Below are 228114 nucleotides of genomic sequence, written 5' to 3' on the forward strand. Positions count from 1 at the left end.
CGGCGTCAGCGGGATGCCGCGGCTGAACAGCCAGCCTACGATCGCAATCGCCACCGTGCCGCCGGCCACCAGTTCGATGCCCCACGGCTTGTGCACCACCAGCACCGCACCCAGCACTTCGCCCAGCAGGATGCCGACGAAGGTTCCCATCTCGATGATGCCGTTGCCGCCGACCAGCTCGTCCTGGCGCAGCTGCTGCGGCAGGTAGGCGTACTTGACCGGCCCGAAGATGGTCGAATGGATGCCCATGCCGACCACCGCCAGGATCAGCAGCCACAAGGTATGCGTCATCCAGCCGGCGGCGGCGATCGCCATGATGATGATTTCCAGCACCTTGACGTAGCGCGCCAGGCGCGATTTCTCGAACTTGTCGGCGAGCTGGCCGGCGGTCGCCGAAAACACCACGAACGGCAGGATGAACAAGCCCGGGATCAGGTTGTTCAGCAAGCTGACGTCCATGCTGGTCCAGCTCAGCGCTTCATAAGTCAGGATCGTCAGCAAGGCGGTCTTGAAGACATTGTCGTTGAACGCGCCGAAAAACTGGGTCCAGAAGAAAGGAGCGAAACGGCGCTGGCGCAGCAGGGAAAATTGACTGGATTTGGACATGGGTAAGCTAAGGTGAGGGGTGCGTGCTATGGCAAGTGATTATTGTTTTAATATTTTTCGGGCAGCTTACACAAAAAAACCGTTTGCGGCATCATTCTGCCGCAAACGGTTCCTGACAATCCATAACAAATACTATTCGTCGGCGTTGGACGGCCAGTCGCGGATATAGGCCTTCAGCATCTTGTTTTCAAAACCCTGGGCGTCCAGCACCGCCTTGGCCACGTCGTAGAACGACATCACGCCCAGCAAGGTGCGGGCATCCATGATCGGCACATAACGCGCATGGCGCTCCAGCATGATGCGGCGCACTTCGTTGACTTCGGTATCGGGCGTGACGGTGATCGGGCTGTCGTCCATGTGCTTGCGCACCGTGTTGCTGCCGACCGCGCCGCCGTTCTGGTGGATCGCATTCATCACTTCGCGGAAGGTCAGCATGCCTACCAGCGTCCCGAACTCCATCACCACCAGTGAACCGATATCCTTTTCCGCCATCGTGTTGACAGCCTCGATCAACGGCGTTTCCGGCGTCACGGTGTAAAGAATATTGCCTTTGACTTTGAGGATCTCAGAAACTTTCATGGGGCCATCCTGCCTTTGCTTGGGTTATGCTTGCTTGTATTGCTTGTATCCAGAATGTAGCTTAAGCGGAGCCAAAAATCTACCGCGCAGCGCAGCATGAATAGAACAAGCCCTCATATAAGCAAGAATTGAAGGAGACAGCCACACCATGAGCACCCCCCACTATCCCGGCTTCGACACCTTGTCGCTGCACGCCGGCAGCGTACCCGATCCAGCCACCGGCGCCCGCGCCACGCCGATTTACCTGACCTCGGCGTTTGTCTTCAAGGATTCCGACCAGGCAGCCTCGCTGTTCAACATGGAACGCGCCGGCCATGTGTATTCGCGCATTTCGAATCCGACCAACGCCGTGCTGGAAGAACGCATCGCCGCGCTGGAAGGCGGCGTCGCCGGGATTGCCGTCGCCAGCGGCCAGGCCGCCATGCACCTGGGGCTGGCCACCATCGCCGGCGCCGGTTCGCATATCGTGGCCTCGCGCGCCCTGTATGGCGGTTCGCACAACCTGCTGTCGTACACCATGAAGCGTTTCGGCATCGAAACCACCTTCGTCGACCCGAACGACCTCGATGCCTGGCGTGCGGCGATCCGTCCCAACACCAAAGCCCTGTTCGGCGAAACCCTCGGCAATCCTGGGCTGGACGTGCTGGACATCCCGCGCATCTCGGCCCTGGCGCATGAACATTACCTGCCGCTGATGGTCGACGCCACGTTTACCACGCCGTACCTGCTGAAACCCTTCGAACACGGCGCCGACCTGGTGTTCCACTCCGCCACCAAGTTCCTGTGCGGCCATGGCACCGCGGTCGGCGGCCTGCTGGTGGACGGCGGCACTTTCGACTGGCAGCAGGCGTACGACAAAACCGGCCGCTTCGGCGAATTGTGCGAACCGTATGAAGGCTTCCACGGCATGGTGTTTTCCGAGGAATCGACGGTGGCGCCGTTTTCGCTGCGCGCGCGGCGCGAAGGCTTGCGCGATTTCGGCGCGGTGATGAGTCCGCATAATGCGTTCGCCATCCTGCAAGGGATAGAGACGCTGGCGCTGCGCATGGAAAAACATGTGGCCAACACCCGCAAGGTGGTCGAATTCCTGGCGGCGCACGCCGCGGTGGAATCGGTGGCCTATCCTGAACTGCCGTCGCATCCCGGCCATGCGCTGAGCAAGACGCTGCTGCCCAAAGGCTGCGGCGCGGTATTCTCGTTCAACCTCAAGGGCGACCGCGCCGCCGGCCAGCGCATGGTGGAATCGCTGAAAATATTCTCCCACCTGGCCAATGTCGGCGACGCCAAGTCGCTGGTCATCCATCCGGCCTCGACCACCCACTTCCGGGTGCCGAGCGAACAGCTGGCCGCCTCCGGCATTACCGAAGGCACGCTGCGGCTGTCGGTTGGCCTGGAGAACGTCGAAGACCTGATCGAAGACCTGGCTTACGGCCTCAAGATGTCGCAGCGCACTGAACGCAAGGGGAAATGAGATGCTGCTAAAAATACATGGCGCAGATAACCACAGCTATTGTTATACCGGCGGCAAAAGCTTCAACCCGGCACTGCCGACCGCGGTATTCATCCACGGCGGCCAGAACGACCACTCGGTCTGGATCCTGCAAACCCGCTATTTCGCCCATCACGGTTTCGGCGTGCTGGCGCCGGACTTGCCGGGCCACGGCCGCAGCCAGGGTCCGGCCCTGGCCAGCATCGAGGAATTGGCAGGCTGGCTGGAATCCCTGCTGGATGCCGCCGGCGTCACCAAAGCCATCCTGATCGGCCACAGCATGGGTTCGCTGGTCGCCCTGGAGAGCGCCGGCCGCGCGGCCGGTTCCACGCGCATCGCCGGCATTGCGCTGGTCGGCACCGCCTATCCGATGAAAGTCGCCGATGCGCTGCTCGATGCCGCCAACAATGACCAGCAGAGCGCGATCGACATGGTGAACATCTGGTCGCATTCGACCATGTCGCCCAAACCTTCCGCGCCCGGCCCGGGATTCTATGTGCAAGGCGCCAGCCAGCGCCTGATGCAGCGCATCGCGCGGCAGTCGGACAGCAAGCCGACCGTGTTCCATACCGACTTTGCCGCCTGCAACAACTATGCAAACGGCGAACAGGCGGCGCTAGCGGTGGCCTGCCCCACCCTGTTCCTGCTCGGCCAGCGCGACGTCATGACGCCGGCCAAGGCGGCCGCCGGCCTGATTGCGGCGATCAAGCACGCCAAGGTAGTGCAGGTCGAGGCCAGCGGCCATGCCCTGATGGCGGAACAGCCGGATGCGGTGCTGGATCATCTGTACAGGTTTGCAACGGCAGCGCTGGGTTCGCCCACGGCGGTTGCGCCTGCCGCCATCGGGGGTTAAGCTTAAAGCACAGATACCGAAAAACGAGGATTCGCCAAGCGCTTACGCGAGACGCTCGCTAACGCTAATCCGGCGATTACGACCGCTACAGAGTTGGCTACACAGTTTGCATTACGCTTTAAGGGCGGTTCAATCTCGCCTGCAGCAGTTCGCGAATGGTGGAATGGAGCGGCGATGCCGACCGAGGACAAGTTAGAAGTTCTGGCGCATTGGCTTAAAGTGCCGTCTCATTGGTTACGATACGGGGAAGCGCCAAAGAGCAAGAAAGGTGAATCTCAAGGCGAAGCCTCAACGGCAGAAGAGATTATGCTGTTGCAGAGATGGCGCATGCTACCTGTTAGCCGCAGAAAAATTGTTCTGACCTTACTCGCAGACCTGAGCAAAGATAGTTAGAACTGGGAGAGTCACATGAAATGCCATCAATGCAGTACGCCAGCACTCTACCAAATGGGGGACCAGCGCACTCCGTTATGCCTTTCCTGTTACTCAAAACTGATGCATATTCATCAGCAACAGCTTGAGAATGCAGAGCGCATGATGAATTATTATAGCGACCAAATGTCGGAGGTAGCCGGGTTGCCCCCGATGGGTCCTCGATTTGCGCCACGCCCACGCCCAGTAGTCGTAGAGGAGCTGAAATTGAACAATATCAACGTCACCGACAGTGTAGTTGGAACAATCAACACCGGCTCCATAGGTACAGTCGATCAATCAATTACTGTACTCACGCAGACAGGCGAACCAGCTCTTGCTGATGCTATAAAAGCCCTATCCGATGCAATTCTTGAGAGCAAAGATTTAACCGACGCTCAAAGAAGCGAATTGGTTGATAGCCTTAGCGTCATTGCTCAAGAGGCGGCAACACCAAAAGAAACGAGGCGCAACTCTGTCGCAATGACGCTATTAGAACGGGCAATGAAAATCACTGCACTAGCTGGAGACATATCCGGTATCTGCCAAAAGTGGTGGCCTATTTTGGTTGCTGCATTTTCTGCGATGAATGCCAGCTAATTGGCTTAGTGGATCGAGAATTTTCCATGATTGACGACATCGATTTTTCCAAAAAATACGAATACAACGTAGATGTTTACCACGATGATTTGGGGGAGCTTGGAAACGCCACATTATCGTTCGGTGCAGGTAACCTAGTACATCTACATTTCAAAAACTGGCTTTCATGCCGAGCACTGGAAGATGAGAAAACTCATAGGATAGTCAAAGCAAAAACAAGCAACAATGAGTTCTTTACACTTTTTGACTGCGTGCTTTCTCATTCCACGCTATACGCGAACTACGTTATCGCGGGGGACGTTACAGATGAATTCAAGTGTATAGAAATTCGATACAGCAACATATCTGAATGGTTCATGTCGGATCAGGGCTTGAAAGGCGAAATTGGCAAGACTCTAAAATGGGTTAACACGACGCAGCAATTTTTCGTCTCAGTCAAAACCAATGAAGAGGAATTTTCGTTAACCAGCAAGTCTATGAATTCGATCACTCAATCTGGCGAAAATTATTCAATCAACGAGCATATACTGTTCAGTTTTGAGCGCCTCGACGCCAGATTCGCTGTCCAAGATGTAAAGGATAAGGCATATGAACTCTCAAATTTTCTGTCCATACTTATTGCCTACCCACTATCCATCGTCAGCATACAAGTAGAGTGCGAAAACGAACGCACTCATTGCGCATATTTCCCGACATTCAAAAAAGTGGAACGAGACGAATCAAAGAACAATTTTTGGCTCGAATGCCTAATATCAAAGTCAGAGCTTGATGGAAAATGGCAGGCAATATTTGAAAACTACTATAAGTCTGTATATCGAAAAATTTCTTGGTTTCGCCTCGCAGGGATGCAGAGATACGAGGGTTTCTGGGAGTACAAGACATTAGGTTATGTCACCTTGTTGGACAAATATGTTACTGAGTTTTCGAAGGCAAATGGACTAAAAACCACTATTCCCGGAAATGGCAACATAAAAAAATTGGGCACTGAACTAACAAAAATAAAGCCATCTATTAACGACAATCTTCATAACCGAATTATGAAGATTGCGGACAGTATTTTCTCCAAAAAACGAGAGCCAAATTTTATTGAAAAATATGAATTCACAATGAACGCCACCAATAGCGACATTGTGAAAATCATTAACCTTTCGGCAGCAGATTTTAAAAGAATAAAAGACCTACGGGATGCCATTGCTCATGGCCACGCTCTTGAAATGACCGATAACGATTACGACAGAATGCCTGTAATCGTAGCCAAGATTGCTCTTTTGTTGACCTATTGGGCGTTTATAGATTTTGGATTAAAATCCGACGATTTCATGAATTGCCTTACACGCAATCACAATCAGCTGAGACGCCGAGCCGACCCTGATCTAGTGCATCTCGCAAGAATAAGAAATCCGGAAAAATTTTTCATGATTTCACAAGAGGAGTTTGAAAAAATTTCAAGAGTTCGAAATTTTTTGCTTGGCGCGTGTTTCACTGAAGATGCTCAGGGCGCCCTTCAATATTCAGAACAGCATGCTGAGACTTGCCAAAAATGGTGGAAAAATTCCTCGAAAAAAACTGGTCGCATCTATGCACACAAAGATATATTTAGCGTAAAAAAGAAACAACTAAAAATCGTATATGACGCCTATGTCGAGTGCGGAGATAAGCAGCTAGTGTGCAGCCCTCTCTATATTTTCACGGACAGTATTTCATCAAGTAGCGGTGATATTCTGGCACAATCAAACTCAGGTTAGAACCCTATCAGCCATTAACCACCGCTCCCTAACGGATGCCTTGAGTATATGGATTGTAATCACGAGAGGTCTTTGGAGTTGACCTCTGCCGGGGATTAACAGGAAATTCGGCCGCACAACCCGTGCAGCGAAACGCTCCGGTGTAAGTACGATTGTCTTGCAGAATTTGAATCTGTTGCTTCTCCATGCAACTAGGACAAGCAAAATGTTTAGGTTCGCTTTTTGCTTCGTAAACTGTCGCACCGCCAGCCGTTTTCGTAAGTTCATAGGACGTGCGACGGGTCTCCCAGTTTTCAATAGCTCCCACCTTCTTCCGCAACGACTCATTTTCCGACTGGTACTTAAACAGTTCCTCCCGAAGCTCGAATAAAACATCTTGGGCTTGCCCAAGCTTCGTCAGCGCCTCAATTACTTTACTTCGAGTTTCTTGCTCAACTTTGCCTTCAATCAATGCACTGAACAAATCTTTTCCAAATTTCAACCCACTATATGCCGCGCCGATTGAAGCAATGTCCATGGTACCTCCTATGATCAACGTCATGTTAGAACTTAATTTCAGCCCGTCCCAATGAATTTTACAATTAAGGCTTAATCTGAACTATTCGTTCGACGGGAACGAAATCAAAGTCATGCTTGTTTAAGGACGCCGATAGAGAAACGATACTATTAACTGGCAATACAATGCTTGTCATGTCGTCAAACTCGGAATTGGGTAGAAATATATATCCGTCCGTGTCCTTCGGCATCAGGTCAATTTTAGTAATCAACTTGCCCTTCTCGATATCCATCTCCGTACCCGACTTCACATCAGGAAGCTCTCTCACAGTTAAGTTGTAGCTGTCCTTATCCTTTTGATTGAATTCGATTGTGGAGGCTCTGGGGTTCTTGGACTTCACATGAACAACGAGCAATCGTAGATTATCATGGTCTTTGTATGGGAGCACTTCCGTTGTCATGTCTAGGTTAATCATCCAGCCATCGTTACCACCTAGATCGAATTGATACCATGCCCAATAACCAGCAACTCCAATTGCTGCTATCGAAGCGAGCTTAAGAACCAACTCAACTATTGGCGTTATGCGGGCTACCCAACCCATCTTAAGCACGGCTTGTTTTAATGTGACAGACGGACTTGAATTGCGTTGCGGCTTCAATGAATCCCCCTATAGAAATGAACAACCTATCAAGAAGTGCCGTTCACAATAATCCCTTACTAGGCCAATTTGCCTATCGTAGCTACTACCTTGCGACTGGCTGTCAGTGGAGTATCGTATGTATGTATAGATATTTTTTATAGTGATGGATTCTACTATTGAAGCAACAGCAAGGAAACGCCATGCCTACCGTGCTTGAAAAGAAATACGAGACGTTCGCCGAGTTCTATCCGAGCTACCTGAGCCAGCACAGCAACCGCACTTGCCGCCAGCTGCACTTCGTCGGCTCGACCCTGGCTTTGCTGTCGCTGGTGGCGCTGGTGCTGACCGGCGCCCTGTATTGGCTGGCCGTAGCGCTGGTGTGCGGCTACGGTTTTGCCTGGATCGGCCACTTCGTGTTCGAGAAAAACCGCCCCGCCACCTTCAAGCAGCCGCTCTACTCCCTGCTCGGCGACTGGGTCATGTACTGGCAGATGCTGACCGGCCAGGTTTCTTTTTAATTAACTATGCAAAAAACGGTTCACGACAATGTGAACCGTTTGTCCCTTAGAATAGCGCCTACTTTACTTTTAGACATGATGACAGGCCACAAGGCGGCTGCTCGTCAATGAGGAAACGGGGAATTCATGCAAACCAGGGAAACCGCGCTGACGCATCGGGGGCCAGGCCAGGTTGCCGGGCCGGAAACGCCCGCCGTCGCCGTCAAGCGGCCATTGTTCCTGATGAACTATACAAGGCCGACCTATCAGGGCTCGGTACAGATCAGCTATTTCTGGATACCCGGCTTACTGCGCGGCGGCGACCTCAAGTTCCGGATGCACTAGTCCGTCGGCAAAATACGCCGTCAATGTCTGCTCCAGCCCGCGCTCGATAGCCTCTTCCACCTGCCACGCCAGCGCCGCGTCGGTCACCTTGCCCGCCACCAGGTTGCATACGAACAGACGATAGATATCGCTCAGTTTCAGCCGCTCGGGATTGGCCAGCAAGATCCAGCCGTCGACGCTGATGCGCGCTTTGCGGCCCCACTGGGTCCTGACCAGCTTGTCGGTCTGCACCGAACCGACCCAGCCGATCTCCTGCATCTGTTGCAGCAGGCTTTCCGATTCGTCAAAACCGAGCCTGGTCGCGCGCCGTATCTGGTCCGCATCCACCGCAGCTGAACTGCCCCCCGTCCTGGCCTGGTACAGCACGCCCAGTACCGCCATTGCATCGACAAAGGCGCTGCCCGGCGCCGGCACGTGCCACCAGCGTTCGTACTTCACCACCGGCAGGGCCGCCACCAGCAAGGCGCCCACCAGGGTGATCATCCACAGCATGTAGATCCACAACAGGAAAATCGGCAAGGCGGCCAGCGCGCCGTAGATCATGGTGTAGGTCGGGAACTTGATGACGTAGGCGGCAAAAAAGCGCTTGGCGATTTCAAACACGATGCCCGCCAGCAGGCCGCCCCAGACGGCGTCGCGCCAGTCCACCCGCTGGTTCGGCACCGCCACGTAGAGCAGGGTAAACGCACCGGTGGTCAGCGATACCGACAGCAGCGTATAGAACCATCGGCCGGCCCAGCTCACCACCAGGCCGTTGGCCGCGGCCGACAAATAGGAAGTGACGGTGATCGAGATGCCGATCAGCAAAGGTCCCAACGTGATGATGGCCCAGTACACCAGCACCCGGTGTATCCACGGCCGCTGCTTCTTGACGCGCCAGATGCGGTTGAACACATGGTCCACCGTCGACATCGTCAGCACCGAAGTGACGATCAGCGCCACGCCGCCGACCGCCGACAAGCGCGCCGACTTGGTGGCGAACTGGTTGAGATAGTCGAGGATGACGTTGGCGACGCCCTTGGGCATCAGGTTTTGTACAAAATACTGTTCCAGCGAAGCGCGGAAGGTGCTGAACAGCGGGAATACGGTAAAAATCGCCAAGGCGATAGTCAGCATCGGCACCAGCGCCAGGATGGTGGTGAAGGTCAGGCTGCCTGCCACCTGCGGCAGGCGTTCTTCATCCAGGCGGCGCGCCGCAAAACGGAACAGATCGCGCAATTGCGGCCAGGACAGGCCGCGCAGCCTGGAAAATTTCAATGACTTCATGCTTTCCCTGATTTTGCCGGCTGGAGCAGGTGATTAAAGGCGATTTTTGCACCATGAACCAGCGCTAAAGCGCCCTATAATAGCAAAGTGCGTACCAAAATGAACTCATCCAATATGACTGCGAATATTACTGTGAACACCCCGCTTCTCGTTCTGTACTACTCGCGCCATGGTTCAACCCGCAAGCTGGCCGAGCTGATCGGCCAAGGCATCGACTCCGTGGCCGGCTGCGAAGCGCGGCTGCGCACGGTGCCGGCGGTATCGACCGTGATCGAAGCCAGCGCGCCCGATATCCCGGCCGAGGGCGCGCCTTACGTCGAACTGGCCGACCTGCAGGAATGCTGCGGCCTGGCGCTCGGATCGCCGACCCGCTTCGGCAACATGGCCGCCGCCATGAAATATTTCTGGGACGGCACCAGCACCGATTGGCTGGCCGGCACCCTGGCCGGCAAGCCGGCTTGCGTGTTCACCTCCACCGGCAGCCTGCACGGCGGCCAGGAATCGACCCTGATGTCGATGATGACACCCTTGTTGCACCATGGCATGCTGGTGATGGGCCTACCCTACACCCTGCCGGAACTGATGACAACCGCCAGCGGCGGCAGCCCGTACGGCGCCAGCCACTGGTCCGGCATGAACGGTACACATCCGATTTCGGCCGAGAGCCGCACCCTGGCGATCGCCCAGGGCCGGCGCCTGGCGGAAACCGCTTTGAAGTTGACGCAGTGAATATAAAACTCAACATCGCGGGGACATGATGACCACCAAACTGAAACCAGGCATATCGACCCATCCGCTGCCGCACGCAGCACGCCAGCCGCGCTTCTTCTATTTCGGCGCGGTCGGCAGCCTGCTGGCCCTGATTGCACTCGGGCTGGCTTGGGAACTGGCCCTGGCGCCGCTACGGCCAGGCGGCTCCTGGATGGTGCTGAAAGTGCTGCCGCTGCTGTTTCCGTTGCGCGGCGTGCTCAAGCGCGACGTATATACGATGCAATGGGCGTCGATGCTGATCCTGATCTATTTCACCGAAGGCATAGTGCGCGCCACCAGCGACAGCAGTTTCCTGTCAAGCAGGCTGGGCTGGCTGGAAGCCGCGCTCAGCGTTGTCTTTTTCATTTGCACTATCCTTTATCTCAGGCCTTACAAGAAGGCGGCCAAGGAAGTTGCGAAGCAAGCTATCAAGAAGGCGTCGCAATAGGACGGTATGTACTCCGTGGTCCGTTAAATGGGGTCAGAGTAATTTTCGCAAAAGGCGCGAAAAAAAACTCTGACCCCATTTAACTATTTTTGTCGAAACCTGGACATGAAAAACACTGAATTTCTCGATGCCTGTCGCAACGCTATCGGCGCTGCCCACGTGCTTACCGACGAAGCTGACAAAGCGGGCTACCTGACTGACCAGCGCCAACGTTTTACCGGCGCGGCATTGGCCGTTGTCAAACCGGCCGACACTGCAGAAGTGGCCGCCATCGTGAAACTCTGCGCGCAATTCCAGATACCCATCGTGCCTCAGGGCGGCAATACCGGCCTGGTGCTGGGCAGCGTGCCCGACCAGAGCGGCCAAGCCATCGTACTCTCGCTCAAACGCCTCAACCGCATCCGCGCCGTCGATCCGCTCAACCACACCATCACGGCAGAAGCCGGCTGCATCCTGCAACACATCCAGGAAGCTGCGGCCGCGGAACAAACCCTGTTCCCGCTGTCGCTGGCGGCGGAAGGCAGCTGCACCATCGGCGGCAACCTGTCCACCAACGCCGGCGGCACCGCGGTGCTCCGCTACGGCAATACGCGCGAACTCTGCCTCGGCCTGGAAGTGGTGACAGCCCAGGGCGACATCCTGCACGGCCTGCGCGGGCTGCGCAAGGACAACACCGGCTACGACCTGCGCGACCTGTTCATCGGCGCCGAAGGCACGCTGGGCGTCATCACCGCCGCCGTGCTGAAGATATTCCCGCTGCCCAAAGCCCAGCTCACCGCACTGGCCGCAGTGCAGGCCCCGGCAGACGCGCTGCGCCTGCTGAGCTTGGCGCAAAGCCGCTGCGGCGCCACCCTGACCGGCTTTGAACTGATGTCGGACCTGTGCCTGCAACTGGTCGCCAAGCATTTCCCGCAGCTGCAATTCCCGTTCGCCCAGCGCCACCCGCAGTACGTGCTGCTGGAGCTGTCCGACAACGAATCCGCAGAGCACGCCAGCGCCCTGCTGGAAGCCGTCATCGGCGACGCCCTGGAACAGGACATCTGCCAGGATGCGGTGCTGGCCAGCTCGACCGCCCAGTCGCGCGCCCTGTGGCAGCTGCGCGAAAGCATCTCCTCGGCGCAAGCCATGGAAGGCAAGAACATCAAACACGACATCTCGCTGCCGATTTCCCGCATCGCCGAATTCATCGCCGTTACCGACGCCCTGCTGCAGCAGCATTTCCCCGCTTGCCGCAACGTCACCTTCGGCCATCTGGGCGACGGCAACCTGCACTACAACGTCTCGTCGCCGGTCGATTCCTCTGCCGAACAATTCATAGAACGGCAGGCCGACGTCAACCGCATCGTGCACGACAGCGTCGATCGCATGGGCGGCTCGATTTCGGCCGAACACGGGCTGGGCGCCCTCAAGCGCGAAGAAATCCTGCGCTATAAATCGCCGGTGGAAATGGCGCTGATGAAAACCATCAAGCAGGCGCTGGATCCTTTGAACCTGATGAATCCGGGCAAAGTCATTTAATCCTCGGGCCAGCGCTTTCCTTGATCAGAGCGCAACCCGCCTGACCAGTTCTCGCCAATCCTGATGGTGCACTTGTCTGCCATTTTCCCAAGCGGTCTGTTCTGCCTCGACCAGGAAATGCTCTGCATCGGCAGTCAGCCGCAATACGCTCTTTACTTCAACCTGCCAATCGCCGCGGCCGGCCTTATAAAGCCACCGCTGCTCCGAACTGGCCGACAGCGGATCCTGCGGCAGGATGGAATATTCTTCATCGCATACCTGTTCAACCACCAGACCATGGTCGTCAAAGCAATAACGTCCGAAATCGTCATGAATCTGCGTGGTGACGCGGCCGCTCATGGCGTCGCTGACGACCTGCCGCCTGCTCGCCGGCGAACGCTGGTAGCGCAGTGCTAACGGCGCGGCGGCTTCCGGTTCTGCGAAGGGCGAAGCAGATACCGTCTGCATGTCATGCAGCGGCAACGTGATGGCCGACTGCGCCAGATCGAATTCCAGCGTTGCATGAGCCCGTGCCGGCCAGACCAGGGGGAAATAGGCGCTGCTGATGGCGATCCGCAACCGGTGCTCGGCCGGCAGGCGATAACCGACGTCATCCAATTGCAAGGTAACGTCGAACCATTTTCCTGGGATCAATTTCCTTGGCGAGGACTCGTTCTGCGGCAAATTCAGGTTGAGGACGCCGTAGGTAATACGGGTCGATGCGCCATCAACCGACACATCGTTGAGGCGCACCGCCAGTTGCCCGTGTTCGCTGTCGCAGCGCAGGCGCAGTTTCAGGACGGCAGCGCCGACCAGGGCAATCGGCGCTTGCAGCGCCGGCAAATCTACCGTCAGCGATACCGCGTCGTCGGCGCGCTGGTCGGTCGGAAACTCCGGCCCCAGCCAGATCACGCAATATTCCCCGCAGGCGGAACCAGTGCCCAGGGGCGACCGCAATATCCCGCAAGAGGCGTCGGCCGCCCCCAAGGGGACGGTCAGCGCTTGTACATGCGGGCTGGGCCAGCAAACCTCACGCAGCCAGTTGCCAGGCCGTTGCGCATAACTGGCTTGCGGTGCAACGGCGTCCTGCAGATAGAGCGTCATCTGCGGCTCGTCCATCACGCCAGTGTCGATATCCTTGAGCCAATAATCCCACCAGCGCAATGCTTCCTGTAAAAAGCCTATGGCCGGCCCAGGCACGGCGAAATGCGGATATTTGTGCGCCCATGGTCCGATCAAGCCTTTCTTCGGTCCCGGCAGGTTTTCCAGCATGCGCGGAATCGCGTTGCTATAGGCGTCGCCCCAGCCGCCGATGGCATACACGGCAGCTTTGATCTTGCTGTAATCGCAGCACACGGAACCGTGCTGCCAATAGGCGTCGAAAGTCTGGTGCTGCAGCCAGTTCTTCAGTAGCAAAGGCATGTTTTTCAGGCGCTGCAGCCACAACTCGCGCCAGCCAGCGCCGACCAGTAAAGGATCGGGCGCCGCGGCGCCGTAACTGAACATGGTCGCCGCCCATCCGGCATTTTCCAGCAGCATGCAGCCGCCTTTGTAGTGGATGTCATCGGTAAAACGATTGTCGGTGGAACACAGCGTGATGACTGCCTTTAGCGTATCGGGCTGGATCGCTTCGATTTGCGCCGCTATCTGCAAGCCGTTGAACCCTCCCCAGGAAATGCCCATCATGCCGACCTTGCCGCTAGACCATGGCTGCTGCGTAATCCAGCGGATCACTTCGATCGCATCGTCCTGTTCCTGCTGCAGGTATTCATCCGCCAGCAAACCGTCGGATTCGCCGCAACCGCGCATGTCGACCCGCAGGCAGGCATAACCATGGCCGGCGAAATAGGGATGGGTGAGCTGGTCGCGCACTGCGGTGCCGTCGCGCTTGCGATACGGCAGGTATTCCAGGATGGCCGGCACCGTGAATCCGGCGGAATCGGCAAGCGCAGCCGCCGGCAGCCACATGCGATATGCCAGGCGGCAGCCGTCGCTGAGGATGATCGTGCCGTGTTCGATTTCCTTGATTGCGTGGGGAAACTGATATTTTATCTTCATGGATACTCCCGAACGTTCTTTTGTCCGATGGCAGGCGTCAATACCGGCGGCGCCAGCAATGCGCCGGAACGCGCCAGAACGATCAGCGATCCGGCGCTGCCAAGGATGATCAGCAGCGCCGGCAGACCGCCAAGATTCGACATCATCTTCACGCCGGCGACACCGCCGGCGAAGCTGGTCATGATCCACGACACGACGCCAATCAGCAGGCCCCAGGTGATTTTCTGCCACATGTTGCGCTGCTCGACGCCATCCGCAGTGAAGCCATCGGTGCATAGGTTGCTGATGGCGTCGGTATTTGAATCGGCTGCGGTGACGTAATTCAGGAATGCAACAAGAAGCAGTACCACGATCATCACGGCGCTGAGCGGCAACTGGCGGAAGATCGTGTATAAAATGCTTTCGACGCCTTGCGTATCGAGCATCTGTTTCAGCAAACCCTGCTGCGTCATGTCGATCGACAATGCGGTGCCGCTGAAAATACCGATCCAGACAATACTGAACAGCGACGGCAGCACCAGGTTGACCAGCACCATGTCGCGCACGGTGTAACCGCGCGCGATCTTTCCCAGAAACATGGCGCTGATCGGCGCCCAGGCGAACCATACTGCCCAGTAGAAAATCGTCCACGAGCCCACCCACTCGTCCTTATATGCGGCGCCGGTCATCATCGCCATGCGAAAGAACTGGCTCAGAAACTGTCCCAGCGCTTCCACGCCAAAACCAAGGATAAAAGTGGTCGGCCCGCAGCACAGCAGGAAAAAAGCGATGAAGAACAAGGCATAGGCATTGATGGCGGACAACCGCGCAATGCCTTTTTTCAGGCCGCTCGATGCCGACAATATAAAGGTGGCGACAATCGCTGCGATCACGAGGCCGATGCTTGAGGGCGAAGTCGGAAAATCCATGAGCTGGTTCAAGCCGCCGACGATAGCCAAGGCACCGGTGCCCAGGCTCGACGCCATTCCCGCCACCAGGGCGAACAAGGCGATCGCATCGACGATCTGTCCGGTGCGGCCTTGCATGCGCTCGCCCAGCAAGGGTTTCAGCATGCTGCCGGTGGAAAACGGCAGGCGCAGGTTGTAAAAAACCAAGGCAAACACGACTGCTGGCACTGTGTAGATGGCATATGGCACAAAGGTCCAGTGCAGAAACATGGCCGACATCGCCATCGACGCCGCAGCGGGCGAATTCGGCGCCGCCGCCCAAGAGGCGGCAGGACTGTGCAAGTGATAGATCGGTTCGGCAGTAGTCCAGAACAGAACGCCGACCGCCAGCGTGGTGCACAAGGTGACGGCAAACCAGCGCGGCCGGGAAAGCAGCGGCACTGCGCCAGCACCGCCGATGCGTAGTTGCCCGATCGGCGAAAAATACAGCCAGACGCAAAGCAGCAGCATCCCTACGCCGGTCAGGCTGAACAGCCAGGAAAAATGCGCCAGTATCCAATGATTGACGCCACCGGCGACGGCCAGCGCGCCCTGCAGGTCGATGATGCTCAATGCCAGCGCGGCAATGAGCAAGAGAAAAGTGGGCCAGAAAACCAGCGGCCTGACGTGGGACGCGCGCGAACGGCGTCGCGCTGGATTGTTTGTCATGGAGTCTCCTTCGCAATGCGAAGTTGCCAATTTTGCATTTAATAACCAACCGCACTCACAAAAAAGCGGCATGGTTTGTAGCATTTACGACATTACCGGCTGTGACTCGCTCGCCAATATTGCCGCCTTACAATCTGTTACACCGGCCTTGTAGGCGTATGTCGGCGACCGGGCGTTAAGCGAGAAGACAATTGCAAAAGGTTGAGCATGTTGATCTTGAAAAAAACTGGCTGGGCCGGGTTATTACTGAGCTGCCTGGTTGCGGCCAATGCCGACGCGCAGGCCGTACAGCCGCCGCTGAACGACTCGGAAAAAGCCCTACACGTGCTCAACCGGCTGGCCTATGGACCGCGTCCCGGCGACGTCGATGCAGTCAAACGCCTCGGCGTCAAACGCTACATCGAACAGCAACTGAATCCCGACAGCCTGCCGCTGCCGCCTGACTTGGCAGACAGACTTTCCGCTTTGCCGACTTATCAACTGACGGCAACCCAGCTTTACCAGCAATACGGCCCGCCCTCCTTCCCTCCCAATAGCGCCACCCCTGAAGAAAAGAACATGGCGCGCCAGCGCGCCAACAAGGACATCACGCCGCAGACGCATTTTTCCCGGCTGTGGCTGGCCACTGAAAGCCCGCGCCAGCTGCAGGAGGTGATGACCGAATTCTGGTTCAACCATTTCAACGTCTTCGAGGGCAAGGAATGGGTGCGCTACTGGAACGGCGAATATGAAAAAGACGTGCTGCGGCCCAACGCGCTCGGCAATTTCCGCCAGTTGCTGGGCGCGGTGGCCCATCATCCGGCGATGCTGTATTACCTCGACAACTGGCTCAGCAGCGGCGTCAACACGCCGGAAGCCAGGGGCCGTTTCAAAGGACTCAACGAAAACTACGGCCGTGAATTGCTGGAGCTGCACACCATGGGCGTCGACAGCGGCTACACCCAGGCCGACGTGATTTCCCTGGCGCGCATCCTGAGCGGCTGGACCATCGATGAAAAAGGCATGAAGGAGGGCCAGCCGGCTTTCATCTTCAACCCGCGCCGCCATGATGGCGGCGACAAGATTTTCCTCGGCCAGACCATCAAGGGCAGCGGCTACCAGGAAGGTGAACAGGCGCTCGATATCCTGGCGCGCCATCCGGCCACGGCCCACTTCGTGGCCGCCAAGCTGGTCCAGTATTTCGTTTCCGACAAACCCGAGCCTGCGCTGACCGAAAAGCTGGCGCGTCGTTTCCTGAGCAGTAACGGCGACATCAAGGCGGTGCTGCATACGCTGTTCGACAGCCCCGAATTCTGGGCCCGCGGCAATTACCAGACCCAGTTCAAGACGCCGTACCAATATGTAGTGTCGTCGCTGCGCGCAACCGCGACGCCGGTGCTGAATGTACGGCCGATAGACGGCGTGCTCAACCAGCTGGGACAGCCGCTGTACGGCTGGCTGACGCCGGAGGGCTACAAGTTTTCCGAGGAAGCCTGGCTCAATCCGGACGCCCTGCTCCGCCGCATCAATTTCGTCAACGGCCTGAGCAACGGCAAATCGCCGATCGCCCGCAGCGATCCGCCGCCGCCCGTGCCGGGGGCGCCGCCCGTCGCTGTTGCGCCGAACACCGCTGCCCCCATCGATCCGCAGCAATTGCAGCAGACCCTGGCGCCGGCGCTGACGCCGCACAGCCTGAGCACCATCAGCGCCGCACCCGCCAACCTGCAGGTCGGCCTGATACTCGGCAGTCCTGATTTCATGAAGAGATAGTCCATGGGAGCCATGTCATGAAACGTCGTGATTTCATCCGCCACCTGGGCCTGACCGCCAGCGGCGCCATCCTGATCCCGGTCGGCCTGTCCGGCTGCGTGGTAGCGCCTGCCAGCAAACCGCAGGCCAAGGCAAAACCTGCCCCGGCTGCGCCTATCGTAATGGTGGACAGCCCGCTGTCGTACGGCAGTCCCTTGCAACGCCCGCACGCAACCGGCGACGGTACGCCGCGCATGATCGTGGTGTTCCTGCGCGGCGCGGTGGACGGCTTGAATGTAGTGGTGCCGCACGGCGACCACAACTATTACAAGGCGCGTCCGGGCATTGCCGTATCGCGCCCCGGCACCCAGAACGGCGCCATCGACCTGACCGGCTACTTCGGCCTGCATCCGGCGCTGCAGGCGCTGCAGCCGTACTGGGACGACGGCCGGCTGGCGTTCGTGCACGCCTCCGGCTCGCCGGACATGTCGCGCTCGCATTTCGAAGCGCAGGACTACATGGAAACCGGCACCCCGGGCCAGCACAATACCCGCGACGGCTGGATGAACCGCATGCTGGGCGTCATGCCGGCATCGACGTCGCCAATGCAAGCCTTGACCTTGGGCGAATCGGTGCCGCGCATCCTGACCGGCAGGGCGGTGGTCGCCAACATGCCTACCGGCCGCGACGCCACCCGGCCTACCTTGATCGACCGCCCCGAAGTCAGCCAGGCTTATGCCGCGCTGTATGCGGAAGACGCGGCCCTTGGCAAAAGCTATCGCGACGGCATTTCGGCGCGCAAGGAACTGATGGCCGACGCCAGCAGCTCGGAGCAAAAGATGGCGAATAACGGCGCGCCGCTGCCGAACGGCCTGTCGATAGACACCGCCCGCCTCGGCCGGCTGATGCGCAGCAATCCGGACATCCGGCTCGGTTTTGTCGCCGTCGGCGGCTGGGACACCCATACCAACCAGGGCAACGGCAACGGCCAGCTGGCCAACCGCCTGCGGCCCCTGGCCGACGGCCTGACCACCTTGGCGCGCGAACTGGGCCCGGCGTTCAACGATACGGTGATCGTGGTGATGTCTGAATTCGGCCGTACCTTCCGCGAAAACGGCAACGGCGGCACCGACCACGGCCACGGCAACGCCATGTGGCTGCTGGGCGGCAACGTGCGCGGCCGCACCATCCATGGCGCATGGCCGGGCATCGACGACAAGTCGCTCAACGAAGGGCGCGACCTGGCGATCACCACCGACTTCCGTTCGGTGCTGGCGACGCTGGCGGAAAAACACATGCGGATCGGCGATCCGGCCATGCAGAAACTGTTTCCGCAATACGGCGCCGGCAACCCGCACGCCCTGAACCTGCTGGTGTAAGCCGGATCAGGTATCGCAGATACTGCAGTTATGTCCTTTGCAATTGTGCAGCACGCTGCTCCTGCCGGCACGCGCTTGCGTGCCCGGCCCGGCGGCGCCGCGGCCGGCCAGCTGTTCGGCGCCGTTGCGCGCCTGCCAGCGTTCCGCCACGCGCAGCTTGACGTGGCCGCCGGTGAATAAAGGCACGGCAAGGGTCGCCTCGGCGCAGTAGGGACAGGCCAGCGGTTTTTCCAGCGCTTGCAGCGGCAACAGCTTTTCGAAAATGCCATCGCAATGAGTGCAGCGGATGTCGTACAGCGGCATCGTATTATCCTTTGGTTGAATTGGACCAGGAGCGAGGCAGGATTGAATCCTGCCGCCGCCGCTAAGGTTTCCTTCCCCAGTACGCGTTATCGTTCAGCATCCCCTTGGGCGTGATGTCCTGGTCGAAAATCGAGGTCGGCAGGGACACCGTGCAGGCGCAATTCGGAATATCGACGATGCCGCCGATGCGCCCCTCCACCGGCGCCGCGGTCAGCAGCATGTAGGCCTGACTGCCGGTATAGCCGAAGTGGGTCAGGTAATCGATGGCTTTCAGGCAGGCCTGGCGATAGGCCACGGTAGCGTCCAGGTAATAGTTGACGCCGTTCTCGACGCTGATGCCTTCGAAGGTCAGCCACTGCTCGTAGTGCGGCTTGACGATACTGGGCATGAAGATCGGCGAGCTGATATTGTATTTCGCCATGCCGCCCTTGATCAGGTCGAAACCGACGTGGCTGACGCCATCCATTTCGATGGCGCCGCAAAAGCCGATTTCGCCGTCGCCCTGGGAAAAATGCAGGTCTCCCATGGAAAAGCCCGCGCCCTTCACATACACCGGGAAAAAGATCCGGGTGCCGGCGGACAAGTCCTTGATATCGGTATTGCCGCCATGTTCGCGCGGCGGCACGGTTCGGGCCGCTTCCTTCGCCATGCTGTCGAACTTGGCGCCGCTGAGGCCGCGCAGCACGGCGGTGCTCGGATCAGGCGGCTTGGCCAAGCCCTTGGCCGCCAGCGGCGCCTCGCGCCGGTTCCATTCCGCCAGCAAATCGTGCGACGGCAGGCAGCCCATCAGGCCCGGATGGGTCAGGCCGGCGATGCGTACGCCGGGAATATGGCGCGAAGTGGCATACAAGCCTTTCAAGTCCCAGATCGCCTTGTCGGCGTCAGGGAAGGTGTCGGCCAGGAAACCGCCGCCGTTCTCTTTCGAAAACACGCCGGAAAAACCGACCGGCGTCACCGGCTTGATGTCGAGCAGGTCGATCACCAGCAGGTCGCCCGGTTCCGCGCCTTCAACATGGAACGGCCCGGTCAGCGGATGGGCGCGGGTCAGGTCGACATTCCTGACGTCAGAAACGTCGTCGTTGTCCTGGATCTGCGCATCCAGAAAATCCAGCGATTCGATCAGGATCGCCTCGCCCGGCTTGACCGAGGACAGGAACGGCAGGTCGGGATGCCAGCGGTTATGTCCCAGCTCGGCTTGCTGCGCCAGCGGCACGCCCGGTTTGATCTTGAAATGTTGCATGCGACTCTCCTCTTGGTGGCTCAATCAGGGTGGTTCATTCGGAAGGAATGCCAGGCATCGGGCATTCCGGCGTGCCGGCCGTGCTGCGGGTCAGCGCCTCGACCTGGCGCCGTGCCTGCTGCGGATCGTTGACCCAAGTCTTGTAAAAATCGAAGGGACAATCGGCGACGCCGGCCGCACTTTCGCCGGAATTGATCTTGCCGGTGTAGCCGCGGTGCAGCAGCTTGTAGAGATGGTTCTGCGATTGCCAGTTGCGGCGCGCGTCGCGGATCAGGCCGAGCGACAGTTCGGCGTACTGGATACCCATTTCCTCGGTGCCGCATTCGCCCAGGGTACGGCCGTCGAAGCCGACGATGGCCGAGTGGCCGAAATAGGAATACACGCCGTCGAAGCCGCTGGCGTTGGCCACCGCGACGTAGACATTGTTCATCCACGCCATCGCCTTCGACACCAGCACCTGCTGCTCCTTGGCCGGATACATATACCCCTGGCAGCGCACGATCAGCTCCGCGCCCTTCATCGCGCAGTCGCGCCAGATTTCGGGATAGTTGCCGTCGTCGCAGATGATCAGGCTGATCTTCAGGCCTTTCGGGCCGTCGGAAACATAAGTGGTCTCGCCCGGATACCAGCCTTCGATCGGCGTCCACGGCATGATCTTGCGGTACTTCTGGACGATCTCGCCCTGGTTGTTCATCAGGATCAGGGTGTTGTACGGCACCTTGTGCGGATGTTCCTCGTGCCGCTCGCCGGTCAGCGAGAACACGCCCCAGACATTGGCCTGGCGGCAGGCCTCGGCGAAAATCGCGGTTTCCTCGCCGGGGATGGCAGCGGCGGTATCGAACATTTCCTCGCGGTCGTACATGATGCCGTGGGTCGAGTATTCCGGGAAAATCACCAGGTCCAGTCCCGGCAGACCCTGTTTCATGCCTACCACCATCGCCGCGATATTGCGGACGTTTGCCAATACCTCGGCCTTGTTATGCAGGCGCGGCATCTTGTAGTTCACGACTGCGACCCCGACGCCATCCTCGCTGCTGGAAATATCTCCGTGCCTCATGTATCTCTCCTGTGAACTGCCTGGATAAACTCTTCGGCCTGCTAGACCGACAAATAACGGCTGATGGTTGCGGCGTCGACCTTGTCGCTGGTGTCCTCGTAGACAAAACGGCCCTTGTCGATCACCAGGAAGCGGTCGGCGATTTCCAGCGTGAAGCTGAGCACCTGCTCCGAGACGATGATGGTCAGCTGGCGCAGCTTGCGGATTTCTTTCAGGCTGCGCGCAATGTCCTTGATGATCGACGGCTGGATGCCTTCGGTCGGCTCGTCCAGCAGCAGCACCTTGGGATTGGTCGCCAGCGCGCGCGCAATCGCCAGCTGCTGTTGCTGGCCGCCGGACAGGTTGCCGCCTTTGCGGCCGCGCATTTCGTGCAGCACCGGGAACAAGGCGTACAGCTCATCCGGCACCTTGCCGAGCGCGCTCGCCGGCAAGCCGGTCTGGATGTTTTCCAGCACCGTCATGCCGGGGAAAATCATGCGCCCCTGCGGCACATAGGCAACGCCGCTGGCGACCCGCTGGTAGCTTTCCAGGTGGCCCAGTTCCTGGCCGTCGATCTGGATGCTGCCTTCGCGCAGCGGCAGGATTCCCATCAGGGTCTTGAACAAGGTGGTTTTTCCCATGCCGTTGCGGCCCATGACGGCGACGATTTCCTGTTTGCCGGCTGCCAGGCTGACATCGTGGATGACCTGGCTCTGGCCATAGCCGGAGGCAAGATGCGAGACATTGAACATAGGTGCTCCGATTGATTTAATGGCCGAGGTAAACTTCGATTACCTTGGGATTGGCCTGCACCGATTCCATGCTGCCTTCGGCCAGTATTTTTCCCTGGTGCAGTACGGTGACCTTGTGGGCGATGCTCTTGACGAATTCCATATCGTGTTCGATCACCAGCACCGAACGGCCCTTGCTGATGCGCCCCAGCAGCTCGGCGGTTTTTTCGCGTTCCGAGACGCTCATGCCGGCCACCGGCTCGTCCAGCATCAGCAGCTCCGGCTCCTGCATCAGCAGCATGCCGATTTCCAGCCACTGTTTCTGGCCGTGCGACAGCAGGTCGGCCTGCTGGTACAGCTGGGCGTCAAGGAAGATTTCCCTGGCCACCGCCTCGACCCGCTCCACCACTTCCGCCGTGCGCTTGAACACCAGTGCGCCGAATACCTTGCGGCCGCGTGGAAACGACATTTCCAGGTTCTCGAACACGCTCAGGTTTTCATAGATAGACGGCGTCTGGAACTTGCGGCCGACCCCGGCCTGGACGATTTCGTGCTCACGCATCTTGGTCAGTTCGCGGTTCTTGAACTGGATGCTGCCGGCGGTGGCTTGCGTCTTGCCGCAGATCAGGTCCAGCACGGTGGTCTTGCCGGCGCCGTTGGGGCCGATCACCACCCGCACCTCATTGCGCTCGACGTAGAAATTCAAGCCGTCCACCGCCTTGAAGCCGTCGAAAGACACCGTCAGGTCTTCAATCGCCAGCACCGGCCGGTCGTTCGATTCGAAACCGATAGGATTGCCGCTCATTTCGATCCCTCCAGGCTGCCGTGCGGCAGTTCGATAATCACGTCGGCGGGCGCCGGTTGCGGCTTGGCGACGGCCGGCGGTGCGACGCTGCTGGCCCGGCGGCGCTGCCACCCGCTCAGTTTCGACAGCAAAAGCTTGCCATGGCTCTGGTACAGCCCGGCGAGGCCGTTCGGGAAATACATCACCACTGCGATGAACAGGCCGCCCATCAGGAACAGCCACAGTTCAGGAAACGATTCGGAAAAATAGGTCTTGCCGAAATTCACCAGCAAGGTGCCGTAGACCGCGCCGAGCAAGGACATGCGGCCGCCCACAGCGGCATAGATCACCATCTCGATGGAAGGCACGATGCCGACAAACGACGGCGACATGAAACCGACCTGCAAGGTGAACATGGCGCCGCCTATGGCCGAGAACATGGCTGCGACACAGAACACGAATACCTTGAAGCTGGCGACGTCGTAGCCCGAAAACCGCACCCGCTCCTCCTTGTCGCGCATCGCCACCAGCAGTCGCCCCAGCTTCGAGCTCAGGATAAAACGCCCGATCAGGATGCAGCCGATCAGCAGGCTGGCGTTGACGAAATACAGGACCAGCTTAGCCGAATCGGTGCGGATGTCCCAGCCCATCAGGGTTTTCAGGTCGGTGATGCCGTTGACGCCGCCGGTCAGTCCTTGCTGGCCGATGATCAGGATCGCCAGGATGGCGGCAATCGCCTGGGTGACGATAGAGAAATACACATCGCCGACGCGACGCTTGAACATCGCCGCGCCGATCACCAGCGCCATCAAGGTCGGCACCAGCAGCACCGCCAGCAAGGTAAAGCCGAAGGAGTGGAACGGCTGCCACAGCAGCGGCAACTCGGTGATCTGGTTCCAGTCCATGAAATCGGGAATGCCCGGGGTCGACTGGATCTTGGTGCTGATTGGATCGGATGCTTCCAGCTTGAGGAACATCGCCATGCAATAACCGCCCACGCCGAAGAACACGCCCTGTCCCAGGCTGAGGATGCCGCCGTAACCCCAGCACAGCACCAGGCCGACGGCGACAAAGGCATAGGCCAGGTATTTGCCGACCAGGTTCAGGCGGAAAATATCGAAGACCAGCGGAAACACCACCAGCAGCAGTCCGCACAGGATCAGCAAGCCGACCAGGCCCGACCTTCCGCCTAACAATTTTTCATATGCTGCATTCATGCGAGCCCTTTCGATGGCGCCGGTTATTTACGGATCTTGGCCGCGAACAGGCCTTGCGGCCGCAGCAGCAAAATCAGGATCACCGCCGACAGCGTCAGCACCTTGGCCATCGATCCGGTCAGGAAGAATTCGGCGGTGGACTGGGTCTGGGCGATGGAAAAAGCCGAAGCAATCGTGCCCAGCAGGCTTTGCGCACCGCCGAACACCACCACCAGGAAGGTATCGACGATATACAGCGAACCGCTGGTCGGCCCGGTCGAGCCGATGGTGGTGAACGCGGCCCCGGCGATGCCGGCGACCCCGCATCCGAGCGCAAAGGTGCTGCGGTCGACCTTGCGGGTATTGATGCCGACCGCGCCGCTCATCAGGCGGTTCTGCATGGTGGCGCGCACCTGCAAACCCCAGCGCGAACGGAACAGCAGCAGGAAGATGACGCCGGTCAGCACCGCCGTCAGCGCCATCATGAATACGCCGTTGATCGGAATGTCTATGCTGTCGGTCGGCTTGAACGAACCCATCAGCCAGTCCGGCAAGGTGGCGCTGACTTCCTTGGCGCCGAAGATGGAGCGAAACGTTTGCTGCATGGCCAGGCTCAGGCCCCAGGTCGCCAGCAAGGTGTCCAATGGCCGCTTGTACAGGCGGCTGATCATCAGCCACTCGGTGATATAGCCGACGATGTAGGCGGTCACGAAAGACAGTGCAATCGCGGCAAAGAAATAATAGGGCTGCAGGCTGGGCGCATACAGCGTGGTCAGCTTGGACAGCAGGTAAGTAATGTAGGCGCCGATGGTGAGGAACTCGCCATGCGCCATGTTGATCACGCCCATCTGGCCGAAGATGATGGCCAGGCCAAGCGCCATCAGCAGCAGGACGCAGAATACCGACAGGCCGTTGAAGCCCTGCATGGCGAAAATGGCGCCGAATTCGGAAAGTGAGACCACGGTGGCTCCTTGCAATGTTGCGGCTGGCGTCAGGCGGCCCGATGGCGACGCTGCGCCGCCGGGCCGCCGGACCGCCGGACCGTTAAGACAATGGAAAACTTACTGGTAACCCTTGGGGAAAGGATTCGGCTCGATCAGGTCGGACTCGTAGATGACCTTGAACTGGCCATCTTTCTGCGCTTCGCCGATGCGGGTCTTGCTCCACAGGTGATGATTGGGGTGGACCTTGACGTAGCCTTCCGGCGCGCTCTTCAATTCGAATCCGGGCGATGCCGCCACTACCTTGTCGACATCGAAACTGCCGGCCTTCTCGACCGCGGCCTTCCACAGCCATGGCCCCAGGTAAGCGGCCTGGGTCACGTCGCCGATGACCGCATTGGGGCCGAACTTGGCCTTGAATTCGGCCACGAATTTCTTGTTGTTCGGATTGTCCAGGCTCTGGAAATATTTCATCGACGAATAGAATCCTTCGACGTTTTCTCCGCCTATGCCCAGCATTTCATCTTCCGTGACCGAGATCGTCAGCAGGTTCTGGGTCTTGGCGGTGACGCCGGCAGCCTTGAGCTGCTTGTAGAAGGCGACGTTGCTGCCGCCCACCACGTCGGCGAAAATCACGTCCGGTTTTTTCAGCTTGATCTTGTTGATCAGCGAGCCGAACTGGGTATTGCCCAGCGGGTAGTACTCTTCGCCGACCACCGAGCCTTTCAAGACATTCTCGATGTGCTTGCGGGCGATCTTGTTGGAAGTGCGCGGCCAGATGTAGTCGGAGCCGACCAGGAAAAAGGTCTTGGCTTTCTTTTCCTTGGCGACCCAGTTCAGGCCGGCCAGCACCTGCTGCGTGGCTTCCTGTCCGGTGTAGAAGACATTCTTCGATTGTTCCAGGCCTTCGTAGAAGGTCGGGTAATACAGCAAGCCGTTGTCTTTCTCGAACACCGGCAGCACCGCCTTGCGCGAAGCCGAAGTCCAGCAGCCGAACACGGCGGCGACGTGATCGCTTTCCAGCAGTTTCTTGGCTTTTTCGGCGAAGGTCGGCCAGTCGCTGGCGCCGTCTTCCTGGATGATCTTGATCTTGCGTCCGAGGATGCCGCCCATGGCATTGATCTGGTCGATCGCCAGCCGTTCGGCCTGGATCGAGCCGGTTTCGCTGATCGCCATGGTGCCGGTGGCCGAGTGCAGCTGGCCGACGGTGACTTCGGTATCGGTAACCGCCAGCTTGGTGGTGTTGATCTTGGCCGTGGCCGGCGACTGGGCGAAGCCGATGGCCGGCAAAGCCAGCGCGGCGCTGGCGGCCAGGCCCAGCAATACCTTGCGGCGCTGGAACGAGGGCTTATCGGATGCAGAACGATGCGACATGCAGTACTCCTTTCGGGGCGGTTATGTGACGAAGGCAAACCAGAGATAAAGTCAACGTCCAGCGCCTCGCCGCTCGGTGAACCGGCGTCCGGATCTGTTCGTTCTGGGAAGGAGATTAGGATTTGCGATGCGGTGCAGCAATACGTTGTTTGACGTAAGCTGCGCCGCGCCTGGCATGGCGGCGCCACGCACGGCCTTGCAGCGCCGCTGCATCACCTTGGTGCGCTTGTTTGAGGAGCGGCTTTTTGCGGCGGGACTTCGATATCGAATCGTCAAGCCGGCGCGCCCTGCTTTGGCACAAAGTTGCCTTTGGGAATTTTTCATATACGTCAAATGACGTATCCAACGCGGCCCGAATTGGTTCGAAAATTGCTTAAGCAGAATTGCTGCTGTTTCGTTCCCCACGCCCAAGGTCACCCGTCAAACGTGAAGATTACCGCCACCCAACGCATCGTCAAGGTCCGCCGCGACTACAACACCTGGGTCGGCAACGAGACGCTGGAAGACTATGCCCTGCGTTTTACGCCGCGCTCGTTCCGCAAATGGTCGGAATTCCGCCTGGCCAACACCGCGCTCGGCGCCATCTCCTTCCTGGCGCTGGAAGCCATTAGCGGCACCATCACGCTCAACTACGGCTTCGCCAATGCATTCTGGGCAATTGTCTGCGTCAGCATCCTGTTCTTCCTGACCGGCCTGCCGATCAGCTACTACGCGGCCAAATACGGCGTCGACATGGACCTGCTGACGCGCGGCGCCGGCTTCGGCTATATCGGCTCGACCATCACCTCGCTGATCTACGCCACTTTCACCTTCATTTTTTTTGCGGTGGAAGCGTCGATCATGGCGCAAGCGATCGAGCTCTACTTCGGCCTGCCGCTGGTGCTCGGCTACATCATCTGCGCCCTGGTGGTGATTCCGCTGGTGACCTACGGCATCACGCTGATCAACCGCCTGCAGATGTGGACCCAGCCGCTGTGGCTGGTGCTGCTGGTGCTGCCGTATGTCTGCGTGCTGCACAAGGAACCGGATGCACTGGCCAACCTGATGACATTCGCCGGCCGCGCCGAAAACGGCAGCAGCTTCGACCTGGTGCTGTTCGGCTCCGCCGCCACCGTCGCCTTTTCCCTGATTGCGCAGATCGGCGAGCAAGTCGACTTCCTCCGTTTCCTGCCCGAAAAGACCTCCGCCAACCGCTACCGCTGGTGGAGCGCGCTGCTGCTGGCGGGGCCGGGCTGGATCTTGCTGGGCGCGGCCAAGATGCTGGGCGGCGCCCTGCTGGCGTTCCTGGCGATCCAGCACGAGGTGCCGATCGGCAAGGCGGTCGAACCGACCCAGATGTACCTGATCGCCTATCGTTACGTGTTCTCCGATCCGGCCTTGGTGCTGGCGGCGGTCACCTTGCTGGTGGTGGTGTCGCAGATCAAGATCAATGTCACCAACGCCTATGCCGGTTCGCTGGCGTGGTCGAATTTCTTCGCGCGCCTGACGCACAGCCATCCCGGCCGCGTGGTATGGCTGGTGTTCAATGTGCTGATCGCCTTGCTGCTGATGGAAATCGGCGTCTTCAACGCGCTCGAGCATGTGCTGGCCTTGTACGCGCTGGTGGCGATTTCCTGGATCGGCGCGGTGGTCTCGGACCTGGTCATCAACAAGCCGCTGGGCCTGAGTCCGCCGCATATCGAGTTCAAGCGCGCCCACCTGTACGACATCAACCCGGTCGGCGTCGGCGCCATGCTGATTGCCTCGGCGCTGTCGGCGCTGGCCTTGTCCGGCATGTTCGGCAGCGTGGCGCGCGCGCTGGCGCCCTTCATCGCGCTTGGCAGTGCGCTGCTGATCGCACCGGTGATCGCTTACGCGACCAAGGGAAAATACTATATCGCCCGCCACGACCAGCTGGCCGACAGCCACCATGGCCAACTCGAATGCGTCATCTGCGGCAACCATTTCGAGACGCCCGACATGGCGCACTGCCCGGCTTACCAGGGCGCGATCTGTTCGCTGTGCTGCTCGCTCGATGCGCGCTGCAACGACCGCTGCAAGGAAGCCTCGCGCATGCCGGACCAGATATTCAATACCTTGCGCGGTTTCCTGCCCGAACGTTTCACGCTCAAGCTCAATACCCGCATCGGCCATTACCTGATCGTGTTCAGCCTGGTGTCGGGCGGACTGGCGGTGGTGCTGTGGCTGCTGTATTACCAGCAGCTGGCGGGCATGTCCGGCCTGGCCGGCGGCGGTCCGGATTCGATGGCAGGGATTTTCATCAAGCTGTTCGCCTCGCTGCTGGTGTTCATCGGCGTCGGCTCCTGGTGGCTGGTGCTGACCAATGAAAGCCGCAGCGTCGCCCACGAGGAATCGGAACGGCAGACCAACCTGCTGCTGCAGGAAATCGACGCCCATAACCAGACCGACGCCGCCCTGCAGCGCGCCAAGGAGGCGGCGGAAGCGGCCAACCTGGCCAAGAGCCGTTTTGTCACCGGCATGAGCCATGAACTGCGCACGCCGCTCAACAGCATCCTCGGCTATGCCCAGATCCTGCAGGTCGACCACGCCATCCCGGAAGGCCGCAGGGATGCCATCGGCGTCATCCGCCGCAGCGGCGAACATCTGCTGAGCCTGATCGACGGCTTGCTGGATATCGCCAAGATCGAAGCCGGCAAGATGCGGCTGGCGACGGACGAACTGCCGCTGCACGAATTCCTCGACCAGATCGTGCAGATGTTTGCGCCGCAGGCCGAGCAAAAGGGCCTGGCGTTCCGCTTTGAAAAGATAGGCCGCATCCCGGAGGTGGTCCAGGTCGACCAGAAACGGCTGCGCCAGATACTCATCAACCTGCTCGGCAATGCAGTCAAGTTTACCGACGCCGGCCATGTCACGCTGCGGGTCCGCCATGCGCGCGAGATCACTTATTTCGAAGTCGAGGACAGCGGCATCGGCATCGCCGAAGAAGACATCGCCCGAGTGTTCCTGCCGTTTGAACGCAGCAACGCCGCCAACCTGCGCGAAGACATCGGCACCGGGCTCGGCCTGGCCATCAGCAGCATGCTGACCCATATCATGGGCGGCGCGCTGTCGGTCGCCAGCGACATCGGCAAGGGCAGCACCTTCCAGCTGAAGATCTACCTGTCCGAGGTGCGCGCGCCGCGCCGCCGCATCAAGCTGGAAGACCAGATGTCGGGTTATCTCGGTCCCAGGAAACGGATACTGGTGGTGGACGACCAGGCCTCGCAGCGCGCCGTGCTGAGCGCCATGCTGGCGCCGCTCGGCTTCGACATCAGCGAGGTCGCGAGCGGCGCCGCCTGCCTGGCGGAAATCGCCCGCGCCATGCCGGACATGGTGCTGCTCGACATCGCCATGCCAGCCATGGACGGCGGCGCCGTGTGCCGCGCGATACGCTCCCAGGGCCATGCCAGCCTGCCGATCATCATCGTCTCCGCCAACGCGTTCGAGAGCACGCCGCAGCAGATAGATCCGCTCAGCTATAACGATTTTGTGGTCAAGCCGGTGTCTTTCAACGACCTGCTGTCAAAGATCCGGCTGCACCTGAAAGTCGACTGGATTTCCGATCCGGCGCCGCAAGCCGCCGCCGGCGCCGCAGCAGGCAGCGCCATCCTGGTGGTCCCGGCGCGGGAAAAACTGCAGGCGCTGCTGGAGCTGGGGGCGATCGGCTACATCAAGGGCATCGTCGGCAAGCTCGATGAAATAGAACAGCAGGACCCGCTCTACCAGCCGTTTACCCGCGAGCTGCGCGAACTGGTGAAACGCTTTCGCCTGAACGACTACAGCGCGCGCCTCCAGGCCCTGCTGCACCAGGCCGGCGAGCACCCTGCTCAACGCATCGACAGCGCATGACGAGGACGATCTTGGACGACTATCTCACTCTCTCCGCCGAGCCGCCGCCAAGGCCGCTGGCCAGCCGCCCGGTGGTGCTGATCGTGGACGACATGCCGGACAACCTGGCGCTGCTGTCGGATGCGCTGGACGAGAGCGGCCATATCGTGCTGGTTGCGACCGACGGCGCCAGCGCCATCCAGCGGCTGGGTTACATCACGCCCGACCTGATCCTGCTGGATGCCGTCATGCCGGGACTGGACGGTTTTGAAACCTGCCGCCGCATCAAGCTGCTGGCCAGCGCCGCCCACGTGCCGGTAGTGTTCATGACCGGCCTCACCGAGACCGAGCATGTGGTGCGCGGCTTCCAGGTCGGCGGCATAGATTACGTCACCAAGCCGATCCAGCCGCTGGAAATCGTCGCCCGCGTCGCCGCCCATATCAAGACGGCGCGCATGATGTCGCAAGCCAGGGATGTGATCGACGCCGCGGCCCATGCGGTGATCGTGCTCGGCATCGACGGCGCGCCTTTATGGCAAACCGGCAAGGCCTCGTTCTGGCTGGAAAAGTATTTTCCGCGCAGCGACCAGCGCAAGCTGCCGCCGCAGCTGCAGTTCTGGCTGAATGAAAACCTGGTGTTGCTGCGGCAGACGCAGCAGCCGCTGCAGCCTCTGGTGATCAATGGCGATGACGGCGAACTGACCATCAATCTTTCCAAAAACACCCAGAGCGCCGAGCTGACCTTGCTGCTGGAAGAAAAATCCCTGGTGTTGCCGAATGCGGTCCAGCTTGAAGGCTATCGGCTGACGCCGCGCGAAACCGATGTCCTGGCCTGGGTCTCCAAAGGCAAGACCAACCGCGACATCGCCGAGATTCTCGGCATGAGCCCGCGCACGGTGAACAAGCACCTGGAACACATCTATATCAAGCTGGGGGTGGAGACGCGTGCCGCCGCCGCGGCGCTGGCGATCAGCCGCCAGTACGGCACGCCTGCCACCCTGCAGTAACGGCGGCGGTGGCGCTAGCGGACCAAGGCCTTGATTTCGGCCAGCTGGCGCCGGGAAATCGGCAGGCGGTGATCAATGTCGCGCAAGATGACTTGCCAGATTTCCTGCGGTTTTTCGCCATCGCCCTCGCTGTCCTTGTCCGCTGCCTGCATCACACGTTCGACGCCGCTGATGGCGTTGCGCGCCACCAGCGCATTGCGGTGCACGCGTACGAAGTGGAGCGCCAGTTCTTCTTCAATCGAGACCAGCGAATCTTCGATCAGGTATTCCTTGGTCCTGGTGCGCAAGGTGACGTATTTCAGTTCCGCCTTCAGGTACAGCACTTCGGCCATCGGCACCAGCGACATGCGGCCGCGCTCCTGCACCGCAAAATGCTGGCGCGGCAAACCGGTGGCGGTCACCGGACCGGCCGCCGAGGCCGCCTGCGCCTGTTGCCGTACGCGGCTGGCGCGGGCGATGGCTTGCGCCAGCCGCGTGGCGCGCACCGGCTTGACCAGGTAGTCGAACGCCTGCACATCGAAAGCGCTCAGTGCATAGTCGTCATAGGCGGTCACGAAAATGATCAGGGGCGGTTCCGCCAGGCCGCTGTTGGCATTGTCCAGCAGCCGTTCGGCCAACTGCAAGCCGCTCATGCCGGGCATCTGCACATCCAGCAAGACCAGGTCCGGCGCGGTGGCGCGGATGCCTTCCAGCGCCGCCTGTGCATGGGCGGCTTCGCCCACCAGGTAGTGCGGGCATTCGGCCACGATGTCGGACAGCAGCGTGCTTAGCCTGGCGCGCGCCGGCGCTTCATCGTCAACGATATAGATGCGAGGGATCATGAAATAAGAGATTTATTGTTGGCTTTATCTGCTTCCCTGCGGCTTGGCCAGGGCCGCCTCGACTTTGCTTTTTACATAGGGAAAACTGGCGCGCACTTCGAACTGGCCGAGGCTGGTGGCGGTGGTCAGTTGTCCTTCGACATCGTACAGCAGCGCCAGCCGTTCGCGGATATTTTCCAGCGCCATCTGGTTACCTTCCGGCAGCGCCGCAACGCCCTTGCCGCTATACGGATTGTAAGGATTGGTGATGACGATTTCAATCCGTTCCAGCGTATGGCTCAACTGGATACGGATCAGGGCCGGTTCGGTGCTCGGCTCGACGCCGTAATGAACGGCGTTTTCTATCAAAGGCTGCAGCAGCAAGGTGGGAATCTGCGCCCGGAAAATCACATCGTCGCTGATGCCCGCCCGCTCCCACTGCACTTTGAGGCGTTCGCCCAGCCGGATTTTTTCTATCGACAGGTATTGCCGGCACAGGCGGATTTCCTTTTCCAGCGTAGTCATGGCGCGGCCGTCGCGCATCAGGACCCGGATCAGGTCGGCCAGGTCTTCCAGCGCCGCCTCGGCCCGGCGCGGTTCGGTCCGGATCAGCGACAGCACCGCGTTCAGGCTGTTGAACAGGAAATGCGGCCGGATCCGCGCCTGCAAGGCTTGCAGCCGGGCTTCCACCAGCACCGGCGAGAAAGCCCGGGCGCGTAATTCAAAATAGTGCTGCAGCGCGCCGCCGAACAGCGCCGCCGCCAAGGCCGCCAGCGGCATGCCGCCGCGTGCGCCGAGATGGGAAAAACCGCTGAGAAACCAGTCGAAGCCGGACAGCAGCCGGATCACCGCCATCGTCACCAGCGCCGGCACCAGCAGGCACGACAGGCGCTGGACAAACGGAGGCAAACGGTAAGCGGCCCGATGCAAGCCGCACAATACAACCAGCGACAGGAAACAGGCGGGCTCGATCAGCATCGCCGATTCGACAAAACCGTTGAGCGCGGCCAGCAGGCCATCGCTGTGCAGCAGCAGCGTCGCCATGATCGTCAGGTTGACCGCAATCAGGGTGCGGAACACCACGCCCAGGTTGCAGCCGTCGGGAATCACCACCGTGTTCGGCTGTTGCGCTGAGGCGTTGTCTGCGATCTGGTCGGATGCCATGAAGGTGGAATAGGTTAATTAAAGAGCAATTTTATTGCGATTTCCGGATGGCTCGCGGATGCCGTCCGCACATATTATGTGCATCGATCTGCAAGCATGGTGCGAGCATAAAGCCGGTTTCATGGGGCAGTGATTTATAATCGCATAATTCATTGCTATTCCTAACACACGGTTCAATACTCAATTATGACAGCACAACTCTCCAAAAAAGGCGAAGCCTGGTCGGCTCGTTTTTCCGAACCGGTCTCCGATCTGGTCAAACGCTACACGGCGTCGGTATTTTTCGACAAACGCCTGGCCGAAGTCGATATCCAGGGCTCGCTGGCGCATGCAGAGATGCTGGCATATCAAAAAATCATCAGCGCCGACGACTATGCGGCGATCCAGAAGGGCATGAGCCAGATCCAGGGCGAAATCGCCGGCGGCAAGTTCGAATGGCTGCTGGACCTGGAAGATGTCCACCTGAATATTGAAAAACGCCTCACCGAACTGGTCGGCGACGCCGGCAAACGCCTGCATACCGGCCGTTCGCGCAACGACCAGGTGGCCACCGACATCCGCCTCTACCTGCGCGGCTCCATCGACGACATCAGCGGCTTGCTGCGCGACCTGCGGCTGGCCCTGCTGGACCTGGCGGAACAGCACGCCGACACCATCCTGCCCGGCTTCACCCACATGCAGGTGGCGCAGCCGATCACTTTCGGCCATCACGTGCTGGCGTACATCGAAATGTTCGGCCGCGACGCCGAACGCATGCTGGATTGCCGCAAGCGCGTCAACCGCCTGCCGCTGGGCGCCGCCGCGCTGGCCGGCACCACCTTCCCGATCGACCGCGAACGCGTGGCGAAAACGCTCGGCTTCGACGACGTCTGCCGCAATTCGCTGGACGCCGTCTCGGACCGCGACTTCGCGATTGAATTCTGCGCCGCCGCGGCGCTGGTGATGACCCACGTCTCGCGCATGTCGGAAGAACTGGTGATCTGGATGAGCCCGCGCATCGGCTTCATCGACATCGCCGACCGTTTCTGCACCGGCTCCTCGATCATGCCGCAAAAGAAAAACCCGGACGTGCCGGAACTGGCGCGCGGCAAGACCGGCCGCGTCAACGGCCACCTGATCGCCCTGCTGACCCTGATGAAAGGCCAGCCGCTGGCCTACAACAAGGACAACCAGGAAGACAAGGAACCGCTGTTCGACACCGTCGACACGCTCACCGACACGCTGCGCATCTTCGCCGACATGGCGCGCGGCATCACGGTCAAGCCGGAAGCGATGCGCGCCGCCGCCCTGCAAGGCTATGCCACCGCGACCGACCTGGCCGACTACCTGGTCAAGAAAGGCCTGCCTTTCCGCGACGCCCACGAAGCCGTGGCCCATGCGGTGCGCAGCTGCGTCGACCAGGCTTGCGACCTGAGCGATCTGTCGCTGGAGCAGTTGCGTGTCTTCTCGCCGCTGATCGACGACGATATCTTTGCAGTGCTGACGCTGGAAGGCTCAGTGGCGGCGCGCGACCATATCGGCGGCACCGCACCGCGCCAGGTGCGGCTGGCGATCCAGCATTTGCGCCAGCAGTTAGGCTGATGTAAAGCCGGCGTGGCGGGAAGCGCAGTGCTTTCCCTCCATGCCGATTTGGCATGAGTGCGGCTGACACAAATCCCCAACGCCGGGTATAATTGCCAAAAATCACGCAATATCTCTCCATAAGCGACCAAAAGTCGCAACATCCTCCTTGTAAAACACCCGTTTTTGCCTGGCTCGTGAGTAGTAAGCGTGGTGTTTCGCAAACGCTGAAACCCCACGCTGTGCGCCCGGAATTTCTGACCGAAAATCCCTTATACTTTGTCCACCTTTGGCGTGACTTCGTGCGCGCCAAAATAAAAACGCTGGCCGACTTCTTGCCATAGGGTGTCGTCGCCTAAAAAAACGGTCTCTAGGAGAATATCGAAATGCAATTCAAAACCATATTGAAAACATTGCCGTTACTGATGCTGGCCTCCGGCCTGGCCAGCGCAGCCCACGCGGCTGACGTCAAGCTCGGCCTGGCCGCGGCGCTGACCGGCCCGGCCGCCAAGTATGGCGTCGCCATCAAGAACGGCTTTTCGCTGGCCGCCGATGAAGTCAACGCCGCCGGCGGCGTCAACGGCAACAAGCTGCTGCTGGTGATCGAAGACGAGCAGGGCAAAAAAGAAGAAGCGATCAACGTCTTCAAGAAACTGATCTTCAAGGACAAGGCGCTGCTGGTGTTCGGCCCTACCCTGTCCAACTCGGCGTTCGCCGCCGACCCGATCGCCAACGCCGCCAAGGTAGTCGCCTTCGGCACCAGCAACACCGCCGACGGCATCACCGCCATGGGTCCGTTCACCTTCCGCAACTCCGTGATGGAAGCCGACGTGCTGCCGGTCACCACGCGCGCCGCAGTCAAGCATTTCGGCATCAAGAAAGTCGCCATCATCTACGGTAACGACGACGCTTTCACCAAGAGCGGCTACGACGTCTTCAAGGGCACGCTGGCCGACCAGAAGATCCCGGTCACCACCACTGAAGCGTACGCCAAGGGCGACGTCGACTTCAAGGCGCAGCTGACCAAGATCAAGGCTTCCAATCCGGACGCCATTGTCTGCTCCTGCCTGACCGAAGAAGCCGCCAACATCATCCTGCAAACCCGCGCGCTGGGCATGAAGCAGCCGTTCATCGGCGGCAACGGCCTGAATTCGCCGAAACTGTTCGACATCGCCAAGGGCGCCGGCGACGACACCATCATGGGCAGTCCATGGTCGTCGGAAAACCTGACGCCGGCCAACAAGGCCTTCATCGCCGCCTACAAAGCCAAGTTCGGCAGCGATCCTGACCAGTTCGCCGCGCAAGCCTACGACGCCCTGCACGTCGTCGCCGCCGCCCTGAAGAAGATCAAGCTGAGCGGCGCGCTCGACAAGGACCGCATCGCCCTGCAACAGGCGCTGCCGGCAGTCACCATCGACGGCGCCACCGGCAAGTTCGCCTTCCGCAAAGCGCCGCCGGTGACCGGCAAGGAAGTCGGCTACGACGCCCAGCAAGAAGCAATCGTCAACATCGCCAAAGGCGGCAAGTTCATCCTGCTGAAATAAGCCAACCCCCATCGTCGCAACGCGACCGCGATTTTCACGGCGCCGGTCGCATATTAATTAGGGTCAGAGTCGAATATTCCCGCATATAAATATTCGACTCTGACCCTAATTAAATTTAAGAAAAACCTTCCATGCTTGAACAACAACTCATCAACGCTCTTTCGCTGGGCAGCGTGTACGCGCTGTTTGCGCTGGGCTTCACGCTGGTTTTCGGCGTGCTGGGCGTGATCAATTTATCTCACGGCGCGATTTTCATGCTGGGCAGTTATGCTGCGCTGCTGCTGGTGGAACACCTGGCGCTGCCGCTATGGCTGGCGATGCTGGCGGCGATGCTGGTGTCCGGCTTGATCGGGCTGCTGGTCGACTACCTGGTGCTGAAGCCGCTGCGCGCGCGCAACGCGCCGCATCTGGCCCCCATGATCGCCACCATCGGCGTCGCCACTATTCTTACCAGCCTGGCGCAAGGCCTGTTCGGCGCGGAGAACAAGCGCTTCCCGGTCGGCACGATTCCTGAGGACAGCTACAACTGGGGACACCTGCATGTCACCGCGGTGCAGATCGGCATTGTCGTGATTTCCTTTGTCCTGATGCTGGTGCTGCTGGCGGTCATGCGCCGCACCCAGCTGGGCCGCGCCCTGCGCGCGATTGCCGAATCGCCGAAAGCGGCTTACCTGCTTGGCATCAATGTCGAAGGCTTGTTCTACCTGACCTCATTCGCCGCTGCTGCCCTGGGCGGCGCGGCCGGCGTGCTGGTCGGCCTGTCGTTCAATGCAATTACGCCGTTCATGGGACAGCCGATGCTGCACAAGGGCATCGCCGTCATCATCCTGGGCGGCATGGGCGATATCCGCGGCGCCATGATTGCCGGATTGTTCCTCGGTTTTGCCGAGGTGCTGACAGTAGCTTATATCTCCAGCGATTTCCGCGACGCCGTCGGCTTCGGCCTGCTGTTCCTGATCCTGCTGGTCAAGCCTTCCGGCATGTTCGGCAAAGTGCTGGAAAGGAAGGCTTGAGATGATTGAACTGTTTACAAACTTGGGCTTCATCGACTGGTGGGACGGCTTCTGGTCGACCTACAACACCGTGATTTTCGGCCTCGGCGTCAACGCCATGCTGGCGCTGTCGATCTATGTCACGCTGTCCTGCGGTTTGCTGTCGCTGGCCAATGCCGCGTTCATGGGCATAGGCGCTTACGCCGCATCGCTGATCAGCATGCAGACCGGCCTGCCGTTCCCGGTGGCGCTGGCGATCGGCGGCGCACTGCCGGCGCTGGTGGCGCTCATCATCGGCATCCCGACCTTGCGCTTGTCGGGCGTATACCTGGCGATGGCGACTCTGGGCTTCGGCGAAGTGGTGCGCGTCATCGTGCTCAACATGGACATTACCGGCGGCCCGCTCGGCCTGAACGGCATCCCGCTGAAAACCGAATGGTGGCACATCGTCCTGCTGCTGGCGGCGACGCTATACATCCTGGCGCGCATCCGCCGCTCGAAAATCGGCCGCGCCTTCGAAGCCATCAAGGAAGATGAAGTAGCGGCGCGCCTGATGGGCGTCAATGTGGCCGGCTACAAGCTGCTGGCGTTTGTCATCGGCGCTGCGATTGCAGGCGTGGCAGGCGGCCTCAACGCGCACTATACGTTCACCATCGGCCCCGGCAACTACGCTTTCGAAAACGCCGTCGAAATCCTGACCATGGCCGTGTTCGGCGGCACCAGCACCCTGATCGGCCCGACCATAGGCGGCATGGTGCTGACACTGCTGCCGGAGGCGCTGCGCGATTTCAACAGCTACCGTGCGGTGGTCAACGGCCTGATCCTGGTGCTGGTGATCCTGTACCTGCCGAAAGGCATCTGGGATCCGCGCCGGATCCGCGCCTGGGTCAACGCTTTTTCTCGGCGCAAGGCCCAGGCTGGAGGAAATAACTAATGCTGCAACTCAAGAACATCAGCAAGAACTTCGGCGGCCTGCAGGTGCTGCAAGACGTCAATTTCAACGTCCCGCAAGGCGGCATCTTCGGCCTGATCGGTCCTAACGGCGCTGGCAAGACCACCGTCTTCAACCTGATCACTGGCCTGCTACGCGCTTCCGGCGGCGCCATCGAATTCGACGGCGCCGACATCGGCAAGGTGGCGCCGCACAAGATCACCGAACGCGGCATCGCCCGCACTTTCCAGAATATCCGGGTGTTCAAGGAAATGACCTTGCTGGAAAACGTCGTGGTCGGCATGCACGATCACATGCATTACGGTTTCGGCAGCCTGCTGTTCAATCTTGGCGGTTTCAGGAGGATCGAAGCCCAGGCCCGCGAACGCGCCCTGGAACTGCTGTCCTGGGTGCGCCTGGATCATAAGGCCGGCATGCTGGCCGACAGCCTGTCCTACGGCGAACAGCGCAAGCTGGAATTCGCCCGGGCGCTGGCCACCAAACCGAAACTGTTGCTGCTGGATGAACCGGTGGCCGGCATGAATCCGGCCGAGAAAACCGAGCTGATGACGGAAATCCTGAACATCAAGCAGCGCGGTTTCAGCATCTTCATGATCGAACACGACATGCGTTTCGTGATGGGCCTGTGCGACCGCATCGCGGTGCTCAACTTCGGCCGCATCATCGCTGAAGGCAGCCCGGACCAGATCAAGAACAACCAGGAAGTGATCGAAGCCTACCTGGGCAAGGAAGATGCAGAATGACAGCCGAAATGAACACAAACGCCACGCCAATCCTGCAAGTGCACGACCTCGCGGTTTCCTACGGCCATATCGAGGCAGTGAAAGGCATAGACCTGGCGCTCAATGAAGGCGAAATCACGGCACTGGTGGGCGCCAACGGCGCCGGCAAAAGCACCACCCTACTCGCCATCTCCGGTCTGCTCAAGCCGGCGCGCGGGCAAGTGCTGCTCAACCAACAAGGCCAGCAGCAAGACCTGATCCGACTGTCGCCGCACAAGATCGTCCAGAGCGGCATAGTGCAGGTAGCCGAAGGCCGCGCTACGCTCACCACCCTGAGCGTCGCCGAGAACCTGGCGCTGGGCGCCTACACTCGCAAGGACAAGGCGCAGATCGCCCAGGACCTGGACTGGGTGTACTCCCTGTTCCCGGTGCTGCAGCGGCGCAAGGATGGCCTGGCCGGCAACCTGTCCGGCGGCGAACAGCAGATGCTGGCCATCGGCCGCGCGCTGATGGCCAAGCCGCGCGTGCTGCTGCTGGATGAGCCGTCGATGGGGCTGGCGCCGTTATTGGTGCAAGAAATTTTCCGCATCGTGCAGGAAATCAACCGCACCGGCCTGACGATCCTCCTGGTCGAACAGAACGTCCGCCAGGCGCTGCGGATTGCCCAGCATGGTTATGTGCTGGAGAACGGCAAGATCGTACTGGCCGACAGCGGCGTGAACCTGCTGCACAATCCAAAGGTGCTGGAAGCGTATCTGGGCGGCTGACCGGCCGCGCATTAAAATCGCATTAAGCCCATGCGGCAATCAAATTCAAGGCCGATATGCCTATTGGCCTTATTCAATTCCGGCATACTTTCGCAAAGCCGAACCGTGTATCTTCCCTGCAAGCTCGGATAGTCCGACAAGAATTACCGATAGTCTTGCAGAAGGAAACCATCATGTTGGGCATTGCTCTACTGTTCATCGGCGCAGTGCTGGTCGTCAATGGCGTCGGCCTGACCGGCCGCATCGAAGCGCGCGAGAACGCCGTCTTTAATTTCCTGGTCGGCTCCCTGGCGCTGTCCATCAGTTTCATAGGATTGGTGCGCAGCGTCGACAACGCCGGTTACCTTGGCGTGGCGGCGGGCCTGTTGTTTGCCTTCACTTACCTGTACCTGGCCGTGGTGCAGTGGAAAGGCATGAACGGAAAAGGATTGGGATGGTATTGCCTGTTCGTCGCCATCAATACCTTGCCGATGGCGTGGCTGGCGGTGGACCAGGACATGCGCTCAACCATGATGTGGCTGACGTGGGGGCTGCTCTGGTTCCTGTTCTTCCTGGCCTTGGCCCTGCAGAAAACCATCCGTTCGCTGGGTCCCATCACGGCGGTCATCGGCATCGTTTCCTGCTGGATTCCCGGTTTCCTGATGCTGGCCGGGCGCTGGTAAACAATTACTGCAAGCTGCCCCAGCGCTCCACCGCCGGCTCCGCCACCGCCCATTTCCAGACATCGTCGCTACGGCAAGCGCTGCCGGTATACCAGGCGCGTTTCTGCTGCGCGCCTTCACCACTGTCAACCGACAGCAGCACTTCCTTGCACAAAGCCAGCGGAGTGTCGATCAGGCGCGTGACGCGCACTTCCCCGTGTTCGTTGCCGTAGGCGATCTGGTGGACGATGGCCCAGTTGCGCGCCTGGCCCACATCCAGCTGGCCGACGATGGCGGCGATTTCATCCTGCTCGGCTTTCTGCCAGTTGCGGAATACGTATTTGGTGGTGGCGTCGGTGGCGGCTTGCACCCCTATGCCGATGGCGTAGCCGACTGCCGGATTGGAGGTGACCGCGCCGCTGGCGACGCCGGCTGCGGCGCCGGCAAAACCGCCGATGCTGTTACAGCCGCTCAGCGTCGCCACTGCGATCACCGCAGCGCTCAGCAAACAGGCGCTGCGCGAAGAACCTCTTCGCAGCATCACTGCAAAGCTCCCCAGCGCTCGGTGGCGGGTTCGGCCGAGGCCCATTTCCAGGCCGGGCCAGCCTGGCAGATGGTCGCCACATAAAATTCACTGGTCGGATTGCTGGCCTTGTCCACCAAGCCGTCGACCGAAAACACGATTTCCTTGCAGCTCATGCCCTGGCTGGCGATGACGCGGCTGACTGTGACCCGGCCGCGTTCATTGTCTTCCAGCGGCAGCGAATGCTTGATCTGCCAGTTGCCGACCGCGCCCACGGCCAGGCTGCCGGCGGCTTTGGCGATCGCGTCCTGCTCTTCGCCATGCACCTTGCGCTGCTCGTACTGCACGCCGGCGCGCGCTGCAGCCTGCACGCCCAGGCCAATGCCGGTGGCGACCGCGGCGTTATTGGTCACCTTGCCCGCCAGCGCGGTGCCGGCGACCCCGGCCGCGGCGGAACTGCCCTCGGTCACGACCGAACTGCAAGCACTCAATCCCAACACACTGCCCATCACCAGCAAACCGCTGATCTGCTTTAACCGCTGCTTTAACCGCATTACCGAATCCAATATATAAGGCACCGACCAGGACCGCACCGGTAGACATCAGCCAGAACTTCTAACGGCATTTTAGAGGACAAAACTTCGGTTCAGTTCGGGTGGAAACCCGGTAATGTGCAAACTTTTGTTAAATCGCGATTAAAGAGAAAACTCCTACGGCAGAACGCTACATGGTGCTGCCGCCATTCATGCCACCCATGCCGCCCATGCCCTTGCCGCCACGACCGCCCTTGCCGGACGGCTTGTCCTTGCCGGCCGCCGGACTGCGCTCACAGGAAGCCTGGTCCACGCGCTGCAGGCGGTCCGCCAGGAACAGCCGCACTGCCTGCCGCTGCTGGTCGTCGAGCGCATCGTTCATGGTCAGCCACAGTTCGCGCAGCTGGCGTCCGTCCTGGGCCGCCAATCCGGATTCGGCGTCGATCGCCGCCGACAGCTGGCGCAGATCGACTGCCGGGTCCTTGAGGCCGCTGCTCATGCTGGCCTGCAAATCGCGCTGCCGTTTTTCCCGTTCGCCGATGATGGCATGGGTCTTGGTCACCAGCTGACGCCACAAAGTCTGCTGGTTCGGATTCAGGTGCAGCTCATCCTTCACTCCGTCGGCCACCGACAGCACGTCTTCAGTGTGGAAATCCATCACTGGCGCCGCCAGCACCGATGTCGCCAGGCTCAGGCCGAATGCGGCCAGGCTCAGCTTGAAAACGGACAGCAACTGGTTAACATGCATGGCAATCTCCCGTAAATAAGTTAGCTAATGAGTTGGCTAATAAGTTGACTATCCAAATCGGCTATTAAACCGGACTTGCCACCCTCACGAGGCAGGTGAATCATTTGGTAACAGCTGGCTGACTATTGATACACGCTGTTGCGGGGCGCAATTTAGTGCGCATTACTCTATCCGTTGCTTTATTATTAGCAACTTATCGCCTGCGCCCCTTCACTGGAAGACCGACTCTCATGATAAAAATCTCTGGCCTTACCTTCGATTACCCCGGCCATCGTGCCTTGCACCAGGTCAGCCTGCAGGTCGAAGCCGGCAGCGTGACCGCGCTGGTCGGCTCCAACGGCGCCGGCAAGACCACGCTGATGCGCTGCATAGCCGGCCTGGAAACACCCCTCGCGGGCTCGATCAGCGTGGCCGGCATGGATGTGCTGGAACGGCCGCGCGAAGTGCACCGGATCATGGGCTACCTGTCCGATTTCTACGGCTTGTACCAGTCGCTGACGGTGGCGCAATGTTTTGAATATGCTGCCGCGGCCCAGGGCTTGCCGGCGCCGGCAATTCCGCAAGCGATACAGATCACGGCGCAGCAGCTGGGGCTGAGCGAACGCCTGCAGCAGACTTGCGACAAACTGTCGCGCGGCTTGCGGCAGCGGGTCGCGATCGGCCAGGCCATCATCCACGGGCCGAAGATCCTGCTGCTGGACGAACCGGCTTCCGGCCTCGATCCGGAAGCGCGCGCCAGCCTGGCCGGCCTGTTCCGCCTGTTGCAGGCGCAGGGCATGACCTTGCTGGTGTCGTCGCATATCCTGGCGGAACTGGACGAGTATTCGACCCACATGCTGGCCCTGCGCGATGGCAAGGTGCTGGAGTATCGCGCGCTGGACCACGGCAGCACCGCACTGGCGCCGCGCAAGTCGCTGCGGATCGTGCTGGCGCAAGCCAATCCCGGCCTGCACGCGCAACTGGCGGCGGAACCCGCGCTACAGGTCAGCGCCAGCGACGAACGCAGCGCCGACTTCATGTTCAGCGGCGACGAACACGCCCAGGCGGCATTGCTGGCGCGCCTGATCGCCGCCGGCCTCCAGATCTCCAGCTTCGCCGACCAGAAGGAAAACCTGCAGCAATCCTACTTGCGCTCGGTGGCCAGCTATGAACAAAACGGACAACACAGCGGGAGCGCAACATGATCAATCCTGAATTCAAACGCAACCTGTGGCTGCAGTTTTCCCTGCACCGCCTGATCGCCATGCCTGCCATCCTGGCGCTGGTTTTTTTCACGCTCAGCCTCGCCAACGACAACTGGCCCGGCGGCGTGCCGCTGGACAGCGTGGCCCTGATCCTGTTCGCCGGCATCGTCTGCCTTTGGGGTACCCGCAACGCCAGCAATACCGTGATCGACGAAGTCCGCGACAAGACCTGGGACCAGCAGCGCATGAGCGCGCTCGATCCCTGGACCATGACCTGGGGCAAGCTGTTCGGCGCCACCGCCTTCAACTGGTACGGCGGCATCCTGTGCCTGGTGGTTTTCGCGATTGCGGCTTTGGTGCGCGAGCACAGCATGACCTTGAGCAGCGGCCTGACCCTGGTAGCGCTGGGCATCCTGATGCATGCGGCGACGATCGCCCTCAACCTGCACCTGATGCGCAGCGACATGCGCGCCGTGCAACGCGGCGGCATCGCCTGGGCGGTGGTGCTGATCGCCGTCATGTTCGCGCCGCCGTTCCGCGCCGCGCCCGATGCTTCCGTCTTCTGGTGGGGCCAGTCGTTTGCCTACAGTTCGTTCCTGCTGGCCAGCACGGTGTTCTTCGCTGCCGTCGCCGTATTCGCCGCCTGGCGCAGCATGAACAGCGCCCTGCAGATCACCACCATTCCCTGGGCCTGGCCGCTGGCCTGCTGCCTGCTGGCTGCATATGTCGCCGGCTTTAGCGGCGGCGTCGGACTGCTGTGGATAGGGCTGCTGTTCTCGCTAGCCATGACTTATGTGGCGCTGTTCACGGAAGAAAACGATATCGCGCTCTGGCAGCGGGTAGTCGCCAGGGCAAAGAGAGGCAACTGGCACGGCCTGTTCCAGAACCTGCCGATCTGGCCGACCACGCTGGTCCTGAGCTTCTGCCTGGCGCTGCTGTTGCAGTTCAGCGGCGGCCAGGAACTGCCGTTCAAATTGCGGGTGACCGCCGCCAGCCTGTCTTTCCTGGCGCTGACGCTGGCCCTGATGCTGTTGCGCGACTGCTGCGTCTACCTGTTCTTCGCCTTTTCCGGCAAGAGCAAGCGGGTCGGCGCCACCACCATCCTGTACCTGGCCATCGTCAACGGCTTGCTGCCGTTCCTGAGCAAGGTCATGGGCCTGGATTCGCTCGCCATATTTTTCATGCCGCTGCACATCGGCAACGGCTGGCTCATGCTTGGCATCGCAGCGCTGCATGCCCTGCTGGCCTTGGCGCTGCTAGGCTGGCGCTGGCGCCAGCAAGCCTTGAAGGATGAATTGCCGGCCGCCGCTTAAGCGCGGATCGATGCCAGCAAGCCTTCGATGATGTGGTCGAGCTTGAAGGCATCGGCGGCAAAACCGCGTATCCCTTCCGCCAGTTTTTCGGTAGCCATGGCGTCGTCATTGAGCGCATAGCGGAAGCTGGCTTCGTCGTAGCTGACTTGCTGCAGGTCGGCAGCGGCGGCGTCCTTGTCCAGTGCACGCGCCAGGGGAGCGTCGCTGGCCTGCAGCTGCGCCAGCAGCTCAGGGCTGATGGTAAGCAGGTCGCAGCCTGCCAGCGCGGCGATCTGGCCGACGTTGCGGAAACTTGCCCCCATCACCTCGGTAGCTATCCCGAAGCGTTTGTAATAACTATAAATCTGCGCCACCGATTTCACGCCGGGATCGTTGGCAAGCGTATTCGCCGATTCGTCCCAGGCGCTGCCGGCGGATTTCTTGTACCAGTCGTAGATGCGGCCGACGAACGGCGAGATCAGGCGCACCTTGGCGGCGCCGCAGGCGACCGCCTGGCAGAACGCAAACAGCAGGGTCAGGTTGCAGCGTATGCCATCCTTTTCCAGGATGGCCGCGGCCTGGATGCCTTCCCAGGTCGATGCAATCTTGATCAGCACCCGCTCGCGGCCGATGCCGGCGGCTTCGTACAAGGCCATGATGCGGCGCGCCCGGGCCACGGTGGCGGCGGTATCGAAACTGAGCCTGGCGTCGACTTCGGTAGAAACCCGGCCCGGCACCACTTGCAGGATCTCCAGGCCGAAACGCACCAGCACCTGGTCGACGATCTGGTCCAATGGACTATCGGCATGGGCGGCGACCGTCTCGACCAGCAGCGGCGCATAGTCTGCCTGCTGCACCGCCTTCAGGATCAGCGACGGATTGGTGGTGGCGTCGCGCGGCTTGAATTGCGCCAGCTGCTTGAAATTGCCTGTGTCGGCTACTACCGTCGTGTATTGCTTGAGCTGGTCCAGCTGATTCATGTCTGTCCTTGTGTATAGGGAATGCAATAGGAATGCAAAGTTTGGTTAAAGTTCAGCCGTAGGTTCAGCCATGTAAAGCGTGCGCTGCTGCGAACAGGTCGCGGAATTTCCGGTAACGCTCTTGCAGCATCTCCTGCTGCCCGGCGGCCGGCACGAAGCGCGCCTTGACCGGCATGCCGAGCCCTGGCAGATCGCGGCCGCGCCCATACGCCAGGAAACCCAGCTTGGCGGCGCCGATGCAGGCGCTGAGTTCGCTGCCGGACAAGGTGCAGATTTCGCGGTCGAGGATGTTCGCCAGCAGTTGCGCCCAATAATTGCTGCGGGCGCCGCCGCCGACCAGCGAGCATGTGCTTACCTCGGCGCCCGCCGACTGTACCGCGGCCATCGCATCGAGCAGGCCGAAACCGACGCCTTCCAGCACCGCGTAACCAAGCATCGCCGGCGTCGTCTCATAAGCAAGATTCATGAAACCGCCGCGCAGCAGCGGATCGTTGTGCGGAGTGCGCTCGCCGGCCAGGTAAGGCAGGAACAAGGGCGTCGCCGCAGGCACCGGCTGGCCCAGCGGCACCTGCTCCTGCGCCAGCTGCAGCAGGGCCTGCTCATTGACCTGCCCCAGCAGCTGGGTGACCCAGCGCAGGCAACTGGCGCCGGCCAGCATCGCACCCATGGTGTACCAGCGCTGCGGCAGCGCGTGGCAGAAGCTGTGCACCGCGCTGGCCGGGTTGCCGGCCACATGGTCGGTAATGGCGACCACGGCGGCGCTGGTGCCCAGCGTGACAAACGCCTGGCCAGCCTCGATCGCGCCGATGCCGACCGCCGATACCGGATTGTCGCCGCCGCCGCCGGCCACCAGCACCGTCGACTGCAGCGCCAGCTGCGACGCGGCGGCAGCGCACAGGTCGGCCGCAGCCGCGGAGCCTTCCACCAGGCGCGGCATTTGATGCCGTTCAAGTCCGGTGGCTTGCAGCATGGGTTCGAACCAGTCGCGCCGGCGCACATCCAGCCACAGCGTGCCGGCGGCGTCGGAGACATCGCTGATGCGCTCGCCGGTCAGCCGCAGACGCAGGTAGTCCTTGGGCGACAGCACGCAGGAAATCCGGTTGAACAATTGCGGCTCATGTTCGCGCAGCCATAGCAGCTTGGGCGCGGTCAGGCCGGCCATCGGCAGGCTGCCGGTGATACCGGCGAAATCGGGGTGCTCGCGCTCCAGCCATTGCGCTTGCGCCAGCGCGCGCGAATCGTCCCACAGGATCGCCGGGCGCAGCACCCGGTCGTTCTGGTCCAGCAGTACGGCTCCATGCATCTGCCCCGACAAGCCTATGCAGCACACCCTGGCGTAGGCGTCCGGCTGCTGCTGCCGCAATTGATGCAGGCCCGCCAGGCAGGCTTGCCACCAGTCTTCCGGATCCTGTTCAGACCAGCCGGCCTGCGGCCGCGAGATGGCCAGGCGCACCCCTGTATGCGCCAGCACGGTGCCGCTCTCATCCAGCAAGACCGCTTTCAGTTCCGACGTGCCGAGATCTATCCCGAGTGATATGGGACTACTCATAGATATCCGTTTCTAATAAAAATGGTTCAAAGACAGCCGCAGGAATTACGCACACGCAGCGTGGGCGCCAGCCGCACCGTCTGCTTCTTGCCGTCCGGCGCCTCGATCCGCTTCATCAGCAGCTTGACCGCGCGCGTGCCCAGTTCCTTGACCGGCTGCGCCATCACGGTCAGGCGCGGAATGAAAAAATCGGCCCAGTCGAAATCGTCGAAACCGACCAGCGCAATCTGCTCCGGCACATCGACCTTGGCGTCGCGCAAGGCATGCATGGCGCCGATGGTCATCAGGTTGTTGGCCGCCATGATGGCGGTCGGCGGCGCTGCCAGCGTCAGCAGCCGACGGGTCGCCAGCCGCGCCGGTTCGCTGCTCGATTCGCCGCTGACCAGCAACGCCGGGTCGAAGCGCAGGCCGGCGGCGTCCAGCGCGGCGCGGTAGCCTTCAATCCGCTCATCGGTGGTAGTCAGGCCGGGGCTGCCGGAAATCAGCGCGATTCGCTTGTGTCCGTGTTCGATCAGGTGGCTTACCAGGTCCTGCGAGGATTTTTTGTTTTCCACCCCGACCTGGTCGAAACCCTGGGCCACCAGGCGGTCCACCAGCACCGCCGGGATGTCGTTGGCGCGCAGGTATTCCAGCGCCAGGTGCTGCGGATCGGCGGACGGCGCCAGCAGGATGCCGTCGACCCGGCGGTGGTGCAGCGCCTTGACCGCGCGCAGCTCCTGGTCCGGATCGTCGCGGGTATCGACATACAGCATCATGATGCCGTGCTTGGCGCATTCGGTTTCGATGGCGTGCACGGTTTCACTGAAATAATGGTTGGAGAGCGCGGAAATCGCCACGCCTATGGTGTTCGATGTCGAGCGCGCCAGCGAGCGCGCCAGGGTGTTGGGGATGTAGCCGAGCGCCTGGATCGCCGCTTCCACCGCACGCACGGTAGCCGGGCTCACCTTGCGGGTGCCGTTCAAGACATGCGAGACCGTCGAAGTCGAGACCTTCGCGATTCTTGCGACATCATCCATCGTAGCCAATTGTGTCCCCTATTTTTTGTGCTCTAGAACGGCGGCTGCCGACAACATGACTCCGGCAGCCGCCTGGTCCACATCAGCGTTGGCTGGACCAGCCTTTATAAGTAGCCACATTATCATGAGTAATCAGCACCGGCGCCAGCAAAACGACCGGCTTGGCGGGACGTTTGCCGTTCAGGATGTCATAACCGATGGCCACCGCATCCTGCGCCTGGGCCCATGGGTCCTGGCTGGACGAGGCCTGGATCGAGGTGCCGGCCTTCAGCGCCGCTTCGATATCCGGTGCGCCGTCGACCGAGGTGATGATGATGCCGCTGCGCTTGAGCTGCTTGGCGGCGAGATCGCTGCCGATCGCCTGCGGATCGTTGATGGTGAACAGGCCGTCGATTTTCGGGAAGCGCGTCAGATAGCCTTGCATGGCGTTCAGGCCGCCTTCGCGCGAACCCTTGCCGTCCTGGTCGTCGGATAGCACCTTGATGCCGGGCGCGGCGGCGAACACGGCTTTGCAGCCTTTGACTCGGTCGGTGACGGCAGTCACTTGCGGTCCGTTCTGGATAATCACGTTGCCCTTGCCGCCCAGCTTGTCGACCAGGTATTTGCAAGCCAGCTTGCCGGCTAGCTCATTGTCGGTCTGCACCGTAGCATCGACGCCCTTGGCGCCGACATCCACCGCCACCACCACGATCCCCGCCTTCTGCGCTTTCTTGATGGCCGGTTCGATGGCGACCGGATCGGTAGCGTTCAGCAGGATCAGGTCGACCCCGGCTGAAATGAAATTGTCGATCTGCGTAAACTGCTTGCTCAGGTCGTAGTCGGCCGATACCGCGGTGACCTTGACGTTGGGATTGATCTGCTGGGCTTTTGCCTTGGCGCCGTTGGCCAGCGTCACGAAATAAGGATTGCCGAGCGAACCGACGGTGATGCCCACCGCTTTCAGTTCACGCGCCTGCACCACGCCCGACATGGTCAAGGCCAGCGTCAGCGGAAGTATTGCGGCCATAGCGAATTTTTTCATCATGCTTGATCTCCTGTTGCCGGTCATATGGAAATCCGGGCGCAACGACCAGCTTGCTGCACCCGGCGGTCTATAAATAGGTTAAGTACGCGCGCCCGATTGCCGGTAGCGATCCAGCGCCACCGCACCGATGATCACGATGCCCTTGATGATGTATTGCCAGATGTCGGACACGCCCAGCAGCACCAGGCCGTTGGTCAGCACCGCGATGATCAGCGCGCCGACCAGGGTGCCGCCGATGGAGCCGACGCCGCCGGTAAAGCTGGTGCCGCCCAGGATCACCGCCGCAATCGCATCCAGTTCGTAAGACTGCCCCAGCTGCAGGCCGTTGGCCGCGGACAGGCGCGACGCCGTCATCACTGCGCCCAGGCCGGCCAGCAGGCCCGATACCGCGTAGACGAACAGCAGCACCTTCCACACCTTGATGCCCGACAGGCGCGCCGCCTCATGATTACCGCCGACTGCGTAGATCTGCACGCCGATCACCGTGCGACGCAGGATGAACCAGGAAACCGCCACCACCAGCAAGGCGATGATCACCAGCCAGGGCACGCCCAGCACCGAATCGTTGCCGATGAAGGCGAACGGCAGTTCGGCGTTGAACACGGTCTTGTCATCCGCCAGCAGGCGCGCCAGGCCACGCATCGCGGTCAGCGCGCCGAGCGTGACGATAAACGGCGGCAAGCGCATGAAGGCAATCAGGACGCCGTTGGCCAGCCCCAGCAGCAGGCCGAAGCCGATGCCGGCGGCGATCCCCAGCATGCCGAACTGCGGCGACAGCGACGCCAGCATCGCCACCACTGCCGACGCCGCCAGGATCGCGCCGACCGAAAGGTCGATGCCGGCGGTCAGGATGACGAAGGTCATGCCGGCCGCCAGCACGATATTCACCGACGCCTGCTGGGTGATGATCGACAGATTCTGCACCGTGAAGAAGTTTTCGCTCATCAGGGCGAAACCCAGCACCAGCAACAGCAGCACCGGCAGCATGCCGACCGTGCGCAACAAACCGCGCAGCTGCTCGCGCTTGCCGATGGTCTCGGCCGTGATCTTGCTACTTGCTTCCATGATATTTGTCTCCTTGCTGTTCTGATTCATGATTACCGCCTAACGTGCTCAAACCGCCTGCCGATCAAGCAGCCTGCGGCTGGACCTGCTGCGCGCCGGTCGCCAGTTCGATAATGTTTTCCTGGGTGATTTCGCGTCCGGAATGCCCGCCCAGCTCCGCCACCAGCTCGCCTTCGCGCATCACCAGCACCCGGTCCGAAGTGCCGACGATTTCCGGCAGTTCACTGGAAATCACCACCACGCCGATGCCGGCCTGGGCCAGTTCGTTGATGATGCGGTAAATCTCCGACTTGGCGCCGATGTCGACCCCGCGCGTCGGCTCATCCAGGATCAGCACATGCGGCTTGATTTCCAGCAGGCGCGCCAGCAATACCTTCTGCTGGTTGCCGCCGGACAGCGCGCCGACATTGATGTTGGGAGAAGCGACCCGGATCGCCAGCGACTTGATGGCGGCGCTGGCGCGTTGCGCGCCGCGGCTGCGGTCCAGCACGCCGCCGTAGCTGGCGTCCGGCACGCAGGCGCAAACGTTGATGTTGTCGCGCACGCTCATGTCCAGGAACAGGCCTTGCGACTTGCGGTCCTCGGTCAGGTACACCACGCCGGCGCGGATCGCGTCGACCGGACCGCGCAGCGCCGCGACCGCCTTGCCGGCCACTTCCAGCGTGCCGGAAATGCGCGGATCGGCGCCAAAGATCAGGCGCGCCAGCTCGGTACGGCCGGCGCCGACCAGGCCGGCGATGCCCAGCACCTCGCCCGCATGCAGGTCGAAGCTGCAGCCGCGCACCCGTTTGCCGTCAGCCATGTCGCGCACCCGCATGACCACATTGCCAGGATCGTAAGGCGCATGTTCCTTCTTGTAGAAGCCGGAAAGGTCGCGCCCCACCATCATTTTCACCAGCGCTTCGGCCGACAACTCTGCGCGCGCCAGCATACCGACGTGCTTGCCGTCGCGCAATACCGAGACCTTGTCCGACAGTTCGTAGATTTCCGCCATGCGATGGCTGATGTAGACGATCGCCAGCCCTTCCTGGCGCAGCTGCCGGATCAATGCGAACAAACGGTCAGTCTCGCGCGAAGACAGCGGCGTCGTCGGTTCGTCCATCACCAGGATCCGCGCGTGGGCATGGATCGCGCGTGCAATCTCCACCAGCTGGCGTTCGGCGATCGACAGGGTGCTGATCTTGGTCTGCGGCGTGAATTCAGCGCCCAGGCGTTTCAAGACATCGACACAGCCCGCCTCCATCGCCCTGCGGTCGACGCTCCAGCCGCGTTTCAGCTCGCGCCCCAGGTAGATGTTCTCGGCCACGCTCAGGTTGGGGCACAGGCTCAGTTCCTGGTAGATCACCGCCACGCCGTGTTCCTTGGCGGCGCCCGGACCGTAGCTGGCCACGCGCCGGCCGTCGATGCGGATCTCGCCGCCGGCATCGGCCTGGTGGGCGCCCGACAGCACTTTCATCAGGGTCGACTTGCCGGCGCCGTTCTCGCCCATCAAGGCATGGACTTCGCCGGCATACACGGTCAGGTCGACCTCTTTCAGCACCCGCAAGCCGCTGAAGGTCTTGGAGATGCCGCGCATCTCGAGGATTGGCGTGGCGCCTGCTTCAGGTTTCATGGATAACCCCTTGTTTTGACTGATCGATCAGTTTTTTAAAAACTTATCGAATCGATGAGCAACTTGTGTGACCGGATAAGAATTTTTTCAGGAAAACCAAGGAAGAGCCGCTGCCACCAACATTCTTGGCGTGAGCGATCGCTCAATATCAAATCTTGATTCCAGTGCGAAGCAAAGGCCTGGCGCCTTGCCGGGATGCGGGATTTTCATTTGTCTCCTTGCGTCTTTTATCTTTACCTGGGCCGCGCCGAAATACGATTTGCGACCTGATTTGCGATCAATATTAGTGGAAAGCAAGCGCTTGCGCAAGCGCTTGCTTTTTTTGATATCCAGACAATACAAGCGATGAGGACAAAAAAACACCTCCACGAAGGAGGTGTCGGATACCGGTTAAAACCGCCCATGCAGGCGGCGGGATACCTGCGGTCAGTTGCCTGCCACGGTCATGCTCTCGATCAATACCGAGCCGGTCTGCTTGGTGCCGCGGATCAGCGTATCGGCGCCGATGGCGACGATCTGCGCCAGCATGTCTTTCATGTTGCCGGCAATCGTGATTTCCTCCACCGGATACTGGATCACGCCCTTCTCCACCCAGTAGCCGGAAGCGCCGCGCGAATAATCGCCGGTGACGTAGTTGACGCCCTGCCCCATCAGCTCGGTCACCAGCAGGCCGGTATCGAGCTTTTTCAGCATCGCCTTGAAGTTGTCCGAGGATTTGGTCAGCGAGGAGGTAATGCTCAGGTTATGCGAGCCGCCGGAATTGCCGGTGGTCTTCATGCCCAGCTTGCGCGCCGAGTAGGTCGACAGGAAATAGCCCTGCACCACGCCATCCTTGACCACGTCGCGGCGCTGGGTCTTGACGCCCTCCTCGTCGAAAGGGGCGGAACCGACCGCGCCGATGACATGCGGGTCTTCCACGATCTGGATATGCGGCGCAAACACCGATTTGCCCAGGGTATCCAGCAAGAAGGTCGACTTGCGGTACAGCGCGCCGCCCGACACTGCCTGCACGAACGCCCCCAGCAGGCCGGCCGCCAGCGGCGCCTCGAACAGCACCGGGCATTTGCGGGTATCCAGCTGGCGCGCGTTCAGCCGCGCCAGCGCGCGCCCTGCAGCGTAACGACCGATCGCTTCCGGCTTGGCCAGCTGCTTCGCATCGCGCATCGACGAATACCAGTCGTCGCGCTGCATGTTGCCGCCTTTGCCGGCGATAGGCGCCACCGAAATGGTATGGCGCGAAAACGGATAGCCGCCCATGAAACCGCGCGAATTGGCGCTGACGAAATGCGATTGCTGGGCGTAGACGCCGGCGCCTTCGCTGTTGGTGATGCGCTTGTCGACGGCAAATGCTGCCGCTTCGCAACGTTTTGCCAATTCGACAGCTTCTTCCGCCGAAATCAGCCACGGCGAGCACAGCTTCAAATCCAGCGGATTCATTTCCAAAGTATCAACATCCGGCAGGCCGGCGCAATCGTCTTCAGCCGTGAAACGGGCGATGTTATAGGCCGCTTCGACCGTATCCTGCAGGGCTTTGGCCGAAAAGTCGGAAGTGCTGGCATTGCCGCGCCGGGTATGCCTCTCCTCGCCCAGGTAGACGGTGACGCCCATGCCCTTGTCCTTGTTTTGCTCGATCGTCTCGACGCTGCCCTTGCGCACGCCCACCGACAAACCGCTGCCTTCGCTGATTTCGACGGCGGCGCCGGAAGCGCCTTTTTCCCGCGCATAACGCAAGACATCCTGCGCCAACTGTTGCAATTGCTCTTGACTATGGATAAATACGGAGTCGCTCATGGGTCGGTTTTCTTTGAATAAGGTATAAAACGGTTATCATAGCAGTCGTTTACAGTATGGAAGTACCCTTAACATCATGCCAAATCCCAATCGGGGCTCCTGCGGCTTTCAGTCCAGCGAGTTCGAACAAGAATACGACCGTCCCTCCAAGTCCCAGCTCAAGCGCGAGATGACTGCGCTGCAGAAGCTCGGCGAAGAGCTGATCGCCGAGTCGCGCGACCGCGTCAAGCGCGTGCCGATGCCGGAAGATGTGCGCGACGCCATCCTCGAATGCCAGCAGATCAAGGACCACGAAGGACGCCGCCGCCAGACCCAGTATGTAGGCAAGAAGATGCGTACGCTGGAGCCGCACGAAATCGCCGAAATCCAGAAAACCCTGGACAGCTGGAGAGGCCTCTCCAAAGCCGACACCGCCGCCATGCACGCGCTGGAACGCCATCGCGACCGCCTGCTGAAGAATGACAGCGCGCTGACCGAACTGCTGGCGCAGCATCCGGAACTGGATGTGCAGCATGTGCGCACCATGATCCGCAACGCGCGCAAGGAACAGGCCGAGAACAAACCGCCGAAAGCCTATCGCGAAATTTTCCAGCTGCTGAAAGAGCTGCAAAAATCGTCGGGCAACCAGGACGACGACATCGACGCCGAAGACGACGACGAGCAAGATGAGCACAATTAATCCGGCGCCGGCCGCGAACCTGAAAATCGGCCTGGTGTCGATTTCGGACCGCGCCAGCACCGGCGTCTACCAAGACCAGGGCATCCCTGCCCTGCAAGACTGGCTGGCGGCTGCGCTGAGCACCCCATGGCAAGTCGAAACCCGCCTGATCGCCGACGAGCGCACGCTGATCGAACAAACCCTGGTCGAGCTGGTGGACCAGCAGCATTGCGACCTGGTGCTGACCACCGGCGGCACCGGCCCGGCGCGGCGCGACGTGACGCCGGAAGCGACGCTGGCGGTGGCGACCAAGGAAATGCCAGGCTTCGGCGAACAGATGCGGCAGATCAGCCTGCAGTTCGTGCCGACCGCAATCCTGTCGCGGCAAGTCGCGGTGATCCGCGAAAGCGCCGGCCACGCGGCCCTGATCCTGAACCTGCCAGGCCAGCCGAAGGCCATCAAGGAAACCCTGGAAGGCTTGAAAGACGCCGACGGCAAACAGAAGGTGTCCGGCATCTTCGCCGCCGTGCCCTATTGCATCGACCTGATCGGCGGTCCCTACATCGAAACCAATGAAGCGGTATGCAAGGCGTTCCGGCCGAAATCGGCGATCAAGCCAGCTTAAGCGCGCTGCGCCACATCGTCCTCGAACAGGATGCTTAGCAACTGCTCCTGAAGGGAAAAACAGACAATGAATAAACCTCGCTCCCGTGCCTCGCGGCGTGACTTCATGCGGCTCGCGCTGGCCGCGGGCAGTGCTGCCGCGTTGCCCTGGCCGCCCGCAGCGCAAGCGCAGACGGTTGCCGCCGGCAAGGGCACGCAACTGATCCTGCTCGGCACCAAGGGCGGACCGACGCCGTCCGCATTGCGTGCGGCGCCGGCCAATGTGCTGCTGGTGGACGGCCAGCCGTATGTCGTCGACTGCGGCAACGGCGTTGCCTTGCAGCTGACCAAAGCGGGCGTCAGGCTGCCGCAGATACGCGACATTTTCCTGACCCACCAGCACTCCGACCACAACGCCGACCTCGGCAACCTGGTGTTCCTGGCCTGGGCCACCGGGCTGGCGACTCCCGTGCATCTGTACGGGCCGCCGGGAATGCGCCAGATGATGGACGATTTTGTCCACATGAACGCCATCGACATCGCCACCCGCATGCAGGAAGAAGGCCGGCCGCCATTACGCCCCTTGATCAACACCCACGAATTCGACGGCCCGCGCGTGGTCATGGAAAACGACCAGGTAAAGGTGACCGCCGCCCTGGTCGACCACTACACGCTCAAGCCCACCTTCGCCTATCGCTTCGACACCAGGGACCGCTCGGTGGTTTTCTCTGGCGATACCGCCTACAACGAGAACCTGATCCAGCTGGCCAAGGGCGCCGACGTACTGGTGCATGAAGTGATGTACCTGCCGGCGCTGGAGAAGCTGATGAAGACCGTCGACAACGCGCCTACCCTGCTCGACCACCTGGTCAAGAGCCATACCAGCACTGCCCAGGTCGGCAAGGTGGCGGCGCGCGCCGGCGTCAAGACGCTGGTGCTGAGCCACTTCGTGCCGGGCGGCGATCCGGCGATCAGCGACGACATGTGGTCGGCCGAGGCGCGTCGGCAGTTCAGCGGCGAAATCATCGTCGGCAAAGACCTGATGGTAATCTGACGCCATTCTCAAAATTTCCATCCATCTTTCTATCCGGACCATCCCATGTCAAGCACCCTCGAAACCCTGGAAATCTCTACCTCCGAAACGCCGACAGCAGCCGTCATCTGGATGCACGGCCTCGGCGCCGACGGCTCCGACTTTGTCCCTATCGTGAAAGAGCTGGACCTGGGCGGCTGCCCCGGCATCCGCTTCGTGTTCCCGAGCGCGCCGGCGATCCCGGTGACCATCAACAACGGCTACGTGATGCCGGCCTGGTACGACATCCTCACCACCGACCTGATCCGGCGCGAAGACGAAGCCGGCCTGCGCAAATCGCAAACCGAAATCGAAGCGCTGATCGCCCAGCAGATCGCGCTCGGCATCGCTGCCGACAAAATCGTGATCGCCGGTTTCTCGCAAGGCTGCGCGATGGCGCTGCAAACCGGTTTGCGTTATCCGCAGAAACTGGCCGGCCTGATGTGCCTGTCCGGCTACCTGCCGCTGAGCGACAAGACTGAAGCGGAACGCCATGCCGCCAACCAGCACACGCCGATCTTCCAGGCGCATGGCCGCGGCGATCCGGTGGTGCTGATCGACCGCGCCGAAAAATCACGCGACTTGCTCAAGCAGCTGGGTTACCAGGTTGAATGGCATGAATACATGATGCCGCATTCGGTGTGCGCGGAAGAAGTCGCGGATATCGGCAACTGGCTGCGCCGCGTGCTGGCCTGACATGCCTCGGTAGGGTGGGCACCTTGTGCCCACGCGTGAATTGACTCTAGCTACATACCTATTTCCGTGCTGCGCGGGTTTGCACTCCGGTTATCTCGGTCACGCGTGGGCACAAAAACGTGCCCACCCTACGCTGTCTGCGGTGTATAACCGGCATCCCTGATCGCTTCGGCCAGTTCACCTGCAGTCGCAGTGCTCTCAACCGAGACCGTGCGCCCTTCTATCCTGATCTCCACCTTGGCGCCGGCATCCACGCCGTTGATGGCTTTGGTAATGCGGCCGGCGCAGTGGCCGCAGGTCATGTCCTGCACATTGAATTCGATCATTTCCGTTTGCTCCGTTGGTTACCTGATTCAACTATAAACCTTCCTATCATGGCAAGGTCAAGCACCAACCAACAATAAATAACCGGGATCCACTGCCGGCCGCCGCAAGCCGTTTAGTTCAAACCGTTCTTGCCTTCGATTTCACTGGCTTTCAGACCGCCCAGGCGCGCATGCAGGCGGCCGCGGGTCGCCACGGCGAACGCCACCACGACTTCATCTGCGTTCGGCGCATCGAAGAACTGGGTGGTGACGGTGTCGTAATGCGAAGGCACATACAAGGCATTCTTGTGCGCCAGCGGGATATCGAGCTCAGTGCCCGGTACACCGCGCTTGCCGGACGACGGAATCCAGGCCTTGCCGCCGCCGATGGCTTCGCGGATCGGCATCACCATGGCTGGCGTCAGGAAGGCGTTGCCGTGTTCGTATTCGCCGCCGATGCCGACGATGCAAGCCTTGCCGTAGCTTTCCACCTGGTCCTGCCCCAGCGCGGCGACAATGCGGCGGCCGAACTCATGGCCCAGCGCCGGCGAATTGGCCAGGATCAGGTCCAGGCTGTCGCTGAAACGGCCGGCGTAGGGGTTGTGGATAGCCGCGGCGATCACGATCTTGCGCAGCAGGCTGCCGTCGGCCAGCACGCCGCTTTCATTGGCCAAGGTGTCGTCGATCTGGGTGTACCACTTGCGGATATGGTAATTCTCGAAATTGGCTGGTTTGGTCATGATGTCTTTTGGCAAGTTAATGAGGAAAATTCCTTGGACAGGCATCCTAACTTGCCGCTGCCCCTTGCCGTATAGCGCATTGCGTATATGCGGTAGAGCTTTTGGCAGTGCAAAAGACAGGCTGTTAAAATTGTGCTTGACCTTCCCATGATGGGAAGGTGAATCATACAGCCATCACCACTCTTCAAGCCGAGCCCATCATGAGCAGCACCAGCGCAGTCCAGGCGACCGAATTCCAGCTTCCGATAGACGGCATGAGCTGCGCATCGTGCGTATCCCATGTCGAAAAGGCCTTGCGCAAGGTAAGCGGCGTGCGCGAAGTCAGCGTCAACCTGGCGACTGAGCTGGCGACCGTGCAGGCCGATGGCGCCACCACCATCGCGCCCCTGGTCGCCGCCGTGGAAAAAGCCGGCTACCAGGTCAGGCAGCAGGAAGTCACGCTGGATATCGAAGGCATGAGCTGTGCTTCCTGCGTCAGCCGGGTCGAGAAGGCCTTGCTCAAAGTGGCCGGCGTGCAGACCGTGGCGGTCAACCTGGCCAGCGAAAAAGCTACCCTGGGCACCGCGGGCGTGGTGCCGGTCGACAAGCTGATCGCCGCAGTCAAGGCGGCCGGCTATGAAGCCTCGCTGCCTAAATCCACGCAAGAAGCGGCGGCTGCCAAGAGCGCATGGCCAAGCTGGTGGCCGGTCGCCGCTGCCGCGTTGTTTACCCTGCCGCTGGTGCTGCCGATGCTGGCGATGCCGTTCGGACTGGACTGGGCCTTGCCCGGCTGGGGGCAGCTGGTCCTGGCGACGCCGGTGCAGTTCTGGCTCGGCGCCCGCTTCTATCGCGCCGGCTGGCGCGCGCTGAAGGCCGGCAGCGGCAACATGGATTTGCTGGTGGCGCTCGGCACCAGCGCTGCTTACGGCTTGTCGCTATACCTGTTGCTGGCCGCCGGACATGGCGCCATGGCGCATCTATATTTTGAAGCATCGGCAGCGGTCATCACGCTGGTGCTGCTCGGCAAATGGCTGGAAACCCGCGCCAAGCGCCAGACCGCCGACGCCATCCGCGCCTTGAATGCGCTGCGCCCGGAACGCGCCACGGTGCGGCGCGACGGTATTGACCGCGAAATCGCCATCAGCGCCTTGCAGCTCGGCGATGTGGTGGTAGTGCGCGCCGGCGAACGCATCGCCGCTGACGGCGTGGTGCTGGAAGGACACAGCCAGGTCGACGAATCCCTGCTGACCGGCGAAAGCCTGCCGGTAGAAAAACAGGCGCACGACCAGGTGACCGCCGGCGCCATCAACGGCTCGGGCCTGCTGCTGGTAACCACCACCGCGATCGGCGCCGAAACCACGCTGGCTCGCATCATCCGCATGGTGGAACATGCGCAGGCCGCCAAAGCGCCGATCCAGCGCCTGGTCGACCAGGTCAGCGCGATCTTCGTGCCGGTGGTGCTGCTGATCGCCGCCCTCACCCTGCTGGGCTGGGGCCTGGCCAACGGCGACTGGCAGCAGGCCTTGCTCAACGCAGTGGCGGTGCTGGTGATCGCCTGCCCTTGCGCACTGGGGCTGGCGACGCCGACCGCGATCATGGCCGGCACCGGCATCGCGGCCCGCTTCGGGATTCTGATCAAGGATGCCGAGGCGCTGGAAATCGCCCATCGCATCAGCGTGGTGGCTTTCGATAAAACGGGCACCCTGACGGTCGGCCATCCGGCGCTGCTGGCCTTGTTGCCGAGTGCGCCGTATGCAAGCGACGATTTGCTGGCGCTGGCCACGGCAGTGCAACGCGGCAGCGAACATCCGCTGGCGCGCGCCGTGCTCGCCGCCGCCGAGCAAAAAGGACTACCGGTCACATTCACTGCCAGCAAGGTGCAAGCCGTGGCCGGACGCGGGATACAAGCCAGCGTCGGCGATCGCCAGTGCTACCTGGGCAGTTCGCGCTGGATGCAGGAACTGGGCGTCGACCTTAGTCTTCTGGCGAGCGCAGCCGGGCAGCTGGAAGCCGAGGGCCGCACCGTATCCTGGCTTGCCGCCGGCGCGGATGGAGCGCCGGCGCTGGCCGGCCTGCTGGCCTTCGGCGACGAGATCAAGCCAAGCGCCAAGGCCGCGATCCAGCAATTGCAGCATCTGTCGCTGCGGGTCGCCATGCTGAGCGGCGATAACCAAGGCAGCGCCGGCGCTGTCGGCCGGCAGCTGGGCATCAGCGAAATCCATGCGGAAATCCTGCCGGCCGAAAAAGCCAGGGTGATCACCGGCCTGAAAGCCGGCGCCGCCGTGGTCGCCATGGTGGGCGACGGCATCAACGACGCGCCGGCGCTGGCCGCCGCCGATGTCGGCATCGCCATGTCGACCGGCACCGACGTCGCCATGCAGGCTGCCGGCATCACACTGATGCGCGGCGATCCGGGCCTGGTGGCGGATGCCATCGATATCTCGCGCCGCACTTACAGCAAGATCCGCCAGAACCTGTTCTGGGCCTTTATCTACAACCTGATCGGGATTCCGCTGGCGGCGCTGGGCTACCTCAACCCGGTGCTGGCCGGCGCAGCGATGGCGTTCAGCAGCGTCAGCGTGGTCAGCAACGCCTTGCTGCTGCGCCGCTGGCGGCCCCTGTCCGACAAGGAGAAGACACATGACTAACGCCATGAATATCGGCGACGCCGCACTGGCTTCGGGCGTATCGGCCAAGATGATCCGGCACTACGAAGAAACCGGCCTGATCCCCAAGGCCAGCCGCAGCGACGGCGGCTACCGCACTTATGCCGAGCGCGATATCCACCTGCTGCGTTTTATCCGCCAGGGCCGCCTGCTGGGTTTTTCGATGAAACAGATCGCCGAACTGATCGGCCTCTGGTTGGACCAGTCGCGCCCCAGCAGCAAGGTCAAGCAGCTGGCGCTGTCGCACATTACTGAACTGGATGACAAGATCAAGGAGCTGCAAGCCATGAAGGCCACGCTGGAACAGCTGGCTTGCCATTGCCACGGCGACGACCGGCCGGACTGTCCGATCCTCGAGGGCCTGGCGCAACAATAGCGGCAGCGCCGCATTGTTAGCCCCTTATTTCTGACTTATACTGACGCCCATGTCCCGCCTCCTCAAGATCGCAATCTTATGGCTCCTGGCCTTTGCACTGCCTATGCAAGGCTTTGCATCGTCCGCGATGCTCGATTGCGACGCGGCCCATCAGCCGGCCAGCCAGCACAGCACGCATCGGGCGCAAGGACAGCAGGTTCATCATCATGAACAGCTTGCGGCAAGCCAGCACCATGTTGCCGATGCCTCCCAAGTATCAAGCAACGATTCATCAAGCAACGATTCGCCTGCAGATGATTCCCATCACCACAACGGTGCAGGCAAATGCAGCGCCTGCGCATCCTGCTGCCTGAGCAGCGCCATCAGCGCTCCTGCCGCGCTTGATCCGGTTGCGCTGCTGTCAGCCGGACTGGAAACAGGCGCGCAGCCAGACCAGCAATTCACCGCGTACTTCCCGGAAGGCCTCGAACGGCCTCCGCATTCCCTCGCCATCTGATCCAGGATTGAAGCGCCGGTCCAGGGCCATCGCCGCCTGCAGCCGTAACGCGTAAATCCTGCCGCCGCTTGCGGCGCGCAGTTGCCTGCGTGTCCCGCATTCCATTCGCATTGCATCATCGAGGACATCATGATTTTTACCCTCACTACGAGGCGCGCGATCCGTGCCGCCGCTGTGCTGCTTCCGCTCGTCCTGGCCGGCTGCGCCTCGCTGTCGCAAGACGGCGGCTACTCACCGGTACAGTCGCTGGTCAAGGAACGCAGCGGCCAGGATATCCAATGGGTCAAGTCGGAAGACGACGCCGCCGGCGTCGCCGATACCATCGCACCGCTGCTGGCGAAACCGCTGAGCGTCGACGATGCAGTCAAGATCGCGCTGCTCAACAACAAGGGCCTGCAAGCCAGCTACAGCGGACTGGGCATTGCTGAAGCAGACCTGGTGCAGGCCGGGCGCGTCGCCAATCCGTCGCTCTCGTTCGGCCGCTTGCGCCGCGGCGACGATATCGAAATCGACCGTTCACTGATGCTGCCCGTCATGAGCCTGCTGACCATGCCGTTCGCCAGCAAGATCGAGCGCCGCCGTTTCGAGCAGGCGCAATTGCGCGCCGCCGGCGATGCGCTGGCAGTCGCCGACGAAACACGCCATGCCTATTTCTCTGCCCTAGCGGCGCAGGAAACCGTCAAATACATGGAACAGGTCAAGGTTGCCGCCGAAGCCGGCGCCGAACTGGCGCGCAAGATGGCGGCGGCCGGCAACTGGAGCAAGCTGGAACAGGCGCGCGAACAGTCGTTCCATGCCGACGCCACGGTGCAGCTGGCGCGCGCGGCGCAGGCACAGGTAGCGGAACGCGAAAAACTGACCCGCCTGCTCGGCCTGTGGAGCAAGCAGGCCGCATTCCAGTTGCCGGAGCGGCTGCCCGACCTGCCGAAAGCACCGCAAGAGATCGGCGACATCGAAATGCAAGCCATGCAAAACCGGCTTGACATCATGATGGCCAAGCGCGAGCTGTCCGGCCTGGCCGGCTCCTTGGGGCTGACCAAAGCTACGCGCTTCGTCAACATTCTCGATGTCGGCCTGATGCACAACAACTACAACCAGGGTCCGTCGCGCGAGAACGGCTATTCGATCCAGCTTGAAATTCCCCTGTTCGACTGGGGCGGCGCGCGCGTGGCGAAAGCCGAAGCGCTGTACATGGAAGCCGTGAACCGCTCGGCGCAACTGGCCGTCAATGCCCGCTCCGAGGTGCGGCAAGCATATGCCGCCTATCGCAGCTCGTATGAGATTGCGCGCCACTACCGCGACGAAATCGTGCCGCTCAAGAAACGCATCTCGGACGAACAGATGCTGCGCTACAACGGCATGCTGATCGGCGTTTTCACACTGCTCGCGGACGCCAGGGAGCAAGCCCGCAGCGTCAACGGTGCAATCGAGGCGCTGCGCGATTTCTGGATCGCCGACTCGGCGCTGAAAATGGCGCAAACCGGCCGTTCCTCGACGGCTGCTGACAGCAAACCCGGTGCTTCTATCGTCGCGGCTGCCGACTAATCAACGCTTAATGCAAATACAAGGATAGACATCATGGTGTCACGCAGAAATTTCATGAGCGGCGCAGGCGCCGTCGCCATCGGCGCCAGCCTGGTCAGCCGGGCCGGTGCGGCGATGCTGCCCGAAGCCGTAACGATGACTGCCGCGGCCACGCAGCCACCGCTTTCTCCACCCAATGGGCGGCCCTACAATCCGGTGGTCACCCTGAACGGCTGGACCCTGCCCTGGCGCATGAAGAACGGCGTCAAGGAATTCCACCTGGTGGCGGAACCGGTGCTGCGCGAAATCGCGCCGGGCATGAAGGCCAACCTGTGGGGTTACAACGGCCAGTCGCCCGGTCCTACCATCGAGGTGGTCGAGGGCGATCGCGTGCGCATCTTCGTCACCAACAAACTGCCGGAACATACCAGCGTGCACTGGCACGGCCAGCGGCTGCCGAACGGCATGGACGGCGTCACCGGCCTGACGCAGCCGGGCATCCAGCCGGGCAAGACCTTTGTCTATGAATTCGTCGCAAAACGCCCCGGCACTTTCATGTATCACCCGCATGCCGATGAAATGACGCAGATGGCGATGGGCATGATGGGCTTCTGGATCACTCATCCGAAAGACCCCAGCCAGCACCGCGCCGACCGCGATTTCTGTTTTTTGCTCAACGCCTATGACATCGATCCCGGCAGCTACACCCCGAAAACCAGCACCATGCTCGATTTCAACCTGTGGACTTTCAACAGCCGCGCGTTCCCGGGCATAGACCCGATGGTGTGCAGCCAGGGCGACCGCGTGCGCATCCGCGTCGGCAACCTGACCATGACCAACCACCCGATCCACCTGCACGGCCACGAATTTGTGGTCGCCGGCACCGACGGCGGCTGGACGCCGCCGGCATCGCGCTGGCCGGAAGTCACCACCGATATCGCCGTGGGCCAGATGCGCGCCATCGAATTCGACGCCACCGAACTCGGCGACTGGGCCTTCCATTGCCACAAATCGCACCACACCATGAATGCGATGGGCCATGAGGTGCCGACCATGATCGGCGTCGACCAGCGCGACGTCCTTGCAAAAATCAACCAGCTGGTGCCGGACTACATGGCGATGGGAGAAACCGGCGGCGCCATGGGCGAGATGGAGATGCCGCTGCCGGACAACACCTTGCCGATGATGACCGGCAGCGGCCCGTTCGGCGGCATCGAGATGGGCGGCATGTTCACCACGGTGAAAGTGCGCAAGGGCCTCGCCCGCAACGATTACAAGGACCCTGGCTGGTACAGGCATCCCGCCGGCACCGTTGCCTATGAATGGAAAGGCAGCGACGCATCCATGCCGGCCGCCGCCCGCGCACCGGACGCCGGCGGCATGGCCGCCAGGCCGGGCGAAAAGGTCCTGAAGGTGATCAAGCCTGGTTCGCAAGACAAGCACTAACCAAAGCAATGCGACGCCCTCTTTTAATTGAAAGGAATTTTCATGAAATCCGTTTTGATCGCCTCAACCCTGGCCCTGTCGCTGTTGTCAGCCAGCGCCTTCGCTCATGACGAACATGCACTGCCGCTGCTTATCTCGTTCAATGCGCCGCTCGCAGCTGCCGAAGAATCCACGGCCGCGCCCGAAATCAAGTCCGCTGACGCCGCCGCCGTGTCGAGCGGGGAAGTCCGGAAAATCGACAAGGAGGCCGGCAAGATCACCGTCAAGCACGGCCCATTGGCGAACCTGGGCATGCCGCCGATGACGATGGTTTTCCGGGTGAGCGACCCTGCGCTGCTGGATCAGGTGAAGCAAGGCGACAAGATCGATTTTGTCGCCGAAAAGGCCAATGGCGCATTGACCATCACAAAAATCCAGGCTGCCGAATAAAACTGGCGCGCGCAAAAAAAATAGCCCAGTCGGGCTATTTTTAGAGGATGACGGTCTGCGCGCCGTCAGCGCTTGCTCCAGGATCAGTAGCCGTAGTTCTTGGCAACCGTATTGCCCAGGTAGCCGCCGCCGACCACCCCGGCGACCGTCGCCAGCGTGCGGCCGCGGCCGCTGCCGACCTGGTTCCCCAGCAGTCCGCCGACCACCGCGCCGGTCGCGATTCCCAGCGGGCTGACCTGCGAAACCGGACGGGCCGGTTCAGGTGGGGCCTGGTATTGCGGCGCCGCTGTGTTCTGTGCATACGAAGGGCTGCTGGTGCGATAGACATGGTGCACTACGGTTTTCTGCTTGGGAGCCGCTTCGACCTGGTACCCCGCCACGGCAGGTGCCGCCACCGGCTGCATGTATTGATAGCCGTTCGCGGTCTGTACCAGGACTGGAGCGCCGGTTGCCGGCGCAGCGCCGTTGCCGGCCAGCGGCTGCTGCACTGTTTGTGCGCTGTCCGGGGACTGCGCCGCAGCGGTGTTGCCGCGGGAATTCGGGAGGAACCCGGTAATCGCCGCGATGCCGAGCAGGCTTACCAGGATGACCGAGCCGGCAGCGCCGGCGACCAGTGGGTGCAGACGTGCTGTGGTTGTGCTGGTTTCCATTTGATACTCCTTAAACCGTTGATGTTGAGTTGATTCTATGGAGGAGTTGGCCACCAGGCCATACAGATTGTGTATCAGATGTTTCGAATTGAAACACGGTGTAGTACAACTTCGGCGAACTACAGGCGGCCTCCCAAAAATAGCATTTTGACATTTCGTAACGAGCTGTAAAAAGCCGGTACTTTTATCCCGGCATACCGGAGTATCGATAGCTCAGGCGACGCTTGATAAGCGCCCGGTCGCCCGCATATGTCATTAATCATTCCCGGAAAGCCCTATGCCATCCTAGATCGCATCACGCAGTTTAAAGGACCCCGACCATGCAATACCTGCAGATAATCGTCATCCTCACCACATTGATCGTCGGCCTGCCGCTGACCAGCATGGCCGCCGCCAGCGATGCCACCGAAATGCAGACCACGCCGGCCGACCAGGCCGCGCTGCCGATGGTGAGCGGAGAAATCCTCAAGGTCGAGCCCGGCACCGGCAAGATCACCCTCAAGCACGAACAAATCCCGAATTTCGGCATGCCGGCCATGACCATGCCGTACAAGGCTGGCGATCCGGCCATGCTGGAGCAGTTCAAGCCCGGCGACAAGGTCAGGTTCGCCATCGACAAGGTCGAAGGCACGCTGACCATAGTCAGTCTGGAGCTGGCCAGCCAGTAATCCCCGCAATCGCCGTCCTCAAGGACGGCGATTGACTATCCGGGCTTCCCCCGCTTCACCGTTTTGCTGGATCACCTCCAATGAAACCTGCGCTCCCTTGCGCGGATCATGCTGGAAAGTGACGCGGATTTTCTGCGCCGTCTCTATGCCGGCAAAATCCCTGGGCAAGATCCGGGTCACGGTCGGCAACTCTTCCGAACCGAGCGCAAAAGCGTCGCTTTCGTTCTGCTGCTCCGAAGCGACGTGGCCATTCTTGTAGACGCAGACGATGGCTTGCTTGGGGTCGATGCCATTGCTCATCAGGAAGGAGTCGTTGACCAGGAACAGGGCCGGCGGGATCTTCGCGATATCGATCTGGCTGACGTCGGGCCAGTCGTTCTTGGTGATCACCTTGCCGCCGGGGTAATACTTGGCGACAAACTGGTCGCCCATGCAAGGCAGGTGTTCGGTCGCCGCTTCGGCGTGCTGCAGCAGCTGTTGCACATCCGTCGCTGCAAATTCCACGGTAACGGACGGTGTTGTCATCATATTTGTCATACCCGGATTATCGCATTGCCGCGCTTTGCAGCGCCGAATTTCCGTAGGGTGGGCACCTGTGCCCACGCAGCACTGAAATAAGCATGCACGCAACCTGAATTCACGCGTGGGCACGTTGTGCCCACCCTACGGATGCAATAAAACACTGAATCCCTACAGGCTGTGCGGTGTCCTGTATTTATCCTGTATATAATGTGCGAAATGGAAAATCCCAACGAATTCGTACAATGGCTGCGCTCGGTCGCGCCCTATATCCACGCCTTCCGCGGCAAGACCTTTGTCGTCGCGTTCCCGGGCGAACTGGTCACCGCCGGCGCCTTGCCGGTGCTGGCGCAAGACCTGTCGCTGCTGCATGCGCTAGGCATCAAGGTAGTGATTGTGCACGGCTCCCGGCCCCAGGTTGAAGAACAGCTGGCGCTGCGCAATGTAGAAGCGCGCTTCCACAACGGCTTGCGGATCACCGACATCGCCGCGCTGGAATGCGCCAAGGAAGCCGCCGGCGAGCTGCGCCTGGATATCGAAGCCGCGTTCAGCCAGGGCTTGCCCAACACGCCGATGGCGCATGCCGCGATCCGTATCATTTCTGGCAACTTTGTCACCGCCCGTCCGCTCGGCGTGATCGACGGCGCCGACCTGCAGCTCACCGGCGTGGTGCGCAAGATCGATTACGACACCATCCATCCGATCCTCAACGCCGGCGGCCTGGTGCTGCTGTCGCCGCTGGGTTTCTCGCCGACCGGCGAAGCGTTCAACCTGACCATGGAAGACGTGGCGGTGGCGGCGGCGATTTCGCTGCGTGCCGAAAAACTGATTTTCATCAGTGAAACGCCGCTGATGAAAGACGCCGGCGAGACCGAAATCCGCGAACTGTCGTCGCACCAGGCGCAAGCGGTGCTGGACAGCGGCTGCCTGCCGGCCGACTCCGCCTTCTACCTGCAGCACGCGATCAAGGCCTGTAACGCCGGCGTGCCGCGCGCCCATGTGGTGCCGTTCGCCACCGACGGTTCGGTGCTGCTGGAACTGTTTACCCACGATGGCGTGGGCACCATGATTTCCTACGAAAACCTGGAAAGCCTGCGCGAAGCCACGATTGAAGACGTGGGCGGCATCCTGAAACTGATCGAGCCGCTGGAAAACGACGGCACCCTGGTCAAGCGCGGCCGCGAACTGATCGAACGCGAAATCCACTACTTCTCGGTGATCGAGCATGACGGCGTGATCTTCGGCTGCGCTGCCTTGTATCCGTTCCCGACCGAAAAAATGGCGGAAATGGCTTGCCTCACGGTCAATCCGGAAGTGCAGGCGCAGGGCGACGGCGAGCGCATCCTCAAGCATATGGAAAGCCGGGCCCGCGCTGCCGGCTTCACCAAGCTGTTCGTGCTGACCACCCGCACCTCGCACTGGTTCCTGCGGCGCGGCTTCGTCCACGCCACGGTCGACGACCTGCCCAAGGATCGCCAGCACATGTACAACTGGCAACGGAAATCGCTGGTGCTGATCAAGACCCTATAAAACCGGCGGCAGTCGAACCATCCCCGATTCAACTGATCTTACAAGCGGGCCTGTGGCAGCACGGCTCGCAATATTTACAAGGAAAAACCATGGCACGCACCATCCATTGCATCAAGCTCGACAAAGAAGCGGAAGGACTGGACTTCCCGCCGTATCCGGGCGAACTAGGCAAACGCATCTATGAAAGCGTTTCGAAAGAAGCCTGGGCCGGCTGGCTCAAGCACCAGACCATGCTGGTCAACGAAAACCGCCTGAACCTGGCCGATGTGCGGGCCCGCAAATACCTGGCAGCGCAGATGGAAAAGCATTTCTTCGGCGACGGCGCCGACGCCGCCACCGGCTATGTGCCGCCGACCGAATAAGCAGCCGTTTCAGAATATCTCTCTTCCCATCTACCTCTGTGGCAAAATAAGCAAGATTAATTTGTCCGGAGGTAGCATCCCGTCGCGGCCCATGCGCTGTAGCCCCAAATCAGATTCAATGCCGATCCCTAGTGTCCTGAGTCGGGACACCAGCCGGATATGCGCGCTTTTTCGTCCATTCTTTTCTCCATAGATCGGAAATTTCATGCATCTATTCCGTAACCGTTCCTGGTCCAGCCGCCTACTGTCCTGCCTGCTGGCAGCCGCCTGCAGCGTCGCTTTCGTCGGCGCCGCGCAAGCAGCAACCGCACTGCCGGCCGGCGTCACCCAGGGCCCGTCTGCCGAAGGCATCACCGAATACCAGTTTGCCAACGGCTTCAAGGTCTTGCTGTTCCCCGATGCGTCCAAGCCCACGGTAACAGTCAACATGACTTACCTGGTCGGTTCGCGTTTCGAAAATTATGGCGAAACCGGCATGGCGCATCTGCTGGAACACCTGATGTTCAAGGGCACTCCTACCCACACTGCGATCCCCAAGGATTTCAGCCAGCGCGGCATGCAATTCAACGGCACCACCAACGTCGACCGCACCAATTATTATGAAATCTTCCAGGCCGGCGACGACAACCTGAAGTGGGCGATCGACATGGAAGCCGACCGCATGCTGCATTCGTTCATCGCCAGGAAAGACCTGGACAGCGAAATGACGGTGGTGCGCAACGAATACGAACAAGGCGAAAATTCGCCGTACGGCGTCCTGTTCAAGCGCCTGCAAGGCGTCGCTTACGACTGGCACAACTATGGCAAGCCGACCATCGGCAACCGCAGCGATATCGAAAACGTCAAGATAGAAAACCTGCAGGCCTTTTATCGCACCTACTACCAGCCTGACAATGCAGTGCTGCTGATCGCCGGCAAATTCGACCAGGACAAGACCCTGGCCTGGGTCAGCCAGGCGTTCGGCAAGCTGCCCAAGCCGACCCGCAAGATGCGCGATTTCTGGACCGTGGAACCGACCCAGGACGGTGAACGCAGCGTCACCGTGCGGCGCCAGGGCGACGTGCAGATCGTCGCCGTCGCCTACAAGATCCCGAGCGAGCTGCATCCCGACAGCGATGCCTTGTCCTATGCCGGCGCCATCCTGGCCGACACACCCAACGGTCGCCTGCACAAATCGCTGGTGGAAACCGGCAAAGCCACCGCCATATTCAACTATGAAATGACCGGCTATGCGCCGGGCCTGGAAATCATCGCGGCCGTGGTCAAGAAAGGCGAGCCGATCGAACCGGTGCGCCAGGCCCTGATCGAAGGCGTCGAGCAATTTGCCAAGACGCCGCCGACTCCTGAAGAAATGGAACGGGTGCGCCTGGACAACGCCAACAGCTTCGAAAAGCTGCTGAACGACCCGCAGAAAGTCGGCGTCGCCATGTCCGGCACCATCGCGCTGGGCGACTGGCGTCTGCTGTTCCTGGGCCGCGACCGTTCCAACAAGGTCACTTCGGCGCAAGTGGCGGCAGCGGCAGCGCACTACTTCACCCGCGATAACCGCACCGTCGGCCTGTTCCAGCCGGAAGACCAGCTGCAGCGCGCCGACGTTCCCGCCGCGCCGAGCCTGCCGGCGCTGTTCAAGGATTACAAGCCGCAGCAGGCAGTCGCCGACGGCGAAACGTTCGATCCGTCGCAAGCCAATATCGACGCCCGCACCCAGCGCTCGCAAGTGGGCGGCCTCAAGCTCGCGCTGCTGCCGAAGAAAACACGCGGCGAAACCGTTACGGTCAAGCTGAACCTGCAATGGGGCGATGAAAAAACCTTGTTCGGTAAAAAAACTGCTTCGGAATTGATGGATGCCATGCTGATGCGCGGCACCACCACGCTGAGCCGTGAGCAGCTGGCCGACGAATTTTCCAAGCTGAAGATGAGCGGCAGCCCGACCCAATTCCAGACCACGCGCAGCAACCTGCCGGCGGCCTTGAAACTGGTGGCCAGCGTGCTCAAGCAGCCGCGCCTGGATCCGGCCGAATACGAGCGCCTGCGCAAGGAAGCCCTGGTCGGCCTGGAAGCATCGCGCAACGAACCGAACACGCTGGCGGCGGAAGCCATCGCCCAGCACTTCAATAAATATCCGCAAGGCCACTGGCTGGCGGCGCAAACCGTGGACCAGCAGATCGCCGCGATCCAGGCCACCCCGCTGGCTGACGTCAGCGCCTTCCACCACGACTTCTACGGCGCTTCGCAAGGCGAACTGGCGATCGTCGGCGATTTCGACGTCGCTGCCGTCACCAAGGTGATCCAGGAAGAATTCGGCAGCTGGAAAAGCGCAGCCCCTTACCAGCGTGTGATCCGCCAGAATTTCGATGTGGCGCCGCTGCAGAAAACCATTAACTCGCCGGACAAGGAAAACGGCTTTTACGTAGCACGCGAGAACCTCGACATGCGCGACGACGACGCCGACTATCCGGCCATGATGGTAGCCAATTACCTGTTCGGCGGCGGCGGCTTGAAATCGCGCCTGATCGACCGCGTGCGCCAGAAGGAAGGCCTGTCCTACGGCATCGGTTCGTCGCTGGACATCAGCTCCGTCAGCCGCGCCGCCAGGTTCTCGGTGCAAGCCATCGCCGCGCCGCAAAACCTGGGCAAGGTCGACCAGGCCGTCAAGGAAGAACTGGCGCGCGCATTGAAGGACGGTTTCAGCGCCGAAGAACTGGCTCGCGCCAAATCCGGCATCCTGCAGGAAAACCAGAACGCCCGCGCCCAGGACAGCGCCCTCAGCGCCGGCTGGGCCAGGCTGCTCGACATCAACCGCACCTTCGCCTGGAGCAAGCAGGTAGAAGACAAGATCAGCGCCCTGACGGTAGAACAAGTCAACGCAGCCTTCCGCAAATACATCGACCCGGCCCGGGTTAGCGTGGTGATTGTGCGGGATGAGGCAAAGGCTAAGGCAAACGCTGCCGTGGCTGTGAAGCAGTAAGGGCTAGCAATCCCGCAAAACCGCTGCCGTATTCGCCATAAAATTGGCGAGTACGGCAGCGGTTTTTTCTTTGGGGGGTTGACGTTGCTTTTGAAGTTGCCGTTGAAGTTGATTTTGACGTTGGGGTTGCTTTTGAATTCCGCATGGGGACGTTGCCAAATGTGACGGCTGCCAGTCGGGAATTGTGGGAAGACATGTTTGAGCCGAAGGCGAGTTTGTCTTTCCACCCGACTGGCAGACGGCACATTTGGGGACCTGACCGAAGGGAAGGCAACGGCTTTGCGGTCGCCTTCTTTTGGTTACTTTTCTTGGCGAAGCAAGAAAAGTGACTAGCTGTCGGGCTACCCCCGACATGTACCCACGGAGTAGCCACTGTTTTAAGTAACGACTATCGAATGCGGACTTATGTACTCCGTGGCCCGTTAAATTAGGGTCAGAGTAATTTTCGCAAAACCCGCGAAAAAAAACTCTGACCCTAATTTAACTACGGCTGTGGGTGCAGCAATGAGCGGCGACGGGCGTAGCCGAAATATACCGCGAAGCCTATCGCCAGCCAGCACAAGAAGGCGATCCAGGTCACCGCCTGCAGATGGAACATCAGGAACACGCAAACCCGATCACCGCCAGCGGCACAAACGCCCCCCCAGGGCAACGGAAAGCCCGCGGCAAATCAGGCCGCGTCCTGCCCAGCACCAGCACCGCCAGCGCTCCCGACTCCCACCGCTTCAGTACCCTTTCCGACAGCTTCCAGCAACCGCATATCGATAGCCGATTTATCGCCAAGCCGATATTTCTCGCTCAAAATCGAAAAAAAGCGACCAGTCCACTTATCAAAAAAACAGTGTACACAATTTTAATAAAAATCAATATAAACAATACTTTAGGTACATATGAAGAGCACCAAAATGAGACCACAAATTTATTAATGCAATACCAGTTAGATACAGATTGACAGCCACTTTTTGCAATCTTAAAGTGCCCTTAATTCGGTATTTCCATATGGAAATACCGAAGATGGCGGATGAGATGTCGTCTGCTTCCGGCAATCTGGCTCAGCGGCATTCGCAGTGATTGTTCGCAATGATTTTTTTACAGCTTCGGTTTTGGTTCACAACGCATAACAAAGTCTGTGCCTTCCGGCAGCTGGTCTTTCCATGCTGCCCGACCAACCTTCTCAGGAGAGAAAATTGAAACTGAAACTCATACAGGGCCTCATGCTTACCCTGGCCTGCAGCGCCATCATGACCGGCGCCGAAGCCAGCCCCCTGATAGCAGCGAGCGCGCAAGCAGCGTCGACGGTAACCTGTTATCCAGCCTGGGTCGCCAGCACTGCGTATACCGGCGGCGCCACGGTCAGCTACAACGGCGTCAACTACAAAGCCAACTGGTGGACCCAAGGGAACAATCCTTCCACCAACAACGGCGGCTCGGGCACCGGCCAGCCATGGACCATCGTCGAAACCTGCGGCGTCGTGACGCCGCCGCCTCCACCGCCGCCACCACCGCCTCCTCCTCCAGGCGGCGGCACCACACCGGCCGGCTTCGTTTTCAGTCCATACAAAGATGGCAACATCAACCTGAACTGGAACACCTATGCCATGAGCACCGCGGTCACCGGCAGCACGCAGACCGTGCTGAGCGCCATGCCAGCCAAGCTGACCACCTTGACCTGGGCTTTTGCCACCGGCGCCTGCGGTAGCGAAAACTGGGGCGGCGTATCGGCATCGGCCTTCGCTGCAGCCAACGTGCAAGCGTTCGTCAACGCCGGCAAGAAATACATTGTTTCCACCGGCGGCGCAGCAGGTTCCTTCACTTGCGGCAACGATGCAGACTTCAAGAAATTCATCCAGACCTATTATTCGGCCAACCTGGTCGGCATAGATTTCGATATTGAAGCCGGTCAAAGCACTGCTGACATCAACAACTTGGTGCTGCGCGTGAAAAACGCACAGGCGACTTATCCGAACCTGCGTTTCAGCTTCACGCTGGCGACGCTGGGCGGCCATGTAACGCCTAGCCTCGGCTACTACGGCGTGCAAGTGATGCAAGCGATCCAGGCTTACGGCTTGACCAACTACACCATCAACCTGATGGCGATGGACTACGGCAGCTCGGCTGGCGGCAACTGCATGCTCAACAGCAGCGGCGGCTGCGACATGGGCGCCTCGGCGGCGCAATCGGCAATCGAACTGCATAACCAGTATGGCGTGCCGTACAAGCAGATCGAAGTGACGCCGATGATTGGCGGCAACGACACGACCGATGAGACTTTCTCTATCGCCGATGTCACGACGCTGGTCAATTTCGCGCAGCAGAACGGCCTGGGCGGCATCCACTACTGGTCCTTCGATCGCGACCGCGATTGCGCGCCAGGCTCGGCCTCGCCTACCTGCAATACTTATGGCCAGGCAGGCACACTGGGCTTCACCAACGCCTTCATCTCGAAACTGGGACTGTAAGACAAAGGGCCGGCATCAGCCGGCGTCAAATAAAAAGCCCCGTTCAGATCTGAACGGGGCTTTTTTTCAACCTTAATCGACGGCGGCGCTTACGCTCGCCGGCACATCAGCCGCGCTTGACCCAGGTTACCTTGCCTTTGGCGATGCCCAGCGTGCGCCGGTCTTCCCAATAGTCCATGGTGCCCATGAACTGCTCGCCGTCGCGCTCGCCGATGCGCCAGCGGCAGCCGGCCAGCAACCCTGTCGCCTCGCTCTCGGTTTTGCCGATGAGCGCGCTGTCTTCCAGTTTATCTGCCTTGCAGCCTTGCGCCGATCCTGGCGTTCCTTGCGGTCCCGGCGCAGCGGCCGGCGCCGAGCCTGAATCGGCGGCGCAACCGGCCAGCGTCACGCTGAACAGTGCTGCCGCCGCCATGTGGCTGATGTTCTGGTTTTTCTCGGTCATTGTCTTGGATTCCTTTCTGGAGATAGGCCGCATCGGGCTTGAGGTGATGCAATCACCCTGCCCTTGCGATTCTACTATGCAGCCAGGCGGCTGCCAACGACAGCATGTAGGGTGGGCACCCTGTGCCCACGCGGAGGCAGCGTGGCATCACGTGGGCACAGGTGCCCACCCTACGGCTGGAGCAGGTCCGCCGCCACCTTGTCCAGCAACACCGCGTCGCGGTCCGCCGACAGCTGCCAGAACATGGCGCCGGCCAGGCCCATCTGTTTCAGGTATCTGATCTTGTAGTCCAGCGATTCGACATCGTCGTAGCTGACGAATTCGCCGGTGTCCGGATTGAACAGGTAAGGCACTTTCGCAGCATCGTTCCAATAGCGGGTAAAGCCATTGCGGTTGACCAGCGTGGCGCTGATGTCGGCGAAATCCAGCTCGCCTGGCTCGACGCCGCCGCGGCCCTTGCCGTTGCAGTCCTGGTGCTGGCCGTGCAGCTGCGCGCCGCACTGTTTCCAGCTATAGCCGTAGAACGGCATGCCCAGCACCAGCTTGGCGGCCGGAATGCCGGCCTGCAAGGCCATCTCGACCGTGCTGCTGACATTGAACTCGGGATTGGCGTCGGGCCGCGCCAGCGCCGGGTCGTTGTACAAGGGCGCGACGTGACCTGCGAACTTGCTCCATGAACCGCTGAAGTCGTAGGTCATGATGTTGACCCAGTCGAGGATCGCGGCGACCTTGGCCATTTCGGTATTCTGGAAAAATCCCTTGTTATTGCCGACCGCTGCGGTCAGCAGGTAGCTGCGGTGTTCCTGCTTGCTTGCGTGGTCGAGGCGCTCGCGCAATGCCTGCAGCAGCAGCGTGTAGTTCTGCTTGTCTTCGGGGCGCATGATGTTAGCAGCATCGCCGCCGGCTACCGGGAATTCCCAGTCGATGTCGACGCCGTCGAAACCGTTTTTGCGCAGGAAGGCAACGGCGCTGTCGGCGAATTTACGGCGCGACTGCGGCGTCAGCGCCACATCGGAAAATTCCTTGGAACCGGCCCAGCCGCCCACCGAGATCAAGGTCTTCAGCTTGGGAGAGCGGCTTTTGAGGCCACGCAACACGATGTAGTCACGCGCGCTCTGGTCGGTGCCGGAGGACTGGTCAGGGACGATCTCGCCATCTTTGATCAGCGCAAACGCATAATTCAGGTGAGTCATCTTGCTGGCGTCTATATCCGCCGCGGAGTATTGGCGCTGCTGTGAGGGCAGGTAGTAAGCAACTACTTTATAGGGCGCCGCCATGGCCACGGCAGGCAATAGCGCTGCAAGCAGCATCGGTAACTGCATCAATTTCATCGTGTCTCTCGCTTATCTCAAAAATCGCAATTGGACGGCAACGGCGGCGCCATGGCTGCCACCGTATCCACATGGTGTACGCCGCTGTGGCGGTAAGCGCCGACTGCCGCGTCGACCTGCGCCGGCGACAGCAGCTGGTCCTTGGCGTGCATTACCCAAGCCAGGTCCTGCTCGTAACGCCGCTCCACCCTGGTGTCCGGCAGCACGCCACTCGGCGAGAACCACAAATTGAAATTGATCGACATCGGCTGCGCCGGGTAATTGCGGCCGCCGTGTTCATCTAGCTGCACGCCGTCCAGGAAGTAGCGGATCTTGCCACCGCCCACCTGCATCAGCACGGTATGCCAGCCGCCCAGCGCACGCTGCTCCTCGTGCACCTGGTTGAATGCGTTCCAGGGTTCCATCTGCACCGTTTGCCAGGACACGCTGTATAGCCTGCTATGCGGATTGCCCCAGCCGCCGTTGGGCAGGTATTCCCAGTCGAGTTCGCTGTATTGCGGATCAAAGTCGTGCTTGAGCGGACTGGAGGTATAAAAAGCCTCGACCACCAGGTCGCCGCCGGGGCCCTGCAGCGGCGCATCGGTGAAGCGTATCCGCGCGGCGTAAGTGCCCTCGAAATATTTGCGCTGATGACAGAGCTGCGCCTGGTAAGTGCCGCCAGCCGTACCGTCGGTGCGCGCGCTCATGCGCAGCAGCCGCTGGCCGCCGGCTTGTGGATCGTCGACCAGGCTGACGGTGCCCGGCCCCCACTGCCCGTGCTCGATGCCGGGATGACCTTGCTGGTCGCGGATTTTCCAGCCACCGGCGACCAGGGCCGTGGTGTCGGCGTAATGGAAGTCGTCAAAAAAAATGCTGGCGCCGCTGCCGGTAGTAGCCATGGCGTCGGCCGCCGTCAGCAGCGACGCCAGCGCCAGCAGGCGTTGAGGAAAGAATCTCATCGCGTTCAGACCGCAGCCGGCTGCGCCGCCGCCTCGGCGGCCTGCTCATGGCGTCCGATCGGCACTATGCGCGACAGCAGCAGGACCGGGATCGCGGAAACCAGCACCCACAGGAAAAAATGCTGGTAGCCGAGCGCGCCCTGGACCGCGCCGCTGACCATCTTGAACAGCACGTAGCCGAGCTGCATGATGCCGGTGCCGAGCGCGTAATGCGCCATCTGGTATTTGCCCACCGCGACCTCCTGCATGATGAACAGGATCAGGCCGACAAAACCGAAACCGTAGCCGAACATTTCCAGGCTCAGGGCGGCGCCGATCACGCCCAGGCTGCTCGGCATGGCGGTGCTCAGGAAAAAATAAGCGAGGTTGGGCAGGTTCATCGCCAGGATCAGGAAAAACATGCTGCGCCGCAGACCGCGCCAGGCCGTGAAATAACCGCCCAGCAGGCTGCCTGCAATGAACGCCACGGTAGCCAGGGTGCCGTACACGGCGCCGACTTCGGCCGTCGCCAGCCCCAGCCCGCCTTCAGCCCGCGCGGCGCGCAGGAACAGCGGGCCGATGGTGGTGATCTGCCCTTCGCCGGCGCGGAACAGGATGATGAAAGCGATCGCCAGCCAGATGCCCGGTTTCTGGAAAAAATCGATGATCACGTCGCGCAGGGTTAGCCAGACCCCGCGCATGCCACCCGCCGGACGAGCTACATTGCGGCCGGCCGGCAAAGCCCAGAAATGATAGATCGCCAGCAGCACCATGCTCACTCCCAGCATGCCGAAGATCAGGCTCCAGGCTTGCGCCACCGCCATGCGTTTCTCGAAATAGCCGGCCAGCACGACCAGCCCGCCCAGCGAGAAAAATCGCGCGACATTATAGAAGCCGCCCTGCCAGCCGGCGTAGGTTGCCTGCTGGGTCGAGCTGAGGCTGGCGATATACAGGCCGTCGGCAGCGATGTCATGGGTTGCCGATGCAATCGCCACCAGTCCCAGCAAGGCGATGCTGACCGCAAAATAATCCGGCAAGTGCAGCGCCAGCGCCACCAGCCCGAGGCTGGCGCCGCCCAGGAACTGGAACAGCAGCACAATCGATTTCTTGCTGCGCGCCGCTTCCAGGAACGGACTCCAGAGCGGCTTGAAAACCCAGACGAAACCCAGCATGCCGGTCCACAGCGCGATCCGGTCGTTGGCCATGCCCATGCTCTTGTACATCAGGCCGGCGATGGTCGCCACCACAAAATAGGGCAGCCCCTCGGCGAAGTACAGCGTCGGCACCCAGAGTGCGGGATGGTGCTCGGGTTTTTCCTGGATGCTCATGTCAGTTGCCGCTGTGGGCGCAGTGGGTCAACGTTGCTGGTTACCGGCACCGGCATCTTGCCGCGCGCTTCGAGGGTTCCGCCCAGCCAGTCGGCGACAGCCTCCAGCGCCGCTGCGGCAAAACCGTAAGTGACCAGCGCCGGCGCCGCGATATCCAGTATCTGGAACGGATTCCACAGCACCAGGTGCAGATCGGGGCGCCAGGTCTTCCTGGCTTTTTCGCCGTAGCGCAAACGCGTGGTCGAAGCGAGGATCACCGTCCTGCCGTCAGCCGGCAGCGAGGCCCAATCAAATTTGTCTTCGTCGTCGAAAGTCACCAGTTCGACATCGTAGCGGCGCGCCAGCAAGGCAGACACCGCCTCGGCCGGTAAACCTGCTTCGGCGACGCCGTCGCCGGCCGCATCGGCGCAAGCGACCAGGCGGATTTTTGCGCCGTCGGCAAGGCGTTGCGGCTGGCCTGCCACGGTCAGGCCGCGGCGCCAGGCTTCGGCCATCAGCAATTCATCGGCAGATTCGGTGAGATAAGCGCCGGCCGCACAGGGATAGGCGGCCGCCAGGCCATCCAGCCGCGCCAGCCGGGCGGCGACCGTGGCGCTGCCAAGATCGCCATGCTCCTCGGCGGTAGCCAATGCCATCGTCAGGGACACCAGGGTTTCTTCTTGCGTGCTGCGATTGCCCAGCGCCATGACCATGTCGGCGCCGGCGGCCAAGGCTCGCACCGCCGCATTGCCGACGCCGTAGCGGCCGGCGATCGCGTGCATGTCCATGCCGTCGGTAATGATGACGCCGCGGTAATCCCATTCGCTGCGCAGCAGGTCGGTCAGGATCTTGCGCGACAAGGTCGCCGGATATTCGGGGTCCAGCGCCGGGTAGACGATATGGGCACTCATCATGGCAGGCGCCCTTCGCGCCGCCTTGAACGGCGCCAGCTCCAGCGCATCCAGCGCGCTGCGCGGCTTGGCTACCGTCGGCAGGTCGCGGTGCGAATCGACATGGGTGTCGCCATGCCCGGGGAAATGCTTGACGCAGCAAGCCACGCCCTGCTCCAGGCTGCCCTCCATCCAGGCCAGCGCCAGTTCGGTGGCGCGTTGCGGATCGGAGCCGAAGGAGCGCTCGCCGATGACCGGATTGGCGGGATTGTTGTTGAGATCCAGCACCGGCGCGAAATTCCAGTTGAACCCGAGCGACCGGATGCCGCGCGCGACCGCGGCGCCGACAGATCGCGCCAGCGCCACATCGTCGACCGCTCCCAAGGCCATCGCCGCCGGCGGCGCCGGCAGCCAGGTAGCGCGCACCACGGCGCCGCCTTCCTGGTCGATGCCTATCAGGGCGTTCGGTCCCATCACCGCGCGCAGGTCGGCGGTCAGTTTGGCCAGCTGTTCGGGGTTCACCATGTTCTGGCGGAACAGGCAGACCGCACGGATATGGTTGTCGCGTAAAAATTGCGCAGTGTCCTCGTCCAGCACCGTGCCCGGCATGCGGATCATGATCAGCTGCCCGGCGATGCGGCGCGCCGCGCCCAGTTTGCCCTGGGGATCGGATTTGCTATCGGTGCTACTCATATTGCTGCTCCATCTGTGCGGCGCAACTGCGCCGTTTCAAACGATTAATTCGATCGATTAATTGGTCTTGGTCACTTTGCTCAGATGACGCGGACGGTCCGGATCCAGTCCGCGGGCGATGGACAGGTTGGCGGCCATGACATAGAAGGCCTGGATCGCCACGATCGGGTCTAGGTCCGGCGTCGGCGCCAGCGGCAAGGTCAGGTCGCGTTCGCTGACATCGGCCGGCGCTGCCAGCAATACACGCGCACCGCGTCCGCGCATTTCTTCGGCCAGTTTGACCAGGCCGGCCTGGGTCGGTCCGCGCGTCGCAAAAATCAGCAATGGATAACCTTCGTTGATCAAGGCCATCGGGCCGTGCTTGATCTCGGCGCCGCTGAACGCCTCAGCTTGCAGCACCGAAGTTTCCTTGAATTTGAGGGCCGCTTCGAGCGCCACCGGAAAGCTGGTGCCGCGCCCGACCACCATGATGCGCGAGGCTGGCGCCAGGACGTCGATAGCGGTCGACCAGTCGGTTTCGGTCGCCAGCTGCAGCGCCGCCGGCAAGGCTCCGATCTGCGCCAGGAATTCGGCATCGCCTTGCCAGTGCGCCACCAGGCGCGCCGCCGCCGTCAGGCTGGTGATGAAACTCTTGGTGGCGGCCACGCTCAGCTCCGGGCCGGCATGCAGCGGCAAGCTCCATTCCGCGCTGTGTGCCAATGGCGAAGCCGCGTCGTTGACCAGGGCCACGGTGGTGGCGCCGCCTTCACGGAAATAACGGATAGGCTCGATCACGTCCGGGCTCTGGCCCGACTGTGAAATCGCAATGGCCAGCGCATCGCGGGTCTGCAGCGGCGACTTGTACAGCGTCACCAGCGACATCGGCAGCGAGGCCACGATGCGGCCCAGGCGCGCCATGATCAGGTAGGCGCAATAGTTGGCCGCATGGTCGGAACTGCCGCGCGCGACAGTCAGCACATTGGCAGGCTGCGCGCTGCGCAGCCGGGCGCCGAGCGCCGCATAACTGTCGGTATCGCGCTGCAATTGCAAGGCAACGTGTTCGGCTGCGGAACAGGCTTCCTGCAACATGAGCGAACTAAACTTCTGTGAGATCAATGCTTTCCCCTTCTACATATACAGCGGTTAAATTGAGTTGCCGGTCCAGCACCACCAGGTCGGCATGGCAGCCGCTCGCCAGCCGGCCGCGCTGCGTCAGGCCGAGATGGTCGGCGGCATAAGTCGATACCCGGTGCGACGCATCGTCCAGGCTCAGTCCGAGTCCGACCAGGTTGCGCAGGGCCTGGTCCATGGTCAGCGTGCTGCCGGCCAGGGTGCCATCGGCCAGCCGCACGCCGCCCATGCATTTGTGGACCTGCTGGCGGCCCAGCATGTAGTCGCCGTCCGGCATACCGGTAGCGGCGGTCGAATCGGTCACTCAATACAGCCTGGGGATGGCGCGCAAGGCAGTCTTGATCGCACCCGGATGCACATGCAGCAGGTCGGGAATCAGTTCCGAATAACGGGCATGCGCCAGCGCTGCGCCAACCATGCCAGGCGCGCGCGCCTGGAAACCGGTCATGGCGTTGAACAAGTGGGTGAAGCCGGAAGCGCCGTGCTCCAGCGCTTGTACGCCGTCTTCGTAGCTGCCCAGGGTATGGCCGATCTGCACCCGCATGCCGGATTCGCTGAGGGTGCGCACCACGTCCAGATGGCCGGCGATTTCAGGCGCAACGGTGATCAGTTTCACCGGCGCCATGGCGCTCAGGCGCGCCACTTTCTGCAAGGTCGCTTCCTGGGCGAAATCGGGCTGGGCGCCGAGTTTTCCTGGATTGATATACGGTCCTTCGAGGTGTACGCCAAGCACCCGCGCAGTGCCGGCGCGGCGCTGGCGGCAGGCGTGGCCGCAGGCTTCCAGCGCCTGCTCCAGGTCGCTCAGCGGCGACGTCATGGTGGTGGCCAGCATGCTGGTGGTGCCGTGCCGGGCGTGGATGGCGGAGATGACATAGACCGCGTCGCCGCCGTCCATGATGTCTTTGCCGCCGCCGCCGTGCACATGCAAGTCGATGAATCCGGGCAGGATATAAGGATCGCTGTTGTGGTCGGGATCGACTTCGGCGCCGTCAATCGCGGTGATATGGCCGTCGTCGAAGCGCAGGACGCCGCTGATCCAGCCTTGCGGCGTCAATATGTTGCCCTTGAGCCCACCTTTGAAATTCCCACCCGGATTATCCGAGTCGCCACCCGCCTGGCGCTGACTCGTCATCGACGCAACTCCGCCACAAAGTCGTAGTAGTCGCTGCGGCAATAGGAATGCGACAGTTCGATCGCCGTGCCGTTTTCCAGGTAGCCGACGCGCGTGATGTGCAGCATCGCGGCGCCGGTCTTGATGTCGGCCAGCTTGGCCTGGTCGGCGCTGGCGTTGATGGCGCGGATGTGCTGCAGCGCGCGCACCGGCGCCACGCCGAGCGTCTCCAGGTGGACGTACAGCGAATCCGTCACCGCTTTCGGGTCCGGCAGGTAGTGCGCCGGGATGGTGGTGGTTTCGATCGCCATCACCACATCGTCTGCGGTACGCAGGCGCTTCAGGCGCGACACTACCGTATTGGGCGACAACCCCAGCGCCAGGATTTCTTCGGCTACCGCAATCCCGGTTTCGCGCAGCAGCCATTGCGAACCTGGCCGGAAACCGCGCTGGCGCAGCTCTTCGCTGAAATTGGTCAGGCGCGACAGCGGCTGTTCCAGCTTGGGCGTGATGTAAGTGCCAGAACCGCGCTTGCGGATCAGCATGCCGCGCTCGCACAATACGTCGATCGCCTTGCGCGCGGTGACGCGCGATATTTCGAGCGAATCGGCCAGGATGCGCTCCGACGGCAAAGCCTCGTCCGGCTGCCAGACACCGCTGTTGATCTGTTCTGAAAGCCGGTTCACCAGCTGCAGGTATAAAGGCGTGTCGCTAGCGGCATCCGGCTTGAGTTTCTCTATCTGGGCTAGCATGTTTTTTTCCCTTTTAATCTTTCATCGATCAAACGCAGGGCGCCCGCCGCCGCATCTGCATGCGGCTTGACGACCAACGCCAGCAACGGCGCGGGCAGGTACTCTCTTAAATGCGCGGCAAGGCCGCCGCACAATGCAACCGGCAGCTGTCCCGAAGGATCCAGCGCAGCGGCAATCCTGGCGACTTCCTGGCCAGCCTCCAGCATGATCTGGCGCGCGGCAGGATCGCTCTCAGCGTAGCTCACCACGATCGGCGCCAGCCGAGCGTAACTGGTCTGGCTGGCGCCGGCCAGCCAGGCGAACATGCTGTCGCGATGGCTATCGAAATGGGTTGCGCAGCCGCGTTCGCAAAAATGGATCAGGGCGCGCGCAAAATCGCTGCCCGGCGCCCGGCCGTCCAGCACCTGCTGGGCGTGTGTGACGGCGCGCATGCCGAGCCAGGCGCCGCCTGCTTCATCGCTGGCGGGGAAACCCCAGCCGCCGACCTCGCGCCGCTTGCCGTCCGTCGTCAGCACCTCGCCGACACTGCCGGTGCCGATGGCGATGATGACGCCGGGGCGTCCCTGATGGGCGCCGACCAGGGTGGTGAAGGCGTCGGTCTCCACTACCGCATCGCCGAAACCCGGGTTCTTTGCAGAGAAATCGGCCGCCCATTGCTTGTTGTTGACACCCGCCAATCCCAGGCCGATGGCCATTTTTTCCAGCGCCGGTCGCACCAGCCCTGCGCTGGAAAATGCTGCGTTGAGGGCTTCCAGCACCGCCGACCAGGCTTGTTCCACGCCGTGCATCAATCCCGATGGGCCGCCGTGGCCAAGCGCCAGCAACGGGCCCGCGCCATGTGGACCTTCATTGCGCGCATCGCTTGCAGCGCGCACCACACGCACGCGGGTGCCGGTTCCACCGCCGTCGACGCCGATCAGGTATTCAATCATGTTGTTGCATCCATCGCTTTCATCTGCCACTGGCATTGTTCTTATTAGCGGAAACAAACTGGATTTACTGTATGGGGACAGAAAGCGGCTGTCAATCGGTCTTTAAGTGGTATCTGCAAATCCACCGGAAACACGCTCCAGCCTGGCCTTTTCTGACTAAAAAGATACGGTTTCCTACTCCATGAACTGTTCATTGCCGACGATGCCGATCTTGGTGACGCCCAGCCGCTGCGCCGACGCCATCACGGCCGCCACCGACTTGTACTCCACCAGCTTGTTCGGCCGCAGGTGCACTTCATCGATATTGCCGCCGGCAACCACCGTTTTCAGGCGGTCTTCCAGCTCGGCACGGTTCGCTATCGGCGTACCGTTCCACATCACTGTGCCGGTCGGATCGATGTCCACCGTGTCGACCACCGGCAAGGCCAGCGGCGGCGGCGGATTACCGGTCGGCATGTTCAGCTTGATCGCGTGATTCTGAATCGGAATCGTGATGATCAGCATGATGATCAGCACCAGCATGACGTCGATCAGCGGCGTCATGTTCATTTCCATCATCGGTTCCGGATCATTGGCGTTGCCGCCCGAAGAACCTACATTCATACCCATTCAAATACTCCTAATGTTTCGAACGTTCTGCTTGATCAGTTGGGGGCAGAGCTGCACGGGTAGTGTAATTCATCGCCCTGCGGCGCCTCTTAAACTCTGTCCCACAAATGGTATAGCTTAGTTCCGCGCCGGCGGTTCGGTAATAAAACCGATCTTGGCAATGCCCGCCCGTTGCGCCGTCAGGATCACCTTGCCGATATATTCGTACTTGGTTTGCTGATCGCCGCGGATATGCAGTTCCGGTTGCGGCACGATGACCGCCACTTCCTTCAGCTTGGCCAGCAAGGTCGCGGTATTCGGCACCAGTTGCTCGTTCCAGAACATGTCGCCTTGCTTATTGACCGCCAGGTTGATGTTCTCCGGCTTGGTTTTATAAGGTTCGTCGAATTCGTTCGGCAGCTTCACTGGAATCGTATGCGTCACCACCGGAATCGTGATCAGGAAGATGATCAGCAAGACCAACATGACGTCCACCAGCGGCGTCGTGTTGATCGTGCCGATCACTTCGTCTTCATCCCCATCGGGAGAGCCGAGTGACATCGCCATGATCAGCCAACCTTTTTATTGATGTGGGCGACCTGGACTGCCGAGCTCGAGGACATCACGCCGCTCAGCAGGACCGAGTGCAGGTCGGCGCTGAACGAGCGGATTTCTTCCATGGCGCTCTTGTTGCGGCGAACCAGCCAGTTGTAGCCCAGAACCGCAGGCACGGCCACTGCCAGACCGATCGCGGTCATGATCAGTGCTTCACCGACCGGACCGGCCACCTTGTCGATCGACGCCTGGCCGGCGATACCGATCGCGGTCAGCGCGTGGTAAATACCCCAGACGGTACCGAACAGGCCGACGAACGGCGCCGTCGAACCGACAGTTGCCAAAAATGCCAGGCCGTCTTGCAGGCGGCTTTGGACTTTTTCCACCGAACGCTGGATCGACATGGTCACCCAGGTGTTCAGGTCGATCTGTTCCAACAAGGCGCCGTCATGGTGCTGGGTGGAGTTCACGCCGTTTTGGGCGATGAAACGGTAAGCGCTGTTTGGCTTGAGGCCGGAGACGCCTGCCTCAACGCTAGCGGCTTTCCAGAATGTCTTTTGTGCATTTTTAGCCTGGCCCATCAGTTTCACCTGCTCGATCAGCTTGGTGATGATGATGTACCAGCTACCCATCGACATCAGCACCAGGATGATCAGGGTGCCGCGGGCTACGAAGTCGCCGCCTTTCCACAGGGCGTCCAGGCCGTACGGATTGTCGACGGTTTCCTTGGCTGCAGGCTGCGGCGGTGGGGTTGGGGTATCTGCCAGCGATGCTGCTGCAGTGTCGGCCGCTTTCGGCGCATCTGCGGCTGCTGGTGCCGGAGCCGACGCTGCGGCGGGTGTTTGGGCGATTGCTGCCAGTGGCGCTGAGATCGTCGCGGCGGAGATCATCAGGGCGGTGACAAGGGCGGATAAGCGATTACGAGTGATAGACATGCTGATGCTCCAAATTTTAGAAAGTAGATTGCCGCAATCGCGACGTAATGGTTGGTTTGCGCGCATTTGCGCTGCGCCTACTCGAGCTTCCAGACATATTGCATCCTGGTCGACGACTGCACCGCTTTGCCGTCAGCCATGGCAGGAGTGAAATGGCACAAGCTCCACGCTTTTACCGTGGCCCGGTCCAGGTCCTTGAAGCCGCTGCTTTTTTCAACGGCGGAGTCCAGCACATTGCCGTCGGCGCCGATGGTCAGCTTGACGGTCACCATGCCCTCTTCTTCATTGCGCAAGGACGACCGCGGGTATTCCGGCTTGTCGCAATTGCCTGCAATCTTGGCGCTGGTGTGCGCCGGTCCTGCTTCGCCGGTGGCCGACGGCTGCGCCACGGAAGTCGGCAGGTCATTGCTCGGCGGCTTGACGTTGGTCACCGCGGCAATCACATTATCCTGCGGCGGCGGCGTTACTTTTACCTCGGGTGGAGGAACGAATGGCGGTGGCGGCGCGACCGATTTTGGCGGTGGCGGCACCGGCTTGTCCGGTGGCGGCGGTGGCGGCGGCTTGAACTCTTCGATGATCTTGGTTTCGACCGGCTGCTGAATCACTTCCACTACCTTGCGCGCCAGTCCGGTAAGCAGCGCATAAACGATAAGGACATGCAGAACAACAACCACGCTGATGCCAACTACATTATTGGAGGGATTTTTCCCATCCTGCGTGAAATCCATACAACGACTCCTGTTTGTGCGCCTGATCTGTTGCCGGCCCGATCCGTGCGATCTGCCCGCATATCGTCAGTTTCATCTGCATCGGTAAAAAAACCGGAGAGCGTCTTGCATCCAAGCGCGTCACAACAACATCCGGTCATCTGCGCTCTCACGGCGAAATCAACGTCAACTCTCACTACGGTCTGAAACCGCCGGCATGCCGCTGTTGGACGGCGGCATGCCGGCTTCTCGCTGCTAGAACTTCAGATGCGCATTCAGGTAGAACTGCCGGCCGTTCTTGTAGAACGCGCGCGGCTGGTCTTCATTGAGCGCGTAGTACTTCAGGGTCGGGTTGTTCAGGTTCTGTGCATCCAGCGTGAAGGACAGCTGTTCGCTGTACTTGTAGCCCAATGACATCGCCAGGGTGCCGACAGCGTCTTGATAGAACGCCGTGCTGCGATCCAGGCCGCTGTAGAACGCGCTGCGGTAGTTGTACGAAATACGCGCATTGAAACGTTCATCTTCGTAATAAGCCGTCAGGTTGGCGGTACGCTTCGAGGCGCCGACCAGGGGACCGTTGGTAGAGTCATAGGCGTTGATGAAAGTGGCGTTAGTGGCGAAACCGAAGTTTTTACCCAGCGGCATTTCATACGCCAGTTCGATACCGTTCACCGTGCCGCTAGTATTCACCGGTACTGTCAACTGATAATCAGCCAGGAAGTCGGTAGGATGAGAGTTGATACTTGTGACATAGCTTTTGGTAACAGTCCCCAAGCCAACATAGCTGGTCAGGTTCATGTTGAAGATGCTCGCCGACACTAGTGAGCGGGGAGCAAAATACCACTCCAGAGAAGCATCAAAGTTATTCGACGTGATTGGCTTCAGATTAGGATTGCCGGCTGTACCAGAACCGACAGCACCAAACGTCGGCGGCGGAGACAATACCACTTGACCGGAGAGCGCCGAGTAATCTGGTCTGGTCATGGTTTTGGACGCAGCAAACCGTGCGATCACATCTTTGCTCAAGTCAAATTTGAGATTAGCGCTTGGTAGTACATCGACGTAATTGTTTTTATCGTTCTGCCTGATAAAAGGACCAAAAGCCGAAGTCGTGATTGCACCTGGTGTAGTAGCCGTTGCTCCAATATTAGAGAGCACATCTTCTTTGGTCTGCACTACACGGAGACCAATGTTGCCGCTCCAGCGATCACCCTCCAGATTGCCCTGCAAGTAACCAGCAGTATTTTTTTCCTTAACAGAAAACTCATTTTGCCAGTCTTCACGCGCAATCGGATCACGGTTAGTGAACGCATTGTATGCCGCCAGTTGACCCGGAGTGTAATACCAAACATTCGTCGGGAAGCCACTGCCCAGACCACTACCAAAATTGCCAGGGAAGTTGGAGTAACCGGAAGGGAAATTGGCGGGATCCTGAGCAGCGGCAGTCGGTCCCTGGCCAATCACACCTTCAGAACTGCGTTTGTGATCGTTATAACGCAGGCCGAACTGCACCGTCTTCAAAGTCCCCCAGTCGGTGGAATATTCACCGTCAATCTGAGCCCAGTTTTCCTTGTCCTTGACGTTGACGTTCTGGTCACCAAAAATCCAGCCGAACTGCGCGCCGGCAGGGCTGGCGTTATTGGTTGCACCCAGGTTCCAGTTGGCGGCCGTGCCCGTTCCGTTCAATTGATAACCCGCACCGGCGCCGACGCCGACATTCCATTCCGCCACGTTCTGGGTCGGTGTCTTCCCTTCGCCGGACGAAGTGCCCAGCTTGGTGGTGAAAGTCAGCGAATCGCTGGCGCGCCATTTGGTGCCAAGTTCAACAAAATTGGCGCTGGCGCTTTCATCCGGACGTGAAATCTGGTCATAAACGCCATAGTTGGTGCCGGCTACAGGGGCAAAAGTGGCCGATGTCAGCGTATTGTTTTTCACCGTGTATCCAGGATTCGGCGATTGACCCGCGCCGGCGTTGATGACCTGCGCACCCCAGAATTCATAACTGCGGTTGTAGTTGGCCGCCTTCATTTCCGAAGTGAAGGCATTGACGTCGAACGAAAAGTCGTTGCTCACCTTGAACTGGGCATCGATCAAACCGCCGGTGCGCTTGCGTTGCTGCTCAAACAGGGCGGAGTTGATCAGGTTAGGCGCATAGACGCCGGCCAGGTCTGGATGCGCGAGAGCGATCTTGCTGCCCGGGGCGATCTGGGTGTAGCCCAGGATTTCCTGCCCTTGCCGTTGCAAATGGCGCTCTTCAGAAAATGCCTGCACCAGGATGCCGAAGGTGTTGGCATCGTTCTTCCAGTTCACCAGTGCGCTGATTTGCGGATCGGTCTTGCCCGGCAAATCGGCATACACCGCGCCCAGGGTTGCTTCAGCCGTAAATTGTTTCTTGAACTCCAGCGGCTTGCGGGTAATGATGTCGACCGAACCGGCGACGCCGCCTTCCACCAGGTTGGCCTGGGAGCTCTTGTGCACCACTACCGACCCCACCAGTTCGGAAGGCAGCAGCGTATAGCTGACGCTGCGGCCGACTGTTCCCGACTGGTCCAGCACGAACCAGTCGCCGGATGCCACGTTGTGGCCGTTGATCAGCGTCTGCGTCAGGCTCGGGCTGGTGCCGCGCATGCTGACCCGGTCGGCTTCATCGAAACCGCCTTCGGTGGCGCCGGCGTTACCGATGGTGACGCCTGGCACGCGCGACAGCGAATCAGCAACGTTCTTGTCCGGCATCTTGCCGATGTCTTCGGCGGTGATGACTTCCACGTGCGAGTCGGCATTACGTTTCTGAGTCAGGGATTTTTGCAATGAACCGCGAATGCCGCTGATGGTCACTTGTTCAATGCCACCCTTGTCGGCGCTCTTGCTGTCAGCTTTCGAAGCTGCGTCATCTGCCTGCTGCGCATAGGCTGGCATGGCTGCCGCCATGACCAGTAGCGCAACTGCAGATGCTATTGGTGTTAAATTTTTATTCACTTACCGTTCTCCCCATCGATTGCGGCCCCGCAAACCCCAAGCAGGCCATTTTTTTCATTGACTTCTCCACGCTGTGGCTTGAGGTCGCTTCAGGCCGACAAAGGGGAGAACCTTTTTTTCGATACAGTCGCCAATACAACAAGATCCAACCAACAAGACGCTGCATAGCGCCGCCTGTAAAACACCTGCCTCTGCCGGTCTTTCTCCAAAAAACCGTCCGGGGAAAATGCCGTGCGTACCCTGCCCCGCACCAAGCTTCCGCATCCGCCTTACGCCCAAGCTCACGAATTCCCTTTGGAAACGTTGCGCTGAGGACACTCTAGGGACCGTAAAAGTGGCTGTCAATAGGCATTCAACTGGTATTACATAAATAAATTATTGGTATCAAAATTACTAATTCATATATCTATATATACCGTTGTTTACATTCACTATTTCTCAAACTACATGACTGTTGTTTAGTGGAGTGGACTGGTCGCTTTTTTTCAAAATGGGTCAGGAAAAATGAAATTTTTCTCGGAAATCAAAATTTGAGGATTTTTTCATGGAACTTCTTCGAGCTGGGCAAGCCGCCGCCTTCCTATCTCTTTTTTAGTCTCCATTCTCTGCAATTTCCTCTATGAAAATACGGAATTTTCAGACGATAAAAATATCGCCGGAATTTATATTGAAACGCCAAAAAATCAGGAGAAATTGACTATTTCAAAGTTTTTTTATTTTTTTTCAGGAAAATTGTAAAGCCACCAGACAAATAAAGCGGCATTACCTGGAATCACTAAACACGCTGCGTTGCAGCATCATGCAAAATCGTAGGGAAGCGGCCAATGCCAGTTCAAATTGGTAGTTTTTTTGTAATACCACTTTGGTGCGGAGCTGGCACCAAAGCGGTGAGCAACAGCGCAGTCGAAACAATGACGATGCCCGGTCGGATAACCGCGTTTACTCCACAAAATGGATTTGCCGTAGGCAAGACGCCAGGCCGGCGATTAGTAGTACGGTTGATTTGAATGCAATCGAAGGTGCACCAGGCTGATAAAACCGGTAGCAGACAAGGAGTGATATTGGTGCATCGCGGAATAACGCACTTGATTCAGGTTCGGCACTATTTCCGCGCAATCGGCCCGGAATTGTTGAAGGCACAAAGCGATCTAGCGAGTGCCCAGCAGCAATGCATCTTATAGCTAATCAATTGGCAAACCGCTCGACTACGGTTGGCCGCAAGCCTGGGAAGGTTGCATGCGGATGGGATTTAACAGCAGAATGCGAAAGTATCATTAAACGGTTGCTTTCGATGAGTGTTGATATATAGCGAATGCTTTCGGTTTTTAACCAAAATTTAGCCAAGGAACAGTCGATGTCTTTTCGCATTCTGCAAAGAGTTTGGCGTTATTCAACCCTATTGATGTTTGCTTTTGCAGCTAGTTGTATCGCAAGCTCAGCTCGTGCAACTAGTACACCAAGCGTTCAAAGCTTCTTTGAATATTCCGCATTCAGTAATGCCCAACTGTCTCCCAATGCTCGTTATGTGGCCATGTTGGTGCCGGCGAAGGACGGCAATGTACGGCTCGGTGTGATGGATGTGGTCGAGCGCATCCCCAAAGTGATCGCCAGTTTTGATGGCGCGGATATTGTTCAATTTCATTGGATCAATGACGATAGACTGGTTTATGCAGCTGGCGACCGGGGTGTCGGCGTTGGTGATCAGCACCTCGGCCCTGGCTTGTTCGCTGTCAATCGAGATGGGAGTGAATTTCGACAACTGATTGAGCGGTCTTTCGGATTATTATCTGCACACAATGCCACCGTAGTTCGCGCTCTCCCCGCTAATACCGGTTTCTATGCAGCGATTCGTGGTTCTGACGACATCTATGTGGCACAGCACGACGTCACGCGGGGAGTGAGAGACAGATCAATAAGATCGTTAAATCTATTGCGCCTGAATACCAAAACAGGACGTTCCACTGTCGTTGAACGTCCTGGCGTGACCACCTCCTGGCTCATCGATCGCCAAGGAGAAGCACGCGCGGCGACTACACTCGATGGCGACATCGAATCGGTCTTTTATCGGGATGCCGGGCAAAGTAAATGGCGCAAGTTAGCACAATTCAACGCTTACACCGGCGATGGATTTAGTCCCTATTTTTTCGGGCCGGACGGCGCCATGTACGTGCGTGCTCGTCATGGTAAGGACAAGGAATCCCTTTATCGTTATGACCTGGAAAAGAACAGCATTGATCCAGAGCCTTTGATATCGCTCAAAGACTATGATTTTTCTGGGTCGGTGGTCTACAACGATAAAAAATTTCTAGGCGTGCATTTTGAGACGGATGCCGACGATACCCGCTGGTTTGATCCGCAGATGCAGGCAATACAAAAATCCGTAAATGATTTGCTGCCATCGACAGTAAATCGTATCAGTGTCGGCTATCAGGCGGAAACATCCGTGTTGCTGGTCCAATCGTTCTCTGACATTCAACCATCGGTCTATTTTCTCTATGACAGCGCATCAAAAAAACTGACGATGCTTGGTAATTCCATGCCGCAGATTGACCCGTTGCAAATGTCAGCTAAAGATATGGTGCGCTATAAAGCCAGGGATGGCCGGGAAATCCCCGCTTATCTGACTTTACCCAAAGGCGCAGGCGACAAGAATCTGCCGCTAGTAGTGTTGGTGCACGGTGGTCCGTTTGTGCGCGGCGTATCGTGGCGCTGGAATCGAGAGGTGCAATTCTTGGCGTCTCGCGGATATGCGGTACTTGAGCCTGAATATCGCGGAAGTACCGGCTTTGGATGGGGACACTTTAAGGCCGGCTGGAAGCAATGGGGACTGGCAATGCAAGATGACGTTGCTGACGGAACAAAATGGGCTATTGCACAAGGCATTGCCGATCCAAAGCGCGTGTGCATCGCCGGCGCCAGTTATGGCGGTTACGCCACGCTGATGGGATTGATCAACGATCCCAGCTTGTATCGATGTGGTTTTGAGTGGGTAGGTGTGACTGACATCAACCTGATGTACGACGTCAACTGGAGCGATATATCGAACGAATATCAACAATACGGCATGCCGGTATTGGTTGGCGACCAGGATAAAGATGCTGTCCAATTGAAAGCAACTTCCCCACTAGTCAATGCGGCCCGCATCAAGCAGCCATTGCTACTTGCCTATGGCGGCTCGGATGAACGAGTACCGATAGTACACGGTACAAAATTTCGCGACGCGGTCAAGGCGACAAATCAGAATGTTGACTGGGTTGAATATCCTGAAGAAGGACATGGCTGGCAACTTCTTAAAAATAACGTTGATTTCTGGACCCGTGTGGAGAAATTCCTTAATAAGAATAATGGGAAACAGTAAAAATGCGTTATTTTGCGTGACGCTGATGCAGCTGACTTTCCCGCGTCCTCCGCGCCGCCTGGAAGGTTGGCGTTTTATCCATTTGCGTTAAAAGCACACCATTTAACGGGGCAGGCGGGCGTGGAGGATGCGATTGAAAGGTTGAAGTCGGCACGGTTTTTCATGGCAAGACAACAATATCAGGACAAAGCCGCATGAAGCGGCTTAAGACGATGCAGGCGCTGCCATATCCTCAGCGTCCGGCGCGCCGGACGGCGCACCTTACGCAAAGCGCAAACAGCGCAAGAACCTGGGCGGGAAAAGGAAGAATCAAACGACAGAAAGCCGCGACGTTTGAGAAAATCCGCAAGCAAAAAATCTCAAAACCGAACAGGACGAAAACCAGCTATCGGTCGGATTCTTTGGACGGGTGGCGCGCATCGCCCACGTGCATCAGGAGGGATTGACTGATAAGGTCTCAAAAAAAGAGCCGAACTATCATTATTCGGCCCGGCCTTACTCGGTTTCAGCGCTATCGACCAAGCGTTGATACGTACTTCATTGGTGCGCCATCTCGACAAAATCCAAGAAAAGACTGGCGCGGTGTGCATATTCCAATCAACTTGAGCACTGAGTCCGGCACCGAAATCAGTCAGTCCATTGCTTCTGATCAGTGGTTTTTGAAATTTTCGTTATCCTCAGCGTTTGCGCGAGCAATGCGAACCATGTTCAGAACTCCTGATGCGTAGGACGGAAGAGGATTTCGTTGATATCTACCTCTTCTGGTTGGCTGATGGCAAACAGCACGCAGCGCGCGAAGCTGCTGGCGGGAATGGCGTTGCGCTCGTAGAACGCCTGCATGGCCTGCGCCATGCCTTCGGCCTTGGTAGAAGCAGGCAACTCGGTATCCACCGCCCCCGGCGAGAGGATGGTAGAGCGGATGTTGTAGGGCTTGACCTCTTTGCGCAGTCCTTCGGATATGGCGCGCACAGCGAACTTGCTGGCGCTGTACACCACGCCGCCGACACTTACCACGTGACCAGCCACAGATGAGACGTTAATGATTTGCCCGCTCTTTTGTGTTTGCATGTGGGGAAGCGCCGCAGCAATTCCATACAATACGCCCTTGATGTTCACGTCGATGGTCTGATCCCACTCCTCGATGCGCTGCATCTCTAGCGGTGAGAGCTGCATCACCCCGGCGTTGTTAAGCATCACATCGATGCGACCATGCATGTCCACGGCACGGTCCACGAGCGCCTGAACTTGTGCGTGATCGGTGACGTCGGTTTGCATGATACTTTCGGTGCCCAAGCCGAGTTCTTCCGCGAGCGCGTGCAGACGATCCAATCGTCGCGCGCCCAGCATCACCTTGGCGCCAGCTTGCACCAAATGGCGTGCAGTTTCCGCGCCCAGACCGCTGCTGCCGCCGGTGATGACGACCACTTTATTGTCTATCCCTTGTGTCATGCTGGTTCCTTCATGAAGTCAGATTACAAATGCAACAGCCGTTCGGCGTTGCGGTGTGCGATGAGGGCTTTATCTGTGTCGCTGATAGGCAGGCGCTCAATGAAGGCCCGCGCGCCGTCCAGGCTCTGATAGGGGTAGTCGATGGAGTACAGGATGCGCTGCGCGCCCATCAGTGCGTGTATGAACTGGAAGTGCGGCAGCGTGAACATGCCGCTGGGCGATATGTACACATGCTCGCGATAGGTTTGCACGATCGGACGCTGGAGGCCGGAGGCTTCTTGCGGAATGGAGTCTTCCAGCCTTTGCAGGAAGAATGGCACCATTTCGCCCCAATGGCCGCTGATGAGTTGCAGTCTCGGATGGCGGTCGAACACGCCCGCAAGCAGCATGCGCACCACCTGAATGCCCGCTTCGTTGTGCCAGCCCCAGGCAAACATGGCAAGCCGCGCGCTGAGTTCGCGCTCGAATCCGCCATAGTACGGCGCTTGGACGGCTGGCAGCGGCAAACCGGGGTGGACGTACAGCGGCACTTTCAGTTCGTCGAAGGCGGCGAGAATGGGGGCGTAGCGCGCATCGTCCAGGAAGGTGTCGCCGGGACGACCATTGATGAGTGCGCCTTTGAGGCCCAACTGTTTTACTGCCCGCTCCAGTTCACGCGCGGCTGCCTCAGGTGCTTGCCAGGGCAGCGTGGCGAAGCCGGCGAAGCGTGCAGGATGCGCTTGCGCTGCCAGCGCCAGTTTGTCGTTGGCGGCACGATTCAGGTCGATAGCCTGCGCCGCAGGCAGCAACTGCGGAAAGCCACCATAGGAGAGCACCTGCATGTCAATGCTTGCCGCGTCCATGTCGGCCAGGCGCGGTTCGCCCATTTCCAGAGCTTTGCGGGCAGACTCGCTGGGCGCGATAACATGCGGACGACTGCGATCGGCCACATGCCGGCCATCGAGCACGCGGCTGCCCCAGTCGGGTAGATAAGGGGCTTCGGCACGGACCAAGCTCTGTGTGGCCGCTCCGACGGCGGGATCGAGTACGTGCTCTTCGACGCAAATCAGTTTCACGATGTTCTCTTTCTCGTGTCAGTGGCCGCTCACGCCAACAACGCGTCGCGCAGCGCTTCGCCCAGGCTCGCAGCAGACTGCGGATTCTGTCCGGTGATGAGGCGGCCATCGACGACCACATTGTCGGCCCAGTTGGCGGCGTTCTGATGGTGTGCGCCGCGTTCGTTAAGCGTGGACGCTAGCAGAAAAGGCACGACGTGCGTGGATTGCACTTCCTCTTCCTCGCCGTCGGTAAAGGCCGCCACCCGCTTGTTTGCCACCAGCAGGCTGCCATCGGCCCGGCGCGCGTTGACCAGGGCCGCCGGGCCATGGCACACCGCCGAGACGATACCGCCCGCAGCATCGATTTCGCGAATGGCCTTTTGCGCAGCAACGCTGTCAGGGAAGTCCCACATCGTGCCGTGGCCGCCGGCAAAGAAGATAGCCGAGTAGCGGGATGGATCTACATCATCTAGGCACAACGTGTGTGCGATGGCGCGGCGAAAATCGGCATCGGCCCAATAACGGGCAATGACCGGATCGTTCATGTCTTCCAGCCCATCCAGCGGCGCGGCGCCGCCCTGCGGAGAGGCGAATTCCACCTGGATACCAGCTGCCTGCAATTTTTCCAGCGGGTGGGTGACTTCGGCCAGGTTAAAACCGGTGGGGATACCCGTCGCTCCCTTCACCGCGTTACTGGTGACGACGAAGAGGACGGGCTTAAGTTCAGAAGCTTGCTTGGTCATGATCGTAGGTTCCTGTTTTGGAGGGGTGCTCACTGCGGCCTGGAAATTTCAGGCATTGCCAGGCGCAAAGAGCGCTTCCCAGTGGAACGCGCCAAGCGGGATGACGTCCCAGCCAATGAGCCCGGCCTTGGCCAGCGGAAACTCGCCCAAGACTTGCCTCGCGGCTTCAACCGATTCGCACTCGGCAATAATGGCGACGCCGGGGCGATCCTGGCGAAAATAGATGTCGCGTACGATACCGTCCTTGTAGAGCTGCCAGGTGTGGCGGAGTTCGTCCAGCATATGTGGCTTGTATTTTTCCAGACTGGCGCCTGGCTGTGGGATGTCGAGGCAAAGCAGTTTCATAAAAGGCTCCTTGGTTAAAAAAATAGGTCAAACGACTTGAAGTCGGCGCACAGTCTCCGCCACGCGCTGCCCAAGGTAGGCTGCGGTGTCGAGGTCGCTCTTGATGGGGGTGTCATCCGGACCTTGGTCGCCATTGGATTGCGCCATCGCGCCCAACCAGCTGCCCAGGCGATTGAGGTCATGCACGCTGCCACGACTGCTGTCGTTGCCGGGCATCAGATCGAGTCCGACCCACAGCATGCCGTGCTGGGCCGCAAACAGCGCCATCGAGATCAGCGAGTGCAGCTTGTCGCCGTTTTGCGCGCCCGAGTTGGTGAAACCGGCGGCCACCTTGTCGCGCCATTTCATTGCGCTCCAGACCGGCTTGGTCGAGTCTTCACAAAACTGCTTGAAGCGCGCGCTGGGAGCGCCGTTGTACGTCGGCGAACCGAAGACGATGGCATCGCTGGCCTCAAGTACGTCCCAGGGGATAGCGCCTTCCGCCACGGGAATCAGTCGTGCCTCGGCGTCTGCCACCCGGCGTACGCCCTCGGCTACGCTTTGCGCCTGCCTGGCGGTATGGCCCCAGCCGCTGTCGTAAACAATTGCAATCAGCATGTAGTTTTCCTGTTCAAAATTTTCTGGTTTGTCGCCCTGAATTCCCACTACAGCAAGTAATCGTATGATAAAGTGGAAAAATACGATCCAATGTAGAAAGATATTCCAATGACGAAGGAACTGGATTCCCCAATAGCTTTGATGAGCGCGGCTCCCGAGCGGCAGGAACGTTTCGATGGGGTCACTGTGTTTCTGGAAGTGGTACGCTTGGGCGGCTTCACAAGCGCGGCGGAGCACCTGGGGCTGACGCGCTCGGCGGTAGGCAAGGCGATGGCCCGACTGGAGGCGCGTTTGGCTACCCGGCTGTTCCATCGCACGACGCGGGTACAGAGCCTGACCGACGATGGCCAGATCTACTACGAGCACTGCGCTCGAGCGCAGGCAGAGCTGCAAGCGGCGGAGGCACAGATGGCGTCCGGCCGGCACGAAATGACGGGACGGCTACGCGTCTCCATGCCCGTGCTGTTCGGTCGCCACTGCATCGCACCCATCTTGTTGAATCTGGCGCAGCAGCATCCATCGCTTGACCTGCATTTGAGTTTCAGCGACCGTACTGTGGACGTGCTGGCTGAAGGTTTTGATCTCGCCATCCGCAGCGGCTTACTGGGGACCGAGAGCGAAGGCCTGCGGGCGCGCAAGCTGGGGGTGCAGCGCAAGCGGGTGTGCGGCTCGCCGGCTTACCTGGCTGCACATGGACGCCCGCTGAGCACGACCGAGCTGGCCGCACACAGCATCCTGCTTTACCGGCGTGCCGACCGCGTCAACGTCTGGCAGTTGCCCGATGTAACCGGCCGCATTGTGAACACGCCGCTGAACTCCCGCCTGCAACTAGATGATCTGGAGGCCATTGCAGACGCCGCCACGGCTGGCCTGGGCCTCGCCTGGCTGCCCGAATGGCTAGTCCGGGAGCGCCTGCGCACGGGACAGCTAGTCAGCGTGCTGGACGACCAGCCCGGCGGCACGGTGGACTGTTACGCGCTCTGGCCTAGCGTGGCTCACATGCCGTTGCGCTTGCGGCTGGCCGTGGACGCCCTGGTTGAACAACTGCCGAAAAGCATGGATCCAATCGCCGACTAAACGCAAAAACCGCGCTGCATCAACGGGCAGCTGTCTGCCCGGCCGCCGATGTGGGGGCATTGTCAATGGGAGGCGTTTACGCTATAAAGCCACTGTCGAAAGAGCGCAGACCAGATGGTAGCCCGGTCACCGTCCAACAGGGCGGCAGCTTTTCCCTTACAGGGTATCCGCGACACCTGCGCCGGCTTGCCGGTCGTTTAGGTGTGCCCGCTGGATTCCCAACGTCTTTCGTCGGCACACCTTCTTATTTTTCAATCAAGAAGGACAGTCGCATGAATATGACAACAAACACCATTCTTATTACGGGCGGCGCTGCCGGCATCGGCTTGGCACTGGCAAGGCAACTTTCCGAGCGCGGCAATCGTGTCATCATCTGTGGGCGCAGCGAGGAAGCGCTGCTGAAAGCACAAGCCCAGCTGCCACACGTAGTCACCCGCGTCTGCGATATCACTGATCAAGCAAGTCGCCAGTCCATGGTGAACTGGCTGAACACCGAATATCCCGGACTCGCCATGGTCATCAACAACGCGGGCGTGCAATACCGCCGGTTATTCACTGATGTGAACGCGTTGGAGTACCTTGAGCAAGAGGTCGCTACCAATTTCATCGCGCCGGTGCGGCTCATCGGCGAGTTATTGCCATTGTTGAAGCGACAATCCCAGGCTGCGATCATTAACGTCACGTCTGCCCTGGCATTCGCGCCAATGGCGGATGTTCCAGTCTACTGTGCGACCAAAGCAGCTATGCACTCCTTCACGCTCACCCTGCGTCACCAGCTCAAAGCGACGAGCGTCCGGGTTGTGGAAATGGCGCCGCCGATCGTTGACACCGGACTGGGTGGCGGAACCCGGAGCGGAGGCGCCGCCGGACAGCAGATGATGTCCGCCGACGAGTTCGCTATCGACGCCCTTATCCAGTTGGAAAACGATCAGGACGAAGTGCTGGTCGGCTTGTCTGTGGGCGCACGCAAGATGGGCGAAGCCTTGTTTGAGCGCATGAACGGGGCTTGACGACATTGCCCTGTGCGGAGACAGAGGCGACTGATCAATGGTGACAGAATCTGTCACCATGGCGAATTACACTAAGTCTTCTGACACAACCGACACAAGGGAAGAGGACCAACATGATTACTAACGCTAAGGGATCAGATCAGCATATCAAGCGCTTATGCTTCGTTGAACCAAAGGGAAACGGCCCGCTATGAAACGCATCCAATATCACCAATACGGCGGCCCAGAGCTTATGCAGCTCGATGACTTCGAGTTGGCCGCGCCGGGTAAAGGCGAGGTGACAGTAAAAGTCAAATTTGCAGCCATCAACCCAATCGACTGGAAGCTGCGCAACGGCATGATGAAGATCGTTACCGGAAATGCCTTTCCCCGCGCGATGGGTATGGATTTTTCGGGGGTGGTGACCGCGATCGGTCCAGACGTAACACGCTTTCGTCCGGGAGACGCGGTGTTCGGCCTGGCCCGTTTCAAGGAGAGCGGCGCCCTGGGCCAGGCTGTGGTGACCAAAGAAACCTTCCTGGCAAAGAAGCCAGACGAAATTTCTTTCGAGGACGCGGCTTGCACGGGGACCCCGGGAGTCACGGCATGGAACGGCTTGGTTGACAAGGCGAAACTGAAGGCCGGCCAGCTCGTCTTCGTCAACGGCTGCGCTGGTGCAGTTGGCGAAGCGGCCGTGCAGATAGCGCGCATACTCGGGGCCTCGGTTGAAGGCAGTTGCAGCGCAGGATCGATGGAACGGGCACGCTCCCTCGGCGTCCAAGCGGTCTATGACTATCGGACTACGGATTTGGGGACGCTCGCTGAGCGTTTCGACGTAGTCTACGATACGGCCGCTACGATGACTACAGCGATGGGACTAAGCCTGCTGCAAAAGGATGGTGTATTCCTGGACCTCAATCCAACTCCGGGCAAGTTCATCCGTTCTATCTTTAACCGTAAACTGAAGCCGATTGTGGGTACACCAAGGCCTGACATTCTTGAGCGCGTTGCCGCTGAGGCGCGAAAAGGAAAATTTCGACTGCCGATTGCCAGAATCGTAGCTCTCAATGAAGCGATCCAACTGATCTCGGAGCTTGAGGCGGGTCTGAAGCTCGGTGGCAAGTGTCTCGTCGCAATGGAGTAAGCGTGTCGCGAAGCCATCGGTTATTTGACCTTATGCAAGTCCTTCGCCGGCACCGCGGCACGGTGTCCGGCGAGGTGCTCGCACGCGAGGTCGGCGTATCGCTACGTACCATCCGTCGCGACATTGCGACGCTGCAAGCATTAGGTGCTGATATCAATGGCGAGCCAGGTATCGGTTACATACTCCGACCAGGCTTCCTTCTGCCGCCGTTGTCTTTCACGGCAGAAGAAATTCATGCACTCGCAGCCGGCGCCCAATGGGTCAGCCGCCAAACGGACGATGGCCTGGCGCACGCCATGCAGAACGCGATTGCAAAAATCGATGCAGTGCTTCCGTCAGAAATGAGGCGAGCGCTGGATGACAATGCGCTGTATGTCAGTCGGCAAAGCGAAGATACAGGGGTTGATCTGGCGCGGGTTCGACAGATGCTACGCGAGCAGCGCAAAATGCACATCGTGTATAGAGAAGAAGACGGGCCCGTGCTGGAGCAAACGATCTGGCCGATCATGCTCGGTTTCGTGGAGTCACGGTGGTCCATTGCTGCCTGGTGCGAGTCGCTTGGCGATTTTCGTCGCTTTCGTGCCGACTGCATTGTGACGGTAGATTTTTTGGATGAGCTCTATCCCGGTGCTCGCCGGCAATTGGTCAAGGAATGGCAGGCTCAGGAAGGGCATCCCTGCAAGCGACGAAAAAGCGCCTGCTAAATTTCATCTGGCCCGCCAACAGGCCGCTGGCATAACGCAAATTCGATCAGTGTTCACGCAAGGTACGACTGGAGTTTCTTCAATGGCACGTGCAAGAAGTCATCTTTGCTGAATACTTCCAACAAATAATTAATCACAGCGTGTACGCGCGGCGCCAACAACGCCCGATGCGGGTATTGAAGCACCATTTCATAGTCGCCCGGATGATGACAGTCATTGAGTACGACCTTCAATGTTCCTGCGCGCAGATGGGGCCAGGCATGATGAACGCCTACCTGAGCAATCCCGAGACCCAACAAGGCTGCCTGTGTCAAAGCTTCCGGGGAGGATAGCGTCACCGTCGATGCTTCCGGTTCGAATGTTTCAATGCTCCCGTCCATGCTGCGGAATGACCATTTCGAATACGAACCGTTGAGGAAGCGCCTGTTGATGATCTTGTGTTGTTTCAAATCCTGAGGCGTGCGCGGCACACCATGGCGTCCCAGATAAGCAGGTGAGGCAAACAGCGCCATGTTCAAGCCGCAAATGGTACGAGAAACCAGGGCCGAATCCGGAATCTGTCCTCCGCGCAACGCCAGGTCATAACCTTCGTTAATCAGATCTATACAGCGGTCGTCAAAATCGACTTCCACAGACAGTTCCGGATAACGCTCGAGGAGACCAGGCAAGGCGGGCATCAACTGGTCGCGTCCAAAAGCGGCACTTGTCGAAATACGTACCCGTCCACTCGGTTCGACCCGTTGGGCGGCAACTGTATCGACGGCAAGATCAAGTGCATCCAATGCGATACGAGCTTGCTCTAAAAACGTAACTCCTTCAGAGGTAAGTTTTAATGTACGCGTGGTGCGATTCATCAGTCGGACACCCAGTGCTCGTTCCAGGCCCGCCACATTCTTGCTGACGGAGGCCGACGACACGCCCAGCTTACGTGCCGCAGCGGCAAAACTCCCGCCGTCTGCCACTTGAACAAACGAAAGGATGGCGCGTACACGCTGCGTTGCGTCCATGGTAATTCCTTCTTCAGTATAAATATTACCTTTATATCTCAAGTTCTATTATTAACCTTAATGCACGAAAGCATAAACCCAGTCGAGTATTTAAGTGAAGAATAAGTGCGGCCATAATGGATTGGGCCAGTAATCACATTTCAAGAAATGCAGCCCGTGAGCCATCTCCCAGCGCAGATAACCTTATGTACATAAAGAATCTTCTTATCTCTGGGTTATCTTCATTGCTGCTATCCATTTCAGGATCTGCCAGTGCCGGAAGTACACAAGAACGCTTTGTGCGACTGGCTGAACTTGAAATCGATCCAGGACAGCTGGAAAGTTTCAGATCTGCAATCGAGGAAGGGATCGAGACGGCCATACGGGTAGAACCTGGAGTTTTGGTCCTGTATGCCGTGTATGAAAAAGATCGTCCTTGCCGTGTGCGAGTTTTTGAAATGTACACGGACGCACATGCATACCAGACCCATCTTGAGACACCGCATTTCAAGAAATTCCGCGATGCAACGAACAAAATGGTGATCTCCAAGACCTTGCTTGATGCAGTTCCAATCATGTTAGGCGCCAAGGCGAATATTGCACCATCCTCGAATTAATCCGGAGAAAGCACCGCTCCTTTAAAAAGGCAATCCTCATGATTAGAAAAACCATTGCAGGCGCCGTTCTTGCAGGTATTGTCATCACTACATTCGCGGCCATGGTTTCCTATGCTCAAGCATCGGCAGAAGCTGCGCGCCCGGCTTACTACGTTGCCGACTTTGAAGTCACCGACCCTGAAGGCATCAAACCATACAGCGCGCAAGTAGAATCGACCTTCAAGCCATACGGCGGCCGCTTCATCGTCAGAGGTGGGAAGGTTACCCAGCTTGAAGGTCAAGCATCGCGTGGACGCCTGGTCGTCATCGCCTTCGACAGCATGGACAAGGCGCAGGCCTGGTACAACTCGCCGGCGTATGAAAAGCTGAAGCCGATTCGTCACAACTCCGGCGAGTCCCGCGTTTTCATCGTGGAAGGCATGCCGAACTAAGCGGCGACACACCTTGATCATTCCTGCCGGACAAAATCTCTCAATGAAGACTCTTGTCGCAGCAGCCATGGCAGCTGCAGCAGCATCTCTTATGTTTTCAGCACATGCTGAAACAGCAAAAAGGACATCTATGCAAATCACCCATCCATTCTCGGCCGTAACTACCCTCGAGGACATCCGCTCAGTTTCCCCTGCACTCGAACGCTACACGACAACTACTCTATCTGGCGACCTGTGGAAGCGGCCCAACTTAACTCCGCGGGACCGTAGCATCGTGACTCTGGCGGCGCTGATCGCGCGCAACCAGACGGTGGAAATTCCGTTCCATGTCAACCTGGCACTCGACAATGGCGTCAAGCCTGCGGAAATTTCAGAAATCATTACACACTTGGCGTTTTATTCCGGTTGGCCGAACGCCATGTCAGCGGTGGTGGTGACAAAGGAAATATTTTCTCAGCGCAAAATTGGCATCGATCAGTTGCCGCCGGCGTTGGACAAACTGTTACCGCTGGATGAGGCTGCAGAAGCGCGTCGCGCGACAGCTGTCGCCGAAAACGTCGGGCCGGTAGCACCCGGCGTCGTCAAATACACCAGCGAACTGTTATTCCACGATTTGTGGCTGCGCCCAGCATTGGCGCCACGCGACCGAAGTCTTGTGACCGTAAGCGCACTTATCGCTGGAGGTCAGGTCGCTCAGATTCCGTTTCACCTTAATCGATCAATGGACAATGGACTCACAAAAGATGAAGCGTCTGAAGTCCTTGCGCAACTTCCGTTCTACGCTGGCTGGCCGAATGTCATGTCCGCCGTACCCGTCGTAAAAGACGTCTTTGAGAAGCGTCCGAACTAGTCGCTGCAAGCCTGCCGCATTGATAGGCGCGCGCAGTCAATCATCTAGCTTTCTCCAAGCAAAGTATCCTGCCATGAGCGCCCGCGGTGCGACAATACTTGCAGATATATATCATCACAAGCATCCAGCGCCATCACATTGCACATGGTGAGAGTGGTTTCGAGCGGGAGTTCGCTCAGCAAGAGGAAATTTCGCTTTGGCTGGTCACTTGTTACTAAGCGGTGAAAAAATCAGCGTCATTCTCAATAAACTAGGCATGCAATGAAGATTGGACAGAATACCGCTTACGAAGCGCAGATAAGCGATAGATCCGAGGCGGGTGGAGTGTCGCAGCAGCCGAAGCAGAAGTTCACTCAACCCGAGAAATCGCGTCCCGGCGCGCTTTCGGCACCCCCTCCCCTAGGTACGCGTCTGACGCGCAATTCTCTGCCAACCCAACCGCCGCGTCTGAACGTTATATCGCGTCATGGTTCGGCAGCCGAGCGTGGCGCCCCTGCATTCAGCGGCACCCCGTCGTTCGGGGGCGGAGGGCAGAAAAGTTCTAGTTCGAAGGCATCGAGTTCTTCTCGCTATGCGGCCTTAATGCAGAGCAAACCTCCGCTATTCCTCCTCCGCAATGTGCCTTATGTCTCCCAAGGGAGTGAACAGATGGGTTGCTGGTACGCATGCGCCAGGATGATAGGCCATAGCGCCGAAGCCGGTCCTAGACTAGGTCTTCCGCAACGTTATAGTTCGGACGCTGGTCATCAGGCACTAAAAGAACCAGCTGATATTGAGCAATTCATTTCGAACGAGGGACTATCGAGGGTCAATCTACCAGATTCACAAGCGTTTTCGCTCGAGGAGTTGGTCTCTCTTCTCGAGCAGCACGGCCCCATTCTTTTCGCGTGGCACCCCAACCAGAACAGTGGGCATATGTCAGTTCTGATAGGTGTTGACAAGAAGACCAGCAGTGTTGTTTACCATGATCCTCAGAAAGGTCCGGACAGGGGCATGCCGCTAAGCCACTTCAATCAGCACCTTGCATGGGAGGTGCCGTACGCAATGATGCATCGTTAAGCCCAGTTCGTTCTGGCGGATTTTTACTCTAAGGAACGCTTGCAAGCCCCCATCGCGAACCGCCATTCGCGCCGGTGAAGGATCTGCTATATTTCCAGACCGGCACTGTAGTACCTCACCTGGCAACAGTAAAACATCCCCCAGCAGTTGGTAAGTCTCATATCAACCCGCTGCCAGGTGCGCCGATTGCGGCAACCCGGCAACATGCATCGCATGACTGCCGACCAGGTCGGTCCGCCCTGATCTCGCATCCGAACGCCAAGCGACAGACGCAAAAAACCGCGTAGGCAGCCTGGCTCGATGCTTAAGCCTTGGCGCGCAAGAAGCGCTTGACCGCTTCGCCAAATTCATCAGGTAACTCATCATGGATAGTATGGCCGGCGGAAAACTCCAGATAAGTGCAATCGGGATGATTAGCCCGCATCCACTGTCCATCTTCCGTTCGCATGTCCCTGCTGCGCGTACCGTGCAACAGCAACGTAGGACATTGCAGCTGCAGCCAGTCGCCCGACCAGTCGCCAGTCACGGCTTGCTGGGAGCGGGCTATCCAATGCGGATTGAAACGAAAACCCCAGCCATCCTCATACTCGCAAACGCTATCCAGGAAATATCGATCGCCGCTTAGTCCCCGGTCGGCCAGCAGTTCCAGCAAATCGGACAGGCTGGCGTAACGATGCGGCCAGTCGGTGGCGAACCCGATCCTGGGGGAGACGTGCACGCCGATGTCTTCCACCACCAAAGCACTAACCATAGCGGGATGCTGAGCTGCGAATTGGTAGGCATTTACTCCGCCAAGCGAATGCCCTAGCAGAAACAGCGGGCGTTCCGGACTCAGATGCCTGACCAGATTGTGTACGTCCTTGACATAGGCGCTTCTGGAGCAATCTTCAGGATGCTGACTCCAGCCATGGCCGCGCTGATCTAACGCGACCACGCGATAGTCCTGCGCCAGCGCCTGTGCCAAAGGCGAAAAATTGCGGGCACAGCCAAAGTGCCCATGCATTGCCAACAATAACGGTGCGTCGACGCCGGAATCGAGGTAAGACAGGCAGACGCCGTCACTATCAAAAGTAAATCTTTTCATGCTCAATTATTCTCAAGCCGTTAACCCGTTTGGAGTCTACATTATTTTTTAATTGTCAATTTCCTCGGTTAACAGACAAGCGCTATTTTCTGTGATGTGAATGAGACAGAGAGGGCGCTCACACTTTATCTATTTGTCAGATATTTAACAAAAATATAGAATGCCCCAGCTCATCGCTAATGCAAAAAGCACTCCGAAAGGCAGCAAATAAATGAAATTGTGTAATAACGCATTACGAAGCGTCACAGGTACTGTCATATCGATCGCTTTTCTGTCCGGCTGCGCGATCAATATGAAAGTGCCCATTAAAGATCCGGCTTCGTCCACCGGAACGTATGACAAAACTAATGCAATACCTGAGACGGCTTTATTATTTAAGGATGAGCAATCGGAGTCGGACAAGGCGCAGATTCTAAGCGGTACGGACACGACAGGTTTATAGACCCTGAAGTTTTGGTGCAATACCTTCCAAAGACATTTGAATTGCTTCTTTAATGCCACCAGCTATGGATTCTTTGTTCTCCGGTTGGAATTGATAATACGTTCTGAAATGGTAAGGCTTTGAATCGATGGTGAATTTTAGCCAGGTAACTATCACGTCGTGTCCGCTATTAATCTCTGACCCAAAATATTCACCTTCCTTTTCGTTTTCGCAGCCCACAACCTTTTCTTTCGGATGTCTATTTTTATCGGGATCGGTATCGATAAGTATTTTGTCAAACGTATAAATGTCTTTGTTAGCTGCCAACGCATCGGCGGCTTCTTGAAGAAGAATTGCATTAATAAGCCCCCCGCCAAGGATACCCGCCACACGCTGCTTTGACTTCAGTCGACTATTGTAATAAACGTCAAAGCGCTCAAGAGTTACTTCATGAGAGGTGACGGTTGGGGCATATTTTTGCAACAAAGAAGCGAAGATGACGGCTTTGCGCGGATTATATTCATCTGCCGATTGGTAGTGAATGCCGTAGCGACAGCTATAGATGTTGCCTTCTCCGGCCATGTAACCTGGATAATTATCAGGCTTTGTATTGTCCACTACATATTGGGTTTTTGACGGGGTGATTCCTGACATATCGACCTTATTGTCAATGGAGGCACATCCACCTAAAAGTAATGCGCTCAAAGTAAAAATCGACGCTCTATTCATTTTCTCCCTCTTGTTTTACGTAGATAATTTATTGCAAAAATGTCGATTTAATATACAGGGACTATATTATCTAGCGATACTTTGTGCAATAAAATGTTACATATTCAAACGTTGAAAGTTAAAAAAGGCTGAGTCATTACATCCGCCTCCCACTTGGTAATCACCATCATTCGACTGGTACTAGTTAGCTATGCAGGGTTGATATGCTATATATCAACCCGCTGCTTGATGCGTCCCCACGCGCAACACGGCAACATGCTTAGCATGACTGCCGACCAATCCGAACTGCTGCGCTTAATCCTGAATCTGATCCGATTCGGCACCATTGCCAACATCAACCACGACACCCAGCGCGTGCGCGTCAAGGTCGGCGAAAACACCACTACCTGGCGCCCCTGGATCACATTACGCGCCGGCGATGCACAGACCTGGTTTCCACCGTCCCTAGGCGAACAGGTCATCGCGTTGTCGCCCGAGGGGGATTTCGCCAATACGGCAATCCGCATCATTTGCGTCTCAGACGGCTACGATTCCAAGCACAGTGCGCGGAAGATCATGCGCGGCGTTCGCGGCTTAATTAACGAGTTGTATCTGGACGATCTGCGACATAAAACACACCGAGGCCAAGTCGGCCAAGTGGAAAGAGGATTTGTCGCCGGCGGCAAATCTTATGGATATGACCTGGTCAAGTCCGAGGAGGGAAGCCGATATCTGGTTAACGAGGCGCAGGTAAAGTGGGTACGGTGGATATTCGAGCACTACGCAGCAGGTGACAGTGTCCAGCATATGGCACATGAGCTGAACCGTCTGGGTGTGCTCTCGCCGAGAGACGGCACCTGGGCCGTGTCAGCGCTATATGGCAGTCCAATCAAGGGCAGCGGGATTCTAAATACTTCCCTATAGATAGGGAAGTATGTCTGGAACAGATCCCAATGGATTAAAGGTCCACACTGCGGCGGAGCCGTAATTGCCATAAATCCAACTAGATATGGGTGCAACGCGGCCAAGATCGCGGGCCCGCAGTTTGCCCAGAGTTTACTATTCTGCGCGAACAGTTGAAAAGCGACTGCTATCTGTAGTGCGCGATGAATTGCTATCGCCTGCCGCCACAGCCGAATTCAAGCGCGTATTCAATCAAATGCTGGCCGAAAGACTTACCGGCGGTAAAGAAACGCTTTCATTGAACCAAGAAAGGCTGTCTCAGCTGGGTGAAATCAAACGGATGGTAGAAGCAATTGCAGCCGTGGGGATCTCGCCGGCTCTGGTCACTCGCCTAAAGCAAGCTGAAAAAGAGCGCGTCGCAATCCAGAGGTCCATTGAAACTGATGCAGGTCAACAAAAAGCATTGGCGCCGGATGTTGCCCGTCTGTTCAAAGAAATGCTGATGGACCTATCTAGCGCGCTGCAAGACAACAGGCCGGCCGCTCATACCATTCTGCGCGGTGTCTTCGTGAAAATGCAAATTGAACTACAAGGCGATGAAGTCTGGGCCAAAATGAAAACGGACCGGCTACTAAGTTAGTAGTCGGTCCGTCTTTTATTGGTTGCGGGGGCAGGATTTGAACCTACGACCTTCGGGTTATGAGCCCGACGAGCTGCCAGACTGCTCCACCCCGCGTCTGAATATAAAAAGCCTTAAGCGTTTTCCACTTAAGGCTTGATGCGCAAGAATAGCCCCAATACTGCTAGCCTTCTTGCTGTAACTGGTTGCGGGGGCAGGATTTGAACCTACGACCTTCGGGTTATGAGCCCGACGAGCTGCCAGACTGCTCCACCCCGCGTCTGAAGAATGAAAGTATATAGTGTATTGCAGTGCAATGCAACCAATACAGACAATCGGATTAAGAACAGCTCTATCTAATGGGCAATGCTAAACTCCCAAACTACCGATTCAAACTACCTATTGCCGCCTATGAAATTTTGTTCCGAATGTGCGCATCCCGTCAGCCTGCAGGTTCCGCAGGACGACAACCGCATGCGTTATGTCTGCAGCAACTGCGGCAGCATTCATTATCAGAATCCGAAAATGGTGATCGGCTCCGTTCCGGTATGGGAGAAGGATGGCGAGCTGCGCGTGCTGCTGTGCAAACGCGCGATCGAGCCGCAATATGGTTACTGGACCCTGCCCGCCGGCTTCATGGAAAACGATGAAACCACCGGCGACGCCGCCCGCCGCGAGACCCTGGAAGAAGCCGGCGCGCGGATCGAACTGCATGAGCTGTTTTCGCTGCTCAACGTCCCGCATGTACATCAGGTGCACCTGTTCTACCGCGCCACCTTGCTCGACCTCGATTACGCAGCCGGCATAGAAAGCCTGGAAGTCGGCCTGTTCACCGAGGCCGAGATCCCCTGGGACGAAATCGCCTTTCCCACGGTCGAGATTACCTTGCGCGCCTTCTTTGCCGACATCCGTAAAATCCGCCAGGAAGGCGGCCAGTTCAGCCTGCATACGCAAGACATCTTCAAATCCATGCGCGCCGGCCTGGCGCCTAAATAAAACACGGGCGGAGCCGCGATGATCCCCTGGCTTGAACTTGACAGCCCGTTTCCCGACGTCAGCGCGGCGCTGACCGAAGAAGATGGCGCAGGCGGCTTGCTGGCAGCAGGCGCCGACCTGTCGCCGCGGCGCCTGCTGGATGCCTACCGGCACGGCATCTTCCCCTGGTTTTCCGAAAACCAGCCGATCCTCTGGTGGAGCACCGATCCGCGCATGGTGTTGAAGACCGAACAATTTGCCGTTTCCGCCAGCCTGCGCAAGACCTTGCGCAAGGTGCACCGCAGCGCCTCCACCGACCGGCGCTGGCAGGTCCGCTTCGATTTCGCCTTCGAACGCGTGATGCGCGAATGCGCGGCGCCGCGCCGCGACGGCGCCGGCACCTGGATCTCGGAAGACATCGTGGCCGGTTACCGCGCGCTGCACCGGCTCGGTTATGCCCATTCGTCGGAAGTCTGGCTGGACGGCAAACTGGTGGGCGGCGCCTACGGCGTCAGCATCGGCCACATGTTCTACGGCGAATCGATGTTCACCCGGGTCAGCGACGCTTCCAAGATCGCCCTGGCTTACCTGGTGCACTTCCTGCGCCAGCACGGCGTGGCGATGATCGACTGCCAGCAGCAGACCGACCACCTGGCGTCGCTGGGCGCGCAGCCGATCGCGCGCAGCGAGTTCCTGCGGCACCTGAAACAGGCCATCGCCCAGCCGCAAATCCACGGCTGGCGCCCGCTGCCGCTGTTCAGCGATTGACGGCAAACAAGCCTCTTATGTAAACCAAGATTACGGTGTAAATTATCAGTTATAAGTCATCAGCCGGAACGCACATGACGCACTTAAAAGATCTACCCTTTTCGACCCTGCAGTTTTACGCCACCGCGCCCTACCCGTGCAGCTACCTGGATCACCGCCAGGCGCGCTCGCAGGTGGCGACGCCGTCGCACCTGATCAACGCCGATGTCTATTCGGAGCTGGTGAAGAACGGCTTCCGGCGCAGCGGCATCTTCACCTACCGGCCGTATTGCGACGGCTGCCAGGCCTGCACCCCGGTGCGCACGCTAGTGGCCTCGTTCCAGCCCAACCGCAGCCAGCGCCGCGCCTGGGACAAGCACAGCCAGCTGAGCACGCTGGTCACCAACCTGGCTTATGTGCATGAGCATTACGATCTCTACTTGCGCTACCAGACCGCGCGCCACTGCGGCGGCGGCATGGACCAGGACAGCCGCGACCAGTACGCGCAGTTTCTGCTGCAGAGCAAGGTAAACACCCGCCTGGTTGAATTCCGGGAAGCCGACGGCACCCTGCGCATGGTGAGCATCATCGATGTGCTGAACGACGGCTTGTCGTCGGTGTATACCTTCTACGATCCCGATGTGCCGGGCGCTTCCTACGGCACCTACAACGTCCTGTGGCAGATCGGCCAGGCGAAACAGCTCGGCATGCCCTATGTCTACCTCGGCTACTGGATAGAGGAAAGTCCGAAAATGGCCTACAAAATCAACTTCCAGCCATTGGAAGCGTTGCGGCAAGGCGAATGGAGTGCGTTAAAATAGCGACCGCAGTTTCACCGCAGTCGCTATTCCCCCTATTTTGCACCACCTTTTACAGCCGCCTACCGTGCCAGCCAAACTCCTGTACGCCTTCGCCCGCCCCGCCCTGTTCTCGCTCGATCCGGAATCCGCCCACAACCTGACGCTGCCGGCCTTGCGCCGCGCCGCCGCGCTGGGACTCACCTCGCTGCTGGGCAAGACGCCGGCCGATCCACGCACCGTGATGGGCATCAGCTTTCCCAATCCGGTCGGCCTGGCCGCCGGGCTGGACAAGGACGGCGCTTACATCGACGGCCTGGCCGCGCTCGGTTTCGGCTCGATCGAGGTCGGCACGGTGACGCCGCGGGCCCAGGCCGGCAATCCCAAGCCGCGCATGTTCCGCCTGCCGGCGGCCAACGCCATCATCAATCGCATGGGATTCAACAACGGCGGCGTCGACGCCTTTGTCGCCAATGTCCAGGCTTCCCGCTTTTACCAGGAACGGCAAGGCGTGCTGGGACTGAACATCGGCAAGAACGCCGATACGCCGATCGAACGCGCCGCCGAGGATTACCTGCACTGCCTGCAGAAAGTCTATCCCTACGCCAGCTACGTCACCGTCAATATTTCCTCGCCCAACACCAAGAACCTGCGCCAGCTGCAAGGCGCGTCGGAGCTCGACGCCCTGCTGTCGCAGCTCAAGCAGGCGCAGCAGAAACTGGCCGACCAATACCAGCGCTACGTTCCGATCGCCCTGAAGATCGCGCCGGACATCGACGCCGAACAGATCAAGACCATCGCCGACGCCTTGCTGCGGCATAAGATAGACGGCGTGATCGCCACCAACACCACCATCAGCCGCGATGCCGTCAGAGGCCTGCAGCACGAGAATGAAGCCGGCGGCTTGTCCGGCGCGCCGGTGCTGGCCTTGTCCACCAGCGTGGTGCGCCAGCTGCACGGCGAACTGGGCGATGCCTTGCCTATCATCGGCGTCGGCGGGATTTTCAGCGGCGCCGATGCACAAGCCAAGATGGCCGCGGGCGCATCGCTGGTGCAGCTGTACAGCGGCCTGATCTACCGCGGCCCGGCGCTGGTGCGCGAATGCGCGGCAGCCTTGCGCGAGCAGGATTAAAAAAAAAGCGGCGCCAGTTGCCTGGGGCCGCCTGGCGTTGCGCTGGCCTGCTTTTATTTTGCAGCCATTTTCGATTTGACCAGACCGACGATCACCATCAGTATCGCCCCGCCAACGCCGCCGCCGCCGACGTTGCTGATAATGGATGTCAGATCCATCCCGCCCGCCGCCGCGCCGGCCCCGGCTACAGCGCCGCCGGTCAGGGCCGCAAGCAATCTGCTGCCGATGGCGCCGCCGACAATGCCGGCGATCGAATTGCCCACCGGGCCAAGGTTAAACTTACTTAATATGCTGCCTGCAATGTTGCCGCCGGCGGCACCGCTGACCAGTCCGATTATCAGTTGAGTCCAGTCCATAGAGAGCTCCATTTACGTGACGTCGATTAATCAATCAAGTGTTTACCCTACCCGTCCGGTACGCCCGGACTAGCCGGGTAATATCAGCAAGGCAATTCAGTATAGGACGAACCTGATTGTTAAGTAGCAACTTTTTTGCTGCAACGCAACCATGGACTGTCCCGGCGAGAGGCCGGACGGCAAAGAAAAAGCCCGCTGGCCTTGCGGCAGCGGGCTAAATCCGAACCCGAGGAGGGACGGAGGAGACAAACCAAATCGTAGCGTCCGAATATGACAAGAACATGACCCGGGCCTTGCTCAAGCGGGTTTAGAAGCGGCGCTCGGCTCAGGCGATTTTCAGGATGCGCTGTTCAAAATCGGCCTTGTGCACACTGTTGCTGCCGGCGCTGTGCGGCTCTGCCTGCAATGCTTCAACGATATCTTCACGCTTCAGCTGCGGTGCAAACTGCAAGATGAAATCATAGGTATAAGAACGCAGGTAGGCGCCGCGCCGCACCGCCAGCCGGGTCACGTTGGACGCCAGCAGATGCGACACCTCGATCGAGCGCAAACCGTTCTGGCGGCTATGCTCGGTCGCCATCGAAGCCACCAGGCCGACGCCGAGGCCGAGCGACACGTACTGCTGGATGACGTCGGAATCCATCGCGGTCAGCACGATGTCCGGCGTGATGCCGGCAGTCCGGAAAGCGTCGTCGATATGGCCGCGGCCGGTGAAGCCGATGTCGTAGGTAATCAAGGGATAGGCAGCCAGGTCGGCCAGGCTGATCGGCTCGCTGATTTCCAGCAAGGGATGATTCTCCGGCACCACCAGCACATGGCTCCATTCATAGCACGGGAAGGAAATCAGTTCCTTGAACTGGGTCAGGCCTTCGGTAGCGATGCCGACATCGGCCTTGCCCGATATCACCCAGTCGGCGATATGTTCCGGCGAGCTTTGCTGCAAGGCGATGCGGACATCCGGGAAACTGGCGCGGAAACCTTGGACCACGCGCGGCAAGGCATAACGCGCCTGCGTATGGGTGGCGGCCACGGTCAGGGTGCCGCTGGTTTCACCCGAATATTCCTGGCTGGCCTGGCGTAAATTCTCTGCTTCCTGCAACAGCCTTTCGACGATCTTCAGGATGCCCTTGCCGGGATCGGTCAGGCCGATCAGGCGTTTGCCGTTGCGGATGAAAATATCGACGCCGAGCTCTTCTTCCAGCTCACGGATCTGGCGGCTGACGCCGGGCTGCGATGTAAACAGGACATTAGCTACTTCGGTCAGGTTGAAACCGCAACGCGCTGCTTCGCGGATTGATCGTAATTGCTGAAAATTCATAATGTTCTCCTTACCTTACCGAGTTTGCTTGCTGATCGACGAACACCTGCAGGCGGCGCGGACGCACCACCAGGGTTTCGCCATCTTTCAAATCGAGCTGCTTGAAGCGCTCGCTGGAAATCACCGCTTCGATCAGGCCGTTATCCGCACCTTCGGCGCCGTCGCTGCGCTCCAGTTCCAGCTGCGCCAGCGGTCCGATGGCATGGGCGCGGCGCAGCTGCACCACGATGCCTTCGGCGCCGGCGCTGTAGCGGTCGATTTCGAGGTCGTGTGGCCGCACGTAGCCGATGCCTTGCGCGTCCTGCGCCGCAGCGTGTTCCGGCGCCTCGAAACTGGCGCCGCCGGTATCCAGCACACCCTGGTGCACGCGGCCGTGGAACAGGTTGACGTTGCCGAGGAAACCGTAGACGAAAGGCGAAGCCGGATTCTCATAGACTTGCTGCGGCGCGCCTACCTGCTCCACATTGCCCTTGTTCATCAGCACGATCTGGTCCGCCACTTCCAGCGCTTCTTCCTGGTCGTGGGTCACGAAAATGCTGGTGACATGCAATTCGTCGTGCAGGCGCCGCAGCCAGCGCCGCAATTCCTTGCGCACCTTGGCGTCGAGCGCGCCGAACGGTTCGTCCAGCAGCAGCACGCGCGGTTCCACCGCCAATGCCCGCGCCAGTGCGATGCGCTGGCGCTGGCCGCCTGACAATTGCGGCGGATAACGGTCTGCCAGCCAGTCCAGCTGCACCAGTTCCAGCAAACTGGTCACTTTTTCCCGGATCGCGCTGTCGCTTGGACGCTGAGCGCGCGGCTTGACGCGCAGGCCGAAGGCGATGTTTTCAAATACGGTCATGTGCTTGAACAGCGCATAGTGCTGGAACACGAAACCGACCTGGCGCTCGCGCACATGGCGCGAAGAAGCGTCTTCGCCTTCCAGCAGGACCTGGCCGCTGTCCTGCGCTTCGAGGCCGGCGATGATGCGCAGCAAAGTGGTCTTGCCGCAGCCCGAGGGGCCCAGCAGCGCAGTCAGCTCGCCCGTGGGAAATTCCAGCGACACATTGTTCAGTGCGACAAACTCACCGAAGCGCTTGTTGATGTTGCTTACCTGGATGCTCATGTCAGCTCCTGTTGATGCGCGGCGTTATGGACGTTGTGCGGCAGTACCGTTTCACGCAAACGCCATTCGATGAAGGATTTCAGCGCCAGGGTCAGCAGCGCCAGGAACGCCAGCAGCGAAGCCACCGCAAATGCTGCCTGGAAGTTGTATTCGTTATAGAGAATCTCGACCTGCAAAGGGATGGTATTGGTCTCGCCGCGGATGTGGCCGGACACCACCGACACCGCGCCGAACTCGCCCATGGCGCGCGCATTGCACAAGATCACGCCATACAGCAGGCCCCACTTGATATTCGGCAGGGTCACGTAGCGGAAAGTCTTCCAGCCGGAAGCGCCCAGCACCAGCGCCGCTTCCTCTTCCTCGCTGCCCTGCGCCTGCATCAGGGGGATCAGTTCGCGGGCGACGAAGGGAAAGGTGACGAACACCGTCGCCAGCACGATGCCCGGCACCGCAAACAGGATCTTGATGTCGTGCTCGCGCAGCCACGGGCCGAACCAGCCCTGGGCGCCGAACAACAGCACATAAATCAGGCCGGAAATCACCGGCGACACCGAAAACGGCAGGTCGATCAGCGTCAGCAGGATATTCTTGCCGCGGAATTCGAACTTGGCGATGGTCCATGAGGCGGCGACGCCGAACACCAGGTTGAGCGGCACCGCAATCGCGGCGGTCAGCAAGGTCAGCTTGATGGCGCTGATCGCATCCGGCTCGATGATGGCCGCGAGATACGCTTCCCAGCCCTTCTTGAAGGCTTCGGCAAATACCGACAGCAGCGGCACCACCAGAAACAGGGCCAGGAACAGCAGCGCCACTGTCATCAACAATGTACGGACCCAGAGCGGCTCGAGGATGGCGTTGGGTACATGGACCGGTTCGCCCCTGGCCTGCGGCCTGGCGGCGGGCGCGGTGGGCGCCGGAGTGACGGCTGGGTCAAAATTGCTGGCGGTTGCGCTCACGTCCGGCTCCTAGACTTTGACCGACTGGCCGCGCTTGCGGGTCCAGGCTTGCAGTACGTTGATCGCCAGCAGCAGCAGGAACGACACTGTCAGCATCACCACCGCAATCGCGGTGGCGCCGGCATAGTCGTATTGCTCCAGCTTGGTAATGATGAACAAGGGGGTGATCTCCGACACCATCGGCATATTGCCGGCGATGAAGATGACCGAGCCGTACTCGCCGGTGGCGCGCGCAAAGGACAGCGCAAAACCGGTCAGCAGGGCCGGGAATACTGTTGGGAAAATTACCCTGGTAAAAGTCTGCCAATGATTGGCGCCCAGGCTGGCGGCCGCTTCTTCCAGTTCCTTCTCGGCATCTTCCAGCACCGGCTGCACGGTGCGCACCACAAACGGCAAGCCGATGAAAGTCAGCGCTACTAATATACCCAGCGGTGTAAAAGCGACCTTGATGCCCAGCGGCTCCAAATACTGGCCGATCCAGCCGTTAGTGGAATACAGCGCAGTCAGGGCGATGCCGGCCACCGCGGTCGGCAGCGCAAACGGCAGGTCGACCAGGGCATCGATCAACTTCTTGCCGGGGAACTGGTAACGCACCAGCACCCAGGCCACGATGCCGCCGAAAATCGCATTCAGCAGCGCCGCCAGCAAGGAAGTGCCGAAAGTCAGGCGATAGGAGGCCATCACCCGCGGCGAAGTGACCGCGGTGACAAAGCCATCCCAACTCAGCGTGAAGGTCTTGAGGAACACCGCCGACAAGGGGATCAGTACGATCAGGGCCAGGTAAAACAGGGTAAACCCCAGCGACAGGCGAAATCCGGGCATCACGCGAAACGGCGCGGCGGGCCTGATAAGACCTGGTTGGGCAAGTGCGGCGGCTGTCATGCATCGTCCTCTTATTACAAATACGGCTAAAGAACAACGATAATCTCACCGGTTTGTTATAAAGAGAACGAACTTTTTTGCATGTGCATAGAATCGATTTGCATAAGGGAAATAGCGAATTTGCCGTCCGGCACTCAAGTTACATGACTTTAAAGCAATGAAAAACATGCTCCAGACGGCCTGACATAGAGCCATTCCCGAGCCGTATCCCCAAAAGCCACGCAAATCCGCTACAGCTCAGGCGCGCTTTTTTGTATTCTGTTCCGCCATTTCTGCAGATTGTCGCAAGCAGCTGGCGACTTGCCCTGCCCCTCCCTAAAGTGACGACATGCAACAACGTTTGCCACCTACCAGCCACTTAGTTAGCCACTTGAGGAGAATACAAATGAACACAGCACGCCAAGCACTGATCGCCATCCTGTCCATCGCCACCCTGGCCGGCAGCGTCGCCCCGGCACAAGCAGCACCGCAGCAAACCGAAGTCTCGACACTGGCAACCATCACCATCGTCGGCAAGCGTCCAAGCCACCCAGAGTTCCTGCAAACCGTGACCATTGTCGCCAAGCGCCTGACTCCGCAAGAAAAGCTGGCCATGGCGCAGGAAGAAGGCTGCCTGCCTACCATCACCATCGTCGGCAAACGCCTGAACCGTGAGCAAAAGTCGGTCCTGGCGCAGCAAGAAGCCAGCCGCAAGAAAACTGTCATCTAACCAGCCGTCAAGTCGCAGTTCCATATCAGGAGATTGCAAATGAACACCACGTCTAAATTACTGGTCGCCGCCACGCTGTTAGCGACCCTGAGCATGAGCATCAGCCCGGCCATGGCGACAGCGCCGGCCAAGAAAGCCGCAGCGCAAGCGCAGTCGGAAGACATCCCTCTGCTGATGCCGCCCATTGTGATTATCGGCAAACGCATGACGCCGGAGGAAAAAATGGCTTTTACACAGCAGCAGCAACAGCAGCGCATACAGGCCATGAAAAAGGTGGTCCGCAAGAAAGCCGAATCAAGCGCCTCGCCGGCGCTGAGCGCAGCCCTGTAGAAAAACGGCCAGACTGCCGTGTCCGTTCCGTTTAAAATGGCGACAACTTAGCTGAGTTGCCGCAAAATTGGCCCCACTCCATGAATCCTGATTCGTACGCCACATTAAAAAAAAATGCATCCATTGCCTCGGTCTACCTGTCGCGAGGTTTCGACAAAATAGCCAGCTGGGTAACGCAGCTCTCGTGGTGGAAGTTCCTGTTGTTTGCAGCGCTGGTGCTGGCAGCCGCCGGTATTTTGCAAGAGACCTTGTTTTCCTCCAATGAACTGGTGATTGAAAAAGTCAGCCAGCATTCGAGCAAGCCGCCCAAGCGCAACAAAGGCAATACCGATATCCGCATCGACGACACCGGCGTCCATATAAAAACCGGTACTTATACCTACGATGGCGATGGCGACAGCGCGATGACATCGAAGTCTCCCGCTGCATCGGCACCGGCAGCGGCGGCCGCCGCTGACGCCGCCGACGCCCATGATGAAGACAGCGTACCGAAAACCCCGCCCGTGCCACCGGCACCGTCGGCGGCCCCAGCGGCCCCGGCGGCACCTGCGCCGGCTGCACCCAACGCCGCCAGCCTGAGCCTGAGCCTGCCGCCGGAAGCGACCGCGGATGTCAACCAGGCGATCAACGACGCTGTCGCCGCGATCCATGAAGCGGCCGCCGAAAAAGCCGAGCAGCAGGTGGCCCGCTACCAGAAGAAATCGTCGGAATGGTTTGTGAATTTTGTGCTGCTGCTGCTGATCGGCCTGTTCGGCACCAAGGCCCTGATGGGTGGCAAGAAGCGCGCCGAAGCCCGCGCCAAAGCCGCCAATGCCGCCGCCGAGCATGCCAACCTGCAGCGCGAAGTATCGGAAGCCAAGATGCAGATGATCCAGGCCCAGGTGGAGCCGCATTTCCTGTTCAACACCCTGGCCTCGGTCGACTACTTGATCGAAACCGATCCGCCGCGCGCCTCAGCCATGCAGAAACGTCTGATTCAGTACCTGCGTGCGGTATTGCCGCAAATGCGGGAAACCTCCACCGTCACCACGCTGGGACGCGAAGTCGACATCGTGCGGGCTTACCTGGACTTGCTGAAGATGCGCATGGAAGAACGCCTGCACATCGACCTGCAGGTGCCGGAAGGATTGCGCAGCGCGGCTTTCCCGCCGATGATGCTGCAGTCGCTGGTGGAAAACGCCATCAAGCACGGCCTGGAACGCAAGGCCGACGGCGGCTACTTGCGCATCAAGGCGGAAGTAGCCGACAATAAGCTGCGCGTCAGCGTCACTGATGACGGCCTCGGTTTCGGCGCCTTCCCCAGCGACGGCACCGGGCTGGGATTGCAAAGCATCCGCGAACGCCTCAAACTATTGCACGGCGCCGCGGCGCAACTGGAGATTGCGCCCAACAGCCCGAGCGGTGTATGTTCAACCATAGAGGTGCCGTACCAGGTAGTCGGCGCCAGTAAGGCCAAGCCTCAATAAATCTATCCGGCAGGCTAGGAAGCAACAGGAAATATAATATGAAATCGATCCCGCGTTTTGCGTTTGTCCTTGCACTGGCCGCTGCAGCCATGGTTCCCTTGCTCAGCAGCAGCGACAGCATGGCCGCCGACACAGTCAAGACGGAGCGCCCGGTAAACAGCTTCCAGCAGCTGGAGGTGATGGATGCGGTCAACGTATACCTGACCCAGGGGCCGGCCAAACCGGTGGTGATCGAAGCCGAGAGTGGCGTCGCTTCAAAGGTCGAGCTGGAGAACAGCGGTTCGACGCTGAAGATCTATTTCGGCGGCCATTCGTTTTTCAGCAGCCGCCACAACGTCAATGTCTATATCACGGCGCCCGACGTCAGCAGCCTGGGCATTTTCGGCTCCGGCGATCTCAAGATCATCGGCAAACTCAGCTCAAAAGACAGCATCAGGATTTCCATCTCCGGCTCCGGCAATGTCAGCGGCGAATTGAACAGCCCCACTGTCACTGCTTCCATCGCCGGCGCCGGCGACATCAAAGTCAGGGGCAAGACCCGCGACCTGAAGGTGTCGATTGCCGGCAGCGGCGACTACGACGGTTTTGACCTGATGGCGGAAAACACCAGCGTCTCGATCGTCGGCAGCGGCGATGCGCATGTCTACGCCAGCAAGAACCTGAGGGTCTCGACTGCCGGTTCCGGCGATGTCACGTATGGTGGCGACCCGGAAGTGCATACCAGTATCATGGGTTCGGGCTCAGTCAAGAAAAAACGTTGAATCCATATTAGAATCCACTCATGCCTACAGCTATCATTGCCGATGACGAACGTCTGATGCGCGACCAGATCCGCCTGCGCCTGAGCCAGGCCTGGCCGGAACTGGAAATTCTCGGCGAAGCCAAGAACGGCGACGAAGCGATAGAACTGGTCGACCAGCTGCAGCCCGACTTCACCTTTCTCGACATCCGCATGCCCGGCAAGACGGGGCTGCAGGCGGCGCAGGAAATCGGCGGCAAAAGCCACATCGTATTCATCACCGCTTACGACGAATATGCCATCCAGGCCTTCGAACAAGGTGCGGTCGACTACATCCTGAAGCCGGCCGAAGCCGAACGGCTGCGCCTGACCGTGGTCCGCCTCAAGGCCCGGCTGAGTTCAGCGCCGACCGACATGAGTTCGATGCTGACCCAGCTCGCCAAGCAGATGGGGATCGCCACCAAACCGGTCTACCTGCAATGGATACAGGCCAGCATCGGCCAGCAGCTGCGCCTGATCCCGGTGCAGGAAATCCTGTTCTTCCGTTCCGATGAAAAATACACCAGCGTCCAGACCGCCGGCTACGAAGCGCTGATCCGCAAGCCGGTGCGCGACCTGGCGGAAGAACTCGATCCCGACCTGTTCTGGCAGATCCACCGCGCCACGCTGGTCAACGTCAACGCCATCGACGGCATCACGCGCGACATGCGCGGCCGCCACCAGGTGCTGATCAAGGGACATACCGAAAAACTGGAAGTGAGCCGCAGCTTCATCCATCTGTTCAAGCAGATGTAAGGAAAGAGGGCCTAGGCCAGCAGCGCCTTGACAAAATCCTTCTTGCCGCCCGGCGGCGGTATCTCGAATTGCAAGGCCGATTCCACGTGGTGCAAGTGATGCTGCATCAGCTGCACCGCCTTTTCGGTATCGCCTGCCTTCGCCGCCTGCAGGAATTCCACATGCTCGTCCGATGAACAGGCAGCGTCCCGGGTCGACTGGTACAGCATGGTGATCAGCGAACTGCGGCCGGCCAGCTTGGTCAGGACGTCGGTCAAGACCTGGTTGCCTACCGTGCGCGCCAGCAGGATGTGGAAATCGCTCAGCAGCCTGGAGCGGACCTGCGGATTTTCCTTGGATAGCGCCTCGCGCTCCTGCTGTAGATGCTGCTCCAGCAATTCGTAGTCGGCAGCAGTGGCCTTGGCCACGAATTCGCGCACCAGCGCCGTCTCAAGCACCCGCCGCACGAAAAATATCTGGCGCGCCTCCTCTTCGGTCGGCCGGCTCACGAACGCGCCCTTGTCGGGCACCAGGTCGATCAGCTTGTCTTTCGCCAGCATCACCAGCGCCGCCCTGATCTTGGTGCGGCTCACGGAATACAGGCGCGCCAGGGCTTCTTCCCTCAATTTGGTGCCGGGCGGCAGGCGCTGCTCGGCAATCGCGGTCGTGATGTCGGCCGCAATATCGTCAGAACTGTCGGCGCCGGATGGGCTGGAAGACAGGCTCATGTTATCGATTTCCTTGGAGCGTTGTTCTAAAGATCAAAATTGTACTTGCAAATGCGGCGCCTTCAAAAAATAAGAATCTTGCGCGCCCGGCCGCCGGCGGCGCCGGGCGCACCGCTTGGCTGCCTACAGCGGCCGGCTTTCGGCGGCGATTTGCAGGTTCGCTGCTTCAAGTCCCTCTTCTTTGGCGGCCGGACGGGCGCCGTTCAAGACTGCATGCGCGCGTACTTTGTCGATATCTTTTTCCCACACCGCCACCACCACCGTCGCTACGCAGTTGCCCAGCAGGTTGCCGAGCGCGCGTGCAATGCCCATGAACCAGTCGACCGACAGCACCAGCACCAGGCCCACCACCGGGATCGCCGGGATGGCGGACAAGGTGGCGGCCAGGATCACGATCGCCGAACCTGGCACGCCATGCGCGCCCTTGGAAGTAATCAGGGCCACCGCCAGGATCGCCAGCAGGTCGGTCAGCGCCAGCGGCGTGTTGGTGGCCTGCGCAATGAATACGGCGGCCAGGGTCAGGTAGATAGAGAAGGCGTCGAGGTTGAACGAGTAGCCGGTCGGGATCACCAGGCCCACGGTGGAGTCCTTGATGCCCATGTATTCCAGCTTGCGCATGACTTGCGGCAGCACGCTGTCCGATGAGGCGGTGGCCAGCACCACTAGCAGTTCGGCGCGCAGGTACTTGATCAGCTTGAAGATGCTGAAACCCGCCAGCCGCAGGATGGTGCCCAGGATCGCAAACACGAACACCACCACGGCGAAGAAATACAGCAGCACCAGGAAACTCAGCTGCTGCAGGGAACCGACGCCGTATTTGCCGACGGTGAAGGCAATCGCGCCGAACACGCCCAGCGGCGCTAGCCTGATGATGAACGACATGCACTTGAAAAACGCTTCCGACATGCTGTGCACGACGGTAACGATAGGCGCCGCCTTGTCGCCGATCAGCGACAGGGCCGAACCGAAAATGATGGAGAACAGCAGCACCTGCAGCACATCGCCGGAAGTAAACGCGCTGACCACGGTATTCGGGATGATTTTCATCACGAAATCGGCAAAGCTGCTGCCCCTGACCTTGTTGGCGGTTTCCACGTAACTCGACAGCGCATTGGCGTCCAGCGTATCGGGATTGATGTTCATGCCGACGCCCGGATGGAATACAAAAGCCAGCAGCAGGCCCAGCACCAGCGCGACCGTGGTCACCACTTCAAAATAGATCAGCGCCTTGAGCCCTACCCGGCCGACCTTCTTCAACTCGCCGGCGCCGTAGATGCCTTGCACCACGACACAGAACACGATCATCGGGATGATCATCTTGACCAGCTTGATGAAGCCGTCGCCCAAGGGTTTCAGGCTTTCTCCGAATTTCGGGAACAGCACTCCTACCGCGATTCCCATGACAAGTGCTATCAGCACCTGGCCAAACAGTGATTTATAAAAGCGCCGCACGTTTGTCTCCTAATTGTTTTGTTTGGTTTATACCAATTTATAGGTCTGGATGCGCTTCGATTCGAGCTGACAAAAGCAGCGCCCCGGATTCAATATAATGCATTCACTTATTGTATGCAATAATTGAATTCAAGAGTATTATCCAAAAAAACCAAGAAAAACCCGTGAATCGACAGCAAGGAGACACATATGAATTGCAATACGGAAACACAGACTGCTTGCGGCGACCAGATCATGCGCTGGGCAGACGAGCTGGCGCAGTTCAGCGAAGCGCCCGACATGCTGACCCGCACCTACCTGACTAGCGCCCACCACGGCGCGGCGGCGCAGCTGGCGGAATGGATGTGCGCGGCCGGCATGAGCGTGCGGCGCGACATGGCCGGCAATGTCATCGGCCGCTACGAAGGCTTGACCGCGGATGCGCCCGCGCTGCTGACCGGCTCGCATTTCGATACGGTGCGCAACGGCGGCAAATACGACGGCAACCTCGGCATCCTGCTGCCGATCGCCTGCGTCCAGCAATGGCATGCCGCCGGCAAGCGCTTCCCTTTCGCCATCGAAGTCATCGGCTTTGCCGAAGAAGAAGGCGTGCGCTTCAAAGCCACCCTGCTCGGCAGCCGCGCCGCCGCCGGCACCTTCGACCTGGCGGTGCTGGATAACCTGGACGAAGCCGGGCAAAGCATGCGCGACGTCATGGCCGCGTCCGGCTTTCACGCCGCTGGCCTGGGCAAGGCGGCATATGCACCGGAAACCGTGCTGGCGTTTATCGAAGTGCATATCGAGCAAGGGCCGGTGCTGCTCAACCAGCAGCTGCCGCTGGGCGTGGTGACCGCCATCTCCGGCGCTTCGCGCTTCATGGTGGAGATCGAAGGCCTGGCCGGCCATGCCGGCACCGTGCCGATGGACATGCGGCGCGACGCCGCCATGGCGGCAGCGGAAATCGGCCTGTATATAGAGCAGCGCTGCCATGGTACGCGTGGCCTGGTCGGCACTGTCGGCCAGTTCAATGTGCCGAACGGCGCCGCCAACGTGGTGCCGGGCAAGGCGGTGTTCTCGATCGACATCCGCGCCGAACAGGATGAGACAAGGCAAGCAGCAGTAGCCGATGTGCTGGACAGGATCGAACAGATCAGCCAGCGCCGCAATGTCGCGGTCCGCAGCCGCAAGACCCACGAAGCCTCCAGCGTGCCCTGCGCGCCGTGGCTGCAACAGCAGCTGGCGGCGGCGATTGAAAGCAGTGGATTGAGCGCCAGGCGCCTGCCGTCCGGCGCCGGCCACGACGCCATGGCGATGGCCGCCATCACCGATGTGGCGATGCTGTTCGTGCGCTGCGGCAACGGCGGCATCAGCCATCACCCGGACGAAATCATGACAGCCGGCGACGCCGCCCTCGCCGCCCTGGCGTTCAGCCGCTTTGTCGACAATTTTAAACGCTAATCTACAACGTTAATCTACTTTGGACTTCAACATGACTACTACCACCATCACCATCGACGGCTTCAACCTGACTGCGCAGCAAGTGGTCGAAGTCGCCCGCGCACCGCACCTGCCGGTGGCCCTGGCCGACACCTCGCGCGCCGCCCTGAAAGAAAGCCGCGACTACATCGAAGCGACCTGGATGCACGATGAAGCGCCGATGATGTACAGCTTCAACACCGGCGTCGGCCTGTTAAAGGACACCCGGATCAAGGTCGAACACATCGAACTGTTCCAGACCCAGTTGATCAAGGCCCACTGCGCCGGCATCGGCGAACCGTTCTCGGAAGAAGTTAGCCGCGCCACCATGCTGTTGCGCGCCAACGCCTTCGCCAGCAACTATTCGGCGCCGCGGGTGGAAGTGGTGGATCGCCTGCTCGCTTTCCTCAATGCCGGCATCCATCCGATCATGCCGCAGAAGGGTTCGGTCGGCGCTTCCGGCGATCTGGCGCCGTTGTCCTACCTGGCGGCAGCGATTGCCGGTTTCGATGAAGCCGAAGTGATGTACCAGGGCCAGCGCATGCGTGCGCCTGAGGCGATCACCAAGTCTGGCGTCGGTCCGGTCAAGTTTGACTTGAAGGCGAAGGACGCCTCGGCCCTGATCAATGGCTGCACCGCCTCGCTGGCGGTGGCGGTATTGGTGGCCCACGATGCGCGCAACCTGCTGAGCGATGCCTGTTTATCGCTGGGCCTGACGCTGGAAGCGATGCGCGCCGAAATGGCGGCGTTCGACCACCGTATCCAGCAAGCGCGTCCGCACGCCGGCCAGATCAAGACCGCCGCCATCATCCGCAAGCTGCTGTCGGGATCGACCCGCACCACGCATGAAGCGCGCGCCGTGCAGTTTCCGGAAGAACTGCGCCGCACCGATATTCCCTACACCGCCCGTATCCAGGACGTCTATTCGCTGCGCTGCTCGCCGCAAGTCTACGGCCCGGTGTTCGATGCCCTTGACTACATCGACAACATTGTCGACAAGGAAATCAACTCCGCCACCGACAATCCGCTGATCTTCGATAAAGAAGGCGGCGGCTTCGAGATCATCTCCGGCGGCAATTTCCACGGCCAGTACCTGGCGCAGGCGATGGACTTGCTGGCCATGGCGATCACCGACCTCGGCAGCATCTGCGAGCGCCGCGTGGCGCGCCTGATCGATCCGACCCTGTCGTGGGGTCTGCCGCGCAACCTGATGAGCGGCGTGCGCGGCGTCAATACCGGCTATCCGGTGGTGCAATGTTCGCTCAGCTCGCTGGTGATGGAAAACCGCACCCTGTGCATGCCGGGCAGCGTCGACAGCATCCCGGCCAAGGGCAATAGCGAAGACCACGTCTCGAACTCGACCTGGTGCGCACGCAAGGCGGCCACCGTAGTGGCGAACACGCAATACATCATCGGTGTCGAGATGCTGCTGGCGGCGCAGGCCTTGACCATGACGGAAGATTTGCTGCCCGGTTTCGTGCTGGGTCAAGGCACGCAAGCGGCGTACCAGGAAATCCGCCGCCAGATTCCGGCCTGCCTGGAAGGCGACCGCTGGTTCCACAACGATATCGCGGTGGCGCAATCGTTTGTGGTGAGCGGTTCGGTGCGTAATGCGGTGGTCGAGAAGATCGGCGAGTTTGCCTGACGCATTCATCTGACTGCTTGGCTAGCGGCTAGCCGTGGAACGCACCGTATCGCGCACATCGTTTCCCTGGACATGCTCCGCCGACAGCGTCACCAGGCGCTGCAGCAGCGACTGGCCGTACAGCCAGTCGCCCAGGTTGGATTCTGCGTTGATATGTCCCAGCGCGCCGGCATCGATATATTCCGCGCCCCAGACCTTGGCCCAATGGCGCGCGCGCCGGCTTTCCATCCACGGGTCGTTCAGGCTGCCGACCACGATCGCCGGCACCGGCAGGCGGCCGCTGACGGCAGCGCTGACATCGAATTTATCGGGATCGGCCGGCGCCACCAGCAGCGCGCCGGCCAGGTTCGGAACCTGGTTCAAGGCGCCGTGCACCGTGGTCAGGCAGCCAAAGCTGTGGGCAATCGCCAGCGTCGGCTGTGCCGATTTCTGCAGCTGCTGCCGCAAATGCTCCGACCAGACTTCCAGCACCGGCGCATCCCAGCGCGCCTGTTCCACCCGCTCAAAACTGGGATAGAGCCGCTGCCAGCGCGATTGCCAATGCTGCGGGCTGCTGTTGTACAGTCCTGGCACCACCAGCACGCGGAACGACGACAGCGCGGCCATGACCATGATCAACTTCCTCCAGTATCGAGTTCCGCCGTAGAGAAACCGTCTTGCAGCGACGCCGGCGCGGCAAATGCATGCAGCGCCGCCTGCGGCAAGTCCCACAGGAAACCCTGGCCATGCAGGGGCAGCGCGGCAATCCTTGCCAGCTGTTGCAGCACTTCCAGGTCGCGCGCCTTTTCCAGCCGCTTGAAAATCACCTGGATCCCGCGCTTGGCGCAGTCTTCCAGCAAACGCGTGGTCTGCTCGTCGTGGGTGACGCCGCGCGCATCGATCTTGATCACATCCGGCCGCACCCGCTCCAGCAGGCTCGCGGCTTGCGCCACATCGTCCGCATTCACCGCCAGCCGGAAATGATTGCGCCGGTAATTGTCCAGTACATAGTTTAGCAGCCAGCCCTGGTTTTCGGTGATGGTCGGCAGCTGCAGCACGATCCGCTCGTGCGGCAGGCCGAGCAGGGTCAGGATGCGCCGGAACGCCATGCCGTGGTTGCTGTCGACCGCCGCCAGCAAGCGCGCATGCACGCTCAGGTAGAGATCGCCGGCCACCGCCTCTGCCTGCCGGTAGAAATTGATCGAATGCAGCATGCGGCACAATCGGTCGAGTTCGATCGACTCGTCGTCGCTGGCCGCATGGTCCAGCAGTTTCCACAGGTACAGGCCGTTGTCGTTGGCCGAATAGCTGTGGGCAAAACCTTCATGGCCGATGATGGCGCCCTTGCCCTCGCTCATTCTGGCCTCGATCCGGCGCAGGGGCTGGAATACGCTGGTCAGCGTAGTGTTGAAATAACGCCCCTGGGCGCGCCCGTCACTGTCCAGCCAGACCCGGCAATCGCTGCGGGCCGGGTCCGGATTCGTGTCATCCCTGGCGCCGTTCAAACGGGCCAGGTACTGCTCCAGGGCGGGAAAGGACATGGGTTTGCCTCGATGTGGTCGGACGATGTGATAGATACAGGGACGGACCTCAGATCTTGGCGATCGATACTTCGGTAGCCTTGACCAGCGCCACCACTTCGGTGCCGATCACCAGGCCCAGGTCCTTGACCGAACGCGTGGTGATCACAGAAGTGACGATGCCGGCCGGGGTCTCGACGTCGACTTCCGACACCACCGTGCCTTCGATGATGGCCTTGATCTTGCCCTTGAACTGGTTACGTACATTGATGGCTTGGATAGTCATGATGTTTTCCTGGATGAATACGATTTGGATACGATGGAACGAGATGCGCCGAGTGCAGAATTACAGCTTGGCGAGCGAGACTTCGGTGGCTTTCACCAGCGCCACCACTTCGGATCCGACCACCAGGCCGAGATCGCGCACGGAACGGGTAGTGATGACCGAGGAGACGATGCCGGAAGGAGTCTCGATATCGAGCGCGGACAGCACGTCATCCTCGGTAATGCTGTGGATCTTGCCGCGGAACTGGTTGCGGACGTTAATTGCCTGGATGCTCATGGTTTCTCCTTTGGTAATGCGGCTGCAAAAAAATGCGTCGAAAAATCAGATGGCCCAGCCGACCTGGCTGACCGTACGCTGCAGCGAAACATCGCCTAACGCCGAATCAGGCTGTGCCGCCGGGTGTTTCAGTACGCGCGCCAGAATCCGTTCTTCCAGCTGCGCAAAAACCAGGTTGCCGCGAGCGCGCGGACGCGGCAGGCTGATCCGTTCGTCCAGCGTGATTTCGCCGTCTTCGATCAGCAGCACACGGTCCGCCAGCGCAATCGCCTCTTGCACGTCATGCGTCACCAGCACGGCGGTAAACCCGCGTTCCTTCCACAGCGCTTCGATCAGCTGCTGCATTTCGATCCGGGTCAAGGCGTCCAGCGCGCCGAGCGGCTCATCCAGCAGCAACAGTTCCGGGTCGTGCACCAGCGCCCGCGCCAGCGCTACCCGTTGCCGCTGGCCGCCGGACAATACCGCCGGCCACTCGTGGGCGCGGTCTTCCAGGCCGACCTGGGCCAAGGCTTTGGCTGAAGCCAGCGAGGCTTTCGGTAAGCCGAGACCGACATTGCTGAGCACCCGCTTCCACGGCAGCAGCCGGGAATCCTGGAACATGATGCGAATTTCCGGCTGTTGGCCATGCGCGCCGAAACCGATGCTGCCGCTGCTGGTCTGCTCCAGCCCTGCAATCAGGCGCAGCAAGGTACTCTTGCCGCAGCCGCTGCGGCCGACAATAGCGACGAATTCACCGGCGGCGACTTCGACATCGAGCGTCTTCAGTACTTCGCGGCCGGCGTACGACTTGGACACCGAGCGCACCCGGATGCCGACGCCGCGGCCAACGCCAAGCTGGCCTGCGGCTTTTACTTCGGCATTTTCAACTGGATCATTCTGCATCGCGTTTCCACCTTGATTAACTTGTACTGCACACTCATTGATAACCGGGATGCCAGCGCAGCCAGTAACGCTCCAGCAGGCGTGCCAGGATGTCGGCCAGCTTGCCCAGCAAGGCGTACAGCAGGATGCCTACCAGCACCACGTCGGTCTGCAGGAACTCGCGCGCATTCATGGTCATGTAGCCTATTCCCGCTTGCGCCGAAATAGTCTCGGCGACGATCAGCAAGACCCACACCAGGCCCAGTGCAAAACGCACGCCGACCAGAATCGAAGGCAGGCCCCCCGGCAGGATCACGTCGCGATACAAGGGCCAGCCTGACAAGCCGTAGCTCTTGGCCATCTCGATCAAGCCTTTGTCGACCGAACGGATGCCGTGGAAGGTGTTCAGGTAGACCGGGAAAAACACCCCTATCGACACCAGGAACAGTTTCGACGATTCATCGATGCCGAACCACAGGATCACCAGCGGAATCAGGGCCAGCGCCGGGATGTTGCGGATCATCTGGATGCTGGTGTCGAGCAGGGTTTCAGCCTGCTTGAAAGTGCCGGTCAGCAAACCCAGCAACAGGCCCAGGCCGCCGCCCACTGCAAAACCGGAAATCGCGCGCCAGGCGCTGACCCGCACATGTGTCCACAGTTCACCGGACAGCGTCAGCGACCAGGCCGCGCGCGCCACTGCCCATGGCTCAGGCAAGATCCGGCTCGACAGCCAGCCGACCTTGGCGGCGAATTCCCAGCCCAGGATCAAGGCCAGCGGCAGCAGCCAGGGCAACAGGCGTTCCTTCCAGATGTGCGCCGCCTTGGACTTGGCCTTCCCTGCCTTCGTTTGCGGCCGCGATGCGGCGACGGTGCTACTGATTGCGCTCATGTCGGCTCCATCAACTCTGCGACGCCTTCGGCAGCAAACCGTTGGCGATCACTTCGCCGAACGGCCCCGTCAGCGCCTGCTCGCCGCTGGCGGCGCGGCCTTTGCCCAGCAAAGGGAAAACCAGCTCGGCAAAACGGTAGGATTCTTCCAGGTGCGGATAACCGGAAAGGATGAAAGTGTCTATGCCCAATGCCGCGTATTCCTGCATCCGTTCCGCCACGGTTTCCGGATCGCCCACCAGCGCGGTGCCGGCGCCGCCGCGCACCAGGCCGACACCGGCCCACAGGTTAGGCGACACTTCCAGCTTGTCGCGGCGGCCGCCATGCAGGGCCGCCATGCGCCGTTGTCCTTCCGAATCCATCTTGGAAAATGCGGCCTGGGCGCGGGCAATCACGTCGTCGTCGACATGGCTGATCAATTCTTCTGCAGCTGCCCATGCAGCCTGGCTGGTTTCGCGCACGATTACGTGCAGGCGGATTCCGAAACGCACGGTGCGGCCATGCTTGGCGGCGCGCGCGCGGATGTCGGCAATCTTTTCCGCCACCGCGGCCGGCGGTTCGCCCCAGGTCAGGTAAACGTCGACCTGTTCCGCCGCCAGCTCATGCGCCGGTTCCGAAGAGCCGCCGAAATATAAGGGCGGATAGGGTTTCTGCACCGGTGGATACAAGGTCTTCGCACCCTTGACCTTGATGTGCTTGCCGATGAAGTTATAACCGGCCTCGCCGCCTTCGCCGGACAAGGCGCCGCGCCACACCTTCAGGAACTCGGAGGAAATTTCATAACGCTCGGCATGGTCGGCAGACAGGCCGTCTGCTTCCAGCTCGGCCTGGTCGCCGCCGGTCACGACATTGATCAGCAGGCGGCCATTCGACAGCCGGTCAAAGGTTGACGCCATGCGGATCGCCAGGCCAGGCGTGCTCAGGCCGGGACGGATCGCCACCAGGAATTTGAGGCGCTGGGTGAAACCCAGCAAACTGGATGCAACCACCCAGGCATCTTCGCAAGAGCGCCCGGTAGGCAGCAGCACGCCGTCGTAACCGAGGGTGTCGGCGGCCACCGCGATCTGCTTCATGTAATCGAAGTTGACCGGGCGCGCGCCCTGCGAGGTGCCGAGGTAACGGCTGTCGCCGTGGGTGGGAATAAACCAGAAAACGTTCATGACTGCTTCCGTATATAAATGTGTTTTATTGCTGCGCCAATGGCGCGCTCTTGGGATGCCAGACAATATCGGCCACCTTGACCGTGCGCGGAATCAGGCCGAGTTCCTTGAAGCTGTCGGCGACACGCTGCTGGTCGGCCACCAGCGCCGGGGCGAGCACCGTGGTCGGCGACGGGTTGGGACGGCGGCTCAGGAACAGGTGCACCGTGGCCAGGTTCAAGCCGCTCACATCGGCGATCAGCTGCGCCACTTCCTTGCGGTTTTGCTGCACGTAGCGATCGGCCTTGGTCAGCTCATCCAGCAGGTTCAATATCGTGCCGGGATAATTTTCGACAAACCCGCGCGCCGCCAGGTAGAACGAATTATTGTTCGACAGGCCGCTGCCGGTGCTCAGGACGCGCGGCTTGAAACTTAGTTCGGCGGCGCCGTAATACGGATCCCAGATCGCCCAGGCGTCGACGCTGCCGCGCTCAAACGCAGCGCGCGCATCGGCCGGCGCCAGGTAGACCGGCTGGATGTCGGTCCAGGCCAGGCCGGCTTTCTTGACCGCTCGCACTAGCAGGAATTGCGCGCTGGAGCCCTTTTGCAGGGCGATCCGCTTGCCTTTCAGGTCCGCCAGCGTCTTGATGTTCGAAGCAGGTTGCACCAGCAGCGCGGAGCTCTCCGGTTTCGGCGGCTCGGCGCCGACGTACAGCAAATCCTTGTTGGCCGCCTGCGCAAACACTGGCGGGCCATCCCCGGTCAGGCCGAAATCCAGGCTGCCGGCCGACAAAGCTTCCAGCAGCTGCGGCCCGGCCGGAAATTCCAGCCAGACGATCTTGCTGTTCTTGAAGCGCTGCTCCAGCGTGCTGCGCTGTTTCAGCACCACCAGGTTGACCGCGCTTTTCTGGAAGCCGATGCGTATCTGCTCGGGCTCCCTGGCTACGGGCTGCGCCTGGCTCAGCGGTGCGGCCAACAGCGTGGCCAAAAGCGGCAGCGCCATTGCAAGGCGGATTTTCTGCAGAGTACGGCGGCGGAACAAAGAGATAGACATGGGTCCGGCCTCAGGATTTGTCTGCCAGCTTGGCTGGCAATACCGCATCGCGCGTCGAAATCTTCTTGGGAATCAGCTTCAACTCATAGAAGGTGTCGGCGATCTTCTGCTGCTCGTCCAGCACTTTGCTGTCGACCGGCTTGTAGATATGGGCGTAATGCTTGAGGCCGGTTTCGATCACATCCGGCTCCAGCCCCTGGATCGGCGCCAGCTGGGCCGCCGCTTCCTTGTAGTTGGCGCGTATCCACTGGCCCTCCTTGCCGGCTTCTTCCAGGACGGCGTTGACTACCGCCTGGTTCTTTTCCGCGTACTTGCGCGCGCTCAGGAAAAACTGGTGATGGCTGACGACGCCGCTGCCGCTCGCCAGGACGCGGGCATCGATCTGCTTGATCGCCGCCGTCTGGAACGGATCCCAGATCGCCCAGCCATCGACCGCGCCACGCTCGAAAGCGGCGCGGGCGTCGGCCGGCGCCAGGTAGATCGGCTGGAATTCGGTATAGGCGATGCCGCCCTTCTTCAGCAGGCTGATCACCAGCCAGTGCACGTCTGAACCCTTGTTGAAGGCGATTTTCTTGCCTTTCAGCTGCGCCAGCGAAGTGATCGGCGAATTCTTCGGCACCAGGATGCTCTCCGCTTCCGGCGTCGGGATTTCGTAAGCACTGTAGACAAAATCGGCGCCGGCAGCCTGGGCTACGATAGGCGGCGCTTCGCCGACATAACCGAAATCGACTGAACCGACATTCAAGGCTTCCAGCAGTTGCGGGCCGGCGGCGAACTCGGCCCACTTGACCTCGATGCCTTGCGCCGCCAGGCGTTTTTCCAATGTGCCATGGGCTTTCAGCAGGACCAGGGTGCTGGCGGCTTTCTGGTAACCGATGCGCAGCACCTGCTTGTCCTGCGCCTGCGCCAGTTGCGGCAAGCCTGTGAAGGCGGCGCCGGCGACGACCGCAGAGAGCAGCGCCAGCACCTGGCGCCTTGTGTGTTTGTTGCTGGTCGAGACTGTCATTGCATGCTTCCTGTTTTTTTAGACAAAACGATCCCCGCCGCCGGTCAAGGCAGATTTTTCAAGCGCTGGGCGGGGTAAGTTGCTTAGTTAACTGATTCGATTAGCTGATCCGGCTGGATTTCCCGCTACACGCTACATCGCACCTGCGAAAACGGAATCGGATCGAAATGGTTGCTGCCGGTCTTGCGTAAAGCCAGCAAGCTGTCCGACAACTGCTGCACGCCTTCGTTAATCCGCTGGAAGATCGCCTGGTCCAGGCTCAAGCCCTCCTGCTCCGACCACTGCACCTGTGCTTCCGTCGCATAGATGCTGGGCAGTACATGCCTGGCCGCCAGCGACGACAATACCGGCCGCAAGGCGTAATCCAGCGCCAGCATGTGCGACTGGCTGCCGCCGGTGGCCAGCGGCAGCACCAGCTTGTCGGTCAGGCCGAACTGCGGCAGCAGGTCGAGGAACGCTTTCAGCACGCCGCTGTACGAAGCCTTGTAGACCGGCGTCGCCACCACCACCGCGGTGGCTTGCGCTACCTGCGCCAGCGCCGCCTGGATCGCCGCGTGGTTGAAATCGGCCCGCAGCAGCGCATCGCCCGGCAGGTCGCGCACATCCAGTTTGCTGTAGCGATGTCCCAGCACGGCCAGCTTTTCACCTGTGTAATGCAATAAACGGGTAGAACGCGAAGGCGCGGACGGGCTGCCGGCCAATAACAAAATAGTCATCTGTAGCAATCTTGAAACCGCCCTGCCAGGCAGGGCGGCTGAATCATGGTCATTCCGGCCAGCCGGCTTATTTCACGCCAGGCTGGTAAATCTTGTCGAACACGCCGCCGTCGCTGAAGTGGGTCTTCTGTGCATTTTTCCAGCCGCCGAAAGTGTCGTCTATGGTGAACAGGGTCAGCTTCGGAAACTTGCTGGCGTATTTGGCGGCGACTTTAGGATCGATCGGACGGTAGTAATTGTGGGCGGCGATTTCCTGGCCTTCCGGCGAGTACAGGTACTCCAGGTAGGCTTGCGCAATCTTGCGTGTGCCGCGCTTGTCGACCACCTTGTCGACCACTGCCACCGGCGGTTCCGCCAGGATGCTCAGCGACGGGAAGACGGTATCGAACTTGCCTTTGCCGAACTCCGCTTCCACCAGGTAAGCCTCGTTTTCCCACGACAGCAGCACGTCGCCGACGCCGCGCTCGGCAAACGTCACGGTCGAACCGCGCGCGCCGGAATCCAGCACCGGCACGTTCTTGTACAGGCGCGAGATGAAATCGCGCGCCTTGGCGTCGTCGTTATTGTTCTTCTTCAGCGCATAACCGTAAGCGGCCAGGTAGGCCCAGCGCGCGCCGCCGGAAGTTTTCGGATTGGCCACCACTACCGACACGCCAGGCTTGACCAGGTCGTCCCAGTCCTTGATGCCCTTGGGATTGCCCTTGCGCACCAGCAGCACGATGGTCGAAGTGTATGGGGTGCTGTTATGCGGCAAGCGTTTTTGCCAGTCGGCCGGCAACAGCTTGGCTTTTTCGGAAATCTCGTCGATATCGTAGGCCAGCGCCAGGGTCACCACGTCGGCTTCCAGGCCGTCGATCACCGAGCGCCCCTGCTTGCCGGAGCCGCCATGCGACGCCTTCAGGGTGAGGTTGTCGCCGGTCTTGTCTTTCCAGTATTTGGCAAAAGCCTTGTTGTACTCTTGGTACAGCTCACGTGTCGGATCGTAAGAAACATTGAGCAGCGAAAAATCAGCCGCATGAACAATCTGCGCACTCTGGGCCACCAAGGCGATGGCGATGACCGACCTGACTATTTTCTTCAACATGTTCTGCTTCCCTTGTTTGTGAATATTTTTGTTTTGAGGAATACAGATTAATGAGGCGGCCTGGAAAACAAAACGAATTCTTTCTTCTCTCCTTATGCAAAAAACAGATATGTATGGACCGGCCGGATGAATAAGGAGGGTGCTCATTCCCGCTGAATTAGCATATAGCTGGACAAGCTGTAAGGAATCGCAATCTCGGGCGACTAGACAACAACAGTGTTGCCCATTCCCCTAGCCGGAACCGTACATGAAAAGATTCCTCGCCTATTTCGCCTCCCACCTGCTGGCTGTCGCCATTGGTTTTGCCGGCGGCATCTATCTATTGCCGATTCTCACCGCCGGCGCCGGCCCGAGCGCGGCCGAGCTTAAGCAGGCTAGCGGCACAGCACGCCATAGCGGGATGTTCAAGAAGGATTTGCCGGGAAGCGATTTCCTGCATTGGGCGCAAGGTACGGTGACCCTCAGCGACGACACCATCGCCTTCGAAGGCAGCATCGCCCCCGGCCCTGACTACAAGGTGTACCTGACATCTGCATATGTCGACAACAAGGCCGATTTCCTCAAGCTCAAGGAACGCTCCCTGCGCGTAGGGGAAGTCAAGACTTTCGACCGTTTTATCGTCAAGCCGGCGCAGCCGCTGGACCTGGCCAAATACAATACGGTCGTCATCTGGTGCGAGACTTACTCGCAGTTCATCAGCGCCGCGCAGTTCCGCTAGTTCCTGCCACCCCAAGATAGGCGCTGGAGGCCACCAGCAGCAATGCGCAGCCCAGGCCGCCGAAAGCGATGCTCAGGCTGCTGGCATGCGCCACAAAGCCGATCAGGGCCGGGCCAGCCAGGATGCCGGCATAACCGATGGTGGTAATGGCGGCGATCGCCAGGCTGGCTGGCATGGCGCCGTGGTTGCCGGCGGCGCTGAACAGGATCGGCACGATATTGGAAGCACCCAGGCCGATCAGCACGAAACCGGCCAGCGCCACTGCAGCGCTTGGCGCAGAGACGGCGACAAAGAAACCGCCGGCGGCGCACAAGCCGCCCAGCAGCAGCACGCGCTTAGCGCCGAAACGGCGCACCACGCGATCTCCCGTCAGGCGGCCGCAAGTCATGGCGATGGCGAAAGCAGCATAGCCGAGGCCGCCCTGGCTGGCATCCAGTCCGCGCGTGGCGGTCAGGAACAATGCGCTCCAGTCGAGGATCGCCCCCTCCACCAGGAACACGATAAAGCACAGCACGCCGATGAAGATCACGGCGCCATGCGGCAGCACGAACAGCGCGCCGCGTTCACTCGCCTCCGGCGCGCGCAGCAAGTGCGGCGCCGCCGGCAGCAATAGCGCAGCAACCAGAAGCGCCGCCAGCCCGCTGGCCGTCGACGGACTCAAGCCCAGCCACAGCAACAGCGCCACGCCGCCGGCGCCGACAAAGCCGCCGACGCTGAACATGCCGTGGAAACCCGACATGAGCGCGCCGCCGCTGGCCTTCTCCACCATCACCGCATGCACATTCATGGCGACATCCAGCGTGCCGATGGCGGCGCCGAAAAAGAACAAGCCTATGCCCAGCTGCAGCGGACTGGCGGCCAGCGCCAAGCAGGGAAGAATCAGGCAAGCCAGCGCACCGGCGCTCAGCACCACGCGGCGGCAACCGAGGCGCGCCGCCAGCATGCCGGTTACCGGCATCGATAGCAGCGAGCCGACGCCCAGGCAAAGCAGCAGCAAGCCAAGCTCAGCCTCGCCCACGCCCAGCCGCGCTTTCACATACGGCACCAGCGGCGCCCAGGCCGACATCGCCAGCCCGGCGCAGAGAAATGCCAGCCGCGTGGCGTAGCGCTGTTTGGGGCCGATGAGATTCATGGCATTGTTTTGCATCATACGGCCTCGGCATACAGCAGTTGCACGCCTTGCCGGCCGAATTGCGCGGCCTGCCTGCGGTCGGCGCCGGACTCCAGCACCAGGTACGTCAGATGCTCAGCCGGCAATACCGCAAACGGCGCCGCCGTGCCGATTTTTTCCCTGGTGGCGGCCACCAGCACCGCCTTGCTGGCGGCCGCCAGGCTGCGCTTGAATTCGGCCTCTTCATAGTTGAAGCAGCTCAGCCCGGCTTCAGCATCGACGCCACAAGCGCCGAGGAAGAAAATGTCCGGCCGCATCCGCTCGGCATCGCGCAGGGCGGCGGCGCCGAGGTTGGCGCCGCTGCGGGCGTCGACCCGGCCGCCGACCATGATCAGCTCGATCTCCGGCCGCTCCAGCAGCGCCAGCGCCACTGCCGCGGCATTGGTCAGCACCGTCAGCGGCAGCGCTGGCAGGGCCGCCGCAATGGCCAGGTTGGTTGAGCCGGCGTCGATGAATAACACGTTGCCGGCGGAAACCAGCGTTACCGCCGCCTGCGCCAGCCGTGCCTTGCGTTGCGGCGCCAGCTTGCTGCGTTCGGCCAACGGCGTAGCGGCAGGCGCCGGCGGCAAGGCGCCGCCATATACTCGGGTGCAGAGGCCGGCCGCCGCCAGGTCGCGTAAATCGCGCCGGATGGTGTCCTCGGAAACATTCAGCTGTTGCGCCAGATCCAGCGCCAGCACCCGGCCGTCCGCCAACAGCCGTTGCTGGATAAGCGCGTGGCGCTCCTTGAGCAGCAGATTCGCAGTATTCATATAACCTCACATCATGCACAAACACGTATAAATATACACAAACGTGCAATCATGGGCAAGTTTTTGCCGCCGGTATATTTCCCGGCGCCTGCAGCATTCAAGATCAGGTCAGGAGAGGATAAAGAATCACCGCCCAGGTAGCGACAGCCAGCACACAAGTCAGCAGCACCGCGGCGCTGCCGAAATCCTTGGCGTTCTTGGAGAGTGGATTGCGTTCCAGCGAAACCCGGTCCACCACCGCTTCAATCGCCGAATTGATCAGCTCGATGATGATGATCCAGACCAGCACCGCGATCAACAGCAGTTTCTGCAGCGGCGTCACCGGCAGCAGCAAGGCGACAATGATGCCGGGAATGACGACCATCAGTTCCTGGCGGAATGCATGCTCGTTTTTCCAGGCCGACTTGAAACCTTCCGCCGAATAGAAGAACGCTGAAAAAATCCTCTTGAACCCGCTGGTGCTTTTGAATTCGCTGATCGGCTGCGGCTGTGCGTCTTGCGACCGTTGCGACTGCGGTGATTGCTTGTTTTCGCTCATGCTGTGCTAGGCCTGGCTTGCTGTGATGGAAACGCCGGTTTGCGTTAGCGAATTTTAACAGCCTTGCTGCGCTGCACGCCAAATGCTTTTCCTATGGCCTGCGGCAATGCGCCGGCTCGTGAATGCACTCTAATCGGCGACAATAACAAAGCATAACTTTTCACATTATGATATAAACATTCCATTGCAATGCACCATTACGCCAATGAAAACAGCTACTACCGACGACACCGATAAGATTTCGATCCAGGTTATCGAGCGCATGATTTCACTGCTTGATACGCTGGCGCTCTACCCTGATCCGGTCAGCCTGAAAGAATTATCGGCCGTCACCGGCTTGCATCCGTCGACCGCGCACCGGATCCTCAACGACCTGGTGGTAAAGCGTTTTGTCGACCGCTCCGAGCCGGGCAGCTACCGGCTGGGCATGCGCCTGCTGGAACTGGGCAATGTCGTCAAAAGCCGGCTCAACGTGCGTGAAGCAGCGCTCGATTTCATGCGCGGCTTGCATCGCAAGACCAACCAGACGGTCAACCTGTCGGTGCGCCAAAGCGATGAAATCGTCTACATCGACCGGGCGTTTTCGGAACGCTCAGGCATGCAGGTGGTGCGCGCCATCGGCGGCCGGGCGCCGTTGCACCTGACCTCCACCGGCAAACTGTTTTTGTCCATCGACGATCCGAAAATGGTGCGCGCCTATGCCACCCGCACCGGGCTGGCCGGACACAACAAGAATTCCATCACCGACCTCAGCAAGCTGGAGCGCGAATTGAGCCTGGTGCGCGCGCTCGGTTATGCGCGCGACAACGAGGAACTGGAACTGGGCGTGCGCTGCATGGCGGCCGGCATCCGCGACGATTCCGGCAAGATGGTGGCCGGCCTGTCGATCTCGGCGCCGGCCGATCGCCTGCAAGAAGAATGGGTGGAAGACCTGATCAACACCGCCAACCAGATTTCCGCTGTGCTGGGATATACCTCGCAACAGTAAGCCCAGCATCGCAGCGAGAGATAAATAGCAGGACATAAAAAAAACAGAGTTTATTCGCAATGAATAAACTCTGTTTTTTATGCCGGATGATAATCCGGTCTGCTTAGTCTACGTCCCGCGGTAAATCCTAGGTCTGGCCGTCGGCGATTTTTACCCGCGTCAACGTGGCGGGATGCGCATCGGCCAGCCATTTGCGGACCCGGTCTGCATCCGCCTGGCGCGAATACTTGCCGCGCGAATCGAGGAACACCATCACGATCTGGCGGCCGTCAATCGTGGTCTGCATGACCATGCAACGGCCAGCTTCGTTGATGTATCCGGTCTTTTGCAAACCGATCTGCCATTCAGGATTTTCGACCAGGTGATTCGACGTCGAGTATTGCAGCGGACGGCCGCCCGGCTCCACGACATACTTGGAATCGGTCGAATACTGGCGGATGACAGGATGCTGGTAGGCAGCCATCACCAGGCGCGACAGGTCGCGGGCGCTGGCGACATTCAGGTGCGACAGGCCGGTTGAATCGACATAGTGGGTTTCGGTCATGCCGAGCGCCCTGGCCTTGGCGTTCATGGCCGCGACAAACGCCGGCAAGCCGCCAGGATAGGAACGGCCGAGCGCAGATGCGGCGCGGTTCTCGGAGCTCATCAGGGCGATGTGCAGCATGTCGGCGCGCGTCAGCTGCGAACCTATGCGCAAGCGCGAGCTGCTGTGCTTTTCGCGATCGATGTCGTCATCGGTCACGGTCAGCACTTCATTCATGTCCTGTTTCGATTCCACCACCACCATGCTGGTCATCAGCTTGGTCAGCGAGGCGATCGGCAATGCAATGTGGGAATTTTTATCCAGCAGCACTTCCGAACTGTTCTGGTCCAGCACCAGCGCCACGCTCGATTTCAGTTCGAGCGGATCGCGCGTCAGGTTCAGTCCGGCTTGCTCGCCGGCAGACAGGACCGGCGGCAAAGCCGGCACTACCGGTGCGAATGCGATGCGCTGGTAAGTCACTTTGCGACGGCCGTGGACCATCACTACTTTCTTCACCAGCTTTTCATTTTTATTGAAAGACGCGGTGTTGCTGCGGCCGCGCGCCGAGATCACGAGACGTTTCCGGGAACCGGATTTGGCTATGGCTTTTTTGCTGGCGGCAGCAGTGCCCGCCGCAGGTTTTTTGGCGGCTTTTTTAGCGGTGCTGTGTTTAGTTTGAGCTGAAGCAAGAGCAACGGGCGCGTTCGCGAGCACGAGGAAGAGTGACAAAAAAACAATTAACGCGGATTTGCCCATTTGCGGCTCCAATATGCGGCGATCTATAACTTTGTGGCAGTGTAGGCAATTATCCGAAAAATCGCAAGAGAATTAGAGGGTTAGCGCACTAAATTAAACGACTTTCGATGTCTGGGCCAGAATTTGCGAGATCGATTTTACCGCAACTCCCGACCCGGATATTCTGACTATTTGTAACATTCAAGCTGCACGACGTCTATCGAAAACGAGTAATCGGCCTGCAGCTCGAAGTAAGCCGACACTTCCGACGGCGCACTGTCCCACAATGACTTGATCGCCGCCACCCGTTCCGGCGGCGTGCGCATACGCGTCACCCAGGTATCGAACTGCAAAGGCAGCTTCCAGCTTTTATCCGCGGCAGGACGCAACCCGGCCTCGGCCAGCAACTGGCGCCAGCCCGACACGCTGCGATTGCGCACATGCGAGGTGTCGCGCAGCAACTCGATGGACTGGAAATAGGTGTCGCTCAACACATCCTCCGGCGCCGCGGTATCGATCACGATGCAAGTGCCGCCCGGTTTCAGCACCCGCGCCATTTCAGCGAGCGCCGCCGGCAGCCTGCTCCAATGATGCGCGCTAAATCGCGTACACACCAGCTCAAAAGAGGCATCGGCAAACGGCAGGCGGTCGGCGCTGCCCTGCTGCACGTGGAGGTTTTTCAAACCGCGCTCGGCGGCGGCGCGCTGCACCACATCCAGCATTTCGGTGGCGAGGTCGTAGGCGATCACCACCCCGGTATGCGGCGCAATGGCGAAAGCGGCATGCCCGGCTCCGCAACCGACGTCGAGCGCCTTGCCTTGTGGGAATTTGCTGGCGTAGGCGGCCAGCTGTTGCAAGTCCGCGCCCTGGGCGTGAACGGTGCTGGTCAGGTAGGCGGCGGCGGTGCTGCCGAACTGTTCGGAAACCACTTTGTCGTGATTGCGTATGGCGGTCATCGGTTTTCTCCTCAGAAATAGGTCATGTCGTTTAGGGCAGGTTCCAGTGTAATTATTTTTTATCCTGTTACAAGACTAGTGTTTATACTAGTACTACGAATAACAGGATAAACATGGACCAGACCGGCAAACGCAAGGCCCTGGGCGAATTCATCAGGACCCAGCGCATCCAGCTCCCGACCGCGGCATTGCGGCTGGGTGGCAGCACGCGCCGCCGCACTCCCGGCTTGCGGCGCGAAGAAGTGGCCCAGCTGTGTGATATCAGCGTCACCTGGTATACCTGGATAGAACAAGGGCGCACCGTGTCGGTATCGGCGGCGGCGCTGGCAAGGATCGCCGAGGCTTTGCAGCTGTCGCGCGCCAAGCGTGCTTACCTGTTTGAACTGTCCGGCAAAAAAGACCCGCAGGCGCAGGATGGACTGGCCCAGGAAATCCCGGCTGAAATACTGGCGGTCACCGACACCATCAAGACCCCGGCCTACCTGCTGGACCGCCATTGGAATGCGGTTGCCTGGAACCGCGCCGCCAAGACCCTGTTCGTCGGCTGGCTGGATAAAAAGACCGCCAGCAGGAACCTGCTTGAGTACACCTACTGCACAGCCGACGCGGCGAACCTGATCAGCGACTGGGAACAGCGCGCCAGCCGGCTGGCGGCGGAATTCCGCGCCGATTGCGGCATGTACCTGGATGAACCCGAGATTGCCGAGCTGGTGGCGCGCCTGAGCGCCGCCAGCAGCGCGTTCAAGCGCGCCTGGAACTTGCACGATGTAGTGGAAAAGGAAGGCGGCGAACGCCGCTTCAGCCATCCGACGCTGGGCCAGCTGTCATACCGACAAGTCAACCTGCGGGTGGCCAACCGGCTCGAGCTGAAACTGGTAATGCTGCTGCCGCTGTAGGGCTGTTTATTTTTTCATGACAAAAACCACGCCCAGTATCGCCACCGCCATGCCGGCCATGCCCAGCAGGTTGAAGACCTCGCCGAACATCAACCAGGCCATCAGCGCCGTGGTCGGCGGCGTCAGGTAAAGCAGGCTGGTGACGCGGGTCGCCGCGCTTTTGCGTATCAATGCAAACAGCAGGAAGATCGCGCCTATCGACAAGGCCAGTATCGACCACAGCAAGGCGCCGATGAAACGCGGCGTCCATTGCACCGTGTCCAGGCTTGGCCCCAGGTGCTCGTAGAAAATCGCAAACGGCAACAGTACCACGATCGAGGCGGCAAACTGGATGATGGTGCCGGTGCGCAGGTCGAATTGCGGGCAGTTGCGTTTCTGGTACAGCGTGCCGAGCGTAATCGAGAGCAAAGCCAGCAGGCACAATGAGATGCTTTGCCAGGACAGCCCGATCAAGCTGACCTTGGCCGCCACCACCAGCCCTACTCCGCAAATCCCGAGCAGCAGCCCCAGCCATTGGCGCGGCCGCACCGATTCGCCGATCAAGGGCGCGGCGAACGCTGTCAGGATCGGCTGCATGCCGACAATCAGGGCCGACACGCCGGCCGGCATGCCCAGCTTGATGGCGCACCAGACGCCGGCCAGGTAACCGCCTTGCAGCAAGATCCCGGCTAGCGCGATATGCCGCACCTGGCCTGCGGGCCATGGCGCCCGCATCAATAACACCAGCGGCAGCAGGACCAGCAGCACGCCGGCGAAACGCAACAGCAGAAACGTCAGCGGCGGCGCGTACGGCAAGCCGAATTTCGCCACCACGAAGCCGGTGCTCCACAACAGAACGAACACCATGGGCATGGCCGCCAGCAGGCGGTGGGCTGGCGCTGCGGCGGGAAGGCTGGCTGAATGCATTGATTATCCGGGTTGGGGAAGCAGTTGAGCGACGCCCTGCTGGCGCGCGAAGTATGCTGCGAGCGAGATAGTTTGCAGGTGGATCGCCACCGTGTCTTGTATATTCTTGCCATAACCGCCGGCCATCGCGATCGCCACCGGTATCGCGCGGCGGCCGGCGGTCTCCAGCAGCATGGCGTCGCGTCGCGCGAGGCCGTCGAAACTCAGCTTCAGGCGTCCCAGCCGGTCGCCTTCATGCGGATCGGCGCCCGCCAGGAAAATGATCAGCTGCGGCGAGAAGCGTTCCAGCATGGCCGCCAGCGCATCCTGCAGCGCGCTCAGGTAAGCCTGGTCGCCGGTGCCGTCCGCCAGCGCCACATCCAGGTCGCTGCGTTCCTTGTCAAATGGATAATTGCGCTCGCCATGCAGCGACAGCGTGAAAACCGAATCGTCGTTGGCCAGGATCGACGCCGTGCCGTTGCCCTGGTGGACATCAAGGTCGACGATGGCGACCCGCTGCACCCGCCGTTCCGCCTGCATCAGCCGCGCCGCGATCGCGGCATCGTTGAAGACGCAGAAACCGGCGCCCTGGTCGGCGAACGCATGGTGGGTGCCGCCCGCCAGGTTGACCGCGATCCGCCCGGGATCCGTCAGCGCGGCGCGGCAAGCGGCGATGGTGGCGCCGGCCGAGCGCCGCGAACGCTCCACCATCTGCGGCGTCCATGGGAAACCGATGGCTTTTTGTACACTCTCCGGCAAAGTGCCGGCGCTGACTGCGCTTATATAGTGTGGATGATGGGCCAGGGCCAGCACGCCGTCGCTGGTGGTGGGCGCTTCATGGAAATCGATATCGCTGATGGTCCTTAGCGCAGCCTCATGGATCAGCCGGTACTTCTGCATGGGGAAACGATGGCCGGCCGGCAGTGGCAGCACGAAATGGTCGCTGTAGAAAGCTTTCAAGATTGGCGCCGGTCGGTAAAACGATCAGTCTATCATCACGGAACACTCGTAGCAGAGTGCTCAAAACAGCAACAAACGAAGCGCTGATAAATGGACACTAATACATTGATTTCATAAGCTTTGTCTTAATCGATATAAACAATATATTGCAGCGCACAAAAATTCTCTTGACACAGGCTCAGAATAATTTAAAATGAAATTGTTGCGTCGCACAATGAGCTGCCCTGCAGACGTAACGGCTAGATGTTAGCCACCCCTGAGTCGCCCTATTTGTCGTTTTTACAGTACCGAATCCTAGGAGAAGCCATGTCTACCGTTGCAGAACAATTTTCAGCCGCCGCCAAAGCCAATTTCGAATCCAACCTGGCCCTGTTCACCGAGTTCACCACCAAGGCGTTTGCCGGCGTGGAAAAGCTGATCGACCTCAACCTGAACGCCGCCAAGGCTTCGCTGGAAGACTCGAACGCCACTACCCAGAAATTGTTTTCGGCCAAAGATCCACAAGAATTTTTCTCGCTGAGCGCCGCACTGGCCCAGCCGAACACTGAAAAAGCGATTGCTTACGGCCGTCATTTCGCCAGCATCGCCTCCAGCACACAAGCTGAACTGACCAAGTCGGCTGAAGCGCAAGTTGCTGAAACCAAGCGTAAAGTCATCGAATTCGTCGACCAGGCTTCGAAGAACGCGCCTCCTGGCGCAGAAGGCGCAGTTGCTTTCGTCAAGTCGGCCATCGGCAGCGCCAACGCCGGTTACGAACAGTTCGCCAAGAGCACCAAGCAAGCTGTTGAAACCCTGGAAACCAACGTCAACAACGCTGTCGACCAGTTGTCGCAAGCTGCTACCAAGACTGCTACTGCTGCTCGTTCGAAGAAGTAATCTGCAAAGCCGGCGCGCTTGGCGCGCCGGCCTGAATCTCCTCGGTACCCTGCAATAGCGGTATCGTCATTTACCCCGGCTGGCCGGGGTATTTTTTTGCCCGGCCGCTTTGTCCGCCGCAGGCTTGACCTGGGCCACCAGTTGCAACAGCCGCTGCAGCGTCGCCTCATCCATCGCGGCCGGCAAGTCACAGACATGCAACAGCTGCTGCTCGATATTCTTCGCCGCCCCGCCCGCCTTCAACGACGCCTGCAACACCTCGACCTGCAATTGCAGGCGTTCACGCGACAGCGCCGGCGGACTATCGATGCCGGCCAGGATTTCAGCGCGCAGCAACTCTTGCTGCAATAGCGGGCGCTGGCTTTCCAGCGTGGCGGCATAGCCGCTGGCGTTCTGCAAGGCACGCTCGAAACGCGCCGCGACGACTTTTTCAAATGCCGGCGCCAGCTGCGGCAGAAGCTGCCAGCGACCGCGCCAATCGGCTTCGGCCGGGATCTCGTCCGCGGTGATGGCGGCTTCAATCTGCTGGCACAAGACCAGCTTGTCGCGCAAGGCATCGGCTTGCGCCAGCGCTGCCTGGCGCCGCCCCTGCTCCAGCCGCGCTTGCAGAGCGCCGAGCGCTGCCTGGTACCGTGCTTCAATCTGAACCTGGACCGCGCGCGGCACCTGCCCGCCACGCGCCCATTCCTGCTGTGCCTGTTGCAAGATTTTCGGCAACTCGGCCTCGGGCTGCGTCAATGCGGCTTCCAGTGCGGCGCATTGTTCTTCGCGCAAACGCAGGTTGTCGCGGCGCTCGGCATCGGCGCTGGATGCGGCTTCCTTGCGCTGGGCAAAGATGGCGTCGCAAGCGCTGCGGAAACGCAGCCACAGTTCTTGCTCGTCCTGGCGCGGCAAAGGCAATGCCTTGGCCTGTTCTTGCCAGCGTTGTTGCAATTCCTTCACGCGGTCGGCAGTATCGCGCTGGTTGGCAGGCAGTTGCGCCGCTTCGGTAATCAGTTGTTCGCGCCTGGCGATTTCGCCGGCCTGCTGCTGCGCCAGCGGCGCCTGCAAGGCTTGGATGGCGCTGGCGAAACTGCTGTCGAGTGTCTTTTTTTCGCTACGGTTGATCGGCCCCAGGTTCTTCCAGGCCTGCTGCTTCTGCTGGCAAAACTGGGCGATGGCTTTCCAGTCCTGCGCAGTTTCAGTCAACAACGCTGCCTGCGCGTACTGCAGCACTTCATCGATCAAGGCGCGCGCGTTGCCTTGGTTGGCTTGCCGTTGCTCGGCCTGTTCCTGGAAATGCGCCGCCACTGGCGCATAGGCGCTGGTGCAGGCGCTGTCAAAACCTTCCCACAGGGCTTTCGGTGCCGGCCCCGAACTGACATCCAGGGACTTCCAGCGCGCCCGCAGGCTGCCGATCTTTTTTGCCAGTTCAGCCGGCGCCAGCGATTTTTGCTGCAACTCTTGTGCCGCCTTGGTCAATTCTTCGCGCGAGACATTGCCGCCCCAGCGCGCCCAGCCTTGCAGCCGGGCCAGCTCGGCGCGCGCCTGGAGCAGGCGGCTGTTCTGCGCCGCACTCGGCTTGTGCTGCTTGAAATCGATGGCCCGCAGCGTTTTGTCGAAGTCCATCGCCACTTGCAGCGCACCGTCTTCCAGCGCTTTTTCCAGGCCGTCCAGGGCTTCGTCGATGTGCGGGCGCTCGCTTGCCTCAGTCACTGGCGCCCGGGTCTTCTGCGCTTTGTTCGGCGCGACTACCGCATGTTGTTTAAGCAACGCCTGATAGCGCTGCTCCAGGCTGTCATCAAGCAAGGCCGGCGGCAATTTCGGCAAGGCCAACCAGCCGGCTTTCAGCGTATCCGGAGTCAGCGCCTCGTCGGCAGCTTCCCAGTTTGCCAGCAAATCGCTGCGCGCCTGCAAGGCGGATTGATGCTGCTGCAGATCCGCCAGCAGCTTGCGCAGCGCCTGCGCTTCCTGCGCAAATTCGGCCGCCAGGTGGCGCGGCAAGGTCTGCCCCTCGGCGTGGCTGGCGCAAGCTGTCATTTGCGATTCCAGCGCATCCAGTTGCTGCTGGCTGTGCTGTTCGGCCGCCATCGCCGTCTTGATCTGCTGATGCAATGCGCGCACGCTGCCCAGCGCACCAATGGCACTGCGCTGCAGGTCGGCCTGGGCTGCCAGGCGATCGGCAAGCATCGCGCGCAGCTGGGAAAACTGCTGCTGCAATTCAGCCGGCACATCCTTGGCGTCCCAGCTCCGGTCCAGTTCCGCCACCTGGTTCGGCATCAGTTGCTGCTCTTGCTGCAAACGCTGCGCCTGCGCCACGGATGCGGCTGCCTTGCCGGCGGTCAGCTGTTGCTGGCGTGTGCTGTCCAGCCGCCCTTGCATCAGTTTGGCGACGCGCCGGTCGGTGTTGCGGCATGCTTGCAGCACCTGTTCCAGACCCGCCTGCGACTGCACCAGTTGCGCCGCGCACAGACGGGCATCGGCAAACGCCGATTGCAAAATGAATGCCACTGCGGCGGCTTCATCGGCCAGGCCTTGCGCCTGCTGCAGTTCCTGCTGCCGGGCCTGGTCGGATACCTGCCGGGTTTCGGCGCGCAGTGCAGCCTGGGGAGCAATAACGGGTTGCGGCGCATTGCGCTCTGCGCGTTTGAAAAGGAATCCGAACATGTGACGCCAATCAGATAGAAGCGGATGGTCGCCGACAGCTGGCGGCAAACGCTTTGGTTAAGGGGTAAAAATAAACAGAAAGCGAAATAGGAAGCGAAGCGGGGACGACAGCTAAGCCGGCCGGTACTCTGCCTTTAACTGGTCGAGGCCGGACAACATCTTCTTGAACGCTGCCGCGCTCTGCAACGGTTCGCCTTTTACGCCGAGGTCGATATGACGCCTTGTGTCGCCATCGCCGACATGCGGCAGGCTGAATACTTTCACCAGGGGGAACTCCGCCTCGATCGCTTCCATCAGCGGCGTCAGCGTCGATTCCATGGCCTCGAACACCAGCACCGATTGTTCCAGTTGCGGATTCTGGTGGAAACGGTCGGCGTAATAAGTGTCCAGCACCCACTCGAACATGGGCCAGGCCATGACCGGGAAGCCCGGCGCAAAATAGTGGGCGCCGGCGCCCTTGTGCGGCACCGAAAAACCGGGGATCTTGTTGAACGGGTTGGGAATGATGGCGGCGCCCTGCGGAAATTCGCCCATCTTCAGCCGGTGCAGGTTGTCGAGCGTATCGTAATCCAGCTCCAGCCCGGCGTCGCGTGCGGTATCGGCGATCCGTTCGCGGATCTTCTCGCGCGCTTCGGGATGCAGCACCAGCGGCACGCCCAGCGCCGCAGCGGCGCACTGGCGGGTGTGGTCGTCCGGCGTGGCGCCGATGCCGCCGGTGCAGAACACGATATCGTCGCTGTCGAAGGTGCGTTTCAGGGTGGCCGTGATGCGGGCCGGATCGTCGCCTATGTATTCGGCCCAGGCCAAGCTAAGGCCGCGGGCAGTGAGCATTTCCAGTATTTTCGGGAAGTGCTTGTCGACTCGCCTGCCTGACAGGATTTCGTCGCCGATGATGATAAGTCCGATTGCCATGGGGGATCGCCGTTTAGCTGAGGTTGGATAGAAGTATTTGGCAGAAAGATAATGAATAACACTACACCGTGAGCGTTCCATGCAGATCTTAACTCCGAATCTTTACCGGCACATGAACCCTATAGCTGCGGCGTATCTGACAACTGGTGGATCACCTGGCCGTCCTCGCGCCCGGCCATGATGATAGCAGCCTGGCCTGCCGCCCGATATTTGGCCAGCGCCGCCAGGCAATAATATTCGAACCACAAGCCGGTAAACACGAACACCAGCACATACAGCCAGATCGAACCGGCCGCCAGCAAGGGAAACACCACCAGCCACAAGGCGCCGCCCAGCCACAAGACGGTCGGCGCCGCGCCTAGTGCGCCGGCGATGACGCCGATCAGCAGCAGCGGCCAGCGATGGATGCGCAGCAGCGCCCGCATTTCTTCCTTGTCGGCATGGGCCGCCAGCGCTTCATAGGCGAACACCCGATAGGTCAGCCAGCCCCACAATACCAGCGGCACCAGGAAGGCGAACGGCGGAATCAGCCACAGCGGCAAAGTCACCAGCCACAGCACGCAGAACAGCAGGAAAGCGGTAAACGAGGTCCAGGCGCTGCCGAGCAGCGAGCCGCCATGGCGCAGTTCAAGGTCGGGGAAATGGCGGCGGCCGACGTGGCGCGCTGTAGCCGGCAAGGCAAACGCGCCGACGAACAGCAAGGCGGTCAGGATCATCAGCGGCAGCAAGGCCCACAACGCCAGCCACGGCACGATGACCGTCTTGAGCGCGCCCAGGCCGAGCCAGCCCGGGACATAATTGGCGATGCCCCAGCCGTCGTTGCCGGCAAAATAATTCTTTTGCAGCCAGTCGATCATCGGCTGCAAGCCCCACCACAGGGCCAGGCCCCAGATCACGATAGACAGCACGAACGGCAAGAAAGTCAGCATCAGCATGCGGTAATGCAGCTGCGACAACAAAGCCCGGCCGAAGGCTACCAGTACCGGGCGCATCAGCGGGACTGCCTTCTGGAAAATTCGACCATGCGTTTCAGGCCCAGCCATTGCTGCGACCAGAAACCGCGGCCGTAATCGCGCGCCGGCCGGCTTGCCGTCGGCAGCTGGTCGCGCACGCCAGTATGCTCGAAGGTTTTGCCGAAATAGGCGCTGCGGAACAAGACATCCCAGAACGCAAACAGCACGCCGAAATTATGGCCGCCCAATGTGCCTGTGCCCTTGCTTTCATGGCCGATGCCGATCGCATGGTGCCAGCGGTGAAAGCGCGGCGAGACGACGATGGCGTCGCCCAGCCGGCCGAAGTGGATCCGCACATTGGCGTGCTGCAGGCTTTGCAGCATGCGGGTGATCGACACCAGCAGCACGTATTGCGCCGGCTCGACGCCGATCGCCAGCGCCACCAGAGCCATGACGACGTCGTGGATCAAGCCGTCAAGCAGGTGGTTGCGGTCGTCGCTCCAGAGGTTCATGTTTTGCTGACTGTGGTGCAGGCTGTGCAAACCCCATAGCCAGCCGAAGCTATGCTGCGCGCGGTGGTAAAGGTATTCGCACAGGTCCAGCACCAGCAGGTACAGCAGGAAAGTCAGCAGCGGCCGCTCGCTCATGCCGGGCAACAGGTTTTCCAGGTTGAACGGGTTGATTCCTTGCAGGTGCAGCAGCTCGGTGGCTTTTGCCATCAGCGGATCGACCAGGAAAAACACGAATACCGAAAAAGCGCCGAGGCGGTACAGCACGGTGTACAGGAAATCGATCCAGCGCGCGCGCCGGTCGCTGAAGCTGTGCACCGGGATCAAGGCTTCCAGCGGCCGCAGGATCAGGAACAGGACAACCAGCTCGCAGACGCCGATCAAAAACCATTCGGTGCCGTCGAAAGCATCTTCCAGGTATTCGCTGAAACCGGCATGGAACATGAGCGGCTGCACCACGGACTGGAACAGCCATGCCTGGGCCGCGGCGAACCAGTCAATCAGGGTATTCGTCATGATGCCCTCCCCTTCCCGGCTTTGACTTCCGCGACCGGTCCCTTGAGGTCGCCCTTGTAGGCAGGATGGTCGCGCAGCGTGGCAAAACAGAAACCCTTTTTCTCCAGCCCGCTGATCAGCGGCTCCAGCACTGCCGGCGCCCAGGGATCCTTGCGCGACCAGATGCCCAGGTGCGCCATGACGATATCACCGTCCTTGAGATTTTTCAGCGTGCGTTCCAGCAGCAGTTGGTTCGGCCATTTGTCGCTGGGCAGTTCGTCGCCGGAAAAACCGGCGGCGGCCCAGGCTACGTGTTTATAACCGCAAGCCTCGCCCGCCGCCAGCGTATGCGGCGTCAGGTGGCCGCCAGGGGTGCGCCAGAAACGGTCGATATGCTTGCCTGTCAACGTCTGGAAGCGCTGGTCGACACGGTTCAGTTCGTCGCAATATTGCTGCGGCGTCCAGGCCAGCAGCTTGCCGCCGTTGGCGCCGAACTGCGGTTTGACCTCGATCTTGCCGTCGGTCAGGTCGCGCTTGGCGTACACATGGTCGAAAGTATGGCTGCCGAAGGCGTGGCCGTCGGCCACCAGCGCTTTCCAGAACGGCGCCCAGCTCGGATCGAGGGTGTAGTCGCCGTTCACGGTTTTTTCATTGGCCATGAAAAACGTGGCCTTGATGTGGTGCCGCCTGAGGGTCTGGGCGATGTACTCGGCTTGCGACTGGCTGCCGGTGTCGAAACTCAGGTAGATCGTGCCGCTGCATGAGTTGGCCGGCTGCGCCAAGGACAACGTGGCCGGCGCTAGGGTCGCCAGCGCCAGTGCCGCCGTCAGCCAGCTACGCCTGGTTGTGGGAAGCATGCGCATCACAATTCAGAAGCGCGATTGTTGAAATAAATGCCGTGCGGCGAACGCCCCACCGCAATCGTCTTGATCACTTTACGCGTGCCCAGGTCGACTACCGAGACCCGCTTCAGCCAGCGCTGGGTGACCCACATGGTCTTGCCGTCCGCGGTCACTTCCATGCAGTCCGGACCGCCTGGAACGGCGATGCTGCCGACGCTTTCCAGCGTATTCAGGTCGAGCACGTTGATGCTGCCGGCAACCCGGTTGGAGACGAACACATGGCGGTTGTCGCCCTGCGGACGGAAATTGTGGGCGCCGTCGCCGGTCTTGATTTTCTTGACGATCTTCTGGGTGCGCCAGTCCACCACGGCGACATAATCGCTGCCCATCACGCCTACCAGCAGGTATTTGTTATCCGGCGTCATGTAGACGCCGGCCGGCTGCTTGCCGATCGGCATGGTCCATTTCACCTTTTGCGTCGCCAGGTCGACCGCGGCCAGTTCATCGCTGCCCTGCAGGGTGATGAACGCCAGCGCGCTGTCGGCGGTGAACGCCATGTGGCTAGGCATGGACGGCAGCGGCAGGCGCTTGGCCAGCTTCAGGTTCTTGCCGTCGTAGCCGTAGATATCGATGCGGTCAAGCCGCAGGCCGTTGGCGATGAACCATTTCTGGTTGGGCGAAAACCCTATCTGATAGGGATCGACGATATCCTTCACCTGGCTCTGCAGCTGGCCGCTTTTCGGGTCCAGGAACAGCAGCGCATTGCCGGTGGCGGCAGCCACGATCAGCGACTTGTTGTCCGGCGTCGGCATCAGGTGGTGCGGTTCCTTGCCGACCGGGAATGTATTGATTTCCTTATAAGTTGTCTGGTCCAGCAGGGTGATGGTGGCGTCGCGCGAATTCAGCACAACCACGGTATTGCCGGCGGCGGCGGCGGGCGCTGCCGCGAAAGAGGAAAAAGCAGCCAGCAGGCCGCAAGCGGCGATAAGGGAACGACCAACGAACATAAAGAAACTCGGAGAAGCGAAAACAACTATTTTACCGCGCATGAATCACACCTATAAATTTAAATGACTTTGCCAGGCCGAAGCAACACACTAGATTGCCCCTCAGCACGGGTTGCCGGCCGGATTTTGGTTTACACTGCTCTACCTGGCCAGGCGGCTGCTTACGCCGCCCGGCAACTATTGACCATTTTGAAAAGGACTCCCATGTCGACCACCACTACCGTTTCCGGCCTGCAGTATGAAGATGTCATCGTTGGCGACGGCGCTGAAGCAAAAGCCGGCGACCATGTGACCGTGCATTACACCGGCTGGCTGCAGAACTCCGACGGCAGCGCCGGCAAGAAGTTCGACTCCAGCAAGGATCGCGGCGATCCGTTCGAATTCCCGCTGAACGCCGGCCATGTCATCAAGGGCTGGGATGAAGGCGTACAAGGCATGAAAATCGGCGGCACACGCACCCTGATCATTCCGGCAGCACTTGGTTACGGCCCGCGCGGCGCCGGCGGCGTGATTCCGCCGAACGCCACCCTGATTTTCGAAGTCGAACTGCTGGGCGTATAAGTCCAACGGCGCCTTGATGAAACATTTCAGCCTGTCAGGCCTGATCCCGCTTCGCCTGGCTGCGTCGCTGCTGTTTGCCGTGCCGCTGCTCGGCGCCTGCACGGTGGTCAGCGTGACCACCAGCGTGGTTGGCGCCGGCGTCAGCGTCGGCAGCGCAGCGGTCAGCGTTGCTTCTACCGTAGTGGAAGGCACTGTCAAAGCGGGCTCCGCTGTAGTCGGCGCCGTCACTCCCGATTGATTCGATTTTCCCCCTTGATGCGAGACTCCCATGACCCTCCAAGCCCAGTTCGAACAAGCACAAGCCGATTCCAAGAATTTGCCGGAACGCCCTGACAACCTGACCCTGCTGAAAATATACGCACTGTTCAAGCAGGCAAGCAGCGGCGACGCCACCGGCGAGCGTCCCGGCATGACCGACTTTGTCGGCCGCGCCAAATGGGATGCATGGAATGAACTGAAAGGCATCAGCCAGGACGACGCCAAGCAGCAGTACATCGACCTGATCGAAAGCCTGAAAGACTAAACCGAAATCCGGGCCGGGCTCAGCTCAGCGTAACCCGGCCCAGCACTTCAGGATTAAGCAGGTTCGGCGGCCACTTGCGCTCTGCCGTCGGCAGCAAGGCCGCCAGCAGGTTGGCCGCAGCACAGTCGGCCATGGCCCGCCGGGTAGGCTCGGAGGCGCTGGCGATATGCGGCGTCAACACCACATTCGACAATTCCAGAAAATCAGGATGCAGCGCCGGCTCGTTCTCGAATACATCGAGCCCGGCGGCGGCGATTCTCTTGTCGCGCAATGCCGCGATCAGCGCCAGGTCGTCGACAATGCCGCCGCGCGCCAGGTTGACCAGGGTCGCGCCCGGTTTCATCAAGGCCAGTTCGGCGGCGCCGATGGTGTGATGCGACTCTTTGGAATACGGCAGCACCAGGATCACATGGTCGGCCGCCGCCAGCAGTTCTTCCTTGCCGGCATAACGGGCGTTGTTGGCGCGCGCCTCGAGCTCAGGCGCCAGGCGTGAACGGTTGTGGTACAGCACCTGCATGTCGAAGCCCAGCGAACGCCGCGCAATCGCCTGCCCTATGCGTCCCATGCCGATGATGCCGAGCGTGGCGCCGTGTACATCCGCCCCCAGGAAACTGTCGTAGCGCCACTGCTTCCAATGTCCCGCGCGCAGCCAGTGCTCGGACTCCGTGACCCGGCGCGCAGTCGCCATCAGCAAGGCCCAGCCGAAATCGGCGGTGGTTTCATTCAGCACGTCCGGCGTATTGGTCACCATCACGCCGGCCTTGGTGGCCGCCGCGACATCGATATTGTTATAACCGACCGCCTGGTTGCAGACCGCCTTCAGGCGCGGACAGGCTTGCAGCAATTCGGCAGAGATACGTTCGCTGGCGGTAGCGATCACGCCATCCTTGTCGCTCAGCTTTTGCGTCAGCTCGGCCGCGCTGAAGATGCGGTCGTCCTGGTTGCTTTCGACTTCGAAGTGCTGCTGCAGGCTGGCGATCACTTCCGGAAACACGGCGCGCGCCATCAATATCTTTGGTTTCATCGTTTGGCTATCAACGGAAAAAAATAAGAGTCATCACTACAAACAATGGCAACAGTACCACGCATGCCCAACCCATGTAGCCGAAGAAGGAAGGCATGCGGATGCCGCGTTCTTCGGCGATGGCTTTCACCATCAGGTTGGGCGCGTTGCCGATGTAGCTGTTGGCGCCCATGAACACGGCGCCGCAGGAAATCGCCGCCAGCGTCGCCGCCAGCCGCGTCATCAGCTCGCCGGCGTCGCCGGACGCCGTATTGAAGAACACCAGGTAGGTCGGCGCATTGTCAAGGAACGACGAGAGGATGCCGGTGGCCCAGAAATACATGATGTTGTTGGGCTGGCCGTCGGCGCCGGTGACCGCGCTGACCACCAGGCCGAAAGCGCCCTGCTCGCCGGCGCGCAGCATGGCGATCACCGGGGCGATGGTGACGAAAATGCCGGCAAACAGCTTGGCCACTTCGAGAATGGGGCCCCAGCTGAAGTCATTGCCTTCACGGGCGATTTTGGGCGTCAGCCACAGCGAAACCAGGATCACCACGACCAGCAGGCCGTCGCGCAGCAGGTTCTGCAATTCCACTGTGGTGCCATAGATGTTGTAGCTGACGCCCGGTTTCCAGAAACCGCTCATCAGCACCAGCAGCACCACCAGGGCCAGCAGGATGAAATTGAATTTCCCTTCGAAACGCAGCCTGGCGTCGTCCGGGGTCGGATCGAGCGACGGCGCAAATTCTTCTTCGCGCTTGTGGAAATAAAAACGGTCCAGCAAATAAAAGATCGCCAGCAGGGAAACCCACATGAACAAGGTTTCGCCGAAGATGTTCTTGAGAGTCCAGGAGAAATCCACGCCCTTCAGGAAACCTAGGAACAGGGGCGGATCGCCAAGCGGCGTCAAGGCGCCGCCGGCATTGGCCACCAGGAAAATGAAGAAGACCACGATATGCACGACATGCTTGCGATTGTCGTTGGCGCGGATCAGCGGCCTGATCAGCAGCATCGAGGCGCCGGTGGTGCCCATCAGGCTGGCCAGCAAGGTGCCGATCGCCAGCAGGCCGGTATTCAGGGCCGGCGTGCCGTGCAGGTTGCCGCGCAGGCAGATGCCGCCGGCCACCACGAACAAGGCGGTCAGCAGGATGATGAAAGGAAAATACTCGGCCAGGAAGGCATGCACCACGCCGGCGGCGGCAGTCGCCGCGCCAAACCCCAGCGCACAGGGGATCAGGAAAGCCAGCGACCACGCTACCGCAATCTTGCCGAAATGATGGTGCCAGAAAGTCGGCGCCAGCAACGGGCCGAGCGCAATCGACAGCAGCAGGCCCATGAACGGCACGCCCCACCAGACCGACAGCTGGGCCCCGTCCAGTTCTGCCGCTTGCGCAGCCAAGGGCAGGAAGGCAATCAGGACAGCGAGTATTTTCTTATGCAATGTAGTCTTCCATATAAAGTGATTGATCGAAAGCGGACTATTTTAGCCCGGGATTGATATCAAATAAATAACAAAGACACCACACTATGATGCCGCGGCAACCGGCTCCGCGATCTCGAAAACCTGGCGCAGGTAATTCAGATAAGCCTGATCGTCGCACATGTTCTTGGACGGCGTATCCGACAGCTTGGCCACCGGCTGGCCGTTACAGCGCACCATCTTCATCACGATCTGCAAAGGCGTGTAGCCAAGGTCGTTGGTCAGGTTGGTGCCGACGCCGAACGCCACCCGGGTCCGGTCCTTGAAACGCAGGTACAGCTCATTGACCTTGCCGAAATCGAGGCTGTCGGAAAACACCAGCGTCTTGGTCGAGGGATCGACGCGGTTGTCCTGGTAATGCTTGATCAGGCGTTCGCCCCATTCGAACGGATCGCCGGAATCGTGGCGGGCGCCGTCGAACAGCTTGCAGAAGTACAGGTCGAAATCGCGCAGGAAGGCCGCCATGCCGTAGACATCGGACAAGGCGATGCCAAGATCGCCGCGGTATTCCTTGGCCCACATTTCGAAGCCGTAAATCTGCGAATCGCGCAGCCGCGGGCCGAGCGACTGGCAGGCTTGCAGGTATTCATGCGCCATCGTGCCCAGCGGCGTCATGCCGTACTTCATGGCGAAATGGACGTTGGAAGTGCCGACCAGGTGCTGGGCAAAATCGCGCTGCAGGGTCTGCACCACTTCTTCGTGCCAGCTGCGCGAAAAACGCCGGCGCGTGCCGTAGTCGGCCACCTTGCAGCCGGCCATGGCAGGATTGTCGCGGATCAGCGCCATCTTGTCTTGCAGGCGCTTGCGCCCTTCGGCATGGTCCGGCGCGGCCTGGGTGGCGCGAAAATAGACTTCATTGACGATCGCCAGCACCGGTACTTCAAACAGGATGGTGTGCAGCCACGGACCTTTGACCGTGATATCGATCTCGCCGTTGTCCGCCGCCGACGGCTGCACGCTGATGTATTTCTGCTGCAGGTGGAACAGGCTGAGGAAATCGATGAAATCGCTCTTGAAGAAACGCATGCTGCCCAGGTAGGCCAGTTCCTGCTCCTGGAAACGCAGGCGGCACAGCCCGGCGATCTCGTCGCGGATTTCGTCGACGTAGGGCCGCAGGTCAATGCCCTTGTTGCGGCATTTGTAGCGATACTCCACTTCGGCTGCCGGGAAATGATGCAGGACCACCTGCATCATCGTGAATTTGTACAGATCTGTATCGAGCAGCGAAGTAATGATCATGGTCTTTGCTTACATGGCGGTGAATGGTTGGCGAAACCTCGGGCTTGCCTGAACCGGTCTCGCATCTTACAACGGCAGACCGATCAGCTGCAGACGGAGGAATAGCGCGATTCCAGCTCGCGGCGCTGGGAGCGCGGCTCCTCCTTCGACGATCCGAAAAAGAAATCCATCAACGATGCATTGCTGCGCTCCTTGTTCGGCTCGGCATAGTCAGGTCTTAAGCCGTTGGGTTCGCGATTCGGCTGGCCGGGATAGGTTCGGGACAAGTCCGCATTCGGATAAAAATCGGGAGCGATTATCGGCTCGCGGTACGCCACTCCCTTGAGTTGCTGTTCCAGCCCCTCGCAGCGCCGCGCCATGTTCATGGCCCGGCTGCGGCTGCTTCCCGCCGGCGGCGAGTCTTGTTCCGGCGCGCCCAGCAAGTCCCTCCGGTCTTCGCGAGACAGATTGTTAAAGCTGTTGCGGATGCCGGCAGCATTGAAGTGGACCGCCGGACCGGCGGCGCCAGGCAAGTCGGCAGCCAGCGCCGGCTGTCCGGCGGCGCCGGTCAAAGCGATCAGCGCCATCAATGGAAAACGCGGAAACGACGGAAAGTGCAGGTTCATGGCAATCCAATAGGGTAATTTTATTTGTTGCATTCGCTGTGATAGCGCGCTTCCAGTTTGCTGCGTTCATCGTATTGCAAGACGTTGCCGCCCGCCGGCTGATAGCGCCGGTTCGGATCGTTGCGCGACTGCCCGGTCGGATAGGTGTCCGCCGCCGCTGCCGGCGCCGCCTGTTGCGCACGCGCGATTTGCTGCTGCAGTTCCTTGCAATAGCTGTTGTCTTTCAGATTCAGGCCGGCGCCGGCCGTATTTGCCGGTGCATCGCCGTCGGGAGCCGCCAGCAGTTTCCTTCGGTCTTCGGCCGACAAGCTGTTGAATCCATTGCCCGAACTTGCGGCGTTGGATTGGATCACCGAATTAGGAATGGTGAGCGGTCCGGCGGCGTGCGCCAGGGTAAACATCGCAGGCGCGAGGACCAACGACAGAAACTGCAGAGAAAATCGTGACAAACGCCGACTCATGGCAATGCTCCCTAATGAAATGATCAGGCATCGGCCCCCGATACCCCGTAGATTATGCGCTGCGGCATAACAATCTTCGGTTGGCGGTATGGCTGGCAAAGCTTGCGACATGCATCTCCTGGAGATGACAGCGTGACAATTTTATCGCACTCGTCACATTGCCACGGATTTTTTTATGCGGCCTCTTCAGCGGCCGCCGCATGGTCCGGCTCGAAGAAACACCAGTGCACCTGCGGCCAGCGCTGCTGGATCCCGGCTTCGATGCGATTGATGGCGTCGACCAGCGCCACATCCGAAGGCTGCGGCCGCATCACGGCTTGCACCGCGATCATCACCTGCTCGCCCCATTGCATGGAAATCAGGTTCCGGACGGCCGCCACGTCGGCGTCGGCTTCGATATGCGCCTTGATGGCGGCATGCACCTCGGGTGCCGCCGACTCGCCGGTGACCATGGCCTTGACTTCGCGGATCACCATCACCGCGACGATCATCAGCAGCAGGCCGACCGCGATCGTGCCGCAGGCGTCCCATAGCGGGTTGCCGGTCACCACCGTCAGCAGCACCGCAACAAACGCCAGCGCCAACCCCGCCAGCGCGGCGATATCCTCGCCCGCCACCACCATCAGCTCCGACTGCCGGGTTTCGCGGAACCATTGCATGAACGGCTTGCCATCCGAAATCTTGCGGATTTCCACCAACGCGCCGCGCAGGGAAAACGCTTCCAGCACCACCGATATGCCCAGCACGCCGAGCGCTACCCAGGGAGTGCTGATGGCCTGCGGATGCTTCAGGTGCTCGATGCCTTCCATGACCGAAAACGCGCCGCCGACAAAAAACAGCAGCAGCGCCACCATCATTGCCCAGAAATACACCACCCGCGCATAGCCCATGGGATGGGACGAGTTTGCCGGTCTCTTGGCTTCTTTCAGGCCGATCAGCAAAAACACCTGGTTGGTGCAATCGGCCAGCGAATGGATAGCTTCCGCCAGCATCGCCCCTGAACCGGTGTAGATCGAGGCGGCAAACTTCGCCAGCGCGATGCCGCCATTGGCGCCCAAGGCGTAAAAAATGGCTTTGGTGGAGCTTTCGTTGGAAGATGACATAATTATTCCATAGCAACAAAGGCGTCCACGATAGCCATTTTGCCAAGCTGACGCAAGCAATCCTGCGGCGGCCTCGAAAAGCTTGCGGCGGATGTGGTAAAACTGCGGAAATAGCGGCAACTGCCGCTAATGTGTATTTCACATTTGCTTATATGGATTCTATATAACAGCTGTTTGTGGGAAAACCCGAATTACCTTAAAATACAAGGCTTTGCGACAGGGTATATTCAACGGCGGCAATTGCTCCGAGCCGCCGGTCGCCGCCTCAAGATCCGCTTCAAGAACATTATTTACAGATAGGACTGTTGTTATGACCCACGTTGTGACCGAATCCTGCATTCGCTGCCGCTATACCGACTGCGTGGATGTATGCCCGGTTGATTGCTTCCGCCAGGGCCCGAATTTCCTGTCGATCGACCCCGACGAGTGCATCGATTGCGCGGTCTGCGTCGCCGAGTGCCCGGTCAACGCCATCTACGCTGAAGAAGACGTGCCGGCCGACCAGCTGCATTTCATCAAACTGAATGAAGACCTGTCGCGCCACTGGCCGTCGATCACCAAGACCATCGCTCCTTTGGCGGAAGCCGAGGAATGGAAAGACGTCAAGGAAAAATTGGACTTCTTGCAACGTTGAGCTGGAATCCGCCCGTTGCCGGGCGGCCGACCCAAGCACGGAGCTAAGCAGTCAATGTAAGCCAGGCCATTGCCCCCAGCCATGCAGGAATTCGCGAAAATTTAAATCCAAGCGCCGTCGTAGCCACTACCGGCATGGCGTTTTGGGGGACCCAACTGAAACAGGAATCAGATCGCCGTATGGATACCACCGTCAAATTTGCAGCAGCACCCAACTCCGTCAACAGCGTGATCGAAACCGATGCCGTCATCGTCGGCGCCGGCCCGGTAGGCCTGTTCCAGGTCTTTGAACTCGGCCTGCTGGAAATCAAGGCCCATGTCATCGACTCGCTGCCGGTAGTCGGCGGCCAGTGCGTGGAGCTGTATCCGGACAAGCCGATCTACGACATCCCTGCGGTCCCGGTCTGCACCGGCCAGGAACTGACCGACAACCTGCTCAAGCAGATCGAACCGTTCGAACCGACCTTCCACCTGAACCAGGAAGTGACGCTGGTAGCGCGCCGCGAAGACAACCGCTTCGACCTGGAAACCTCGGCCGGCACCCGCTTCATCACCAAAACCATCTTCATCGCCGCTGGCGTCGGCTCGTTCCAGCCGCGCACCATCAAGGTCGACGGCATTGACCAGTTCGACAATACCCAGCTGTTTTACCGCGTCAAGGATCCTGTCCAGTTCCACGGCAAGAACCTGGTGATCTGCGGCGGCGGCGATTCGGCGCTGGACTGGGCGCTGGACCTGGTCGGCAAGGCTGAATCGGTAGTGCTGCTGCACCGTCGCGAAGAATTCCGCGCGGCGCCGGCATCGGTCGCCAAGATGAAGGCGCTGTGCGAAGCCTATGAAATGCAGTTCCTGGTCGGCCAGGTCACCGGCCACGAAGCCAAGGACGGCAAGCTGAGCGAGATCAAGGTCACCGGCCCGGACGGCGTCACCCGCCGCCTGCCATTGGATACCCTGCTGGTGTTCTTCGGCCTGTCGCCGAAACTCGGCCCTATCGCTGAATGGGGCCTGGACATCGAGCGCAAGCAGCTGCGGGTGGTCGATACCGAGAAATTCGAAACCAATGTGCCGGGCATCTTCGCGGTGGGCGACATCAACACCTATCCGGGCAAGAAGAAGCTGATCCTGTCGGGCTTCCATGAAGCCGCGCTGGCCGCATTCGGCGCTGCGCCCTACATCTTCCCGGACAAGAAGATCCACATGCAATACACCACTACCTCGCCTAAGCTGCACAAGATCCTGGGCGTGGAATCGCCAGTGTTCGACTAATCATCAGGCGCCAGCACCAAAAAGCCGCTCGAGGAAATTTCCCGAGCGGCTTTTTTGTCACCTGAAAATAAAAACGCCCGGGATGCTGATGCATCCCGGGCGTTTTTTACACAGCTAACCGTGAATTACTGCGCTGCCGCCGGAGCAGCTTCGCCGCCCTCCTGGGCTGCCTTCATCGACAGTTTCAGACGGCCGCGGTCGTCGGTTTCGAGAACCTTGACGCGCACTTGCTGGCCTTCTTTCAGGTAGTCGGCGACTGCATTGACGCGCTCATTGGCGATCTGGCTGATGTGCAGCAGACCGTCTTTGCCCGGCAATACTTGCACGATCGCGCCGAAGTCCAGCAGCTTCAGGACTGTGCCTTCGTAGACCTTGCCGACTTCAACCGAAGCCGTCAATTCTTCGATGCGGCGTTTGGCTTCCTGGCCTGCAGCAGCGTCCACCGAAGCGATCGTCACGACGCCTTCGTCGCTGATATCGATCTGGGTGCCGGTTTCTTCCGTCAGGGCGCGAATCACTGCGCCGCCCTTGCCGATCACGTCGCGGATTTTTTCCGGATTGATCTTGACGGTGATCAGGCGTGGCGCGAAATCGGACAGCTCGGTCTTACCGTGCGGAACCGCTTCCTGCATCTTGCCCAGGATATGGATACGGCCTTCTTTAGCTTGCGCCAAAGCGACCTGCATGATTTCCTTGGTGATGCCCTGGATCTTGATATCCATCTGCAACGCAGTGATGCCGTTGGCGGTGCCGGCTACCTTGAAGTCCATGTCGCCCAGGTGATCTTCATCGCCCAGGATGTCGGTCAGGACGGCGAACTTGCTGCCTTCCTTGATCAGGCCCATGGCGATGCCGGCAACGTGTGCCTGCATCGGCACGCCGGCATCCATCAATGCCAGGCAGCCGCCGCAGACCGAAGCCATCGACGACGAACCGTTGGATTCGGTGATTTCCGATACCAGGCGCACCGAGTAGCTGAAATCTTCCGGCGCCGGCAGTGCTGCTTGCAGCGCGCGCTTGGCCAGGCGGCCGTGGCCGATTTCGCGGCGCTTTGGCGTACCAACGCGGCCGGTTTCGCCGGTAGCGAACGGTGGCATGTTGTAATGCAGCATGAAGCGGTCCGAATATTCGCCCATCAGCGCGTCGATCTTTTGCTCGTCGCGTGCGGTGCCCAGCGTGGCGACTACCAGCGCTTGGGTTTCGCCGCGGGTGAACAGTGCCGAGCCGTGGGTACGCGGCAGGACGCCGGTACGGATCGAGATCGGACGTACGGTGCGGGTATCGCGGCCGTCGATGCGTGGCTCGCCTTCCAAGATCTGCGAACGGACGATCTTGGCTTCCAGGTCAAACAGGATGCCGCTGACTTCCGAAGAATCAGGTGCAGTGCCGCCGATCGATGCAGCTTCGGCAGCCAGCGCCGCGTTGACTTCTGCGGTAGCGTCTTTCAGCTTGGTGGTGCGGGCTTGCTTGTCTTTAGTCTGGTAGGCTTCACGCAGCTTGGCTTCGCCGAAATGCGCAACGCGCGCGATCAGCGCTTCATTCTTGGGCGCCGGGCTCCATTCGACTTCAGGCTTGCCGCCGTCGCGCACCAGTTCGTGGATAGCGTTGATGACTGCCTTCGATTGCTCGTGGCCGAACACGACCGCGCCCAGCATGATTTCTTCCGACAGTTGCTTGGCTTCCGATTCCACCATCAGCACCGCGGTTTCGGTACCGGCAACCACCAGGTCCATGGCCGACTTGGTCAGCTGGGAAGTGGTCGGGTTCAACACGTACTGGCCGTCGATGTAACCGACGCGCGCAGCGCCGACCGGGCCGGCGAAAGGAATGCCGGCGACCGACAGGGCAGCCGAAGCGCCGATCATTGCAGCGATGTCAGGATCGATTTCAGGATTGACCGACAGCACGTGAATGATGACTTGGACTTCATTCAGGTAACCTTCTGGGAACAGCGGGCGGATCGGACGGTCGATCAGGCGCGATGTCAGGGTTTCTTTTTCGGAAGGACGGCCTTCGCGCTTGAAGAAACCGCCTGGGATACGGCCAGCGGCGTATGTCTTTTCAACGTAATCAACGGTCAATGGAAAAAAATCCTGACCTGGCTTGGCATCTTTGCGTGCCACCACGGTAGCCAGCACGACGGTATCTTCGATCGATACCAGCACTGCGCCGGAGGCTTGGCGAGCGATCTCGCCGGTTTCCAGGGTAACCTGATGCTGACCATACTGGAATGTCTTCGTAACTTTATTAAACACAATATATCCTTTCATTTTGCCGACAGATTTTCAGGCGCTGTCGTTCACCTCACCACAGACGACTACATTGCCGGCATAACCGGCAAGCGCCATCTCCCTGCCTATAACTAACTTCTAAACTTTTAAAACTTGTGCAGATAATTTGAAAAACCGCTGCAAAAAGCAAAAATGCCCGCATCAGAAACTGATACAGGCATTTTTTTCAACTTATCGACGGACCAAGGACATCGTCGCGAAATATCGAAACAGGATGTCGCAGAAAAGAACGTCGGCCGACGATGAGTCGCGCACTTACTATTACTTACGCAAGCCGAGTTTTTCGATCAGCGAGCGGTAACGGTTCAGGTCCTTACCCTTGAGGTAGGACAGCAGGCTTTTACGACGGTTAACCATCATGATCAGGCCGCGGCGGGAATGGTGATCCTTGGCGTGGGCTTTGAAGTGACCGTTCAGGTCGTTGATACGGGCTGTCAGCAGCGCAACTTGCACTTCCGGGGAGCCGGTGTCGTTTTGACCGCGCGCATTATCAGTGATAATAGCGGCCTTGGCTGTTTTTTCGATAGTCATGCTTTACCTTTCACAAGCGGTGTACAGAGTACGTAACCCTATGCACCGTGAACAAACAATTAGAAAATCCGGTCAAACTTGACCAGACGCGCAGTATATAGCAAAAAACCTGCGGATTCAAATACTTAGCGTCGCGCCAACAACAATTTATCTTGGAGTATCGCCATGAAGCAACCCTTTCCCCTTCTCCTGGCCGGTTTGCTGCTGAGCCTCGGCGGTTGCGCCTCGCTGCTGGCGCCGCCGGTCAATCCCGGCGAACCCGAAGCGCAGGTGCTGGCGCGGCTGGGGAACCCCACCGGGACTTATCAAGACGGCAATGATGTATTATGGGAATATGCGCGCGGCCCCTACGGCCAGGCGACGTATATGGCGAAAATCGGCCCCGACCACAGATTAATTTCTTATGAGCAAGTATTGACCCTGGAGAAATTCGCCACCATCAAGGTCGGCCAGTTCAACCAGGCCGATGTGCTGCGCACCATCGGCAAGCCGTTCGAAACCATCTATTACGACCGGGTCAAGCTGAACGGCTGGAATTACGCTTACAAGGAAGCCGGCGTCTGGAACTCGGAGATGACCGTGTATTTCGATGACAGCGGCATTGTGCGCAAGCTGGAAAACGGCCCCGATCCGCGTTATGAACATTCCCGTTTCGGCCGGTAAATTTTAAAGGAAGCGACTGCATGATCAAATTCCCCAAGCGGCAACGGATCCAGGCCATGCTGGCCGGCACCCTGCAGGAATGGTTCAAGCAGCGCTGCGGCAGCAAGGGCGCGGCCCTGGCCTTCTACACCCTGTTCTCGATGGCGCCGATGCTGATCCTGGTGATCGCGATTGCCGGTGCGGTATTTGGCGAACAGGCTGCGCGCGGCGAGATTTTCGGCCAGCTGTCAGGCTTGATCGGCTCCACCGGCGCCGACGCCATCCAGCTGCTGCTGGCGGCGGCCCACAGCAACCGCTCGGGGCCGATCGCGGCGATGATCGCGGTGGCGGTGCTGCTGGTCGGCGCCACCACCGTATTCTCGGAGCTGAAGGATAGCCTGGACGAGATCTGGTACGTGCCGATCACCCGCCACTCCGGCTTCATGGCCCTGATCCGCACCCGGCTGCTGTCGTTCGGGCTGATACTGGTGCTGGCCTTCTTGCTGCTGACTTCGCTGGTGGTGAGCGCGGCGCTGGCGCTGCTGGCCAGGTACCTGGGCGGCATGTGGATCAGCGTGACGGTGATTGTCTCACCGCTGTCGCAGCTGTTTTCGTTCGCCGTGATCGCCAGCCTGTTCGCCTCGATCTACAAGATGCTGCCGCAGGTCAAATTGCCATGGCGCGATGTCTGGATAGGTTCGATCGGCACCGCCGCCCTGTTCGTACTGGGCAAATACCTGATCGGCATCTACCTCGGCAACAGCGGCGTCGCCTCCAGCTATGGCGCGGCCGGCTCGGTGATCGCGCTGCTGCTGTGGATTTATTATTCGGCGCAGATCTTCTTTTTCGGCGCCCAGTTCACGCGCCAGTACGCGCTGTTTTTCGGCAGCCTGCAAAACAAGGAAGCCGGCAATCTCGCGACGCCGGCTTCCTGATTTTCTTTTAGCACTGCGTGGGCACAGGCGCCCACCCTACCCCTTGTTTAGTCCTGGTACGGCTCCAGCCCGCGCTCCGACAAGCGCAGGATGCGGCCGCAGCGGCGCGCCAGTTCGATGTCGTGGGTCACGATCACGAACGCCGTGCCCAGGGTCTGCGACAGTTCCAGCATCAGGTCGAAAGTCATCTGCGCCGTGGCTCGGTCCAGGTTGCCGGTCGGCTCGTCGGCCAGCACGCAGGCCGGCCGCGTCACCAGCGCCCGCGCCAGCGCCACCCGCTGGCGTTCGCCGCCGGACAATTCGCCCGGCACATGGATCACCCGCTCGGCCAGGCCGACCCGCGCCAGGATCTCGCGCGCCTGCTGCTGCGCCTCGCTGCGCTTGAGGCGGCGGATCATCAGCGGCATGGCGACGTTGTCCAGCGCGGAGAACTCCGGCAGCAAGTGATGGAACTGATAGACGAAACCGAGCGCGTTGTTGCGCAAGTCGCCGCGCGTCTTTTCGCCCAGCGTGGTGAAGTCCTTGCCCAGCAGGCTGACATTGCCAGCAGTCGGCGCATCGAGGCCGCCCAGCAGGTGCAGCAGGGTCGACTTGCCGGAACCGGAAGCGCCGACGATGGCGACCTGCTCGCCCTTGGTCACATCGATATCGATGCCGTTCAAGACCTTGACCGAATAACTGCCCTGGGTGAAGGTCTTGCCCAGGTTGCGGCAGGAAAGAACGACGGGGTTATTGTTTTGATTGTTTGTATTATTCATAACGCAATGCCTCAGCAGGTTTCACCCGGGCAGCCCACCAGCTCGGATACAGGGTGGCCAGGAAAGCCAGCACCACGGCGACCCCGCCGATGGTCCAGACATCGGGCCAGCGCAGGTCTGACGGCAATTCGGTAATCACATACACGCTCTTGGGCAGGAACTGCACATGCAGCAGGTTTTCGATGAACGGCACGATGACGTCGATATTCAAGGCCACCAGCACCCCGGCGCCGACGCCGATGGCAGTGCCGATCAACCCCACCAGCGCGCCCTGGATCATGAAGATCTTCATGATCGAGCCCGGCGATGCGCCCAGGGTACGCAGGATCGCAATGTCAGCCTGCTTGTCGGTCACCGTCATCACCAGGGTCGACACCAGGTTGAAGGCAGCCACCGCGATGATCAGGGTCAGGATGATGAACATCATGCGTTTCTCGGTCTTGACCGCGGCGAACCAGTTGCTGTTCTGCTGGGTCCAGTCGCGCAGGTACAGGTTGGGCGGCAGCGTGGTCGCCAGCTGCTGCACGATCTGCGGCGCCTGCAGCATGTCGGTGACTTTCAGGCGCACGCCGGACGGCGAATCCTGGCGGAACATCTTTTCCGCGTCGTCCAGGTGGATGAAAGCCAGGGTCGAATCGTATTCGAAATGGCCGGCTTCGAAAATCCCGGCCACGGTGAACTGGCGCAGGCGCGGAATCACGCCGGCCGGAGTCACCTGCCCTTGCGCCGCCATCAGCGTCACCTTGTCGCCGATGCCGACGCTCAAGGCATGCGCCAGCTCTATTCCCAGCACGATATTGAATTCGCCCGGCTTGAGGTCGTTGAAGCTGCCGCGCTTGACCTTGCTGGCCACGTCCGACACCTTCGGCTCTTCCGCCGGCAGGACGCCGCGCACCGCGACGCCACGCAATACGCCGTCGCGCACCAGCATGGCCTGGGCGTCGACATAGGGTGCCGCGCCTATCACTTCCTTGTTCTTGAACGCCTGGCGGGCGACCTCTTCCCAGTTCGGCATGGAACCGGAAGCGTCGAACACCTCGATATGCGCCAGCACCGACAGCATGCGGTCGCGCACGTCTTTCTGGAAACCGTTCATCACGGACAGCACCACGATCAGCGCCGCCACGCCGAGGGCGATGCCGGCCATCGAAATCAGCGAGATGAAGGAAATAAAGCTGTTGCGGCCGCTGCGCTTGCCCGCACGGGTATAGCGAATGCCGACCAGCCACTCAAACGGTAAATTTTTTAAGATGCTCAAACAAGGCTCCCGAAATCAGCCCGCAGTTTGCCATAAATTGGCAAACTCACGTTGCTTTACAGTGCAGTACTACGTAAATGAGGGAATCCCAGAAGTGCTGATTTTTTGTGCCAGGCTAGGCGCAAACCGGAGCGATAGTGGTGCTATCGCGAGGATTTGCAACGACGCATGGTTCAAAAAAGCAGTGCTTATGGGGTTTCCTCATTTGCGTAGCACTGCACTATGCCTATGTTCTGATCCTGACAACACTCTATCGTTCAGTCAAAATCGAGGCAGCGCCACCGATTGCCAAAACGAAATATACTATTCGGTATCCGGGCCGTATCCGTAAAATATCCAACCTGAACAGGATTGCATGATGAAAAAATTCTTCGCCCTCTGCCTGGGACTGTTATTGGCGCAGGCAGTAGCCGCCGCCCCGTTGCCCTACGATGAAAAGGCCGACGCCAAGACCGACCTGACTCAGGCGCTGAGCCAGGCCCAGGCCAGCCACAAGCAGGTGATCCTGGTGTTCGGCGCCAACTGGTGCACCGATTGCCGCGAATTGGACAAGGCGATCCATGGCAAAAGCGCGTCGCTGATCGACGGCAAATTCATCTTGGTGAAGGTCGATGTCGGCAATTTCGACAAGAATCTCGATGTCGCCCAGTCTTACGGCAACCCGATCAAGAAAGGCATCCCGGCCGCGGTGCTGCTCAGCCCGGACAACAAGATCCTGTATTCGACCAAGGCCGGCGAGCTGGCTGATGCCCGCCGCATGGGCGAGAACGGCATCTATGACTTCTTCAATAAAGAGATCGTAAAACGACAAGGCAGCTAAGCCTGCGCCCAGCTGCCCCGGTTTCCAGCAATCTCGGCTGCCTTTTACTTCGGCGCCAGCCGGATCCCGCCGTCGAGACGGATCACTTCGCCGTTCAGGTAGACGGTCTCGATAATGGTCTTCACTAATGCCGAGAATTCGGCCGGCTTGCCGAGCCGCGGCGGGAACGGCACCATTTTCCCGAGCGCGTCCTGCACTTCTGCCGGCATGCCAAGCAGCATCGGCGTTTCCATGATGCCTGGCGCAATCGTCATCACGCGGATGCCGTGGCGCGACAGTTCGCGCGCCGCCGGCAAGGTCAAGGCCACCACCCCGCCCTTGGACGAGGCGTAAGCGGCCTGGCCGATCTGGCCGTCGAACGCGGCCACCGAGGCGGTATTGATGATCACGCCGCGCTCGCCATCGGCATTCGGTTCGCCCTTGCTCATCGCATCGGCCGCCAGGCGCATCATGTTGAAGGTGCCGATCAGGTTGATCTGGATCACCCGCGCAAAATCTTCCAGGCCATGCGGCCCTTCCTTGCCGACGATGCGCTTGGCCGGCGCCACGCCTGCGCAGCTGACCAGCCCGTGCAAGCCGCCGAACACCGTCAGCGCCGTGTTGACGGCTTCCGCCGCGCTGGCCTCGCTGCACACATCGGTGGCGACAAACCGGGCGTTGGCGCCCAGCTGCGTCGCCAGTGCGGCGCCGGCTTCCTGGTTGATGTCGGCGATCACCACCCTGGCGCCGCCCTGCACCAACATGGCGGCAGTCGCAGCACCCAGGCCGGAACCGCCGCCGCTGATCAGGAATACATTATTTTCGATTTGCATGGTTTTTCTCTTCTTTAAATTTTAGCCTTGGCGATTTCCTGGTTGCGCAAGATGAAGCGCTGCAGTTTGCCGCTCGGCGTTTTTGGCAGTTCAGTTAAAAATTCGATTTCACGCGGATAAGAATGCGCCGCCAGCCGGTGCTTGACGTATTGCTGCAGCTCGGCCACCAGTTCCGCACTGGCTTGGTAGCCTGTACTTAAGACGACAAAAGCCTTGACCAGTTCAGTGCGATCGGGATCCGGCTTGCCGACCACCGCCGCCTCCATCACCGCCGCATGCTCCAGCAACGCGCTTTCGACATCGAACGGGCCTATGCGATAACCGGAGGAGGTAATGATATCGTCGCCGCGCCCGATAAAGCTGATGCTGCCGTCCTGGTTGGTCTCGACCGTATCGCCGGTGATGTAATAGTCGTCGTCGACGGCATCCTGCCGCCAATAACCCTGGAACCAGAATACCGGTGAATTGCGCACATCCACCGCCAGCACCCCCGGCTGTCCCACTCCCAGCTCGTTCCGGTCGTCGTCCAGCACCGCCAGCCGGTAACCGGGCATGGCAAGGCCGGCCGAACCCATGTGCACCTCGTGCCGCAAGCCATGGTGGTTGCACAACACCATGCCCGTTTCGGTCTGGCCGTAATGATCGTTGATCAGGCAGTCCAGATGCTGGCGGAACCAGCGGTTCACTTCGGGATTCAGCGGTTCGCCGGCGCTGCTGACGGCGCGCAGCTGGCCCTTGACCGGCCCCGCTGCTTCCGCACCGCCGGCAATCAGCAACCGGTACGCGGTAGGCGAACCGGCAAGATTGGTGATCTTGTATTTGTCGATGATCCGGTAGGTGCTCTCGACCGTGAACGAACCCTCGTAGAAGGTGATCGCGTGGCCCATCAGCATCGGCCCGGTGACGCAATAGTACAAGCCATAGGCCCAACCGGGATCGGCGATATTCCAGAAAGCGTCTTGCGGCCGCACGTCCATTGCATAGCGCGTATAGACGTAAAAAGCCAGCATCGCCCGCAGCGGCACCGCGACGCCCTTGGCCGGCCCGGTCGTGCCGGAAGTGAACAGCATGATGAAGGCGTCGTCAGCCTTGCGCATCACCGGCGCAAACTCGCTCGGCTGCTGTTCCAGCTCCGGCCAGAAACCGAAGTCGCCGGCCGGTGGTGCGGCGGCGACGGTCATGATGGGCGGACAATCCAGCACTTCCTCCAGCTTGTGGCGGTTATCGGCATCGGTAACGATCAGTTTCGCCTCGCTGGCGGCGACCCGGTATTCAATCGATTTCGAACCGAAGGCGGTGAACAAGGGCTGGTACACCGCGCCGGCGCGCCAGGTGCCGAGGATGGCAACCAGCAGTTCCGGCGTACGCGGCAGCAATCCGGCGACGCGGTCGCCGGGCTGGACGCCCTGCTGCTTCAGGAAATTGGCGAAGCGCCCCGACAATTCCTTGAGCTGGGCGAAGGTATAACTGGCGCTGCGGCCATCCTTGCCTTCCCAAAGCAATGCAATGCGACCGGGCGTGGCGTGGCGGTCGCAGCATTCGACACAGGCATTGATGCCGCTTTGCAGGTTGCCGGACAGCTCGGCGGCGATGCTGTCGGCGCTGAATTCGGCGTAAAACTGGGCATAATCCGGGATGCTTGCGCCCGCGACCGGGGCATCGGCTGGCAAAGCTGATGACATGCGTGTTCTCCTCTTAACCTAAAATGGCAGGCCTGACCGGCTCTTGTTGTTATCAGAAATGGAACGACTGCAGCTTAGTCTAGGATAATTAGAGACCGACAGCCATGTCAAAAGCGATCAGCAGGCTTGATCGAAATTGCAATACCGAGGCAAATGGACTTATGGAAGACTGGGAAAAGGGAACGATCGCCATCAGCTTCGTCGATGAAGCGCTGCACAGCATGCGCCAGCGCGGCATGGATACCGAATCGCTGCTGCTGCAGGCCGGCATCGCGCCGCGCTGGCTGAAAGAACCGCACGCCCGGGTCGCCGCCGCCAACTACGGCCGGCTGTGGTACCTGATCGCGCACGCCATGGACGACGAATTCTTCGGCATGGACAGCCATCCGATGCGGGTCGGCAGCTTCAACATGCTGTGCCGCAGCGCCCTGCATAGCGCCAGCCTCGGCAAGGCCCTCGGGCGCATGCTGGATTTTCTGCGGCTGGTGCTGGACGACATGGCGGCGATGCTTTCCGAACAAGACGGCCTGGCGCGCATCGCCATCAGCGACAGCGGCGATCCGCGCCGCATGTTTGCCTATGGCACCTTCTTGATGATCGTGCACGGCGTCGGCAGTTGGCTGATCGGACGCCGCATCCAGCTGCTGTCGGCGGATTTCCGCTGCACAGAACCGCTGGCCAGCCTCGACTACAAGATCCGCTTTTGCGACCAGGCCCGCTTCGGCCAGCCGCAGACCAGCATCGCCTTCGACGCCGCCTGCCTGGCTTTGCCGATCGTGCAGAACCAGCGCACGCTGCAAGCTTTCCTGCGCGAGGCGCCCGGCAACCTGCTGGTGAAATACAGCAACCACGACAGCCTGGCGGCGACCATCCGCCGCCGGCTGCGCCAGCTGCCGCTGACCGAATGGTCGGATTTCGACAGCCTGTCGAAACAACTCAACACACCGGCTTCGACGCTGCGCCGCAAGCTGGGCCAGGAGGGGCAGTCGTACCAGGCGATCAAGGACAATTTGCGGCGCGACCTGGCGATCAATTACCTGAGCGGCTCCGCCAGGAGCATAGAAGAGATCGCCGTCAGCCTTGGTTTTGCCGACTCCAGCGCCTTCCACCGGGCTTTCAAGAAATGGACGGGAAGCAGTCCGGGCGAGCATCGGCGAGCTTTGGCGGGGATCTAGCTTATTTGCGCTTGACCGGGGTGAACACCCGTCCATGTATCGCCGACAGGATCGCCTCCACCGCCGGATGCTTGATCTTGCGCTCATTCGACACCGCATAAAACTGCTCATGCACCTGGTCCAGTTCGCCGATCAGCACCGCGCCGAATTGTTCCTCGACATCGGCGGCGAGCGCCGACGGCGCCGGAAACAGGCCCAGGCCGTTGCGGCCGAAGGTGTTCAGCAGCGCATTATCATCGAACTCGCCGACCACATCCGGCCGCAGCTCATGCGCTTCGAACCAGTGGTCAATGCGGCCGCGGATCACGTTGTTGCGGGTCGGCAGCAACAGAGGCGCGCCGCTAAGGCTGGCCGGGAATTTTGCGCGATAACGCTTGGCCAGCTCCTTGCTGCCGAACAGCGCGATGTCGCTCTCTCCGAGCAAATGGCTGAATACGCGCAACGCCGCGCCGGAAGGCGCCGGCCGGTCGGTCAGCACCACATCCAGCTTGTGCATGGTGAGATCGCCCAGCAGCGACTCAAACTTGTCCTCGAAACACACCAGCTTCACCCGCTGCGGCAAGCGCAATGCCGCTTCCAGCAGGCGCGACGAAATCAGCTTCGGCAGCGAATCCGAAATGCCGACCGCCAGCCGCAAGGTGGGTTCATCGTCGGCAGCGGCAAGCGCTTCCTGCATCTGTTCGCCCAATAAGAAAATCTGATCGGCATAACCCAGCGCCAGGCGCCCCGCCTCGGTCAATACCAGGCGCCGGCCCTGCGGCGCCAGCAGCGACTTTCCTACCGCCTGCTCCAGCAGCGACAGCTGGGCGCTGACGGTTTGCACCGCCAGCCCCAGGCGTTCGGCGGCGCGGGTGACGCTACCTTCCTTGGCCACCACCCAGAAATAATGCAGGTGGCGAAAATTCAGTCCAGATGATTTCATTATTCTGTTTTTCCGAAGTAATTCTTCGATTATCTTCGCTTTTTAAGTTCATGTCGCGGTTATATGATGGTTTCTCCTGAAACGAACTGGAGTCTTTGATGAAACCGACTATCGCCATCGTTGCTACCAAAGGTGTAAAACTCAGCCGCAGACTGCGCGAGTACGTTAGCCATCGCTTGAGCCTGGCGCTCGACAGGAAACAATACGGCATCCAGGCCATGAAAGTGCGCATCAGCGACCAGAACGGGCCCAAGGGCGGCATCGACAAGCATTGCCAGATCCAGCTGACCTTGCCCGGCTTGCCGACCGTGGTCGTCACCGAAAAAGGAAACGACGTCGCCGCCATGGTCGACCAGGCTGCGCATCGCGCCGCGCAAGCCATTGACCGCCTGCTGTCAAGGGCCAAATCGATCCGGCATACCAAATACACGGTGCCGACCAGCGAAGCTGCCCTTATCTAATTTTACGAAAGACCATCATGAATAATCGTTACGACACTCTCAGAAACAGCAGCGCCAGGTATGCCGCCACCACGGTGATGGACGGCGCTGCGCGCAAGGTCCTGCGCAACACCTACCTGCTGCTGTCGCTATGCCTGGGTTTCAGCGCCATCGTCGCCGGCGCCTCGATAGCATTCAGCCTGCCCGCGCCCGGCATCATCATCACCCTGATCGGCTATTTCGGCTTGCTGTTCCTGGTCACCAAATACCGTGACCAGGGGCTCGGCGTGGGCCTGGTGTTCGCGCTGACCGGCTTCATGGGCTACACCCTGGGGCCGATCGTCAGCCATTACCTGAGTCTGCCCAACGGCGGCTTGACGGTGATGATGGCGCTGGCCGGCACTGCCATCATTTTCCTCGGCATGTCTGCTTATGCGCTGGTCACCAAGCGTGACCTGTCCTTCATGGGCGGCATGCTGACGGTTGGCGTGCTGGTGGCTTTCGTGGCCGGACTGGCGGCGATCTTCTTCAGCATCCCGGCCTTGTCGCTGACCGTATCCGCGGTGTTCGTGCTGCTGATGTCGGGCATGATCCTGTTCGAAACCAACAATATCGTGCGCGGCGGCGAGACCAATTACGTGATGGCTACCGTCAGTCTGTTCGTCTCGATTTTCAACCTGTTCACCAGCCTGTTGCAGCTGCTGGGATTCGTCAACAAAGAGTAAACCCGCGATAGGGCCTGCACGGCCTGCCCGCGTTACGTTTGACTATTATGGAGAAATTTTATGTATTGCCCTGTATGCAAGGAAAAGGAGCTCGTCATGAGCGAGAGGCAGAGCATCGAGATCGATTACTGCCCCGGTTGCCGCGGCGTCTGGCTGGATCGCGGCGAACTGGACAAGATCATCCAGCAATCAACCCATGAACTGACAAGCGCCAGGGCGCAGCCGGCTGCTCCGACGCGGCACCAGCCTGAATACCGGCCGGAGCAGCATGGATCGCAGTACAGCGATTACCGCCGGCCGAAAAAGAAAGAGAGTTTCTGGCAAGAGCTGTTCGACTGACAGCATTGCATTGAGCGGGGGAACAGGATCAGGCATCCTGCTCCCCTTCCTTGTTTACACTCCCTGCTTGGCAGAGATAGCGTTTGCCACCACCAGCGCCGTCATGTTGACCACCCGGCGCACCGTCGCCGACGGGTTCAGGATATGCACCGGCGCCGCGGCGCCCAGCAATACCGGTCCCACCGTAACGCCCTGGCCGCCGGTCATCTTCAACACGTTGAACAAGATATTGGCGGCGTCCAGGTTAGGCGTCACCAGCACGTTGGCGTCGCCGCTCAGCGTCGATTTCGGCAGGAACTGCGCCCTTACCTCTGCGCTCAGGGCCGCGTCGCCGTGCATCTCGCCATCGGCTTCGACATCCGGCATGCGCTTGACGAACAAGTCGCGCGCGGCGCGCATCTTCTTGGCCGACGGCCGCGTGCTGGAACCGAACATCGAGTGCGACAGGAACGCCACCTTGGGCGGCACGCCGAAGCGCCTCACCTCTTCCACCGCCATCGCCGCGATATCGGCCAGCTGCTCGGCATCCGGATCGTCGTTGACGAAGGTATCGGCGATGAACAAGGTATGCTTGTCCAGCACCAGGCCGTTCATGGTGGCGAAGCACTTGGCGCCGTCGCGCAGGCCGATGATGTCGCTCACATGTTCCAGGTGGTTGTCGAAACGCCCGACCAGGCCGCACAGCATGCCGTCGGCGTCGCCCAGCTTGACCAGCAGCGACGCAATGGTGGTGTTGGAACGGCGCAAGGTCGACTTCGCCATCTCGGGCGTGACGCCGTCGCGCGCCTTGATCTCGTGATAGGTTTCCCAGTACTGGCGGAAACGCACATCGTCTTCTGGATTGATCAGTTCGAAATCGCGTCCGGCCTGCAAGCGCAAGCCGGCGCGCTTGATGCGCGCCTCGATCACCGCCGGACGGCCGATCAAGATGGGCCGCACCAGCTTTTCTTCCAGCGCGATCTGCACCGCCCGCAATACGCGCTCGTCCTCGCCCTCGGCGTAGACGATGCGTTGCGGCTCGCCGCGCGCGGCGACAAACACCGGACGCATGAACATGCCGGTATGGCTGACAAAACGCATCAGCGACTGGCGGTAAGCTTCCATGTCCTTGATTGGACGCGTCGCCACCCCCGACTCTTCGGCGGCGCGCGCAACCGCAGGCGCGATGCGCAGGATCAGGCGCGAATCGAATGGCTTCGGAATGATGTATTCCGGGCCGAAATGCAGTTCCTGGCCGGCATAGGCGGACGCCACTTCCTCGCTGATCTCGGCCTTGGTCAGGTCGGCGATCTCGCGTACGCAGGCGACCTTCATCGCTTCCGTGATGCTGGTGGCGCCGCAGTCCAGGGCGCCGCGGAAAATGTAAGGGAAACACAAAACGTTGTTGACCTGGTTCGGATAATCCGAACGGCCGGTGGCGATGATGCAGTCCGGCCGCGCTTCCAGCGCCAGCTCAGGGCGGATTTCCGGTTCCGGATTGGCCAGCGCCAGGATGATGGGCTGCGAACCCATGGCCTTGACCATGTCCTGGCTCAGCACGCCGGGCGCCGAGCAGCCGAGGAACACGTCGGCATCGACAATCGCATCGGCCAGGGTGCGGGCATTGGTGGTCTGCTGGTAGCGCTGCTTGGATACATCCAGCTTGTCTTCGCGCTTGTCATGGATCACGCCACGCGAGTCGCAGACGAAAATGTTTTCACGCTTGACGCCCAGCTCGACCATCAGGTCGAGGCAGGCGATCGCCGCGGCGCCGGCGCCGGACGCCACCAGCTTGACTTCGCCGATCTTCTTGTTGACCAGCTCCAGGCCGTTCAGCAGGGCCGCCGAGGAAATGATGGCGGTGCCGTGCTGGTCGTCGTGGAAGACCGGGATCTTCATGCGCTCGCGCAGCTTCTTTTCGATATAGAAGCATTCCGGCGCCTTGATGTCTTCCAGGTTGATGCCGCCCAGGGTCGGCTCCAGCGCGGCGATGATCTCGACCAGCTTGTCCGGGTCGCGCTCGGCCAGTTCGATGTCGAACACATCGATGCCGGCGAAATTATGGAACAGGCAACCCTTGCCTTCCATTACCGGCTTGCCGGCCAGCGGCCCGATGTCGCCCAGGCCCAGCACCGCGGTGCCGTTGGTGACCACGCCCACCAGGTTGGCGCGCGAGGTATATTCCACCGCCATTTCCGGATCTTCGTGGATCGCCAGGCAGGCATAGGCCACGCCGGGCGAATACGCCAGCGACAGGTCGCGCTGGTTCGACAGGGGCTTGGTCGGCACCACGGCGATCTTGCCGCGCGTCGGGCTGCGGTGATATTCCAGCGCCGCGTCGCGCAGGGCCTGCTCGGCCGCAGAAAGAGTGGTTGGGGTGCTCATTGATGGTCTCCTGGATACGCTAATGAAAATTCGGTGGCAGCGACATTATCACAATGTCTATCGATACGGTTTCCCGGCGACCGCTATCTCTGCTGGGGAAGATGCTTTTTGGAAAGGGAAGTTATCCCGTGGAATCGTGGTTTGCATTGTGCGGCTCATGGCAAATGGTAGACGAATCCGAGGTAACTTGCAGCGTTACCGCAAAAAAATCCGATTCAATTTATCCCGCAGCGCCGCATAAAAAAAGCCCGCGCATGCGGGCTTGCCATCGGAAGATTACTGCCATCCTGCCAATCTCAGGCTGCGACGCTGCTTTCCAGCGGCTGCAGCACCAGCAAGGTTTCATAACTCCAGCGCGTCCAGCTGGAAGCCACACCCAGCCGCGCGGTGTTGGGACGAATCTTCGGCTTGTGGATCGCAACCCGGATTTCATCCAGCATCGGGAATTCGCGGAACGACAAGCTGGCGACTTCCGACGCCAGCGTCTCCAGCAGGCGGGTATGCGGCTTGGCTTGCAGGAAAGCCGTGATCACGCCGCAGTAATGATCGTAGTCGATCACCGAGGCGGCGTCGTCATCGTGCTGGCCGCCGGTGCGGTAAGACAGCTCTATATCCAGCTCCACCGCCTGCGCTTTCTCATGCTCATGCGGATGCAGGCCGACCCGCGTCGTCGTCGACAAGGCTTCGACGAAAATCTGCCAGCGGACGCCGCTGGCGATACTCTCATTCTTCATTGGAGATACTCCTGGCAAGCGTCCAGCAAGATACGGCCGAAATAGTCGGCGAAGCTGCGCCGGATCACCAGTTCATACTCACCGCCGGCCAAAGGCCGCAGCAAGACGCCTGCCTTGAAGAAATGGCTTTGGGCGCATTGGCCAACCGTGAACACAGCCGGATGAAAGTCCAGCGGACAACCTTTCCGCAAAACCTCGCGCGCCTTTTCCCCGCTGAGCACCAGGCTGGTGTTGCCGCTGCTGACATCCACCACGGAAGCAAACTGTCCGGCCAGCGCGCCGGTCAGATCCGCGCATAATGCCGGCAAGCGCGGCTGTTTCGACTGGACCAGCCATTCATTCGGCGCCAGCCAGTAAATGGTGAACTTCTCGCTGTCCGTGACCGTGTTCGGCTGCAGCGGCAGAACCGCGCCGGTGAGGCTCTTGACCGCTTTCTGCAGCACGGCGGAATCCGCGTCGCCCTTGAGGTTGATCAGTTCGAGGAACGGTTTCTCTTCCATGCTGACCGCCGCGCCGGCGCCGGCCGCGAGCGGCGCCAGCATCTGCGTCAGTTCGGTGAACGGCGATTCTTGCTGCACCTGGAAAAGCTGGGTTTCATTCAACATGTTGACGGACTCCTTCTGCATCGTAAAACACCAGGCTGCTGATCTTGGCCGCGAGATTGCGGCCGTTCGCCAGCGGAATGCTGACTTCCTGTCCCATCTTGCCGAGGCCGCCCTTGATCAGCGCGAAAGCAATCGAACGCTGCAGGATCGGACTAAAATAACTGGACGTCACATGGCCGATCATGTCGGCGATCGGTTCATTGCTTGGTTCAGCCAGGATCTGGCTGCCTTCCGGCAGCACCACATCCTTGTCCTCGCTCAGCAAGCCGACCAGCTGCTTGCGGTCGCTGCGCGCAGTGTCGGACCGGATCAGCGAACGCTTGCCGAGGAAATCCTTGGACTTGGCGACCAGGCCGCCCATGCCGAGGTCGAACGGCGTCACCGAACCGTCGGTATCCTGGCCAACAATGATGTAGCCCTTTTCTGCACGCAGCACGTGCATGGTCTCGGTGCCGTAAGGCGTGATGTCGAATTCCTTGCCGGCTTCGATGATCGCGTCCCAGATGGCGCGTCCCATGTTGGCCGGCACGTTCACCTCGTACGACAGTTCACCCGAAAAACTGATGCGCATGATGCGGGTGAACACGCTGTTGATGCTGCCTTCGCGGAACGACATGAACGGGAATTTCTCATTCGAAAAATCGATGTCCTTGCACACCTTCTGCAACACGCGCCGGGCATTCGGCCCCACCACCGCAAACGTCGCAAAATGGTCGGTCACCGACGTCAGGTTGACCTTCAGGTGCGGCCATTCGGTCTGCAGCCAGCGCTCCATCCAGTCCAGCACGCGCGCCGCGCCGCCGGTGGTGGTGCTCATCAGGAAATGCTGCTCGCCCAGGCGCACCGTGACGCCGTCGTCGAACACCATGCCATTTTCATCGAGCATCAGGCCGTAGCGGCACTTGCCGACTTCCAGCTTGTTCCAGGGATTGGTATACATCCAGTTCAGCAGAGTGACGGCATCCGGTCCCTGCACATCGATCTTGCCCAGGGTCGAAGCATCCAGGATGCCGACGCTGTTGCGCGCCGCCAGGCATTCGCGCGCTACCGCGGCGTGCAGGTCTTCCTTGCCGCGCGGGTAGTACCATGGCCGCTTCCAGTTGCCGACATCTTCAAACAAGGCGCCCTGTTCCTGGTGCCAGGGATGGATGCAGGTCTTGCGGATCGGCGTCAGGAACTCGCCCAGCTCGCGCCCGGCCACGGTGCCGAAAGTCACCGGCGTGTAGTTCGGGCGGAAGGTGGTGGTGCCGGTTTGCGGGATGGTCTTGCCCAGCACTTCGGCCAGGATCGCCATGCCGTTGATATTGCCGAGCTTGCCCTGGTCGGTGCCGAAGCCGAGCGCGGTGTAGCGCTTGACGTGCTCCACCGAGTGATAACCCTCGCGTGCCGCCAGGTAGATATCCGCCGCCGAAACATCGTTCTGGTAATCGACGAACTGCTTGGGGCCGCGCCCTACCTGCTTGCGGTCGCCCACCAGCCACAAAGGCATGATGGCGGCTTCGGACAACTCCACCACTTTCCAGCTGGGCAGCACTATCGGCTTCAAGCCTACCGCGACGATCGCTTGCTGCGCCGCCAAGGCGCCGTCGCGCAAAGCGCCGCTCAGGCTGAAATCGCCGTTGGCGGCGCCTGCGCTGGTTTCCTTTTGCATCGCCGAACCAGGTACAAAACAGGCTTTTTCGTTGCTCCAGTGCGCCTTGCCGCCGGATTGCGCAAACAGGTGGATCACCGGATTCCAGCCGCCCGACACGCCCAGCAGGTCGCAGGCCAGCGAGGTAATGAACTGCCCCGGCACGCCATCCTGGTGACGCGCCACTTCCACCATCTTGACATGGCGGCTGCCGCTGGCGGTCACCACCACGGCGTCGTTGACGATGTTGATGCCTTGCCGCCTTGCCGTAGCCGGCAAGCTGCTGTTGCCAGCCGGACGCGGGTCAACCACGGTCACTTCGGCGCCGTTGGCCTTCAGGTCCAGCGCGGTCTGGTAAGCATCGTCATTATTGGTGAAGATCACCGCCTTGCGCCCCGGCAGCACGCCGTAGCGGTGGATATAGGTCGACACCGCCGACGCCAGCATAATGCCCGGCAGGTCATTGTTGCCGAATACGATAGGCCGCTCATGCGCGCCGGTGGCCAGTATCACGTGCTTGGCGCGCACCTTCCACAAGCGCTCGCGCACCGCCCCGCGCGCCGCCAGCGGCAGGTGCTCGCTGAGGCGCTGGGTCACGGTCAGCAGGTTATGTTCCTGGTAGCCGAACACCGTGCTGCGCGACAAAATCGTAACCTCCGGCAAACGCCGCAGATCGTCCGTTATCTTTGCCACCCACGCTGCAGCGGGCAAGCCATCGATCATGGCCGGCCCGGACAACAGGCTGCCGCCCAGCTCCGGCTGGTCGTCGACCAGCACCACCCGTGCGCCCGAACTGGCGGCGACCCAGGCCGCAGCAAGGCCGGCCGGGCCTGCGCCTGCAACCAGCACATCGCAATGGGCGTAGGTCTTTTCGTAGCGGTCAGGATCGAGCGCGGTGGGCGCCTTGCCGAAGCCGGCTGCTTCGCGTATCACTTCTTCGTACTTGCCCCACCAGCTGCGCGGCCACTTGAATGTCTTGTAATAGAAACCGGCCGGGATGAAACGGGCGAACAGCTGGTTCACCGCCATCCGGTCATTCTCGATGCTGGGACTGGCGTTGACACTGGTCGCGTTCAAGCCCTGGTACAGTTCGATTTCGGTGGCGCGGGCGTTCGGCACCGTATAAGCGCCGGTTTCCAGCTGCACCAGCGCATTCGGTTCTTCCACGCCGGCGGTGACGATGCCGCGCGGGCGATGGTATTTCCAGCTGCGCGCCACAAAATGCACGCCGTTGGCCAGCAGCGCCGACGCCAGCGTATCGCCCTGGTAGCCTTGGTAACTCTTGCCGTTGAAGGTAAAACCGAGCGCCGCGCCGCGGTCTATCCGGCCGCCGTCCTTGAGCCGATGCGTCTGATTGCTCATGTTGCACTCCCTGTTTCAGTCTTTTCGCCGAACTTGCTGTAACCGAGGAATTCGTAGCTGACGGTATCGCGCTCGGCCATGAACCAGCGCCTGCAGCCATGGCTGTGCAGCCATTGTTCGCGGTGCACGCCGCGCGGATTCTTGCGCATGAACAGATAGTCGCCCCAGGCTTCGTCGCTGATGTTTTCGGTGTCCAGCGGACGCGCGATGTCGGCTTCGCCGCCGCAATGGAACTCGCTCTCGGCGCGCGGCCCGCACCAAGGGCAGGTAATCAATAACATGATGGATCTCCAGGCAGATAGCGGGAATTGGTGAATTTCAGTGAGCCACGGCAGCGGCGCCGTGTTCGTCGATCAGGTGGCCGTTGTAGAAACGGTCCAGCGCAAACGGCGCATTCAGGGGGTGCGGATTGTCGTTGGCAATCGTGTGGGCGAATACCCAGCCCGAGCCCGGCGTAGCCTTGAAGCCGCCGGTGCCCCAGCCGCAGTTGAAGTACAGGCCCTTGACCGGGGTCTTGGAAATGATCGGGCAAGCGTCCGGCGAAACGTCGACGATCCCGCCCCATTGGCGGTTCATGCGGACCCGGCTCAGCACCGGGAACATTTCGACGATCGCCTGCAGGGTGCCTTCGATCACGTGGTAACTGCCGCGCTGGCCGTAGCCGGTATACTGGTCGACGCCGGCGCCGATCACCAGGTCGCCCTTGTCGGACTGGCTGATATAGGCGTGCACCGCATTCGACATCACCACCGTATCGATGATCGGCTTGATCGGCTCCGACACCAGCGCCTGCAAAGGGTGGCTTTCCAGCGGCAAGCGGATGCCGGCCATGGCCGCCAATACGCTAGAGTGGCCGGCAGCAACCACCGCCACTTTCTTGGCCTTGATAAAACCTTTGACGGTATCGACCCCGGTCACCGCGCCATTCTCGCGTCGGATCCCGGTCACGCCGCAGTTCTGCAGGATATCGACGCCGCGCTCGTCGGCGCCGCGGGCAAATCCCCACGCCACCGCATCGTGCCGCGCCACGCCGCCGCGGCGCTGGAAGGAAGCGCCCAGCACCGGGTAGTGGCTGTTCAGGTTAATGATCGGCACGATTTCCTTGACCTGCGCCGGCGTCAACCATTCGGCGTCGACACCGTTGAGACGGTTGGCGTTGATGCGGCGGTCGGTATCGCGCACGTCCTGCAGGGTATGCGCCAGGTTCATCACGCCGCGCTGGCTGAACATGACGTTGTAGTTCAGGTCCTGCGACAAGCCTTCCCACAGCTGCATGGCTTTTTCATACAGCATGGCCGACTCGTCCCACAGGTAGTTCGAGCGCACGATGGTAGTGTTGCGCGCGGTATTGCCGCCGCCTATCCAGCCTTTTTCAATCACCGCGATATTGCGCAAGCCGTGCACCTTGGCCAGGTAATAGGCAGTAGCCAGGCCGTGGCCGCCGCCGCCGACGATGACGATGTCGTATTCCTTTTTCGGTTCCGGACTTTTCCAGGCCCGCTGCCAGTTCTCATGATAGGAGAGCCCATTGCGGATCAGGCTGAATATCGAATAATTGCTCATACACTCCTCAAAGTTCCAGAACCGCTGTTACAGTCCGCTATTAGTTAGCACTCAAAGTCAGCACTCAATCACATTTACCGCCAAACCACCACGTGATGTTTCCTTGTATTTGGTCTTCATGTCGGCGCCGGTCTGCATCATGGTCTTGATCACATTGTCGAGCGACACATAATGTTTGCCGTTGCCGCGCAAGGCCATGCGGGCGGCGTTGATCGCCTTCACTGCACCCATCGCATTGCGTTCTATGCAGGGAATCTGCACCAGTCCGCCAACCGGATCGCAGGTCATTCCGAGGTTGTGCTCCATGCCGATTTCCGCGGCATTCTCGATCTGCTCCGGCGTGCCGCCCAAGACCGCCGCCAATGCTCCCGCAGCCATCGAACAGGCAACCCCGACCTCGCCCTGGCAACCGACTTCGGCGCCGGAGATGGAAGCGTTTTCCTTGTAGATCAGGCCGATCGCCGCCGCCGTCAGCATGAAGGTCATGACCCCGTCTTTATTCGAACCGGGAATGAACTTGGTGTAGTAATGCAGCACCGCCGGCAACACGCCTGCCGCGCCATTGGTAGGTGCGGTAACGATCCGTCCGCCAGCAGCGTTTTCTTCATTCACCGCCATCGCATACAGGTTGACCCAGTCCAGCATCGACAGCGGATCCGTAAACGATTCCTCGGAGCGTTCCTTCAGTTGCCGGTACAGCTCGGACGCGCGGCGCTTGACCCGCATCGGGCCGGGCAGTTCGCCGTCTATCGAGCAGCCGCGTTTGACCGCCGCCGCCATCACATCCCAGATGCCCAGCAGCTTGGTCCGCACTTCTTCCGCCGAACGCCAGTGCTTTTCGTTTTCCATCATCAGCGCGGCGATCGTCAAGCCGCTTTCGGCGCACATGCGCAGCAGGTCGTCGCCGGAATGAAACGGATATGGCAGGTCGCCCTCGCTCTGCACGCTGCCCGCCTGCACCAGGTTGACGCGCTGGCCTTCCTTGCTGACCACAAAACCGCCGCCGACCGAGTAGTATTCTTTTTCCGCAATCACGCTGGCGGCAGCATCCAGGGCGACAAAACGCATGCCGTTCGGATGTTGCGGCAAGGCTTCGCGGCGGAAAAACAGCACATGCTCTTTTTCCACGCAGCCGATGGCGTGGCTGCCGTTCAGCAGCAATTTCTTCGAACTGCGGATTTCCGCCAGCCGCGGTTCGACATGGTCCGGATCGATGTTGTCCGGCAGGTTGCCTTCCAGTCCAAGCAGCACCGCCTTGTCGCTGCCGTGGCCTTTGCCGGTCGCGCCCAGCGAACCGTACAGCTCGACCCTGACCGCATGCACCGCATCGAGCAGGCCCGCATCATGCAAATACGCAGCAAATCGATTGGCGGCAATCATCGGTCCCACCGTATGCGAACTGGAGGGGCCGATGCCGACCTTGAATAAATCGAATGTGCTGATGTTCATAGAAAACCCGATTGGCTGTACTGGCAAAACATGATGCTTAGGTTCATGACAACTCCTGGTTGGGTTGAAGTTTTTTCCCGGCAAACGGCAGCAAGCGCACGAGACACGACAACGCCAGGGTACAGCGCAACACGATTGATTCCAGTCTCAAACCACCTCGTGTTGCAGTGCTATTCCTTGACATCATTTTGTCCTTGCACGGGCTGGCCTATTTCCCGTAGCTGACAAGTGTTTGTCCTTTTCCGACAAGCGCGACATTTTTTGATTTTACGCGTAGGGTGGGCACAACGTGCCCACGCGGGAAGTAACTCTACGTGCATGCCTGTTTTGATGCAACATGGGCCTCGGCTTCGGCAATCAAGGTTACGCTTGGTCACGTCGTGCCACCCTACTCCGTTAAACCGAGGTAGGATGACAAACTGTCATTTTTAAACCCGTCAAGCCGTTAAATATGTCAAACGCCAATCTACGCAACCAATGCCATACTTTTTTTTCTGGAACCGCGCCGCGCCCAGCCGCCGAGGATTTTGCCGAAATGGCTGCCTGGTGCCAGGCGCATGACATCCAGCACGACGTCTATGGCGAAGGCAAGCTGGTTCAGGATTTCGAAAACAAGGTCGCCGCGCTGCTGCGCTTCGAAGCGGCCCGCTTCGTGATTACCGGAACGCTTACCCAGACCGTCGCACTGCGCATCGCCTGCCAGGACCGCAACAACCCGCTGGTGGCGCTCCACCCTACTGCGCACATCCTGCTGCACGAGAACAGCAATTACCAAATGCTCGGCCATTTCACCTCGCTCAACGTAGGCAACCCACACCGGCCGTGGACGGCCGATGACCTCAAAGCCATCCCTGACCGCCTGGGCGCGGCGCTGTACGAGTTGCCCATGCGTGAGATCGGCGGCCAGCTGCCGGCATGGGAAGAACTGGATGCGGTCAAGCATTACTGCCGCAAGCAAAATATCCATCTGCACCTGGACGGCGCCCGCCTGTGGGAAGCCGCTGCCGGCTATGGCAAGCCGCTGGACAGCGTGACCGCCGGCTTCGACAGCGCATATGTTTCGTTCTACAAGGGCATAGGCGGCCTCGGCGGCGCCATGCTGTTGGGCAGCCGCGACTTCATTGAGCGCACTTCGATCTGGATGAAACGCATGGGCGGCAATATCTATCAGCGCTCGCCCTACGTGGTGGCGGCTGCGATGCGGTTCGACGCGAAGCTGGCGCGCATGCCGGCTTACCTGCAGCGCACCCGGGATCTGTATCGGCTGCTGGCGCGCTATCCGCTGTGGCAAGTCAATCCGCGTCAACCGCATTGCAATATATTGCATCTCTATTTTCCGGTTGACCGCGATGCGGCGAATGCCGCGCGCGACCAGCTGGCCCGCGAGCACGGAATCTGGCTGTTTGGCGAAGCCAGGCATACGGCCCTGCCGCAGCAAAGTTATATCGAGTGGTATGTGGGGGATGCGCTGCTGTCTTTGTCCGACGATAGGGTCGCCGCGATCCTGGACCAGTTCCTGGCGCTACTCGCGCCTGCGTGACTTTGCCCCCTGACGGCGCAAGACTGGCCGTCAGCAGGCAATCAAGCCGGTATAACCCAAGCCGGGCTCAGGCGGCTTTCTTCAATAAATGATGCGGATCGATGACGAATTTCTTCGGCGCGCCGGCATCGAACTGCTGGTACCCGGCCGGCGCCTGGTCCAGGGTGATCACTTCGACACCGACAATGTCTGCAATCTTGATGCGGTCCCACAGGATCGCCTGCATCAGCTGCCGGTTGTATTTCATCACCGGCGTCTGCCCGGTATGGAAGCTGTGCGACTTGGCCCAGCCCAGCCCGAGGCGGATGCTCAGGCTGCCGCGCTTGGCGGCGCTGTCGACGGCGCCCGGATCATCGGTCACGTACAAACCCGGAATGCCGATCTTGCCGGCGACCCGGGTCACCTCCATCAGCGAATTGAGCACGGTTGCCGGCGCTTCCGACTGCGCACCCGCATGGCCATGGCCGCGCGCTTCGAAACCGACGCAGTCAATCGCGCAATCGACTTCCGGCACGCCCAGGATCTGCGTGATCTGGTCGCTCAGCGAAGCATCGAGGGACAGGTCCACGGTTTCGAAACCGACGCTGCGCGCATGCACCAGGCGCAACGGATTAACGTCGCCGACAATCACCACCGCCGCTCCCAGCAAGCGCGCCGAAGCCGCCGCAGCCAGCCCGACCGGACCGGCGCCGGCGACATACACGGTGGCGCCGGGGCCGACGCCGGCCGTCACCGCGCCGTGGTAACCGGTAGGCAGGATATCCGACAGGCAGGTCAGGTCGCGGATCTTGGCCATCGCCTGCTCTTTGTCGGGAAAACGCAGCAGGTTGAAGTCGGCGTAAGGCACCATCACGTATTCGGCCTGGCCGCCGATCCAGCCACCCATGTCGACGTAACCGTAAGCGCCGCCGGCGCGCGCCGGATTGACGGTTTCGCAGACGCCGGTATGCTGTTCCTTGCAGGTGCGGCAGCGGCCGCAGGCGACATTGAACGGCACCGAAACCAGGTCGCCCTTCCTGATGGTTTCGACATCGGAGCCGACTTCTATCACCTCGCCGGTAATTTCATGGCCCAGCACCAGCCCGGCCTGGGCGGTGGTGCGGCCGCGCACCATGTGCTGGTCGGAACCGCAGATATTGGTGGACACCACTTTCAGGATCACGCCATGCTCGATTTTCTTGCCCTGCGGATTATCCAGCTTGGGAAATGGAATCGACTGTATTTCAACCTTGCCCTGCTCGATATAAACCACGCCACGATTTTCTGACATTGTGTCTCCTTCTGTTGTCATGAGGATTGAAGCCGCTATTGAAACCACTAAGCGTTACCGCATCAAATGCCCAGCGAAGCCTTGACTGCAGGCAGGCCATCCTTGCCGTCGAAGGTCTTGACTCCGGCCAGCAGCTTCTCCAGGACGTCCGGATTCTTTTTCAGCCACTCCTTGGCCGCGGTCTTGGGATCGGATTTGTCCATGATGCGCCCCATCAGCTGGTTTTCGATGCCGGTGGAAAACTGCAGGTTGCCGGCCAGCTTGTCGGCGTTCGGGCAGCGCGTCGCATAGTCGGTGGCCGCCACGGTATAGACCTTGGCCTCGCCGTAATTGGGACCGAACACATCGTCGCCGCCGCTCAGGTAGCTGATTTTCTGCTGCACATTCATCGGGTGCGGTTCCCAGCCCAGGATCACTATCCATTTCTTTTGCTTGATCGCCCGCCCCAGCTCGATCAGCATGCCGGCCTCGCTCGACTCCACCATCTTGAAATTCTTCAGGTTGAACTGGTTCTTGCTGATCATGCCCTGGATCAGGGCGTTGCCGTCGTTGCCGGGTTCGATGCCGTAGATCTTTCCGTCCAGCTCCTTCGAAAATTTGGCGATGTCGGCAAAAGTCTTGAGGCCGGCATCGTAGGCGTAGGTCGGCACCGCCAGCGTGTATTTGGCGCCGGTCAGGTTCGGCGTGGCCAGCACCTTGAGCGATTTTTCCTTGACGAAGGGAGCAATGATGGGGTCCATGGTCGGCGCCCAGTAACCAAGGAACAAGTCGATCTGCTTGTTCTTGACGCCGGCAAAGGTGATCGGCACCGAGGCGATGGTCTTGGTGGTGTGATAGCCCAGGCCCTCGTACACGGCGGAAGCCAGGCCGGTGGTGGCGGCGATGTCGGTCCAGCCGACATCGGCGAAACGCACGGTCTGGCACGATTTGGGTTCCTGCGCCTGCACCGGCGCCAGCAGGCTGCACGCCACGCCGACGCCGGCGACCATCAAGCTGAATGATTTCATTGCTTTTTTCTCCTGAAACAAAGACGAAAGTCCGATGCAGGCACCGGTACAAGTTGAATGGAAAGGGCATGCACGCCGACGCAACGAAAATAAACCATGCGTGCCGGTACAGGTAAGAAATTACATCGCATCCGCACCTGGCTTTAGACCGATTGCGACATGCTATTGCCTGCCAGCGTCAAGCAGCTCATCCACCGCCAGCGGCAAGCCCGGTAAAGACGGCAGTTCATCCACCGCCGACAGGTAGGGATGGCGCAGGTGCCGTTCGCTGCTGGGGGAACGGCCGAACTGGTTGCGGTAGGCCTTGCTGAAATGGCAGGATGACTGGAAACCGCAAGCCACCGTCACGCTCATGATCGACATGGTGGTCTGCAGCAGCAGCTCGCGCGCCCGGCGCAGGCGCAGCTGCAGGTAATAATGGGTGGGCGTGACATCCAGGTAGTACTTGAACATGCGCTGCAGCTGGCGTTGCGACAAGCCTACCAGCCTGGCGATTTCTTCGAAGGAAAGGGTTTCTTCGATATGGGTTTCCATCAGCCTGGCGACTTCGATCAGTTCCTTGCGGCTGAAGCCGAGCCGGGCCGCAATCGGGATGTGCTGCTGATAAGCGCCGTCGCGTATGCGTTCCAGGATGAACTGCTCGGAAATCTCGGCCGCCAGCGTCTTGCCGTAGCGGTTCGCGGTCAGGTTCAGCATCAGGTCGATAGGCGCCGTGCCGCCGGAACAGGTGAGGCGGTCGCGGTCCACCGCAAACAGACCCTCGGTAAACAATACGCGCGGGAATTCCTCGCGCAATGCGGAAATGTTTTCCCAATGGATGGCGCACTGGTAACCGTTCATCAGGCCGGCTTTGACCAGCGCGTAACTGCCGGTGCAGATGCCGCCCAGCTTGACGTTGCGCCTTGCCAGCTGGGTCAGCATGGCGTTCAGTTTTTCGTTGACCGCTTCATGGATCTTGACGCCGCCGCAGACAAACAGGATATCCGGCGTGCCGGCCTGCTCCAGGGTCAGCGTCGGCGTAATCGGCAAGCCGTTGCTGGCCAGCGCCGGGGCGCCGTCGACGCTGATCACCGACCAACGGTACAAGGTCTGGCGGCTGATGTAATTAGCCATGCGCAAGACTTCGATCGCACTGGCGAACGCGATCATCGAAAAATTCGGCAAAGTCAGGAAACCAAAATGCACCACCGGCGCAGGCGCGGCGGTTTGCGGCAGCATCGGCGCTGGTTGCGGCCCTGGTTTCGAAGCGGCTTGGTACGAAGACATCCTGCCTCCATCTATGGCTACCGGCGCTGGACCTCCAGCGCGCGGATCACGTTGCTGCTAATTTGTTGCCTGCACCCCTGTCCTTAGCCGGTGGCCAGCGCAGGGCTCTTGCGAAACCATTTGCGCAGCCGGAAAAAGCGCTGCACCTTGCCGGCTTCCGGCGTGCGGCCGAAACTTTCGGTGATGCGGTCGAGGATGATCGCCAGCAGCACCACGCTCAGGCCGCTCTCGAAACCCAGCCCGATGTCGAGCCGCTGGATGCTGGCCAGCACATCGTTGCCGAGGCCGCCGGCGCCCACCATGGAAGCAATGATCACCATCGACAGCGCCATCATGATGGTCTGGTTGATGCCGGCCATGATCGACGGCAAGGCGTTCGGGAACTGCACCTTGTACAGCAGCTGCCAGCCGGTGCAGCCGAAAGCCTGCCCTGCCTCGACGATCTCGTTGTTGACCTGGCGGATGCCGAGCGCGGTCAGGCGCACCGCCGGCGGCATCGCAAAGATCACGGTGGACAGGATGCCCGGCACCCGGCCCAGGCCGAACATCATGGCGGCCGGGATCAGGTAGACGAAGGCCGGCATGGTCTGCATCAAGTCCAGGATAGGCCGCACCACCATCGCTACCCGCTTGCTCTTGGCAGCCCAGACGCCGACCGGGATGCCCAGCGCCAGGCTGATCAGGGTGGAAGAAATGGTCAGCCCGAGGGTGACGATGGTCTGGTCCCAGAAACCGGTGTTGTAGATCACGAAAAAAGACACCACGGTAAACAGCGCGAACTTGAAGCCGACGCGCCAGATGCCCAGCACGATGAAAAATCCCATCAGCAGCCACAAAGGCAGCACTTGCAAACCGTGTTCTATGAATTCGGCAAACCAGCTGATGGCGTTGCCGAAGCTGTCGAAACTGTTGCCGTGCTTATCGAGTATGTAGTGGACGAACTGGTCGACCCAGCGCCCCAGGGGAAGGTGTTCAGACATGCGAACCTCGGGATTTTGATAAAGCTTGGAGCACCATGGACTGGCTGATCGCGCCGCAGTAGCAGCCGTCGCCGTCCACTACCGGCAATGGGCTGCGGCTGCTGATCAGCCGGTCCATCACGTCTTCCAGGTTGCTGCGGTGATGGATCGCTTCGATCCGGTCCAGTCCGCCCGGCTGCAGGTTGCCGCTAGCGTCGGCATGGCGCCGGGTGGCGACGATGCCCTGCACCTTGCGCGCGGCATCCACCACGAAGGCATAGTCGGAGCGGCTGCTGCGGTACAGGTCGCCGTTGGCGTGGACCTCGCCGGCGGAGGCCACCAGCGGCACTGCATCGGTCTGCATCAGGTCGCCGGCGGTCAGGTAACGGTTGGTGTCGACGCCGTCGAAAAAGGCCCGCACATATTCTTCGGCGGGATGGTCGATGATTTCCTGGGCGGTGCCGACCTGCACCAGGCGGCCGCCCTCCATGATGGCGATGCGGCTGCCGATGCGCAGCGCTTCTTCCAGGTCGTGCGAGACGAAAATGATGGTGCGCTGTTGTTCCTTTTGCAAATCCAGCAGCACATCCTGCATTTCCTTGCGTTTGAGCGGATCGAGCGCGGAGAAGGCTTCGTCCATGATCATCAGCGACGGGTTCACCGCCAGCGCGCGCGCCAGGCCGACCCGCTGCTGCATGCCGCCCGACAGTTCGCACGGCAGCTTGTTGGCGAACGGCGCCAGGCCGACCTGTTCCAACACCGTCATGGTGCGGCGCTCGCGCTCCTTTTTGCCGATGCCTGCTACTTCCAGGCCGAACGAGGCATTCGACAGCACCGTGCGGTGCGGCATCAGCGCAAACGACTGGAACACCATGCTCATGTCGCGCCGGCGCAGCTTGATCAGTTGCGAATTCGTCATCTGCGCCACGTTCTGGCCATCCACCAGGACATTGCCGGCGCTGGGATCGACCAAGCGGTTGATCAGGCGGATCAGGGTCGACTTGCCGGAACCGGACAAGCCCATCAGCACGAATATCTCGCCTTCCTGCACCTCGAACGACACGTTCTGCACACCGACCACCTGCCCGGTCTCGGCGAATATCTGGTCCTTCGACTGCCCTCTTTCCAGCATGCTCAAGGCCAACTGCGGATTATTGCCGAAGACCTTGTACAAACGGTCAACTACTACTTTTGCAGACTTCATTACCGGTCTCCTGATTGTGCATTCGACGCTATTGCGGTTTGGATCATTCCTTACTGCAACATATCGCTAGCGTGCGGGTCTCGCCATGCTTGCCCGCTTGTCTCAAATCCACTGCTGCAGAGTGTATGTGCAGCACTGCGTGGAAGACAAGCGGCAAAGACAGGTCCGGCGCCCTCACGACGGCGGGAAATTCATGAGAAAAATTCGTCTTACGTTAGTGGAACTCGGTGAAATGAGTTCCTACATAGTCGCGACAATGGTTTTTTGCCGGATGACGATTTACGACAAGCACTTAATCAAAAACGACGAAGCACTTGTCGTGCCATGACTAGCCACGGTTTACAGATTTTTCCTATGTCGCAATTCCATCATTTTTAGTCGCAATTGCAGGGAGTTAGGTTTTCCCGCCGGGACAATAATTATCTGCAGGTATCGAAGCGAGCAACCAGGCCGGCCTTGTTTCCCGTTTGCAGCAATCGCTTGCTATCACGATATCGCGCAGGCGCAATCGACAAAACAAGCGATTGATATCAAAATGGAAATACATCAAAGGGGAGTTGTCAGCATGCTTCAGAAATTCAGCAAGGCCAGAAAAATCGGCGGTTATCCGTGGCTCGCCGCGGCCCTCGCATTCAGTTTCCAGTTGCCGGCGCTGGCCCAGACCGCGGACAGCATCACCGCCAAGGATGCCGCGGCGGCGGCACCAGCCGCGGCGCCTGCATCGCCGTTCACCGCCAACGTCACCATCGCCTCGCAATACGTGTCGCGCGGCTTCCGCCAGACCTGGGGCAAACCCGCGATCCAGGGCGGCGTCGATTATGCGCATCCGAGCGGCTTGTTTGCCGGCACCTGGATGTCCAGCGTCAGCGATCATTTCATCGAAGGCGGTTCGGTCGAATGGGATCTGTACGGCGGGTACACCGGCACGGCTGGCGATTTCACCTACACCGGGCAGATCTATTACTACCTTTACCCTGGCGCAGAGGCATCGTTCGCAAAAACCAAATACAACTACGGCGAAGCGGTCGCCTCGCTCACCTACAAATGGTTCAACGTCAAATACTGGCTGACTTATACGCCTGACTATTTCGGCTATAACAGCGCGACGCTGGGCATAGGCAGCGGCCAGCACAGCCGCGGCTCGGGCTACCTGGACCTGAACGGCACGTTCGACCTCGGCAGCGGCTACAGTTTGCTGCTGCACTATGGCAACGAGCGGGTGAGGAATTTCTCCGCCTACAGTTTCCAGGACGCCAAAGTCGCCGTGTCCAAGGCATTTGACGGCGGCTGGACCCTCGCCGGCGCGGTGACCAAAGGCTGGGGCAAGAACGGCGTCTACGACCGTTACACTACCGGCGTACTCAATTCGGCAGGCCAGGCCGAAGTATCCAATCCGCTCACCACCACACTGGTGCTGTCCCTGACCAAGACCTTCTGAGCCTTCTCCCCCTGACGCATCGCTACTGCGAACCATCCCACCGCCCGATGCGTTTTTGCCGAAGTCTTCTGTCCGCAGAATGGCTTCGGCTCTTTTCACATCCATTTCCGGCTTCTTAAGATTGGCTTAAACCAGCCCATGTTAGGATTCTGCCTATGCGCATCCTCCTTGTAGAAGACGACCCATCGCTCGGCGCCACTGTGCAATCCTGGCTCCAGCTTGACGGTTACGCGGTGGATTGGGTGCAACGCGGCGACTCGGCCGCCACCGCGCTGCAAACCCATGGCTACGACTGCGTGCTGCTGGACCGCGGCTTGCCCGGAACCACTGGCGACCGGTTGCTGGCCCGCTTGCGTAGCGGCAAAGACCTGGTGCCGGTGCTCATCATCACTGCCCGCGACACCCTGGCCGACCGTATCGAAGGCCTCGACCTGGGAGCCGACGATTACCTGGTCAAGCCGTTCGACCTCGAAGAAATGTCGGCGCGCATCCGCGCCGCGGTGCGGCGCCACGCCTCACAGGCAGACAACATCCTGAAGCATGGCGAGATCGCGCTCGACCTTGCCAGCAAGCGTGTGACCCTGGCCGGCGAACCGGTGCTGCTGACCGCACGCGAACTGGCGGTGCTGCATGCCTTGATGTTGCGCCGCCAGCATATCGTCAAGCGCGCGCAAATCGAAGAAGCCCTGTATGGCTGGGGCGACGAGGTGGAAAGCAACGCCATCGAAGTGCATATCCATCACCTGCGGAAAAAACTCGGCGCCGGATCCATCGTGACCGTGCGCGGCCTCGGTTATCGTTTAAAAGAAGAGCATGGCTGACACGCCCTTGAAACAATCCGGCGACAAGCCGCGCTCTTATTCGCTGCGCCTGCGCCTGTTATGGACAATTGTCGGCACCAGCACCCTGCTGTGGCTGGCCAGCCTGACCATCATGGTGTTCATCGCCTGGAACGAAACCAACGATGTGTTTGACGACGCGCTCAAGGAATCCAGCAACCTGATCATGGCGGCCACCACCGATTTCAACGAGCGTGGCTTGCTGAATCAATCCGAAGCCGCCGCCGGAGAACCGCGCAAGGTCGACATCCAGTATCAGATCGTGATTGACGGCAGGGTCATCCAGCGCACCGCCAAAGCGCCGGCCACACCCTTCGTTGCCGGCTTCGAACAACGCAAGGGTTTCAAGAACATCAATATCGACGGCAAGCGCTGGCGCATCTTCGTGCTGCGCAGCAAAGATGCGCGTTTTGAAGTCCAGGTCGGGCAGAAATTCAAGAAGCGCCTGGACATCCTTGAGGAACTGGCCGACAGCCTGGCGCTGCCGGTATTACTGCTGCTGGCGGTGCTGGCGGCCCTCAGCTGGTACTGTGTCAGCCGGGTCATGCGGCCGATCAATAATGCCGCCTATGCGCTAAGCACAAAATCGCGGGACGACCTGACGCCGGTATCGCTGGACGGACAGCCGAGCGAACTGCGGCCCATCGTCAGCGCGCTTAACGGTCTGCTATTGCGCCTGGCAAGCGCGCTGCAAGCTGAACGCCGGTTTACCGCCGATGCGGCGCACGAACTGCGGACGCCGCTGGCGGCCTTGCGCATGCGTGTGCAGCTGCTGCAGCGGCAGCACAGCGAGCTGTCCGCACCGTTCCAGAAACTGCGCGACGACATCGACCGCAGCACTGCCCTGGTCGAGAACCTGCTGGCCTTGGCGCGCCTGGATCCGCTCAGCCCGAACAAGCTGGAGCGGCAAGCTGTGGCACTGCAGCCCTTCCTGCAGGAATTGCTGCGAACGCATGCAGCCATGGCCGAGCAGCGCGGCATCGGTTTGCACATCGATGCCCGGCTTGACCATATCCAGATGAATCCCGACATGATGCAGATTGCCTTGCGCAACCTGCTCGACAACGCCTTGCGCTATTGCCCGCCGCACAGCACGGTCAAGATTACCTGCTGCAGCATATCCGGCCGGCAGCGCATTGCGGTTTGCGATGACGGCCCGGGAGTCGCTGCGCAGCAACGCAACAGGCTGAGCGAGCGCTTCTTTCGCGTATTGGGCAGCGGAGAGCAAGGCAGCGGACTGGGCTTGTCGATTGTCCGCCGCATCGCCGAGCTGCACGGCGCCAGCTTATCCTTCGGCAGCGGCCTGGAGGGGCGCGGTCTCTGTGTATTCCTGGATTTTCCTGCCGAATGACCCATGCAGTCCAGGCGGCCGGTTTTTTTGTGGTCCTTAAGATAACGTTAAGCTTGGCCGCGTCTAATGACGGTCAAGGTCGCGCACCAGCGAACCGAACCGATCTTAAAACGCAGCTCATCGAAAAGGAAACACCATGAACCGTATCAGCAAATTTGTCGCCATCACCGTTTTCGCCAGCGCCGCAACCATGGCTGTCGCACAAGGTTATAGCGGCCCGTCCGTCAATTCGGCGGCGCCTGTCGCCGCCCGCTACGCCGGTCCGTCGACTGTGCCAAGCATGACCGCCAAGCAACTGCTGGCGAACGGCGTCGACGACCAGTACGTGACCCTGACCGGGAAACTGGTGCGCCATACCGGCGGCGACCATTATGTGCTGGCCGATGCCAGCGGTGAAATACAAGCCGATATTTCGGCCAGGCATTTTCCGCAGGATCAAACTATCGATGCCAATACCGTAGTCGAACTCAGCGGGAAATTCGACAAGGAACGTTTCGGTAGCTCGAAACTGGAAGTCAAGCAAATCAAAGTGACCGCCGTCAAATAAGCCCCGATAGAATCTTCAGGCCGATTGCATGCAGGGTGGGCACGCCTTTGTGCCCACGCGCGACAGCGATGAGTGAAGTACCGACTTGCGCGGCATGGAAACAGCCTACATGCCGCCATATCTTAATAGAATCTTCATAGCATGATGCTAAGATACCGCATCATGCTATTTTTTCTATTTTTTGCAGTGAAAAAGTAGCGCACCGAGCAATCCCCCCACTTCCGTCATGCGTCTTTCCAACAAAAAAATCGTTGTCTATCTCGTATCCGCAGCGCTGCTTTTGCTGCTCGCATTTGCCCTCTACCGGTTTTTCTTCCATGGCGGCAAAGAAACGCAGTACCTGACCGTGCCGGTCGTCGTTGCCGACATCCAGGATACGGTACTGGCCAGCGGCTCGCTGGAAGCGCTGCAGCAGGTGAGCGTAGGCGCCCAGGCATCGGGCCAGCTCAAATCGCTGAAGGTGGTGCTGGGACAGGAAGTGAAAAAGGGCCAGCTGGTGGCCGAAATCGATTCGCTGACGCAGCAGAACGCGCTGCAAAACGCGGAGTTCGCGCTCATGCAGGTGCGCGCCCAGCTGCGCTCCAAGCAGGCCAGCCTGGTCCAGGCCCAGTTGAATTTCAAGCGCCAGCAGCGCCTGCTGGCCGGCGACGCCGGCTCGCGTGAAAGTTATGAAACCGCGGAGGCGACATTGCAGGCGACGCTGGCCGACATCGATTCGCTGAATGCGCAAATTGAACAGGCCAAGATCACCGTCAGCACCGCCATGCTCAACCTCGGTTATACCAAGATCACCGCGCCGATGGACGGCAAGGTGGTGTCGATCGTGACCAAGGAAGGGCAAACCGTCAATTCGGCCCAGCTGGCGCCGACCATCATCATCCTGGCCGAACTGAAAACCATGACGGTGAAAGCGCTGGTGTCGGAAGCCGACGTGATCCGAGTCAAGCCGCAGCAGCCGGTGTTCTTCACTATCCTGGGCAACCCCGACCACCGTTTCCACGGCAAGCTGCGCTCGGTCGAGCTGGCGCCGGATTCGATCGGCAACGATACCGGCGACGGCAAGAAAAAAAGCGACGCCAACGCCGCTCCGATCTACTACAACGCGTTGTTCGATATCCCCAACCCCGACAACAAGCTGCGCATTTCGATGACGGCGCAAGTTTCGATCGTACTGAGCGAAGTCAAGGGCGCGCTGATGATCCCGTCGACCGCGCTGGGCGAGCGCGGCAAGGATGGACGCTACCAGGTCAAGGTGCTGGAAACCAAGGACGGCAAGCACAGCGTCGCCACACGCCAGGTGCGGATCGGCATCAATAACGTCCGGGCGCAGGTGCTGGATGGGTTAAAGGCCGGAGAAAAAGTCATCCTGGGAGAGGATAGCGGCACACCGCAGGCCGATACTTCTACCGTGATGCTGGACTAAACATGAAGCCAGCCCTGCTAGAGCTGACGGGACTGTATCGGCGCTTTCCGTCCGGCGAAGAAACCGTTACCGTACTCAACAACATCAACCTGAAGATCGCCGCCGGCGAAATGGTGGCGCTGGTCGGCCCCTCGGGGTCGGGCAAATCGACCTTGATGAATATCCTCGGCTGCCTCGACCGCCCCAGCAGCGGCAGCTACCTGGTCGCCGGCCAGGCTACCGGCGACATGGAACCCGACGCCCTGGCGCATTTGCGGCGCGAGCATTTCGGCTTCATTTTCCAGCGTTACCATCTGCTGCCCGACCTGGATGCCGCCAGCAATGTCGAGATCCCTGCAATCTATGCCGGCAAACCGGCAGCGCTGCGCAGGCAGCGCGCGCAAGCGCTGCTGGGCCGGCTCGGCCTGGCCAACCGCACCCACCACCGGCCCAGCCAACTGTCGGGCGGGCAGCAGCAGCGCGTCAGCATTGCACGCTCGCTGATGAACGGCGGCCAGGTGATACTGGCCGACGAACCGACCGGCGCGCTGGACAGCCACAGCGGCCAGGAAGTCATCAAGATCCTGCAAGAGCTGCATGCCGAAGGCCATACCGTCATCATCGTCACGCACGACATGCATGTCGCCGAGTACGCGCAACGCATCATTGAAATCAGCGATGGTGAAATCGTCGCCGACCGCCTGCGCCAGGACGGCGCCGCCGACGCATCCCCGACCGCCGCACCGCGCGAGCGGCCGCAGATCGAACTCGGCCAGGAATCGTCGTGGCGCGCCACCGCGGCCAGCCTGGTCGAAGCTTGCAAGATGGCCTGGCTGGCCATGAAGTCGCACCGGCTGCGCAGTTTCCTGACCATGCTGGGCATTATCATCGGCATTGCTTCGGTGGTGTCGGTGGTGGCGCTGGGCGAAGGATCGCGCCGGCAGATCCTCAAGGACATCAGTTTCCTGGGCACCAACACCATCACCATCTATCCCGGCAAGGACTGGGGCGACGAAAAAGCGGCGGCGGTGCGCTCGCTGGTTTCCGCCGACGCCGATGTGCTGGCGCAGCAGGTATACGCAGACAGTGCGACCCCTGGCATCAGCACCGCGGCTATCGTTCGTTACCGCAACATCTCGGTCAGCGCTTCGCTGCAAGGCGTCGGCGAGCAGCATTTCCGCGTGCACGATTTGCAGATGGCGGAAGGCCGGCCGTTCACCGCGGCCAGCGTCAAGCACCAGACGCAGGAAGTGGTGATCGACCATAATATGCGCCAGAAGCTGTTCGGCAAGAACGACAATCCGATCGGACAGGTGCTGATGCTGGGGAACATTCCCTGCCGCATCGTCGGCGTCGCAAAAAAAGAAAAGAATGCCTATGGCGGCGGCAGCAGCCTCACCCTGTGGGTTCCTTATACCACGGCGCTGACGCGCATCATTGGTCAGTCGCACCTGCAATCGATTTCAGTGCGCGTCAGCGACGCCGCCTCGCCTGCCGCGGCGGAAAAAAGCATCGTCAAGTTGCTTACCCAGCGCCATGGCGGCAAGGATTTTTTCATACAGAACAGCGACAGCATCCGCAAGGCGATCGAATCGACCACCGCCACGCTGACGCTGCTGGTGTCGATGATCGCCGTGATTTCGCTGGTGGTCGGCGGCATCGGCGTGATGAACATCATGCTGGTGTCGGTCACCGAGCGGATCCAGGAAATCGGCGTACGCATGGCGGTTGGCGCGCGCCAGTCCGACATCATGCGGCAGTTCCTGATCGAAGCGATCCTGGTCTGCCTGCTGGGCGGCATCCTCGGCATCTCGCTGGCGCTCGGCATCGGCGCGCTGTTTTCCAGCTTGTCCGGCGTCAACGGCAGTTTCCAGATGCATTATTCGCTGACCTCGATCGTGGTCGCTTGCACCTGTTCGACCATGATCGGCATCATCTTCGGCTTTTTGCCGGCCCGCAATGCCGCCCGCCTGGATCCGGTGGAAGCCCTGGCCAGAGAATGAAAAACATGCGCTATCTCAATACCTCCCTCTGCCTGTTCGCCTGCGGCTTGCTGGCTGCCTGCTCTACCTTGCACACACCCTACCAGCCGGTAGCGGTAACGACGCCGCCGGCGTGGCAAAACAAATCGGCGGAGAACGCCGGCGACGCCGTCCGCCAGGATCGCTGGTGGCGCAATTTCAACGATCCGCAACTGGATCAGCTGGTGGAACTGGCGCTGGCCCGCAACAACGACCTGGCGGCAGCGACGGTGCTGGTGCAGCGCGCGCAATTGCAAGCCGGCCTGGCAACCATCAATCCCACCGTCGCGCTGAATGTCAGCAGCAGCAACAGCCGCAATCTGCGCGGCTCGCCGGTTGGCACACGCAACCAGACCCTCACCGGCAGCGTCTCCTACGAACTGGACCTGTGGGGCAAGCTGGCCAGCCGCCGCGACGCCGCCGAATGGGAAGCCCTGGCCACCGCCGAAGACAGAGACAGCACCGCGCTGGCCCTGGCCGGCACTACCGCTACCCTGTACTGGAAGATCGCCAACCTGCAGCAACGCATCGCCGTCAGCGAACAAAGCATGGCGTATGTCGGCAAGATCCTGGAACTGGTGCGCCTGCAATACGATGCCGGCGCGGTGTCGTCGCTGGAACTGCTGGAGGCCGAGCGCTCGCTGGCGTCGCAGCAGGCCAGCCATACCCAGCTGCTGCAAGAACTGGTGGAGACGCGCGCCGCGCTGGCGCTGCTGTTCGACGGACCGCCGGAACTGCGTTATGCGGAAAGCGGCAAGCTTGCCGTCGCTGTCCTGCCGGCGGTCGACGCCGGACTGCCGTCGCAGCTGCTGGGCCGCCGGCCCGACCTGCACGCGGCAGAACTGCGGCTACGCAAGCTGCTGGCGAGCATCGACGACACCCGCGCCAGCTATTATCCGTCGCTGGTCTTGACTGGCACACTGGGAAGCAGCAGCACGGCGCTGTCGAACCTGCTGCAGAATCCGATCGGAACGCTGGGAGCGACCTTGGCTTTCCCGTTCCTGCAGTGGAATCAGATGCGGCTGAACATTGCGGTGTCCAAAGCGGATTATGACAAGGCAGCGATCGATTTCCGCCAGGCCTTTTACAAGGCGTTGAGCGACGTCGAAACGGCCTTGTCCGCCCGCAGTCAGTTCCAGGCCCAGGGACAAAAACTGAGCCAGGCGCTGGCGGCGGCAAGCCGTATCGAAGGTTTATACGAAGAACGCTATCGCGCCGGCGCAGTGCCGCTGAAAACCTGGCTGGACGCGCAGGAAACCCGGCGCAACGCCGAGATCGCGCTGGCGGACAACAACCTGAACCTGCTGACCAGCCAGGTCAAGCTGTATCAGGCCTTGGGCGGCGATGCTGTCGCAACAGCAGCCTCAACTGCCGTGCAAGCGCCAAGATAACAGAGGACTTACTTGCGCAGCCATTGGCTGACACGCTGCGGATTGGCGTCGACCCACTGCTTGGCCGCCGCTTCCGGCTTGGCGCCATTTTCTATGGCCAGCATGACGCTATCGATCTCGCCTGGCTGCCATGAAAAATTCTTCAGCAGATCGTTGACCGGCCTGGCTTTCGCTTCCAGGCCGGGATTGGCGATGCTGTCGACATGCTCGGCTTCGCCATAGACTTTTTTCGGATCGTCCAGGAATTTGAGTTTCCATTTGGCGAACATCCAATGCGGCACCCAACCGGTCACCGCGATCGCCTTGTTGTTGCGGATCGAACGCTCCAGCTCGGCCACCATGCCGCTGCCCGAGCTCGGCATCAGTTTGTAGTCGAGGCCATAGTCCTTGATCGCCAGCTCGGTCTTGGTCATGACGCCGGCGCCGGCATCGATGCCCACGATGCGGCCGTCGAAGGCCGCTTTTTGCGCAGGCAGGTCGGCGATGCTGGAGGCGTTGACATAAGCAGGCACGATCAAGCCTATCCTGGCTCCCGGATAATTCACGCCCAGATGTACCACCTTGTCTTTCAGCTTCTCGTAATACGCACCCTGCGTCACCGGCAGCCAGGCCGACATGGTGGCATCCAGGTCGCCCCGCGCCACGCCCTGCCACATCAGGCCGGCAGAGACCGGCACCAGCTTGACCTCATATCCCAGATTCTGCCGGATGATCTGCGCCGCCACATAAGTGGTCGCAACACTGTCAGACCAGCCCTCCACATAACCAATCTTGATGCCAGGCTTGGCATCCGCCGCAGCCACTCCCGAACTCGCCACACACGCCAGTGCGGCGACCAGGCAACATAATTTTCGTATCGGATTCATGCTTAACCTCTTCAATGTGCTGCGATGGGAACTGCCGATTTAATTAGGGTCAGAGTCGAATTATTTCAGAGATTAATTCGACTCTGACCCTAATTTATTTTTCATTTATCCACGACCAGGTTGCTCAGGGGCTTGCTGCAGCACAGGAGCACCATGCCTTGGTCGATTTCGCGCTGGCGGATGCCGCCTTTGTGCTGCATGTCTACCGTTCCTGAAATCAGCTTGACCTTGCAGGTGCCGCACATGCCTTGCGCGCATGAGGAAGCCAGCCGGACGCCTGCGTTGCGGGCGGCTTCCAGTACGTGTTGTTGCGGACCGCATGTGATCTGGCGCATGCTTTTCTGGAAATTGATTTCGAAGCCGTCGGTGGCCGGGGCGCCGTGGGATGTTGCCTGCGGCTGGCTTTCTTGCTGCAAAGTCTCGAAGGAAAAACTTTCCTCGTGATAGCGGGTGCGCTCGAAACCGGCTTCGTCCAGCATGGTCCGTACCGCTTTCATGTAAGGCGCCGGGCCGCAGACAAAAACTTCGCGCTCCATGAAATCGGGCGCCATCAGTTTCAGCGCCGCCAGCGACAGCATGCCGGTTGGGCCCGACCAGTCGCGCCGCTGGCCCAGCCGTTCGCAGATGAAGCGCGTGCGGAAATTCTGCTGGCTGGCGGCGATCAGGCTCAGTTCGCGCTCGAAGATGATGTCGTCCGGCGTCCTTGCACTATGGATGAAAACGATGTCCCTGTCGTCGGATAAATCGTGATGGGCGCGCGACATCGACATCAGCGGCGTGATGCCGGAACCGGCCGACAGGAACAGGTACTTTTCTGCCGGATGGCTGGCGCAGGTAAACTCGCCCGCAGCGCGCAGCACCTTGACCTTGTCGCCGGCCTTGAGATTGTCGTGCAGCCAGTTCGACACCGGACCGCCCGGCACGCGCTTGACCGTGATCGAGATCGTGTGCGGCCGCGCCGGCGACGATGAAATCGTGTAGCAGCGGTTGATGGCCGCGCCGTTGATTTCCAGCTCCAGCGTGATGAACTGGCCAGGCTGGAATACAAAGGAACCGCCGGCGGGAGCGGCAAAGAAAAAACTCTTGACGTCGTGCGTCTCGGCCCGCACCTGGCAGCAGACCAGCGTTTCCTCGCTGTCGCTGTCCCATAGCGGCGGGATGCTGTCCCAGAAATTCCGGCGATTCAGTTTATAAGATTCCATGACCGGTCCTGGCAAGATTTCGGCTTTCAATTAATTCTCCACGGCGATCGCTATGGTGGTCGCCGAGCCGCTTTTTAAGTTGGCTGACAGCCCAGCTGACAAGCGGCCGACATACCAGGTGCAGAACTTTTCAACCAAGCCTTCGGTAAACGGTGAATAAGGACCAGGCTGGTACGCCGTGCTGCGCGCGCCTTGCTGCGACAGTTCGACCAGCCGCTTGTCCTGATCGTTGGTGGCGTTCCACACCGCGGTCAGGTTGTCGAGCTGGTAGTCGATGCCTTCGCGCGCATCTTTATGCACCAGCCATTTGGTGCGCACCAGGGTCCGCTCAGCCGATAACGGCAAGACTGAAAAACTGACGATGTGGTCGCTCATGAAGTGGTGCCAGGAATTCGGCTGGGTCCAGAACGACAGGCCGCCCAGGTCGGCGCGCTCGAATTGCCCCAGCAGCTTGCCGGAAGCAACCTTGCCGTCCAGCGTCTGCGACTCGCCGGCGCGATCCAGCGGCAGGCGCTGGGTGCGGAAGCCGGTCACCAGCTCGTCCAGGCGCTCTATCTCCGCTGACGGCAAACCGCCCTGCTCCCATTCGGCGCAACGCTGCGCAGCCAGGCGGTCGAATTCGGCGATCTGTTCTGCATTGCCGGGCGCCGACTGATAGCCGAAGCCGAACTCGAACAATGAGGCGGTCAATTCAGGATGATTGGTCGCACAGTGATAACACTCGCGATTATTTTCCATGGTCAGCTTCCAGTTGCCCTCTTCGATCAGGTCGACCTGCTTGGCGATCTTGCAGTCTTGCAAGCCGTGCGGCAGCAGATAAGGCGCCATGGCGTCGCGCATGACCGCAAAATCCTGCGGCGGCTGTTCGGCCAGGCAAATGAATATCAGCCCCGCCAGGTTTTCGACATGCACCGGCTTCAGGCCGTGCTTGCTGCGATCGAACTTCTCGCCCATGTGGTCGGCGTGGATCAATTCTCCTGTGAGGTTATAAGTCCACTGATGATACGGGCAGACCAGGTTGCCGACCGAACCTTTGTGCTCCGAACACAAACGCGCGCCGCGATGGCGGCACACATTGTGATAGGCGCGCACCGACATGTCGTCGTCGCGCACCACCACGATCGAATTGAGGCCGACCTCGACCGTGACGTAATCGCCCGGCTCGGGAATATCCGGCTCGACCGCGACATGGATCCAATGCTTGCTGAAAATCTCGCGGATATCCAGCTCGAAGATTTCCGGGCTCAGGTAAAACGGCGCATCCAGGCTATGGCCAGGCAGGCGCTCGGCGATCAGTGATTGAATCTCTTTGGATACTTTCAATTGTTTCTCCATGTATTGCATTTATGGAACCGCCGCAGTTGCAACCTCAGCTGCAACATCAATAGTTGACCAGATGATGTTCACGTAAATAGGCAAGGACTATTTGTGCCTTATCGGCAGCGCTGCCGTCCTGGACTACCTTGCCGCCGCGGCTTTCGGTCACGGTGGCGGCCTGCATGCGCGCATGCCCGGAACGTTTTTCGGGCGCTGTCAGCTTGCGCGGCACGGCTTTGGCCGCTTCGACTGTCCATTCTTCGGGTTGGCCGCGGGCCGCCGAGCCGCTAGCACCCTGATAGCCGGCAAAAACCTGTTTCCTGATTTCGCCGCGGCGCAGCCTGGCGTAGGCATAACGCAAGCGGTTTGGCGCCAGCGGATGCACCGTCACCATGGCCGGCAGCTTGAGCGCCACTTCACGCCGCCGCCCCTTGGGCAGATACTGCTGGGCGACGACGTGGCCGGCGCCGGGCGTCACGGCAATCACGCCCGCCAGCAGAGGCAGATTCAGGCGCGCCGCCAGCAGATACGGCAGCATGCCGCTGCCTGCCCCTGCTTCGGCGCAGCTGCCGCACAACACCAGGTCATAATTTTGCAACTGCGCTTGCAACTGTGCCTGCAATGCCGGCAGCACATCTTGCGATACCGCCGTTTCAATCAGGGTAATGCTGGCGGCGCCCAGCGCCAGGTATTCGGACAAGGCTGGGTTGTCGGCATTGTGTGCAGAAGCTGCGTGGATCACATCGATGCTTGCGCCGGCCGTGCGTTGCGCCAGCTCGCTCGCCATGCTCAGGGCGGCAGCGTCGTTGCGGCTGTAACGCGGCACGCCGCTGACCGGATGGCGGCCTATCGACACCAGCACGGCTATCCGTTTGATCACAGCCTGGTTCATGATGCCGCCTCCGCGCTGCGGGCTTGCCGCACCTGGTCCAGCAGCGCCGTCATCAATTCTTGCGCATCGCCGATGATGCTGAGGTCGGCGCGCTTGATCATCGGCGCGCTGGCGTCCAGGTTGACCGCAATCACATGGCGGCAATCCTTGATGCCCTGCAGGTGCTGGACCGCGCCGGAAATGCCGAAGGCCAGGTAAGCGCTGGCGCTGACCGTTTTCCCGGTAGCGCCGATCTGCTTGTCGCGCTTGAACTTGCCATCGTCGACGGCAACCCGGCTGGCGCCGACCGCCGCATCCAAAGCATTCGCCAGAGCGTTGAACAGCGCGACATCGTCCACGCCATTGCCCGCCGACACGATGAAATCGGCCTCGTCCAGTTCCATCTGCGATGCCGCCATAGTCTTGCTGCCGAGATCCAGGAACGGACTGGACGATGCCGCTGCGCCGGCCGCCGTGCCGATGGCCATGCCGAGCTGGTCTGCAAGCTGGCCGCGGCCGAGGAAAGGCAGGCGCGCATCGACGACATCCGTTTCCAGCAATATGATCTGCGCCAGGCTGCGCCGAGCCAGCATGCTGCCTTGCTGACGATAGGCTGCCAGGCCGGACTGGCTGATTTCGACCACATGGGTGGCGATGCCGGCGCCGGCAGCCCCCAGGCGGCGTCCCAAGTCGCTGCCGGCAACACCGTCATCGGGCATAAAGATATGGGCAGGCTGCAGTTCTTCCGTCAAAGCAGAGAGCGCCGCCAGTTCCGCTTCCGGTGCAAATACATGGCCGCCGTATTGCGGCAGCACGATGCAACGGTCTGCGCCGAGCGCCGCCACATCGTCATTCAGCTCGCCAAACACCAGCAACACCACTTCGGTCGCTCCATCGGCCAGCAATGCTGCCGCAGCCACAACCTGGCGCGCGTGTTCATCCAGCGCGCCGCGATCGCTATGCGCAACCGCCAGCAGGCAAGCTGTCGTTGCGCCGCCGGCGGCCAGGCGCACAGGCTTGGCCGCATGGTGCGGCTGGTCGTGGATCAGCGCCTGGCTGCTGCAGTTGCCAATAGCGTCGCCGTCGCCAAGCTGGCCCAGCACGACGCGCCTGACTCCGTCGGCATTGACGGTAAATGGACGGCGCGGATTGACGCGCCTGACATTATTCTGTATCGCCATGTCCATCGTCAGTTCTCCAGCGCCGCGGCGAGCAGTTCGGCGATATCGCGTATTTCAGGGCGCGGTCCGACCACGCCTTCCAGCATCGCAGTACAATTCGGGCAAGCCACCACCACCGTATCGGCGCGTACGGCGCGGGCATCGTGGATACGAATGTCGGGAATGCGCAGCTTGCCGGGGATATCGGTCAGCGGCGCGCCGCCACCGCCGCCGCAGCAGCGTCCGCGCATGCCGTTGCGCTCCATTTCATGCAGAGGCAGGCCCAGCAGCTTGAGCAGCTCGCGCGGCGCTTCGATCTCGCCGTTGTAGCGTCCCAGGTAGCAGGGATCGTGATATGTAAAACGCTGGCCGCTGTCGGCAGTTGAAGTAACCTTCGGCTTGATTTTTCCCGAGCTCACCAGCGCCGCCATGAAGGTGGTGTGATGAAAAACTTCATAACAACCGCCGAACGCCGGGTATTCATTGCGCAGGCAATGCATGACGTGCGGATCGGCGGTCACAATCCGCTTGAAAGTGAAAGCAGACAGCTGGCTGATCATTTGCCGCGCCATGCCCTGGAACGTCGCTTCGTCGCCGAGGCGGCGGGCGACGTCGCCGGTGTCGGTTTCCAGCGCGCCAAGCACGGCGAAATCCACCTCCGCGGCCTGCAAGACCTTGACCAGGGCGCGCAGCGTACGCTGGTAACGCATGTCGAAACCGCCCTCGCCCACCATCAGCAGCACGTCGACTGCCTGGCCCGGACCGATCTGCCGCACGCCAAGGTCGATCGCCCAGTTGTAGCGCACGCCCAGGTCGAAACCGCCGGCGCTGCCGGTCTCGCGCAGGTTCGCCAGCACTTCCGGGCCTTTGCCTGGCACTTCTCCGAATTGCAAGGTCTGGTGGCGGCGCATGTCGACGATGGCATCGACGTGTTCGATCAGCATCGGGCATTCTTGCACGCAGGCGCGGCAGGTGGTGCAGGACCATAGGGTATCGCTGGAGATCAGGCCTGGCACGATTGCATCCTGCGGCCGGCCCTGGTGCCGGCCGAGCGGAATCCCCGGATAAGGGCTGCCGGCAAAATTGGCGTCGCTGCCGCCAGCCATGCCGGTCACCATATCCTGTATCAGCTTCTTGGGATTCAAGGGCTGGCCGGCGGCGAAGGCCGGACAGGCCGCTTCGCACTTGCCGCACTGGACGCAGGCGTCGAAACCCAGCAATTGGTTCCAGCGAAACTCGACCGGCTTGCCGACACCCAGCTCGCCCTGCTCCAGTTGCAATGGCTTGAGCGCAGTAGTTGGCGTACCCTTGCCATCTTGCCTAAAACGCTCCTGGCGCGGATGGAACGCCAGGTGCAGCAGGCCGGCCAGCGCATGCTTCATTGGCCCGCCGCGGGTGGCGCCCACGGTCAGGGTCCAGGCGCCCAGTCCCAGCAACAGCACGGTCACCAGCGCGCTCAAACCCGACATCAATTGCAATGGAACCAGGCCCAGCGCCAGCAAGCCAATGGCGAATGCCGCCAGCACCCACGGCAAGCGCATCCATGCGCCGCGCGACAGGCGTGCCGGCGGCGCGCGGCGCCGGTGCCAGACGAACAGCACGCCGACCAGCATGACCAGCGCGAACAGGCCGATCGCCGTATTCAAAGCCGAGGCATACAGCATCAAGCCGTAATTGACTGCCACCAGCGCCATCGCCGCAATCGCACCGCCGGCGGTCGCCACGTGGGTGCGGGCGATGTAGGGATCGCGCGCCACCACATGGTGCAGGTCGACAAAATAGCGTTTTGGAATCGCCAGCAGGCCCAACCACGATACCGAAGCCTCGCGGCCGGCGCGCCACAGGGCCGCCCGCCGCGCCAGGCCGACGGACAATCCCGCCGCCGATAGCCAGAACAAGACGGTGATGATGTGGTTCAAGGAAGAAGCCGAAGCATCCATGGTCAGAAATCTTTGCACAGGCGCAGCGAATCATAGATTGCGGCGTGGATGTTATGCATGGAAATGCAGTCGCCGACCCGGAACAGCAGGAAACGGCCGTCGCCCAGGCTTTCCGCCAACGCCGGCTGCGGTTCGGCGGCGAACAGCTTGTTGACGTCGATCTGGCCGCGGTTGAGCGATTGCGGCTTGAGCGACCAGTAAAGATGATCGTTGGGCAGGATGCCGTTTTCAATCACCACCTGGTCGACTACCCGTTCTTCCTGCACTTCGGTGTATTCGTTGCGCAGCACCGCGACTTTCTTGTCGCCTTCGGCGTAGACCCGGTCCAGCCAGTAGTTCGGCGTCGGGATCACGCCTTGCGCATACAGGCGGCGATAGAAAATCGGGAAAGTGGTGCCGCCGGTATCGTCGGCGATCTTGACGTCGGGCGTGACGATTTCCACCAGGCTGCCGCGGCTGGCCAGGAAATCGGCGACGCCGAAACCGGCGTGGGTGCTGATGCCGTCGTACACCAGCACGTTCTTGCCTGGCGCTGTGCGGCCCTGCAAGATATCCCAGGAACTGACCGACAAACCCTCGGCGATGCCCCAGGCCGCGACCTGGCTGGTGTAGTTGCTGCCGCCGGTCGCCAGCACCACGATATCCGGCTGTTCGGCCATGATCATCGCTTCATCGGCATTCACGCCCAGCCGGCGGTCGACACCGAGGCGCTTGGTTTCCATGTCGAACCAGCGCACGATGCCGGCCATCTGTTCGCGTTGCGGCGCCTTGGCTGCCAGGTTGATCTGGCCGCCGACGACGTCGCTGCGTTCGAACAGCACCACCTCGTGGCCGCGTTCGCGCGTCACCCGCGCCGCTTCCAGCCCGGCCGGGCCGGCGCCGACCACCACCACCTTGCGTTTCGGCCCGCGGCTTCTGGCGATCTGGTGCGGCATGCTTTGTTCGCGCGAGGTAGCGGCGTTCTGCACGCACAGCACGTCGAGACCGTTGTACTGGCGGTCGATGCAATAGTTGGCGCCCACGCATTGCTTGATTTCGTCTTCACGGCCGTCGCGGATCTTGATCACCATGTGCGGATCGGCGATCTGCGCGCGCGTCATGCCGACCAGGTCGACCATGCCGGAGGACAGGATGCGTTCTGCCTGGCCGGCGTCGCGTATGCTTTGCGCGTGCATCACCGGCACCTTGGACACCGCCTTGATGCCGGCCGCCAGGTGCACGAACGGTTCCGGCGGCAAAGCCATCGGCGGCATGCAGTTGGCCAGCGTATTGTGGGTATCGGCGCCGGAGCCGACCACGCTCAGGAAGTCGATCAAACCGCTGGACGACATCGCTTGCGCAATTTCCTTGGCGGTTTCATGATCGACGCCGTCTTCATGGAATTCATCGCCGCACATGCGCAGGCCGACGCAGAAATCGCTGCCGACCGCTTCCCGCACCGCCGTCAGCACTTCAATGCCGAAGCGCATGCGGTTTTCCAGGCTGCCGCCGTATTCGTCGGTGCGCTGGTTGACGCGCGGGCTCCAGAACTGATCTATCAGCTGCTGGTGGGCGGCGGAAATCTCGATGCCGTCCATGCCGGCCTGCTTGACCCTTTTGGCAGCGGCAGCAAAGTCGGCGACGATGCGGCGGATTTCCTCGATCTCGATGATCTTGGCGTTGCCGCGGTGGACCGGCTCGCGTATCCCCGAAGGGCTGACCAGGTGCGGCCAGTTCTCGCCATGCCATGCCGTGCGCCGTCCCATGTGGGTAGCCTGGATCATGATCTTGGCGCCGTGCCGGTGCATGGCTTCCGCCAGCCGCGACAACGGCTCGATCACCTTGTCGGTAGTCAGGTTGACCGATTTCCACCAGCCTTGCGGACTGTCGATGGACACCGTGCTGGAACCGCCGCAGATCGCCAGGCCGAGGCCGCCCTTGGCCTTTTCTTCGTAATACCGTATATAGCGTTCACCCGGCAAGCCGCCCGCCTCCGCGTATACCTCGGCGTGGGCGGTGCTGACCACCCGGTTGCGCAGGGTTACCTGGTTCAGGGTCAACGGCGAAAACAAAGTCGGATAACGCATGGTCTGTATCTATCCCTGAGCAGCAACTGCCGTGACTGTAGCCGTGACTGTAAACACGCAATTGTCGTGGCCTTCGCCGCCGCACTGGGTTTCGCTGCAAGTCGAGCGCAGCGGATTGCCTGTGTTATCCGAAACCCAGTCCATGGCGCCGGCGAACCAGCCGGCGAACATGTAGCACAGCTTGCCGTGCGCTTCCGGCTGCTGCAGCACGAACGATGAATTGAGCAGCTTGATGCTGGCGCTGGCCTTGGCCGCGTCCACTTCGGAGAAGGAAAACAAGCCCCAGCCGCGCTGCGACAGCCGCTTCAGGTAATGCTGGTAGACATCCAGGCCGGACATGCCGTGTTGCTTGGCTTCTTTTTCGCACCAGAAATAGGCGGATTTGTGGCCGGCCTGGTACAGGATCTGTGCATATTCATCACGTCCCAGCGCCGCTTCCACCGCGGTATGGTTGTTGGTGAAAAAATGGCGCGGCACATACAGCATCGGCAGTTTGTCGGTAGTCCAGACGCCGGTGCTGGCATCGACTTCAATCGGCAATTGGGGTTGCATTGCTACTCCTCGGTATGTTGCATCGTGTGTATCTTGCTCAAGCGTTCCAGACTTCGCCGAAAACCCGCAGCCAGTTCTCGCCCAGCACCTTGCGGATGCGGCTCTCTTTCCAGCCGGCGCGCTCCATCGCTGTGGTCAGGTTGGGGAAATCGCCTATGGTGCGGAAACCTTCCGGATTGATCACGGTGCCGAAATCGGTCAGGCGGCGATGGCGGCCCTTGTCGTGCGTCAGCCATTCGAAGAAAGGCTTGCCGTAGCCCTGCGTGAAATCGGTGCCGATACCGACGCAGTCGTCGCCGACCAGGTTGATGATGTAGTCGAACGCTTCCACATAGTCGTCGACATTGGCGCTGCTGCCGCGCTTGAGGAATGGCGGGAACATGGTGACGCCGACGAAGCCGCCGTGGTCGGCGATGAATTTCAGCTGTTCGTCGCTCTTGTTGCGCGGATGCTGTTTCAGGCCGGACGGCAGGCAGTGTGAATAACAGACCGGTTTCTTCGACGCCAGGATCGCCTCGGTCGAGGTGTTGCCGCCGACATGCGACAGATCGACCATGATGCCGACCCGGTTCATTTCTTCGATCACTTCGCGGCCGAAGCCGGACATGCCGCCGTCGCGCTCGTAGCAACCGGTGCCGATCAGGTTCTGGGTGTTGTAGCAAAGCTGCACCACCCGCACGCCCAGTTCGGCGAATACTTCGATGTAGCCGAGGTTGTCTTCAAACGCGTGGGCGTTCTGGAAACCCAGGATGACGCCGGTGCGGCCTTCCTTTTTTGCCCGCTTGATGTCTTCGACACCGCGCACCAGCGTCAGCAGGTCGGCATTGTCGCGGATCAAGTTCTTCATGTCGACCACGTTGCCGACCGTGCCCTGGAAATTTTCCCAGACCGAAATGGTGCAGTTGACGGCGCTCAGGCCGCCCTTCTTCATGTCTTCGAATACCGGCCGCTCCCACTTCGAGATGTTGAGGCCGTCGATGACCAGGCTTTGCTGATGCAAGTTGCTCATGCCGTGCTCCATGTCGGTTTAATAGATAGGGAAACGCTTGCACAGCGCGCGTACTTCAGCCAGCACTCGCTGCTCGACTTCGGCATCGGCCTCGGGCTTGTTCGCCAGCGCATCGAAGATCTCTACAGTCAGGCGGCCGATGGTGCGGAATTCTTCGACGCCGAAGCCGCGCGCAGTGCCGGCCGGCGTGCCGAGCCGGATGCCGGAAGTGACGGTCGGCTTTTCGGTATCGAACGGGATGCCGTTCTTGTTGCAGGTAATGCCGGCACGCTCCAGCGCATGCTCCACTTGCGTGCCCTTCAAGCCCTTGGGCCGCAGATCGACCAGCAGCAGATGGTTTTCGGTGCCGCCGGTCACCAGGTCGACGCCGCCGGCCAGCAGCACATCGCCCAGCGCCTTGGCGTTGGCCACCACGTTGGCGATGTACTGCTTGAACTCCGGCTCCAGCGCCTCGCCGAAAGCGACTGCCTTGCCGGCAATGACGTGCATCAGCGGACCGCCCTGCAAGCCCGGGAACACCGCAGAATTGATTTTCTTGGCGATGTCTTCGTCATTGGTCAGCACAAAGCCGCCGCGCGGACCGCGCAAGGTCTTGTGGGTGGTCGAAGTGACCACATGTGCATGCGGCACCGGGCTGGGATGATGGCCGGTAGCCACCAGCCCGGCGATATGCGCCATGTCGACCATCAGCAATGCATCGACACTGTCGGCAATGGCGCGGAAACGGGCGAAATCGAGCTGGCGCGGATAAGCCGAGTAACCGGCGATGATCAGGCGCGGCTTGTGCAGCTTGGCCAGCGCTTCCACTTCGTCGTAGTCGATCAGGTAGGTGTCGCGGTTGACGCCGTATTGCACGGCGTTGAACCATTTGCCCGACATCGCCGGCCGTGCGCCATGCGTCAGGTGGCCGCCGGCGTCGAGCGACATGCCCAAGACCGTATCGCCAGGCTTGACCAGCGCCAGCATGACCGCGCCGTTGGCTTGCGCGCCGGAATGCGGCTGCACGTTGGCGTATTTGGCGCCGAACAGTTGCTTGACGCGTTCCAGCGCCAGGGTTTCCACCTGGTCGACGAATTCGCAGCCGCCGTAATAACGCTTGCCCGGATAGCCTTCCGCGTATTTATTAGTCAACACAGAACCCTGCGCTTCCAGCACGGCGCGCGAAACGATGTTTTCCGAAGCGATCATCTCGATCTGGTTTTGCTGGCGTTCCAGCTCAAGGCCGATGGCTTGTTTGACAGCGGCGTCGCGTTCGGCCAGCGACTGGGAAAATGCAGGAAGTGTCATTTGTATATGTCCGGGAAAGAGATGGTGCCGTGAGTGGTCCGTTGCTTGACACCATTTTGTCCCAGCCCCTTGCCCGCTATTGACTTGATCTGACGGGAACCTTTCAATTTGCGACATCGCTGTCACTTTTAGCCAAGCGCCGTTTCCAGGCGGGCCGGCGGCTCCGGCGCGCAGCTAGGCCTGCGCCGAAATGGATCACGTGCACAAAAAGCGGGATTGCCGGCATTATTTTTTTTGCGCCTGCACAGCCTATGAAGCCGGACTCCGGCGAGGGCCAGGAACCGGAATTTCCCCGCTGCGGACAGCGTCCTTTTCCCTCTTTTCTACCCTCTGCAAGCATTGAAAAAGCGTTGAAAATAAGTCATCTGGTCGGCTTGGCATGCTTATTGCGACGCACAACCGAAAGCATTTGTTGTTCAGTCGTTTCAACGTTACATTGTCCATCGCTGATGTTTGCCAACGGAGCAGGTCATGTCTAAAAGCAGTACTTCTTTCACCCATTTTGCTTTCATGCCGCTCAACAACTTTACGATGCTGGCGTTTTCAAACGCCATCGAAGTACTGAGGATGGCAAACTACCTGGAAGGAACCATCCTGTACCGCTGGTCCGTGGTCAGCCCCGAGGGCGGCGCCGTAACAGCCAGCAACGGCCTTTCCGTGACCACCATCCGCGCCGACGAATGCCCGGCCGCCGATGTCGTGTTCGTCTGCGGCGGCACCGATATCGACGCCGCGGTCAACCCTGCCACTCTGGATCTGCTGCAATACCTGGCGACCCAGGACGTGACCTTGGGCAGCCTGTGCACCGGCGCCTTCGCCCTGGCCAAGGCCGGCCTGCTGGACGGCTACACTTGCGCCACCCATTGGGAAAACCTGTCGAGCCTGAAACGCGCCCATCCGGCGATTTCCTTTGCGCCTGACCTGTTTGTGATCGACCGCGACCGCATTACCTGCACCGGCGGCATCGCCCCCCTGGACCTGATGCTGAACCTGATTTCAAGCCAGGTCGGAAAGACCACGATTGCGGCGATCGCCGATCAATTCATCCTGGAGCATGTACGCGACCACAAGGACCAACAGCGGGTGCCGCTGACGGTGCGCATGACGTCGGCGCGGCCGGCCATGGTGGAAGTGGTGTCGCTGATGGAAGCCAATATCGAAGAGCCGTTGTCGCTGGATGAGCTGGCGCAGTTGTCGAACTCGTCGCCGCGCCAGCTGCAACGCATGTTCAAGGAACACATGGGCATGTCGCCCACCCATTACTACCTGACGCTGCGCCTGCGCAAGGCCCGCGAACTGCTGCGCCAGACCGACATGTCGATACTCAGCATTACCGTGGCTTGCGGCTTCCAGTCCGCCTGCCATTTCAGCAAGACCTATCGTGAAGTATTCAGCGTTGCGCCCAGCACCGAGCGCCGGCAGCCGAGCCAGGTTCCGGCTGCCTTGCTGGCGGCGCCAATGCAGCAGGCGGCAGCTTTCATTTAGCGGCGAAGCATCAGGGGGAGAAGAAAAAACGGGCGCCCCAGGCGCCCGTTTTTATATCTGCAAGATGGCAGTTCTCAAACGCGTGGCATCACGGCGCCAGCTCTTTTATAGAACGTTCCCACAGGTTGATGCCGCCGTCCTTGGCCTGCTCATCGATCGCCGCCAGCTCTTCTTTCGTAAAATCCAGGCGCTGCAAGGCGGCCACGTTTTCCCGGATCTGGGCCGGGCTGCTGGCGCCGATCAAGGTGGTGGTCACACGCGGATCGCGCAACACCCAGGCCAGCGCCATCTGCGCCAGGCTCTGGCCGCGGGTCTTGGCGATCTCGTTGAGAGCCCGCACCCGCGTCAGGTTTTCCGGGCTCAGGTGCGCTTGCTGCAATGAGCCGCCGCCTTCGCGGTTGATGCGCGAATCCTGCGGCACGCCGTTCAGGTATTTGTCGCTCAGCAGTCCCTGCGCCAGGGCGGTGAAAGAAATGCAGCCCATGCCTTCCTGTTCCAGCGTATCCAGCAGACCGTCTTCAATCCAGCGGTTGAACATGTTGTAGGACGGCTGGTGAATCAGGCAAGGCACTTTCCAGTCGCGCAGCAGCTTGGCTGCTTCCGCGGTCTTGGCCGGCGAATAGGACGAGACGCCGACATACAGCGCCTTGCCCTGCTGCACGGCGGTCGCCAGCGCGCTCATGGTTTCTTCCAGCGGTGTTTCCGGATCGAAGCGGTGCGAATAAAAAATATCGACATAATCCAGCCCCATGCGCTGCAGGCTCTGGTCGAGGCTGGCCAGTACATATTTGCGCGAACCGCCGCCCTGTCCGTAAGGACCCGGCCACATGTCCCAGCCGGCCTTGGTCGAAATGATCAGCTCGTCGCGGTAAGGCCGCAAGTCTTCCTTCAGGATGCGGCCGAAATTGGTTTCGGCGCTGCCGTACGGCGGCCCGTAATTGTTGGCCAGGTCGAAATGGGTAATGCCGAGGTCGAATGCGGTGTGCACCATTTCCCGCTGGCGCGCCAGCGAGGTGGTGTCGCCGAAGTTGTGCCAGAGCCCCATCGACAACAATGGCAACTTGAGGCCGCTGCGGCCGCAAAACCGGTATTGCATCTCTTCGTAACGCTTGCTTGATGCGTGATAACTCATGACTGACATATTCCTTTTAACGATGGTCTCTTTGAGAATTTGTTTTTGCCGGCAGGACTTGCTTCTACTAATTCTACAGAGCTATTTTGTGTCTCGCTGAGAGCGGCAAATCGCGCTTTCGTTTCCTCCCGCGGAAGCAAGCCGGACAAGCGTCGGCTGCGGTACGGGAAAATGATTTCACCTCATCAATCAAGAATGATTATCATTTATAATATCGCCTGTTATTAAAAATAAATGGCCAGGCGAGGATAAAGTTTTGAAAAAGCAACTAGTAGGAATATGTTCGGTCATGTTGACGCATGGCGCCATCGCAGCCGATGTGCAAACGCAGGCAAATACCGATGCGGCAGCCAGTGAAAATGTACTGCCTACGGTATCCGTCAAGGCCAGCCGGGAAGATGCGGCGGAAAAGGGTTACCAGGCCAAACGCGCGTCCGTCGGCAGCCGCAGCGACGCGGCCCTGGTCGACGTGCCGCAAGCGGTCAGCGTCGTCACCTCGCAGTTCCTGCAGGATCGCCAGCCGAGCAGCCTGGCCGAATCGCTGGATACCGTATCCGGCGTCCACATGGGCAATACACTGGGCGGCACGCTGGATGCGATCATCAAGCGCGGCTTCGGCGACAACCGCGACAATTCCATGCTGCGCGACGGCATGCTGTCGGTGCAGCCGCGCAATTTCACGCCGACCACGGAACGCATCGAAGTGCTGAAAGGTCCGTCGTCCATGCTCTACGGCAGCATGGACCCGGGCGGGGTGGTCAACGTCATCAGCAAAAAACCGCTGCTGGAAAACCAGCGCTCGGTCACGCTCGGCACCACCAGCTACGGCGGTCTCAGCGAACAGATCGACCTGACCGGGCCGATCGGCGATTCCGGCCTGGCTTACCGGCTGATCGCCGACCACGAACGCAGCAATTACTGGCGCAATTTCGGCGAAACCACGCAATCGGTAGTGGCGCCGTCGCTGGCCTGGTACGGCCGCGACACCACGCTGTCGTTCGCCTACGAACACATGAACTACTCGGTGCCGATTGACCGCGGCACCGTCATCGATACGCGCACCGGCAATCCGGTTGCGGTACCCGCCGATCGCCGTTTCGACGAAGCCTACAATATCTCGGCCGGCCGTTCCGACGCCGTCAACCTGCGCTTCGACCACAAGCTCAACGCCGACTGGACCCTGCACGGCGGCTACGGCTTCAGCCGCAGCTACTACAATGACTGGCAGGCGCGCGTGCTGTCGGTCAACTATGCCACCGGCATCGCCACCCGCCGCGTCGATTCGACCCAGAACGGCGTGCAGTCGGCGCATACGCTGACCCTGAACCTGGAAGGCAAATTAAACTGGGGCGAGATCCGCCACGACATCGTCGGCGGCGTCGACTACATGCGCAACTACCGGGTGCTGGCCGAGCTCTACCGCGGCCCGAGCAACACCCGGTTCAACATCTACGATCCAGTCTACGGCCAGCTGACGCCGGCCGGCAGCAAGATCAGCCCGGCCGACAGCGACCAGACCGACAAGCTGATTTCGCGCGGCGTGTTTGTGCAGGATTCGATCCATCTGGATCAACGCTGGATCTTGCTGGCCGGCGCGCGCTATGAATATTTCAATGAGCTGACCGGCAAGGGCCGTCCCTTCGTGGTCGGCAGCAAGGTCGCCGCCGGGCGCGCCACGCCGCGCGCCGGCGTGGTGTACAAGCTGGCGCCCGACTGGTCCATGTACGCCAGCTACAGCGAATCGTTCAAGCCGAATACCTCGATTGCGACGCCGATAGGCGAGTTGCCGCCGGAACTGGCCAAGGGCTATGAAATCGGCTCGAAGCTGGAAACCGAAAACCTGACTGCCACGGTAGCGGTATTCGATATCCAGAAGCGCAACATCCAGACCACCGAAACCATAGGCGGCGTCAACTATACCCGCAACGCCGGCAAAGCCAGGTCGCGCGGACTGGAGTTCGACGCCAACGGCCGCATCAGCCAGGACCTGAGCCTGGTCGGCAGCTATGCCTACACCGAGGCACGCTACGCCGACGATCCCAAGCTGGCGGGAAATCCCCTGCCGAACACGCCGAAGCATTCGGCGTCGCTGTACCTGACACGCGACTTTGGCGTATCGCGCGTCGGTCCGGTTGAAGGCCGGGTCAGGGCCGGCGCGGGCGCCCGCGTGTTCAGCAGCCTGCCGGTGGGCGACGGCACCGGCAAGGTTTACCACCTGCCCTACGGCCGCGTGATGGATGCCTTCGTGTCATGGAATACTTTGGTCGGCGGCCAATCGGTGGATTGGCAGTTCAACATCAAGAACATCTTCGATTCGACGTATTACACCGCCAGCTGCTGCACCGGCACGCCGTTTGTCAATATCGGCGCCGGCCGCGAGTTTACGCTCAACGCCAAGCTGAATTTCTGAGGACGGACGGCATGAGGAAAGCATTGTTGGCTTGCGGACTGTCACTCCTCGCCGGAACGGCGCTTGCGGCGCCGGCGCTGCATGACGGCCTGCCCGAGTACCAGGCGCAAAGCGTGAGCTTGTCGCCCCAAGCCAGCTATCTCGACGAGCAAGGCGCAATCCGCATCGGCGGCGCCGAACATGCGCAATTCGTGATCGACCGTTTCAATGCCTTGTTCTCCAGCAGCCACCCCGGCGTGCGTTTTTCGGATCATGTCAAAGGTACGACCGCCACCATGCCTTTGCTCGCCTACGGACGGATGCTGTTCGGCCCAATGGGGCGCAGCGCCAATGCGGCGGAGCTGGACGCCTATGAAAAGGCGGTCGGCGCGGCGCCGCTGGAAATCCGCATCGCCCATACTTCCGACGATGCGCAGCAGGAAATGTCGTACTCCATCGGCATCTACGTCAACCGCGCCAATCCGATCGAACGCCTGAGCGCCCGCCAGGTAGCACGCATCTTCAGCAACGGCAATCCGGAAGGCGACCTGTCTCACTGGGGCCAGCTGGGCGCAAGCGGCGCCTGGAAAGAACGCGCCATCCATCCTTTCGGCACGCCTGAATATACCGGCATGGGCACGTACATGCAGTCAGAACAATTGCAGGGGCGGCCCGTCAGCCCGGCATATGAGCAATGGGGCAGCACCGAAACCATCCTGAAACGGCTGGAACAGGATCCGGCGGGCATCGCGTTTGCCGCCATCGGCCACGAAAACGCCGCGCTCAGGCAGCTCGCCATCGTGTCGGAAGATGGACGCAGCGAGACACGCGGCAGCCGCCAGGATGTGGCTGCTGGCACCTATCCTTACGGCCGCTATGTGTACTTCTACTTGCGGCGCGAACCGGGACAAGCACTAGATCCGGTCGCCAAGGAATACCTGCGCCTGGTGCTGTCGCGCCAGGGCCAGGAAATCATCGCTAGCCAGGCCGGCGGTTATATTCCGCTGTCGGCGGCGGAAGTGCGCGCTGAATTGCAAAAAATCGAGTTGGCGGGAAGCGGCGTCAGCACATCAGTTCCGGCCGCACCTGGTTTGCTCCTGGCCGGAGCGGATGGCGCGACCGATCTGTTCAGGCGCTTCAATGCCATGTTTGCCGGCACACAGCCGGCAATAAACATCGGCATGGCGCTCAAAGGGTCATCGACGGGCTTGCCGGCGCTGACCGCCGACGCCGCTTCGATGGCAGTAGTCACGCATGAAGCGAGCGCCGCCGAAATCGCCGCATTCCGGCAAGTCTGGGGATATGCGCCGCTCCTGGTCCGCATCGGCTACGCCGGTTGCGGGCAACGAGCAGCCGCCGTCTACGTCAACCGGCGCAATCCCCTGCCCGGACTGACCATGCAACAGTTAGCCCAGGTGTTTACCGCGGGCGCCCCTGCGGGCAATATCAATTTCTGGTCGCAACTGGGACTCAAGGACAGCTGGCAGCAACGCCGTATCCATCTATACGGCCTGCGCGACGATGGCGGCAGCGCCACCGTCTTGCGCAGCCGGCACCTGGGGAAATATCCCTTTGCTCCGCATTACGAAGCGCTGGACAGCCCGCAGGCCGTATTGGCGGCGGTCGACAACGATCCTTACGGAATTGCCTTGCTCGCCCCGACCGGCATTCCGATACCCGCAACACTGCGCATATTGCCGCTGTCACCGGCCGAAGGCATGGCTGCGGTCATGCCTTCTCGCGAAAACGTGGCGGCGGGCAAATACCCCCTCGCCACATATCTGCAGATGTATTTCAATCGGCCGCCTGGCAAGGCGCTGGATGCCCAGCTCGCAAACTACCTGAGGATGATCTTGTCGCCGGCAGGCCAAAGCCTGATAGCCGGAGCGGCAAATGGCGCAGGCGGTTATCTGCCGCTGTCCGCAGACGATTTGATGAAGGAAAGGAAAAAGCTCGAATAGAGCAAAGCCGCAAGCAGACAAACGCTGCCAGCGGCGTTTGCGCGTTGATCCCTCAGATCGGATCGGCCCGGAGATGTTCCGGCCGGTGCAGAAAGACCGTGAGCGTATCGCGTTGCGGCGGCACGCCGATCTGCGACAGGATGCGGCCGACGGCGCCGCGATGGTAGTTGCCGTGCGTGACCAGGTGGGTCAGCATCTCGCCGCGCGACATGCGGCCTGCCGAGCCGTCTACGAAGGTGAACTCGACGATCTCTGCCAGCTCGGCTTCGGTTATCGTATCGGCATATGACAGCAGCCAGCGGTCGGTTTCACGGACCGCCGCGCGCAGGTCGGCCAGCGCCGGCGTCGCCGTGGTGTTCAGCGCCCGGTAGTCGTGCGGCTGGCGCTGCAGGTTGGCTTCAAAAATCCGGTCCACCACGTAGACATGGTTCAAGATGCGCGTCGCGTCATGTTTTTCGCGTTCGTGGGATTCCGGCGGCAAGGCAGCCAGCGTCGAAAACAAGGTGTCGTTGGCCCAGGCTTTGTACTCAAACAGGGTAGTCAGCAGCTTATATGTGTTCATGGTGTGCATTCATGGCGGATCCGTACCGGCAGGCGGCGATTCACTACAATCCCTTCATTTTATGCCAGCCGCGCAATCCGCGTGGGTAAAGGCAAATCGACTCAAGACCCCGGGATGCCCTACAATCGCGCCATGAGTCATTTAGATATCCTATTGCCCTTCGGCCTGCCGCCGCCCGAACTGGCGCGCGATTTATTGCGTGAATTGAAACTACCTGCCCTCGCCACCCTGATGGCGCGCGCCAAAACCGGGCCCCGGCGCCAGGCGTTTGACGATTTTGCAAGAGCCTTGCCGCACGAAATGTGGCTGACGTCGCAATTTTCCTTGCCCGCATTCGAACCCGTCGCGCCCGGCCAAGACAACCAGAACAGCCCCGCCCTCGCCTGCGCCGCCATGCGCGCGATGGGGCTGAGCGCTGAAAAAGGCGCCTGGTTCATGCTGCACCCAGCCCATATCCATATCGCCCGCGACCACCTGGTGCTGACCGACATCCGCCAGATCGGCTTGAGCGATGCGGAATCGCGCGAACTGTTCGATGCTGCGCTGCCGCTGTTCGCTGAAGTCGGCCGTGAGCTGGTTTACGGCGACGCCGGCACCTGGTTCCTGCGCGCCGACGACTGGCAAGGCTTGTTGTCCTCCACGCCCGACGCCACTTGCGGCCACAACATCGATATCTGGATGCCGAAGGGTAGCGGCGACCAGGCCTGGCGCAAATTGCAGAATGAAGTGCAGATGCTGTGGTTTGCCCACCCGCTGAACGAGCGGCGCGAAATGCAAGGGCGGCAAACCGTGAATTCCCTGTGGTTATGGGGCGGCGCAGTGGCACAGCCTTGCGTGCCCGGCCAGCGCGAAGTATTCAACCTGCCGGACGGTTTCGCCGGCCTCGGCCAGTACGCCAAGGCTGCGTATGCCGGCATTGGCATCAGCGAAGTGATCGCCGCCAGGCCCGGACATGGCCTGCTGACCTTGAGCCAGCTGATCCAGCCAGCCCTGACAGGCGAATGGTCGGACTGGCTGCGGCAGTTGCAAACCCTCGAAAGCACATGCTTCGCCCCTTTGCTGCAAGCCATGCAGCAGCGCCGGCTCGACAGCCTGTCCTTGATCGTTACCGACAGCGGCCATACGCTTGAAATGAGCACCACCCGGCTCTCGCTCAAGAAATTCTGGCTGAAACCAGCCCTCACCGGTTTATTGCCATTGCATCCATCATCGCATTTATTATGACCCGCATCGTTACCCGCCCTTATTCCTTCCGCGACTCCGAACGGCTGTGCCAGAGCGGCATCCATCCGGTGCTGGCGCGCGTGTACACGGCACGCGGCCTGCTCGACGCCAAGGAGCTGGAAAGCGAACTGAACGCCCTGATCCCGCCGTCCGGCCTGCTGCACATCGATGCCGCCGCCATTTTTCTCGCCGACGCTATCGCCGCAAAAAAGAAAATGGTGATCGTCGCCGATTACGATTGCGACGGCGCCACCGCTTGCGCCGTCGGCCTGCGCGGCTTGCGCCTGCTAGGCGCGAATATCGACTTCATCGTGCCGAATCGCTTCGAGTACGGCTACGGCCTGACGCCGGAAATCGTCGAACTGACCGCGCGCGAAAAATCGCCGGACATCATCGTCACGGTCGACAACGGCATCGCCAGCATCGACGGCGTGGCCGAAGCCAACCGGCGCGGCATCGAAGTAGTGGTGACCGACCATCACTTGCCGGCCGATACGCTGCCGGCGGCAAGAGTCATCGTCAATCCTAACCAGCCGGAATGCGGTTTTCCCAGCAAGAACCTGGCCGGCGTCGGCGTCATGTTCTACGTCTTGCTGGCCTTGCGCGCGGAACTTCGCCGGCGCGGCGTGTTCGATGCGCAGAGCCAGCCGAAACTGGATGTGCTGCTCGACCTGGTGGCGCTCGGCACCGTAGCCGACGTCGTCAAGCTGGACGCCAACAACCGCATCCTGGTAGCGCAAGGCCTGAAGCGCATGCGCGCCGGCCGCATGCATGCCGGCATCGCCGCGCTGTTCCGCGCCGCCGGCCGCGAAGCCCGGCGCGCCACGCCGTTCGACCTGGGTTTTGCGCTGGGCCCGCGCCTGAACGCCGCCGGCCGCCTGGCCGACATGGCGCTCGGCATCGAATGCCTGACCACCGACGACGAAGGCCGCGCCTGGGCCATTGCCCAGCAGCTCGACGCCATCAATCGCGAACGGCGCGATATCGAAGCCGGCATGCAGGACACCGCGCTGGCCTTGCTGGATGACTTCAAGCCGCAGGACAGCACCACCATCAGCGTGTTCGACGCCTCCTGGCACCAGGGCGTGATCGGCATCGTCGCCTCACGCCTGAAGGATAAATTTTATCGCCCCACCATTACTTTCGCGCCGGGCGGCGAAGGCTTGATCAAAGGATCGGGCCGTTCGATTCCCGGTTTCCATTTGCGCGATGCGCTGGACCTGGTGTCCAAGCACGCACCCAGCCTGATCCAGAAATTCGGCGGCCATGCGATGGCAGCCGGGTTAACCATTCGCGCCGACGCCTTCGATGCGTTCGCCGCCGCCTTCGAAAAAGTCGGACGTGAATGGCTGGGGCAGAGCCAGCTGGAACGTGTGATTGAAACCGACGGACCGCTGGAAGATGCCTACTACACCACGCAATTCATTGAATTGATGGATGGCCAGGTGTGGGGACAGGGTTTTGCGCCGCCGCTGTTTTGCGACGAATTCAGGGTGGTTAGTCAACGCATCCTGAAAGAGAAACATCTAAAGCTGCTGTTGGAACGCAACGGCACGCGCTACGATGCAATCTGGTTCGGGCATACCGATGAACTGGGGAGCAAGGCCAAGGTAGCGTTTCGCTTGGACGCCAATGAATATAACGGCGTTACCAAGGTACAACTGATGGTGGAACACGCGGAAGCGATGTAATCCTTGAGCGCGGAACGTAATGCCCCATGGCCCGTTAATTAGGGTCAGAGTCGAATTGTTTTCTCAAACAATTCGACTCTGACCCTAATTAACTGCTGAGCTGGCGTTGCTGGCTCGGCGGGAAGTTTTCGAATTTGCTCCAGACCCGGCGCAGCTGGCGGGTTGAATTGAAACCGGCTTGCTGCGCTACCTGTTCCATGTCCAGCTTGGATTGCGTCAGCAATTCGCGCACCAGGGCGACGCGGATGCGCTGGATGTAGTCGACCAGGCTGCTGCCGGTTTGCTCGCGGAACAGACGCGTCAGATGGCGCTCGCTGGTGCAGGCGATTTCTGCCAGCTGCTGCAGGTCCCAGTCGTTGGCCGGATTGCCGATCACGGCGTCTTGCACCCGGTGTACCGCCGGATGCAAGTGATTGCGGCAGGCCTGCCACGGCGACAGCTGCGGGTCGCTGCCGGCGCGCCGCATGTAGATCACCAGCGAACGGGCGATCGAAGCGCTGCGGGCGTGGCCGGCGATTTGCGCTACCACGTGCAGCGCCAGGTCGATGCCGGTAGTGACGCCGGCGCTGGTGTAGATGTTGCGGTCTTCGACAAAAATGCGGTTTTCCAATACATGCGCCCGCGGCGCGATGCGCCGCAAGTCGTCGCAATGGCTGTGGTGCGTGGTGCACTGGCGGCCGTCGAGCAAACCTGCATAACCGGCCAACAAGGCGCCGGTGCAGCTGCACAGCAGGCGATGCGAATCCTGCCAGTGTGCGCGCAGCCATGCCACGGCGCGCTGGTCGTTGGCGCTGCTGAAATCATCGTCGCTGCCTACGCAGCCGTGCAGCATCAGCATGGCGTTGGGCGGCAAGCTGTCCGGCAGGTCGCTGAAGCCGGTCAGGCCGAGTCCAAGCGAAATGCTGATGGTGCTGGCCGCACTGACGTAACGCAGGTCGAAAAAGTCCGCGCGCCCTTCCCGTTCCGCGATCCGGTTGGCATAACGCAGCACTTCCGCCGGACCCATCAGGTCAAGCGTCATGGTTGCGTCGCGCAGCAGGAAATAGACCGGGATGGTGGTCTCGCCAGTGCGTGTGTTGTCGGCTATTGCAGCCATCGATACTCCATCTGTTTGGCCGTGGCGGCGGCGAGTTCGGGACCGGCCAATCGTTCGACCAGGTGCAGGCTCATGTCGATGCCTGCCGAAATGCCGCCGGAAGTCACCACTTTACCGCAATCGACCCAGGCTACGCCGCGCTTGACCATGAGCGTGGGGAAACTTGCCTGCAGCTGGTCCTGGTCTTCCCAATGCGTGGTGACATCCAGCCCGTCCAGCAAACCGGCCTTGGCCAGCAAGAAGGCGCCGGTGCAGACCGATGCGGTAATCACGGTGCCGGAATGCTGGGCGGCAATCCAGCGGATTACCGCGTCGTCATTGAGGATTGCCGAAACATCGCCGCCCGGCACTATCAGCACGTCGATATCCGAAGATGGCGTCAACACGCAATCCGGCAGCACTTTCATTCCGCCCCTTGTCCGCACCGGCCGCATCGCGGGCGCGACCAGGAAACACTTGAACAGGTTTGCCGCCGCGCCGTTGCAGTTCATCCGGCCATGGACCCGGGCGGCAGTTGAAAACACTTCATAGGGGCCGGCAAAATCCAGGATTTCAACATCGTCAAACACCAGTATTCCCACGCTCAACATCTTTTAACCTCGTCCGCCACACGCGGCGCCCGGGGACCGGACTGCCATCGTTGAGGACCATGTTAAGCCGGCGGCCAATATCGAAAAATGCCCTCCGTAGACATAATGCGGACAAAACCGGACATCTTTCGAGCAGCCGGATAGGCATATCCGGCGTGCCAATGGTGCGCCAGCATATATGGACTTGCCATGCCAATCGACAGCAATTGCAAAATATATCCAATCCAGTATAATCAAAACATCAAGCCGGTTCGCTTCCTTGGCGACTCGCTGAAACGTCTGCGCGAATTTTCCGAAGACGCGAAGCAGGATGTCGGGTATCAGCTGGATAAAGTGCAAAAAGGCAAGCAGCCGGGTGATTTCAAGCCGATGCCGTCCATCGGCAAGGGAGTGGAAGAAATCCGGGTGCGGGATCACGCGGGCATTTACCGGGTTGTGTATACCGCCCGGTTTGCCGATGCGGTGTACGTGCTGCATGCCTTCCAGAAGAAGACACAAGCCACCGCCAAACACGACATCGAGATCGCCAAGGACCGCTTTGCACAGTTGCTCAGAGGTGAGAAATGAAAAAGATCGAAAGCTACGCCAGCGTATGGGACGCAATTGCCGATTCGCCAGAACAGGCCGCGAACCTGCGCGCCCGTTCGGAACTGATGCAAAAAATTGCCGACATCGTGAAACAAAGTGCGTGGACGCAAACCGAGGCCGCAAGCCACTGCGGCATCAGCCAGCCGCGCGTGAACGACCTGCTGCGCGGCCGCGTGTCGCGCTTTTCCCTGGATGCATTGGTGAACATCGCCACTGCGCTTGGCCGCCGCGTCCACGTCGAACTGGAAGTCGCCTGAATAGCGGGTGAACGGTTTCAGCGCACTGGCAAGAACTGCAGGAAACTACCTCCCACCAGGTTCTGCATGTAGCTGATGCCGGCCCGCTTGTACTTCTCGGTCGTCATCTCTGCCAGCAAATCGATACGGCCGATGATCTTGCCGAATTCCCTCTCGAAACTGATGTTGCGCTCGCTCTCGCTCATGTCGTTGGACAGCAGCAAAGGCTGGCCGGCGGCATTTTTCCGGCTGTTGAGTATCCACGACGCGATTTCCATGTTGCGGGCAGCGTTGTACAGGTATTGGGCGTCGAAGCCGTCGATCAGGTAGAACCTGGTCTTGCCGCCGTGGGCGACGATGATCATGTCGGCCGCGCCGTAGATGAAAGCCGCCGCGCGGTCGCCGCCGAAATCCGGAGCCAGCGCCAGCGACAGCGCCTGGATGTCGTGCTTTCCCTGCAGCTCCGGCCACGACTGGCGCGCTTCGATAGCGTCGCGCACGCGCTTGATCGCCAGCTCGCGGCTGGCGGCAGTCTTTTTCCATTCGGCGGGATTGCGCCGGTACAATTTGTCCAGCAGGCGATACAGGCTGTCGAGGTTGTCGCGCATGCCAAGGGTGGCGAAGCGGTTGACGTCGGATTGCGCCAGCTCGCTGCCGCTGGTGGATGAGCCCTGCACTTCGCCATGCGGGGCCGGGGTCGGCGCCAGCATGCTGCACGCGCTAAGCGTCAGGCACAGCAGGCCGATCGGCAAGCTCATCGGCAAAACCGATGGCAAAACAACATCGCAACGATGGATTTGTGCCTTAATCGACATGGGCGGCGGGGCCAGGCTGGTAAATTATCAAGCGTGCAATCCATTCTAAACGTTGCAACTTCGGGTTGCAGCTTCGATATCCGGCTTGTTGCAATGGTTCACATTTGTGCATATTTCATGCGAAACGTGCCCCAATCTGGTCCAGAATACAATCTGCAGCGCCATCTGCCATGGGGCTGGCGTATAATTTAGGGTTTGATTGCAAAAGAGCCGAAAATGGAAGCCGAACGCTTAAATTCCCTACAAAACCTGCTTGCGGACCTGACCAGCCGCGAAGCCGAACTACGGAGGTATCTTTGACTTCGATACGAAGTTAGAGAAACTCGACCAGGTCAACGGCGAACTGGAAGATCCGGAAATCTGGAACGACCAGAAGCGCGCCCAGGACCTGGGCAAGGAAAAGAAATCGCTGGAAGCCATCGTGCTGACGCTGACCAAGATCCAGGCCGATCTGCGCGACACCAGCGACCTGTTCCAGATGGCGCGCGAAGAGCAGGACGAAGAAACCATCGAGGCGGTCGAAGCCGATACCGAAGGCCTGCGCAAGCTGGTCGAAGGCATGGAATTCCGCCGCATGTTCAGCAATCCGATGGATCCTAACAACTGCTTCATCGACATCCAGGCCGGCGCCGGCGGCACCGAAGCGCAGGATTGGGCCTCGATGCTGCTGCGCCAGTACCTGCGCTACTGCGAACGCAAGGGTTTCAAGGTCGACATCCTGGAACAGTCGGATGGCGAAGTTGCGGGCATCAAGACCGCTACGCTGAAAGTCGAAGGCGATTACGCCTATGGCTTCCTGCGTACTGAAACCGGCGTCCATCGCCTGGTGCGCAAGTCGCCCTTCGATTCCGCCAACGGCCGCCACACTTCGTTCTCCAGCCTGTTCGTGTACCCGGAAGTGGACGACTCGATCGATATCGACGTCAACCCGGCCGACGTCCGCGTCGATACCTATCGCGCATCCGGCGCCGGCGGCCAGCACATCAACAAGACCGACTCCGCGGTGCGCCTGACGCACATGCCGTCCGGCATTGTGGTGCAATGCCAGAACGACCGCAGCCAGCACCGCAACCGCGCCGAAGCGTGGGACATGCTGAAAGCCAAGCTGTATGAACTGGAATTGCGCAAGCGCATGAGCGAGCAGCAGAAACTGGAAGACTCCAAGACCGACGTCGGCTGGGGCCACCAGATCCGCTCTTACGTGCTGGACCAGTCGCGCATCAAGGATTTGCGCACCAACTTCGAGAGCGGCAACACCAAGGCTATCCTCGACGGCGACCTTGACGACTTCATCGCGGCTTCGCTCAAGCAAGGCGTGTAAGTTGCAAATTCGGCTGCAAACCGTGCCGCGGACAGTGTCCGCGGCGCTGCCTTCCCGCCGCACCACAGACGTTTCACCGCATCATTTGAAAAGACACTGACATGACGACAGACAATCAGCAGCAACCTGTCCCGCAAGACGAAAACAAGATCATTGCGGAACGCCGCAACAAGCTCGGCGCCCTGCGCGCCCAAGGTGTGGCTTTCCCCAACGATTTCCGGCCGACGCACAAGGCAGCCGCGATCCAGGCCGAATACGCCGCCCAGGAAAACGAAACGCTGGACGTGGCCGCAGTCAAGGTCGTGGTCGCCGGCCGCATGATGCTGAAACGGGTGATGGGCAAGGCTTCCTTCGCGACCCTGCAGGATGCTTCGGGCAGCAAGGCCGACGGCCGCATCCAGCTGTTCATCACCAAGGAAAACATCGGCGAAGAGAACTACGACAGCTTCAAGCATTACGACCTGGGCGACATCCTCG

Annotated in this window: 217 protein-coding genes, 2 tRNA genes and 3 pseudogenes (2 of these 222 cut by a window edge); 94 read left to right on the forward strand and 128 right to left on the reverse strand. The window is 60.3% G+C overall.

The genetic code is table 11. The features are described from left to right. Both CFU_RS15000 and CFU_RS15005 read right to left on the reverse strand, forming a co-directional pair. On the reverse strand, positions 1–606 hold the beginning of the coding sequence (locus tag CFU_RS15000) for an MFS transporter (protein WP_014006887.1). It extends 1281 nt beyond the left edge of the window; 606 of the gene's 1887 nt are visible here — the first part of the coding sequence; it begins with the start codon at positions 604–606; its stop codon lies off the left edge, out of view. A gap of 132 nt (positions 607–738) precedes the next feature. Further along, positions 739–1185 (reverse strand): CBS domain-containing protein, encoded by a 447-nt coding sequence (locus CFU_RS15005; RefSeq protein WP_014006888.1) that lies wholly within the window; start codon positions 1183–1185, stop codon positions 739–741. 148 nt (positions 1186–1333) lie between these two features. Between CFU_RS15005 and CFU_RS15010 the strand changes: the two genes are divergently transcribed. The 5 genes from CFU_RS15010 (at position 1334) to CFU_RS15030 (ending at position 6283) form a co-directional block, all read left to right on the forward strand. Continuing rightward, complete coding sequence (locus CFU_RS15010) at positions 1334–2656, forward strand: O-acetylhomoserine aminocarboxypropyltransferase (protein ID WP_014006889.1); 1323 nt, start codon at positions 1334–1336, stop codon at positions 2654–2656. A 1-nt stretch (position 2657) separates the two neighbouring features. After that, positions 2658–3527 carry an alpha/beta fold hydrolase gene (locus CFU_RS15015; RefSeq protein WP_014006890.1) on the forward strand — a complete coding sequence of 290 codons (870 nt, stop codon included), beginning with the start codon at positions 2658–2660 and terminating at the stop codon, positions 3525–3527. 174 nt (positions 3528–3701) lie between these two features. Then, complete coding sequence (locus CFU_RS23390; protein WP_050808605.1) at positions 3702–3920, forward strand: hypothetical protein; 219 nt, start codon at positions 3702–3704, stop codon at positions 3918–3920. A 246-nt stretch (positions 3921–4166) separates the two neighbouring features. Beyond that, on the forward strand, positions 4167–4538 hold the full coding sequence (locus CFU_RS15025; protein ID WP_148264852.1) for a hypothetical protein: 372 nt from the start codon (positions 4167–4169) through the stop codon (positions 4536–4538). A 26-nt stretch (positions 4539–4564) separates the two neighbouring features. Next, entirely contained in the window at positions 4565–6283 is a 1719-nt protein-coding gene (locus CFU_RS15030) for a HEPN domain-containing protein (RefSeq protein ID WP_041742129.1), read from the forward strand. A gap of 28 nt (positions 6284–6311) precedes the next feature. Here CFU_RS15030 and CFU_RS15035 read toward each other — a convergent pair whose 3' ends face one another. Together CFU_RS15035 and CFU_RS15040 are read right to left on the reverse strand one after the other, a co-directional pair. Further along, the gene (locus tag CFU_RS15035; protein WP_050808606.1) at positions 6312–6800 is read right to left on the reverse strand and encodes a hypothetical protein; all 489 of its coding nucleotides are present in this window, start codon (positions 6798–6800) and stop codon (positions 6312–6314) included. Positions 6801–6864: 64 nt separating this feature from the next. Further along, positions 6865–7437 carry a hypothetical protein gene (locus CFU_RS15040; RefSeq protein WP_148264853.1) on the reverse strand — a complete coding sequence of 191 codons (573 nt, stop codon included), beginning with the start codon at positions 7435–7437 and terminating at the stop codon, positions 6865–6867. Between the two features lie 182 nt (positions 7438–7619). On the opposite strand from CFU_RS15040, the gene CFU_RS15045 reads away from it, so the two are divergent. Together CFU_RS15045 and CFU_RS15050 are read left to right on the forward strand one after the other, a co-directional pair. Continuing rightward, positions 7620–7937, forward strand: a complete 318-nt coding sequence (locus CFU_RS15045) for a DUF962 domain-containing protein (RefSeq protein ID WP_041742130.1) — start codon at positions 7620–7622, stop codon at positions 7935–7937. A gap of 126 nt (positions 7938–8063) precedes the next feature. Beyond that, the gene (locus CFU_RS15050; protein WP_014006893.1) at positions 8064–8261 is read left to right on the forward strand and encodes a hypothetical protein; all 198 of its coding nucleotides are present in this window, start codon (positions 8064–8066) and stop codon (positions 8259–8261) included. Here the strand turns inward: CFU_RS15050 and CFU_RS15055 are convergent. Then, positions 8223–9527 carry a YihY family inner membrane protein gene (locus CFU_RS15055; RefSeq protein WP_014006894.1) on the reverse strand — a complete coding sequence of 435 codons (1305 nt, stop codon included), beginning with the start codon at positions 9525–9527 and terminating at the stop codon, positions 8223–8225. The genes CFU_RS15050 and CFU_RS15055 overlap by 39 nt on opposite strands. A gap of 114 nt (positions 9528–9641) precedes the next feature. Here CFU_RS15055 and wrbA point away from each other — a divergent pair, with 114 nt between their 5' ends. The 3 genes from wrbA (at position 9642) to CFU_RS15070 (ending at position 12243) form a co-directional block, all read left to right on the forward strand. After that, complete coding sequence (wrbA, locus tag CFU_RS15060; protein ID WP_014006895.1) at positions 9642–10256, forward strand: NAD(P)H:quinone oxidoreductase; 615 nt, start codon at positions 9642–9644, stop codon at positions 10254–10256. A 25-nt stretch (positions 10257–10281) separates the two neighbouring features. Next, positions 10282–10725 carry a DUF2069 domain-containing protein gene (locus CFU_RS15065; RefSeq protein ID WP_014006896.1) on the forward strand — a complete coding sequence of 148 codons (444 nt, stop codon included), beginning with the start codon at positions 10282–10284 and terminating at the stop codon, positions 10723–10725. A gap of 105 nt (positions 10726–10830) precedes the next feature. Then, positions 10831–12243, forward strand: coding sequence for an FAD-binding oxidoreductase (locus CFU_RS15070; protein WP_014006897.1), 1413 nt, complete (start codon positions 10831–10833; stop codon positions 12241–12243). A gap of 24 nt (positions 12244–12267) precedes the next feature. Here the strand turns inward: CFU_RS15070 and CFU_RS15075 are convergent, their stop codons facing one another. Then, complete coding sequence (locus CFU_RS15075; protein ID WP_014006898.1) at positions 12268–14280, reverse strand: CocE/NonD family hydrolase; 2013 nt, start codon at positions 14278–14280, stop codon at positions 12268–12270. After that, complete coding sequence (locus CFU_RS15080; RefSeq protein ID WP_148264854.1) at positions 14277–15875, reverse strand: BCCT family transporter; 1599 nt, start codon at positions 15873–15875, stop codon at positions 14277–14279. The genes CFU_RS15075 and CFU_RS15080 overlap by 4 nt, the downstream gene beginning before the upstream one ends. Before the next feature lie 207 nt (positions 15876–16082). Here CFU_RS15080 and CFU_RS15085 point away from each other — a divergent pair, with 207 nt between their 5' ends. Both CFU_RS15085 and CFU_RS15090 read left to right on the forward strand, forming a co-directional pair. Continuing rightward, positions 16083–17624, forward strand: a complete 1542-nt coding sequence (locus CFU_RS15085) for a DUF1800 domain-containing protein (RefSeq protein ID WP_041742132.1) — start codon at positions 16083–16085, stop codon at positions 17622–17624. A 17-nt stretch (positions 17625–17641) separates the two neighbouring features. Then, complete coding sequence (locus tag CFU_RS15090; RefSeq protein WP_014006901.1) at positions 17642–18982, forward strand: DUF1501 domain-containing protein; 1341 nt, start codon at positions 17642–17644, stop codon at positions 18980–18982. A gap of 6 nt (positions 18983–18988) precedes the next feature. On the opposite strand, the gene CFU_RS15095 is transcribed toward CFU_RS15090, so the two are convergent. From CFU_RS15095 to urtA, 8 genes are all read right to left on the reverse strand, one after another. Beyond that, the gene (locus CFU_RS15095; protein WP_014006902.1) at positions 18989–19285 is read right to left on the reverse strand and encodes an FmdB family zinc ribbon protein; all 297 of its coding nucleotides are present in this window, start codon (positions 19283–19285) and stop codon (positions 18989–18991) included. A 61-nt stretch (positions 19286–19346) separates the two neighbouring features. Further along, entirely contained in the window at positions 19347–20525 is a 1179-nt protein-coding gene (gene fmdA / locus CFU_RS15100) for a formamidase (protein ID WP_041742133.1), read from the reverse strand. A gap of 34 nt (positions 20526–20559) precedes the next feature. Continuing rightward, positions 20560–21582, reverse strand: a complete 1023-nt coding sequence (locus CFU_RS15105) for an aliphatic amidase (protein WP_014006904.1) — start codon at positions 21580–21582, stop codon at positions 20560–20562. A 41-nt stretch (positions 21583–21623) separates the two neighbouring features. Further along, positions 21624–22313, reverse strand: a complete 690-nt coding sequence (gene urtE, locus CFU_RS15110; RefSeq protein WP_014006905.1) for an urea ABC transporter ATP-binding subunit UrtE — start codon at positions 22311–22313, stop codon at positions 21624–21626. 16 nt (positions 22314–22329) lie between these two features. After that, on the reverse strand, positions 22330–23097 hold the full coding sequence (urtD, locus tag CFU_RS15115) for an urea ABC transporter ATP-binding protein UrtD (RefSeq protein ID WP_014006906.1): 768 nt from the start codon (positions 23095–23097) through the stop codon (positions 22330–22332). Then, a complete protein-coding gene (gene urtC / locus CFU_RS15120) occupies positions 23094–24293 on the reverse strand; it encodes an urea ABC transporter permease subunit UrtC (protein WP_014006907.1) in 1200 nt (399 codons plus the stop codon). The genes urtD and urtC overlap by 4 nt, the downstream gene beginning before the upstream one ends. 23 nt (positions 24294–24316) lie before the next feature. Continuing rightward, the gene (gene urtB / locus CFU_RS15125) at positions 24317–25234 is read right to left on the reverse strand and encodes an urea ABC transporter permease subunit UrtB (protein WP_041742134.1); all 918 of its coding nucleotides are present in this window, start codon (positions 25232–25234) and stop codon (positions 24317–24319) included. A gap of 99 nt (positions 25235–25333) precedes the next feature. Continuing rightward, positions 25334–26587: an urea ABC transporter substrate-binding protein gene (urtA, locus tag CFU_RS15130; RefSeq protein WP_014006909.1), complete on the reverse strand. Its 1254-nt coding sequence runs from the start codon at positions 26585–26587 to the stop codon at positions 25334–25336. A gap of 426 nt (positions 26588–27013) precedes the next feature. On the opposite strand from urtA, the gene CFU_RS15135 reads away from it, so the two are divergent. Continuing rightward, positions 27014–30436 carry an ATP-binding protein gene (locus tag CFU_RS15135; protein WP_050808608.1) on the forward strand — a complete coding sequence of 1141 codons (3423 nt, stop codon included), beginning with the start codon at positions 27014–27016 and terminating at the stop codon, positions 30434–30436. Then, positions 30433–31422, forward strand: a complete 990-nt coding sequence (locus CFU_RS15140) for a response regulator transcription factor (RefSeq protein ID WP_014006911.1) — start codon at positions 30433–30435, stop codon at positions 31420–31422. The genes CFU_RS15135 and CFU_RS15140 overlap by 4 nt, the downstream gene beginning before the upstream one ends. Positions 31423–31436: 14 nt before the next feature. Here the strand turns inward: CFU_RS15140 and CFU_RS15145 are convergent, their stop codons facing one another. Beyond that, complete coding sequence (locus CFU_RS15145) at positions 31437–32243, reverse strand: LytR/AlgR family response regulator transcription factor (protein WP_014006912.1); 807 nt, start codon at positions 32241–32243, stop codon at positions 31437–31439. A gap of 24 nt (positions 32244–32267) precedes the next feature. Continuing rightward, positions 32268–33386, reverse strand: coding sequence for a sensor histidine kinase (locus CFU_RS15150; protein WP_014006913.1), 1119 nt, complete (start codon positions 33384–33386; stop codon positions 32268–32270). 186 nt (positions 33387–33572) lie between these two features. On the opposite strand from CFU_RS15150, the gene argH reads away from it, so the two are divergent. The 7 genes from argH to CFU_RS15185 all read left to right on the forward strand — a co-directional run bounded on the left by argH (position 33573) and on the right by CFU_RS15185 (position 40585). Then, positions 33573–34967 carry an argininosuccinate lyase gene (gene argH, locus CFU_RS15155; RefSeq protein WP_014006914.1) on the forward strand — a complete coding sequence of 465 codons (1395 nt, stop codon included), beginning with the start codon at positions 33573–33575 and terminating at the stop codon, positions 34965–34967. Positions 34968–35332: 365 nt separating this feature from the next. After that, positions 35333–36490 carry an ABC transporter substrate-binding protein gene (locus CFU_RS15160; RefSeq protein WP_014006916.1) on the forward strand — a complete coding sequence of 386 codons (1158 nt, stop codon included), beginning with the start codon at positions 35333–35335 and terminating at the stop codon, positions 36488–36490. Between the two features lie 131 nt (positions 36491–36621). Then, a complete protein-coding gene (locus CFU_RS15165) occupies positions 36622–37503 on the forward strand; it encodes a branched-chain amino acid ABC transporter permease (RefSeq protein ID WP_014006917.1) in 882 nt (293 codons plus the stop codon). Position 37504: 1 nt separating this feature from the next. Then, a complete protein-coding gene (locus tag CFU_RS15170; protein WP_014006918.1) occupies positions 37505–38416 on the forward strand; it encodes a branched-chain amino acid ABC transporter permease in 912 nt (303 codons plus the stop codon). Continuing rightward, positions 38416–39177: an ABC transporter ATP-binding protein gene (locus CFU_RS15175; RefSeq protein ID WP_014006919.1), complete on the forward strand. Its 762-nt coding sequence runs from the start codon at positions 38416–38418 to the stop codon at positions 39175–39177. The genes CFU_RS15170 and CFU_RS15175 overlap by 1 nt, the downstream gene beginning before the upstream one ends. Beyond that, positions 39174–39923: an ABC transporter ATP-binding protein gene (locus tag CFU_RS15180; protein ID WP_014006920.1), complete on the forward strand. Its 750-nt coding sequence runs from the start codon at positions 39174–39176 to the stop codon at positions 39921–39923. Before CFU_RS15175 ends, CFU_RS15180 begins: the two co-directional genes overlap by 4 nt. A 173-nt stretch (positions 39924–40096) precedes the next feature. Then, positions 40097–40585, forward strand: a complete 489-nt coding sequence (locus tag CFU_RS15185; protein ID WP_041743550.1) for an AmiS/UreI family transporter — start codon at positions 40097–40099, stop codon at positions 40583–40585. A gap of 4 nt (positions 40586–40589) precedes the next feature. Here the strand turns inward: CFU_RS15185 and CFU_RS15190 are convergent, their stop codons facing one another. The 3 genes from CFU_RS15190 to CFU_RS15200 form a co-directional block, all read right to left on the reverse strand. Beyond that, entirely contained in the window at positions 40590–41105 is a 516-nt protein-coding gene (locus CFU_RS15190; protein WP_050808609.1) for a hypothetical protein, read from the reverse strand. Further along, positions 41105–41641: a hypothetical protein gene (locus CFU_RS15195; RefSeq protein WP_050808610.1), complete on the reverse strand. Its 537-nt coding sequence runs from the start codon at positions 41639–41641 to the stop codon at positions 41105–41107. The genes CFU_RS15190 and CFU_RS15195 overlap by 1 nt, the downstream gene beginning before the upstream one ends. Before the next feature lie 169 nt (positions 41642–41810). After that, on the reverse strand, positions 41811–42368 hold the full coding sequence (locus tag CFU_RS15200) for a hypothetical protein (RefSeq protein WP_014006924.1): 558 nt from the start codon (positions 42366–42368) through the stop codon (positions 41811–41813). Positions 42369–42598: 230 nt separating this feature from the next. Between CFU_RS15200 and CFU_RS15205 the strand changes: the two genes are divergently transcribed. Together CFU_RS15205 and CFU_RS15210 are read left to right on the forward strand one after the other, a co-directional pair. Continuing rightward, positions 42599–43552 (forward strand): ABC transporter ATP-binding protein, encoded by a 954-nt coding sequence (locus CFU_RS15205; RefSeq protein WP_041742135.1) that lies wholly within the window; start codon positions 42599–42601, stop codon positions 43550–43552. After that, positions 43549–44865 carry a hypothetical protein gene (locus tag CFU_RS15210; protein ID WP_014006926.1) on the forward strand — a complete coding sequence of 439 codons (1317 nt, stop codon included), beginning with the start codon at positions 43549–43551 and terminating at the stop codon, positions 44863–44865. The genes CFU_RS15205 and CFU_RS15210 overlap by 4 nt, the downstream gene beginning before the upstream one ends. Here CFU_RS15210 and tal read toward each other — a convergent pair. The 8 genes from tal to pmbA form a co-directional block, all read right to left on the reverse strand. Further along, entirely contained in the window at positions 44862–45824 is a 963-nt protein-coding gene (gene tal / locus CFU_RS15215; RefSeq protein WP_041742136.1) for a transaldolase, read from the reverse strand. The genes CFU_RS15210 and tal overlap by 4 nt on opposite strands. A gap of 64 nt (positions 45825–45888) precedes the next feature. After that, positions 45889–47361, reverse strand: coding sequence for a xylulokinase (xylB, locus tag CFU_RS15220; protein WP_202946156.1), 1473 nt, complete (start codon positions 47359–47361; stop codon positions 45889–45891). Between the two features lie 38 nt (positions 47362–47399). Continuing rightward, complete coding sequence (locus CFU_RS15225) at positions 47400–48389, reverse strand: LacI family DNA-binding transcriptional regulator (RefSeq protein ID WP_238531475.1); 990 nt, start codon at positions 48387–48389, stop codon at positions 47400–47402. An 82-nt stretch (positions 48390–48471) separates the two neighbouring features. Then, on the reverse strand, positions 48472–49359 hold the full coding sequence (locus CFU_RS15230) for an ABC transporter substrate-binding protein (RefSeq protein ID WP_238531476.1): 888 nt from the start codon (positions 49357–49359) through the stop codon (positions 48472–48474). 132 nt (positions 49360–49491) lie between these two features. Further along, positions 49492–50478 (reverse strand): ABC transporter permease subunit, encoded by a 987-nt coding sequence (locus tag CFU_RS15235; RefSeq protein WP_041743553.1) that lies wholly within the window; start codon positions 50476–50478, stop codon positions 49492–49494. 64 nt (positions 50479–50542) lie between these two features. Further along, positions 50543–52090, reverse strand: a complete 1548-nt coding sequence (locus tag CFU_RS15240; protein ID WP_014006932.1) for a sugar ABC transporter ATP-binding protein — start codon at positions 52088–52090, stop codon at positions 50543–50545. An 87-nt stretch (positions 52091–52177) separates the two neighbouring features. Next, positions 52178–52399 (reverse strand): hypothetical protein, encoded by a 222-nt coding sequence (locus CFU_RS24570; RefSeq protein WP_148264855.1) that lies wholly within the window; start codon positions 52397–52399, stop codon positions 52178–52180. A gap of 117 nt (positions 52400–52516) precedes the next feature. After that, positions 52517–53881 (reverse strand): metalloprotease PmbA, encoded by a 1365-nt coding sequence (pmbA, locus tag CFU_RS15245; protein WP_014006933.1) that lies wholly within the window; start codon positions 53879–53881, stop codon positions 52517–52519. 76 nt (positions 53882–53957) lie between these two features. Between pmbA and yjgA the strand changes: the two genes are divergently transcribed. From yjgA to CFU_RS15265, 4 genes are all read left to right on the forward strand, one after another. Next, positions 53958–54560, forward strand: coding sequence for a ribosome biogenesis factor YjgA (gene yjgA, locus CFU_RS15250; protein ID WP_014006934.1), 603 nt, complete (start codon positions 53958–53960; stop codon positions 54558–54560). Then, a complete protein-coding gene (gene mog, locus CFU_RS15255) occupies positions 54547–55164 on the forward strand; it encodes a molybdopterin adenylyltransferase (RefSeq protein ID WP_014006935.1) in 618 nt (205 codons plus the stop codon). The genes yjgA and mog overlap by 14 nt, the downstream gene beginning before the upstream one ends. Positions 55165–55230: 66 nt before the next feature. After that, complete coding sequence (locus CFU_RS15260) at positions 55231–56196, forward strand: MBL fold metallo-hydrolase (protein ID WP_041742138.1); 966 nt, start codon at positions 55231–55233, stop codon at positions 56194–56196. 45 nt (positions 56197–56241) lie between these two features. Beyond that, the gene (locus CFU_RS15265; protein WP_014006937.1) at positions 56242–56910 is read left to right on the forward strand and encodes an alpha/beta hydrolase; all 669 of its coding nucleotides are present in this window, start codon (positions 56242–56244) and stop codon (positions 56908–56910) included. A 128-nt stretch (positions 56911–57038) separates the two neighbouring features. Here CFU_RS15265 and CFU_RS15270 read toward each other — a convergent pair whose 3' ends face one another. Both CFU_RS15270 and CFU_RS15275 read right to left on the reverse strand, forming a co-directional pair. Then, the gene (locus CFU_RS15270) at positions 57039–57236 is read right to left on the reverse strand and encodes a heavy-metal-associated domain-containing protein (RefSeq protein WP_014006938.1); all 198 of its coding nucleotides are present in this window, start codon (positions 57234–57236) and stop codon (positions 57039–57041) included. 113 nt (positions 57237–57349) lie between these two features. Next, positions 57350–57955, reverse strand: coding sequence for an amino acid synthesis family protein (locus CFU_RS15275; RefSeq protein WP_041742139.1), 606 nt, complete (start codon positions 57953–57955; stop codon positions 57350–57352). A 200-nt stretch (positions 57956–58155) separates the two neighbouring features. Between CFU_RS15275 and CFU_RS15280 the strand changes: the two genes are divergently transcribed. The 6 genes from CFU_RS15280 (at position 58156) to CFU_RS15305 (ending at position 64871) form a co-directional block, all read left to right on the forward strand. Continuing rightward, positions 58156–60582, forward strand: coding sequence for a heavy metal translocating P-type ATPase (locus CFU_RS15280; RefSeq protein WP_041742140.1), 2427 nt, complete (start codon positions 58156–58158; stop codon positions 60580–60582). Between the two features lie 4 nt (positions 60583–60586). Beyond that, positions 60587–60976 carry a Cu(I)-responsive transcriptional regulator gene (gene cueR, locus CFU_RS15285; protein ID WP_041743554.1) on the forward strand — a complete coding sequence of 130 codons (390 nt, stop codon included), beginning with the start codon at positions 60587–60589 and terminating at the stop codon, positions 60974–60976. A gap of 103 nt (positions 60977–61079) precedes the next feature. Beyond that, the gene (locus CFU_RS15290) at positions 61080–61472 is read left to right on the forward strand and encodes a hypothetical protein (protein ID WP_041742141.1); all 393 of its coding nucleotides are present in this window, start codon (positions 61080–61082) and stop codon (positions 61470–61472) included. A 129-nt stretch (positions 61473–61601) separates the two neighbouring features. Further along, on the forward strand, positions 61602–63017 hold the full coding sequence (locus CFU_RS15295; RefSeq protein WP_041742142.1) for a TolC family protein: 1416 nt from the start codon (positions 61602–61604) through the stop codon (positions 63015–63017). A 33-nt stretch (positions 63018–63050) separates the two neighbouring features. Continuing rightward, the gene (locus tag CFU_RS15300) at positions 63051–64442 is read left to right on the forward strand and encodes a multicopper oxidase family protein (protein WP_014006944.1); all 1392 of its coding nucleotides are present in this window, start codon (positions 63051–63053) and stop codon (positions 64440–64442) included. A gap of 42 nt (positions 64443–64484) precedes the next feature. Next, on the forward strand, positions 64485–64871 hold the full coding sequence (locus CFU_RS15305) for a copper-binding protein (protein WP_081466486.1): 387 nt from the start codon (positions 64485–64487) through the stop codon (positions 64869–64871). An 83-nt stretch (positions 64872–64954) separates the two neighbouring features. Here the strand turns inward: CFU_RS15305 and CFU_RS15310 are convergent, their stop codons facing one another. Further along, complete coding sequence (locus CFU_RS15310) at positions 64955–65521, reverse strand: glycine zipper 2TM domain-containing protein (protein WP_041742143.1); 567 nt, start codon at positions 65519–65521, stop codon at positions 64955–64957. A gap of 320 nt (positions 65522–65841) precedes the next feature. Here CFU_RS15310 and CFU_RS15315 point away from each other — a divergent pair, with 320 nt between their 5' ends. Beyond that, positions 65842–66189 (forward strand): copper-binding protein, encoded by a 348-nt coding sequence (locus CFU_RS15315; protein ID WP_014006947.1) that lies wholly within the window; start codon positions 65842–65844, stop codon positions 66187–66189. A gap of 18 nt (positions 66190–66207) precedes the next feature. Here CFU_RS15315 and CFU_RS15320 read toward each other — a convergent pair whose 3' ends face one another. After that, on the reverse strand, positions 66208–66717 hold the full coding sequence (locus CFU_RS15320) for a hypothetical protein (protein ID WP_041742144.1): 510 nt from the start codon (positions 66715–66717) through the stop codon (positions 66208–66210). A gap of 210 nt (positions 66718–66927) precedes the next feature. On the opposite strand from CFU_RS15320, the gene argA reads away from it, so the two are divergent. The 3 genes from argA to CFU_RS15335 all read left to right on the forward strand — a co-directional run bounded on the left by argA (position 66928) and on the right by CFU_RS15335 (position 71568). Further along, complete coding sequence (gene argA, locus CFU_RS15325) at positions 66928–68238, forward strand: amino-acid N-acetyltransferase (protein WP_041743556.1); 1311 nt, start codon at positions 66928–66930, stop codon at positions 68236–68238. A gap of 89 nt (positions 68239–68327) precedes the next feature. Then, positions 68328–68600, forward strand: coding sequence for an oxidative damage protection protein (locus tag CFU_RS15330; RefSeq protein ID WP_038487255.1), 273 nt, complete (start codon positions 68328–68330; stop codon positions 68598–68600). 205 nt (positions 68601–68805) lie between these two features. Continuing rightward, the gene (locus CFU_RS15335; RefSeq protein WP_014006950.1) at positions 68806–71568 is read left to right on the forward strand and encodes a M16 family metallopeptidase; all 2763 of its coding nucleotides are present in this window, start codon (positions 68806–68808) and stop codon (positions 71566–71568) included. A 484-nt stretch (positions 71569–72052) separates the two neighbouring features. Here CFU_RS15335 and CFU_RS23945 read toward each other — a convergent pair. Beyond that, positions 72053–72276: pseudogene (locus CFU_RS23945) on the reverse strand (amino acid permease C-terminal domain-containing protein); the annotation flags it as partial. A gap of 479 nt (positions 72277–72755) precedes the next feature. On the opposite strand from CFU_RS23945, the gene CFU_RS25380 reads away from it, so the two are divergent. Then, the gene (locus CFU_RS25380) at positions 72756–74027 is read left to right on the forward strand and encodes a carbohydrate-binding protein (RefSeq protein WP_274377016.1); all 1272 of its coding nucleotides are present in this window, start codon (positions 72756–72758) and stop codon (positions 74025–74027) included. A gap of 106 nt (positions 74028–74133) precedes the next feature. Here CFU_RS25380 and CFU_RS15350 read toward each other — a convergent pair whose 3' ends face one another. The 14 genes and pseudogenes from CFU_RS15350 to CFU_RS15415 form a co-directional block, all read right to left on the reverse strand. After that, the gene (locus CFU_RS15350; protein ID WP_041742146.1) at positions 74134–74469 is read right to left on the reverse strand and encodes a hypothetical protein; all 336 of its coding nucleotides are present in this window, start codon (positions 74467–74469) and stop codon (positions 74134–74136) included. A 170-nt stretch (positions 74470–74639) separates the two neighbouring features. Continuing rightward, positions 74640–75800, reverse strand: coding sequence for a glycoside hydrolase family 18 protein (locus CFU_RS15355; protein WP_014006955.1), 1161 nt, complete (start codon positions 75798–75800; stop codon positions 74640–74642). Positions 75801–75817: 17 nt separating this feature from the next. Continuing rightward, entirely contained in the window at positions 75818–76738 is a 921-nt protein-coding gene (locus CFU_RS15360; RefSeq protein ID WP_014006956.1) for a glycoside hydrolase family 16 protein, read from the reverse strand. Positions 76739–76743: 5 nt separating this feature from the next. After that, the gene (locus tag CFU_RS15365; RefSeq protein WP_014006957.1) at positions 76744–78045 is read right to left on the reverse strand and encodes an MFS transporter; all 1302 of its coding nucleotides are present in this window, start codon (positions 78043–78045) and stop codon (positions 76744–76746) included. Next, entirely contained in the window at positions 78042–79607 is a 1566-nt protein-coding gene (nagZ, locus tag CFU_RS15370; RefSeq protein WP_014006958.1) for a beta-N-acetylhexosaminidase, read from the reverse strand. Before nagZ ends, CFU_RS15365 begins: the two co-directional genes overlap by 4 nt. Before the next feature lie 57 nt (positions 79608–79664). Continuing rightward, positions 79665–80675 (reverse strand): SIS domain-containing protein, encoded by a 1011-nt coding sequence (locus CFU_RS15375; RefSeq protein WP_041742147.1) that lies wholly within the window; start codon positions 80673–80675, stop codon positions 79665–79667. Between the two features lie 7 nt (positions 80676–80682). Then, positions 80683–81849, reverse strand: a pseudogene (gene nagA / locus CFU_RS15380) (N-acetylglucosamine-6-phosphate deacetylase). Further along, entirely contained in the window at positions 81846–82580 is a 735-nt protein-coding gene (locus CFU_RS15385; RefSeq protein WP_014006962.1) for a GntR family transcriptional regulator, read from the reverse strand. The pseudogene nagA and the gene CFU_RS15385 overlap by 4 nt, the downstream one beginning before the upstream one ends. Continuing rightward, positions 82574–83512, reverse strand: coding sequence for a BadF/BadG/BcrA/BcrD ATPase family protein (locus CFU_RS15390; RefSeq protein WP_041743559.1), 939 nt, complete (start codon positions 83510–83512; stop codon positions 82574–82576). Before CFU_RS15390 ends, CFU_RS15385 begins: the two co-directional genes overlap by 7 nt. 174 nt (positions 83513–83686) lie before the next feature. After that, complete coding sequence (locus CFU_RS15395; RefSeq protein ID WP_014006964.1) at positions 83687–84121, reverse strand: ExbD/TolR family protein; 435 nt, start codon at positions 84119–84121, stop codon at positions 83687–83689. Positions 84122–84238: 117 nt separating this feature from the next. Further along, on the reverse strand, positions 84239–84667 hold the full coding sequence (locus CFU_RS15400) for an ExbD/TolR family protein (protein ID WP_014006965.1): 429 nt from the start codon (positions 84665–84667) through the stop codon (positions 84239–84241). Positions 84668–84669: 2 nt separating this feature from the next. Then, positions 84670–85590 (reverse strand): MotA/TolQ/ExbB proton channel family protein, encoded by a 921-nt coding sequence (locus tag CFU_RS15405; protein WP_050808611.1) that lies wholly within the window; start codon positions 85588–85590, stop codon positions 84670–84672. Between the two features lie 77 nt (positions 85591–85667). Further along, positions 85668–86318, reverse strand: coding sequence for an energy transducer TonB (locus CFU_RS15410; protein WP_014006967.1), 651 nt, complete (start codon positions 86316–86318; stop codon positions 85668–85670). A gap of 234 nt (positions 86319–86552) precedes the next feature. Continuing rightward, complete coding sequence (locus CFU_RS15415; protein WP_202946124.1) at positions 86553–89213, reverse strand: TonB-dependent receptor; 2661 nt, start codon at positions 89211–89213, stop codon at positions 86553–86555. Positions 89214–90627: 1414 nt separating this feature from the next. On the opposite strand from CFU_RS15415, the gene CFU_RS15420 reads away from it, so the two are divergent. After that, entirely contained in the window at positions 90628–92631 is a 2004-nt protein-coding gene (locus CFU_RS15420) for an alpha/beta hydrolase family protein (RefSeq protein WP_050808612.1), read from the forward strand. A gap of 406 nt (positions 92632–93037) precedes the next feature. Next, positions 93038–93160: pseudogene (locus tag CFU_RS25555) on the forward strand (hypothetical protein); the annotation flags it as partial. Positions 93161–93339: 179 nt separating this feature from the next. Here CFU_RS25555 and CFU_RS15425 read toward each other — a convergent pair. From CFU_RS15425 to CFU_RS15445, 5 genes are read right to left on the reverse strand one after another with little or no spacing between them, the layout of a single operon-like run. Then, the gene (locus tag CFU_RS15425; protein WP_014006970.1) at positions 93340–94080 is read right to left on the reverse strand and encodes an SDR family oxidoreductase; all 741 of its coding nucleotides are present in this window, start codon (positions 94078–94080) and stop codon (positions 93340–93342) included. A gap of 23 nt (positions 94081–94103) precedes the next feature. Then, on the reverse strand, positions 94104–95135 hold the full coding sequence (locus CFU_RS15430) for an amidohydrolase family protein (protein WP_014006971.1): 1032 nt from the start codon (positions 95133–95135) through the stop codon (positions 94104–94106). Positions 95136–95164: 29 nt separating this feature from the next. Beyond that, the gene (locus tag CFU_RS15435; protein WP_041742149.1) at positions 95165–95860 is read right to left on the reverse strand and encodes a type 1 glutamine amidotransferase domain-containing protein; all 696 of its coding nucleotides are present in this window, start codon (positions 95858–95860) and stop codon (positions 95165–95167) included. Between the two features lie 48 nt (positions 95861–95908). Continuing rightward, entirely contained in the window at positions 95909–96205 is a 297-nt protein-coding gene (locus CFU_RS15440; RefSeq protein WP_014006973.1) for a hypothetical protein, read from the reverse strand. 27 nt (positions 96206–96232) lie between these two features. Next, positions 96233–96802, reverse strand: coding sequence for a flavodoxin family protein (locus CFU_RS15445; protein WP_041742150.1), 570 nt, complete (start codon positions 96800–96802; stop codon positions 96233–96235). A 108-nt stretch (positions 96803–96910) separates the two neighbouring features. Here CFU_RS15445 and CFU_RS15450 point away from each other — a divergent pair, with 108 nt between their 5' ends. The 4 genes from CFU_RS15450 (at position 96911) to CFU_RS15465 (ending at position 100716) form a co-directional block, all read left to right on the forward strand. Next, the gene (locus tag CFU_RS15450) at positions 96911–97879 is read left to right on the forward strand and encodes a LysR family transcriptional regulator (protein ID WP_014006975.1); all 969 of its coding nucleotides are present in this window, start codon (positions 96911–96913) and stop codon (positions 97877–97879) included. A 272-nt stretch (positions 97880–98151) separates the two neighbouring features. After that, a complete protein-coding gene (locus CFU_RS15455; RefSeq protein ID WP_041742152.1) occupies positions 98152–98889 on the forward strand; it encodes an SDR family oxidoreductase in 738 nt (245 codons plus the stop codon). A gap of 190 nt (positions 98890–99079) precedes the next feature. Beyond that, complete coding sequence (locus CFU_RS15460) at positions 99080–100012, forward strand: NAD(P)-dependent alcohol dehydrogenase (protein WP_041742153.1); 933 nt, start codon at positions 99080–99082, stop codon at positions 100010–100012. 2 nt (positions 100013–100014) lie between these two features. After that, positions 100015–100716 (forward strand): helix-turn-helix transcriptional regulator, encoded by a 702-nt coding sequence (locus tag CFU_RS15465; protein WP_041742154.1) that lies wholly within the window; start codon positions 100015–100017, stop codon positions 100714–100716. 53 nt (positions 100717–100769) lie between these two features. Here CFU_RS15465 and CFU_RS15470 read toward each other — a convergent pair whose 3' ends face one another. After that, positions 100770–101723, reverse strand: a complete 954-nt coding sequence (locus CFU_RS15470) for a LysR family transcriptional regulator (RefSeq protein ID WP_041742155.1) — start codon at positions 101721–101723, stop codon at positions 100770–100772. Between the two features lie 116 nt (positions 101724–101839). On the opposite strand from CFU_RS15470, the gene CFU_RS15475 reads away from it, so the two are divergent. The 4 genes from CFU_RS15475 to CFU_RS25560 all read left to right on the forward strand — a co-directional run bounded on the left by CFU_RS15475 (position 101840) and on the right by CFU_RS25560 (position 104659). After that, complete coding sequence (locus tag CFU_RS15475) at positions 101840–102319, forward strand: putative quinol monooxygenase (protein WP_238531321.1); 480 nt, start codon at positions 101840–101842, stop codon at positions 102317–102319. Positions 102320–102357: 38 nt separating this feature from the next. Further along, positions 102358–102750, forward strand: coding sequence for a DUF1330 domain-containing protein (locus CFU_RS15480; RefSeq protein ID WP_014006979.1), 393 nt, complete (start codon positions 102358–102360; stop codon positions 102748–102750). A 13-nt stretch (positions 102751–102763) separates the two neighbouring features. Beyond that, positions 102764–103600 carry a carboxymuconolactone decarboxylase family protein gene (locus tag CFU_RS15485; protein WP_014006980.1) on the forward strand — a complete coding sequence of 279 codons (837 nt, stop codon included), beginning with the start codon at positions 102764–102766 and terminating at the stop codon, positions 103598–103600. Positions 103601–104248: 648 nt separating this feature from the next. Further along, a complete protein-coding gene (locus CFU_RS25560; protein WP_041743564.1) occupies positions 104249–104659 on the forward strand; it encodes a papain-like cysteine protease family protein in 411 nt (136 codons plus the stop codon). 304 nt (positions 104660–104963) lie between these two features. On the opposite strand, the gene CFU_RS15495 is transcribed toward CFU_RS25560, so the two are convergent. Both CFU_RS15495 and CFU_RS15500 read right to left on the reverse strand, forming a co-directional pair. Further along, positions 104964–105743 (reverse strand): alpha/beta fold hydrolase, encoded by a 780-nt coding sequence (locus tag CFU_RS15495; protein ID WP_041742157.1) that lies wholly within the window; start codon positions 105741–105743, stop codon positions 104964–104966. Between the two features lie 436 nt (positions 105744–106179). Continuing rightward, on the reverse strand, positions 106180–106893 hold the full coding sequence (locus CFU_RS15500; protein WP_148264856.1) for a hypothetical protein: 714 nt from the start codon (positions 106891–106893) through the stop codon (positions 106180–106182). 264 nt (positions 106894–107157) lie between these two features. Here CFU_RS15500 and CFU_RS23395 point away from each other — a divergent pair, with 264 nt between their 5' ends. Together CFU_RS23395 and CFU_RS15510 are read left to right on the forward strand one after the other, a co-directional pair. Next, complete coding sequence (locus CFU_RS23395) at positions 107158–107796, forward strand: phage baseplate assembly protein V (RefSeq protein ID WP_190275162.1); 639 nt, start codon at positions 107158–107160, stop codon at positions 107794–107796. A gap of 175 nt (positions 107797–107971) precedes the next feature. Continuing rightward, a complete protein-coding gene (locus CFU_RS15510; RefSeq protein ID WP_148264858.1) occupies positions 107972–108415 on the forward strand; it encodes a hypothetical protein in 444 nt (147 codons plus the stop codon). 19 nt (positions 108416–108434) lie between these two features. Here the strand turns inward: CFU_RS15510 and CFU_RS15515 are convergent. Next, positions 108435–108511 (reverse strand) — tRNA-Met (locus tag CFU_RS15515). An 86-nt stretch (positions 108512–108597) separates the two neighbouring features. Beyond that, positions 108598–108674 (reverse strand) — tRNA-Met (locus tag CFU_RS15520). Positions 108675–108805: 131 nt separating this feature from the next. Between CFU_RS15520 and CFU_RS15525 the strand changes: the two genes are divergently transcribed. The 4 genes from CFU_RS15525 to CFU_RS15540 all read left to right on the forward strand — a co-directional run bounded on the left by CFU_RS15525 (position 108806) and on the right by CFU_RS15540 (position 112045). Then, positions 108806–109390 (forward strand): NUDIX hydrolase, encoded by a 585-nt coding sequence (locus CFU_RS15525; protein ID WP_041742160.1) that lies wholly within the window; start codon positions 108806–108808, stop codon positions 109388–109390. An 18-nt stretch (positions 109391–109408) separates the two neighbouring features. Next, positions 109409–110137 carry a leucyl/phenylalanyl-tRNA--protein transferase gene (gene aat / locus CFU_RS15530; protein WP_014006984.1) on the forward strand — a complete coding sequence of 243 codons (729 nt, stop codon included), beginning with the start codon at positions 109409–109411 and terminating at the stop codon, positions 110135–110137. A gap of 74 nt (positions 110138–110211) precedes the next feature. Next, positions 110212–110937 carry an arginyltransferase gene (locus CFU_RS15535; protein ID WP_014006985.1) on the forward strand — a complete coding sequence of 242 codons (726 nt, stop codon included), beginning with the start codon at positions 110212–110214 and terminating at the stop codon, positions 110935–110937. Positions 110938–111001: 64 nt separating this feature from the next. Continuing rightward, complete coding sequence (locus CFU_RS15540) at positions 111002–112045, forward strand: quinone-dependent dihydroorotate dehydrogenase (RefSeq protein WP_041742161.1); 1044 nt, start codon at positions 111002–111004, stop codon at positions 112043–112045. Between the two features lie 53 nt (positions 112046–112098). Here CFU_RS15540 and CFU_RS15545 read toward each other — a convergent pair whose 3' ends face one another. The 5 genes from CFU_RS15545 to cysT form a co-directional block, all read right to left on the reverse strand. After that, complete coding sequence (locus CFU_RS15545) at positions 112099–112401, reverse strand: hypothetical protein (RefSeq protein WP_041742162.1); 303 nt, start codon at positions 112399–112401, stop codon at positions 112099–112101. 325 nt (positions 112402–112726) lie between these two features. Continuing rightward, positions 112727–113719, reverse strand: a complete 993-nt coding sequence (locus CFU_RS15550; RefSeq protein ID WP_014006988.1) for a CysB family HTH-type transcriptional regulator — start codon at positions 113717–113719, stop codon at positions 112727–112729. A 10-nt stretch (positions 113720–113729) separates the two neighbouring features. Next, entirely contained in the window at positions 113730–114824 is a 1095-nt protein-coding gene (locus CFU_RS15555) for a sulfate/molybdate ABC transporter ATP-binding protein (RefSeq protein WP_014006989.1), read from the reverse strand. Next, positions 114821–115780, reverse strand: coding sequence for a sulfate ABC transporter permease subunit CysW (gene cysW / locus CFU_RS15560; protein WP_014006990.1), 960 nt, complete (start codon positions 115778–115780; stop codon positions 114821–114823). Before cysW ends, CFU_RS15555 begins: the two co-directional genes overlap by 4 nt. Positions 115781–115789: 9 nt before the next feature. Beyond that, entirely contained in the window at positions 115790–116662 is an 873-nt protein-coding gene (gene cysT / locus CFU_RS15565) for a sulfate ABC transporter permease subunit CysT (protein ID WP_014006991.1), read from the reverse strand. A 385-nt stretch (positions 116663–117047) separates the two neighbouring features. Here cysT and CFU_RS15570 point away from each other — a divergent pair, with 385 nt between their 5' ends. The 5 genes from CFU_RS15570 (at position 117048) to CFU_RS15590 (ending at position 120701) form a co-directional block, all read left to right on the forward strand. Beyond that, entirely contained in the window at positions 117048–117371 is a 324-nt protein-coding gene (locus CFU_RS15570; RefSeq protein ID WP_041742163.1) for a hypothetical protein, read from the forward strand. Between the two features lie 39 nt (positions 117372–117410). Next, complete coding sequence (locus CFU_RS15575; RefSeq protein ID WP_041742164.1) at positions 117411–117701, forward strand: hypothetical protein; 291 nt, start codon at positions 117411–117413, stop codon at positions 117699–117701. 80 nt (positions 117702–117781) lie between these two features. Next, positions 117782–119167: a sensor histidine kinase gene (locus tag CFU_RS15580; RefSeq protein ID WP_041742165.1), complete on the forward strand. Its 1386-nt coding sequence runs from the start codon at positions 117782–117784 to the stop codon at positions 119165–119167. A 38-nt stretch (positions 119168–119205) separates the two neighbouring features. After that, positions 119206–119928, forward strand: a complete 723-nt coding sequence (locus CFU_RS15585) for a head GIN domain-containing protein (RefSeq protein ID WP_014006995.1) — start codon at positions 119206–119208, stop codon at positions 119926–119928. Between the two features lie 20 nt (positions 119929–119948). Beyond that, a complete protein-coding gene (locus CFU_RS15590) occupies positions 119949–120701 on the forward strand; it encodes a LytR/AlgR family response regulator transcription factor (protein WP_014006996.1) in 753 nt (250 codons plus the stop codon). A gap of 11 nt (positions 120702–120712) precedes the next feature. Here CFU_RS15590 and CFU_RS15595 read toward each other — a convergent pair whose 3' ends face one another. Together CFU_RS15595 and dctA are read right to left on the reverse strand one after the other, a co-directional pair. Then, the gene (locus tag CFU_RS15595) at positions 120713–121408 is read right to left on the reverse strand and encodes a GntR family transcriptional regulator (RefSeq protein ID WP_014006997.1); all 696 of its coding nucleotides are present in this window, start codon (positions 121406–121408) and stop codon (positions 120713–120715) included. A 123-nt stretch (positions 121409–121531) separates the two neighbouring features. Next, positions 121532–122809, reverse strand: a complete 1278-nt coding sequence (gene dctA / locus CFU_RS15600) for a C4-dicarboxylate transporter DctA (protein ID WP_425304705.1) — start codon at positions 122807–122809, stop codon at positions 121532–121534. A 240-nt stretch (positions 122810–123049) separates the two neighbouring features. On the opposite strand from dctA, the gene CFU_RS15605 reads away from it, so the two are divergent. Further along, positions 123050–124297, forward strand: a complete 1248-nt coding sequence (locus CFU_RS15605; RefSeq protein WP_014006999.1) for an allantoate amidohydrolase — start codon at positions 123050–123052, stop codon at positions 124295–124297. A gap of 31 nt (positions 124298–124328) precedes the next feature. After that, on the forward strand, positions 124329–125960 hold the full coding sequence (locus tag CFU_RS15610) for an HAL/PAL/TAL family ammonia-lyase (RefSeq protein ID WP_041742166.1): 1632 nt from the start codon (positions 124329–124331) through the stop codon (positions 125958–125960). Positions 125961–125981: 21 nt separating this feature from the next. On the opposite strand, the gene CFU_RS15615 is transcribed toward CFU_RS15610, so the two are convergent. From CFU_RS15615 to CFU_RS15665, 11 genes are all read right to left on the reverse strand, one after another. Further along, a complete protein-coding gene (locus CFU_RS15615; RefSeq protein ID WP_041742167.1) occupies positions 125982–126572 on the reverse strand; it encodes an RBBP9/YdeN family alpha/beta hydrolase in 591 nt (196 codons plus the stop codon). A 2-nt stretch (positions 126573–126574) separates the two neighbouring features. Beyond that, positions 126575–127480 (reverse strand): EAL domain-containing protein, encoded by a 906-nt coding sequence (locus CFU_RS15620; RefSeq protein WP_014007002.1) that lies wholly within the window; start codon positions 127478–127480, stop codon positions 126575–126577. 49 nt (positions 127481–127529) lie between these two features. Beyond that, on the reverse strand, positions 127530–127745 hold the full coding sequence (locus tag CFU_RS15625) for a TOBE domain-containing protein (protein ID WP_014007003.1): 216 nt from the start codon (positions 127743–127745) through the stop codon (positions 127530–127532). A 60-nt stretch (positions 127746–127805) separates the two neighbouring features. After that, a complete protein-coding gene (locus tag CFU_RS15630) occupies positions 127806–128021 on the reverse strand; it encodes a TOBE domain-containing protein (protein WP_014007004.1) in 216 nt (71 codons plus the stop codon). Between the two features lie 45 nt (positions 128022–128066). Further along, a complete protein-coding gene (locus CFU_RS15635) occupies positions 128067–128903 on the reverse strand; it encodes an ATP-binding cassette domain-containing protein (RefSeq protein WP_014007005.1) in 837 nt (278 codons plus the stop codon). 34 nt (positions 128904–128937) lie between these two features. Then, positions 128938–129771 carry an aliphatic sulfonate ABC transporter permease SsuC gene (gene ssuC / locus CFU_RS15640; protein WP_014007006.1) on the reverse strand — a complete coding sequence of 278 codons (834 nt, stop codon included), beginning with the start codon at positions 129769–129771 and terminating at the stop codon, positions 128938–128940. 10 nt (positions 129772–129781) lie between these two features. Further along, positions 129782–130930, reverse strand: a complete 1149-nt coding sequence (gene ssuD / locus CFU_RS15645) for an FMNH2-dependent alkanesulfonate monooxygenase (protein WP_041742168.1) — start codon at positions 130928–130930, stop codon at positions 129782–129784. A 25-nt stretch (positions 130931–130955) separates the two neighbouring features. Then, complete coding sequence (locus CFU_RS15650; RefSeq protein ID WP_041742169.1) at positions 130956–131963, reverse strand: aliphatic sulfonate ABC transporter substrate-binding protein; 1008 nt, start codon at positions 131961–131963, stop codon at positions 130956–130958. A 10-nt stretch (positions 131964–131973) separates the two neighbouring features. Further along, positions 131974–132969 (reverse strand): sulfonate ABC transporter substrate-binding protein, encoded by a 996-nt coding sequence (locus tag CFU_RS15655; RefSeq protein ID WP_014007009.1) that lies wholly within the window; start codon positions 132967–132969, stop codon positions 131974–131976. A gap of 125 nt (positions 132970–133094) precedes the next feature. Next, positions 133095–133685, reverse strand: coding sequence for an NADPH-dependent FMN reductase (ssuE, locus tag CFU_RS15660; RefSeq protein WP_041742170.1), 591 nt, complete (start codon positions 133683–133685; stop codon positions 133095–133097). A gap of 67 nt (positions 133686–133752) precedes the next feature. Further along, positions 133753–134769, reverse strand: coding sequence for a sulfate ABC transporter substrate-binding protein (locus CFU_RS15665; protein ID WP_041742171.1), 1017 nt, complete (start codon positions 134767–134769; stop codon positions 133753–133755). 247 nt (positions 134770–135016) lie between these two features. Between CFU_RS15665 and CFU_RS15670 the strand changes: the two genes are divergently transcribed. Continuing rightward, entirely contained in the window at positions 135017–135487 is a 471-nt protein-coding gene (locus tag CFU_RS15670) for a DM13 domain-containing protein (protein ID WP_014007012.1), read from the forward strand. On the opposite strand, the gene CFU_RS15675 is transcribed toward CFU_RS15670, so the two are convergent. The 3 genes from CFU_RS15675 to CFU_RS15685 all read right to left on the reverse strand — a co-directional run bounded on the left by CFU_RS15675 (position 135465) and on the right by CFU_RS15685 (position 137948). Beyond that, on the reverse strand, positions 135465–136619 hold the full coding sequence (locus CFU_RS15675; protein ID WP_041743568.1) for an MFS transporter: 1155 nt from the start codon (positions 136617–136619) through the stop codon (positions 135465–135467). The two genes, CFU_RS15670 and CFU_RS15675, sit on opposite strands and share 23 nt — an antisense overlap. A gap of 14 nt (positions 136620–136633) precedes the next feature. After that, on the reverse strand, positions 136634–137410 hold the full coding sequence (locus tag CFU_RS15680) for a DeoR/GlpR family DNA-binding transcription regulator (protein ID WP_014007014.1): 777 nt from the start codon (positions 137408–137410) through the stop codon (positions 136634–136636). A 103-nt stretch (positions 137411–137513) separates the two neighbouring features. Further along, on the reverse strand, positions 137514–137948 hold the full coding sequence (locus tag CFU_RS15685; RefSeq protein WP_014007015.1) for a diacylglycerol kinase: 435 nt from the start codon (positions 137946–137948) through the stop codon (positions 137514–137516). A gap of 205 nt (positions 137949–138153) precedes the next feature. Here CFU_RS15685 and CFU_RS15690 point away from each other — a divergent pair, with 205 nt between their 5' ends. After that, complete coding sequence (locus tag CFU_RS15690) at positions 138154–138936, forward strand: IclR family transcriptional regulator (protein WP_014007016.1); 783 nt, start codon at positions 138154–138156, stop codon at positions 138934–138936. 127 nt (positions 138937–139063) lie between these two features. On the opposite strand, the gene pbpG is transcribed toward CFU_RS15690, so the two are convergent. Together pbpG and CFU_RS15700 are read right to left on the reverse strand one after the other, a co-directional pair. After that, a complete protein-coding gene (gene pbpG / locus CFU_RS15695) occupies positions 139064–140215 on the reverse strand; it encodes a D-alanyl-D-alanine endopeptidase (protein ID WP_041742172.1) in 1152 nt (383 codons plus the stop codon). 167 nt (positions 140216–140382) lie between these two features. Then, positions 140383–141141, reverse strand: coding sequence for a class I SAM-dependent methyltransferase (locus tag CFU_RS15700; RefSeq protein WP_041743570.1), 759 nt, complete (start codon positions 141139–141141; stop codon positions 140383–140385). A 122-nt stretch (positions 141142–141263) separates the two neighbouring features. Between CFU_RS15700 and CFU_RS15705 the strand changes: the two genes are divergently transcribed. Beyond that, on the forward strand, positions 141264–142046 hold the full coding sequence (locus CFU_RS15705) for a helix-turn-helix transcriptional regulator (protein ID WP_014007019.1): 783 nt from the start codon (positions 141264–141266) through the stop codon (positions 142044–142046). 6 nt (positions 142047–142052) lie between these two features. On the opposite strand, the gene CFU_RS15710 is transcribed toward CFU_RS15705, so the two are convergent. Together CFU_RS15710 and CFU_RS15715 are read right to left on the reverse strand one after the other, a co-directional pair. Continuing rightward, positions 142053–142952 (reverse strand): DMT family transporter, encoded by a 900-nt coding sequence (locus CFU_RS15710; protein ID WP_014007020.1) that lies wholly within the window; start codon positions 142950–142952, stop codon positions 142053–142055. Between the two features lie 3 nt (positions 142953–142955). Then, positions 142956–143891, reverse strand: a complete 936-nt coding sequence (locus CFU_RS15715; RefSeq protein WP_014007021.1) for a histone deacetylase family protein — start codon at positions 143889–143891, stop codon at positions 142956–142958. A 306-nt stretch (positions 143892–144197) separates the two neighbouring features. Between CFU_RS15715 and CFU_RS15720 the strand changes: the two genes are divergently transcribed. Then, the gene (locus CFU_RS15720; protein WP_041742173.1) at positions 144198–144767 is read left to right on the forward strand and encodes a phasin family protein; all 570 of its coding nucleotides are present in this window, start codon (positions 144198–144200) and stop codon (positions 144765–144767) included. Between the two features lie 66 nt (positions 144768–144833). On the opposite strand, the gene CFU_RS15725 is transcribed toward CFU_RS15720, so the two are convergent. The 6 genes from CFU_RS15725 to CFU_RS15750 all read right to left on the reverse strand — a co-directional run bounded on the left by CFU_RS15725 (position 144834) and on the right by CFU_RS15750 (position 152131). Continuing rightward, the gene (locus CFU_RS15725; RefSeq protein ID WP_050808616.1) at positions 144834–147413 is read right to left on the reverse strand and encodes a DUF349 domain-containing protein; all 2580 of its coding nucleotides are present in this window, start codon (positions 147411–147413) and stop codon (positions 144834–144836) included. Between the two features lie 111 nt (positions 147414–147524). After that, positions 147525–148325, reverse strand: a complete 801-nt coding sequence (locus CFU_RS15730) for a competence/damage-inducible protein A (protein ID WP_041742174.1) — start codon at positions 148323–148325, stop codon at positions 147525–147527. Positions 148326–148444: 119 nt separating this feature from the next. Beyond that, entirely contained in the window at positions 148445–149317 is an 873-nt protein-coding gene (locus tag CFU_RS15735) for an EI24 domain-containing protein (RefSeq protein WP_041742175.1), read from the reverse strand. Beyond that, on the reverse strand, positions 149317–150303 hold the full coding sequence (locus CFU_RS15740; protein WP_014007026.1) for a sterol desaturase family protein: 987 nt from the start codon (positions 150301–150303) through the stop codon (positions 149317–149319). Before CFU_RS15740 ends, CFU_RS15735 begins: the two co-directional genes overlap by 1 nt. Further along, positions 150300–151139 (reverse strand): polysaccharide deacetylase family protein, encoded by an 840-nt coding sequence (locus CFU_RS15745; protein ID WP_041743572.1) that lies wholly within the window; start codon positions 151137–151139, stop codon positions 150300–150302. Before CFU_RS15745 ends, CFU_RS15740 begins: the two co-directional genes overlap by 4 nt. 5 nt (positions 151140–151144) lie before the next feature. Further along, positions 151145–152131 (reverse strand): cytochrome D1 domain-containing protein, encoded by a 987-nt coding sequence (locus tag CFU_RS15750; RefSeq protein WP_041742176.1) that lies wholly within the window; start codon positions 152129–152131, stop codon positions 151145–151147. A gap of 204 nt (positions 152132–152335) precedes the next feature. Between CFU_RS15750 and CFU_RS15755 the strand changes: the two genes are divergently transcribed. The 3 genes from CFU_RS15755 to CFU_RS15765 are packed head-to-tail and all read left to right on the forward strand — an operon-like array spanning position 152336 to position 153215. Beyond that, the gene (locus CFU_RS15755; RefSeq protein ID WP_014007030.1) at positions 152336–152692 is read left to right on the forward strand and encodes an FKBP-type peptidyl-prolyl cis-trans isomerase; all 357 of its coding nucleotides are present in this window, start codon (positions 152336–152338) and stop codon (positions 152690–152692) included. 16 nt (positions 152693–152708) lie between these two features. After that, positions 152709–152930: a hypothetical protein gene (locus tag CFU_RS15760; protein WP_041742177.1), complete on the forward strand. Its 222-nt coding sequence runs from the start codon at positions 152709–152711 to the stop codon at positions 152928–152930. 30 nt (positions 152931–152960) lie between these two features. Beyond that, positions 152961–153215 (forward strand): acyl-CoA-binding protein, encoded by a 255-nt coding sequence (locus CFU_RS15765; protein WP_014007032.1) that lies wholly within the window; start codon positions 152961–152963, stop codon positions 153213–153215. A gap of 19 nt (positions 153216–153234) precedes the next feature. Here the strand turns inward: CFU_RS15765 and CFU_RS15770 are convergent, their stop codons facing one another. The 6 genes from CFU_RS15770 to CFU_RS15795 form a co-directional block, all read right to left on the reverse strand. Next, the gene (locus tag CFU_RS15770) at positions 153235–154239 is read right to left on the reverse strand and encodes a 2-hydroxyacid dehydrogenase (RefSeq protein WP_014007033.1); all 1005 of its coding nucleotides are present in this window, start codon (positions 154237–154239) and stop codon (positions 153235–153237) included. 10 nt (positions 154240–154249) lie between these two features. Then, positions 154250–155659: a sodium:proton antiporter gene (locus CFU_RS15775; protein WP_014007034.1), complete on the reverse strand. Its 1410-nt coding sequence runs from the start codon at positions 155657–155659 to the stop codon at positions 154250–154252. Between the two features lie 84 nt (positions 155660–155743). Continuing rightward, a complete protein-coding gene (gene pncB / locus CFU_RS15780; RefSeq protein ID WP_014007035.1) occupies positions 155744–156937 on the reverse strand; it encodes a nicotinate phosphoribosyltransferase in 1194 nt (397 codons plus the stop codon). An 83-nt stretch (positions 156938–157020) separates the two neighbouring features. After that, positions 157021–157542, reverse strand: a complete 522-nt coding sequence (locus tag CFU_RS15785; protein WP_041742179.1) for a hypothetical protein — start codon at positions 157540–157542, stop codon at positions 157021–157023. Between the two features lie 20 nt (positions 157543–157562). After that, positions 157563–157991 carry a hypothetical protein gene (locus CFU_RS15790; RefSeq protein WP_148264859.1) on the reverse strand — a complete coding sequence of 143 codons (429 nt, stop codon included), beginning with the start codon at positions 157989–157991 and terminating at the stop codon, positions 157563–157565. Between the two features lie 185 nt (positions 157992–158176). Then, positions 158177–159106 (reverse strand): cation diffusion facilitator family transporter, encoded by a 930-nt coding sequence (locus CFU_RS15795; RefSeq protein ID WP_041742181.1) that lies wholly within the window; start codon positions 159104–159106, stop codon positions 158177–158179. Between the two features lie 310 nt (positions 159107–159416). Here CFU_RS15795 and fdxA point away from each other — a divergent pair, with 310 nt between their 5' ends. Further along, complete coding sequence (gene fdxA / locus CFU_RS15800; RefSeq protein WP_041742182.1) at positions 159417–159740, forward strand: ferredoxin FdxA; 324 nt, start codon at positions 159417–159419, stop codon at positions 159738–159740. Positions 159741–159919: 179 nt separating this feature from the next. Then, entirely contained in the window at positions 159920–161005 is a 1086-nt protein-coding gene (locus tag CFU_RS15805) for an NAD(P)/FAD-dependent oxidoreductase (protein ID WP_041742183.1), read from the forward strand. 125 nt (positions 161006–161130) lie between these two features. Here the strand turns inward: CFU_RS15805 and pnp are convergent, their stop codons facing one another. Beyond that, positions 161131–163260, reverse strand: a complete 2130-nt coding sequence (gene pnp / locus CFU_RS15810; RefSeq protein ID WP_041743573.1) for a polyribonucleotide nucleotidyltransferase — start codon at positions 163258–163260, stop codon at positions 161131–161133. A 297-nt stretch (positions 163261–163557) separates the two neighbouring features. Further along, on the reverse strand, positions 163558–163827 hold the full coding sequence (gene rpsO, locus CFU_RS15815) for a 30S ribosomal protein S15 (protein ID WP_014007042.1): 270 nt from the start codon (positions 163825–163827) through the stop codon (positions 163558–163560). 165 nt (positions 163828–163992) lie between these two features. Here rpsO and bamE point away from each other — a divergent pair, with 165 nt between their 5' ends. Then, the gene (bamE, locus tag CFU_RS15820) at positions 163993–164490 is read left to right on the forward strand and encodes an outer membrane protein assembly factor BamE domain-containing protein (RefSeq protein WP_014007043.1); all 498 of its coding nucleotides are present in this window, start codon (positions 163993–163995) and stop codon (positions 164488–164490) included. A 20-nt stretch (positions 164491–164510) separates the two neighbouring features. Beyond that, on the forward strand, positions 164511–165404 hold the full coding sequence (locus tag CFU_RS15825; protein WP_014007044.1) for a YihY/virulence factor BrkB family protein: 894 nt from the start codon (positions 164511–164513) through the stop codon (positions 165402–165404). 47 nt (positions 165405–165451) lie between these two features. Here the strand turns inward: CFU_RS15825 and lolD are convergent, their stop codons facing one another. Together lolD and CFU_RS15835 are read right to left on the reverse strand one after the other, a co-directional pair. Continuing rightward, positions 165452–166162 (reverse strand): lipoprotein-releasing ABC transporter ATP-binding protein LolD, encoded by a 711-nt coding sequence (gene lolD, locus CFU_RS15830; protein WP_014007045.1) that lies wholly within the window; start codon positions 166160–166162, stop codon positions 165452–165454. Next, a complete protein-coding gene (locus CFU_RS15835; RefSeq protein WP_014007046.1) occupies positions 166155–167420 on the reverse strand; it encodes a lipoprotein-releasing ABC transporter permease subunit in 1266 nt (421 codons plus the stop codon). Before CFU_RS15835 ends, lolD begins: the two co-directional genes overlap by 8 nt. Positions 167421–167775: 355 nt before the next feature. On the opposite strand from CFU_RS15835, the gene CFU_RS15840 reads away from it, so the two are divergent. Next, positions 167776–168240 carry a thioredoxin family protein gene (locus tag CFU_RS15840; RefSeq protein ID WP_014007047.1) on the forward strand — a complete coding sequence of 155 codons (465 nt, stop codon included), beginning with the start codon at positions 167776–167778 and terminating at the stop codon, positions 168238–168240. Between the two features lie 44 nt (positions 168241–168284). On the opposite strand, the gene CFU_RS15845 is transcribed toward CFU_RS15840, so the two are convergent. Both CFU_RS15845 and CFU_RS15850 read right to left on the reverse strand, forming a co-directional pair. Continuing rightward, positions 168285–169052: an SDR family NAD(P)-dependent oxidoreductase gene (locus CFU_RS15845; RefSeq protein ID WP_014007048.1), complete on the reverse strand. Its 768-nt coding sequence runs from the start codon at positions 169050–169052 to the stop codon at positions 168285–168287. 14 nt (positions 169053–169066) lie between these two features. Further along, a complete protein-coding gene (locus tag CFU_RS15850) occupies positions 169067–170734 on the reverse strand; it encodes an AMP-binding protein (protein ID WP_014007049.1) in 1668 nt (555 codons plus the stop codon). A gap of 161 nt (positions 170735–170895) precedes the next feature. Here CFU_RS15850 and CFU_RS15855 point away from each other — a divergent pair, with 161 nt between their 5' ends. Continuing rightward, positions 170896–171909: an AraC family transcriptional regulator gene (locus CFU_RS15855; protein WP_041742185.1), complete on the forward strand. Its 1014-nt coding sequence runs from the start codon at positions 170896–170898 to the stop codon at positions 171907–171909. A 1-nt stretch (position 171910) separates the two neighbouring features. Here CFU_RS15855 and nhaR read toward each other — a convergent pair whose 3' ends face one another. Further along, on the reverse strand, positions 171911–172831 hold the full coding sequence (gene nhaR / locus CFU_RS15860) for a transcriptional activator NhaR (protein ID WP_014007051.1): 921 nt from the start codon (positions 172829–172831) through the stop codon (positions 171911–171913). A gap of 98 nt (positions 172832–172929) precedes the next feature. Here nhaR and CFU_RS15865 point away from each other — a divergent pair, with 98 nt between their 5' ends. Genes CFU_RS15865 through CFU_RS15875 form a run of 3 tightly spaced genes read left to right on the forward strand, consistent with a single transcriptional unit; the run spans position 172930 to position 174335 of the window. Next, positions 172930–173292: an HPF/RaiA family ribosome-associated protein gene (locus tag CFU_RS15865; protein WP_041742186.1), complete on the forward strand. Its 363-nt coding sequence runs from the start codon at positions 172930–172932 to the stop codon at positions 173290–173292. A gap of 17 nt (positions 173293–173309) precedes the next feature. Further along, positions 173310–173996, forward strand: a complete 687-nt coding sequence (locus tag CFU_RS15870) for a Bax inhibitor-1/YccA family protein (RefSeq protein ID WP_014007053.1) — start codon at positions 173310–173312, stop codon at positions 173994–173996. 60 nt (positions 173997–174056) lie between these two features. Continuing rightward, on the forward strand, positions 174057–174335 hold the full coding sequence (locus CFU_RS15875; protein WP_014007054.1) for a zf-TFIIB domain-containing protein: 279 nt from the start codon (positions 174057–174059) through the stop codon (positions 174333–174335). A gap of 54 nt (positions 174336–174389) precedes the next feature. On the opposite strand, the gene CFU_RS15880 is transcribed toward CFU_RS15875, so the two are convergent. The 7 genes from CFU_RS15880 to CFU_RS15910 form a co-directional block, all read right to left on the reverse strand. After that, positions 174390–176699, reverse strand: a complete 2310-nt coding sequence (locus CFU_RS15880; protein ID WP_014007055.1) for an NADP-dependent malic enzyme — start codon at positions 176697–176699, stop codon at positions 174390–174392. A gap of 296 nt (positions 176700–176995) precedes the next feature. Beyond that, a complete protein-coding gene (locus CFU_RS15885) occupies positions 176996–177433 on the reverse strand; it encodes a dihydroneopterin aldolase (RefSeq protein WP_050808617.1) in 438 nt (145 codons plus the stop codon). Next, positions 177430–178038 carry a sarcosine oxidase subunit gamma gene (locus CFU_RS15890; RefSeq protein WP_041742187.1) on the reverse strand — a complete coding sequence of 203 codons (609 nt, stop codon included), beginning with the start codon at positions 178036–178038 and terminating at the stop codon, positions 177430–177432. The genes CFU_RS15885 and CFU_RS15890 overlap by 4 nt, the downstream gene beginning before the upstream one ends. After that, positions 178028–181030: a sarcosine oxidase subunit alpha family protein gene (locus tag CFU_RS15895; RefSeq protein WP_014007058.1), complete on the reverse strand. Its 3003-nt coding sequence runs from the start codon at positions 181028–181030 to the stop codon at positions 178028–178030. The genes CFU_RS15890 and CFU_RS15895 overlap by 11 nt, the downstream gene beginning before the upstream one ends. Next, a complete protein-coding gene (locus tag CFU_RS15900) occupies positions 181027–181311 on the reverse strand; it encodes a sarcosine oxidase subunit delta (RefSeq protein ID WP_014007059.1) in 285 nt (94 codons plus the stop codon). The genes CFU_RS15895 and CFU_RS15900 overlap by 4 nt, the downstream gene beginning before the upstream one ends. A 37-nt stretch (positions 181312–181348) precedes the next feature. Next, positions 181349–182593: a sarcosine oxidase subunit beta family protein gene (locus CFU_RS15905; protein ID WP_014007060.1), complete on the reverse strand. Its 1245-nt coding sequence runs from the start codon at positions 182591–182593 to the stop codon at positions 181349–181351. A 57-nt stretch (positions 182594–182650) separates the two neighbouring features. Further along, the gene (locus CFU_RS15910) at positions 182651–184069 is read right to left on the reverse strand and encodes an L-serine ammonia-lyase (RefSeq protein ID WP_425304673.1); all 1419 of its coding nucleotides are present in this window, start codon (positions 184067–184069) and stop codon (positions 182651–182653) included. Positions 184070–184493: 424 nt separating this feature from the next. On the opposite strand from CFU_RS15910, the gene CFU_RS15915 reads away from it, so the two are divergent. Beyond that, positions 184494–185582 (forward strand): threonine aldolase family protein, encoded by a 1089-nt coding sequence (locus tag CFU_RS15915; RefSeq protein WP_014007062.1) that lies wholly within the window; start codon positions 184494–184496, stop codon positions 185580–185582. Between the two features lie 67 nt (positions 185583–185649). On the opposite strand, the gene fdhA is transcribed toward CFU_RS15915, so the two are convergent. The 5 genes from fdhA to CFU_RS15940 all read right to left on the reverse strand — a co-directional run bounded on the left by fdhA (position 185650) and on the right by CFU_RS15940 (position 191288). Continuing rightward, the gene (fdhA, locus tag CFU_RS15920; RefSeq protein WP_014007063.1) at positions 185650–186852 is read right to left on the reverse strand and encodes a formaldehyde dehydrogenase, glutathione-independent; all 1203 of its coding nucleotides are present in this window, start codon (positions 186850–186852) and stop codon (positions 185650–185652) included. Positions 186853–186914: 62 nt separating this feature from the next. Next, positions 186915–187859, reverse strand: a complete 945-nt coding sequence (locus tag CFU_RS15925; protein ID WP_041742189.1) for a choline ABC transporter substrate-binding protein — start codon at positions 187857–187859, stop codon at positions 186915–186917. A 162-nt stretch (positions 187860–188021) separates the two neighbouring features. Next, on the reverse strand, positions 188022–189077 hold the full coding sequence (locus CFU_RS15930) for a GlxA family transcriptional regulator (RefSeq protein WP_148265016.1): 1056 nt from the start codon (positions 189075–189077) through the stop codon (positions 188022–188024). A 131-nt stretch (positions 189078–189208) separates the two neighbouring features. Further along, positions 189209–190105 (reverse strand): choline ABC transporter permease subunit, encoded by an 897-nt coding sequence (choW, locus tag CFU_RS15935; protein ID WP_014007066.1) that lies wholly within the window; start codon positions 190103–190105, stop codon positions 189209–189211. Then, positions 190098–191288 carry a quaternary amine ABC transporter ATP-binding protein gene (locus tag CFU_RS15940; protein ID WP_014007067.1) on the reverse strand — a complete coding sequence of 397 codons (1191 nt, stop codon included), beginning with the start codon at positions 191286–191288 and terminating at the stop codon, positions 190098–190100. The genes choW and CFU_RS15940 overlap by 8 nt, the downstream gene beginning before the upstream one ends. Before the next feature lie 565 nt (positions 191289–191853). Between CFU_RS15940 and CFU_RS15950 the strand changes: the two genes are divergently transcribed. The 7 genes from CFU_RS15950 to CFU_RS15980 all read left to right on the forward strand — a co-directional run bounded on the left by CFU_RS15950 (position 191854) and on the right by CFU_RS15980 (position 200277). After that, positions 191854–192726 carry a TorF family putative porin gene (locus tag CFU_RS15950; protein ID WP_041742191.1) on the forward strand — a complete coding sequence of 291 codons (873 nt, stop codon included), beginning with the start codon at positions 191854–191856 and terminating at the stop codon, positions 192724–192726. A gap of 155 nt (positions 192727–192881) precedes the next feature. Next, positions 192882–193547, forward strand: a complete 666-nt coding sequence (locus CFU_RS15955) for a response regulator (RefSeq protein WP_014007069.1) — start codon at positions 192882–192884, stop codon at positions 193545–193547. Then, positions 193540–194916: an ATP-binding protein gene (locus tag CFU_RS15960; protein ID WP_014007070.1), complete on the forward strand. Its 1377-nt coding sequence runs from the start codon at positions 193540–193542 to the stop codon at positions 194914–194916. The genes CFU_RS15955 and CFU_RS15960 overlap by 8 nt, the downstream gene beginning before the upstream one ends. Positions 194917–195052: 136 nt before the next feature. After that, positions 195053–195463 carry a YgiW/YdeI family stress tolerance OB fold protein gene (locus CFU_RS15965; RefSeq protein ID WP_014007071.1) on the forward strand — a complete coding sequence of 137 codons (411 nt, stop codon included), beginning with the start codon at positions 195053–195055 and terminating at the stop codon, positions 195461–195463. 280 nt (positions 195464–195743) lie between these two features. After that, positions 195744–196886: an efflux RND transporter periplasmic adaptor subunit gene (locus CFU_RS15970; protein WP_337999056.1), complete on the forward strand. Its 1143-nt coding sequence runs from the start codon at positions 195744–195746 to the stop codon at positions 196884–196886. A gap of 2 nt (positions 196887–196888) precedes the next feature. Then, complete coding sequence (locus CFU_RS15975) at positions 196889–198868, forward strand: MacB family efflux pump subunit (protein WP_014007073.1); 1980 nt, start codon at positions 196889–196891, stop codon at positions 198866–198868. Beyond that, on the forward strand, positions 198865–200277 hold the full coding sequence (locus CFU_RS15980) for an efflux transporter outer membrane subunit (RefSeq protein ID WP_050808618.1): 1413 nt from the start codon (positions 198865–198867) through the stop codon (positions 200275–200277). Before CFU_RS15975 ends, CFU_RS15980 begins: the two co-directional genes overlap by 4 nt. An 8-nt stretch (positions 200278–200285) precedes the next feature. Here the strand turns inward: CFU_RS15980 and CFU_RS15985 are convergent, their stop codons facing one another. The 10 genes from CFU_RS15985 to CFU_RS16030 form a co-directional block, all read right to left on the reverse strand. Continuing rightward, the gene (locus CFU_RS15985; protein ID WP_041742192.1) at positions 200286–201143 is read right to left on the reverse strand and encodes a glycine betaine ABC transporter substrate-binding protein; all 858 of its coding nucleotides are present in this window, start codon (positions 201141–201143) and stop codon (positions 200286–200288) included. Between the two features lie 101 nt (positions 201144–201244). After that, positions 201245–202345 carry a hybrid-cluster NAD(P)-dependent oxidoreductase gene (locus tag CFU_RS15990; RefSeq protein ID WP_041743578.1) on the reverse strand — a complete coding sequence of 367 codons (1101 nt, stop codon included), beginning with the start codon at positions 202343–202345 and terminating at the stop codon, positions 201245–201247. A 30-nt stretch (positions 202346–202375) separates the two neighbouring features. Beyond that, the gene (locus tag CFU_RS15995; protein ID WP_014007077.1) at positions 202376–203689 is read right to left on the reverse strand and encodes an aromatic ring-hydroxylating oxygenase subunit alpha; all 1314 of its coding nucleotides are present in this window, start codon (positions 203687–203689) and stop codon (positions 202376–202378) included. A 37-nt stretch (positions 203690–203726) separates the two neighbouring features. Beyond that, positions 203727–204554, reverse strand: coding sequence for a drug:proton antiporter (locus CFU_RS16000; RefSeq protein WP_014007078.1), 828 nt, complete (start codon positions 204552–204554; stop codon positions 203727–203729). After that, positions 204551–205720: an electron transfer flavoprotein subunit alpha/FixB family protein gene (locus CFU_RS16005; protein ID WP_014007079.1), complete on the reverse strand. Its 1170-nt coding sequence runs from the start codon at positions 205718–205720 to the stop codon at positions 204551–204553. The genes CFU_RS16000 and CFU_RS16005 overlap by 4 nt, the downstream gene beginning before the upstream one ends. Before the next feature lie 2 nt (positions 205721–205722). Next, the gene (locus CFU_RS16010) at positions 205723–207633 is read right to left on the reverse strand and encodes a (Fe-S)-binding protein (protein WP_041742193.1); all 1911 of its coding nucleotides are present in this window, start codon (positions 207631–207633) and stop codon (positions 205723–205725) included. 2 nt (positions 207634–207635) lie between these two features. Then, positions 207636–209699 (reverse strand): NADH:flavin oxidoreductase, encoded by a 2064-nt coding sequence (locus CFU_RS16015; protein ID WP_014007081.1) that lies wholly within the window; start codon positions 209697–209699, stop codon positions 207636–207638. A 9-nt stretch (positions 209700–209708) separates the two neighbouring features. Then, positions 209709–210251 (reverse strand): DUF5943 domain-containing protein, encoded by a 543-nt coding sequence (locus tag CFU_RS16020; protein WP_014007082.1) that lies wholly within the window; start codon positions 210249–210251, stop codon positions 209709–209711. A gap of 37 nt (positions 210252–210288) precedes the next feature. Next, a complete protein-coding gene (locus CFU_RS16025) occupies positions 210289–211260 on the reverse strand; it encodes a dipeptidase (RefSeq protein WP_041742194.1) in 972 nt (323 codons plus the stop codon). A gap of 18 nt (positions 211261–211278) precedes the next feature. Further along, positions 211279–212547, reverse strand: a complete 1269-nt coding sequence (locus tag CFU_RS16030; protein WP_014007084.1) for a serine hydroxymethyltransferase — start codon at positions 212545–212547, stop codon at positions 211279–211281. 471 nt (positions 212548–213018) lie between these two features. Between CFU_RS16030 and CFU_RS16035 the strand changes: the two genes are divergently transcribed. Then, positions 213019–214032 carry a GlxA family transcriptional regulator gene (locus CFU_RS16035; RefSeq protein WP_041742195.1) on the forward strand — a complete coding sequence of 338 codons (1014 nt, stop codon included), beginning with the start codon at positions 213019–213021 and terminating at the stop codon, positions 214030–214032. Between the two features lie 88 nt (positions 214033–214120). Here the strand turns inward: CFU_RS16035 and mgrA are convergent, their stop codons facing one another. Next, the gene (mgrA, locus tag CFU_RS16040; protein ID WP_041742196.1) at positions 214121–215164 is read right to left on the reverse strand and encodes an L-glyceraldehyde 3-phosphate reductase; all 1044 of its coding nucleotides are present in this window, start codon (positions 215162–215164) and stop codon (positions 214121–214123) included. 256 nt (positions 215165–215420) lie between these two features. On the opposite strand from mgrA, the gene CFU_RS16045 reads away from it, so the two are divergent. Both CFU_RS16045 and CFU_RS24915 read left to right on the forward strand, forming a co-directional pair. Continuing rightward, positions 215421–217574 (forward strand): TonB-dependent siderophore receptor, encoded by a 2154-nt coding sequence (locus CFU_RS16045; protein WP_014007087.1) that lies wholly within the window; start codon positions 215421–215423, stop codon positions 217572–217574. A gap of 11 nt (positions 217575–217585) precedes the next feature. Further along, positions 217586–219514 (forward strand): PstS family phosphate ABC transporter substrate-binding protein, encoded by a 1929-nt coding sequence (locus CFU_RS24915; protein ID WP_190275163.1) that lies wholly within the window; start codon positions 217586–217588, stop codon positions 219512–219514. Between the two features lie 52 nt (positions 219515–219566). Here the strand turns inward: CFU_RS24915 and CFU_RS16055 are convergent, their stop codons facing one another. Continuing rightward, complete coding sequence (locus CFU_RS16055) at positions 219567–220076, reverse strand: DinB family protein (protein WP_041742198.1); 510 nt, start codon at positions 220074–220076, stop codon at positions 219567–219569. A gap of 132 nt (positions 220077–220208) precedes the next feature. On the opposite strand from CFU_RS16055, the gene CFU_RS16060 reads away from it, so the two are divergent. Both CFU_RS16060 and recJ read left to right on the forward strand, forming a co-directional pair. Next, positions 220209–221300 (forward strand): hypothetical protein, encoded by a 1092-nt coding sequence (locus tag CFU_RS16060; RefSeq protein WP_041743582.1) that lies wholly within the window; start codon positions 220209–220211, stop codon positions 221298–221300. Beyond that, complete coding sequence (recJ, locus tag CFU_RS16065; RefSeq protein ID WP_014007091.1) at positions 221297–222991, forward strand: single-stranded-DNA-specific exonuclease RecJ; 1695 nt, start codon at positions 221297–221299, stop codon at positions 222989–222991. The genes CFU_RS16060 and recJ overlap by 4 nt, the downstream gene beginning before the upstream one ends. Positions 222992–223079: 88 nt before the next feature. Here recJ and CFU_RS16070 read toward each other — a convergent pair whose 3' ends face one another. Next, positions 223080–224087: a GlxA family transcriptional regulator gene (locus CFU_RS16070; protein WP_014007092.1), complete on the reverse strand. Its 1008-nt coding sequence runs from the start codon at positions 224085–224087 to the stop codon at positions 223080–223082. Further along, positions 224075–224677, reverse strand: a complete 603-nt coding sequence (locus tag CFU_RS16075; protein ID WP_014007093.1) for a DJ-1/PfpI family protein — start codon at positions 224675–224677, stop codon at positions 224075–224077. Before CFU_RS16075 ends, CFU_RS16070 begins: the two co-directional genes overlap by 13 nt. Before the next feature lie 189 nt (positions 224678–224866). Here CFU_RS16075 and CFU_RS16080 point away from each other — a divergent pair, with 189 nt between their 5' ends. Continuing rightward, positions 224867–225244 (forward strand): type II toxin-antitoxin system RelE/ParE family toxin, encoded by a 378-nt coding sequence (locus tag CFU_RS16080; RefSeq protein WP_014007094.1) that lies wholly within the window; start codon positions 224867–224869, stop codon positions 225242–225244. After that, entirely contained in the window at positions 225241–225522 is a 282-nt protein-coding gene (locus CFU_RS16085) for a helix-turn-helix domain-containing protein (RefSeq protein WP_014007095.1), read from the forward strand. The genes CFU_RS16080 and CFU_RS16085 overlap by 4 nt, the downstream gene beginning before the upstream one ends. Before the next feature lie 17 nt (positions 225523–225539). Here the strand turns inward: CFU_RS16085 and CFU_RS16090 are convergent, their stop codons facing one another. Further along, on the reverse strand, positions 225540–226259 hold the full coding sequence (locus CFU_RS16090; protein WP_041742199.1) for a hypothetical protein: 720 nt from the start codon (positions 226257–226259) through the stop codon (positions 225540–225542). Positions 226260–226532: 273 nt separating this feature from the next. Between CFU_RS16090 and prfB the strand changes: the two genes are divergently transcribed. Together prfB and lysS are read left to right on the forward strand one after the other, a co-directional pair. Next, positions 226533–227637 (forward strand): peptide chain release factor 2 gene (gene prfB / locus CFU_RS16095; protein WP_148264860.1). Its coding sequence is split into 2 segments (ribosomal slippage): positions 226533–226613 and positions 226615–227637, totalling 1104 coding nucleotides; the frame shifts between segments, so codons are not numbered across the junction. Positions 227638–227738: 101 nt separating this feature from the next. Beyond that, positions 227739–228114, forward strand: partial view of a lysine--tRNA ligase gene (gene lysS / locus CFU_RS16100; RefSeq protein ID WP_014007099.1) — the 5' end (the start) only. Its footprint extends 1151 nt past the window's final position; only the first 376 of its 1527 coding nucleotides appear in the window; the start codon lies at positions 227739–227741; its stop codon lies off the right edge, out of view.

It is taken from the genome of Collimonas fungivorans Ter331, assembly GCF_000221045.1.
GTDB lineage: Bacteria > Pseudomonadota > Gammaproteobacteria > Burkholderiales > Burkholderiaceae_D > Collimonas > Collimonas fungivorans_A.

Bases quoted from the DNA above. Each gene is read 5' to 3' on its own strand.
- CFU_RS15005 (WP_014006888.1), bottom strand. From the start codon at position 1,185: ATGAAAGTTTCTGAGATCCTCAAAGTCAAAGGCAATATTCTTTACACC.
- CFU_RS15010 (WP_014006889.1), top strand. From the start codon at position 1,334: ATGAGCACCCCCCACTATCCCGGCTTCGACACCTTGTCGCTGCACGCC.
- CFU_RS15015 (WP_014006890.1), top strand. From the start codon at position 2,658: ATGCTGCTAAAAATACATGGCGCAGATAACCACAGCTATTGTTATACC.
- CFU_RS23390 (WP_050808605.1), top strand. From the start codon at position 3,702: ATGCCGACCGAGGACAAGTTAGAAGTTCTGGCGCATTGGCTTAAAGTG.
- CFU_RS15030 (WP_041742129.1), top strand. From the start codon at position 4,565: ATGATTGACGACATCGATTTTTCCAAAAAATACGAATACAACGTAGAT.
- CFU_RS15035 (WP_050808606.1), bottom strand. From the start codon at position 6,800: ATGGACATTGCTTCAATCGGCGCGGCATATAGTGGGTTGAAATTTGGA.
- CFU_RS15045 (WP_041742130.1), top strand. From the start codon at position 7,620: ATGCCTACCGTGCTTGAAAAGAAATACGAGACGTTCGCCGAGTTCTAT.
- CFU_RS15050 (WP_014006893.1), top strand. From the start codon at position 8,064: ATGCAAACCAGGGAAACCGCGCTGACGCATCGGGGGCCAGGCCAGGTT.
- CFU_RS15055 (WP_014006894.1), bottom strand. From the start codon at position 9,527: ATGAAGTCATTGAAATTTTCCAGGCTGCGCGGCCTGTCCTGGCCGCAA.
- wrbA (WP_014006895.1), top strand. From the start codon at position 9,642: ATGACTGCGAATATTACTGTGAACACCCCGCTTCTCGTTCTGTACTAC.
- CFU_RS15065 (WP_014006896.1), top strand. From the start codon at position 10,282: ATGATGACCACCAAACTGAAACCAGGCATATCGACCCATCCGCTGCCG.
- CFU_RS15070 (WP_014006897.1), top strand. From the start codon at position 10,831: ATGAAAAACACTGAATTTCTCGATGCCTGTCGCAACGCTATCGGCGCT.
- CFU_RS15075 (WP_014006898.1), bottom strand. From the start codon at position 14,280: ATGAAGATAAAATATCAGTTTCCCCACGCAATCAAGGAAATCGAACAC.
- CFU_RS15080 (WP_148264854.1), bottom strand. From the start codon at position 15,875: ATGACAAACAATCCAGCGCGACGCCGTTCGCGCGCGTCCCACGTCAGG.
- CFU_RS15085 (WP_041742132.1), top strand. From the start codon at position 16,083: ATGTTGATCTTGAAAAAAACTGGCTGGGCCGGGTTATTACTGAGCTGC.
- CFU_RS15090 (WP_014006901.1), top strand. From the start codon at position 17,642: ATGAAACGTCGTGATTTCATCCGCCACCTGGGCCTGACCGCCAGCGGC.
- CFU_RS15095 (WP_014006902.1), bottom strand. From the start codon at position 19,285: ATGCCGCTGTACGACATCCGCTGCACTCATTGCGATGGCATTTTCGAA.
- fmdA (WP_041742133.1), bottom strand. From the start codon at position 20,525: ATGCAACATTTCAAGATCAAACCGGGCGTGCCGCTGGCGCAGCAAGCC.
- CFU_RS15105 (WP_014006904.1), bottom strand. From the start codon at position 21,582: ATGAGGCACGGAGATATTTCCAGCAGCGAGGATGGCGTCGGGGTCGCA.
- urtE (WP_014006905.1), bottom strand. From the start codon at position 22,313: ATGTTCAATGTCTCGCATCTTGCCTCCGGCTATGGCCAGAGCCAGGTC.
- urtD (WP_014006906.1), bottom strand. From the start codon at position 23,097: ATGAGCGGCAATCCTATCGGTTTCGAATCGAACGACCGGCCGGTGCTG.
- urtC (WP_014006907.1), bottom strand. From the start codon at position 24,293: ATGAATGCAGCATATGAAAAATTGTTAGGCGGAAGGTCGGGCCTGGTC.
- urtA (WP_014006909.1), bottom strand. From the start codon at position 26,587: ATGTCGCATCGTTCTGCATCCGATAAGCCCTCGTTCCAGCGCCGCAAG.
- CFU_RS15140 (WP_014006911.1), top strand. From the start codon at position 30,433: ATGACGAGGACGATCTTGGACGACTATCTCACTCTCTCCGCCGAGCCG.
- CFU_RS15145 (WP_014006912.1), bottom strand. From the start codon at position 32,243: ATGATCCCTCGCATCTATATCGTTGACGATGAAGCGCCGGCGCGCGCC.
- CFU_RS15150 (WP_014006913.1), bottom strand. From the start codon at position 33,386: ATGGCATCCGACCAGATCGCAGACAACGCCTCAGCGCAACAGCCGAAC.
- argH (WP_014006914.1), top strand. From the start codon at position 33,573: ATGACAGCACAACTCTCCAAAAAAGGCGAAGCCTGGTCGGCTCGTTTT.
- CFU_RS15160 (WP_014006916.1), top strand. From the start codon at position 35,333: ATGCAATTCAAAACCATATTGAAAACATTGCCGTTACTGATGCTGGCC.
- CFU_RS15165 (WP_014006917.1), top strand. From the start codon at position 36,622: ATGCTTGAACAACAACTCATCAACGCTCTTTCGCTGGGCAGCGTGTAC.
- CFU_RS15170 (WP_014006918.1), top strand. From the start codon at position 37,505: ATGATTGAACTGTTTACAAACTTGGGCTTCATCGACTGGTGGGACGGC.
- CFU_RS15175 (WP_014006919.1), top strand. From the start codon at position 38,416: ATGCTGCAACTCAAGAACATCAGCAAGAACTTCGGCGGCCTGCAGGTG.
- CFU_RS15180 (WP_014006920.1), top strand. From the start codon at position 39,174: ATGACAGCCGAAATGAACACAAACGCCACGCCAATCCTGCAAGTGCAC.
- CFU_RS15185 (WP_041743550.1), top strand. From the start codon at position 40,097: ATGTTGGGCATTGCTCTACTGTTCATCGGCGCAGTGCTGGTCGTCAAT.
- CFU_RS15190 (WP_050808609.1), bottom strand. From the start codon at position 41,105: ATGCTGCGAAGAGGTTCTTCGCGCAGCGCCTGTTTGCTGAGCGCTGCG.
- CFU_RS15195 (WP_050808610.1), bottom strand. From the start codon at position 41,641: ATGCGGTTAAAGCAGCGGTTAAAGCAGATCAGCGGTTTGCTGGTGATG.
- CFU_RS15200 (WP_014006924.1), bottom strand. From the start codon at position 42,368: ATGCATGTTAACCAGTTGCTGTCCGTTTTCAAGCTGAGCCTGGCCGCA.
- CFU_RS15205 (WP_041742135.1), top strand. From the start codon at position 42,599: ATGATAAAAATCTCTGGCCTTACCTTCGATTACCCCGGCCATCGTGCC.
- CFU_RS15210 (WP_014006926.1), top strand. From the start codon at position 43,549: ATGATCAATCCTGAATTCAAACGCAACCTGTGGCTGCAGTTTTCCCTG.
- tal (WP_041742136.1), bottom strand. From the start codon at position 45,824: ATGAATCAGCTGGACCAGCTCAAGCAATACACGACGGTAGTAGCCGAC.
- CFU_RS15225 (WP_238531475.1), bottom strand. From the start codon at position 48,389: ATGGATGATGTCGCAAGAATCGCGAAGGTCTCGACTTCGACGGTCTCG.
- CFU_RS15230 (WP_238531476.1), bottom strand. From the start codon at position 49,359: ATGTCGGGCGTGGTGCAGGCGCGTGAACTGAAAGCGGTGGGCATCACC.
- CFU_RS15235 (WP_041743553.1), bottom strand. From the start codon at position 50,478: ATGGAAGCAAGTAGCAAGATCACGGCCGAGACCATCGGCAAGCGCGAG.
- CFU_RS15240 (WP_014006932.1), bottom strand. From the start codon at position 52,090: ATGAAACCTGAAGCAGGCGCCACGCCAATCCTCGAGATGCGCGGCATC.
- pmbA (WP_014006933.1), bottom strand. From the start codon at position 53,881: ATGAGCGACTCCGTATTTATCCATAGTCAAGAGCAATTGCAACAGTTG.
- yjgA (WP_014006934.1), top strand. From the start codon at position 53,958: ATGCCAAATCCCAATCGGGGCTCCTGCGGCTTTCAGTCCAGCGAGTTC.
- mog (WP_014006935.1), top strand. From the start codon at position 54,547: ATGAGCACAATTAATCCGGCGCCGGCCGCGAACCTGAAAATCGGCCTG.
- CFU_RS15260 (WP_041742138.1), top strand. From the start codon at position 55,231: ATGAATAAACCTCGCTCCCGTGCCTCGCGGCGTGACTTCATGCGGCTC.
- CFU_RS15265 (WP_014006937.1), top strand. From the start codon at position 56,242: ATGTCAAGCACCCTCGAAACCCTGGAAATCTCTACCTCCGAAACGCCG.
- CFU_RS15270 (WP_014006938.1), bottom strand. From the start codon at position 57,236: ATGATCGAATTCAATGTGCAGGACATGACCTGCGGCCACTGCGCCGGC.
- CFU_RS15275 (WP_041742139.1), bottom strand. From the start codon at position 57,955: ATGACCAAACCAGCCAATTTCGAGAATTACCATATCCGCAAGTGGTAC.
- CFU_RS15280 (WP_041742140.1), top strand. From the start codon at position 58,156: ATGAGCAGCACCAGCGCAGTCCAGGCGACCGAATTCCAGCTTCCGATA.
- cueR (WP_041743554.1), top strand. From the start codon at position 60,587: ATGAATATCGGCGACGCCGCACTGGCTTCGGGCGTATCGGCCAAGATG.
- CFU_RS15290 (WP_041742141.1), top strand. From the start codon at position 61,080: ATGCAAGGCTTTGCATCGTCCGCGATGCTCGATTGCGACGCGGCCCAT.
- CFU_RS15295 (WP_041742142.1), top strand. From the start codon at position 61,602: ATGATTTTTACCCTCACTACGAGGCGCGCGATCCGTGCCGCCGCTGTG.
- CFU_RS15300 (WP_014006944.1), top strand. From the start codon at position 63,051: ATGGTGTCACGCAGAAATTTCATGAGCGGCGCAGGCGCCGTCGCCATC.
- CFU_RS15305 (WP_081466486.1), top strand. From the start codon at position 64,485: ATGAAATCCGTTTTGATCGCCTCAACCCTGGCCCTGTCGCTGTTGTCA.
- CFU_RS15310 (WP_041742143.1), bottom strand. From the start codon at position 65,521: ATGGAAACCAGCACAACCACAGCACGTCTGCACCCACTGGTCGCCGGC.
- CFU_RS15315 (WP_014006947.1), top strand. From the start codon at position 65,842: ATGCAATACCTGCAGATAATCGTCATCCTCACCACATTGATCGTCGGC.
- CFU_RS15320 (WP_041742144.1), bottom strand. From the start codon at position 66,717: ATGATGACAACACCGTCCGTTACCGTGGAATTTGCAGCGACGGATGTG.
- argA (WP_041743556.1), top strand. From the start codon at position 66,928: ATGGAAAATCCCAACGAATTCGTACAATGGCTGCGCTCGGTCGCGCCC.
- CFU_RS15330 (WP_038487255.1), top strand. From the start codon at position 68,328: ATGGCACGCACCATCCATTGCATCAAGCTCGACAAAGAAGCGGAAGGA.
- CFU_RS15335 (WP_014006950.1), top strand. From the start codon at position 68,806: ATGCATCTATTCCGTAACCGTTCCTGGTCCAGCCGCCTACTGTCCTGC.
- CFU_RS15350 (WP_041742146.1), bottom strand. From the start codon at position 74,469: ATGACCGAGAAAAACCAGAACATCAGCCACATGGCGGCGGCAGCACTG.
- CFU_RS15355 (WP_014006955.1), bottom strand. From the start codon at position 75,800: ATGAAATTGATGCAGTTACCGATGCTGCTTGCAGCGCTATTGCCTGCC.
- CFU_RS15360 (WP_014006956.1), bottom strand. From the start codon at position 76,738: ATGAGATTCTTTCCTCAACGCCTGCTGGCGCTGGCGTCGCTGCTGACG.
- CFU_RS15365 (WP_014006957.1), bottom strand. From the start codon at position 78,045: ATGAGCATCCAGGAAAAACCCGAGCACCATCCCGCACTCTGGGTGCCG.
- nagZ (WP_014006958.1), bottom strand. From the start codon at position 79,607: ATGAGTAGCACCGATAGCAAATCCGATCCCCAGGGCAAACTGGGCGCG.
- CFU_RS15375 (WP_041742147.1), bottom strand. From the start codon at position 80,675: ATGTTGCAGGAAGCCTGTTCCGCAGCCGAACACGTTGCCTTGCAATTG.
- CFU_RS15385 (WP_014006962.1), bottom strand. From the start codon at position 82,580: ATGCTAGCCCAGATAGAGAAACTCAAGCCGGATGCCGCTAGCGACACG.
- CFU_RS15390 (WP_041743559.1), bottom strand. From the start codon at position 83,512: ATGATTGAATACCTGATCGGCGTCGACGGCGGTGGAACCGGCACCCGC.
- CFU_RS15395 (WP_014006964.1), bottom strand. From the start codon at position 84,121: ATGGGTATGAATGTAGGTTCTTCGGGCGGCAACGCCAATGATCCGGAA.
- CFU_RS15400 (WP_014006965.1), bottom strand. From the start codon at position 84,667: ATGGCGATGTCACTCGGCTCTCCCGATGGGGATGAAGACGAAGTGATC.
- CFU_RS15405 (WP_050808611.1), bottom strand. From the start codon at position 85,590: ATGTCTATCACTCGTAATCGCTTATCCGCCCTTGTCACCGCCCTGATG.
- CFU_RS15410 (WP_014006967.1), bottom strand. From the start codon at position 86,318: ATGGATTTCACGCAGGATGGGAAAAATCCCTCCAATAATGTAGTTGGC.
- CFU_RS15415 (WP_202946124.1), bottom strand. From the start codon at position 89,213: ATGCCAGCCTATGCGCAGCAGGCAGATGACGCAGCTTCGAAAGCTGAC.
- CFU_RS15420 (WP_050808612.1), top strand. From the start codon at position 90,628: ATGTCTTTTCGCATTCTGCAAAGAGTTTGGCGTTATTCAACCCTATTG.
- CFU_RS15425 (WP_014006970.1), bottom strand. From the start codon at position 94,080: ATGACACAAGGGATAGACAATAAAGTGGTCGTCATCACCGGCGGCAGC.
- CFU_RS15435 (WP_041742149.1), bottom strand. From the start codon at position 95,860: ATGACCAAGCAAGCTTCTGAACTTAAGCCCGTCCTCTTCGTCGTCACC.
- CFU_RS15440 (WP_014006973.1), bottom strand. From the start codon at position 96,205: ATGAAACTGCTTTGCCTCGACATCCCACAGCCAGGCGCCAGTCTGGAA.
- CFU_RS15445 (WP_041742150.1), bottom strand. From the start codon at position 96,802: ATGCTGATTGCAATTGTTTACGACAGCGGCTGGGGCCATACCGCCAGG.
- CFU_RS15450 (WP_014006975.1), top strand. From the start codon at position 96,911: ATGACGAAGGAACTGGATTCCCCAATAGCTTTGATGAGCGCGGCTCCC.
- CFU_RS15455 (WP_041742152.1), top strand. From the start codon at position 98,152: ATGAATATGACAACAAACACCATTCTTATTACGGGCGGCGCTGCCGGC.
- CFU_RS15460 (WP_041742153.1), top strand. From the start codon at position 99,080: ATGAAACGCATCCAATATCACCAATACGGCGGCCCAGAGCTTATGCAG.
- CFU_RS15470 (WP_041742155.1), bottom strand. From the start codon at position 101,723: ATGGACGCAACGCAGCGTGTACGCGCCATCCTTTCGTTTGTTCAAGTG.
- CFU_RS15475 (WP_238531321.1), top strand. From the start codon at position 101,840: ATGGATTGGGCCAGTAATCACATTTCAAGAAATGCAGCCCGTGAGCCA.
- CFU_RS15480 (WP_014006979.1), top strand. From the start codon at position 102,358: ATGATTAGAAAAACCATTGCAGGCGCCGTTCTTGCAGGTATTGTCATC.
- CFU_RS25560 (WP_041743564.1), top strand. From the start codon at position 104,249: ATGGGTTGCTGGTACGCATGCGCCAGGATGATAGGCCATAGCGCCGAA.
- CFU_RS15495 (WP_041742157.1), bottom strand. From the start codon at position 105,743: ATGAAAAGATTTACTTTTGATAGTGACGGCGTCTGCCTGTCTTACCTC.
- CFU_RS15500 (WP_148264856.1), bottom strand. From the start codon at position 106,893: ATGAATAGAGCGTCGATTTTTACTTTGAGCGCATTACTTTTAGGTGGA.
- CFU_RS23395 (WP_190275162.1), top strand. From the start codon at position 107,158: ATGACTGCCGACCAATCCGAACTGCTGCGCTTAATCCTGAATCTGATC.
- CFU_RS15525 (WP_041742160.1), top strand. From the start codon at position 108,806: ATGAAATTTTGTTCCGAATGTGCGCATCCCGTCAGCCTGCAGGTTCCG.
- aat (WP_014006984.1), top strand. From the start codon at position 109,409: ATGATCCCCTGGCTTGAACTTGACAGCCCGTTTCCCGACGTCAGCGCG.
- CFU_RS15535 (WP_014006985.1), top strand. From the start codon at position 110,212: ATGACGCACTTAAAAGATCTACCCTTTTCGACCCTGCAGTTTTACGCC.
- CFU_RS15545 (WP_041742162.1), bottom strand. From the start codon at position 112,401: ATGGACTGGACTCAACTGATAATCGGACTGGTCAGCGGTGCCGCCGGC.
- CFU_RS15550 (WP_014006988.1), bottom strand. From the start codon at position 113,719: ATGAATTTTCAGCAATTACGATCAATCCGCGAAGCAGCGCGTTGCGGT.
- CFU_RS15555 (WP_014006989.1), bottom strand. From the start codon at position 114,824: ATGAGCATCCAGGTAAGCAACATCAACAAGCGCTTCGGTGAGTTTGTC.
- cysT (WP_014006991.1), bottom strand. From the start codon at position 116,662: ATGACAGCCGCCGCACTTGCCCAACCAGGTCTTATCAGGCCCGCCGCG.
- CFU_RS15570 (WP_041742163.1), top strand. From the start codon at position 117,048: ATGAACACAGCACGCCAAGCACTGATCGCCATCCTGTCCATCGCCACC.
- CFU_RS15575 (WP_041742164.1), top strand. From the start codon at position 117,411: ATGAACACCACGTCTAAATTACTGGTCGCCGCCACGCTGTTAGCGACC.
- CFU_RS15580 (WP_041742165.1), top strand. From the start codon at position 117,782: ATGAATCCTGATTCGTACGCCACATTAAAAAAAAATGCATCCATTGCC.
- CFU_RS15585 (WP_014006995.1), top strand. From the start codon at position 119,206: ATGAAATCGATCCCGCGTTTTGCGTTTGTCCTTGCACTGGCCGCTGCA.
- CFU_RS15590 (WP_014006996.1), top strand. From the start codon at position 119,949: ATGCCTACAGCTATCATTGCCGATGACGAACGTCTGATGCGCGACCAG.
- CFU_RS15595 (WP_014006997.1), bottom strand. From the start codon at position 121,408: ATGAGCCTGTCTTCCAGCCCATCCGGCGCCGACAGTTCTGACGATATT.
- dctA (WP_425304705.1), bottom strand. From the start codon at position 122,809: ATGGGAATCGCGGTAGGAGTGCTGTTCCCGAAATTCGGAGAAAGCCTG.
- CFU_RS15605 (WP_014006999.1), top strand. From the start codon at position 123,050: ATGAATTGCAATACGGAAACACAGACTGCTTGCGGCGACCAGATCATG.
- CFU_RS15610 (WP_041742166.1), top strand. From the start codon at position 124,329: ATGACTACTACCACCATCACCATCGACGGCTTCAACCTGACTGCGCAG.
- CFU_RS15615 (WP_041742167.1), bottom strand. From the start codon at position 126,572: ATGGTCATGGCCGCGCTGTCGTCGTTCCGCGTGCTGGTGGTGCCAGGA.
- CFU_RS15620 (WP_014007002.1), bottom strand. From the start codon at position 127,480: ATGTCCTTTCCCGCCCTGGAGCAGTACCTGGCCCGTTTGAACGGCGCC.
- CFU_RS15625 (WP_014007003.1), bottom strand. From the start codon at position 127,745: ATGACTATCCAAGCCATCAATGTACGTAACCAGTTCAAGGGCAAGATC.
- CFU_RS15630 (WP_014007004.1), bottom strand. From the start codon at position 128,021: ATGAGCATCCAGGCAATTAACGTCCGCAACCAGTTCCGCGGCAAGATC.
- CFU_RS15635 (WP_014007005.1), bottom strand. From the start codon at position 128,903: ATGCAGAATGATCCAGTTGAAAATGCCGAAGTAAAAGCCGCAGGCCAG.
- ssuC (WP_014007006.1), bottom strand. From the start codon at position 129,771: ATGAGCGCAATCAGTAGCACCGTCGCCGCATCGCGGCCGCAAACGAAG.
- ssuD (WP_041742168.1), bottom strand. From the start codon at position 130,930: ATGAACGTTTTCTGGTTTATTCCCACCCACGGCGACAGCCGTTACCTC.
- CFU_RS15650 (WP_041742169.1), bottom strand. From the start codon at position 131,963: ATGTCTATCTCTTTGTTCCGCCGCCGTACTCTGCAGAAAATCCGCCTT.
- CFU_RS15655 (WP_014007009.1), bottom strand. From the start codon at position 132,969: ATGACAGTCTCGACCAGCAACAAACACACAAGGCGCCAGGTGCTGGCG.
- ssuE (WP_041742170.1), bottom strand. From the start codon at position 133,685: ATGACTATTTTGTTATTGGCCGGCAGCCCGTCCGCGCCTTCGCGTTCT.
- CFU_RS15665 (WP_041742171.1), bottom strand. From the start codon at position 134,769: ATGTTGAAGAAAATAGTCAGGTCGGTCATCGCCATCGCCTTGGTGGCC.
- CFU_RS15670 (WP_014007012.1), top strand. From the start codon at position 135,017: ATGAAAAGATTCCTCGCCTATTTCGCCTCCCACCTGCTGGCTGTCGCC.
- CFU_RS15675 (WP_041743568.1), bottom strand. From the start codon at position 136,619: ATGAATCTCATCGGCCCCAAACAGCGCTACGCCACGCGGCTGGCATTT.
- CFU_RS15680 (WP_014007014.1), bottom strand. From the start codon at position 137,410: ATGAATACTGCGAATCTGCTGCTCAAGGAGCGCCACGCGCTTATCCAG.
- CFU_RS15685 (WP_014007015.1), bottom strand. From the start codon at position 137,948: ATGAGCGAAAACAAGCAATCACCGCAGTCGCAACGGTCGCAAGACGCA.
- CFU_RS15690 (WP_014007016.1), top strand. From the start codon at position 138,154: ATGAAAACAGCTACTACCGACGACACCGATAAGATTTCGATCCAGGTT.
- pbpG (WP_041742172.1), bottom strand. From the start codon at position 140,215: ATGGGCAAATCCGCGTTAATTGTTTTTTTGTCACTCTTCCTCGTGCTC.
- CFU_RS15705 (WP_014007019.1), top strand. From the start codon at position 141,264: ATGGACCAGACCGGCAAACGCAAGGCCCTGGGCGAATTCATCAGGACC.
- CFU_RS15710 (WP_014007020.1), bottom strand. From the start codon at position 142,952: ATGCATTCAGCCAGCCTTCCCGCCGCAGCGCCAGCCCACCGCCTGCTG.
- CFU_RS15720 (WP_041742173.1), top strand. From the start codon at position 144,198: ATGTCTACCGTTGCAGAACAATTTTCAGCCGCCGCCAAAGCCAATTTC.
- CFU_RS15725 (WP_050808616.1), bottom strand. From the start codon at position 147,413: ATGTTCGGATTCCTTTTCAAACGCGCAGAGCGCAATGCGCCGCAACCC.
- CFU_RS15730 (WP_041742174.1), bottom strand. From the start codon at position 148,325: ATGGCAATCGGACTTATCATCATCGGCGACGAAATCCTGTCAGGCAGG.
- CFU_RS15735 (WP_041742175.1), bottom strand. From the start codon at position 149,317: ATGCGCCCGGTACTGGTAGCCTTCGGCCGGGCTTTGTTGTCGCAGCTG.
- CFU_RS15740 (WP_014007026.1), bottom strand. From the start codon at position 150,303: ATGACGAATACCCTGATTGACTGGTTCGCCGCGGCCCAGGCATGGCTG.
- CFU_RS15745 (WP_041743572.1), bottom strand. From the start codon at position 151,139: ATGCTTCCCACAACCAGGCGTAGCTGGCTGACGGCGGCACTGGCGCTG.
- CFU_RS15750 (WP_041742176.1), bottom strand. From the start codon at position 152,131: ATGTTCGTTGGTCGTTCCCTTATCGCCGCTTGCGGCCTGCTGGCTGCT.
- CFU_RS15755 (WP_014007030.1), top strand. From the start codon at position 152,336: ATGTCGACCACCACTACCGTTTCCGGCCTGCAGTATGAAGATGTCATC.
- CFU_RS15760 (WP_041742177.1), top strand. From the start codon at position 152,709: ATGAAACATTTCAGCCTGTCAGGCCTGATCCCGCTTCGCCTGGCTGCG.
- CFU_RS15765 (WP_014007032.1), top strand. From the start codon at position 152,961: ATGACCCTCCAAGCCCAGTTCGAACAAGCACAAGCCGATTCCAAGAAT.
- CFU_RS15770 (WP_014007033.1), bottom strand. From the start codon at position 154,239: ATGAAACCAAAGATATTGATGGCGCGCGCCGTGTTTCCGGAAGTGATC.
- pncB (WP_014007035.1), bottom strand. From the start codon at position 156,937: ATGATCATTACTTCGCTGCTCGATACAGATCTGTACAAATTCACGATG.
- CFU_RS15785 (WP_041742179.1), bottom strand. From the start codon at position 157,542: ATGAACCTGCACTTTCCGTCGTTTCCGCGTTTTCCATTGATGGCGCTG.
- CFU_RS15795 (WP_041742181.1), bottom strand. From the start codon at position 159,106: ATGTCATCTTCCAACGAAAGCTCCACCAAAGCCATTTTTTACGCCTTG.
- fdxA (WP_041742182.1), top strand. From the start codon at position 159,417: ATGACCCACGTTGTGACCGAATCCTGCATTCGCTGCCGCTATACCGAC.
- CFU_RS15805 (WP_041742183.1), top strand. From the start codon at position 159,920: ATGGATACCACCGTCAAATTTGCAGCAGCACCCAACTCCGTCAACAGC.
- rpsO (WP_014007042.1), bottom strand. From the start codon at position 163,827: ATGACTATCGAAAAAACAGCCAAGGCCGCTATTATCACTGATAATGCG.
- bamE (WP_014007043.1), top strand. From the start codon at position 163,993: ATGAAGCAACCCTTTCCCCTTCTCCTGGCCGGTTTGCTGCTGAGCCTC.
- CFU_RS15825 (WP_014007044.1), top strand. From the start codon at position 164,511: ATGATCAAATTCCCCAAGCGGCAACGGATCCAGGCCATGCTGGCCGGC.
- lolD (WP_014007045.1), bottom strand. From the start codon at position 166,162: ATGAATAATACAAACAATCAAAACAATAACCCCGTCGTTCTTTCCTGC.
- CFU_RS15840 (WP_014007047.1), top strand. From the start codon at position 167,776: ATGATGAAAAAATTCTTCGCCCTCTGCCTGGGACTGTTATTGGCGCAG.
- CFU_RS15845 (WP_014007048.1), bottom strand. From the start codon at position 169,052: ATGCAAATCGAAAATAATGTATTCCTGATCAGCGGCGGCGGTTCCGGC.
- CFU_RS15850 (WP_014007049.1), bottom strand. From the start codon at position 170,734: ATGTCATCAGCTTTGCCAGCCGATGCCCCGGTCGCGGGCGCAAGCATC.
- CFU_RS15855 (WP_041742185.1), top strand. From the start codon at position 170,896: ATGGAAGACTGGGAAAAGGGAACGATCGCCATCAGCTTCGTCGATGAA.
- nhaR (WP_014007051.1), bottom strand. From the start codon at position 172,831: ATGAAATCATCTGGACTGAATTTTCGCCACCTGCATTATTTCTGGGTG.
- CFU_RS15865 (WP_041742186.1), top strand. From the start codon at position 172,930: ATGAAACCGACTATCGCCATCGTTGCTACCAAAGGTGTAAAACTCAGC.
- CFU_RS15870 (WP_014007053.1), top strand. From the start codon at position 173,310: ATGAATAATCGTTACGACACTCTCAGAAACAGCAGCGCCAGGTATGCC.
- CFU_RS15875 (WP_014007054.1), top strand. From the start codon at position 174,057: ATGTATTGCCCTGTATGCAAGGAAAAGGAGCTCGTCATGAGCGAGAGG.
- CFU_RS15880 (WP_014007055.1), bottom strand. From the start codon at position 176,699: ATGAGCACCCCAACCACTCTTTCTGCGGCCGAGCAGGCCCTGCGCGAC.
- CFU_RS15885 (WP_050808617.1), bottom strand. From the start codon at position 177,433: ATGAAGAATGAGAGTATCGCCAGCGGCGTCCGCTGGCAGATTTTCGTC.
- CFU_RS15890 (WP_041742187.1), bottom strand. From the start codon at position 178,038: ATGTTGAATGAAACCCAGCTTTTCCAGGTGCAGCAAGAATCGCCGTTC.
- CFU_RS15895 (WP_014007058.1), bottom strand. From the start codon at position 181,030: ATGAGCAATCAGACGCATCGGCTCAAGGACGGCGGCCGGATAGACCGC.
- CFU_RS15900 (WP_014007059.1), bottom strand. From the start codon at position 181,311: ATGTTATTGATTACCTGCCCTTGGTGCGGGCCGCGCGCCGAGAGCGAG.
- CFU_RS15905 (WP_014007060.1), bottom strand. From the start codon at position 182,593: ATGAGCAATTATTCGATATTCAGCCTGATCCGCAATGGGCTCTCCTAT.
- CFU_RS15915 (WP_014007062.1), top strand. From the start codon at position 184,494: ATGTCAAACGCCAATCTACGCAACCAATGCCATACTTTTTTTTCTGGA.
- fdhA (WP_014007063.1), bottom strand. From the start codon at position 186,852: ATGTCAGAAAATCGTGGCGTGGTTTATATCGAGCAGGGCAAGGTTGAA.
- CFU_RS15925 (WP_041742189.1), bottom strand. From the start codon at position 187,859: ATGAAATCATTCAGCTTGATGGTCGCCGGCGTCGGCGTGGCGTGCAGC.
- CFU_RS15930 (WP_148265016.1), bottom strand. From the start codon at position 189,077: ATGCTGCCGCAAACCGCCGCGCCTGCGCCGGTGGTGCATTTTGGTTTC.
- choW (WP_014007066.1), bottom strand. From the start codon at position 190,105: ATGTCTGAACACCTTCCCCTGGGGCGCTGGGTCGACCAGTTCGTCCAC.
- CFU_RS15940 (WP_014007067.1), bottom strand. From the start codon at position 191,288: ATGAAGTCTGCAAAAGTAGTAGTTGACCGTTTGTACAAGGTCTTCGGC.
- CFU_RS15950 (WP_041742191.1), top strand. From the start codon at position 191,854: ATGCTTCAGAAATTCAGCAAGGCCAGAAAAATCGGCGGTTATCCGTGG.
- CFU_RS15955 (WP_014007069.1), top strand. From the start codon at position 192,882: ATGCGCATCCTCCTTGTAGAAGACGACCCATCGCTCGGCGCCACTGTG.
- CFU_RS15960 (WP_014007070.1), top strand. From the start codon at position 193,540: ATGGCTGACACGCCCTTGAAACAATCCGGCGACAAGCCGCGCTCTTAT.
- CFU_RS15965 (WP_014007071.1), top strand. From the start codon at position 195,053: ATGAACCGTATCAGCAAATTTGTCGCCATCACCGTTTTCGCCAGCGCC.
- CFU_RS15975 (WP_014007073.1), top strand. From the start codon at position 196,889: ATGAAGCCAGCCCTGCTAGAGCTGACGGGACTGTATCGGCGCTTTCCG.
- CFU_RS15980 (WP_050808618.1), top strand. From the start codon at position 198,865: ATGAAAAACATGCGCTATCTCAATACCTCCCTCTGCCTGTTCGCCTGC.
- CFU_RS15985 (WP_041742192.1), bottom strand. From the start codon at position 201,143: ATGAATCCGATACGAAAATTATGTTGCCTGGTCGCCGCACTGGCGTGT.
- CFU_RS15990 (WP_041743578.1), bottom strand. From the start codon at position 202,345: ATGGAATCTTATAAACTGAATCGCCGGAATTTCTGGGACAGCATCCCG.
- CFU_RS15995 (WP_014007077.1), bottom strand. From the start codon at position 203,689: ATGCAATACATGGAGAAACAATTGAAAGTATCCAAAGAGATTCAATCA.
- CFU_RS16000 (WP_014007078.1), bottom strand. From the start codon at position 204,554: ATGAACCAGGCTGTGATCAAACGGATAGCCGTGCTGGTGTCGATAGGC.
- CFU_RS16005 (WP_014007079.1), bottom strand. From the start codon at position 205,720: ATGGACATGGCGATACAGAATAATGTCAGGCGCGTCAATCCGCGCCGT.
- CFU_RS16010 (WP_041742193.1), bottom strand. From the start codon at position 207,633: ATGGATGCTTCGGCTTCTTCCTTGAACCACATCATCACCGTCTTGTTC.
- CFU_RS16015 (WP_014007081.1), bottom strand. From the start codon at position 209,699: ATGCGTTATCCGACTTTGTTTTCGCCGTTGACCCTGAACCAGGTAACC.
- CFU_RS16020 (WP_014007082.1), bottom strand. From the start codon at position 210,251: ATGCAACCCCAATTGCCGATTGAAGTCGATGCCAGCACCGGCGTCTGG.
- CFU_RS16025 (WP_041742194.1), bottom strand. From the start codon at position 211,260: ATGAGCAACTTGCATCAGCAAAGCCTGGTCATCGACGGCCTCAACATC.
- CFU_RS16030 (WP_014007084.1), bottom strand. From the start codon at position 212,547: ATGACACTTCCTGCATTTTCCCAGTCGCTGGCCGAACGCGACGCCGCT.
- CFU_RS16035 (WP_041742195.1), top strand. From the start codon at position 213,019: ATGTCTAAAAGCAGTACTTCTTTCACCCATTTTGCTTTCATGCCGCTC.
- mgrA (WP_041742196.1), bottom strand. From the start codon at position 215,164: ATGAGTTATCACGCATCAAGCAAGCGTTACGAAGAGATGCAATACCGG.
- CFU_RS24915 (WP_190275163.1), top strand. From the start codon at position 217,586: ATGAGGAAAGCATTGTTGGCTTGCGGACTGTCACTCCTCGCCGGAACG.
- CFU_RS16055 (WP_041742198.1), bottom strand. From the start codon at position 220,076: ATGAACACATATAAGCTGCTGACTACCCTGTTTGAGTACAAAGCCTGG.
- CFU_RS16060 (WP_041743582.1), top strand. From the start codon at position 220,209: ATGAGTCATTTAGATATCCTATTGCCCTTCGGCCTGCCGCCGCCCGAA.
- recJ (WP_014007091.1), top strand. From the start codon at position 221,297: ATGACCCGCATCGTTACCCGCCCTTATTCCTTCCGCGACTCCGAACGG.
- CFU_RS16070 (WP_014007092.1), bottom strand. From the start codon at position 224,087: ATGGCTGCAATAGCCGACAACACACGCACTGGCGAGACCACCATCCCG.
- CFU_RS16075 (WP_014007093.1), bottom strand. From the start codon at position 224,677: ATGTTGAGCGTGGGAATACTGGTGTTTGACGATGTTGAAATCCTGGAT.
- CFU_RS16080 (WP_014007094.1), top strand. From the start codon at position 224,867: ATGCCAATCGACAGCAATTGCAAAATATATCCAATCCAGTATAATCAA.
- CFU_RS16085 (WP_014007095.1), top strand. From the start codon at position 225,241: ATGAAAAAGATCGAAAGCTACGCCAGCGTATGGGACGCAATTGCCGAT.
- CFU_RS16090 (WP_041742199.1), bottom strand. From the start codon at position 226,259: ATGAGCTTGCCGATCGGCCTGCTGTGCCTGACGCTTAGCGCGTGCAGC.